Origin of the sequence: Micromonospora sp. WMMA1998 (assembly GCF_027497375.1) — a bacterium.
GTDB classification, from domain to species: Bacteria; Actinomycetota; Actinomycetes; order Mycobacteriales; family Micromonosporaceae; genus Micromonospora; species Micromonospora sediminicola.
In genome coordinates this window covers 1,618,971-1,849,656 of record NZ_CP114911.1, presented here as the reverse complement: position 1 = coordinate 1,849,656, position 230,686 = coordinate 1,618,971, and the positions used below count along the sequence as shown (strand labels likewise).

Below are 230,686 nucleotides of genomic sequence, written 5' to 3'. Positions count from 1 at the left end.
ACCATCACTCCTGACGAGCGCGAGGATCTGCTGGCCGCGGCACGGCGCAGTGTCACGGAACGGCTGCTGCGCGGAGCCGCGCCGACCGCGAGCCCGGTGCAGACACCGGACGCCGCACGGTCGCCCGAGGAGCCCGTCCCGCTGTCGCCGGAGCAGCATTCTCTGTGGCTCGTCGGAGAGATGCTCGGCGCACACGAGGGGCTCTACAGCGTGCATGAGGTCGTGCGACTGCACGGGGCCGTAGAGGTCAGCAGATTGCGGACCGCGCTGGATCGTCTGGTGGCCCGGCACGAGGCGTTACGTACCGTCGTCGTCGAGACCGAGGACGGACCGATGCAAATCGTCCGCGCCCCGGGGCCGGCCGCCTTCACCGTGGTGGACCGGACCGAGCACGGAGGCGACCCGATGGCCTCGGTCCGGGCCAAGCTGGCGCGGCGCTTCGACCTCGAGGCGGGACCGCTGTTCCGCGCTGCTCTCGTCGAGGCGGACGGCGATCACCTCCTGGTGCTGCACCTGCACCACCTGATCGCCGACGAATGGTCCTGCCAGATCCTGGCCACCGACCTCAGCCGGCTCTATCGCGGCGTCGCGGACGTCGCGGCGCCGGGTCGCTACACCGACTACGCGCGCCGGGCCCTCGAAGGCGCTGCCGACGGCCGGCAGACCCACCTGGACCATTGGCGCCGGGCCCTCTCGGATGTCGACCCGTACCTGGAACTTCCCATCGACCGGCCGCACCCGCCCGAACCGACATACCGCGGCGACGGGGTCGTGATGACCGTGCCCCCGAACACGGCGAACCGGCTACGGCAGGTCGCTGCCGAGGCCGGCGTGACGCCCTTCGTCGCGGTGCTGGCGGGGCTCGCGGCCACCCTTGGTGGCTACAGCGGGCAAACGCGTTTCGCGGTGGGGACGCCCATGTCGCGCCGTGGCACGGCCGGCACCGACGAGACTGTCGGGCTCTTCGTCAACACCGTCGCCGTTCCGGTCGATCTGGCTGACGGGCCGGAGCTGCGTGACCTCATGATCCGCCTGCGCCGGACCGTGGCCGGGGCGCTGGACCATGCCGACGTCAGCATCGAGGAGGTGGTCCGCGCGCTGAACGTGCGACGCGCGCCGGATCGCAACCCGCTGTTCCAGGTGTTGTTCCAATACCTGGACGACCACGAGGACTGGTGGGACCTTCCGGGTATCACCACCGAGCCGGTCGACCTCGACGAGGCCACCGAGAAGTTCGAACTCACGCTGGTGGCGCGCGACGACGACGGCGCGATCCGCCTGGAGCTCCGGTACGCCACGGATCTGTTCGAGGCCGATACCGCACGGCGGCTGCTGCGCAGTCTGGTTGCCGTCCTGGAGCAGATGGCCGCCGATCCCGCACGCCGGACCGGCGACCTTGATCTGCTGGGGGCCGACGACCTGCACCGGCAGCTCCGGTCCTGGAACGACACCGAGGTGCCGCTGCGCGAGACGACCCTGGCGTCCCTGTTCGCCGAGCAGGCGGCCCGGACCCCGGATGCCTGCGCCGTCGTCGACGACCAGGAGACGCTCACGTACGCGGAACTGGCGCACCGAGTGAGCCGGGTAGCCGCGGGGCTGCGGCGAGCCGGGGTAGGACCCGATGTGCCGGTCGGGGTCTGCCTGCAGCGCTCGTTCAGGCTGGTGACCGCGCTGCTTGCTGTCGAGTGGGCAGGTGGCGCGTACGTGCCGCTCGATCCCGATCATCCCGACGGCCGACACGCGATGATCGTCGCCGACACCGGGATGTCCGTCGTCCTGGTCGACCAGGAGACCGCCGGTCGTTGGACCGGCGACGAGGTCGTCGTGCTGGACGTGGACCGGCAGGCGGCGATCACCGACGACGGCACTTCCGGCCTGACGGCAGTGTCACCGGACGACCTCGCATACATCATCTTCACCTCCGGCTCGACCGGGCGGCCCAAGGGCGTCTGTGTACCGCACCGGGGTGTGGTCAACCGGCTGCAGTGGATGCAGAAGGCCTACCCGATCGGCACCGGCGACACTGTCGTCCAGAAGACGCCGTTCAGCTTTGACGTGTCGGTGTGGGAGTTCTTCTGGCCGCTGACCGTCGGCGCGCGTCTGGTGGTCGCCGAGCCTGGTGGACATCAGGACCCGGCGTACCTGGCGGACCTCATCCGCCGCAGCGCCGCGACCGTCGTGCACTTCGTGCCCTCGATGCTCGCGGAGTTCCTCGCCGATCCCACGGTCGACGACCTTCCCAGCCTGCGCCACGTCATCTGCAGCGGCGAAGCCCTTCCGGCCGGGCTGGCGGATCAGGCTCGCTCCCGGCTCACCGCCGAGTTGCACAACCTGTACGGCCCGACCGAGGCGTCGATCGACGTGTCCGCGTACACCTGTGTGTCTGCGCCGGGCGAGGCGACCGTCCCGATCGGCAGGCCGATCGACAACACGCGGCTGTACGTCCTGAACGACGCCCTGCGCCCGATGCCCGTCGGGGTGCCCGGCGAGCTGTTCATCGGTGGTGTCGGCCTCGCCCGCGGATACGTCGGCCGGCCCGTACTGACCGCTGGCTCCTTCGTGCCCGACCCGTTCCACGGCGGCCGGATGTACCGGACGGGCGACGTCGCGCGGTGGCGTACCGACGGATCCCTCGAATTCCTCGGACGGATCGACGATCAGGTCAAGGTACACGGCCACCGCATCGAGCTCGATGAGATCGTTTCGACCCTGCTGGCCCGCCCCGACATCGCGCAGGCCGCAGTGGTGCCACAGCAGACCTCGGCCGGCGCTCTGCGGCTGGTCGCCTATGTGGTGCCGACGCCCGGGCACGTGCTGTCGGCGAGCGATCTGACGGCCCATCTGCGCGGCACGCTGCCGGAGTACATGGTCCCGGCCACGTACGTGCCCCTGGACGCGCTGCCGCTGACCTCGAGCGGCAAGGTGAACCGGAAGGCGCTGCCGGACGTGTCACCGGCAGCCGCATCGCGAGCGGAGCCGACCAGGCCACGCGACGAGACCGAGCGGGTGCTGGCCGCGATCTGGGCCGAGCTGCTCGATCTCGACTTCTGTGGCGTGCGGGACAACTTCTTCGACATCGGTGGCGACTCGATCCTGGCGGTGCGGATCGCCAACCGGGCTCGCGCCGCCGGCCTGCCGGTGACCCCGCGTCTGCTGCTACGGCACCAGACGGTGGCCGAGGTGGTGGCGGCGCTCCGCGCCACGGACGGCCCGGCCGCTGACGGCCACGGCGCCGCCCCGGCCCGCGCTGCCGAACCGCTACCGGACGGCGTGGAGTCCGTGCACCGGCTCTCCGCCCTCCAAGAAGGGATGCTGTTCGAGACGATCGCCTTCCCGGCGGAGAACCGGTACGCGCAGTACCACGCCTTCGATGTGGACCAGCCGCTCGACGAGGAGGCGCTGGCCTCGGCGCTGCGCGAGGTCTGCGCCCGGCACCCCGCGCTGCGCAGCCGGTTCGCCTGGCGCGGGCGGCCACATCCGGCCCAGGAGGTGCACTGTCGCGCAGAGCCGGAACTGGTCGTCCTCGACTGGCGCGCCGACGCGTCTCCGCGGCGGTACGAGGACTTCCTCGCCGAGGACCGGGCCGAACCGATCGAGCTGACCGGTCCGATCAACCGATTCACCGCGCTGCGCACCGGTGACTCGTCCTACCGGCTGGTGTGGCGGACCCACCACATCCTGCTCGACGGATGGAGCACCGAGATAGTGGTCCGGGAACTGTTCCAGATCGTCGGCGGCCTCCGCAACGGCACGTCCGTCGACCTCCCCGACCCGGTGCCGGCGGCAGCACATCGGGCGTGGCTCGCCGGACGCGACCGCGACGCGGACGCCGTGCACTGGCAGAAGGTGCTCGGCGGATTCACCACGCCGACCGCGCTACCGGTCAACCGGTTGCCGACGGAGGAAGGCGGCCGGGCGGGTACGGCGCTCGAACTGCTGAACCTGGACCGGGGCCAGCTGGATCGGTTGACCGAGGTGTCGCGCCGCTGGCGGGTGTCGCTGGGCTCGCTGGTGACCGCGGCCTGGGGACTGCTGCTGCGTCGGTTCGGTGGCGGGGACGACGTGGTCGTCGGGGTCACCGTCAACGGGCGGTCCGGGGACTTCCCTCGGATCGAACAGGTCGTCGGCCTGCTGATGAACACCCTCCCGGTCCGGATGCGGATCGAAGAGGGGATCACCGCCGGCGCGGTGGCCCGCGCAGTCCAGGATCAGATGGCCGAGTTGCACGAGCACGTCCACTGCTCGCTGGTCGACGCCAAGCGGCAGAGCGCGGTGCGGGCGGACGAGCGCCTGTTCGACAGCATCGTGGTGTTCCAGCACGAGGAGCGCGAACCGGCGCTGCCGCCGGAAGTGTCCCCGGTGCCCGGTAGCACCGCGCTGGACAGTGGCTACCCGCTGGTGCTGGACGTGACGGCGGGGGACGGGCTGTGCCTGCAACTGGCGTACCAACGCACCTGCGGCGAGGCGGAGACCATCCGGCGGCTGCTCGCGCACCTGGCGATCATCCTCACCGCGATCGCCGATGACCGGTCCGGCTCGATCGACACGCTCGACGCGTTGCCCGACGTCGAGCGCGAACGTGTGCTCCGGACATGGAACGACACCGACGCGTGGTACCCGTCGGAGACGTGCCTGCACGAGTTGTTCGAGCAGGCGGCTCGCGAGAATCCCGCCGCTACGGCGATCGTCGATGTCGACGGATCCTCGGTCTCCTACGCCGACCTGGACGAGTCCGCGAACAGGCTGGCGCACCACCTGCGTGCCCGAGGCGTCGGCCCCGAGCAGATCGTCGGCGTGCTCCTGGACCATTCCGTCGAGATGTTCGTGGCCCTGCTCGGCGTGCTCAAGGCCGGCGGCGCCTATCTCCCCCTAGACCCCGGCCATCCAAGTGACCGGCTGAAGTACTACCTGCGGGACAGCGGTGCCCGGCTCGTGGTGACCCGGGCCGACCTCGCGGCGCTGGCCACCGACGGCGAGAACCTGCCCGCGGTGCTGCTCGACGCCGAGGCCGCGCAGATCGCAGAGCGACCGGCCACGTCGCCCCAGACGGGTGTCACGGCGCGCAACCTGGTCTACATCATGTACACCTCCGGCTCGACCGGACGGCCGAAGGGCGTGCTGATCGACCATCGAGGTCTGATCAACTATCTGTGGTGGGCGCGTTCCGGCTATGGGATCGACGGCGCGGACGGCGCTCCGATGGTCGGCTCCATCGCGTTCGACCTCTCCGTTCCCAATTTCTTCCTGCCGCTGACGGCCGGGCTGAGCGTGACACTGTTGCCGCCCGACGAGGGCCTCGGAAATCTCGCCGACCTGCTCACCGAGCCGGCCGACTTCAGTCTGCTCAAGATCACGCCGGGGCATCTCGACGTGCTGCGTCGGATGGTGCAGCCCGACAGCGTCCATTCGGTGCGCACCTTCGTGGTGGGCGCCGACGAGGTGCGTACGGAAACCGCCCTGGGCTGGCGTAAGGCGGCTCCACGGGCACGGATCATCAACGAGTACGGCCCGACCGAGACGGTGGTCGGCTGCTCGACCTATGTCCTGCCGGACGAAGTCGATCCGGAGCTGCCGCTCCCGATCGGCCGGCCCATCGCCAACATCCGGATGTACGTGCTCGACCGTCACCTCTCCCCGGTACCGATCGGTGTGACGGGGGAGTTGTTCATCGGCGGTGACGGTGTCGCCCGTGGTTACCATCGCAGGCCGTCGGTCACGGCGGAGCGGTTCCTGCCGGATCCGTACGCGTCGGAGCCGGGCGCCCGGTTCTACCGGACCGGGGATCTGGCCCGGTGGCGCGCCGACGGGAACCTCGACTTCCTGGGCCGTTGCGACGATCAGGTGAAGATCCGCGGATACCGGGTCGAACTGGGGGAGATCGAGGCCCGGCTGCTGGCTCATCCCGACATCGTCGAGGGTGCGGTCGCCGCCTTCGCCCACGAGTCAGGCGACCGTCGGCTGGTCGCGTACCTGGTGCCCCGCCCCGATGGGCAGCTGCCGAGCGCCGTTGACCTGCAGGAATGGCTGGCCCGCGACCTGCCCACCTACATGCGTCCCGCACAGTTCGTCTGTCTGCCGGAGCTGCCGCTCACGGCGGCCGGCAAGGTCGACCGCAGCCGGCTGCCGGCACCGGGCCCGGTCACCCGGGATGAGGAAGCCGGGTACGTCGCTGCCCGCACCGAGACCGAGCGACGCCTGGTCAGTGTCTGGGAACAGGCGCTCGGTGTGACCGGGGTCGGCGTGCACGACGACTTCTTCGGGCTCGGTGGCGACTCCATCGTCTCGGTGCGGTTGGTCGCTCTGGCACAGGAGTACGGTCTCGCCGTCAACCCGCGTGACGTGTTCCGCCATCCGACCGTCGCCGGTCTCGCGGCCGTGGTGACCCTCGCGGAGCCGGCAGCGGCGGAGCCCGCTCCGGAGCGATCGGCTGCGGAGCCACCGGTGGCCGGGCCCGACCCGCTCACCGGGCTGGACGACGAGGCTGCCGCCGTCCTGCGTACCCAGCTGAGGGAGTTGGACACGGCCGAGGTGTACCGGCTCACCCACCTGCAGACCGGCATGCTGCTGCACCGGCTCGCCGACCCGCAGCGGGACGAGTACTTCCGCCAGTTCATCTGGGACCTCGACGGCGATCTCGACGTGGGAACGTTCGTGACGGCGTGGCAGCGGGTCATCGACCGGCATGCGGCCCTGCGGACCCGGTTCATCTGGCAGGACCTGCCGCACCCGGTGCAGGTCGTCGTCCGCGCCCAGCCGATCGTGGTCGAACGCTGGGACTGCCGTTCCACTCCTGACGGCGAGCGCGTGGGCTGGCTGGAGCGGCTGGCCGCGGACGAACGGGAGCGCGGGATCGACCTCACCGCCGGACCGCCGATGCGGCTGGTTCTGATCCGAACCGGTTCGACGCGCCACCGCCTGCTGTGGAACGTCCACCACCTGGTGCTGGACGGCTGGAGCCGGTCGATCGTGAGCCGTGAGGTGCTGGAGACATACGCCGCTATGCGTACCGGCGGTGCCCTGCCGGCCGATCCGCCGGCACCGTTCCGTGACTACCTGTCCTGGCTCGACCGCCACCCGGCGAACCGGGACATGGGTTACTGGCGGCGAACGTTGGCCGGCCTGCGCGGTCCCACGCCGCTACCCGCCGTCGCAGCGGGTCGACGCCCGGGAACCGGCATCGGCGTCGAGGAGAGCACTCTCGCCGATTCGCTGTTCCAGGCTCTGCGCGACACCGCAGCTCGTTACCGGATCAGCCTGCCGAATCTGTTGCAGGGGGCGTGGGCGTTGCTCCTGAGCCGGCACTGCGGCACCGATGACGTCGTCTTCGGCACCACGCTGGCCGGCCGGTCCGCCGACGTGCCCGGCATCGACCGCATGGTCGGGATGCTGATGAACACCCTGCCCACCCGGATCGGCGTGTCCCCGGACATGTCGATCGGCGACTGGCTCACCGAGGTGCACCGAGGCCGCCTGACCCAACAGGAGCATGCCGGCGCATCCCTGGTGGAGATTGCCCGATGCGTCGATGTGCCCCGCGGAGAACGGCTGTTCACCAACCTGTTCGTCCTGGAGCGCGCCGCCGACGAGGAGGAGGGCGAGTGGGCCGGCCTGCGGGTCGACCAGAGCGACGGCGCTCCGGGCGAGACCGCGTACCCGTTGGTGCTCACCGTGAGCGTCGCCGGTCACCTCGAGCTCGGACTGAAGTTCGAGCACGCAGTCTATGACCGGGACGCGGTCGCGGAACTCCTCGGGCACTACCGAATGCTGCTCGAGGCCGTCACCGTTGCGCCCGCCGACGACCCGGTCGCCGCGTGGCGCGAAGTCGTACCCGCGCCGGTCGTTCCGGAACCGGCTCCGGCCGCGTCGTCGGGCGCCGCCGGGCCGGCCGGGATGGGGCTCGCCGCCGCCGTCACGGAGGCCGAGCGGGTGCTCGCGGAGATCTGGAAGGGCGTGCTGCGCCTCGACCGGGTGGGGCCAGAGGACGACTATTTCGCCCTCGGTGGCGATTCGGTCCTCGCCTTCCAGGTTGTCACCCTGGGGCGGCGTGCCGGCCTGTCGATCACTGTGCAGGACGTGCTGCGCGACACCAGGCTGCGAGACCTGGCCGCCACCGTGGCGCCGGGCGCGGCGGTGGAGGTGGCGGCCCCGCGTGCCGAGCACCCGGACCCCTGGTCGGCGGTACCGCTCACTCCGGCGCAGCATCGTCTGCTCGACCAACGTGTGCCGCACGACCACTACAACCAGTCGGTGCAGGTGGACTGGCACGGCGCCGCCGATCCGGGCCGCCTGGGACGGGCTCTGCGGGCGCTGACCGCCCAGCACGACGCGCTGCGGTTGCGTCTCGACCGCGCCGCGCCCGACCGGCGCCAGCGGGTCGCGCCGGTGTCGGACACCAATCCGCTACGGGTGGTCGATCTCGGCACCCGGACAGCCGATGAGCGACGGGACGAGATCCGGGCCATCGCCGATCGGCTGCACACCGGTCTCGACCTGGCCGACGGCCCCCTGCTCAGGGCGGCACTGATCCGGGCCGACGGATTCGACGACCGCGTCGTGGTGGTGGTCCACCACTGGGCCGTGGACACGTATTCCTGGCGCATCCTGCTCGACGACCTCGCCACCGTGTACCGAACCGACGATCCCGCCGCGCTCACGCCGGTCCCGACCTCGTTCGGGCAGTGGGCCACGCGGCTCGCCGCGTACGCGAGCAGCGGGAAGCTGGACGAGGAACGCGAGTTGTGGCAGGCGGTGGCTCGCGAGCCGGTGGCGCCACCGCCCGCAGTTGATGTAGGCGGCATCAATCGTGAGTCGGCGACCCGCACGGTCGAGGCGGTGCTCGATGAAGCGGACACGAGCCGGCTGACCCGCAGGGCGGCGCACGGGGTGCCGATGCAGACGCTGGTGCTGGCCGCTCTCGGGGACGTGCTGGTGGAATGGGCCAGCGGCGGCCTCCCGGTCTCGGTCGACATCGAGGGCCACGGCCGCGAGCCGCTGTTCGATGATGTGGATCTCTCCCGCACCGTCGGCTGGTTCACCGCCAGGTACCCGGTGGTCGTCCGGCCGGTCGGCCGGGGTGGCGTCGACACGGCGGTGGACGCCCTGGCCGACACCCTGGCGGCGATTCCGCACCATGGGATCGGACATGGACTGTTGCGTCACCTGGCGGGCCAGGCCGATCTGGCATCCAGGTCGTGGGTCAGCCTGACCCACTTCGGTCATCTGCTCGACCAGGGCGACGGTGCGGGCCTGTTCCACGGCGTGTACGACGACTCGACGGCCCGGGCCCCCGCCGGCGAGCGCCGCTACCTCCTGGACGTCAGGTCGTGGGTGCGAGACGGCCGGCTGCACGTCGACTGGACCTTGGCCGGAAACGTCGAGGAGCGGGTGGGCCGCCGGCGTCTTCAGGAGCACCTGCAGCGACTTCGCAAGCTGGCGGCACCGGCCGACCGGCCGGTTCCGGCGTCCTGGCAGCGCCTCGAGCCGGGCTCGGCACTGATGGCCGCCGCGCGTCGGCGGTGTCAGGCGCCGGCGGTGAGTGTCGCGGTGATCGCCGACGGGCAGGTCGCCCGGGCCTGGGGTGAGGGAACGACCGACGCCCGTGGGGGTGCGGCGGTCGATGCCGAAACGATCTTCCAGGCCTGTTCGGTGAGCAAACACGTCACCACGGTGGGCGTGCTGCGGCTGGCCATGGACGGCGTGCTGGACCTGGACGCGGACGTGCGTACCCACCTGACAGGCGGGTTGCGCGGCGCGTCGGGACCGGTCACCCTGCGGGGCCTGCTGGGCCACGTGGCAGGGCTGGTGCAGTACGGCCACCCGGGCCATGAGCAGGCGGACCCGCTGCCCACCCTCGCCGACATGATCCTGGGTCGGCCGCCGGCCGCGACACCGCCGATCGAGATGACGGGCGCGGCAGGGACGTTCGGCTATTCTGGAGCGAACTTCACCGTGGTGCAGAGCGTCCTCCAGGCGGTCACCGGCGAGCCGTTCGCCGAGACGATGCGACGGTTGGTGCTCGATCCGCTCGGCATGCGTGACAGCAGCTTCGACCAGGCGTTCCCGCACCTGCGGCCGGGCCGTGTGGCGCACGGCCACCGGGACGACGGCACGCACCTGCCCGGCGGCTGGCGAGTCTTCCCCCAGCAGGCCGCGAGTGGCCTGTGGACGACCGCCGCCGATCTGGCCAAGGTAGCGGTGGAGATCCGGGCAGCTGCCACCGGCGAACCGTCGCGGGTGCTCGACCGGGCGTCCGCGCAAGCCATGATCACGCCGGAGGTGCCGGGCGGTCGGTACGGCCTGGGCTGCGTCAGCAAGGTCGTCGACGGTCACCGGTGGTTCGGTCATCCCGGCGATCGGCACAGCTTCCAGTGCATGACCGCGACGGATCTCGACGACGGAGCGGGTCTGGTCGTCCTCTCGAACATCGGGGGGAGGCCATTCCTGGCCGATCTGTTCGCGGAACTGGAATTCCCCATGCCGCCGACGCTGTGACCAACGATCCGGTAACGCGCCGACCAAGGGAGAAAAATGATTATCGCATCGGGATCGGCCCGCGCCGCGTTCGATGGCCGGCCGGTGCAGGTCGGCCGTGGCTGGGCCTATGGCACCTTCGGTGAGCTGCTTCAGGGCGTGTTGCCGGAACCGGGTACGGATTTCCTGGTAACGCTGCCGATCAGGCGGGGATGTTCGGCGTACTTCGAGTTACACCCAGGCGCATCGAGGGTCGAAGTCGCACCACGGAGCAAGACGAAATCACGGGCAGTGGCCGAGGCCATGCTGCGCCGGTACGGCGTGTGGGGCGGTGGTCGGCTCACCCTCGACGGCGATCTCACCGAGGGCAAGGGCCAGGCGAGTTCCTCGGCCGATCTGGTGGCCACCGTGCGGGCGGTGAGCGAGGCGATCGGGGTGACGCTCACCCCGGCCGACATCGAGTCACTGCTGCGCCCGATCGAGCCCACCGACGGGGTGATGTATCCCGGTGTGGTGGCCTTCCTGCACCGGCAGGTCCGGCTGCAAGCGATGCTGGGTCATTTGCCGGCAACGACGATCGTGGGCGTGGACGAGGGTGGCCAGGTCGACACGGTCGACTTCAACCGCATTCCCAAACCGTTCGGCCGCGCCGAGCGGCGGGAGTACCGCAGCCTGCTCGATGAGATCACGGTGGCGATCGGCAAGGGGGATCTCGCGACGGTCGGCGCCGTGGCGACCCGGAGCGCGCTGCTCAACCAGCGGCTGCGTCCCAAGTCGATGCTCGGCGACCTGGTGGCCCTCTCGGCCGCGACGGGCGCCCTCGGGGTGGTCGCCGCGCACAGCGGAACGATCCTCGGCCTGTTGCTCGCCGACGACGACCCCGACTACCCGGACAAGCTCGCCCGGGTACGGTACGGCTGCCGCGCCCTGGCCGGCCGGGCCTGGGTCGACCGATCCATGCCGACGATGCCGCAGTCGACCGATCTTCCCACCGGGTCCCGCTCTGGGCCGGGAGCCCGTTGACGGTTCGCCGGTCGGTCCGCCGCCCGATGTCGTCCGGTCAGGTCGGTGATCGCTATGGGTCTACTCAGCCTCCCCGGTTTCTGGAAAGCGAATCTTCGGGTCGGCATACCGGCCGCTCAAAATACATAACGCCGCCGCGTAGTCAGGGCTCATATTCGGACCGAGAGTGATCGCTGGTCCTACACAGCGGATTGTTGAACGCTCGACGGCCCCGCTCCGAGCTGTTACGCTCCCGATTCGGACAGTGATCAACGGCAATGCCCTTGCCCATCGCCAGGGGTGCGAGGGCGATTTCGCCGCGCGTCGCAAGGTGTAACAGACGGAGCCGAGACCACGGGGGACTGCGGCTGTGATGAACTTCGAGATCCTCGGCACGCTGGGGGTGAAAGGCCCGACAGGCACAGCCACCATCCGAGCGGCGCGGCAGCGCATCGTCCTGGTGATGCTGCTGCTCGAGGCGGGCCGGGTCGTCCCGGTCGACCGGCTGTCCACAGCCATCTGGGACGACGCCCCACCGCAGACCGCGCGAGGACAGATCCAGATCTGCGTCTCCGCGCTGCGGCGGGCGCTCGCCGACGTCGGCCTGCCGGACCGGCTGGAGACCTGCGCTCCGGGCTACCTGATCCACGCCGGGCCCGACGAGGTCGACCTGCTCGTCTTCGAGCGGCTCGTGGCAGAGGGCCGACAGAGCGCCGAGGAGCAGCGGCTCGATGAGGCGATCGGCCGCTACGAACGCGCGTTGAAGCTCTGGCGGGGCGACGCGCTGGCCGGGGTGGAGAGCCGGCTGGTGGCAGCTGCCGGCGCTCGCCTGGAAGAGATGCGGTTGCGGGCGGTCGAGGAGTTCATGGACCTGAGACTGCGCCAGAGCGGCCACCAGGAGATGATCGCCGAACTCGCCGACCTGGTGGCGTCCAACCCGCTGCGCGAACACCTGCGGGCGCAATTGATGCTCGCGCTGTTTCGCAGCGGTCGCCAGGGGGAGGCCCTGGCCTGCTACCGCGACGGTCGCCAGACACTCGTCGACGAGCTGGGCATCGAGCCGAGCGCCGAGCTGCGCGAGGTCGAACGTGCGGTCCTGGGCGGTGAAACCGACTATGAGCTGGATCCGAGGGCCGCGACCCAGCCTGCCGACGTCACGCCGGCCGACTACCGCCCGGCCCGGCTGCTCCCGCCCGACATCGGTGACTACACGGGCAACCGGCCGTTGCTCGACCGGCTCCAGGAGATAGTCACCGCGGAACCGGATGACGGGAACGCGGCGCCCCGGATCATCTCGGTCTCCGGCACCGGCGGTGTCGGCAAGTCCGCCCTGGCGATCCGGGTGGCACACGCGACGAAGGACTTCTTTCCCGACGGGCAGCTCTACGCCCGGCTCAACGGCAACAACACCCCGCTGGGCGCCGCCCAGGTCCTGGAGCGGTTCCTGCGTGCCCTCGGCGTACCGCACGTGATGATCCCCGGCGGCATCGAGGAGCGTGCCGAGACATTGCGAGCCCTGCTCGCCGGGCGGCGCGTGCTCATGGTTCTCGACGAGGTCGCGGACGAGGAGCAGGTCCGCATGCTGGTGCCCAACTCCGCCCCCAGCGTGGTCATCCTGACCAGCCGCCGCCGGCTCACCGCCTTGCCGGCGGCTCACCACGTGGAATGTCCCTTGCTCGAACCCAGCGACTCGGTCGAGTTGCTGGCACAGATCGCGGGGCCCGGTCGAATCTATGCCGAGCCGACCCAGGCGCTGCGACTGAGCAGTATGTGCGGCCACCTGCCGCTGGCGCTGCGCGCGGCAGGCGGGCGACTCCTCATCCGGCCCCACTGGACAGTGGCTCGGATGGCCGAGCGATTCGCCGACACGAGCCGGCGCCTCGACGAACTGTCGCATGGCGAACAGAGCCTCCGGGCCAACATCGCTCCCAGCTACGAGTGGCTCAGCGACCCGGCACGCCGACTGTTTCGGCTGCTCGGCGTGCTGGAGGCACGCGATTTCCCGGAATGGATCTGCGCACCCCTGCTCGGCTCGGACGACGACGCAGGTGCGGAGGCGCTCAGCGAGCTGGTGACGGCGCAGCTGCTGGAGGTCGAGACCCCGGTCGGCGGCCGAGCCCGGTTCCGGATGCACGGCCTGATCCGGATCTTCGCCGCAGAACGCCACGACGCGGAGGACCGAGCCGAGGATGGGGCCGAGGCACTGCGCCGGGCTCTGGGCGCGTGGCTGTATGTCGCGGAAAAGGCCCACCGCAGCGAGTACGGAGGCGACCACACCGTCCTGCACAGTGACGCGGTTCGCTGGAAGGTCGATGAGACTCTCTGCGAAGAACTACTGGCCGACCCGCTCGAATGGTTCGCGGTCGAGAAGGATGCCCTGGTGGCGATGGTCGGTCAGGCCGCTGACCTCGGCGCCGACGACCTCTGCTGGGACCTCGCGGTGACGCTGGTGACCATTTTCGAGGTGCGGTCGGAATTCGTCGAGTGGCGGGCCACGCACGACAGCGCGCTCGCCGCGGTGCGGCGATCGGGCAACAAGTACGGCGAGGCCGCGGTCCTCTACTCCATGGGCGCCCTGGCTGCCGCGGAGTACCGCCTGGACGACGCGGCCCGGTTGTCCCGTGCCGCCGACGAGCTCTTTGTCGACCAGCGGGTGCTGTACGGCCGGGCGCTCGTCCTGCGCAACCTGGCCTTCATCGATCGGGCGCAAGGCCGCCACGAGGAGGCCCGGCGCAAGTACGAGCAGGCGCGTGAGTGGTTCAGGTTCGCCGGTGACGTGATCGGGGAGGCCCACGTCTTGTCCGGGTTGGCCCAGCTGGCCGTCATCGCCCACGACCGGCGTGCTGCGCTCGGGCATCTCACCGAGGCGATCCGGCTCACCGAGGGACGGAGCCGCCGGATGGAGGCACAGTTGCGGTACCGCCTCGGCGAGGTGGCCCTGAAGGGTGACGACATCGGCACCGCGCTCGACTGCTTTCACGATGTCCTGGAGATCGTCGTCGAGTACGGCGACCGGATCGGCGAGGCCTACGCGCGCTACGGCCAGGGCCTGGCGCAGACCGCGGCCGGCGATGCGGATCGTGCCGTCGGCACGCTGCGCCAGGCGGGCAAGGTCGCCGCGGAGAGCGGCGACCGGATGGTGAGTGCCCGCATCCAGCTCGCCTGGGCAGAGGCCGAGTACGCGATCGGTTCGCGGGACATGGCCGCGCGCCTGGCCGGCGCCGCGCTGCAGAGCTTCCGTCAGTTGGGCGACCAGGTGTGGCAGGCCCGAGGTTTGCGCCTGCTCGGCGACACCATCGCGGACACCGCGACGGCGATGGCGGCCTGGCGGGAGGCGCTGACCATACTCGGTAAGGTCGATTCACAAGATGCCCGTGACCTCGCCGAGGAACTGGTACGCAGGCTCACCTCGGCCTCCTTGGCGTTCCAGGTCGGCGAGGCCTCCTGAGCGGTCCGGCGGGGCCGGGCAGATCTGCGGTCACCCCCAGTTGGTGTCCGTGCGGCCCGGGGCGGTGGCGTGGTGCGAGCGGGCCGGGGTGTTCGGGATCGAGTACATGGTCGTCACTCCTCGACGGGTGGGGCGGTGTGATGGCACGACTGTCTACCGTGGGCTCCCGGCGCCGTTCAGCCTCGGCTCGGAATGGGTGATCACCTTGGCGAGGCGGCTCACCGCCTCGTGCACGTCACCGGTGGTGACGCCGCAGTGGATGACCGCGCGGATCCGGCCGTGCCCGAAGGTGTTGACGGCGACGCCGGCACTGGCGGCCATCCGCACGACCTCTTCCGGGTCCCGTCCCGCGACCCGGAAAAGAATGCTGTTGGTCTGTGGTGGGTCCAGCGTGACACCCGGGATCGCGGCCAGCCCTTCGGCCATCAGCCGCGCGTGGGCGTGGTCCGTGCTCAGACGCTCGGCCGCCTCGTCGATCGCCAGGATGCCGGCAGCGGCGATCACGCCCGCCTGTCGCATTCCGCCGCCGAGCATCTTGCGGATCCGGCGGACCCGCAGCAGCGTGGCCTCGTCGCCGGCCACCATTGAACCGATGGGTGCGGCGAGCCCCTTGGACAGGCAGAACTGCACCGTGTCGGCGTGCTGGGCCAGCTCGGCCGGCGGTACGCCGCGCGCCACCGCGGCATTGAAGATCCGGGCACCGTCCAGGTGCACCGCGACGCCGCGGGTCCGGGCCAGCGCGGCGACCTCGGCCGCGTACCCGTCCGGTAGCACCACCCCGCCGCAGCGATTCTGCGTGTTCTCCAGACAGATGACCGCCGCCGGGGCGAACTGTGGATCCTCGTCGTCCTCCGGGAACGCCGCGGCGATCGAGGCCAGTGGCAGAGTGCCGTCGGGAAGGTTGCGGATCGGCTCGTAGGAGATGCCACCGCATACCGTCGCGCCGGCCGCCTCGTACAGATAGATATCGGATTCCGACCCGACGATCGCCTTGGCCCCGCGCGGGGCGTGAGCCATCAGCGCAGCCAGATTGGCCATCGTCCCGCTCGGCATCAAACAGGCGGCTGCCTTGCCGAGGCGGTCGGCGGCCAGTCGCTCCAGTCGCAGCACGGTGGGGTCCTCGCCGTAGACGTCGTCACCGAGCGGGGCGGTGGCCATCGCCGAGCGCATCGCGGCAGAGGGCAGCGTGAAGGTGTCACTACGCAGTTCGATCATGGTTGACCTCGATTCGCAGATATCCGAGTGCGGCGTCCAGCGCCTCGCTGACCTCGTGGCCGGAGCTGCCCACCGCAATGACGTGCCCGAGCCGGTCATAGGCGTTACGTGGCGGACGAACGGCGGTCCCGGGTGCGGCCGTCACCGCCACGTCGACCACGCCCGGCGTCCGGCGGGCCGCAGTAGTGCCCTCGACGGCGGTGAGCCGGCCGGTGCGACCGGCGGTGAGGAACGCGATCCCGGCGGTGCGGTCCCGTGCCGGACTGAGCTGGACCGGGAGCCGGCACGCCGCGCGCAGGTGTTGCTCGACGATGTCCACCCCGGTGGCCAGCCGCACGAGCTCGGGGATCATGCCGCCGGCGGGGCGCGCGTTGATCTCGACGATGGACGGGCCTGCCGAGCCGAGCCGTACCTCGGTGTGCGTCGCGCCTTCCCGGATACCCGCCGCGGACAGGGCACGGGTGACCAAGGTCAGCACCTCGGCGTGCAGGGCCGGCGGAAGAGCCGCGGGGAAGACGTGCCGTGCCTCGACGAAGTGCGGCGGTGCGAGCGTGGACTTCGCCGTGACGCCGAGACAGGTGACCGTGGCGTCGTGGCTGAACATCTCCACCGACACCTCCGGCCCCGCCACGTACTCCTCGATCAGTGCCAGCCTGGCGGTCGCCTGGCCGCGCACGTTCGTGGTGACCGCCAGGATGCACTCGACCTGGTCCGCCGTCTCGGCGAGGTCGTGGCAGAGCCGGACGTTGTTCGAGCCGGAGTCGTCGATCGGCTTCACCACGCACGGCAGGCCGGTCACGGCGATCGCGGCCGGGATCTCGTCGGTGGCGGCGACCACGGCGTACCCGGGCTGGCGCACCTCGGCCGCGCTCAGCATCCGCCGTGTCGCCGCCTTGTCGCGGCACACGGCGATCGCCTCCGGCGGGTTGCCCGGCAGGTCGAACGAGGCGGTCAGCTCGCTGACCTGCGGCAGGTAGAAGTCGCTGGTGGTCGCGATGCCGGCGGGCGACGAGAGGTTCGCCTTGATCGTCCGGGCCAGCTCCGCAGTGTCGTCGGTGTCGCAGACCACGGTGCGGACGCGGACGTCGGGCAGCCCGCGGTAACGCTGGGGCGAGCTGGTGAACAACACCGGCTCCACGTCGAGGCGGGCGGCCGTCCGAATGGCCGTCATGCCGGTGCCCGTGGTGTTCGCCTCGATGAAGCCGAGCTGACGGCGGTGGTTCCGCCCGAGTTCGGCGAACGACCAGGCGGTCACCACGGTGCCGTACGGAACCCGCACCGGGTGGCTACGAGGCTGCGTCTCCGGCCGGTGCCGATAGACCGACTCCACGTACCGGTCGCCGCGGTCGGGGAAGATGCCCACCAGCGTCGTCCCTTCGGCGGCCTGCCGGGCCAGGTGGGTGAGGACCCGGTACACCGAACCAGAAGTGTTGCCGGCGAAGATCTGCTGCTCCCGGGCCAGCGCCCGGGTCGCGGCGAACGCCTCGTCATCGGACAGCCAGTGCACCTCGTCGAGCACGGCGTAGTCGATGTTGTCCGGTTGCAGGCTGTTGCCCAGTCCGCTCTGCAGGCGCTCGGGACGGTCCGGTTGGGCGAACAGCATGCTGCCGACGGCGTCGACGCCGACGGAGGTCAGCTCCGGCCGGTCGGCGCGCAGCGCCGCCGTGGTCCCGCACAGCGAACCGCCGCTGCCCACCGCGCCGACGAGCACATCGAGGCCATCGATGTCCTCCAGGAGCTCGTCCGCCAGGGCGCGGTACGCCAGCGGGTTGTGCGGGTTGTGGTACTGCTGCGGCCAGAAGGCACCGGGCAGGTCGTCCATCAGGTGAGCGAGGCGTTCCAGCCGGGCACTCTGCCAGCCCGCTCCGGTCATCGCCTCGACGACGTGCACCGCGCAGCCCAGCGCCTCGAGCTTGGTCAGGGTGATCGGATCGATCCGGGGATCGGTGACGATGTGGACCGGATGACCGAGATGGTTGCCCACCAGCGCCAGCCCCAGCGCCATGGTGCCGGACGAGCTCTCCACGATCGGCGCGCCGTCGACCAGCGTGCCGGCCTCGCGTGCGCGCAGGACGACCTCCTTGGCCACCCGGTCCTTCATCGCCATCAGGTTCTGCATCTCGAGCTTGGCGTACGCCCGCACCCCGGGGGCTGCCGGAATCCGCAGCCGGACCAGCGGGGTATGTCCGATCGCCGCCGTCACCGAGTCAAACAACATGGTGTCCTCGCAGTTGGTCTTCCACGGCGTTCACCGCAGAGGTCGTCGCGGAGCGGCGGTGCCGTCCCCATGCCGCGTGCTCGTCGAGTTCGGCGCACTGGACGGCCAGGAGGCGACGTACCGCGTCCGGACCGGTTGATCCGTCGGACGTCCGTGACGCCAGGTCGGCGTCCACGTCGAACGCCTCGGTCAGCAGGTCCGTCGGCTCCGTCACCGGGTAGCCGGCGGCCAGCCTGCGCAACAGCGGCCCGTCGGGCTCGCCGGGGGAGCGGCCCGCGTCGACGGCCGCCGCGATGTACCGACCGGCCACCACCTGCGCGTGCCGCCATGGCAGTCCCGCTCTCAGGGTGAGCAGATTGGCCAGCCGGAAGCCGCCGAGGTGGTCACCGGCGCACGCATCCCGCATCTGCTCGGGCCGGAAGCGGAGCTCGGCGAGCACGGTGCTGGTCAGCCGGAACACCGATCCAGCCTGGGCGAACAGCGCATTCAGGTGACTACCAGCCTCCTTGGAAACCTCGACCATGTTGGCGTACGGAGTCGCGCGCTGGACCATGGCCACATCGAGGTGCAGCGCCGTCAGGTGTGCGCTCCGGCCACGGATCCGTTCGAGCACCGGGAAGTTGCGCTTCTGCGGCATGGACGAGGAGATGCCCACCATCGAGTCCGGAAGGTCCACCAGGCGGTAGGCGCCGCTGGCCCACGCCATCAGGTCGGTGGCGAAGCGGCTGAGGACCACCCCGTAGGCGGACAGATCCCCGCTTACACGCAGCGCCCACCCACGGGAGGCCACCGCCATCAGGGCGTGCCGGGTCGGCCGATCGAAACTCAGGAGCGTCGCCATGCGGGGCAGGTCCCAGTCCAGCTGTTGACCGGCCATCGCACCGGCGCCGAGCGGGCACTCGTCGACCGCGTCGTAGGTCGCACGCATCTGCCGGATGGTCCGCAGCGACTCCTCGACCAGGGCGGCAAGGTAGAAGCCGGGCGTGACGACCTGAGCGGCCTGCAGGTGTGTGTATCCGGGCATCGGCAGGTCGACGCCGGCCGCCGCGCGGTCGGCGGCGGCCCGAGCCAGACCGACCAGACTCTCAATGAGCGCGGCGAGCTGCGATCGGCCGTACAGCAGTTGGGCGCAGGCCTGGAGATCGTTGCGGCTGCGGTCGACGTGCCATGCGGCCGGCACAGGTTCCGGTCCGCCCTGGACGTACCGTTCGATGGCGAACGCGAGGTCGGACATGTTGCCCTCCGGATCGGCGGTGATCTGTTCCGGGGTCAGCTCGTTCAGCCGAGAGACCAGCGCGGCCGACTGGGTGTCGTCGATCAACCCCATTCGCCGGTACTCCAGCAACAGGACCTTTTCGATCAGCACGTACCAGGGCAGGAGCGTGCGGGCTTCCTTCTCGAACTGCGGGCGCAGGATCTCTTCGTGCAGGACGTCGGCCGGGGGAGCGTCGACACGCCCGGTGAACCTCACCGGTCCGCCCCCTCCAACAGGCGACGCACCGTGGTCAGGAGTACGTCCGCCCCGGCCAGCAGATGTTCCGGCTCGGTGTGCTCACGGGGGGAGTGGCTGATCCCGTCCCGACTGGGTACGAAGATCATTCCGACCGGGCCCGCCGCAGCGACGATCTGCGCGTCGTGACCGGCGCCGCTGTGCATCGTCAGCACGGGAAGTCCGTGCTCGGCCGCGGCGTCGGTGATCGCGGCGCTGAGCCGGTGGTCGGTGCGGACGGGAGCGGCGCGCATGCGGACGTCCACCCGCGCGTCGATGCCGGGTCCCAGCGCGGCCACCGCCGCCAGGACGGCGCGTTCGGCGTTCGCCAGCCGATCGAGTGAGCCGTCCCGGATCTCCACGGTCAAGGTGACGGCGCCCGGGATCACGTTGGTCACGTTCGGCCGGACATCGAAACGGCCCACCGTCGAGACGGCGCAGAGCCGGCGCACCCGGGCGATGTCCTCGATGGCGAGCGTCAGGCGGGCACCGGCTACGAGCGCGTCGTGCCGATCGTCCATCGGGGTGGTTCCGGCATGATTCTGCTCGCCGGTGACCGTGATCTCGAAGATGTGGCGCCCGGTGATCGCCTCGACCAATCCGAGCGGGACACCGGCCCGTTGCAGCACCGGGCCCTGTTCGATGTGCAGCTCGAGGAAGCCGCCGAGCCGGCCGGCCGGCCACACGGCCGAGGACAGGGCGTCGATATCGCCCCCGGCAGCCCGCAAGGCGTCGCGCAGGGGAAGCCCGGCGCTGTCCACCAGACGCTCGGCATGTTCGATGGGACCGACCATCGCCTTCGATCCGAAGAAGGGGTACCCGAACTCGGCGCCCTCCTCGTTGGCGAAGGCGACCGCCACCGGCTCGTACGCAAAGGAGCCGTCTCGTTCGTCCAGCCGTGCCAAGGTCTCCAGGGCGGCCACGACGCCGTATGCCCCGTCGAGCCGGCCGCCGTGCACCACGCTGTCGAGATGCGATCCGAACAGCAGGACCGGCCGGTCCCGGTCCGCCTCCCGGCGTCCGATGAAGAGGTTCCCGGCCGCGTCGACGGTGGCGCGCAACCGGAGCATCCGCGAGCGCTCGCAGAGGTATCGCCGGGCGGCGTGATCCGCCTCGCTGAAGCCGGTCCGAGACACTCCGCCCAGCTCGTCCGCGCCGAATCGGGCCAGCTCCGCCAGGTGGGACAGGAACCGCCGACGGTCGATCATGGAAGCCGTCTGGTTGAGTTTCAGCACCGTGCACCTCCAGCCGCCTGGACTCCCTCGACCGCGGTCAGCGCGGAGGTGGTGTCGGGGCCGGCCAGGTGCGCGGACCACGCCACGAGATCCGTCAGCCCGGACCTGCCGCCACAGGTGATGCGGTGACCGCGTCCACCCGACCGGCGCCCGAATCGGTCGGCGGCGGCGGGCGCGCTGCGGTCCTGGCTGCTGTTCGCGCCGCCGAGTACGCAGACCGACAACGGCGTTGGTGCTGCTGCCGCCATAGTGAACATGTCTATCCGCCGCCCTCTCGACAAGCCGGTTCACACCAGCCGGTGGGTGGTGCAGCACCGATACTCACTGCCGGGCCTATCGGCGTGCTGTCGGCTCGTGCCGTCATGAGGACGCGATCGCAGGCCGACGGTCGACCGAGGCGGAAGCCCGGCGAAAGCCATGGTTCGTACAACAATCGTGACGGTCGTGGTGTCGGTGGGACGGCTTCAGCAGCGACCGCCGGCCACCGCGTCGGACCGCATCGCCGAGGGGGAGTGACCACCGTATGCGCTATCTGGAGCCGCCGGAGGTCGATCTATTCCTGCAGGATCTGCGGGACGGGCCGTCGCGGCGGTTCCGCCGGGTCGTCGTCCGCTATGCGTCCGACGGGATAAGTGTCGACAGTCTGGCGGCGGCCCAACAGCGATTGATCGACGACGTACCCGAACTGGCCGATCGGGTCCGTCGTGACCAGGGTGGCTGGCGCTACGAGCCGTGCCCCGTAGCGCCGGAGGTCTATGTGGAGACCCATCAGATCGACATCGAGGACGAGGCCGCCCGCACGCGGCTGAACCTCGAGCGTGACCGCCCGCTGGATCCGGTGATGGGCCCGCTCATCCGGATCAGTGTGCTGCGTTACCACTCCGGTGACGCGCACCTGCTGCTGGCGCTGCACGAACTGGCCGCCCGGATGCGCTCGTCCAGGGCGGTGATGCGGTCGTTACTGGCAGTCGCCACCCCGGTTTCCCCGCCGGCTGGGTGACCTCACCGCCACAGACCAACTGGCCGGCTGCCCACGGGCAGCCGGCCAGTTCGTCGTGCGGGACGAGGGCTACAGCGGGGCGACCAGCCGATCACCGGCGTGGTCGACCACGAACTGGTCGATCGCGGCGATGGACCGGAAGTTGCGGATGTCGAGGTCGTCCCCGGCCACCGTGATGCCGAACGTCTGCTCCACGAACATGATGACCTGCACGGCGAAGAGGGAGTTCACGTAACCGTTGGCGAAGATGTCCTCGTCGTCGGCGATGCCGTCGGCCTGCCGCCGGACGAACGCACGGATCGTGTCCAGGTGGTTCTGCATGTCAGTTCCTTTCCGGAACGGTTGTGGGGTCCGTGGTGCGGTAGTCGAAGAGGCCCTGCCCGGTCTTGCGGCCCAGGTGACCGGCGTCGACGAGCTTCCGCAGCAGCAGGCTCGGGCGGTACTTGGGTTCGTTGAAGTTCTCTAGGAGGACGTCGAGCGAATAGAGCACGGTGTCCAGGCCGATGAGGTCGGCGGTGGCCAGTGGTCCCATGCGGTGCCCGAAGCACTGGACGAAGAGCCGGTCGATCTCGGCCGCCGGTGCCACGCCCTCCTGCAACAGGCAGATGGCCTCGTTGACCATCAGCATCATGGCGCGATTCGTGACGAAGCCGGGCGAGTCCTCGACCACCGCAGTGTCCTTGCCGAGCCGGGAGATCAGGTCACGGGTGAAGGCGATGGTCTCGGGCGAGGTGTGGAAACCGCGGATGACCTCGACCACCGGCTTGAGCGGCACCGGATTCATGAAGTGGGTGCCGACGACCCGGTCGGCCCGCTCGGTCAGCCCGGCGATGCGGGTGATCGGGATCGCGGACGTGTTGACCCCGAAGACCGCGGCGGGCTTGCACATCTCGTCCAGCTCTCGGTACACCCGCTGCTTGAGCGAAAAGTTCTCGGTGATGTTCTCGACCACGAAGTCGGCGTCGGCCACGTCAGCGAGCTCGGTGCTGAACGTGATCGCCGCCAGCGTTGCGCCCGGTGTGCTCTCCGGCGTACCACCGACCATGCCGAAGAGCCGCACGTTACGCGCTATCTCTTCGGCCGCTCGGTCGAGAGCGGGTTTGCCGATGTCCACCAGGGTCACGTGGTGGCCGCCGGCGGCGAAGGCGTGCGAGACGCCGATCCCCATGGTTCCCGCCCCGATGACGGCGATGTTCTCTCGCACGGGTAATCCCCTGTCAGTTGTCATGACTTATCGGCCGTCAGGCGCGGCGAGCAACTCGGCGACCCGGGCGGGCCAGCCGGCCGGGTCGAGTCCGTGCTGGCACACGACGGCATAGGCCAGCCGCTCCAGGCCGAATCCGGCACACGCGGAGTGCGCGACCTCCCCGTCGGACATGTGGATGCCGAAGGCCGATCCGAAGGTGCGCTCGTGGAGGTTGAACGACCCGACCGCGATGTCCCGGCTGCCGCCGACGTCGAGCCGCAGCTCGTACTTGAGCTCGAGCAGACGCTGCGAGGTGGCGCGGGCGGCCACGTCGAGATCGCCGAAGAACGGATCGCTCGCCACCTCGCACCGGCCGCTGAGGCCGAGATCCTCGGTGAGACCCAGAATGCGGTCGAGGAGGCGCTGCCGGCCGGCTGTCACATGGTCGCGGTCGCCCAGGAAGACGATCTCCCGGATGGTGAAGTCCCAGAGCCGCTCCAGACCGCTGTGGTACTTCTCCTCGTGGCGGAACGACTTGCCGCGGGCGGTCACCACGCCGGCGTCCTCCGGCAGCGTTCCGTCGGCGTGCTGGTGGAAGGTGTGATAGCACATGGTCGGAGGGAGGCAGTAGTCCACGCCGGCGCACCGGTCGAGCACATCGGGCACCATCGCTCCGCCGGTGCTGGTGTCCGTCACGAAGTCGCGGTAGACGTCTCGATCGCTGTGCAGGCGGCTGACGAACATCAGGTACTGCGGGAAGGACGTCAGGTAGCCGCAGCGGTGCATCACGGATGCCGGGATCAGCGTCGGGTAACGCTGTTCGCGCGCGCGGAACTCGTCCACGACGATGTCGCGAATCGTGTCGTCGAGGGCGTCCATCAGGTGCAGCATCTGTGGGCCCAGCGCCACCTGGCCCTGGCCGGAAGGCGACGCCTCCCCGTCGGCCATGAGCCGGTCGAAGGTCCCGTCCGGGACGGGACGCTCGGCCGGGGAGGACCAGATGACCTTCGGTGGACGGGTCAGCTGGCTCAGGACATCGTCGTTCAGTACAGCGTTGACCTTGCGCCGGACCTGGTCGACGTCTCCCTGGTCGGCCACCGTCAGGTCGACGGCGGTGACCTCATCGCCGTTCCGGACGAAGCGGAAGTTGAGGATGTCAGCGGTGGCGAAGAAGATCCGGCGGCCGAACTCCTCGGCGGAAACAGACGACAGCGGCTGTTCCATGGCGATGGTGAGGGTGGTCAAGAGATGCCTCCTCGGGCATGACAGGTCGCGAGCCGGCTGTTCATGCGGGCAGGCCGATCAGCGAAGCGATGATGTTGCGCTGGATCTCCGAGGTGCCGCCGTAGACCGTGCCGGCCAGCGCGTCGCGTACTTCACGTTCGATCGGCTGGTCCTCGACATAGCCTCGGGCGCCATGGATCTGCAGGGCTGCCAGAGCGGAATCGACGAGACCTTCGCTGGCGTACAGCTTGAGCATCGCCGCCTCCAGCATCGCCATCCGGCCCTCCCGCTTGAGCCAGCCGACCTTGTACAGCAGCAGGCGGGCCAGCTCCAGACGGACTCGCATGTCAGCGATGGGATGTGAGACGCCCTGGAAAGCGGCGATCGGTCGGCCGAACTGCCGGCGCGCACTGGCATGCGCCACGGACCGCTCCATGACCCGCTGGAGGGCGCCGACCTGGGCGGCGAACATGAAGCCGCGCTCGTACTCCATCGCCGACGTGAAGAGCCGGTATCCGCCACCGGCAGCGCCGAGCAGGTAGTCCTCCGGGATCACGCAATCCTCGAACCTGACCTCGCCCATCGGGGTCCCGCGCAGACCGGCCTTACCGATCTCGCGGACGACCCGGACGCCCGACGTCGACGCCGGGACGATGAAGGCCGACAGCCGCCCCTGCGGCGCCGCATCGGGTTCGGTAACGGCGAAGACCACGAACAGATCGGCCACCGGTGCGTTGCTGATGAAACACTTGGTTCCGGTGAGGAGGTACTGACCGTTCTCCTCGACGGCCCTGGTGGTCACCGACAGGGCGTCAGAGCCCACGTCCGGCTCGGTGAGCGCGTGTGCGCCGATCGTCGAGCCGTCGATCAGGCCCGGCAGGAACTGCTTGCGCTGCTGCGGGGTGCCGTGCTCAGCGATGTACACGGCGCAGGCCCAGACGTGGTTGTTGATCGCGAAGACCAGACCATTGTCGGCGCATCCGTAGGCGAGCGCCTCGAAGGCGACGACGCAGCTGAGTGGATCCAGTCCGGCGCCTCCGTACTCGGCCGGGAAGGGCCAGCCCAACACCCCGAACCGGGCACACTCGTCCCACCCCGCACGGTCGAACCGTGCCTCGCGGTCGTTCGCACCGGCCTGCTCGCCCAGGCGTGCCTGCGCGAATTCGATGATCTCGGTGCGCAGCCGGCGTTGGTCCTCGTTCAGCGCGAAGTCCATGATTTTCCCCTCTCGGCGTCCGCCGGCCCGGATCCGGCCGCGGTGGGTTCCCAGGCGCCGTTCGCCCAGGCGTGTGCCAGCACCCGGGCCATCGCGGCCACCTCGCCATGGTCGTTGCCGCGGCTGGTCAGGGTGGCGACGACCGGTGGTGTCCCCGGGCCGCGGGGACGCGCGGGGTGCTGGTTGGCGAGCGAGGTGAGCATCTGCCCGGCACCGACCTCGACCGCCAGCACGCGCGGCATCCCCCACATGCGCGCCAGGTTGCCGGCGAACTGGACCGGCTGGCAGAGGTGCCGGGCCCAGTAGCCGGGCGAGCAGGATTCCTCGTCGGTCAGCCAGTCACCGGTGACGTTGGAGAGCACCGGGATGCTCGGCGGCGTGAGGGGAATGTTCTCCAGCAGACGCTCCAGCGGCCGGGCGACCGGATCCATCAGCGGGGAGTGGAAGGCGTGCCGGGCCGGCGCCGGAAGAGTGGCGACACCCGCAGAGGTCAGCCGTTCCGCCAGCCGGGCGACGGCCGAGGGCGTCCCTGACACCTGACACAGCCCGGCGCCGTTCACTGCGGCGAGCCACAGGTCGTCTCCGAGATGCTCGGCCAGGTCGCCCGGATCCAGCATCACGACCAGCATGGCGCCGGCCGGTACCTCCTCGATCAACGCCGCTCGGCGCGTGACCAGGGTCAGTGCGTCCCGGATGTCCAGCACTCCGGCCACGCAGGCCGCAACGTACTCCCCGATGCTGTATCCGACCAGCACGGCGGGTCGGACGCCCCAATGCAGCAGGAGCCGCGCGAGGCAGTACTCCAGGGCGAAGACCAGCGGTTGCGCGAGGCTGGTCCGGCTGAGAGGACCGCCGGCATCCCGCTGGAGGAGCTCCCGCAGGGACCACCCGGTCGGGCCCGACTCGTCGGTGAGCAGCAGCTCGCGCAGATCCTGATCGAGAAGGGGGCGGAGCATCTCGCTGACCCGGTCGAGCTCGGCCCGATAAGCGGGTACGGCGTGATAAAGGTCGCGGCTGAGACCGGGACGCTGGTCGCCCACGCCGGGGAACATCAGCACCACCGAAGCAGGCGGGACGGGCCGGCCACGGGCGACGAGCCACGAATCCCCGCCGTCGAGCAGTTCGGTGCAATGTGCCGCATCGCGTCCGAGCGCCACGACACGATCCTCGTCCGGCGCACCGGGTCGTCGCCGCAGGAGCCAGCCCTCGGCGGCCACGGTGCTGGGGCCCGTGGCTTCTGGCGATGGGATGTTCGTCGTGTCGGTCATTCGGGATTCCCCTTCGCGCGCCGGGTCGGTTATCCGTCCATGCTTCGGCGCAGCGACAGCGGGCGCATGTCTGACCACACCTCGTCGATGTGGCTGAGGCAGTCATCCTTGGTGCCGGTCGTGCCGTCGGGCTGCCAGCCGTCCGGAGGGGTCCGGTGCAGCGGCCAGATGGAGTACTGCTCCTCGTCGTTGATCACGACCTGGAACTGCTCCGTGGTGCTCATCTCGTTGTCCTTCCGGTCAGCTGCGCGCCATGCGCAGCACGTCCTCGTCACTCAGGGCGGCGACCTGGCGCTCGACCAGCTCCTCGATACGGGCGGCCACCGCCTCCACCGTCGGATGCTCGAAGAGCAGGTTCATCGGGATGTCGGTGCCGAAGGTGCGGATCATCTGGCTGGTGGTCCGGATGGCCAGCAGGGAGTGCCCGCCGAGAGCGAAGAAGTTGTCGGTGGCGCCTACCCGCGGGGCGCCCAGCATGTCCTCCCAGATCCGGGCCACCACCTTTTCCGGTGGTGTCCGGGGGGCCACGTGCTCGTCCTGCTCGACCGCCGCAGGCGTCGGCAGTGCCTGCCGGTCGAGCTTGCCGCTGGGCAGTCGGGGCAGGTGGTCGAGCAGTTCGATGGCCGACGGCACGGCATATCCCGGAAGGGTCGCGGCGGCATGCTCGCGCAGCCGGGCGGCCGTCAGGCCAGGCTGGTCGACCACCAGGAACAACGCGATACGGGCGTCGCCGGACGGCCCGCGCCAGGTGGTCGCGGCGGCATCGGACACTCCGTCGTATCCCCGCATCACGGCCTCGATCTCGCCCAGCTCGATCCGTACCCCGCGGATCTTGACTTGCCGGTCCTGACGGTCGAGATAGTGGAGCCGGCCGGCACGGTCACGGCGGCCGCGGTCGCCGGTGCGGTACACCCGTTCGCCGGGCCGCCACGGATGAGGCAGGAAGGCTGCCGCCGTGCGCCCGGGCGCGTGGAGGTAACCGCGGGCCAGGCCGATTCCGCCGATGTAGAGGTCGCCCGCTTCGTCGTCCGGGACAGCCTGCATGCGGTCGTCGAGGACCAGGACCTCGTTGCGGTCGATCGGACCGCCGATGCTGACCGAGGCGACCGGCCCGGAGCGGTCCTCAGGCGTGCAGGTATGACAGGTCGAGTCGATCGAGACCTCGGTGGCGCCCCAGGTGTTGTCGAGGGTCACCGTGTCCCCGAAGCGGGCCAGGAACCGCTCGGCCAGCCGGGCGGGCAGCGCCTCGCCGCTGGACAGCACGCTGCGGAGTCGGTGCAACCGGTGGACATCGGCGTCGGTCAGCTCGTCGAGGACCAGCTCCAGCATCGACGGTACAAAGTTCAGGTGTACCGCCTCGTACCTGATCGCCGCGTCGATGATCGCGCGAGGGTCACGGTGCGCGCCCGGCGCCAGCATCGCGGTCCGGCCACCGGCGGCCAGTGGCCAGAACAGCTCCACCGCGGCGTCGTCGAAGGTCAACGTCGTCTTGTGCAGAACCGTCTCGGCGGGACTCAGCGGGTGGTGCCGCTGCATCCAGTCCATCCGGTTCGTCCAGCCCCGGTGCGTGCAGGCCACCCCCTTCGGGTGCCCCGTCGAGCCGGACGTGTAGTAGACGGCGCAGAGGCCGTCCGGGTGGACGTCCGGCAGTGCGGGTCCCGGGGTGGGCCCGGCGACGCTGAACGGCAGGACGACGGCGACCGACCGGAGCGCCTCGGCCGTGCTGGCGATCTCGCCGGGCCCGGCCAGACAGATCCGGGCCCGCGCGTCGGCGACCAGTTGCCGGGTCCTGGCCGGTGGGGTGCCGGGCTCGATCGGCAGGTAGGCCGCGCCGGCGCGGAGGATCCCGAGCAGCGCCGTCACCATGGCCGCCGACCGGTCCGGCACGATCGCCACCACGTCGTCCGTACGGGTTCCCCCGGCGACGAGGGCGCCGGCGATCCGATCCGCTCCCGAGACGAGGTCGCGGTAGGTGAGGGCGGTGTTCCCGTCGATCACGGCGATCGCATCCGGCGTCCGGTCACTCTGCGCCACGACGGCCGAGTGCAGGATGGCCCTTGGCTTGGTCATGCCGGCGACGTTGCCCGGTCGACCTATCGAGGCCCTGTTCGATCCCTGTCGGCGCCGGATGCCGCTCCGGTCCCGGGGGGATAGGGCGCCGATAGACCGTGGATAGCCGGCCTCGGGATGGTGCGGCCATGCGAGCGAACCCCCATGACACGGTCGACAGTCTGTTTCGAGCCCAGGTCGCGGCCACGCCGCAGGAACCGGCCATCACCGCGGACGGTGTGACGTTGTCGTACACGGACCTCGACGCACGGGCTTCGGCGGTCGCCGCGGCCCTGCGCCGGCGGGGGTTCGGGCCGGAGACCCGGATCGGTCTGTGCGCCGAGCGGAGTGTGGCGATGATGGCCGGCCTGCTGGGCATCATCCGGGCCGGCTGCGCGTACGTGCCGCTGGACCCGGACTATCCGGTCGACCGGCTGGCGTTCATGCTGACCGACACCGCGGCGCCGGTGGTCCTCACCCACGACGGTCTGATGAACGGTAACGGCGCCGGCGTACCGGTGCTCGACATCGACTCGCTTCCGCCGGGCGAGGCACCCCCGTCGCCCGCCGATCCGGACAACTTGGTCTACGTCATCTACACCTCGGGATCGACCGGCCGCCCGAAAGGGGTGCTGGTCCCCCACCGCGGGGTCGTCAACCGGCTGTTGTGGCACCAGCGCGTGCGACCCATCGGCCCCGGCACCACGATCCTGCAGAAGACACCGATCAGCTTCGACGTGTCCGCCTGGGAGTTGTTTTGGCCGCTGGTGAGCGGTGCCCGGTTGGTCCTTGCCCGGCCCGGCGGACACCGCGATCCGGCCTATCTGGCGCAGATCATCGCAGCCGAGAGAGTGGACATCGTCCATTTCGTACCGTCCATGCTCGCCCAGTTCGTCACCGAGCCCGCCGTGGCGAATCTCGACTGCGTCAGCGATGTCTTCTGCACCGGCGAGGCACTGCCGCCCGATCTGGCCGACCGGGCCGCCAAGCTGATGTCGGCGCAGGTGCACAACATGTACGGGCCGACCGAGACCTCGATCGAGGTGTCGGCGCACACCTGGCAGCCGGGCAGTGACGGGACGAGCGTTCCGATCGGTGACCCGATCGACAACGTGACCTGGTACGTGCTGGACGACAACTTCGAACCGGTGCCGGCCGGTACAGAGGGTGAGCTGTACATCGGCGGCGTCGCCGTCACCCGCGGGTATCACCGCCGGGCCGACCTGACCGCCGACCGGTTCCTGCCCGACCCGTTCGCGGGCGGCGGGCACCGGATGTACTGCACCGGTGACGTGGTCCGCGCGCTGCCGGGCGGGCAGTTGGACTATCTGGGTCGCGTCGATCACCAGGTGAAGATCAATGGAAACCGGATCGAGCTGGGGGAGATCTCCGCCGTACTGCGCGGTCACCCTGCGGTGGCCGATGCCGTCGTGGTGACGCACAGCGAGAACCAGCACACCCGCCTGGTGGCCTACGTCGTCGGTACGGGTGACCGTCCCCTGCCCGGTCGCGACGAGCTGGAGTCGTGGTTGTCCCGCGACCTCCCGGCCTACATGCTGCCGGCGATGTACCTGCCGCTGGCGCACATTCCGTTGACCACCAGCGGCAAGGTCGATCGGGCGGCCCTGCCCGTACCCATGCTGACCCGCGCCGACCTGCGATCGCCGTACTCACCCCCGGAGAACCCGACGCAGCGGACCCTGACCGCGGTCTGGAGCGAGGTGCTCGGCCTGGCCGAGCTCGGCATCGACGACGACTTCTTCGCACTGGGTGGCGACTCGATCTCCGCGCTGCAGATCATCGTCCGCACCCGGGATGCCGGGCTGCAGACGACTGCCGCGCAGATCCTCGGTCTGCGGACCGTCCGCCGGCTTGCCGACGAGGTCGTTCCGACCACGGGTGCCCCGGCGGTCGCCGGTCACGTCGAGGACCCGGCGCTGGCCGAGCTACGCAACCGCGCCGACATCGCCGACGCGTACCCGCTCACCTCGATGCAGGCCGGCATGCTCTTCCACAGCGAGCTGTCCGAGGACAGCGGGGACTATCACCAGCAGACGGTGATCGACGCCGTTGCGCCCGTCGACGACGAGGCGCTGACCGCGGCCCTCCAGGACCTGGTCGACACGCACCCGGTGCTGCGGAGCCGGGTCCAGCTCGAGGGGGTCGCCGACCCGACCCAGGTGGTGCTGCGGCGGTTCGCGCTTCCGGTCCGGAAGATCGACTGGCGAGACCGCCCGGACGCCGAACGCCCGGCTCTCTTCGCCGCGTTCCTCCGGGAGGACCGGTTAGCGTCGTTCGATCTCGTCTCGGCGCCACCTGTGCGCGCCACTCTCATCGACTTCGGAGCCCACACCCGGCTGGTCCTCAGCCACCATCACCTGATCCTGGACGCCTGGAGCCTCGCCACGCTGACCGAGCAACTCGGCGTCGCATACGCTGCTCGGCGTGCCGGGCGCCGCGCGGAGATCCACGGCGTGCCGTACCGGCGTCTCACCGACTGGCTCCGCGCTCAGGATCGCGGACCCACCGAGGACTTCTGGCGCGCGTACCTGGCCGGCCTGACCGAGCCGACGGCCTGGGAGGTGCACGGTTCGGGCCACGACACCGCCACGGACGGGACGATCGGCGAGGTCACCATGGACGTCGACGGCCCGCTGCTGGCCCGACTGCGTGCGGCCTCCCGGAACGCGGGGTTGACCGCCAGCACGCTGGCGCACGGGTTCTGGGCGCTGCTGCTGGCGGTCTACAGCGGACAGGACGAGGTGGTGTTCGGGTCGACGGTGGCGGGGCGACCGGCCGACCTGCCCGCGGTGGAGGACATGGTCGGCCTGTTCATCAACACCATTCCGGTACGTGCCTGCTACCACGGGAGCGACACCCTGGCCGGCTGGCTGAACGACCTGCAGACCGACCTGGTGCGGATGCGCGATCACGCGCACGCGGCGCTGCCGGACATCCAGGCGGTGAGCGACATGCCGAGGGGCACGCCGTTGTTCGACACCATCGTCATCGCCCAGAACCAGCCGGGCACCGGTCCGGCCGCGCACGCTGCGGGTCTGCGCCTGGCCGAGACGTACGAGCGCACCGGCTATCCGCTGATCCTGATGGTGGAGGAGCAGCCGGACCGGATCCGCTTCCTCCTTCGCCACCAGTTGCGCGCCGTGCAGCCCGAGACCGCGCGACGCATCGCCGACCACCTGCGTACGGTGGCCGAAGCGTTCGCCGAGGAACCCGGCCGGCTGCTCCGCGACACCTCCGTGCTGAGCCGGGCCGAACACGACCGTCTGCTGAGCATCAACGACACCGTGGTGCCCGGCCCCGACGATGCCACCATCCATGGCCTGTTCGAGGAACAGGTCCGCCGCACGCCGAACGCCGCTGCGCTGCTCTGGGGCGAGCAGACGATGACGTACCGGGAGCTGAACGCCAGGGCGAACCGGCTGGCCCGTCACCTGAAGGGCATCGGTGTCGGTCCGGAGAGCCTGGTCGGCGTGATCGTCGAGCGCAGCCCCGAGCTGCTGGTCACCCTGCTCGCGGTGCTGAAGGCGCAAGCCGCGTACGTGCCCCTGGCGCCGGACAACCCGGCCGCGCGGGTCCGCACCATCATGGCCGACGCCGGGCTGTCCCATGTGGTGTCCCAGGACCAGTACCAGACCTTGCTGACCGACCCACCTGGACAGGTATGCCTGCTCGACCGCGACGCCGAGCTGATAGCTGAGCAGGACGACACCGACCCGCCCGGGGCCCGGCACGCCGACCAGCTCGCCTACGTCATCTACACCTCGGGCTCGACGGGACGACCCAAGGGGGTGGCCTGCCACCATCGCGGCCTCGTCAACTACTTGCGGTTCTGCGCCGATCGGTACACGGGCGGGCGCGACGGCGGCACGGCTCTCTTCTCATCCGTCGGATTCGACATGATCGTGCCGAACCTCTACACCCCACTGCTGCTCGGCCGACCGGTCCGCCTGCTGCCGGAAGGGCTCGACCCGGCGCAACTGGCCGCGGAACTGGTGCGCGGTGGCCCGTACAGCTTCCTCAAGATGACCCCGGGTCACCTGGAGCTGCTCACCCAGCAACTCACCGCCGCGGAGGCGGCTGGACTGGCGGGGGTGCTCGCCGTCGGTGCGGACGCGTTTCCGTCTTCCGCGTTGCGCCGCTGGCGGAGCCTCGCTCCGGACAGTGACATCCTCAACGAGTACGGTCCGACCGAGGCGTCCGTGGCGAACTCGGTGTACACGCCGGTGGGTGATCCAGTCGATCGGGATCTGCTGCCGATCGGTAGTCCGATCCCGCACACGACGATGTACGTACTCGACCGAAATCTGGCCCCGGCGCCGGTCGGCGTGCCGGGGGAGATCTACATCGGCGGCGTCTGCCCGGCCCGGGGTTACCTGCACCAACCCGGCTTGACCGCGGAGCGTTTCCTGCCCGATCCCTACACCGGTCGCCCCGGCATGCGGATGTACCGCACCGGCGACCGGGGCTACCAGCTGCCCGACGGCAACGTGCAGTTCCAGCGCCGACTCGACGACCAGGTGAAGATCCGCGGGTACCGGGTCGAGACCGGCGAGATCGAACAGCATCTGGCCACCCATCCCGGCGTCGAGCGGGCGATCGTGTTGGCCCGGTCGGATCAGCAGAATCGCCGCCAGCTGGTCGCCTACGTCGTCGGTAGCGGTACCGGTACCGACGACGCAGGCGGCGTGCCCGGCGCGGGTGAACTGCGCGAGTTTCTCGGCCGGCTCCTGCCCGGCTACCTGATCCCTTCGCTGTTCGTGGCGATCGACGCGGTGCCGCTGGACGCCAACGGCAAGGTCGAGCGTCGGGCGTTGCCCGCCCCGGACCTCGTCGCGGAACCCGCCGACCGGGGATACGACGCCCCTCGCGACGAGGTGGAGGTGCGGGTCGCGGCCATCTGGGCCGCAGCACTGGGCCTCGATCGGGTCGGTGTCCACGACAACTACTTCGAACTCGGCGGCGACTCCATCCTGACGATCCAGATCATGGCCGCGGCCCGCGCGGAGGGCCTGGAGATCACGCCGAGGCTCATCTTCCGGTATCCGACGGTGGCCACCCTCGCGGCGCACACCGAGCCGGTGGCGACCGCCTCGGACGCGGCCGGGGCGGAGGCCGGCGACATCGGCGGCACCCTGCCACCGACGCCGATGCAAGCCTGGTTCCTGAATTGCGACCTGGCCGACGCACACCACTACAACCAGTCCGTCCTGCTGGAGACCGAGATCGAGGACCCGACGGTGATAGCCGAAGCGCTGCGCGCCGTCGTGAACAGGCACCCGGCGCTGCGGGCGCGCTTCACCCGGACCGATGCGGGCTGGCAGCAGCACATCGAGCCACCCGGGGATGCCGACCTGTTGATCCACGAGTCGATCGCCGACGACGAGGAACTCTCGGCCGTCGCGGACCGGGTGCAGGCAAGCCTCGATCTGACCCGCGGACCCTTGCTACGCGCAGCGCTCGTCACGCGCCGGGACCGGCCGGCCAACCTGATCGTCGTCGTCCATCACCTCGCGGTCGACACGGTGTCCTGGCGGTTCCTGGTCGAAGACCTGGCGGCGGCGTGTGACACCGACGGGCAGGACGCCGCCCTGCCGGCCACGGAGGTGCACCCCGGCGTGTGGGCCGCAGCGCTCAAGCGGCGCGCTGACGACCCGACGGTGCTGGCTCTGTGTGACCGGCTCACCGTGCCGACCGGGACCGCGCTGCCCGGCGACCCGGACGCGGGCTCCGACCTCGTCGGCGCCGCCAGCACCGTGCGCGCCGAGCTCGGCGTGAAGGACACCCGGCTGCTGCTGAGCGGCGCCCCCGCCGCCCGGCACGTGCAGGTCGAGGACGTGCTGCTGACCGCCCTCGCCCGGGCCCTGCGGGACTGGGCCGGTGGCTCGGTGCGGGTGGACGTCGAGCGGCACGGCCGCGACCATCCCCTGCCCGGCATCGACATCTCCCGTACGGTCGGCTGGTTCACCTCGGTGGTGCCGTTCGCACCGTCGATCGACGGCGATGACCTCGGCGCCGCACTCGACACCGTCAAGGAACATCTCCGCTCGATGCCCCACGGCGGCTTCGACCATGCCCTCCTGCGTCACCTCAGTACCAGCCCGCAGGCGGATCGGTTGCGCGCCGAGCAGGACGCCGAGGTGGTGTTCAACTATCACGGCCGGGTGACACCGCCGTCCGCCACCGGTCCGCTGCGCATGCTGGCACCGGTGTGCGGCGCCGACCGTGCACCCGGGCAGCGCCGTACCCATCCGATCGAGATCGAGGCCGAGATCCGCGAGGACCGGCTCCTGGTCGATTGGACCTACCCTCCGGAGCGGCTGGCGGAGTCGAGCGTGGTGACGGTGGCCGAGCGGTTCCTCGACCACGTCAACGAACTGGTGCGGTACTGCGTCGCACACCCCGGCGGGCACACTTCCTCCGACTTCCCGCTCGCCCGCCTGACCGACGACGAAGTCCGCCTCATCACCTCCGGGCCCGGAGTCGTCGAGGACGTCTATCCGCTCACCACCACCCAGGCCGGCATGCTGTTCCAGACTCTTCTGCGCCCGGACGAGGGCGTCTACATCGACCAGCAGAACCTCCGGCTGACCGGTGCGGTGGACCTGGCTCTGTTCGAGCGGGCCTGGCGCGAGGCCGCGGGCCGGCACGCAATCCTGCGGACCACCGTGGACTGGCAGAGCGGGCAGGAACCGGTTCAGGTCGTCTGGCGGGAACCGGAACTGTTCATCCGTACGGTGGACGATGCGGCCGGAGTCGCGGTCGCCGAGCGGAGTACGGGCATGACCCTCGACCGGGTGCTCTGGAAACTGGTGCTGAGCCGTTCGGAGGACGCCGTCACCGGCATCCTCACCTATCACCATCTGCTGCTCGACGGATGGAGTGTCGATCTGCTCCTGCGCGACGTGATGGCGGTCTACACGGCGTTGCTGGAGGGACGACCGGCCCGCCTGGAGCCCGCGACGGCCTTCCGGCAGTACGTCGGCTGGCTCGGGACGTTGGATGCCGTCGAATCGGGCCGGTACTGGGCCACCCAGCTGCACGACGTCACTGAGCCCACCCCGATGCCGGTTCCGGCACCGCAGGCGGAGCGCCGGGGGAGCGACTACGTGACGCTCAGCCTCACCGACGAGCAGACGCGGACCGTCCGGGCATACGCGCGCGGACACGGGCTCACCCTGGCCAGTGTGGCCACTGCCGCCTGGGCGACAGCGCTCGGTCACCTGACCGATCGCGAAGACGTGCTCTTCGGCTGCACCGTCTCCGGGCGCACCGCCGCATTTCCGGGGGCCGACCGGGTCGTCGGGCCGATGCTCAACACGTTGCCCGTCCGGGTGCGCCTCGACGCCGGAATGGCGGTGCCCGCCTGGCTCGACGACGTCCAGGCGCAGATGGTGCGTATGCAGGAGCACGAGAACTCGCCCCTCAGCGAGGTCCAGGGGTGCACCGGGATCCCGCGCGGGGTGCCGCTGTTCCACAGCATCGTGGTGACCGAGACGCTGTCGCCGACGGTCTGCACCGGCCGGGCCACGCTCACCGTGGCCGGCGCAGTGGAGAGCACTGAGTATCCGCTGGTCGTCAACGTAGTTGACGCTGATCGGCTGCGGTTGGAGCTGCTCTACGACCGCCGCTGGTACGACGCCCCAGCCGCTGCGACCGTTGCGCACACCTTCCTCGAGGTGCTGCGCGCCCTGTGCGCCGGCGACGCCGAGACCCTCGGCGAGATCATGGTCGGGTCGATGCCCATGCCGATGTCCATCGCCAACGGGCAGGGGTGACCCATGGACACCGGTCTCCTGCCGTACCGCCGATCCACTGCGACGCCGCGGATCCGTCTCTACTGCCTGCCGTTCGCGGGCGGCAGCGCGGCGGCATATCTCGGCTGGGCCGATCGGCTGCCACCGGACGTCGAGCTGTGTCCGTTGCAGCTGCCCGGACGGGGCGCCCGGGCTGATGAGCCGCCGCGCACCCGGATCGCGGAGTTGAGCGCCGAGATCGCCCACGGCATAGCGGACGAACGGTACCGGCTGCCGTTCGTCCTGTTCGGGCACAGCATGGGCGGTCTGCTCGCGTACGAGACCACCCAGATGTTGCGGGACAGGGGCGGTCCGGAGCCGCGGCGCCTGGTGGTCAGTAGCGCGCGCAGCCCGGACCGCTGGAACCGGCTCCGGACATCGTCCCACCTCGGCAGCGATGCCGCCTTGACCACGATGTTACGGGCGCAGGGCGGCACGCCGCCCGAGTTCTTCGATCACCCCGACCTGGTCGCCCGCGCCATTCCGATCCTGCGGGCGGACCTGGAGGCGTGCGAGCGCTACCGGTACGCCGAACGGCCCCCGCTCACCGTGCCGATCGATGTGCTGGGCGGGCGTGACGACCCCGAGGTCGACGAGGCTGACCTGCTCGGCTGGCGGAGGCACAGCACCGCGCCATCGTCGCTGCACGTGTTCGACGGGGGCCACTTCTACCAGGAGAGTTCGACGGACGCGATGTTCACCGTACTCACGGCCGTGTTGTCCGGCATCTGCCTGCCTCGCCACTCCTCCTCGTGACCCGGCACCTCGCTGCCCCGCTGATCGGTCCTCGACCGGTCAGCGGGTCGTAGCGGTTTGCGGCGTCACCGGGCGGCGGTCGTTGCGCGCCGCGAGGTACAGCGGGGCGGCGACGGCCAGGATGATCGCACCGATCACCATCGCCGCGCTCAGGCTGATGGCGTCGGCCAGCGCGGTCAGCGTGACGAGTCCGAGTGCGGCGGCCGGCTGCGAGACCATCGAGTTCAGCGACAACACGGTGGCGCGCTCGTCGGTGCCGACCTGGCGGTGCAGCAGCGCGTTGTGCAGCGGGTTCGACGCGCCGTGCACGAGATAGCAGGCGAGGAACGCGGTGATGATGCCGGCGAGCCCGCCGAACAGTGCCATCGCGGCGACGGCGAGCCCCTGCAGGACCCGCATCAGGGCGGCGGCGAGCGGCGTGCCGACGCGTTCCGCAACCGGGATGATCAGAGCCGCGCCGGCTGCCGAGGCGATCCAGGCGAACGCTGTCAACGGCCCCATCAGCGAGGCGATCTGTTCCGTGTCTCCGGTTACCGCGGTCAGCCGGACCGCGGTAAGCGTCTCGAAGCTGACCATCCCGAATCCCCACAGGATCTCCACGGCGAGCAGGCAGATCAGCACACGGGAGCGGGTCATGAGCCGCGTTGCACTGGCGACCGTCCGTCCGAATCGGACCAACGGGCGGTCTCGTCCGGACCGTTCCGGCCGGTTCCGCGGCTCCTCGCGCAGCAGGACCGTCACGAACCCGAGCTCGATCACCCGCACCACGATCGCGATGACGACCGGCGTGACGATGCCGGGAACGCCGGGAATCGGCTGAACCGCAACGAGGAGGCCGCTCAGCAACGAGCCCGCGCCGATGGCGATGCTCATCACGGTGCCACCCAGACCGAGTCCGCGCTCGATGGAGGTGTCCGGGTCCCGGGCCAGGGTGCTGTCCACGAACCAGGCATCGAGCGGTCCGCTGTCGAGGGCCCGATAGACGCCCTGGATCAGGAAGTAGACGGCGAAGGCGGCAACCGACGACGCGAAGGCGATCAGCAGCAGGGAGCAGATGTTGACCGCGGAGGCGAAGAGCAGTACCGGTCGCCGACCGAACGTGTCGGCCGCGCCACCCGTCGGCACTTCGAGGCAGAGGATCGTCAGTCCCTGGATCGCCATGACCACGCCGAGTTGGCCGAGGCTGAGTCCACGCTGAAGCGGCAGGAGCACCAGCACCGGAATGATCAGGCCGCTGGGGAACCACCGAAGGGCGAGCAGGATCAGATAGTCGCGGCGGATCCTCGAGGCGTTGGTCGGCGGTGGCACAGCATTCCCTCCTTCGATCGGTGCACCCATCGAGCGCACGGGTTGGCCCTCGCCGGAACACGAAGGGGGAGCCGAAGCGTCGGTCAACCGCCTGACGCGGTCGGCGGCAGCGGCGCGATGATCAGAGTGATGTCGATCGGTACGGCACCCTCGGGCCGGCTCGCGGTGTCGCCGAGCGGACGGCGCTGCACCCAGGGCGAGATGAGGGCCTCCCAGGCGCGGTGCAGCTCGGCCAGCTCGTCGACGGTCAAATAGGCGAGGTTCTGTGAGACCCCGGTGTGCTCACTCCAGCGGGAATCCATCTCCGGGCGGCGTTGCTGCCACTCGGCCAACTGAGCGGCGCTGCGCTCCAGCACGAACCGCTCCAACATGCTCAGTCCCTCGTGGCCCTCGGCTGTCTCGCCGGGCTCCCAGTCATGGGAAACGGCGGTCACCCGCCACGGGCGCTCCCGGTTGTCGCTGCGGCCGGCCTGCTCGACGAAGCCGTACTTCCCGAGCTGGCGCAGGTGATGGGAGGCGAGCGCCTGGCTGATCCCCAGCGCGCGCGCGGCCGTCGCAGCCGTCATGGTGCCCTCACGGCCGACGAGTGCGTGGAGCTTGAGTCGAAGCGGGTGGGCCAGAGCGCGCATGGCTACCGGGTCGCCGATGACGCGCCGCCGCCCACTTTCCAAGGACATGCTTGGAGTCTCCTCGCTTTCCGCCGAATGTCAAGCAGATGCTTGGGAATCTCCCGCCCGGCGGGCTGCGGGCGGGCGGCGAACCTGGCCGGCCTTGTCCCGCGCCTGGCAACGCAGCAGATCATGGATCACCTGGTCGGTGCCGTCATCACGCCACAGGGCGAAGTAGTAGTAGTAGTAGTAGGTGGCGGACTTCGGCGGCAGGTCGTGCGGCAGGTACGCCCACTGACACCCGGTCCGGTTCTGGTAGAAGATCGCGTTCACGATCTCCCTCAGCTCGTAGCGACCCTGATGCCCCGACACCGACGGGTGGCGGTCCTTCCACGCCTGCAGGAACGGTCCGACCACCGCCCACTGCTCATCGGTCAGGTCACTCGGATACGCCGCACGCTCACCCATGATCAGCCCAACGCGGCCGGACCCCACCGGTTACGACCACGGCTCACATTCACACACCGACCCAAACCCACAATGGACGGAAGCTACCGAACCACCCTCTCAGCCAGTACGTAGACCAGTCGTACGCGGCACAGTTGCTGGATTCCGACAACGGCGAGGGCGTCGGCTACCTCCTGAAGGACCGGGTCGGCGCGGTCGTGGAGTTCAACGCTGCGGTGGAACAGGTCTCGGCCGGGGAGACGGTCGTCGATCCCGAGGTGGTCCGCCAGCTGATCAGTCGGCGGCCGGATCCGAGGCAGCGGCTGACTGCCCGCGAGCTCGAGGTCCTCGCGCTGATGGCGGAGGGGCCGCTCCAACGACACCATCGGCAAGCGGCTGCACGTCACGGACGCGGCGGTCAACAAGCACATCGGCAACATCTTCAGCAAACTTGACCTGCCGGCCGCGATGGACGGCCACCGGCGGGTGCTCGCGGTGCTGGCCTACCTGCGGAGCTGAGCCGCAGGGTCACCGACCTCGGCCTGGCTGCCCAGCCGCGAGATCGCAGAACTCGCCGTCGAAGAAGAGCAGCGGCTCGCCCGCGTCGGGAGTGTGGTGGACCGCGACTACCTGGCCGATCAGGATCGTATGGTCGCCGCCCGGTATCACGTCCCGGACGACCGAGTCGATCCACGCGAGGGCGTCGTTAATACGCGGTGTGCCGGTGACCGGCGACGCCTGCCAACTCACCCCGGCGAACTTGTCCGGCCGGGAGGTCGCGAAGCGACGCCCCATCGCTTCCTGCCGTGCGCTGAGGATGTTGCTCCCGAACGAGCCGGCCCGCACGATGCGCGGCAGGCTGCGGCCGCGGTTCGAGCTGGACACCATGACCAGTGGCGGGTCGAGGGACAGCGACGTGAACGACTGGCAGGTGAAACCAACGGGCTCCTCGTCAAGGGCGGTGACGACGGTTACGCCGGTGCAGAACCGGCCCATCGTCCGACGGAATTCCCGCTCGTCGACCTCGGGCGCTCGCGCTGCGATCGGTGGAACAGCCCCGGCTGCGGTCTCCATGGCCGCGACGGTGCGCGGCCTCTCTATAACTCGCCTATAGCGTCAGCCGCCGGGAACCTGTAGGAACGCGATATCCCGCCCACGGACCCTTCGCCGAGTAAGCCGCGACGCCGTCTGCGAAGGGTGAGTCGATTGTCAGCGATCCTTGCTGGTCACCAGGCCGGGCCCGGCGCCGATGAACTCGAGCGCCGGCTCGGCGATCCGTGAGATCCGGACAATCCGCTTGGCTTCGACCGGATCCTGCTGCCACGTCACCCTGGCCATGCTCGCCCTCGCCGTCCTGACCATCCTCACCGCCACCGCCCAGCAATCCCCCGCTGACACGGAGATCATCGCGTTGCCCGTCGCCGAGATCCGCCGACGCCAGTCCTTTGATCACACCCATGAAGCTGGCCGCCTGCGCGGAAATGAGCTTCACTCGAGACCATCGCCGCTGACGATGAAGAGCGCGCGCGGTTGAAGCCCGCAGTCGACGACCTCCGCAGCTCACTGAGCCATTCCGCGCCAGGCCAAGGTGAACGATGAATCTCTCGCCGCTTCACGCTGAGGAGCCTCTCGTGCCGACCGGATCCCGGGCGGTCAGCCCGGGACCCTACAGGTAGCCTGATTTCAGGCGAGTGGAATAGCGCCGATAAGGCGCAACCCGTGTTGGGTATCGGTTCGTGTCGATCCTCGGACACCAAATTGCAGCATCCATGCTGTGTTTCGCGTACTGGTGGTCAAGCACGCTTGACCACGCAAATCCCAGCGCAGCCACTCCCTCGATCGACCCTGTCTCGATCGGGGGCGATTGCCGTGGCTGATCGTTCTCTGGCACCCGTCATCCCGCCGGTGACGATGGCCGACCGGGGGCAGGGTTCTCGTCGCCCGCGTGGTGGAGCGCTACGCCGTCCGCCGTTGCCCCTGCCGATGCTGCCGTCGCCACGCGCCGGCACGATGGTGTACGGCCTGGCTGCCATCGACAACAGCGGCAGGATCGCCGACCGCACGGTCATCCGGGCCCTCGGCTGGGCGCCGGGTGCGCGCCTGCACATCCGCGAAGGTGGCGGAGTCATCGTCGTCCGGCTGGACCGGCAGGGCGTCTTCACCGTCAGCGGCCAAGGCCATCTACACCTGCCGGCGGCCGTCCGGCACTGGTGCGCCCTGTCCGCCGGCGACCGCGTGCTCCTGGCCGCCAGCCCTGCCGACGGGTTGCTCGTGGTGCACCCGCCCGCCGCCCTGGACGCGATGGTCGTCGCGGTGCACGCCGAGGCGTTGGGCGGTGGTGAGGCATGAGCGACACCACCGCGGGTCGGGCGGAACTGGATGCCGCGCGGCTGCTGCTGGCGCGGATGGGCATCTCGCCGGCCGACCTCGTCGAGGCAGCATCGGACCGTCCACCCGCACCGACGTTCGCCGAGGACGTTCCGGTGGTAGCGGCGGCGGTCAGCGACGGTACCCGGCGCGCGTACGGCTCGTACTGGAAGCGGGTTCTGGAGCAGTGGGGACAGCGGCGGCTCGACGAGCCGACTCCGTCGGAGATCGAGTAGCTCGCCGAGTACACCAAGACGCACGTCGTGGCCCGGCGTAACGCGCGGGGCGGACGCAGTGCGGCGGAGCACCTGATCGCCGCGCTGCGGTGCCTGTACAAGCGGGCCGTCGCGGACGGGTACGTCGCCGCTGCGGACAACCCGGCCCTCAAGGTGGCCAAGCCGCGGCGCCTGCCCAGCACCAGACGGGCGGTAGCGGACAGCAGGCTGGCGGAGATAAACGCCGTCGCTGCCAGTACGGGCGATGACCCTGCGCTGGACAGTCTGCTGCTGCGGCTGCACACCGAGACGGCGTGCCGCCGGGGCGGTGCGTTGGCTCTGCGGCCGGTCGACCTGGACCCGGATCAGTGCCTCATCCTGCTGCGGGAGAAGGGCGACACGGTGCGGTGGCAACCGGTGTCACCGACGCTGATGCGGCATCTGCAGCAGCATGCCGAGGAGCGGCAGGCGGTGGGGACGGGGCAGCTGCTGCGGTACCGCAGCGGGCAGCCGATCACCTACCGGCGCTACGACCACCTGTGGGTGCGCCTCGGTGAGCACCTGCCGTGGGTGCACGTGCAGCAGATCAGCACGCACTGGCTGCGGCACACGACGTTGACGTGGGTCGAGCGGAACTTCGGCTACGCCGTGGCACGCGCGTACGCAGGGCACACCGACAGCGGCAGCGACGCCGGTGCCACCAGCACTTACGTTCGAGCGAGTCTCCAGGAGGTCGCGGCTGCTCTGGCGGCCCTGGCCAACGAGTCCCATCCTCTCGCTTGAGCTGGAACTATCGCGGGGTGGGCCTGGTCGTTACGTCCAGGCCCACTCGCGGGGGGCCTATTTGCAACGAGGCCATAGCCAAAGTGGGGCCACGTAGCGTCGGCATCCGGATCTGCCGAGATGAGTGTACAGATCACATAACACTCGGCCTGAGCCGGCGGGCTCTATCGAAGACCGAAGCCGCTTGGAGTCTCGGCCGCTTTGGCTCTGAATGCCTTATCCAGATTTTCCTCCGCTGGGCCGAGAAGGTCATAGAACTGACGTTCCCGCGATCCGGCGTATTCGACGTCCGACTCATGGTTCAAGACGTCAGTCAGGAGGTGAGCAAGCTCGGACAGGCGGAAGTATCGCATCGCGTCGATCGCCCGTCTCAAGCGGAAAGGCTCGTTGACCTCCACGGCGAAGCCCAAGCCGCCGCCCATGGCCGAGTTGTAGACACGTAACAGGAAGGAAAGGTGCGCAATCCCTAGCGGAGTTCCTTCAGGGGCTTCACCGTCAGCCCCGTAGTCGGCGGCACGGTTCCAGATGACGGCGAGAGCGTCCAACGTGGGCCCACCTCCACGTCTCATCCAACTCGTCCATCATGAGTCACCGAGTTCCTCTTACTCCCGCCGATACAGCGCACGATTCAATCACGCCAGTTCCATACGCGTCGCGCATCCTTTTCTGCCGCGATCCGGGTGCTGCCATCTCACGTCCACCAGTCACTCGTTGTTGGCGAAAATGGGTGGCCGATCCGCCGCCGTCGTGCCGTCCCCAGCGCCTGGCCGGCGGAACCTCTGCACATCTGGCGTATCTGCCTCTGCATGAAGTTGGCTCCAGCAAGACTTTCGTAGCCGGAGATCGCCATGGCGTCCTAACCCGGTGATGGGCTCAGACTTCCTTATTGTCGACCCAGTGACAAAAAGGGTCTGTGGTGTCGCCGTCGCCCATCTCGGCGGGCTCCGCCACGATCTCCAGCCCGCTCGCCGGGGCGGTGGCACCGAAGGTGCGGTGCAGCCAGTCCCGGTAGGGTGCATTGACGATCTCGTGGTCGGCGTCCCACGGCTCGGGCGGCGCGCTGAACTCCTCGTTCCAGCAGATCTCCCGGTAACCGATCGCCAGCAGCCGCAGAAAGTCGACCGCATCGTCGGCGAGCACACACGTCATCATCGAACCGCTACCCGAACCGAGATGGACGATCCTCACCTGTCCCCGACCGTCGCGCCACAGCGCGGCCATCGAACCCTCGCCACCGGTCTGCGCGAACGGCCACAACCGTGCGGCCGCATCCGGGACCGACTCGTCGAACCAGGACCGTGCGTACGACAGGGTCTGCTCCGCGGTGTAGCCACGCAACTCGATCGAGGTGCCCACCCAGCCGTTGTCGCTCAACGAGCCGTACAGATCCCCGTCGTGCCCTTTCACCACGAAACCCTGCTCGTCGACCCAGGCGAAGAGCAGGCGCAGCGGCTCCGGCAGGTCGAATCCGTCCGGCACCCGGGCCAGCATCGTCTTGAGGAAGTCACCCACGCCCGGCAGCGTACGAGATCACCTCGCCCTCCCACAGTCCCAGCCGCACTGCACGGTCGCCGACGTGCAGGGTGCCGCCGACCAGCTGGCCGACCTCGTCGTGCTCCGGGTTCCAACCGCTCAGCACTCCCGCGATCACCGAGGCGAAGGGCTCCTCGCCGGAGGCGTCCCGCCCGACCCAGCGGCCACCGTCGTAGTCGTAGTCGTAGGCCGACCGCCAGCCCTCGTCATCCGGAGCCGTCGGCACGACCGTCAGGGACCAGTCGCTGCGCCCGTCGAACAGCAGGCCACGGCCGTCGTCCACGACGAGGTGGACCGGCCCGGTGGTGAGATCGACCGGGTCACCGGGCCAGTGCCAGGCCAGCCGCGTGACCGCGGCCAGGCGGCAACCGATCAGCATGTCCATCAGAATGGTTTCGTCAGTTCCGTGCCTAGTAGTGACCTTTGGTGTCGTCGAACCGGCCTTGGCGCCGCAGCACCGGCGAAACCGCCACTTGAGCCGTACGGGCGGGGATCGTTGCCCCCCGCATAATAGAGATGTCGCTGTTCACACAGCTCTACGAGCCCGCAGCCAATCCGCCCTCGGTCCGCGATGTGCTCGATTCGTCGACCGCCACGACCGCTGGCGCGCCTCAGCACGAGTCAACGCACTGATCTGCGGCCGACCGGGCGTCACGGCGCGTGACGAGCGGCGCGTGCAGTGAACAGGCGGGGCTGCCGCGCGTTCGTTAGGTACCGAACCCGCCGCAAAGGTAGTACAGGCTCGCGGCCAGTCCCAATATCCAGCCAGCCACGAGGCCAGACGATGACCCACGGCCGAGCCGTCCGGACAGCGCGAAGCAGTTGCCCAGCAACACCAGCTGCGCAATGCCGTACGCGAATACGCCGAAGAAGAGCGCCGCGAACCTCCCACCGGCATCCACGTCCGCATTCGGGCCGCCACCAGCGGCGGTGGCCAGGGCAATCGTGAACCCAACAACAAGACCGTGCTCAGCGAGGGCAACGACCGCTCCGGCAACCACCGGCCTGATGATCGTCACCCGCCGGAGCGTGACATACGTCGAAGGAACCGGGCTACCTCAGCCCGAACGATTTACGAAACCGCCTGGGACAGCCGCCAAACGGAACCGCACTGATCTGCCGCCGACCGGGCGCGGGCGGTTTCACCGCAGCCATGGCAGGGCGGGATCACGAGCGCAGACGGTGTCTCCTCGTGCTGTTCGGGACTGTGCTATTTCGCTGCGGGTCTGGAAGCGTGGCCGCCGCGATACGCAGACGGTAGCGGGCAGGCTGACCTGAGTTGGGACCGACTGCCCGGGTAAACCATCCAGTCACGCCAGAGCCTCGCCAGGGCGATCCAACCACGACACCATCCGTGTACCCGGATTTGCCGCTGTCCAGACGCAGCACAGTCGCTGGTCGACCTGCGGGGTGTCCTGGTGGTCGGCCATCGCGGCCACGGTGTCGGCGATGCGGGGCGAAGGCGCGAGCCAGTGCGGTGTCGAGCGGACCGACGAGGTCTCGCTCGCGTCGGTAGATGCTGCGCGGGTGGTGGATCTTGTTCGCGAGGGTGTACTCCTGGGCGTAGCGGCGTCGGTAGTACGCCTCGCCATTGGACCGTTGACCCTGCATCTTCCGGTCGCACAGCGCGCAGTACAGCGCGCCCTTAAGGGCGTAGACGTGGCGGGCGCGGTGCCGCTTGTGCTCCCCTCCGGGACCGTTGCCGCGACGCCGAAGCAGCGCCTGCGCAGCATCGAACGTCTCTGTGTCGACGATCGCCGGATGTGCGGGGTGGTTGGAGGTGTTCCACTGGTTCTGCGGGTTCCAGCGCATGACGCTGGTGTGGCCCATGGCGACGTCGTCGACATCGAGCAGGATCTCGTCGGTGCTTGGCGATTCTGAACCTGGCGACCGGTGTAACGGGGGCTGGTCAGGATGACCCGGATGGCGCTCTTCGACCAGGCGATGCCCGATCGGTGGGGGTTCCGGGCCGGCGCCGGGCGGTCCGAAGGACTCAGCCAACTCCGCGGCGAAAGGCACGGCGTACACCACGGCGGTCGGCGCCAAGTCCGCGATCTCCGCGCGGATTCGCGGCAGCAGATTCGTCCTGGTAGGAGAACTTCAGCAGGCGGCAGGATGGCGCGGCTGACGCCAGTTCCGCAGCCAGCCCCAGACTGGCGGCGACCGCCGGTTCCTCCACGAACACCATCAATCTGTCTCGGCTGTTAGCCAGGTCCAGTAGATTCGTGGCTCATGACCGCCGTGCGACTCGATCCGAAACGTAGCGCCCTGATCCTGATCGACCTGATGACCAGAACGGTCGCCCTGGACACCGCGCCGATCACGGCCGCCGAGGTGGTCCAGCGGTGCGCCGAGGTGACCGCAGCAGCGCGCCGGGCGGGGTGGCTCGTCGTGCATGTCCGGGCCGAACGTCCGGGCGTCGCAGAACAGCCACCCGGCGGCGAACTGGTGGACGCCTGCACCCGTCAGGGAGCCGACGTCGAGATCGTGAAGCGCACCTGGGGCGCGTTCCACGGCACCGACCTGGATGAGGTCCTGCGCGGACGTGGCATCCGCACTGTGGTGCTCGGCGGGATCGCGACGAACTTCGGGGTCGAGTCGACGGGGCGTGCGGCGAACGAGCGCGGCTTCCACGTGGTCTTCCTCTCCGACGCGATGGCCGGCCTGCACGGGTACGCCCATGACTTCGCCGTCGACTACGTGTTCCCGCGTCTCGGCGTGGTGTGCACCGCCGCTGAACTGCTCGACGGATTGCGCTGATCGAACGGGGGGAGCGGGCCGGCGGCGTTGCCGGCCACCGGCCCGCTCCGCCTAGGACGGCTGCGCCGCCGGCTCCTTGCGCTTCGGCGTCACGCCCAGTTCCTCCCCGTAGGACGTGGACCTGAACCGGACCGCCATGTAGAGCCCGGGCAGCGCCGCGATCGCCACCATCAGGATCACCGTGGGGGCGAACAGCGAGGCTGCCAGCAACGGGCCCGCAATCGCCGCCCCGCCCGGTGAGGTCGCGTTCATGAGCGTGCGCATGAACGTCATCGTGCGCCCGCGGACCTCGGCGGGAATCCGGTTCAGCCGCAGCACCTGCGCTGACACTGTCATGGGTGTCGAGAACAGGTTGACCAGGATGAGCCCGAGCAACGCGGCGGGCAACCCGGGCAGCAGGAGGAAGATCAATCCACCGCCGGCGGCGAGTTGAAGCAGTCCGATCCGCCGCATCTGCCGATCCGCAGGTTTGATCATGCCGGATATCAGAGAGCCGGCCAGACCCGCGCCCTCGCCTACCGCGAGCAGGAGACCCAGCGTCCGCGCATCACCGGCCAGCGGAGTGATCGCCATCCAAGGGATAGTCACCCGCAACATGCCCACGGTCATGTTGAACAGGGCGAAAGCCGCGGTGATGGTGACGAGCACGGTGTCGTTGCGCAGCATCCGGATCACCGGCGCCCAGCCGAAGCTCTGCCGCAGGCTGACGCTGGTCTCGCCCTCGGGCCGGGGCAGGCGTGCCCGCATGGCGAGCACGGAGAACGCGAAGAAGACGTAGCTGAGGGCGTCGAGGCCGAGGACCACCGGCGCGCCGAAGGCCGCGATCAGCAGACCGCCGAGAGCCGGACCGGCCATGCCGGCCGCGCCGTAGGCGATGCCCTCCAACGCGACCGCCGAGTGCAGATCCTTCTTCGGGACCAGTTCCGGCGTGACTGCCGGCACCACACCCAACGGAACGATCTTGAGCAGCCCGTATGCCCCGGCAACGACGTACAGGTACCACAGATGCAGCGCACCCGTAGCGTCCAGCAGCGGGACAGCGCCGATGATCGCCGCCCGCGCGAACGCGTCGGCCACCAGAAGAGTACGCCGGGAGAACCGGTCGAGCAGTGGGCCGACCAGTGCGCCGCCGAGGATGACGGGCAGGGTGTAGCAGACGGCCATCACACCGACGGCCTTTGCTCCCCCCTGGGTGATCGCCATCCAGGTCAGCGCGGTCCACGAGGCGCCGTCGCCGAGCAGGTTGACCACCGAGCCGATCCACAGCAGTCGGTAGTCACGTATCCGTAAGGCGTTTATGTAGTCTCTCAACCCAATTCCTTCGCAGTGTGTCCGACCTTCGCGCCACCGACCTCGGACCAGACCTCGTTCACGATCGACGCCACCTCGTCGGCTCGGGTCCGGGCGAAGTAGTGGCCGCCGTGCTCGATCTCCCGCAGCCGCACCGCAGTCGCGAGACGACCCCACTCGGTGTACGCCTCGCGGTAGTCGGCGATGACCTTGTCGTCCTTCGCTCCGACGAACGTGATCGGCACGCTCAGCCGCACAGTCCCTGGCTGTTCCCGCTGGCTGAGGAAGTAGGAGTGTCCGGCGACCACGTCGTGCCGGAACATCCGGCCGATGAAGTGGCCGAGAGAAACTCCTTCTTGGACAATGCCTCAGCATTGACCGCACGGAGCTTGTCCCCGGCCGGTTTCGCAGCGCTGCCCAGGAGGTTGGGGCCAACGAAGTTCATCAGCAGGCCCAGCGGGCCGGGCAGCCTGCGGCGTACTCGCGAACGGCTTGCTGCTCCCCCTCGAGGTGGGCGCGGCACCGAAGGATGGCCTCCGGTGAGACTTGTCGAGGTTGCCGGGTCACACGTGATTGAGCGCGAGCGAGACGTAGGTGCGGACACCATCGCCTTCCGGGCACGTCGTCGATGCGTGGGGGCCGGCGCTCCGACCGTCGATCTCCAGGAGGCTGCCCGCCGACGCCACCAGTTCCGCCCAATGACCGTCGGCTCGCGATGACCGCTACTTCTGTCGGGTGATCGTGGCAGCCGTGATGTCGCTGCCCAGCATGTTCCCGGTCACCACGACGGTGTCGCCGGTCCGCAGGTCCTTGAGCGCACCGGTGAGCCGGACCTGCGTACGGTCGCCTGTCTGCACGGTGACCACCTCGCCGGACTCGCGCCGGACCTTCATCGTGTCTCCGTCGATGTCGGTGACGGTGCCGGTGGTGGCCGGGGTGGCGGTGGCGGCCGGGGGAGCGGCGCCACCGCCACGGGCACCGCCGCCGCGGGCCCCACCGGCGGGTCCGTCGACCGCTGTCCCGCGTCCCGCCGGTGCGGGGGCGGGATCCGGTCCGTATGCCTGTTGCGCCTGGGCGCCGCCGGCGAAGCCGCCGACGAGCAGCAGCGCTGCCGCGAGCCACGGGGTGGCCCGGTTCCGCCAGGGGCGGGGTCCGGCGGCGAGTGCGGTGTCGAGGTCGGTCGTCATGTCTTCACCTGTCATTCGTAGCGGAGCGCGTCGATGGGGCGCAGGCCGGCGGCGCGGCTGGCGGGGACACTGCCGAAGAAGAGTCCGATCGCGACGGAGACGCCCAGGGCCAGCGCGACGGAGCTGGGCACGATCACCGGTTGCACGCCGACGATGGTGAACCGGCTGCCGATCAGTGCGGCGGCCACGCCGAGGCCGCCGCCGAGGACGCTGAGCATTGTCGCTTCGGCGAGGAACTGGGTGAGGATCGTGCGTCGGGGTGCGCCGAGGGCCTTGCGGATGCCGATTTCCCGGGTTCGCTCGGTGACGGTCACCAGCATGATGTTGGTGATGCCGATGCCGCCGACGAGCAGGCTGATGCCGGCGACGGTGCCGAGCAGGACGGTGAAGGTCTGTGCGGTCTCGGTGCGGGTGGCGAGGAGTTGGGCGGCGTTCTGGATCCGGTACGGCGCGGCTCCCGCACCACCACCACCTCCACCGCGGCCGGTGGCGGCGGTGCCGGCCGGTAGCTTGAGGCGCTGGTTGAGGATCTGGGTGACCTGCTGCTGGGCGGCGTTGACGCGGTCCGGGCCGGTGGCCTCGACGAGGATGGAGTTGACCGGGCCGTACCCGGTGATGGTCTGCTGCACGGCGGTGAGCGGGGCGACGGCGAGGTCGTTCGGGTCGGAGAAGCCGGACGCCGAACTCTTCTCGGCGAGGACGCCGACGACGGTGAACAGTGCGCCGCCGACGGTGACCTGCTGGCCGACCGGGTCGGTGTCGGCGAACAGTTCGGTGGCGACGGTCCGGCCGAGCACGACCACCCGCCGACCCTGGGCCACGTCCTGGTCGGTGAAGGCGGCGCCGGCGGCGAGTGGGCTGTTCGACGAGCCGAAGTAGCTCGGGTGGGTACCGAGGAACTGCGCCACCGGGTGCTCCGTCCCGGCGTGGGTCATCGTCGGGGTGGTGCTGACCACCGGTGAGACCGCGCGGACGTCGGGGGCGAGTGCCGGGTCGTGCAGGGACCGCGCGATGTCGACCGTGAGTGCCGACGGCGTCGTCCCGCCGCGGGCGGTGCTGGACACGGTGATGGTGTTGGTGCCCAGCGCCTCGATGCTGCGGTTGACGGCCTGGGCGGAGCCGTTGCCGACGGCGACCAGCAGGATGACGGCGGCGACGCCGATGAGGATGCCCAGCATGGTCAGTGCCGAGCGCAGCTTGTTGGCGGCGACGCCGCGGCCGGCGAAGCGGAGGATCTCCAGCAGGCTCACCGGGCACCGTCCTGTCGTACGTCGGTGGTGATCCGTCCGTCGAAGAGGGTGACCAGCCGGCGGGCGCGGGCGGCCACCTCCGTCTCGTGGGTGATCATGACGATGGTGCGGCCGGCGGTGTGCAGCTGGTCGAGGATGGCCAGCACCTCCTCGGTGGAGCGGCTGTCGAGGTTTCCGGTGGGTTCGTCGGCGAGGATCAGCGCTGGCTCGGTGACCAGGGCGCGGGCGACGGCGACGCGTTGCTGTTGCCCGCCGGAGAGCTGGTTCGGCTCGTGGTCGGCCCGGCCGGCGAGACCCACCATGTCCAGGGCCGCGAGGGCCCGCCGGCGTCGCTCGGCCGGCTTGACGCCGGCGTACGCCAGGGGCAGCTCGACGTTGGCCACCGCCGAGGTGCGGGGGATGAGGTTGAACGACTGGAAGACGAACCCGATGCGCCGGTTGCGGACGAGGGCCAGCCGGGCGTCGTCGAGTCGGCTGACGTCGACCCCGTCCAGGCGGTAGCTGCCGGCGCTGGGCACGTCGAGGCAGCCGAGGATGTTCATCAGCGTCGACTTTCCGGATCCCGAGGATCCCATGATGGCCACGTAGTCGCCGGCCGCGACGGTCAGCGACACCCCGCGCAGCGCGTGCACGGTCGCCTCGCCCTGTCCGTAGACCTTGGTCAGGTCACGGACGTCGAGCACCGGACGGTTCGGGCCCTCGGTGGTGCGGTGAGCTCCGTCGACCAGGTAGAGGGTCACCGGTTGCCCCGCCCGCCGCCACCGGTCAGGCCGCCGCCCGCGGGCCCGCCGCGCCCGCCGCCGGTGCTCGGGTCGGCGCCGCCGGTGCTGGGCAGCACGACCCGGTCGCCCTCGGTCAGGCCGGAGGTGATCTCGACGAGCTGGTCGCCCCGCAGGCCCACCTCGACCGGGCGGACGACCGGGTTGCCGTTGTCCAGGACGGTCACGGTGTTGCGGTTGCCGGCGCTGGTGACCGCGAGAGTGGACACCGCGACGACGTTCTCGGCCGTGTCGAGGGTGACGGTGACCTGCACGCTCTGGCCGGGCCGGGCGGCGTCCGGGCGGTCCTTGAGGCTCAGGGTGACGCCGTAGGTGACCACGTCGTTGGCGGTGGTGGCGTTCGGGTCGATCGCGGCGAGCGTCGCGTCGGCGGTGGTGCCGGGCAGCGCGTTCCAGCTGACCGTGGCGGGCATGCCTGCCTTGAGCCGGGTCGCGTCGGCCTCGGGTACCGCGGCGGTGACCTCCAGCCGGGTCAGGTCGGCGATCTGCACGAGTCCGTCGCCTCCCGAGCCGGACGCGGTGCTGCCGGCTCCGGTCGCGCCGCCTCCGGTCGCGCCGCCGGCGCTCGCGCCGCCCGCCGAGGTGCCGGAGTCCCCGACGCTGCCGTTGACGGCCACCACGGTGCCGGCGATCGGCGCGGTCAGGGTGGCCCCGTCGACCTTCTCCCGCGCGGCGGCGACCTTCAGCTCCGCCTGGGTCACCGCCGCATCCGCCTGGCTGGTGGGACCGTCGGTCTCCGCCGCCCGGTCCGCCGCATCCCGCGCCGCGTCCAGGTCGGCCTCGGCCGCCGCGAGTTCCCGCTTCGCGGCCGAGGCGTCGACCCGGGCCAGCACCTGGCCCTTCTTCACCGAGTCGCCGACGGCGACCGCGATCTCCGTGATCGGTCCGGCGGTGGCGAAGGTCGCGCTCGCGGTCGCCGCGCTGCGCACCGATCCGGGTACGGACACCGCCGACGTCACCGTCGCCCGGCTCACCGGCGCCGTCCGGGCCTCGCCGGCGCCCGCCGTCTCCGGCGCGGTGAACGTGGTGTACGCCCAGCCGCCGGCGAGCAGCACCGCCACGGCGAGGCCGGTGTTGACGAGCAGGGACGGGCCGCGGGCCGGGATGAGTCGTCGCACACGCATGTCCGGCAGCCTGGTGGTGGCGGCTCGGAGCGCACCCGACGCAACCTCGGAGCCGGCTGGGAGTCGGGCGGCGGTCAGCTGTCGGCGATGAAGTCCTCGATCCGGTGCCAGATGTCGTCGCTGTTGTCGTCCTGCATCATCAGGTGCGTGTTGCCGTGTACGCCTTCGTCGGGCAGGTACACCAGTTGGGCCGGGTGGCCGGCGTCATCGACCAGGCCGACGGTGCGCCGGCAGGCGTCGAGTCGCCCGGTCTGCCGGCGTTCGGTGATCCGGTCGCCGTAGACCGCGAGCGTCGGCGCGGTGGGTGCCTGGTCGGCGTCGGTGGGGCAGCCGACGGGTTCGACCGCCACCACCGCCGCGACCTGCTCGGGGTGTTGGTCGGCCACCGCGAACGCGGCCGAACCGGCGGCCGAGTGGGCGAGCAGGATCGCCGGGCCGGTTCGCTCCAGCAGGGCGAGCAGTGCCTGTTCCTGAGCCGTCGCTCCCGGTCCCCGGCTGCCGCTGTCGGCCGCACCGGTGGCGGTCGCCGACGGTCCGGGGGTGGGCTGCTGTGGGGTCGCATCAGCGCGTGCACCAGCCGCGCCGCTGTCGGACCGCCAGTACGGTGGCAGGGCGGCGAGGAACTGGTCCATGTCTTGCACCGGGAACCGGGTGTCCGGGTAGGGCTGGCCGGGCGACGCCCCGAAGCCCCAGCGCGGCCAGATCTCCTCCTCGCTCCACACCGACATCGTCGGTTGGCTCCCTGGCGGGGCCTCGCCGGCCGCCACCGCGTTGAACGGCCGCACGTCGAAGCCGGAGATGGCCAGGGACGGCTCGTCCAGCACGTACACGGGGTGGCCGGCGCGGGCCGCCTGCTGTGCCCAACCCTCCCGGCCGTCCGGCGTGGTCAGGAAGATCGACGAGCTGAGCCCGAGCCCCGGCATCATGATCACCGGTGGCTTGTCGGCCCCGGTGGGGACGAGTTGGTGGACCATCGCCTGCCCGGTCCAGGCGGTCGACGTCTGGTCGCCGGTGTCGTCGGTGGCCTGCTGCCCACCGACGAAGAAGTAGCCGCTCGCCGCCACCGTCAGCCCTTCGTCGCGGGTGTCGCTGACCCATCGGGGCACCAGGAGCGCCCCGGTCAGTAATGCCAGGGCCGTCGCCGTCGCCGCGACGGTCCGTGTTCTGGTACGCATGCTGCCTCCCGTTCGGTTCCTGCACGGGAGTGAACGGGGGCAGGCTCGGAGCGGACTCCGCGTCCGCTGGACGTTTCCGCACAGCCGCCGGTGGGGTCAGCTGTGCATGGTGCGTAGCAGGTCGACCAGTTCGTCGCGGTCGGCGTCGGGCACCGAGGGCAGCAGGACCCGGAAGGTGGCCCCCCGGCCGGGGGCGGTGAGCAGCTCGACCCGGCCCTGGTGTCCCCGCACGAGGGCCGCCACGATGGACAGGCCGAGGCCGGACCCGCCGCTGCCGCGGGCCCGGCTCGGGTCGGCGCGGTAGAGCCGCTCGAAGACCCGTACGGCCTGGTCGGTGGCCAGGCCCGGCCCGTCGTCGGTCACCTCCAGCACCGCGGCCGGCGTTGCGGCGGGCAGCGGGTCTCCCACCGCCGTGACGGGCGGCGGTCCGGCCGGGGTACCCCGCAGTCGCCCGGTGCGGACCGTCACGCGGGCCTGCGGTGGCGTGTGCTGCAGGGCGTTGTTGAGCAGGTTGGCGGCCACCTGGCGCAGCCGGTGCTCGTCGCCGGTGACCATCACCGGTTCGAACCCGTCGTTGTCGTCGAGGGCCGCCAGGCGGATCCGCCGCTGGGGTGCGCGGGCGTGCGCGTCGCGGACGCTGTCGGCGGCGACGGCCAGCAGGTCGACCGGTCGACGTCGCAGGGGGCGTTCGTGGTCGAGTTGGGCGAGCAGCAGAAGGTCCTCGACGAGCAGACCCATCCGGGCGGCTTCGGCCTCGATCCGCGCCATCGTCCCGTCCAACTCCGGGCCCGGTGGCGTTCCGCCCCGGCGGTAGAGCTCGGCGAAACCGCGGATGGAGGTCAGCGGCGTGCGCAGCTCGTGCGAGGCGTCGGCGATGAACTGCCGCAACCGCCGCTCCGACTCGCGGCGGGCGGCGACCTCGGTGGAGATCCGGTCCAGCATCAGGTTGAGCGCCCCACCGAGCCGGCCCGGCTCGGTGTGCGGATCGGCGTCCGGCACCCGGCGCGACAGGTTGCCCCCGGTGATCTGCGTCGTGGTCTGCTCCATCCGGGTCAACGGCCGAAGGCCGAGCCGGACCACCACCGCGGCGAGCGACGCCAGCAGCATCAGGACGACCACGATCACGACCGCGTCGATCAGCAGCAGCAGGTCGGTGGTCTCCTCGACCTCACGCAGCGACACCGCCAGCACCGCGATGCCCCGGTCGTCGCCGCGCTCGACCACCAGGACCCGCCAGGCGGCTGTGCCGTCGGCGGCCTCGACGGTGTACGGGCGGGCGTCGGTGGCACGGGCGACCAGCCCGTCGTACGGCTCGACCACCGGCACCGTGGTCGACTCGTCGGAGCGCCGGACGTCCTCCAGGTTGCCGTCCGGGCCGTACAGCAGCACCACCTGCTCCGGGCCGAGCCGGGCGCGCGGCAGCACGCGGGTGCGCTCGCGCGGGTCGAAGGTCGGAACGGTGTCCCGGGTGAACGGCCGGCTGACCGCGGTGAGCTGGTCGTCGATGCGGTCGGTGAGGTTTCGGCGCAGCAGCACCAGCCCGGCCGCGTTCGCCGCGACCAGCGCGAGCGCGGTCAGCGCTGCCACGACCACGACCAGCCGGGACCGCAGGGTCCAGCGTCCCCAGCGGCGCAGCCGCCGCACGCGGACGGCGCGACGGCGTCCCACCGTCACCCACCCCCGGTGCGAGGCACCCGTAGCGTGTAGCCGACGCCTCGGACGGTGTGCACCAGCGGTGGGGCCTGCACGTCGATCTTCTTGCGCAGGTAGTAGATGTACGACTCGACGATGCGTCCGTCGCCGCCGAAGTCGTAGTTCCACACCCGGTCGAGGATCTGCGCCTTGCTGACCACCCTGCCGGCGTTGACCATCAGGTACCGCAGCAGGTTGAACTCGGTCGGCGACAGCTCGACGACCCGGCCGCCGCGCCGGACCTCGTGAGCGTCCTCGTCCAGTTCGAGGTCGGCGTAGCGCAGCATGCCGTCCGGCGCCGGCGCGTCGTCGGCGCGGCTGCGGCGCAGGATCGCCCGGATCCGCAGCACCACCTCCTCCAGGCTGAACGGCTTGGTCACGTAGTCGTCCGCCCCGACGGTCAACCCGGAGATGCGGTCCTCCACGGTGCCCCGCGCGGTGAGGAACAGCACCGGCACCCCGGCCCCCGCACCGCGCAGCCGCCGGGCGACCTGGAAGCCGTCGAGGTCGGGCAGCATCACGTCGAGCACCACCAGGTCCGGATCGAACTCCTCGGCCAGGGCCAACGCCTCATGGCCGCCGCCGGCCACCCGCACGTCGAACTCGACCAGCCGCAGCGTCGCCGACAGCAGGGCACGGATGTTCTCCTCGTCGTCGACGACGAGCACACGGGTACGGCGATCAGACACGATTGCCAGGTCTATCGGGGAAACCTCGGAGCGAGCTGGGAGCGACCTGTCCCGGAGCTGAGCGAGATCATCCGGTGGCGAGGAGCAGGTCACCCTCGGCGAGGCCGGACCTGATCTCCACGAACTGGTCACCCCGCACACCGATCACGACGGCGCGTGGTTCGGCCGCCCCGGCGAGCAGTACGCTGCCCGACCCGTCGGGCCGAATCTCGACCGCGCCGGACGGGACCCGCAGGACGTCCGCGACGGTGGCGATCCGGATCCGCACGGCGGCGCTCTGCCCGATCAGCAGATCGTCCGGTGCACCGTCCAGCGCGAGCCGGACCCCGAACCGGACCACCTGACCGTCGCTGGTGCCCACCGGGTCCACCTCGACCACCTCGGCGTCCAGTTCGGTGTCCGGCCGTCCGGCCGGGGTCACCGTGGCGGCCTGCCCCACCGTGATCTGCCCGGCGTCGGCTTCCGGGAAGGTCGCCGTGATCTGCATCCCGTCGACGACCGCCAGCTCGATGAAGCGCGCACCCGCCGACGCCCGGGTTCCCACCGGCCCGGCCACCGACAGCACCCGTCCCGCGACCGGCGCGGTGATGGTCGTACCGGCCAGCCGATCCTCCGCCTCGGCCAGGTCCAGCTGCGCGGCGGTCACCTGCTGGTGCGCCCGCAGCAGCGGGTCGGCGCCGGCGGCGTTCCCGCCCGGCCCCGAACCACCCGGCTCCGCCGGGCAACCTCGTGGGCCCGCCGACGCCGGGGTCGACGCGCTAGCCGCCGGCCCCTTCCCGGTTCCGCTCGGCGAGGGCTTGACGGGGGCGGCCGACGATCCCGTGGGAGTCGGTGCGGCCGACCGGGTGGCCGACGGCGAGGCCGACGGCGAGGGCTGGTCAGGCTCGGGCCTCGGTGTGGGTGACCCCGGGTCGCCCGATGGCGTCGTCCGGGCGGTGTCGCCCGCCGTGGCGGCGCCGGCCGCACCTCCCGCGCCGTCTCCCCGCGTGTCCGAAACGGGTGACGTGGCGCACGCGGGGGTGTCCGGCTCATCCTCGGCCTCGAGGTCGTCGAGCGCGGCGCGTGCGTCGGCCAGCGCCTGCTCCGCGCGCGTCACCTCGGCGTGGGCCTCGTCGTCGTCGAGTACCGCGAGCACCTGCCCGACGGTGACGTCGGCCCCCGGGCGGACCCGGACCTCGGTCACGGTGCCGACCGCGGTGAACGCCAGTCCACGGCTCGCCGCAGGCCGTACCGAGCCGGTCGCGGCGACCGCCGAGGTCACCTCACCCCGGTCCACCCGTACGGTCGCCGCCGGCGCCGCGGCCCGATCCGCGTCGCCGGAGAACGCGACCGCCCCCGCCGCGACGGTGACCGCGACCAGCGTGGCGGCGGCGACGGCGGGTACCGGCCGGCGCCGGACCGCCCGCCACACGTGCAGGTGGATGCCCATGGCAGCGATCGTCGACCCACTTGCTGACAGGGAACTCGGCCGCACCTCGGAGTTGCCTCACAGCCCGCGGTTCCGAGGCGACTCCCAGGCCCGTCGGAGCGACGCCGGAGGTTGGTCGTCTCTGCTGACCCGGTCGGGCGGGCGTGGGCCCGCACCCGAGACCCGAGGAGAGTCACATGCCCCGCATCCATCGACGACCGGCCCTGACCGTGGCGGTCGGCGCCGCCCTGCTCGCACTCGCGGCCGGCTGCGGCGGCGAACCGGCGGCCGAGCAGTCGAACCCGACCCCGCCGGCGTCCGGTGGGCTGGCCGCGTACGCGGCGTGCCTGCGCGAGCAGGGCATCGACGTACCCGATGACCTGCCCTCGGCCCGACCCGGCCGCAGCGGGCAGGGGGACCGGACGGCCCGACCGAGCGACCGACCCACCGCCCGACCCTCGGGACAGCCGGCCGAGGGGAACCGCCAGGGCGGGCTGGAGGCGTTACGGCCGGCCGACGTCGACGACGCCACCTGGGCGAGCGCTCAGCAGGCATGCGAGGGCTCACGCCCGCAGGGCGGCCGGCGCGGCGACGGCTGAACCCGAGGGCGGTATGCCGGGCAGTTGACCCGTGGTGGCGGCGAAACCTTCCACCATGGGTCGGGGTGTCCGTCTGTGAGCCGTCCGGCCGGGCCGACAGCACCCGGTCCCGGCCGGACGGCGACCACACCCTCGTACCGGAAGGACCACGGATGCCAAGGATCAACCACCCCGGTCTCGCGGCTGCCGCCTGTGCCCTCGGGCTCGGCGCCGCCGTCGCGCTCACCGGGCAGCCCGCGCAGGCCGCGCCGCCGGCCCTCGACTTCGGCTGCGAGCGGCTCGCCTGGAGTTCGGACGGCAACTACCACGACCGCGACGACATCGGCGCGTCCGCCATGACGCTGGCGCTGCTCGCGGAGAAGGGCCAGCAGTCCCGGCTCGTGCACTGGGACTACAACTCGCACCTGGGCAGCTCCACCGCGAGCTGGGAGCGGGACATGGTCACCGCCACCGAGGGCGTCGCCGGGCGGTTCGGCTACGACGTGGCCGGCATCTTCCGCAACAGCCAGACGAACCTCGACGGCGCCGTGTCCCATCTCCGCGCGGCCGTCGACTCCTCCACCGCCGGCAACACCCTCTGCCTCGTCGGTGCCGGCCCGATGGGTGTCGTGTACCGGGCGTTGCAGGGCTCGAACAGCGCCGCGCGTCAGCACGTCACCCTGATCTCGCACTCGGACTGGAACAACAACCACGACGACGACGACAACCGGTGGAACCTCGCCGACATCCGCCGCGACTTCCCCCAGGTGGAGTACAAGCGGATCCCGGACCAGAACGCCGGCCTCGGCACCGGCGGCGGCGAGGGGAAGTGGGCCTGGATGGCCGACAACTCCGACCAGCGGCTGCGCTACGTGCACAACGTGGTCAACAACATCATGAACAAGAAGGGCGACGTCTCCGACGCCGGAATGATGTACTACCTGATCACCGGCGACGACTCCGGCAACGCCAACAAGCTGCGTACCTTCCTCACCGCCTCGGGGGGCGGTGGTGGTGCTGCGGAGACGGTGCAGGGTGAGTCGTACACGTCGCACTCCGGCGTCCAGTTGGCGTTCCACGGCGCGGCGCAGGGCGGCGCCACGGCGGGGTACCTGAACGACGGCGACTGGGTCGGCTACGCCGAGGTGTCCACGACCGGCCGGACCGAGTTCTCCGCAAGGGTCGCCTCCGGCACCTCCGGCGGCACCATCGAGGTTCGGGCCGGCTCGGCGACCGGCCCGCTGCTCGGCTCGGTCGACGTGCCCGCCACCGGCGGCTGGACGACCTACCGGACCGTCTCGACGTCGCTGTCGGGCGCGGGAAGCGGCCCGCTGCACCTGCTCTTCACCGGCGGGACCGGCTTCCTCTTCGACGTGGACAGCGTCATTCTGCGCTGATCAGGGTCAGGTCGGGGTGGGGTGCGGCGACAACGCCGGCATCCCACCCCGCTCCGCTCAGGGGCGAAGGTGAGCGAGGAGGTCCTCGGTTCCGGTCGTCTCGTCCACCCGGAGCGCCGCGTGCAACTGCTGCCGGCCCCGCCGCAGCCACGTCTTCACGGTGTTCTCCGGCACGCCCAGCTCGACCGCCACCTCCCGCACGGAAAGGTCGACGACGTAGTGCAGCACCAACGCCTGCCGGTGCCGTACCGGCACCGCCCGCAGCGCCTCGGCGACGGCGACACCGTCACTGCTGTCACCGTCGTGGAACCGGTCGCCACCGAGACGCAGCAGGGCGGCCGCACCGCGCAGCGCCTTGCGGCGCCGGGAGAAGGCGAGGTTGAACGCGACCCGCCGGACCCACGCCTCCGGCGCGTCGTACCCGCTGATCTTCGTCCACCGCGGCAGGGCCCGGGAGAACGCCTCCTGGGCGAGTTCCTCGGCGTCGTGGCGATTGCCGGTCAGCACGAACAGCTGGCCCACCAGCCGACGGTACGTCGCCAGGTAGAACTCGGTGAACTCCCGATCTGTCGACATCGGACCTCTCGACACCTGTCGCGACGCGCGCATCCCCGATTCGGGTGCTTACCGTGCGGCGACCATCCCACCTGGACACTGTCGTACTCATCCGCTTAAATAACGATCGCACCGTATGTGATTAATGTGGCAGCGTCAAACGGTAGAGTGGCGACGGTTACGCCCAGGGGAGATGACGGTGACTGACGGAGTTCCGGACGCCGACGCGACACGTGACGCGCTGCGCCGGCTGGCCGGGACCGCCGCCGACACCGCACGTCCGCCGGATCTGGGCGACCTGCGCCACCGCGCACGCCGTCGACGCGTCCGCTCCGTCGCCGTGGCCGGTCTGGTCGCCGCAGCGATGGCAGCCATTCCCGTCGGCGTGGCCGTGACCGCCGCACCGTCGCGCGCGCCGCAGCTCGCCGCTCCCGCACCGACGGCCCCCGCCGCACCGACACCGGTGCCCTCGCCGCCCCGCCCGTCCGATCTCCCGTCCAGCACGACGGCGAGCGCCCCGGCGACGGAGACCGGTGGCCCGATCCAGCCCGCGACCGAGCCGACCGTCGGCACCCGTGAGGTGAAGCTGTTCCTGTTGCGTGAGCAGGCCGGCCAGCGCTGCCCGCAGGTCGTCGCGGTGAAGCGGGACGTCCCGGCCCGCGGCGTCGCCAAGGAGGCCCTTCGGGCGCTGCTCGACGGCCCCACGCCCGCCGATCGCGCGGCCGGCCTCACCAGCGCCTTCGACGGTGACGCCCACCGCTTCCGCTATCTCAAACTGGACGGAACGAACGCGCGGGCGGACTTCACCGATCTCGACGGCATCCTGGCCCCGGACGACAGCTGCGAGAAGACCAAGCTGCTGGAGCCGATGCGCCGCACCCTGGAGCAGTTCGGCTGGATCGCGCAGACCCGGTTCTCCATCCGCGGCGACCAGCGGGCCTTCTACGTCGACGTGCTGCACGAACGGGTTCCCGAATGACGTGACCGACCGGTCCAGCGGTGAAACCTGGCACCGGCCCGTGGAGTGCCATTCTGTGTGAATCTCCAACACCAGAATCAGAGCAGGCCCCCCGTTCCCCTCGGCGCGGCCGGCCTCGCACCGGCCGTCCGACGGCGGCCGCAGGTCGCCGCGCTGATGGTGATCGTTGTCCTCGCCGGGGCGAGCGCCGGGTGCGAGCCGGGCGACGCCCGGGTCGCATCATCGGCCCCCTCGGCGACGCCCCCGGTCACCGTCGCGGTCACGACGACGCCGGCCCCGGTCCCGAGCGCCTCGATAGCGCAGCGCACCAGCGGCGCCGTGGCCTCCAGTGCGCCGAGCAGACCCGATTCCGCCGCGACGACCAAGGCGCCCGCGCCCCCACTGCTGCCGGTCACCAGCAAGAACACCTCGCAGGGACGGCTGTACATGGTCTCCGGGCTGTCACAGTTCGCGGCCAACCACGCGTACCGGTACATCGCGATCGTGACCGGCACCGAGCCGGGCGCCAACGGCCACCCCGGGCTCAGCGGCGCGCAGAAGGAGGCTCTCCGCACCCACCTCAGCTCTGTCGTGGCCACGGTCTCCATCGACCTCGGCGGCAAAGGCCTGCTGCCGGGTGACGACACAATCAGCTACTTCGAGATGTACACCGCGATGGCACTCGGATCGACGCTCTACCGCCCGTTCTTCGCGGCCGAGGCGCACATCGACGACGAGTACGGCCGCAACTGGAGCGAGAACCTTCGGAGGTTGGTCGTCGCAGCCGGTGGCATCTCGGCCGACATCGTGACGATGATGCTCGACCGGGCAGCCAACGGTCAGAAGATCGAAGGTGGGCACAACGGCGCCATCGAGATCTTCGGTGGGCTCGGCAAGGAGTACCAGCCGCACCGCCTGCGCAACGACAAGGCCTTCTCCCGTAGTGCCGGCCGTCTTCAGGAGGTCATCGACACACTGAGGTGAGGACGGGCCCCGCCCGGTCGACGCATCCGCGTCGGCCGGGCGCCTGGCTGGATGCGACTCGTCGACGGGCCGGGCCGGTGCGTGCCGCCGGCCCGGCCCGCGCGGTTCACTTCGAGGCGGCGCGCAGGTCGTCGAAGATCGCGGGCGCCTGGGCGCAGACCCGGTCGTACGCCGTGTCGAAGTTGGCGTCGCCCTTGCCGTTGGTGTCATAGCCGGCGATCCCGCCGTGCAGGAACACCAGGAAGGTGATCGCGTCGGAGAAGTCGGGTGTGATGCCGGCGTACTTGGCGTTCAGCTGGACGCCCGGGCCCTTCTTCGGGATGGTCACGTCGGCGCCGCACGCGCCGCGGGCGGTGTTGATGAACTTCTGCCCGGCGGCGCCCAGCTCGATCAGCTTGATCTTGTTCTTGGCGGCCAGCTCGTGTACGTACTCGCAGGCCGAACGGTCGGGCCCGCAGTTCGGGTCGATCGGGAAGCCCGGGCTGGTGACCGTCCAGTGGCTGACGATGGAGAGCTTCGCGAGGTCCTGCGGGGCGTTGTGCTCCAGCCAGCAGGCCGCGCCGGCGGACTCGGTCATCGGGCCCCAGTTGAGCACGGTCAGCCCGCCGGCCCGCACGGCACTGATCAGGGATTTGACGGTGGCCGGCGGGTTCTTCACCCACGGGTTCGAGGCGGTGCAGGTGGTGAAGCCGCCCTGGAGGCCGCAGATCGAGGACAGTTCCAGGTTCTTCAGGTACGCCCCGTAGGCGTTCCGCGCGTGCGTCATCGCCCCGGCGCAGTCGGTGATCCGCTGCTCACCGCCGACCACGACCTTGGCCAGGGAGAACTTCGGGGCGTACACGCTCAGGGCCGCCAGGGCCGAGATGTCGTCGGCGTCGGTCTCGCCGCCCGGCTCGCTCATGTCGGAGGTCACCCACAGCTTCGGCTTGCTCGGGTCCGTGGGAGCCGGCGTGGTGGGAGAAGTCGGGGTCGTGCGGCCGTCCTGGTCGACGGTGAACGTGACGCTGCGCCTGGTCGTGGTGGATCCCCTGCTGGCGACAGCGGTCAGGGTGTACCTCCCCTCGGACACCGTCCGGCTGTCCCATCCGAAGGGCGACCCGTTGCTGTCACCACCGAAGAAGTACGGTGCGACCCGTTCGGTCCGGGTGAGGTCCGTCGCGCCGTCGAGGTGGAACACCACGCTGTCGGGCCGGCCGTCGACCTTCGCCTCGATCGCGACGGTTCCGCTGACCACCCCGCCCGCAGGGATTCCGGTCAGCCCTGTCACCCGGAGGGTCTCGTCGGCGGACGCCTGCGGCCCCAGGATCCAGATACCCGCCACCATCGCGGTCGCCGCCGCGGCGAAACCTGCCGCGGTCGTCCATCGCTTGCTGCTCCTCGCCATGCCTGTCACTCCTGCCATTGCTTGTGCCGATGCCCGCCGCGGTCACGGAAGGCGGTTGCCACCGAGAAAATCCCGTCCAGCCGCGTGCGGCGTACGCGTCGAAGTGCGGGGACGGTGAGGTGAAGGTGGTGGTACTCGGGGTGCGGGGCCGGGCGCCCTCCCGGCTCCGCACCCGGTGACGCCGTCACTCGCAGCCGGTGACGACGACCTTGTTGCCGGAGGTGTTGGTGCCCTGGACGGTGTTGGCGGAGGTGCTGCGCACCACCGTGCAGTCGCCGCCCTCGACCCGGATGGTCTTGTTCTTCACGCCGTCCTTGAACGCGTAGAGCGGCGCCTCGACCATGCCCGGGTTGACCTTGCGGGTGAAGCCCGCACCGACGATCCGGATCGTCCGGGTGTCGGCCTTCGTGCCGCCGGCCCAGGAGAAGACGCCCTGGTTGTAGCCGTTGGACGAGTTGGAGATGACGGTCAGCCCGTCCAGGATCGCGGTGCCCTTCCCGTAGTCACCCCAGGCCATCTGGATCGGGGCGCCGTTGCGGTTGTGCACGATCGTGGTGTCCCGGATGGTGAGGTCGCCGGTGTAGAGCTTGGCGGAGTCGTCCCAGGTGTCGATGAGGGTGTTCTCGATCAGCGAGTCGTCGCCGCCGCTGAAACCGTCGGAGTTGTTGCTGCCCAGGTCCCGGTTGTCCAGGTACCGCATGCCCGACATGACGACCTGCGCGTTCTTGGCCCACATGTGGTAGAAGCGTGGGTTGACCGAGGTGTAGGTGCGCAGGGTCAGCTTGATCTTCGCTTCGGTGGTCACGCCGGCCCGGGCGTAGTCCTTGACGTGCGGACCGTCGCCGGTCAACTGGGACGTCTGCTTGTCCCGGCCGGTGATCGTCAACGGCTTCGTGCGGTTGGCCGGGATGAAGAAGTTGCCCTTCAGGGTCACCCCCGCGCCGATCACGATCTCCGTCCAGGAATCCGGTACGGAGAGCTTGCCGATGGTCTTGTTCGCGGTGAACGTCGCCACTCCGCTGCTGACCGACGGGTTCGCCGCACTCGCGTTGCCGCCGGTCGCCGGCGTCGAGGCCGGCCCCCCGGCCCGCTGGCCGACCGTGAACCGGACCGTGCGCTGGGCAATGCCGCCGGGGCCGATCGCCCGCACCGCCAGCGTGTACGCGCCGTCCGGCGCGGTGGCCGCGTTCCAGCCCGGCACGGTCGTGCCGTTGTTGCCCAGGAAGTAGTAGGGCGCCTCCCGCTCGGTCCAGGTCGCCGTGCTCGCGCCGGAGAGCGAAAATTCCACCCGGTCGACCGTGCCGCTGGTGCGCGCCTCGATCCGGGCCGTGCCGCTCAGCGTGGCACCCTCGGTGACACCGGCGAGCTGCGTGATGCGCGGGGCGTCGCCGGCCGACGCGATCGGGGCCACCGCCCACGCCCCACCACCTGCGGCAACTATCAGGCCGGCAACCGCCAACTGACGCCAGGACCGTCGTGACATGGTGTCTCCTCAGGACTCGTTCGGCTTCCACTGACCGGCGCAGCACCGATCGACAGAGGGACACCCCGCGTCACCGGCCCAGGTTTCACCGCAGGGGAGTCGGATGCGGCATTGCCGCGAACCCACCGGTGGCCTGAGACACGTTTCAGCGTTTCGACGCACGTCGTCCCAGGTCATCCCTCATGTGTCGGTCGAGCGCGTCCGTGGACCTGGCCCCACCCGTCATGTGTCGGCAACGATCCGGACATGAAGATTGAGCGATGGCTTGCGGCGGTCGTGCCCACCACTCCGGCCCAGGCCGTCCCGGCGGCCGGTACGACATCGATGATGATGGAGGGCTGCTCCGGGTGGCGGTAGTCGCCGACCCGCCAACACGAGCGGCGTAGCCCCGGTTTCGGCAGATATAGATTGCGTGAGCAGCCCGGCGCGCGATGCGGGATCTGCTGACCGACAATTGCTGGCCTTTCCGTCTCCTCACATCAATCAGACCGTGATTCTATAATTGCGTCCTCGCGATAATGGCTTCCGTGGGTTGAATTCGTCCTCATTGGCTCCGCGATGCCTCTGAGCTGCGGCGATAGCATCGTTGAATCGCCCGGACGTGGGGCGTTTCCTGCTGCCCGGAATGCATCGGACGCTCGGCACCCGTAGGGTGGGCATTGCACATTCCAGTTGCCGGAAAAATGGATGCGGCTATTGTTTCGGAAGTGCTCCCATGTCACAGTGGGGAAGCAGTAGGAGCCGCGCTGAAATAGCGCGTCGGCAGGAGGTCGAGGGCTCCGGTTCGCCGGACGACCATCCCGCCGACCGCCCTTGTCGCGTCACCGTCGACGCCGTCGCACCACCACCGCCCGTCCGGGTCGGGCACCTCGGAACAACATCGACGACACCGGTGGTCTGTCACGCGTACGCCCACCGGGTCGATCAGCCGGGCCGCCTGCGGCCCGGTCCCGTCCCCAAGGAGATCTGAGTAATGAACGTGTGGAGAAGGCTGTCCGGCTCACGCCGGGCGCTCGCGCTTTCCGGCGCGGGCATCCTGGCCGCGGGAGGGCTGGTGACGCTACCGGTCACCGCGGCTCAGGCTGCCACCCAGTGCGAGGTGTCCTACACGACCAACGACTGGCCGGGTGGGTTCACCGCTTCCATCAACATCAAGAACGTCGGCGACGCCCTCAACGGCTGGACGCTCGGCTTCACCTTCCCGAACGGCAGCCAGCGGGTGGGGCAGGGTTGGGCCGCCCGTTGGACCCAGTCCGGTCAGGAGGTCACCGCCCAGAACGAGTCCTGGAACGGCGCCGTCGCCGGCGGCGCGACGGTGAGCCTCGGCTTCAACGGCTCGTGGAGTGGCAGCAATCCGAAACCGACGTCCTTCACCCTGAACGGCACGGTCTGCAACGGCGGCACTCCGACCACCCCGCCGACCAGCAGCAGCCCGTCGCCCACCACGAGCCCTTCCCCGACGGCCAGCCCGACCCCGTCGCCGACCGGCCCGACGACCCCGCCGGGGCCGAAGGCGGACAACCCGTACGCCGACGCGACGGGCTACGTGAACCCGGAGTGGAAGGCCAAGGCCGAGTCGGTGGCCGGCGGCAGCCGGGTGTCGAACAACCCGACCGCCGTCTGGATCGACCGGATCGCCGCCATCAACGGCACCCCGGACAGCAGCTCCAACGGCGCGATGGGCGTCCGGGACCACTTGGACGAGGCGCTCGCCCAGGGTGCCGACTACATCCAGTTCGTCATCTACAACCTGCCCGGCCGCGACTGCGCCGCGCTCGCCTCCAACGGTGAGCTGGGTCCGAACGAGCTGCCCAAGTACAAGTCCGACTACATCGACCCGATCGCCGCGATCCAGGCCGACCCGAAGTACAAGGACCTCCGGATCGTCAACATCATCGAGATCGACTCGATCCCGAACCTGCACACCAACACCGGCGGTAGCCCGGGCGCGACCGCGATGTGCGACACGGTCAAGGCCAACGGCGCGTACATCAACGGCGTCGGCTACGCCCTGGCGAAGCTCGGCGCGATCGGCAACGTCTACAACTACATCGACGCCGCCCACCACGGCTGGATCGGCTGGGACAGCAACTTCAGCCCGGTCGCGACCCTGCTGCACCAGGCGGCGATCGCCTCGGGCAGCACGGTGGACAACGTCACCGGCTTCATCGTCAACACGGCGAACTACTCCGCCCTGAAGGAACCGTACTTCAAGGTCACGGACACGGTGAACGGGCAGATGGTGCGGCAGTCCAAGTGGGTCGACTGGAACTTCTACGTCGACGAGCTCTCGTTCGCCCAGGCGTTCCGGCAGGAGCTGATCTCCAAGGGCTTCCGGAACACCATCGGCATGCTGATCGACACCTCCCGCAACGGCTGGGGCGGCTCCGCCCGGCCCACCGGCCCGGGTCCGATGACCAACGTCGACGCCTACGTCAACGGCGGCCGCATCGACCGTCGGATCCACGCCGGCAACTGGTGCAACCAGTCCGGTGCGGGTCTCGGTGAGCGGCCTCGGGCGAACCCCGAGCCGGGCATCGACGCCTACGTCTGGGTGAAGCCCCCGGGCGAGTCGGACGGCTCCAGCACCGCCATCCCGAACGACGAGGGCAAGGGCTTCGACCGGATGTGCGACCCGACGTACACCGGCAACGCCCGCAACGGGAACAGCATGACCGGTGCCCTGCCCAACGCGCCGATCTCCGGCGCCTGGTTCCCGGCGCAGTTCCAGCAGCTCATGCAGAACGCGTACCCGCCGTTGTCCTGATCCCGATGCTCGCCCGTCAGGTGGCGTCAGCACGGCACCTCTGACGGTAGTTTCCCCGGTCCCTGGTCCCGGCCGCCCGGCCGCGACCAGGGACCGGGTCCTGCGTGTCGGCGGTGGCTGACGAACCCTCGACCGTGAACCTCGACCGGGACCGGGATGCCAGCGACCTCGGTCGCCGCGACGCCGCACGTTCGCCCACGGCATCCGCAGAGCCGGCTGTCGGAGTGCGGTGCGCGCGTGACGCGTGGCCTTGCTCGAGGCCTGCCGCCCGATCTCACGGGACCCGGGGTACCGGCCCCCGGCTCGCCCAACCGGGGGCCGGTACGTGTCACCACCGCCGTGCGGAGCGGGTCACAGGGCCGGTGGCGCGGACAGCACCGGTTGGGGAGCCGGGGCCGGGGTCGCGGAGCGTACCGGGCGGTGGCCCGAGGCTGCCACGTGTATCTACAGTTTTCAATTGTCGGGTGTGGGATCGCCGATGACAGTGCCGGAGCGATCACGCCCTGGAACGCCGACTGAGCAGCGTATCCGCAGGCGGGCGCGGATCTCGTCGGCATCGCCCGGGCCGGGCGAGGGCTGAAACGATTCATCGGCGAGGCCTCGGGGGTGGCGGTGACGTGAAACCCCCGGCGGCGGGTCGGAGTGTTCACTCCCGTGCTGCTGGCAGGCGCCCCGTTGCGCAGTGTTACTCAAGCATTGCCAGAAAGTTTCCATTGACGCTGGCCGTGTTCACTGTATACAACGTATCCGTCAGGTTCGCATCGATGAACGGAGGCCGGATGAACAAGGCGTTCAGCGGGAGGTGGCACCTCGCCGCGACGGCGGTGGCGGCATTCGCGTTGCTCGGTCCCGGTGCGGTGGCCGCACACGCGGCGGCACCCGCGCTCAACTATCCGTGCGAGCGGATCGCGGTGAGCTCCGACGGCAACTACCACGACCGGGACGACATCGGCGGCTCCGCCATGGCCCTCGCGCTCCTGGCGGAGAAGGGCCAGCAGTCCCGGCTGGTGCACTGGGACTACAACTCCCACCTGGGCAGCTCGACCGCGAGTTGGGAGCGGGACATGGTCACCGCGACCGAGGGCACGGCCGGCCAGTTCGGCTACGACGTGGGCACCATCTTCCGCGACAGCCAGGCCGATCTCGGCCGCGCGGTCAACCACCTCAAGAACAAGATCAACGCCTCGACGGCCAGCAGCCGGCTCTGCGTGGTCGGAGCCGGACCGATGGGTGTCATCTACCGGGCGCTGGACGCCTCGGACCCCGCGGTGCACCCGTACGTAGCGCTGATCTCCCACTCCGACTGGAACAACAACCACGACGACGACGACAACATCTGGAACCTGGCCGACATCCGCCGCGACTTCCCCCAGGTGCGCTACACCCGGATTCCGGACCAGAACGCCGGTCTGGGCACGGGCGGCGGCGAGGCCAAGTGGTCCTGGATGGCCACCTCCTCCGACCCCGACCTGCGCTACGTCCACAACGTGGTCAACAACATCATGAACAAGAACGGTGACGTCTCCGACGCCGGAATGATGTACTACCTGATCACCGGAGACGACGCCGGCAACGCGACCAAGCTGCGCGACTTCCTGCAGTGACGGGACGCGGGGCGGTGCCCGCCGGAGGACGTTCCCGGGGCCGCCGCCCCGCTCCCGCGGCTCGGGCAGGGGAGGCCCGCAGGTGATCCCGCAGCCACCGCGAGGAGCCGGCGATGCGACCGCCGGCTCGACGACGGCGAACCGCGGCATCGAGACGAACAGACGGCCCCGACATCGGTGCACCTGCCGGTAGGGGCGCCACACCCCGGAGCGACCGGCTCGGCCGGACCGCCTCCGCACCCCCACCACACCTCCACGACCGGATCAACCATCGGTCGACCCTCCTTGGAGTAGCCATGCCACACCTGAGCCGCATCGCCATGTCCCGCCGTCACGCGCTGAGCCTCGGCCTCGGCGCCGGCCTCACCGTCGCCCTCGCCGCGTGCGGCGAGGACGGCACCTCGACCGCCGGCGGGACATCGCTCGGCGGAGCCAGCCTCACCGGCCTGATGCGTGCCAGCTTCATCCCCGCCATCCACGAACTCCAGCAGAAGCAGGCCACCGCCTGGGCGGACTCCCACGGCGGGGCCGTCGAGCTGACCTTCGCCAAGGAGTGGCGGGAGCAGATCGCCGCGGTCGTCGAGTCCCGCGCCGGCGAGGACCTCGGTGAACTCTTCGCCAACCAGGCGCACATCTACGCGGACCGGCTGGTGGACCTCACCGACCTGTGTGAATCCATCGGTGAACGCGACGGCGGTTGGTACGACGTCGCCCGGGACGCCTGCGTCGTCGACGGCCGGTGGCGGGCCGTTCCGCGCGCCTACACCGCGCACGTGATGAACTGGCGCACCGACCTGTTCGCGCAGGTGGGGATCACCGAGTTCCCGAAGACCTGGACCGGTCTCGTCGAGGCCGCGACCCGGCTGCGGGACGCGAAGCTTCCCCGGGTCGCACTCACCATGAGTCAGGCGGGGCCGAACGACTCGGCCAGCGTCGCCTACTCCCTGCTGTGGTCCTACGGGGCCGCCGAGGTGGAGAAGGACGGTAAGACCGTCGCCATCAACAGCGCCGAGACGCGCGCCGCCGTCAAGGTGATGCAGGACCTGGCCGCCGCGAGCGCCCCGGAGATCTCCTCCTACGACGAGGGCGGCAACAACACCAGCTTCCTCGCCGGCAAGATCGCGGTGACCCAGAACGCCACCAGCATCTGGTACACCGCCCAGAAGCAGGCGCCGGACGTCGCGAAGAACATGAGCCACGCCCGCTACCCCGAGGGTCCCGCCGGTCACCAGCAGCTCGTCGAGATGAACTCGCTGGCGATCTTCTCGCACAGCAAGCGGATCGAACCGGCCAAGGACCTCTTCGGCCACCTGATGGACAAGGCGCAGCTCGGCAAGCTGGCCGAGATCGCGCTGACCTACTACACCCCGCTGCTGAGGGGCTACGACGACCTGCCCACCATGCCGTGGAACTCCGAGGCCAAGCTCAAGGGGCTCAAGGGGCTGGCCGCCGGCGGGCACATGCCGGGCTGGCCCGGGCCCGCCTCCCGGCAGTCGGCCCAGGTCTACAACAACCAGACGATCGTCAACATGTTCGCCCGGGTGATCAGCGGCAAGGCCAGCGCGGAGGAATCCATCCGGGTCGCCGAGGGTGAGCTCAAGAAGGTGTACGGGGGCTGACGTCGATGACCGCACGCACAGTCGACCGGGTCGCGGGGTCCCGACGCCCGGCCCGGTCGGGCCCTCCGGCCGCCCGTGAGCGGTGGTCCTTCCTGGACCGCGAGACCCCGTTGGGCTACCTGCTCGTCCTGCCGATGGCGGTGGTGGTCCTCGGGCTGGTGGGCTATCCGCTGGTGCTCACCGTGTGGTTCAGCCTGACCGACAAGTCACTCGGCAGCGACACGGTCTCCTTCGTCGGGCTGACCAACTACCTGGAGCTGCTCGACGACCCGGTCTTCGCCCGGACCATGTGGAACACGTTCAACTACACGGTCACCGCCGTGTTCGCGAAGCTGGTGCTGGGCCTGGTGATGGCGCTGGCACTCAACGAGGTCCGTCGGTTCCGCCGGTTCTTCCGGGCCGCGTTCCTGCTGCCCTGGGTCGTGCCCTCGTCGTTGAGCGTGCTGGCCTGGATGTGGATGTTCCAGGCGGACTTCAGCGTGCTGACCTATCTCGGCCGGCAGGTCGGGTTGGTGGACGGCAACATCCCCTGGTTGGGCGAGGCGGGCTGGGCGATGGCCGCCGTGCAGACGGTCAACATCTGGCGGGGCGCCCCGTTCTTCGGGATCATCATCCTCGCCGGGCTGGCCACCGTACCCAAGGAACTCGTCGAGGCGGCCGTCGTCGACGGCGCGAGCGCGTGGCAGCGGTTGCGGTACGTCATCCTTCCGCACCTGACCCCGATCCTGGTGGTGGTCACCCTCTTCTCGTTCGTGCAGACGCTCGGCGACTTCCAGATCGTCTGGATCCTCACGAACGGCGGCCCGGTCAACAGCACCCACCTGATCAGCACGCTGGCGTTCCGCACCGGCATCCGGGGCGCGGACATCGCTTCCGGTTCGGCGATCTCGTTCTTCGTGTTCCCCGCGCTCGCCGCGATCATCGCGCTGCAACTGACCGTGATGCGACGAAAGGCGAAATGACCATGACCACCGTGTCCGGCCGGGCCGCCCGGCCATCCCTGCCCGCGCCTGCGCCGCGCACCGGACGGCTGCTGCGCCGCCTGAAACTGGGCCGCCGACTGCTGATCACCGTCACGATGACGTTGTTCACCGTCTTCACGCTGTTCCCGTTCGTCTGGATGGCGCTGACCTCGCTGCGCACCGGATCGGACCTCTACCGGGTCGCCGACCGGCCGTTCTCGGTCAGTGGGCTCACCCTGGAACACTTCCGGGAGCTGCTGACCGAGACGAAGTTCCTCACCTGGACGCTGAACAGCCTGATCGTGGCGCTGTCGGCCTCGGCGATCGCCCTGGTCATCGGGGTGCCGGCGGCGTACAGCCTGGGTCGGTTGCGGTACCGCGGCGGCGCCGTGGTGGGCGTGATCGTCTTCTCCACCTACCTCCTGCCGCCGGCGTTGCTGTTCATCCCGATGAACGTCGTGGTCAACCGGCTGCACCTGGGCAACACGCTCGGCGCGCTGATCCTGGTGTACCTGACCTTCCTGGTGCCCTTCATCGCCTGGATGCTCTCCAGCTACTTCCAGAGTCTGCCGGTCGAACTGGCGGAGGCCGCCCGGATCGACGGCGCCAGCCGGCTACGGGCGATGATGGTGATCGACCTGCCGCTGGTGCTGCCGGGCGTGGTCTCGGTGTTCTTCTTCGCCTTCACCCTCTGCTGGCAGGAGTACCTGTACGCGTTGACCTTCGTGCGCTCGACCGACAAGCAGCCCGTCGCGGTGGGCCTGGTCAACGCACTACAGGTCGGCGACGTGTTCGCCTGGGGCCAACTGATGGGCGGGGCGCTGCTCGGCGCGCTGCCCGTGGTGATCATCTTCTCCTTCCTCATGGACTACTACCTGTCCGGTCTGACCGCGGGAGCGGTGAAGGGATGAGCATGCGCGAGCAGGTCCGCGGGCTCGACCACGTCGGGCTGGTGGTGACCGACACGGAGCAGGCGCTGGCGCTGTGGCGGGACCGGTTGGGCTTCACCGTCACGCACGCCGAGGTGGTCAACGACGACACGGTCCTGCTCACCCACCTCGACCTCGGCAACGTCCACCTGCAACTGGTGCAGCCCCTGGTCCGGCCGCACCCGCTGCACGAGTGGCTGGACCGGCACGGTGCCGGCCTGCACCACCTCTGCTTCGCTGTGGACTCGGTCGACGTGGCCTGGCACGGCGACGGCGTCGGCGTCCCGCCCGCCCAGCCGGCGCCGCACCAGGGGATCCGCGGCCGGCGGTCGGTCTTCCTCGATCCGCGCCGCTCCGGCGGCGTCCAGGTGGAGCTGACCGGCTCATGAGTCACTCGTCGACCGCGCCCGACCTGGCCGGGCTGCCCGCCCCATGGGCGGAGCCGCTCGTACCGCCACTGGCACAGCGCATCGCCGCCGAACGGCGCACGGTCGTCGTCCTCGACGACGACCCGACCGGCACACAGACGGCACACGGGGTGCCGGTGCTCACCCGATGGGACGCCGCCGCCATCGCCGGGGAACTCTCCTCCAGACCGCCGGCGTTGTTCCTGCTGACCAACTCGCGGTCGCTCGATCCGGAGCGCGCCGCGGAGATCAACACCAGGACCGGCCGGCAGATCCGGGCCGCCGCCGAGTCGGTGCGCAGTCGGGTCGTCGTGGTCAGCCGGGGTGACTCGACCCTGCGCGGACACTTCCCGGACGAGACCATGGCCCTGGCGGACGGTCTCGGTGGCGACTTCGACGGCGTCCTGCTGGTGCCCGCCTTCCTCGAGGGCGGGCGGGTGACCGTCGACGGCCGGCACTGGGTGGCCGACGCCGACGGCTGGACGCCGGTCGGCCGGACGCCGTACGCCCGGGACGCCACGTTCGGGTTCGGCTCGTCCGACCTGCCCGACTGGGTGGCCGAGCGCAGCGGCGGCCGGATCCCACGGGAGGCCGTGCAGGTGCTGACGCTGCGGGAGTTGCGCACGGGTGGGCCGGCGGCCGTCTTCCGCCGGCTGTCCAGGTTGCGGGACGGTGCCGTCTGCGCCTGCGACGCGGCCGACCAGGCCGACCTCGACGTGCTGGTCGCCGGGGTGCTGGCCGCCGAGGCGGCCGGGGCACGACTGCTCTACCGCACAGCGGCGTCCTTCGTCCGGGTCCGTGCCGGGCTGGCGCCGCGCGACCTGCTCACCAACGGCGAACTGGGGCTGCGGCGGCGGACCGGCGGGGGAGGACTGGTGGTGGTGGGCTCCCACGTGCCCACCACCACCGCCCAGCTCGAACGGCTCCTCGCCGACCCCACGGTGGTGGGCGTCGAGGTCGACGCGACACTGCTCGCCGGAACCGAACGGCAGGCGGCCGCCGAGGTCGACCGGGTGGCCACGCTGGCCGACCACGCGATGGCGGCGGGGTGCACCGCGGTGGTGCACACCAGCCGCCGGGTGTTGACCGCGGCGACCGCGGCGCGGGCCCTCGCCCGCAGCGTACGGATCTCGACCGGGCTGGTACGGATCGTCGGCCGGATCCCGGCGCGGCCCGCCTTCGTGGTGGCCAAGGGCGGCATCACCTCCAGCGACGTCGCCGCGGACGGGCTGGGCATCAACCGGGCCGAGGTGCTCGGGCAGGTGGTGCCGGGTGTGCCGGTGTGGCGGGCCGGCATGAACAGCCGGTTTCCCGGCCTCACCTATGTGGTCTTCCCCGGCAACGTCGGCGGTCCCGACGATCTGCTGGCCGTGGTGGCGAGGCTCGGTGGAGCCGATTGGCAGGAGTCGACACATGCCTGAGCCGTTGAATGGATACGACGTACACACGATCCGGCCGGCCAGCCGCCGGTCACCGTTGGTCGACGTGCACGGCCACTTCGGTCGTTCCGCCGCCACCGGATACTCGGCGGGCGCGCCCGAGCTGCTCGCGGCGATGGACCACCACGGCATCGACACCACGCTCGTCATGCCCCAGCCGTCGACCGACCGGGAGACCGCCGACGAGGTGCACGCCGAGATCGGGGAGGCGGTCACTCGCCATCCCGGGCGGCTCTACGGCATCGTCAACCTCGACCCGCGCCTGCCCGACGCGGAGTACCGGCGACGGGCCGGAACCCTGCTCGATCGGCCGGGTTTCGTCGCGGTGAAAATCCATACTGCGGGGTTCGCGGTGGCGCCCGACGACCCGGTATGCGACAAGGCGTTCCGAATCGCCGCCGACTACGACGTACCGGTGATGGTGCACACCGGCCTGGGCGGGCCACACACCCTGCCGCACCGGGTGGTCGACCCGGCCCGCCGGTACGCCGAGCGGCCGGTGGTGCTCTGCCACGCCGGATTCGGCGCGTTCTGTGCCGAGGCGATCGAGGTGGCGGTGACGCTGTCGAACGTCCACCTCGAGCCGTCCTGGTGCCCGGCCTTCAGCGTCCGGCAGATGGTGCGTCGGCTCGGCGCCCACCGGGTCATGTTCGGCAGCGACCACATCGACAACATCCCGGTGGAACTGGCGAAGTTCGACGCCGTCGGTCTGACCCCCGGGGAACGGCGCCTCGTCTACGCCGGCACCGCCGCCAGCGTCTTCTCCCTCGACCCGTCCGCCCCCGCCACCCCCCGACCGGAGGTTTCCGCATGACCGACTACCGCATCGCCGTGCTGCCCGGAGACGGCATCGGTCCCGAGATCACCGCCGTCGCCACCGAGGTGCTGCAACGGCTCACCGCCGCGCACGGCGGGATCTCGCTCCATCTCGACACACACGACGCAGGCGCCACCCGTTGGCTGCGCGAGGGCACCGTGTTGACCGACGAGACGTACGAGGCGTGCGTGCGGGCCGACGCCATCCTGATGGGCGCGATCGGTCTGCCCGAGGCGCGCCACCCCGACGGTCGGGAGGTCAACGGCGACGTCATCTTCCGGCTCCGCTTCGACCTGGACCTCTACGCCGGCATCCGGCCGGTCCGGTCCTGGCCGGGACTGACCAGCCCGCTGTCGGCCGCGCCACCCGTCGACTACGTGGTCGTGCGGGAGAACGTGGAGGGCCTCTACGCCTCCCGGACCGGTGGCTGCAACGTGCGGGAGGAGGTCGCCACGGACACCATCGTGATCACGGCGACCGGCACCAGGAAGGTGACCGAGCAGGCGTTCCGGTTGGCCGGCAAGCGCGCCGGGCGCCCCCGGGACGGCCGCCGGATGGTCACCTGCGTGGACAAGGCGAACGTGCTCGCCTCGTACGCGTTCTTCCGGCGGGTCTTCGACCGGGTCGCCGAGAACCATCCCGACATCGGCGCCGACCACGTCTACGTCGACGCGATGACCGCGTACCAGGTGCAGCAGCCGGACATGTTCGACGTGGTGGTCGCCGAGAACATGTTCGGCGACATCATCTCCGACCTGGCGGCAGCCACGGTCGGTGGGCTGGGCCTGGCCGCCTCCGGCGACGTCGGTGACCAGCACGCGCTGTTCCAGCCCGCGCACGGCTCCGCGCCCACCATCGCCGGCAAGGGCGTGGCCAACCCGATCGCCACCGTGCTGTCGGCGGCCATGATGCTCGACTGGCTGGCGGACCGGCACGCGGATCCGGCCGCGGCCGAGGTGGCCAGGTTGATCGAGGACGCCGTCGGCGACGTGCTCGCCGAGGGACGGGTCCGCACGCCGGACCTGGGTGGGACCGCGGGCACCGTCGAGGTCGGTGCGGCGATCGTCGCGGCGGCGGGTCGGCGGCGGTAAGTGAGAAGGGGAGCGACGGGGATGCAACGACCTTTGCGGGGTCTGATGGTCGGCGCCGGCTACTTCGCGCCGATCCAGCTCGCCGCCTGGCGAGCGGTGTCCGGGGCGGAGATCCGCGGGCTGGTCGGGCACCGTGATCCGGACCGGGTGGCGGCGGTGGCACGGGAGGCCGGCGTCGGTTGGTCGGGGATCGACCTCGATGCGGCGATCGAGAGCGTCCGGCCCGACTTCCTGGACATCTGCACGCCTCCGGCCACGCATGGTGAGCTGATCCGGCTCGCGGTGGACCGCGGACTGCCGGTGCTGTGTCAGAAGCCGCTCGCGCCGACCGTGACGGAAGCCGCCGAGTTGGCGGAGCTGGCGCAGCGGCACGGTGTGCCCCTCGTGGTCAACGAGAACTGGCGCTGGCAGCCGTGGTACCGGGAGGCGAAGCGGCTGATCGACGACGGGGTGCTCGGGCGGCCGTTCCACACCACGATGCGGATGCGACCCGGCGACGGCTGGGGGGAGCGGCCCTATCCGGATCAACCCTACTTCGCCACCATGCCCCGGTTGGTGCTGTTCGAGACGGGGGTGCACTACGTCGACACCACCCGCTACCTCTTCGGCGAGATCGACGAGGTTCGGTGCACGACCGCCACCGTCAACCCGGCGGTCGCCGGCGAGGATCTCGTCATCGCTGTCCTGCACACCACCGGCGGCGGCATCGTGGTCTACGACGCCGACCGCTCGGCGGTCGCGCGGACGGTACGCAGCCTGGCGTACGGCACGATGTCGGTGGAGGGCACGGACGCCACCCTGGAGGTCGCCGACGACGGCACGATGACCGTGCTGCACCGCGACGGCCGGGTGGCCCGGCACGACTACCGGATACCGGACGGCTGGAAGGGCGGCTGCGCGATCGCCGCTCAGCAGAACTTCGTCGACGCCCTGCGCGGGCACGCCGAGGCGGAGAGTCCCGCCACGGACTATGTCCGTACCATGGAAGTGGTGGAGGCCTGTTACCAGTCGGCCGCATCGGGGCAGGCCGTCCGGATCCGGTCCGAGCGTGCGACGAGCCTGCCGGAACCCGCGGGCGAGAGGCTGCCGTGAGCACTGAGACGACCTACCTTCCGGTGGAGGAGAGCACCTACCAGCGGGTGCGTGCGATGCTGCTCAGCGGCGACATCCCGACCGGCCAGCCGGTCAACCAGAGCGAGGTCGCCGTCGCGCTGGGTGTCAGCCGCACACCGGTCCGTCGTGCCCTCGCTCGACTGGAGGGCGAGGGCCTGGTCACCGCCGGCCCGCGCGGCTGGCACGCGGTGGGCTTCGACGCCGACCGGATGAGGGCCGTGTTCGAGATCCGTGCGGTCCTGGAAGGGCTCGCCTGCCGGCTCGCCGCCGGCCGGGCGGGCCGGGCCGAACTGGCCCGGCTGCGGGTGCTGTTCCAGGACGCCTACGAGCAGCTCACCACGACCGGCTCGGCCGAGGCGTACTACCAGGCCGATGTCGTGTTCCACCGGGCGCTGCTGGAACTGGCCGGCGAGCCGCTGCTCAGCCGCACCGCCGAGGTGCACCACATCCTCACCACGAGCCTCGCGCCCGGCCTCTATCGCGACCCGCACGAGACACACCCGGAGCATCTGGCGATCATCGAGGCGCTGGCCGACGGCGACGCCGACCGGGCCGAGGATCTGGCTCGCGGGCACATCCGCGCGGCCGTCCCGAACATCCGCACCGGCGCCGTCTACGTGCCGGGAGCCGACGTCACCTGACGGTTGGTCCGGCGTCGGTCCCGAACAAGGGGTCCCGGGTGGTAGCGGGAGCTCCGTACTCGGTCCCCCGGGGCGAACGTTTCTCGGCGATGCGGGATGTGTGGTGCCGGTGGAGTGCCCGAGCACCGACGGGCCACCGGCTCGAGTGGTGAACCGGTCACCGCGGCACATCCGTATTTCCGGCTGTAGAGATCATGACGGGGGCGGAGGCTGATATGGGGACGTACCGGAGTGGGAGTCCGTCGGGCGGGAGGCTGATCCCCGAGGACCTCACCGGGATGCAGCTGCCGCTGGCACCGTGGTACCAACGCGGCTACCGCCGTGACGAGGTCGATGCGTTGCTGCGCCGGTTCGCGTACGAGCTGCGGCAGCGGGAACGGGAGCTGGAGGCCGCGTGGGCGGAGAGCCAGCGGATCAAGCGGGCGCTGCGCCTCTGGCAGTCGGAACGGGCTGACGCCGCGGCACCCGAATCGGCCGTCCGCACCCACCAGGGCCACGCGAAGCGGACGACCACCCGTCGCCGCGTCCGTCGGACCACCCTGCCGAAGCGGCTGCCCAGCGAGCTGGTCGCCGGCCCCGAGCAGATCCTCGGCCCGGCGACCCACCACCGGGACACGCCGGACTCCTCGGGGCGCACCGCCCGTTCCATCGCGCCGCACCCCGGCCACGAGCGGTAGGGCGACCTTCGGCAACCCGCGCCGCGGGCATCGATCGGCTGGACGGTGGACCGGCGTGCCGGTGGCCTGCTTCGAGCCGCTCCGGCTGACCCGGGACCGACCCGGCCGCGCCCTCGCTCAGCAGGCCTCCCCGGTCGATGGCTCGTTGGTCCGGAGCGGTCCCGGACGTTCCTCCACCGGCCGCGACCGGTGCTCCTGCCAGGCGGCCAGCGCAGCCGCCCGGCCCGCCCGAGGGTGGACCCTCCGCCACTGCCGCAGGAACGCGTTGAACTCGAACTGTGCTGCCACCGGCCGTTCGCGGGCGGCTTCGGCTCGGGTGTCGTACCAGTGCGAGACGGCATCACCCAGGGTCCGTCCGGCACCGTTCCGGATGAACGCCCGCATGAACTCGTCGAAGACGAACTCCTTGCCGACCTGTCGGCGGAAGAACTCCCGCAGCACCTGACCGCACCGCTGCCCGGCGGGGATGACGGTGTCGACCGTCACCGGCGGATCCAGTTGCCGCGCCGGCCCCGCCCGCCGAGGAGGCTCCGGCGCCGCCGTGCCGTCCAACGCTGCGGCCAGCCGCTCGATCAGTGCCAGCTTGCCGCCCCCGCGCGGGACGCCCATTGTCCGGGCCAGTTCCGTCAGCTCGGCGAGCGTCCAGTACCAGCGGCGCAACTCCGTACCGGAACGGACGTGGGTCAATGGCGGGCGATCCGTCACCGTGACTCTCCAGCCGGGCATTCAGGGGAACAGGGGGGTGATGAAGTTCGACACCGTCTCGGTGAACAACGCCGGTCGCTCGATGATCCAGCCGTGCCCGACGCCGGGAACCGTCCGATGCTCTCCGCGTGCGAAAGCCGCGGCGAGCAGTGGCGCGGAGCGCCGGATGCTGGGCGGTTCGTCGCCGCCGCACAGCACCAGGACCGGTCGGACGAACGCGTTGTCCACCGGAGGTCGATATCCGGTCAGCTCCCGGTTGATGCGGGCGAACGCCCGAGGATGGGTCCGACGGGCCGCCGACCGGTACCACGGGTGAAGGTCGGCCGGTATCCGTAGCACCCGAGCGTTGGCGCTCAGCATCGGCCGGGTGACGATGAACGGCGCCAGCACCGGACCGAGCAGCCGCGGTGGCGACCAGAACGGCAACGGGACGGCGTTGACTCCACTGGCGACCACACCCGCGATCCGATCCGGCGCCGCGCGGGCCAGTTCCAAGGCCAGATACCCGCCGAGCGACAGCCCCACCACACCGACCCGGGCGTCGGGGACCCTGCTGTCGACCAGGTCGGTCAGGTCGTCCACCACTCGGCTCATCGAATTCCATCGCCGGTTCCGGGCCGTGCCGTGCCCGGGCAGATCGGGGATCAGCAGGCGGAACGAGTGACCGAGTGTCTCCACGACGGGTTGCCACATCGTGCGGTCGATGAGCAGGCCGTGCAACAGGAGCAGCGGTGGTGCGTCCAGTGGGCCGTGTTCGCTGACTTCCACCTGTTGTCCGTCCGGTGATGATTAACGCAGTCCGCCGCGACTCGCATCCGGCCCGGACCACGCTACGAGGCGCCGGCGCGGCACCGATATCACAGACGCGCCGCAACACTGTCGAAGCCGTGCCCATCTGCCGCCGCCTTCGCTCGCCAGCGGCCCGGGCTCGAGCCGAAGTGAGCCCGGAAGGCGGCGCCGAAGTGGGAGGCGGAGGCGAACTGGTAGCGGTATGCCAACTCGGATGCGCTCATCGGCGACCCGACCAGGTCCCGAGCACACGCCTGCAGCCGCCGTAGCCGGATGTAGCCGGCCGGGCCGTGGCCGTTGTCGGCGAAGGCGCGGTGCAGCTGGCGCACCGACACGGCGAGCTGGCTGGCCAGCCAGGCGACGGAGAGGTCAGGTTCGGTGAGGTGGTCCTCGACGAGTCGCTCAGCGGCGAGACGCAGAGCGAGGTGAGGGCCGCCCCGTGTGTCACCGAGCGTGCCGTCGAGCAGCAGATCCAGCACGACGGCGAACACCGAGGCAAGGTCTCGCCGGCGGGCGGGGTCCTCGGTGGCGCCGGCCGCCGTCATCAGGTGGGGCAACTGTCTGCCCAGGGCGCGCCCGACCGGGTCGAGGGGCGCTGACCTGATCGCTGCGTCCAGTGCCGCGTACCGGGCCTCGACCAGAACCGGCGGAAGCACGACGAACAACAGCTTGGCGGCAGCGGAATAGTCGACCTCGAAGGGCTCTCCGCCCGGTACGACCACGAGCCGGCCCGGCACCACCGGCTCGACGCCGAAGCGGTGCCGAATCCGGCCGTCGGCCTTCGTGCTCAGCAGCAGGAACACGCCCCCGGACGACCGTCGTCCGGTCTGCCGCCGCGCGTGCAGCGCACCGGCGCTGACGGACACCAGACGAGTCGGACCGACGTCGGCGGTGCTCAGCCGGGCACGGAAGCCGGCCGGATCACGGGCCTCGACCGCTTGGCTGACCAGGCTCTGCCGGACCGCACGGCGGAACTCGTGCAGGCCGCGTGGACCCGAGAAGCGGTGCATGAGCACGGGCACAGTCGCTCCTTGATCTGTCCGCCGCGGATCGGGCAGCCGCGGGCGCGCTCGGTTCCCTCGATGATCCTCGTGCCCGAACGCGCCGGGCCTCGGCTGTCCGGACGGATCCGAGGCCGCCCCGGCTCGCGATTCCCGGTCGGGGGGTGGCGGTCATCATCCACTGTGGCGGGCGGACGGTCGGGTGATCCGGCGCAGTCCGCGCCAGGCACCCACGAGGTCGTCGCACCGCCGTGAGCTGCGCCCGACCGGGTGGTCGCCGGGCGGCGCGGACGCGCCGCGGCCCGGCAGAGGACAACCCGCCGGGCCGCGACCTTCCCCGGTGTGTGGTCAGTTGAGGGTGCAGACCGCGAGGCTGTCCAGGTCGGGGCGCTGCGCGCCGACCCGGTTGAAGGCGATCTCGATCCGGTCGAGCGCCGCCCCGCGCTTGCTCTTCAGCGGGTTCAGGATGGCGTTGGCGATGAAGTTCGGCCCGCCCTCCGGCTTGACGGCGATCCGGGCAAGCCGGGAGTTGGCCTCGTCGATCTGCTTGTCGAGGGTGGCCAGCTCGGACTGGACCTGCCCGGCGGCCGCGGCCGGCACCGCCGGCAACTCGACGCGGGGGCAGTTCACCGTACGGGCCTGCGCGGCCCCGCCGTTCTCCGGCCCGGCCGCCTCGCCCTGGCCGGCGTTGCCGTTGACGGCGCTCGGCGTGCCGGGGGAGTTGAGCGTGCAGGTGGCGAGGTCGACCAGGTCGTCCGGGCGGCTGCCGTTGACCCGGCCGATGTCCGTGGCGATGCGGTTCAGGACGGCCACCCGCTTGTTGCGCAGCGGGCCGAGGATGGCGTTCTGGACGAAGTTCGGGCCGCCCTCGGGCTTGACGGCGAGCTTCGCCAGGCGCTCGTTCTGCCGGGCGATCTCCTCGTCCAGGTTCGCCAGTTCCTTCTCCACCCCGGCGACCGCCTCGGCCGGCACCTCGGGGAGCTTGTCGCGTACGGTCGGGCAGTCGACTGTCTGCGCGTTGGCCGGCGGGGCGGCCACCCCGCCGCCCTCGGCGCCGCCGGCCGCTCCTTCGAGCGCGCAGTTCGCCAGGGCCTGCAACCCGACCGGCGCGGCGCCGCCGACGCGGGTGATGTCCTGGCTGATCCGGTCCAGCACCGCGCGGCGCTTGCCGGCGATGTCGGTGAGCTGGTTCTGCGCCGCCTTGGGCTCGCGGGCCAGCCGCTCGTTGACGTTCGCGATCTGCTTGTCCAGATTCTGCAGCTCACGGTTGACACCGTCCTGCGCCGCGGCCGGCACCGCGCCGAGCTTGTCGGCGACGGACGGGCAGACCACCGACACCGGCGCCGCGTTGGCGTTCTCGTCGGCGGACGCCAGTTGCAGTCCCGCGCCGATGAGCAGCGCGGCGAAGGCCCCCACGCCACCGAGCTTCAGGACTGCGTTCTTGCGCGTACCCCTGGCCATGCACCTCTCCCTTGGATCGATCGCGGAGGGTCGCGAGGCTGATGCCGCGCGACCCTCCGCTCTGCGAAGTGAGGACTCAGGAATCGTGCTCGTGCCCGCTCCGGCAAGGCGGTTCCGGACGATGTCCACGGTCGATGTGGGATACGGAGCCGGTGCCAGGATCGTTCAATAAATTTGTCCAGACATGAGATGACATCTCATGAACTGTGGTTTTACCGAAAGGTCAGCGTCGGCGAGCCGGTGATGGCGAAACCGCCCGTGGTCGTCGCGTTGCCGGCGGTGATGGCCTGACCGCCGATGCGCAGGTTGTCCACAGTCAGTTCCAACGGCGCCTTCGCCTGCTTGACCAGGTTGCGGGGCAGGTCCTTGCTGCCGTTGCCGCGCAGCGAGTTGATCTCCGCAACGCTGTAGAGCCTGTCCACGGTGGTATCGGCCAGCGTGATGTCGCGGAACGCCTGGCTGGCGGAGGTGTTGGAGAGTGCCACGACCCGGGTGGTGGGTCCCATGATCCGGGTGCCGGTGACGCTGACGTTCGAGATGGTGCCGGAGCCGCCGGCCTCCTGGTAGTTCAGCAGGCCCCAGTTCGAGTTGGTGCCGGTCCACTCGGTGTGCAGCAGGGTGTTGTTGCTGGCCCTGATGTTCGAGACCGTCTTGGCGAACCAGCCGAGCTGGAACACGGCGCCGTTGTCCATCTGCCACAGGGTGTTGTTCTTGATGGTGGCGTTGGAGCTGTAGAGCTTGAAGGCGTCGTCGAAGGCGGAGACGAACGAGTCGCTGATGGTGGTGCCGGTCAGGGCGGGGATGCCGTCGCCGTTCCAGCCCCAGTTGCCGAGCACCTTGACGTCGGAGATGGTGCCGGTGAACCGGGACTCGTCGTCACCCTGCTTCGCGGTGATCTCGTTGTCGCGGTGGCCGGTGACCACCCAGTGCGGGGCGTTGACCACGGTGACGTCGTGGAAGCGGAACCTGTCGGTGCCGAGCTGCACCATCTTGACGGTGTACTCCCAGCAGTCGTAGCTGCACGAGGTGGTGCCGTTGGTGCGCTTGTCGGCCCGCCAGCCGAAGTCCTCACCGGAGAGCACGCCCCGGCCGGTGACGGTGAAGCCCTGCTGGGTCGACTTGCTCACCGTGGCCGAGTCGATCGCGCCCTTGACGTACGCGCCGCCGGCCAGGTGCACCCGCCGCACCGAGTCCGGCACCGGCCAGTAGCCGAGGTCGTGCACGCCCCGTTTGAAGATGACGGTCGCCGAGCGGGCGGCCAGGGCGCGGTCGAAGGTGGTGCCGGGGTTGACCACGTACGTGCCCGGGGCGGTGCGCGACGGGTCGGCCACGGCGGCGCGCGAGTCGTCGGCGAACAGCAGCATTCCGTCCAGCGGCAACTGCCGAAGGGTGTCGTAGCGGTTGTCGATGAACTCCACCGACAGCTTGGCCTTCGGCTCGTTGACCCGGATCTTGACCTGCCGGGTGGCCAGGTTCCTGCTGACCACGGTGAAGTCGCCCGTGCCACGGACCATGATGTCGGTCACGGGTCCGGCAGCGGCCGTCCGGGTCACCGTGACCGTCGGCGTGGTGCCGGCCGGGAACCAGAACGAGGACCAGTTGAACGAGCGGTTCTCCGCGCGGGCGTGGTCGCCGCCGTCGCAGTTGGTGGTCGAGCAGGTCCGCGCCTTCGGGGCGGTGCGGTAGACCGACGGGGTCTTCCCCGCCACCGACACGGCGTAGATCGACGACTTGTCGGCCGCGGCCAGGCCCGGGGTCTTTGCCACCGTCACCCGGGCGGCGGCCGCGGCGGTCTGGGGGAGGACCGGCTGCTGTCCGGCGTAAGCGCTGGTGACACCGGCGATCGCCAGGCCGCCGGCGATGGTCACGCCCAGGGCCAGTGCCCCGAGGCGTCGCGTTCTTCCTGCCATACCGTCGCTCCTTCGGTGGGGTGGGCAATGTGGTGCTCCGGTCGTGCCCCGGGCAGGCGTGGCGAGGGTGGTACGGGTGGGGACACCCCGTGGTGCTGCGGAAGGTTTCAGGACCGGGCGGCTACTTCTCGGCGCCAGCGAGGTTGCCGGTCCGACCCAGCAGCGCACGGAGCCTGATGCCGGCGTGGTGCGTGCCCACGGGCGACCGGTGGGCGTCCAGCGGGGTCAGCCGGCTGACGTCGAGCGAGTCACGGCGTCGCCGACGCGGTCGACGGCGTCGCTGAGCGCCGGGGCCGCCGCCGCTGACACCCCGCCGTCGCGGATCTCGTCGGCGAGGCTGCGGCGCAGGTCCGACATCAGCTGGGCCAGGTTGTCCGCCCGGGCGTGCTGATTGTTGACCACGTTGACCGCCTGAGCGTCGATCTTCTGCGCCGCGCCGGAGGAGACGGTGCCCTCGGCGAGATCCCGGCGGAGCAACTCGCGAAGCTGGGCCGCGGCGACGGCGAGAGACACGGTCGGACTGGCGGACGCTCCCGTCGTGGCGGAAGCCGGCCCACCGGTCGAGGGCGCGGATGTGCGAGTCGCGCTCGGTACGCGGGTCGGCTTGTTGCTCCGTGATGGTCCGGGCGTCGTGGTCGGCCGCGTCGACCGGATCAGGGGCGACCAGGAGAGCTCAGGCGCGGGCAGTTGAGCCTCGGGCGGCGGCGGCGTCGGCGAGCGAGTGAGCGCGACGATGGTCACGGCGGCAGCCAGAGCGCCCGCGACCACCGTGGCCACACCGGCGATCACCGGTCCTCGCCCACGCCGGTCTGCCGCCGGTTCGAGCACCGCGGTCACCACCCGGCCGGCCGGCGCGGCCGCCGATGCAAGTGTCTGGGGCGGCTGGTGTCCGCCGGACATCGGATCGGTGAGCGAGTCCAGCTCGGCGGCCACCTCCGCTGCGGACGGGCGCCGGCCCGGCTCCCGCCCCAAACACCTGTCGCACAGCCGCACGACCTCGGCCGGGACCGCGGCGGGCATGCGGATGGCATCGTCCGGCGGTCTGCCGGTGAGCATCTCGACGAGCAGCGCGCCGAGGGAGTAGACGTCGGCCGCCGGATCAGCCGGAGCGTCGGCGAGACGCTCCGGCGCGAGGTACGGGGGCGTGCCGAAGGTCCAGCTCCGCTGCGGGCGGTCCCCGATCCGCGCGGCGATTCCGAAGTCGAGCAGCTTGACCTCGCCGTCGGCCACCATCACGTTGTCCGGGGTGACGTCCCGATGAACGACGCCGTGCGCGTGGACGGCCGCCAGCACCGCGGCCAGCCGCGCGGCGATCCTGACGGCCTGGCGCCACCCGAGCGCCCCGGAGGCCAGGACGTCGAGCAGCGATTCCCCGGCCAGCATCTGCAGGACCAGGAAGGTGACCGTGGTGCCGTCGGGTGCCGTGACCTGTCCGACGTCGTGCACGACCACCACGTCGGGATGCGAGACGGCCGCCATGGTGCGCGCCTCGGTGCGTGCCAGGGCGTCCCGGTCCACCGGCACGTCGCGGTCCGGGCCGGGAAGCTTGACCGCGACGAGACGGTCCAGCTCCACGTCCAGGGCCCGCCAGATCACCGACATGCCGCCCGCGCCGATGCGTTCCACCAGCCGGTAACGGCCGGCGAGCGTCACGCCCGGCGTGGGCCAGCGCCCGGGCGTCGGCGGCTCAGGCCGACCCACGACGGACGAGTTCGGTGGGAAGTACGACGGTGTCACCGGTGGGTCGGTCCTCGATGATGTCGGCCAGCAGCAGCCGGCAGGCGATCCTGCCCAACTGTTCGACCGGTTGGCGGACGGTGGTCAGGGCCGGCTGGATCATGGTGGCCACGGGTGCGTCGTCGAACCCGACCAGGGCCACCTCGTCGGGTACGGCGCGGCCGGCACGTCGCAGCGCGTGGAGAGCGCCGACCGCCATCGCGTCCGAGGCGACGAAGACGGCGTCGATCGTCGGTGCGCGGCTGATCAGCCACTGCATGGCGTGCGTCCCGGACGCCTGGGTGAAGTCCCCGTACGCGGTGGCCGCCGGCTCGGCCCCGGCCTCCGCCATCGCTTCGCGGTACCCGGCGAGGCGGTCGGCGGCGGCGGGCAGGTCCGGCGGCCCGGCGATCATGGCTACCCGGCGGCGTCCGCCGCGCAGCAGGTGCCGCACCGCCGCGCGGGCGCCACCGCGGTTGTCCACGTCGACGTAGGGGATGTCCAGCTCGGCCGGACGGCCGACGCCGCGTACCGGCACCGGGGACGTGGCCACCGCCCGGGCGACCGGGTGCTGGTGGTATGCGCTGACCAGGAGGACACCGTCGGCGCCTCCGGTGAGCAGGTAGCGTTCGATCCCGGCCAGGTTGTCCCGTGCCGCCGTCAGGATCGGCATGGGGGAGCCGTGGATCGACAGTTCGGCCTCCGCGCCGGCGGACAGCCGTGCGAAGAACGGGTCGGCGAACACCCGGGCGGTCGGCTCGCAGATCACCAGGGCCACCACCGGTGGCTTCCGCAGACCCTGGTGCCGGGCGTCGCGCCGTACGTAGCCGAGCTGCGCCATCGCCGCGTACACGCGCTGCCGGGCTCCCGTCGTCACGCGGACGGAGCCGGTGAGCACGCGCGACACCGTGGCCGGTGACACCTGGGCCGCGGCGGCGATCTGTTGGACGGTCGGCTGCGCGCGCATCATGCTCCGGCTCGAGGTCGGGTACCGAGCGGTCGGTCGCCGTTCTGTGGGCAGGCAGGCGCGTCCGCGGCGCGACGAGCCCGGCTGAGGTCGCTGGAAGCAGGTCTCGTCGCGGGTACCTGCTTCCGAGTGGCGGGGCGTGGCCCGACTCCGCCGGAATGACGGAAGCGTGGCACGCCCGGGAAGGCCTGGCAAGGCCGGCGTGCCGTACGGGCCCGCACCCCGACCGGCGGTGCCCCGCCGTTCCGGCCGGGGCCACTGCCGGGAGGCGGCGTCCCGTCCACGGCATCCGCGCCGGTCACCGCCGTCCGGGCATCGACGGCGGTGACCGGCGTCGGCGCGTCACGGACCGTCGCCGCCGTCGGTGAGCCACCGGCGGTGACGAGCCGGACCCCGGCCGGGCCGGACCAGGCCGTGAAACGCGTTTCAGGCAGCCGGCGTCGCCGGTCCCGGGGACGTCTCCCCGCCGGCGGCGCGGGCCGGTCGTGGGGAGACGACCCCGGGGGGCAGCCACGGGTCAGCAGGTGAGCGGGTACGCCGACACGGCGACGTCGTCGAACCAGAGGGTGTCGTCGCCACCGCCGTAGCTCTCCCAGCCGAGCCGGAGGTCGCTGAGGTGCGGACGCCAGGTCCGGCCGATCCACTGCGCGTCGACGTCGGCGGTGGGTACGGCGTCGACGAGCAGTCCCGGCACCTGGGCCCCGTTCACGCTCGAGGACATCGTGCCGCTATCACCGTCCACGGTGAACGCCACGCAGTTCCACGTGCCGGTCGGCAGCGGACGGCTCCGCGCCACGCCCGCCGGACTCTGCACCGGCACGGTGGCGTCGTCCGACTCCCGGTTCCACTGCAGCGCACCGCTCTGTCCGCCCAGGCGCAGGTCCTTGCCGCCGTCGGCGTCGTCCCGCAGCGCCGCCAGCGCCACGTGGCCGTCGGGCAGCGGCACGCTGTGGCGGACGTAGAACCGGACGTGCCAGGTTGTGCCCACCGGGGTGAGATCGGCGACCGGCTTGACGAAGACGTGGTTGCAGTAGCCGGCGCGGCCGTCCACGCGGACGGATCGGGTGCCGGAGTGCGCGACGGCGGTGTCGACGGTGGCCGTACCGGATCCGTGACAGTTGGGCCGGCTCACGGTCCAGGCGCCGTCGGGCACGGTGCCGCCCTGGGTCTCGAAGCCGTCGCAGAACGTCGCGCTTGCGCAGGCGGCATCCGGCGGGCCGCTCGGTGTGGTCGAGGGGGTGGGGCTGACGGGCGGGACCGACCCGGTGGGAGTGCCCGGCGCGCCGGCGGGGTCCGCACAGGTGACTGCCGGTGCCGGACCGTCCGGTTGACCGACGCCCAGCAGCCCGATGGTCGTGGACCCGGCCGGCGCAAGGCTGCCGTTGAAGGTGGCGTCGGTGGCGGTCACCGTCGACCCCTCCTGGGTCACGGTGGCGTTCCACCCCTGACTGACCCGCTCACCGTTGTGGTAGGACCACGCAAGCCGCCAGCCGGTCAGCGGGACGGTGCCGGTGTTGGTCACCTGGATGTCGGCCTGGAAACCACCGGACCACTGGTTGACGATCCGGTAGGTCGCGGCACACGAGGCGGCCGCCGCGCCGGCGGCCCCTGGGGAGAACAGCACGGGGAGCGCCGCGGCGGTGACCAGGACCGCGGCGATGGTTGCGGTCGGTGCCGACCGTGTGGTCGGCAGCCGGAGGGGACGGGTCATCGGTGCTCCTGCGGTGGTGAAGGTGCGGTCCACGTCGGGGACGTGGACCGCACCGGTGGTGGGGCGGGTACGGCTGGACTCAGCCGCAGGTCACGTCACTGAAGGTGGGAGCGGTGGTGCCGCTGCCGAGCAGTCCGGCGGTGGTCGAGGCGCCCGGCGCCAGGACCCGGTTCCAACTCGCCGCGTGGATCATGGCGGTGGTGCCGCTCTGCATCGGAGTGCCGTTCCAGACCTGGTCGAGCCGTACTCCGGTCGGGAACGTCCAGCTGGTGTACCAGTTGGTCATGGTCGTCGTGCCGGTGTTGGTGACGGTCACTGTGGCCTGGAAGCCGCCGCTCCAACTGTTGTCGGTGTGCAGGCTCGCCCGGCAGGACACGGCCGGTGGGGTGGTGGGGGAGGTGCTGGGCGTGGGCGTGGGCCCGGTCGGGGTCGGCGTCGGGGTCGGGGTCGGGCCACCAGGTCCGCTGAAGTCGACGTCGGAGCAGCCGTAGAACGTCTCCTGGCTGTCGGTCCGTGACCAGACCGAGTAGATGACGTGTCGGCCGGAGCGGTGCGGCAGCTGGCCGCTGAAGCGGTAGGCGCCGTCGCTGACCGGGGGTTGCGGATCTGCCGTCAGGAACGGCTGCGCCTCCAGATCGTCCCAGGTGAGCGGCTTGGTGGGGTCGTAGCCGTCCTTGGTGATGTACAGCCGGATCCCACCGGGGTGCGGCACCCAGGCGCCGTAGGAGAAGTCGTACGTGCCATCGGCCCGCACCGAGGTGGCCGGCCAGTCCGCCCGGGGAGCGTCGTACGCGGCGTACTTCGGATTGCCGCCGCTGCACAGCTGCCCGTCCGGAATGTAGCCCCGGGTGCGACCGCCTCCGTCGGAGCGCAGGACGCCGTACCAGTCGTAGAGCGGCTGGGTGCCGCCGGCGGCCACGGCGGCCTGGCAGGCCGGGTTCTCGGGCACGATCTCGCCGCTGCCGACGATGCCGTCGGTGTAGCAGGCGTACGTTCGGCTGGCCGGGGCCTGGAGCGCGCCGTGCGCCTGTGCCGGCCGGGGCGTGGACAGGACCGTCGCGACGCCGGCCGTGAGGGCCAGGACGCCGAAGGCGGCCAGCACGCGCCGGGTAGGTGCTGCCGACAGTTGCATGTCTCCTCCTCGCGGCCCTCAGCGGGACCGCTTTCGCCGACCGGGACGGGTCGGGGGTGGTGGATCGTGAGTGGGTCCGGCGGTGGCGCCGCCGCTGCCCATGCCGCGGTCGCTCGTCCGGCGAGCGGCGGGGTGCCCGGCCGCCTGGCCCGCTTCCCGCGGAGCCGGCCGCTCGGTGCCAGAAGCCAACATGCCGCGCGTCCCGGGTGCCACCTCGTGTGCAGGGATTCGGCGACGACCTGCGGCTTTGCCTGAAACGTCTTTCAGCGGTCCAGCCGATGACCCTGGGTGCGGCACGGGAATCATCGGGATGTGTCCTCGCAGGTGAACCGACGTTTGTCCGATCCGGCGCATGGGTGCGGCGCGACGGGCGGGTGGCTCGGCTGGACAGCAGTGGACCCCGAGCTGCTTATGCTCGCCGATGGAAGCGCTCCCATTCGCATCACCACCACACCACCACCGTCGAAGGACAGAGCATGTCTGTGAAGAGATCCGTGCGCGGCGTCGCGCTGGCGGCCTGCGTGGTCGTCGGGCTGTCGACGCCGGCGACCGCCACGGCGGCCCCGCCACCCCGAGCGGCGCTGCCGCCGGCGGCCGACAGCGCGGCACCCGCCGCGGACTGGCTGCACACCGAAGGCAACAAGATCGTCGACGAGGCCGGCAACCAGGTCTGGCTCACCGGAGTCAACTGGTTCGGCTTCAACGCCACCGAGCGGGTCTTCCACGGCCTGTGGGGCGGCAACCTCGACACCATCACCCGGCAGATGGCCGAACGCGGCATCAACACCGTTCGGGTCCCGATCTCCACCCAGCTGCTGTTGGAGTGGAAGGCCGGGCAGACGGTCATGCCCAACGTCAACCTGGCGGCCAACCCGGAGCTGGCCGGGATGAACAACCTGCAGATCTTCGACCACTGGCTCGACCTGTGCGAGAAGTACGGCCTCAAGGTCGTGCTCGACGTGCACAGCGCCGAGGCCGACAACGCCGGCCACGTCTATCCGGTCTGGTACAAGGGCACGGTCACGCCCGAGCAGTTCTACCAGGGCTGGGAGTGGGTCACCGCGCGGTACAAGGACAACGACACCATCGTCGCGATGGACATCAAGAACGAGCCGCACGGCCAGCCGGGCGAGTCCCCCCGGGCGAAGTGGGACGGCAGCACGGACGCCGACAACTGGAAGAACGCCTGCCAGACGGCCGGTCGACGGATCCTCGCGATCAACCCCAAGGTCCTGATCATGTGCGAGGGGATCGAGGCGTACCCCCGGCCGGGCAAGACCTGGGACTCGCCGAAGACCAACCCCGACCTGAGCCCGAACTACTACAACAACTGGTGGGGCGGCAACCTGCGCGGCGCGAAGGACTTCCCGGTCGACCTCGGCGCCAACCAGGACCAGCTCGTGTACTCCCCGCACGACTACGGACCGCTGGTCTACGAGCAGCCCTGGTTCCAGGGCGCGTTCGACAAGGCCAGCCTGACCGACGACGTGTGGCGCCCGAACTGGCTCTACCTGCACGAGGGCAACACCGCGCCCCTGCTGATCGGTGAGTGGGGCGGACGCCTCGGCCAGGACGCCCGGCAGGACAAGTGGCTCAAGGCGCTGCGCGACCTGATCGGCGAGTACAAGCTGCACCACACCTTCTGGTGCCTGAACCCCAACTCGGGCGACACCGGCGGGCTCCTGCTCGACGACTGGAAGACCTGGGACGAGACGAAGTACAACCAGATCCTCAAGCCGGTGCTCTGGCAGCACAACGGCAAGTTCGTCAGCCTGGACCACCAGGTCCCCCTGGGCGGCAACACCGCCACCACCGGCATCAGCCTCACCGAACGCTACGCCGGCGGCAGCGAGGACGACACCGTCGCGCCGACCGCTCCGGGCCGGCCCGCCGCCAGCGCGGTCACCGCCAACGCCGCCACCCTGACCTGGGCCGCTTCCACCGACAACGTCGGAGTCACCTCGTACGAGGTGTTGCGCGCCGTGGGCACCGCGCCCGCGACGGTGGTCGGCACCGTCTCCGGCACCAGCTACCGGGCCGGGAACCTCAGTGGCGACACGACGTACACCTTCACCGTGCGGGCCCGCGACGCCGCCGGCAACGTGTCGGCGCTGTCGCCGGCCGCGACCGTCACCACCCCGGCCGGCGGCAGCGGTGAGGGCGGGTGTGCCGCGACATACCAGGTGACCAACGCCTGGCAGGGCGGATTCCAGGGCGAGATCCAGGTGAAGAACACCGGCACCGCACAGATCAACAGCTGGACGGTGACCTGGACCAACCCGACGGGCACCACCATCTCCTCGGTCTGGAACGGCAAGCTGAGCACCACCGGTGGCAAGAACACGGTCAGCAACGAGCCGTACAACGGCAAGGTGGCCGCGCAGGCCAGCACCAGCTTCGGCTTCACGGGCACCGGCGCCGGGTCCGCACCGTCCGACCTCAGCTGCGCCGCGTCATGACCGGCCCGCTGCGGCGCGACGACGCGGCGCGTACGCGGCAGGCCGTCCCTGCGCCTGCCGCGGGCGTCGACAGCTCACGGTTGAACACGGAGGCCACCGGCCGGGGCGTCGTCGGACCGACTCGCGCAGGAGTGGACCCGCCGGCCGGACGCCACCGCGGCCTCCGGGTCCACCGATGCCGGTGACTCGCCGCCGCGGATCAGGACACCCACCTTTACGAAGGACGGGCTGTCTCTGATGCGGGGTCGGCAGAGACGTGCCGACCCGATCCGGACGCGGCCCGGCGGGACCCCACCCCGTCGGGCCGCATCCCTCCCCGCTACGTGCGCAAGATGCTCACCGCACATCTCATTCAGCTGTTCAGGTACGCGGGCTGGCTGCGTGGACTCTGCTCCACCCTTCCCGACCGGCGGTCAAGGCTGCTCCGGTACGCCTCCACCGGAGCGCCAGGGCTGACCCGCGCCGCTCGGATCGTCAAGGCCCGTGGGTGGGCACCCACGGGCAGGCGGAAAGGTGGGTGCCGTGCGCGGTCCAGCGATGACGGACGTGGCTCGACTCGCCGGCGTCTCCCACATGACGGTCTCCGGCGTCCTCAACGGGCACCCCACCGTCCGCGAACAGACCCGCCTGCGGGTTCAGGCGGCCAGCGCGCAACTCGGCTACCGACCCAATCGGGCAGCCCGAGCGTTGGTCACCGGCCGGTCGCAGATGATCGGGGTGATCGCGCAGAGCACCAGCCTCTACGGTCCGGCATCCCTGCTCACCGAGGTCGAACGGATCGCGGCGCAGGACGGGCTGGCCGTCAGTGTCAGCTGCGTGCCGCGCCCCGACCAGCACTCCATCTCCGAAGCGGTCGACCGGCTTCTCGCGCACCGGGTCGCCAGCATCATCGTCATCGCCCCGATCGAGGTGGCCGACGTGGCCCGGTACCGCCTTCCCCCGGACGTTCCCCTCGTCACCATCGACGGCGACATCCAGCGATCGACGGGCGTGGTCACGACCGACCAGGTGAGCGCTGCCCGCGAGGCCACCCGACACCTGCTCGACGCGGGACATCGCACGGTCTCGCACGTCGCCAGACCACCGGACCGGTTCGGCAGCGCTGCCCGTCAGAAAGGATGGCAGGAGGCACTCGTCGCGGCGGGGGCCGAGGTGCCACCACCGCTGCCGGCCGGCTGGTCCGCTGCGTCCGGATACGAGTGCGCGGAACTGGTGGCCCGGATGCCCGAAGCGACCGCGATCTTCGCCGCCAACGATCATGTCGCTCTCGGCGTACTACGCGCGCTTCAGGAACACGGCAGGCGAGTCCCGGAGGACATCAGCGTCATCGGCTTCGACGACGTGCCGGAGGCCGCGTACTTCATGCCACCACTGACCACGGTGCGACCGCACCTCGACGCGGTCGCGCGAGCCAGTTTCGAGCTCTTGTGCGCGCAACCCGGATCCGGGGACGGCGGCGTCCGGCAGCGCACCGTCGTGCCCACCCTCATCAGCCGGGCCAGTGTCGCGGCACCGCCGAGCTGATCGGTGGGCGCTGCCCACGGACTGGGCGCATGGCTGTTCCAGGAGTGCAGGACCGAGGTTCAGGCAGGCGGCGGCCGGCCCGCTGAGCTCCTGGCGATGTGGCTGCGGCCGGCTTCGATGGCGAGGTCCTGGGTGCGGACTCCGCGCCGGAGCTAGGCTCGCGCGAGCCTGAGGGTTGCGCCGAGCGTCATCGGCGGTGGGGGAATGGAGGCCGGGTTGGCGCCGGCGTCGGCTCGGTGCTTGTTGCTGACGACCAAAATAGGTCGGGATAGCTGTGGACAGTGAAAGGCGGCGTCGGTTCGAACTGGTCATCCCGACAAAGGAAAAGGCCCTGAACAGCAAGAGTGCTGGTCAGGGCTTTCACTTTCATCTTCGGCGATTCAAGATCTGCAATCAGCTCAGCTGGGCCGCAGAACGCTCTCCACGGTCAGGCCGGCCGCCGCCGCAGCGCTCGTGATCTCGGACTCGAACGGCTCGAGGGCGGTCGGGTCGGCCTGACCGTCGACACTTAGGTTGACCTCCCAGCCGCCTCGGGACTCGTCGCGGGAGAGGCTGAACTCCACCCGGACGCCGTCACGCTCGGCTTCGCGCTCACCGAAGATCTCGTCCCAGTCGTCGGCCAGCCGCCCCGTCGGCGTCAGGTCGAGACTCGTCCGCAGCGAGTCCAGCGTGCGCTGGTCGAGAGGGCCGGACAGCTTGTAGGCAACGGCACGGCGGAACACCATCATTTCTCCTTCGTCACAAACGGATGTGCCAGTCGTCGTCCCGGAAATGCGAGGACGGGCCGGTCCCGGAGGTGTCCGGAGGTCCGCCGCCGGCGAACACCGCCGGAGCGACGTCCCGGCCCAGCGATCCGGACCACTCCTTGCGCCAAGCCGTGAGGTTCGGGAAGGCGCGCTTCGCGATCTCCTTGCGGACGAAATTGTATTTCGGATGGGTGAGCGAGTGATCCGGGAAGGTCTCCTGCTGGACGGCTTCGGCCTTCTGCAGCATCGCGTCCGATGACAGCTGGACGTCGTAATCGCTGGGTTCGCTCTCGAGGCCCAGCTTGTTCATCGAGTCGAACGGCCGGCGCAGCGGCGGCTGCTGGTCGCCCATCCACTCGTCGTATCTCGCCTGCGCCTCCGGATTGCCGACCATCTCGTCCCGGGTGGGCAGGCTCTTGTGTTCCCCGGAGAAGAAGCGTGCCGACGAGCCCTGCAACCGCACGTCCACCTCGGCTGGGTCGAGGCCGTCGGACCGCAGCGCGTCGGAGAGTGACGAGCTGAACTCGTTGAACTGCTCCGGGCTCATGCCGAGTGGCGCCGTCCGGTCCGACCAGTTCTGCACCTGATCCGGCTCGATGCCGAGGAACTCGCAGTCGCGTGGGGTGAGCTGGCGGCCGGAGTCGTCGGCGGGCAGCAGGTCTTTGACCTCGTCCCAGCGCGGGCCCTCGAATTGTTCCCGCAGGCTGTCCTGCCCTGGCAGGGCCTCACCCGGTTCCGGGGCAGGCTCGCGGCTCTCTGTTGCGAACGGGTCGGGAACCGGCGGTTTCTGTTCGTCGGCGGAGGGTTCGGGCTCGGACTCGGTCGGCGGCTCTTGTCCGGTCTGCGCTTCGGGGTCGGGCACCGGCTGCCGCTCGGCCTGCTCCTCGCTATCCAGCACCGGTTCCTGCTCAGATTCCGCCAGCGGCCTCCCCTCGGGGGCGGGCACCGGTCCCTCTTCCGGCATGGGCACCGGCTCCTGCCCCATGCCCTCGTCAGACGTCTGCTCCTGTGCATCGGCCTCTTCGACCTGCGCAGACGGCTCGTCCACCGGCGGTATAGCGGGCATCGCCTGCTCCTGCGGCTCGGCAGGAGCAGGCGTAACCTGCTCACTCTCGTCGGGATCCGGCACCGGAGACTGCTCCTTGGACAGCTCCGCCACGCTCTGCCCGGCCGATTCGTCCTGTTCACCCTCGGGCACGGCATCCGGTGAGGGCGCCGCCGGTTGCTCCCCGCCTGCCGGCTCCGAAGCCTGGGAGACCTCAGGCGCCGGCGACAACTCCTGCTGCGAGTCAGCGTCACCGATCTCCTTGGGCTCCGGCGTGCTCTCCCGATAGCCCTCCGACGTCATCTCCACGCCTGCCTACCCCGCCTTTGCCAGGTGCTCCCGATACAGGCTGATCCAGCGGTTGGTGTCCCCTGTGTACGCCTCTCCGAGCAGCGCCACGAAGATCGCGATGCGCCAGTGTAGATCGCCGGGCCCTGCTCGGTGGGGGCGGTTTTTCTCGCCCCACGACTCGAGGAGCTCTCCGGTTTCCGCCCACCAGGCAGGACGCTCTGCCGCCACGGCCGGCCACGTCCTCATCCGGTCGCGGAACGCCGACACGTGTTCGGCGGCCACCCTGCTTGCCGAGTACCCGAAAGAACAGCGCACCGGGCACACGCCGCAGGGTGCCTGCGGGGTCATCGCGGCCCTGGCCGCGGGGTTTTCAGAGACCCAGGCGTGATGCCGTCGGGTCAGTTCCGCGTTGTCGGCGAGCGGCGCCTCGGGCAGACCACGCTCGGCGGCGTCCCGGGCCCGCACGTCGTCGACCGCGACCAGAGCGGGCCGGTCGAGTTGCGAGTGGAAGACGAAGCCGGACATCTTCGGCAGCGCGCCCGCATAGGCCCGCTGGTCGTCGGAGAACCGCATGGTGTCGCCGATCAGCTCGCGGTCCTCGGCGGAGAGTAGCTGGTGCATCACCTTCAGGTTGGTGTTCTTGTAGGCGTCCGGGATTAGCTTCGACGGCGACTGCTCCACGATCACCAGCCCTTCGCCGTACTTCCGGTTCTCGGCCAGGGTGTTCGCGAACGTCTCCGCCGCCCGCGCCCGGGCGTCGCCCTGCCGGCTGTCGCCGCCGGGCGCGGGCCGGCCGAGCAGCCGGTGCGCCTCCTCGATGACGGTGACGTGGGCAAGCCGGGACCCGTCGCGGTGCGCCTTGTAGTGCTCGGTCATCGCGTTTAGCAGCAGCGCCATGACCAGCGCCTGTTCCTTGGCGTCGTCGCCGATCGCGGCTAGCTCGACCACGATCGGACGGCTCAGCATCTCGGTGATCGGGAACGACCGGGCCGCGGAGAGCGTAGGCCCACAGGGTCCCTCGGCCAGCGACTCGGCGCGCAGCCGGGACGCGGCGAGGATGTTGGAGCGCACCTCACCCGCGTAGTCCAGGTCTTCGGTGACCTCGGTGATCGCGGAGACAAAGTCGGACAGCACCGGCCAGACGCCGTCCTCGCCGGCGATCTCGCTGACGTCGAAACCGGCCCGCTGGTACGTCTCCCGCAGCGCCCGTGCATAGATTGCCGGCAGTGGGTCCCAGAGCCCGAAGGCCGCGTCGAAGCAGGCCCGGAGGTTGGCCACGTGTGTGGAGATCCGCACGCCCGGCGGCACTTCGAACGGATTGAGCCGCAGCGGCGCGGTGTGCTCGTCACCGACGGTCAGCACCAGCAGGTCCTCGAAGCCGGGCAGGGTGGCCAGCCAGCGGTAGTCGTCGCGTTCGGCGTTGACCGGCTCCAGGACGGTGAACGGGATCCGGTGGTTGGACCACAGCTGCCGCAGGAACGACAGCGTCGAGTTGGTCTTGCCGGAGCCCGTGGTGCCAAGGAACAGCGCGTGCCGGTTCAGGTCGGCCAGTTCGACACCGAGCGGGCCGGCGTCCGGCTGCCGGCCCAGCACCAGATGTGGTCCTGCCGGGGTGTAATCGGCGACCACCGCCGGGGTACGCGTACGCACCGGAAATCGGGGCAGCGTGCCGTGCGCGGCGATCGGCAGCCGGAATGCGGCCGTGGCCTCCTCGACGTCGACGATCCAGGTCAGCGGGAGCAGCGCGGCCGTCGGCGGGGTAGTGCTGCGCCACACCGGGTGGCCTCCCCAGTCACCGAAGGCGAGCGACCCGAGGTTACGGGTGAAGGTCTCCAGCTCCGAGCCGGAGGCGGGACGCTCGAGCGAGTACGCCGCACCGAGCGACCGCGTCGACAAATAATTCTCCGACTCTGCCCGCTCGCTGCGGGAGATCGTGGCGCCGATGATCGACGGCAGGTCATCGCCGAGGGGCTGCGGCGAGCAGACCGCGATCCGGATGCGGAACGCCATGTCATGGTATCGGCGGCCGGCGTCGGCGTAGATCTTCTCCGCCTCGACGGCGAACGCGTCCGGGGTGAGCTTGACCCGACCGCCGTAGAGGCCCCCATGGTGGTACTCGCCCTCGGCGGCCAACCGCTTGTACTGCGAGGCGGAAACAGCGACGGCCCGGGACAGCGCCTCTGGCACCGACATCGGGCTCAGCCCGACGGTGAGCACCACCTGGTGCGGCAGGCTGGTGATCGCCCGCAGCAACGGCTCCCAGGACCGGAACGTGCCGGTGAACGGCTGCACCGCGAAGTAGTAGAGCACCCCGGCGTCTGGCCGCTGCGGTGTCTCCATCAGCACGCGTTTGCGCACCTCGACGGCGCCGGCCGGATGCGGTGCGAAGGGCATCAACGCCGCGTGCAGTTCACTCTCGGTGAGCGGCGCGACGAAGACATGCCGCGGAGCCGCGGCGAGGCGCCGGGCTGCCGCCTCCGCGGCGGCCCGGGCGGCGGGTTCACCCCGTCCATAGGTGCGTGTCAACAGGTATGCCTCAAGAGTCGCCGACTCGGGCCGCCACCACCAGCGCAGCTCCACCGGTTCGCTGGTGCTGTCGCCGACCTGTCCGCTCAGGAACGCCACCTGCTCGGCCACCGCCCGGGCGATCCGTTCCGGCTCCTTGAGCTCCGCGTACTCCCGCAACTCGGACAGGTCGGCGGCCGCGGCGATCCGCAGGCCTGTCCAGGCCCAGGTGCCGGACGCGTCGGTGGAAACGAGCGCCGCGCTGATCACCGGCGTCCGATCGCGGCGGCGGAAGATCTGGCGGGCAGGTGGTTGAGGACGCGCATGATGCGACGATGAGATCACAACCCGTATCGGGCAGCAAGGAGTCGAATGCGGGTACTCCCCGCCCGGGCACTTGGGGTACCGTTCCGATCACTTAGGACGATCGTCGCGCCGTGCTGCCTGGATCGGACAGGAGTTCAGCGGTTATGGATTCAGCCCAGGCGACCGCCTCCGGCGTGTGCTTCCGGTGCGGTGGCGGAGTCACCGCTGCCCAGGGATCGTGCCGCTTCTGCGGGATGCCGGTGCTGCCGGAAATGGTCACCCCGGCACCGCCACTGCCTCCGCCCCCGTTCGCCCTGCCGATGCCCCGCCTCACTCTCGACACCACTTCGCCGGAACCGCGTGGCAGCCGCCGCGGCTTCGTGATCGCGGCTGCCGTGATCGCCGCGGTGTTGCTTTCCGGTGGCGCTGTGGTCGGAGTGTCGAGGCTCTTCGCGGAGACGCCACAATCGACTGTAGAGGATTATTTCGACGCGCTCGCCGACGGTGACGCGGCCAGCGCGATGAAGCTCGTGTACCGCAGTGCGGAGATCGATACCAGGCAGTACCCGCTGCTCACCGACGCTGGGCTGAGCGATGACACCCGGCCTACGGACGTCGAGATCGGAGATGTCCAGGAATCAAGCCCGGCGTTCGGCCAGGAAGCCCAGTTCGTCGAGGTCAAGTACTCAGCCGGCGGCACCGACGTCACGCAGGACGTGCTCGTCGCAAAGGCGGTCGACGGCGACGGCTACCGGCTGCGCGCCCCGTTCGTCGCGATCTCCCTGAACGGTCTTCATGACCGGACCATCAAAATCAATGGCGTCGAGGTGGATACCGACAACGACGTCGTTGGTTTCCCGGGCTCGTTCAAGGCGGAGGCAGCCGGAAACGCACTGATCGCCGGCTCCACCGCGACCGCTACCCCGAAGCGATCCGGCCGGGGCGGCTACGTCGCCGAGCTCGACTTCGGACGGCCGGAACTCGCGCCCGGCGCCCAGGAGGAGATCGAGTCCTCCGTGCGCGCGACGATCGACCAATGCGCGGCCACCACCGAGGCGCGGACCGCTGGCTGTCCGTTCACTCTCAGCATCTGGGGATCGGACATCTCAGTGAAGTGGTCAGTCACCACGTACCCGGCCATCACGGTGGAATCCGCGACGGGCGGATGGATGGGCGGCGGCAGCGGCGTGACGTTCTCCGATGACGGCTCGGGCAAGGTCGACTGGACCGCGAGCTACACCGACTTCTTCGGCACCCGGCGGACCGAGAGCGGAAACGCCGCGTTCCGTGTCGGCGGCACGGCCAAGGCTTCACCATCGGGCATCCAGGTCTCACTGACCTGATCAGGAATTGACTGGAGGATTCATGGGCATGCCCGGTGAACCGCCGCGGCAGTGGGCGACCGCCGGCCAGGGAAGCGGCGACGTCGCATACCGAATGCAGGGTCTCCGATACGGCGGCGTCGAACTCGGCCTCGATGAGACGGTCTCCGCTTGGACGATAATCCGGCTCTGGCTCGGTGCCGCGGTGGTGGCGTTCACAGTCTGGGCCGTCTTCGCGTCCCTTGCTCTTCTGGTCGCGATCGGCTCCGGACTCAATGCCAGCGACTTGGGCGGCGGCCTGTTCTACATCGGCTCGCTGCTTTCGTTCGTGGTGTTCTGGGTGGCGCTCCTCGCGGCGCGGATCGACGAGCCCATCGCGGAGTGGAAAACCCTGGTCGAGGACCGTTACCAGGCCGCTGACTCGGCCTACGCGGCGATCTACGGCACCCTGCGCAACCGCGGGTTCCCGGTGCACGCCAACGCGGTCCGGATCCGCAGCGACCTGCTGGCCCCCGAAATGGTCAACAACCGGCTGCTGATCAGCGACAGGAGCTACAGCATCTACGTCTCGGTTTTCCCGTACGGCAGCAGCCTGTACCTGGGCTGGACAATGTGGCGCACCCGCCGTGGCGCGACGCTGATCGGTCACTTCATTAAGGACCTAATCGGTGGCATGCTGGGCCGCTCCGGATCGGTCAACCAGATGTTGCGTACCGAACGGGTTCGGGCCATGCGCGAAGCCGTGCACGCCGCTGCACGTGAGGGCACCGAGGTCGCGATGCAGGGTGTCACGGTTCCGCTGGCCGCGACCTTCGGTCAGGATGTGCCGGTCCAGGATCTTCGTGCCGGACTCGCAACCTCGCACAACTACAACACGGTGTCCGTGGTGAACCCCGCGCCGACTCCCGGTTCTGGTGCGCCTCCGCCGGGCGAGGGCCCGGTCTCCGGTCCGCCCGCGCCGTGACCCGTCAGTGAGAAGGCTGCCGCCCAGCTGAGGGTGGCGGCCTTCTCGTGTTATGCGGCTCAGGAGGGCGGAAGCTGGTCTCGCTGACCGGGGTGTGCGTTGATGGTGAACGTGTCGCCGGCTTCGCCGCCCTCTGAGCCGGGCCACCGGGTGCCACACCGATCCTCCTCACAGACGTGGCACCAGGCCATTCTTCTGAGATCACTCTCTAGGCTGAGGGTGTCCGGTCCCGCATGGGAACGTGAGGCCAACCGATGGCTCGGAGTACGTTGAATGCCGATGAGCCACCGCCCGTCAGTGCGGTACGCCTCGGTGACACATCACAGAATGATCGCTGTGACGGGATTTTGACGACGAGGCACCTCGCGGCCGACCAGATCCCTGTTCAGAGCGGGGTCTTTGACAACGCGCCCCTGGAACCCCCAGCGTCCCCAGAACGGTCCGATCGGCTTGTCGATTCGGAGAACGGCTCGCGTCCGGCCGGCATATGCCACCACCGCGTAGTCGATCCCCGTCCAGGTGGGCGAGCGAGGATTCCATCTCCAGAACAACCGGGCCGAGTTGAGAAGCTCAGCGTCGCTCATGCCTTCTCGGTAGCCGTAGCCATTTCGACTCTCTTGGGGGTTGCCGCCCCATCTTGACTCGTCCCAGGTGTCGTCCTCGTCCACCCAAGGCCCGAGGCTGATCAGCATCACGCGGCGTCCACCAGGCACCTCGGGAGCTGGCTGCTCGTCGATTAGATGTCCATGGATGGAGCGAGCCTGTGTGCGTTTGCGGCGTCCTCGGCGGCCCCCGCAAGCCGTCCCGGCTCAAGGCCGCCGCGATCGTGCGACCGCCCGCATCGCGGTGACGCATCGGTCCCGGCCCGACCGGCCGGTCCCATGCGTGAAGGATCGAAAAAATTGAGAGCTGTCACTTGCCGCGCTCTGCCATCATGAGCCCGTGCAGCGACTGGGGAAGATCGCCGCCGCTTCCGGCTGCGTCCTGGTCGGCGCCTGTGTGGTGCTGACCGCGGTGGCCGCGCGGGAGGCCCGGGGCGATCTCGAGCGGGCTGACCAACTGTTCGGGGTCATCGGCGGCGTGACGGGGGTGATCGGCGCCGCGCTCGCGCTCGTCGGGCTCGTGGTCTCGGTCGTTCTCGGCAGTTTGCAGCTCAGGGCGGCGCGGTCGCCGCAGGACGAGGGCGAGACCCGCCCCGATGCCGCGTCCGCGTCCGCGGTGCCGGCCGCCGGCCGGATCGACGCCGACATCGACCGGCTCCGGGTGGCGCTGGCGGTCGCGTACGACCAGTTGTTCGGGGTCGACGACATGGTCGACCAGGTGGGCGAGATCCTGAAGAACCCGGTGAGTCCGCGGATCCTGTCCGTCTGGGGTGGAGCGGGTTACGGCAAGACCACCCTGGTGTACGAGGCGGCGCGCCGGCATACGGGGGAAGCCGGTTTCGCGCGCCTGTTCGGCATCTCTGCCAAGTTCACCCACATCGGTCCGGCCGGCCTGCTGAAGCCTCAGCGGGCGCGCATCACGAGCGAGTGGCGGGACATCCTCGTCGAGCTCGCCAAGCAGGTCGACCCGACGGCGGACGTCGACGCGACCACAGTGGAGGAGGCGCTGCCGGGCCTGTTCCCCGCCGCCCCCTGCCTGGTGGTCGTCGACAACCTGGAGACCGTGCCGGAGGCCCGGCAGGCGGTCGACTACCTGGTCGCGCGCTTCGCCGAGTCGCCGCACCGGTTCCTGCTGACCACTCGCGAGTCGGTCGCCGCGATCGGCGGTCGGTGGGTGACCGAACGCAGGTGGAACGGCCCGTCGGCGGCGGACGCGAAGCGGTACGCCGACCACCTCGCCCGCCACGACACGGCCCTCGACCCCACTGACGCGGATCTCGACGACGTGGTGGAGGCGGCCGAGTGCGCACCGCTGCTGATCCAGATCATCGTGCGGTACGCCGCGGAGAAGACGCTGACGATCGCTGAGGTGGTGCGGCGGTTGCGCGATCGGGGCGGCCAGCTCGGAAACAACGTGTGGCGGTACTGCTATGCGCAGTCGATGCAGGCCCTGGCCGACGGCGTGGGCTCGACGCAGGACGCGATACGTCTGATGGGCGTCTTCTGCTTCGTCCCGGCCGGACGCTCGGTGACCGACCAGGAGTTCTTCGCGCAGAGCCGGATCGCCGACCGGGAACAGTTCCTGCGCGTCCGCGAGCTCGCCTGCAGGCTGACCCTGGTGCGTGCCCTCGAGGGCAACACGCGGTTCACCGTGCACTCACTTCTGCGCGAGCACTTCTGCGGCAACGTCGACGACACCGACGCGGCTGCTCCGGCCGCCCGATGACGCCGGACGCCCGGGCCGAGCTCGACGAGTGGCAGTGCGGCGTCCGGGCGGTGGCCGGCGATCCGGAGGGCTGGGAGAGGCAGACCACGTTTCGGATCACGCAGGCCCGTACCCGACCGATGGCCGACCTCGGCGAGGAGTACGCCGCGTTCGTCTACTGGATGCGGCGGCTGGCGGCGTCGCCCACGAACGTCTCGCCGGACGTGCTGTCGGCGTTCGTCGCGGAGCTGGGGCGCCTCGCCAGCAACCTCGGGCAGCCGGCCCGGATGGACGACGTGGAGACCGCCCTGCGGGAGGCGATCGCGGCCCAGTCGGCGGTGGGCGGCCCGGTCTCGGGCCTCTACCTCGCGTTGGCGTCCTACCTGGGCACACGCGCGTTCGAGACTCGGGAGCGCAGCAGGGCCATCGCCGCTGCCGTGGCGAGCGCCGAGCCCGGCACCGACGACTGGGGGCGGGCCATGATCGCGAAGTGCGAGTACGAGGTGTCGATCAGCCGGTACACCACCGCCGTGCGGACCGCGCACGACCTGCGGGCGTGGCTGGGTCGGGGTCTTGATCCCCATTTCGAGTGCGGCGCGCTCACCCATGAGGCGACCGCGCTGTTCACGTCGTTCCAGGACCTGGCGGAGGCCGAACGCTTGTTGCGGCGTGCCGTGACGTTCGCCCCCGCCGCCACTGACGACGTCCGGGTCGCGCGCTGGATCGCGACCGCCTTCCACTACCTGGGCCGGATCGCCGAGGTGCGGGGTCGTGACGAGGAGTGCCTCCGCTACTACGTCCGTGGCCAGAAGTACCAGGAGCTGTGTCCGGAGGAGATCGAGGCGTCCGCGTTCCTGCACCTGCGGCTCTCCGAGCCACTGGCCAACGCCCATCTGTACGAGCTGGCGTCCGACCATCTGCGCCAGGCGGAGCGGCTGGCGCAGGTGGGTGCGAACCGCAGCTCCGCCGCCGTCCAGGTCGAGGTCGGCTACGCCGTGCTGACGGCCAAGCAGGGACGGCTGGCCGAGGCGCAGCGGAGGGGCCGGGAGGCGTTGCGGCACTGCCGGCGGATCAAGTTCCGGCGCGGCGAGCTCCTCTGCCTCGGGTTCCTGTTCACGATCCAGGTCAAACGCCGCCACTACCTCCGGTCGGCCCTGACCCTGCTGCGCATCGTGCCAACGCTGCTGACCGGTGAACTGAGGCACAACAGCATCCTCAAACTGCGTGGTGGCATCCCGGTGCTCTTCCGGCTGGCCTTCCGGCGGCTGGCGCGGAGAGGGTCGCAGGGTGAGAGCCCGCCGGGGGTCAGCGAGCCGGTCGGCTGCCCCTGTCCGCAGCATGCGCGTCCTCGGTGAGGGGCGCGTCGGCGCCGGCCGGAGACGAACGGCTGGAGGCGACGACCGTCACCCCGATCGCCGCCACCGCGAGGAGTGCCGCGAGCCCGCCTCGCGTCGCGGCGAGGAACACGGCACCGCGGACCGGGTCAGCCTCGCTCCCGATCCCGATCCACACCCCCAGCGACGCTCCGACGACGAGCGCCCCGCCCACCAGGGCCCACGCCCGACGGGCACGGCGCGACGCCGGCTCCGGCCCGCCGAGGGCCGGGCCCGGGCGTGCGCGCCTGGCGCACCACACGGCGAGGACGGCCAGTCCGACGACGGTGCTCACGTACTGGGCCCACTCGTAGCCGGGAAGCGGCCCGTGTGCCGCGGCCAACCAGGGCAGGTGTCGGAAGCCCCAAGTGCCGGAGTGGGTGAAGCTGTCCCACACCACGTGCGTGAGCGCGCCGACGGCGAGCCCCGCGACGACGGCCAGGGGATTCAGCCGGGCCTTTCCCGTCCGGGTGCCGCCGACGGTTCCGGCGGACGGGGTGAATAGGCCGGGCAGCAGCACGCCGGCCGCGGGCCGGCCGATCGTCCGCCACCCGACGAACGCCACCGCGCCCACCAGGACGTCGAGCGAGACCGCCCCGGCCAGCGAGTGGGTCCATGTGGTCAGCGACGTGACCGTCACGTAGAACGGCAGGTCGGGAGCGAGACTGCCGACGACGAGGGCCGACGGGGGCACGCCCAGGCGACCCAGCGGTCGCAGCAGGGGCAGGACCACAGCGGGATGACTGGCGGTGAACGGCACGGCGCCTCAGTTCGCCTCTCGGTCGCGGCAGGGCCGTATCGTATCGCCGCGCCGCACCCGGTGGCACCGGCCGACGGTGTCGGAGACCTCCCGGTCTCAGCGAAGAGCGGCCGTGGCCTGGGCGACCAGCCAGCCTTCCGCCTGCTCGTAGGTCCACCCGTTGTCGTCGAGCAGGGTGAAGTAGCCGGAGTATCCGAAGTAGAACCAGAGGATGTCGGTCGCCTCCGCGACTGTCGTTCCCGCACGGAGGCCACCGACGTCGCGGAGTCGCACGGCGACGGCTTCGACGGCGTCGCGGTAGCGTCCGGTGGCCACCCGCAGGCTGTCGGCGACCTCGGCGTGGTGCGGCGCGGTCGTCAGCATCAGCCGCATGATGTCGCCGTACGTCTCGCGCATGGCCCGGACCGTGGCTGCCGTGTTTCGCAGGATCTCGTCCGGGTCGGTGAGCATCTCCTGCCGGGAGAGGGTCTGGGCCACGATCGGCGCCTGGCTCCACAGGTCGACGAGCGTCCGGACCAGCCCCTGCTTGCCGCCGGTCACCGCGTACACCGTGGCCGGTGCGACGCGGGCCTCCGCGGCGATGTCCTCGATCTTCGTCGCGAAGTACCCGTTGCGGGCGAAGAGTGAGCGCGCCGCCTCGATGATGGCGGCGCGGGTGGCCGCGGCGTACTCGGCCCGACGGCTCCTCGGTGCTTCGGTCATGGTCGTGTGAGCATAGCCTCCGCCATTCGCCAGAGTTGGACTCTGGCGAGTGCATGGCTACTCTGATCAAATGGGTGACATGCTGACGTCCGGCACGGAGTACGAAGCGACGCGGACGATCTGGAACGGTGCGGTGACCACACGTCCGCTCGCCGTCCTCCGGTGCGCCACCCCTGCTGACGTCCAGGCCGGGGTGCGGACCGCGCGGGAGAAGGGCCTCCCGCTGTCGGTGCGCGGCGGCGGGCACGACTGGGCCGGTCGCGCGCTGACCGACGGCGGGCTGACGCTGGACCTGAGCCCGATGCGGCAGGTGAGCGTCGACCCGGCAACCGCGGTCGCCACCGTGGCCGGCGGTGCCACGTCGGCCGACCTGGCCGCGGCCGCGCAGCGGGCCGGTCTGGTCGCGGTCACCGGGACGGCCGGTTCGGTCGGCATGGCCGGCCTGACGCTCGGCGGTGGTTACGGTCCACTGAGCGGCCGGTTCGGCCTTGCCGCCGACAACCTGCTGTCGGCCGACGTGGTGCTCGCCGACGGCACGTCGGTCACCGCGGACGAGGAGCGCGACCCCGAGTTGCTCTGGGCCCTGCGCGGCGGAGGCGGCAACTTCGGCGTCGTCACCTCGATGCGGATCCGGCTGCACACGGTGCCGACCATCCTGGCCGGGATGATCATGTTCGGCTCCGACGTGCTGCCGGAGCTGGAGGAGTCGCTGCTACGCGGGCCGGACGAGTTGACCGTGCAGGCCGGCTTCATCACCGCCCCGACCGGTGGGTCGGCGCTGTTCGTCGCGCCGACCTGGTGCGGTGAGCCCGAGGCCGGGACGAAGGTGCTTCAGCGGCTCACCGAGCTCGGCGAGCCGCTGACGGCGCAGTTCGGCCCGACCACGATGACCGACCAGCTCGCGCAGATCGACGCGATGTTCCCGGCGGGTCGCCACGTCGAGATCGGGGCGCGGACGGTGACCGGACTCGACCGTACGGTCCAGGAGATCCTGCTCGACGCCGCCGGCGCCACGACCTCGCCGCTGTCGGCGATCTCGCTGCACAGCCTCCACGGCGCAGCCGCTCGCGTGCCCGCCGACGCCACCGCGTTCCGCAACCGCACGCCGCACCTGATGGTCGAGACCATCGCCGTGTGGGAACCCGGAGACCCCGCCGAGGGTCGACACCGGGCCTGGGTCCGCAAGACCGACCGGCTTCCGGGCGGCTATCCCAACCTGCTCGGTCCGGGCGACGCCGCGCGCACCGCCGCAGCCTTCGGGCCGAACGCCGAGCGCCTGCTCTCCGCCAAGAAGCGGTACGACCCCGACCTGGTGTTCCACGCCCCCGGAAGGCTCTGACGGCCGGCGCCGGACACCATCGAACGGAGGTGCGCAGTGGGCTGGAGCACCCGGGAGATCGCCCAACTCGCCGGCACCACGCTGCGGGCGGTACGCCATTACCACGCTATCGGGCTGCTGACCGAACCACCCAGACGTACCAATGGCTACAAGCAGTACGGGGTTGCTCACCTCGTCCGGATCCTGCGCATCAGGCGCCTGACGGAGTTGGGTTTCTCGCTGTCGCAGATCGCGACCATGCACGACACCGACGATCAGCCCGTGGAGGCTCTGCGCACCCTCGACGCCGAGCTCGCGGCGACCATCGAACGGCTCCAGCGGGCCCGCCTCGAACTCGGTGTCATCCTGCGACAGCCGACACCGGCGGAACTGCCGTCCGGCTTCGTCGCACCGGGTGTCGTGTCGACGATGCCGCCGGCCGACCGTTCGTTCATCGTCGTGCTGACCCGGGTACTCGGCGCCGACACCATGCGGGCCTGGGGGGACATGCTGCGCAAGCCCGTCACCGACCCGGTGGCCGAGCGGTTCGACACGCTTCCCGCGGAGGCCGACGAGCAGGCCCGCGCGGCCGTGGCCCGGGACCTGGCCCCCTACGTACGCACGCTGCTCGCGGAGAACCCCGGAGTGCGGATCACGAACGCCGGCACCCGGTACAGCGCGCGCTACGTCCACCAGGCCGTCGGCAAGGCCCTGGCGGAGCTCTACAACCCGGCGCAGCTGGACGTCCTGCGGCGCACCCACCGCCTGCTGTCCGAACCGCGGGACTGATCGACGGCACCGACCGGCGCGCGGCGAGCGGGCCGGGGACGGGTGCCGATGGGCCGCACGCGGTCAGCGGCGGGCCGCGACGAGACGTCTGGTGCTGCGCCGGAAGCTCCACACGACGACCAGCGCGGCCAGTACGGTGAGCGGAGTGCCCATGACGACTCGGGCAAGGCCCAGCCCGCCGGTGCTGTCGGCCAGGTAGAGCCACTGTTGGACCGCGAACCGGGACCCGAACAACGACGCCGCGGCGAGGGTCGCGACGTCGTGTGCCACCCGTACGGCTCGGTCGGATCGCCATGCGTAGGTGCCGCCGTGCAGCGCGTTCCAGATGACACCGGTCAGCGGCCGACGAGCCAGCACCGACGCGGACGTGACGACGAATCCGGCCAGCGAGGCCCAGATCCCGATCACGAAGAAGTCCCGCGCGGAGCCGGTCCAGGCGACGATCCCGGCGGCCACTGTCACACCGAGCAGGCTGCCCACCGCCGAGGCGAGACGCTCGCCGCGCAGCCGGCGAACGATGAACAACGCCAGCCCGGTCGCGACCGCGACACCGACCGCCACCGGCAGCGGCAGGAACGTGTCGGCCGTGACGAACACGATCACCGGGACCGTGGAGTAGACGAACCCGGCCGGGCCGCCCATCTGCCGCAGGACGGTGTCGGCGGGCTGGGCGGTGCCGTCGGACGGAGTGGGCCCACGGTCCCGCTCCGACATCACCTCTGGGTCGACCTCGTTCGGCATTGGACAATTAGCCGGTGTGCCGCAGCGGCACACTCAAGCACGCGCGGCACGGTGTGTCCGACCTCACGACCGGGCGGCGCTCGGGGTGCTCACCTGCTCGGCCGGTCGAGGATGACGTCGACGCGCTGCAGGACGTCGATCTGCGCGGGGGCTGTACGACCAGGCGACCGCCCGGAGGAAGACCGGCCAGTGGCGTGGCCCGCGGCCCGCCGCGCCGTCCGCCAGTTCCCGCAGGCGCGGATGTTCTCGGCCAGATCCCGCGCGACATTCTCATCTCCTGTCCGACCCACGTTCAGCGGATTCGCACCCATGCGAACCTGTGCCCTCGGGGCACAGTCAAATGCGGCACGGCAGACGGTTCGCGTCTCCGGACGTCGTCTCTCCGGACGTCGTCGGACAGATCACACCCGGGCGGGGTTGAGTGTGCCGCTACGGCCGGGTGTCTCATCGAAGCCGCCATCACCCCGCCACCGGCGGCGGCAGCGGCCGAGCAGTCCGAGCGACGAACGCGGCCGCACCGATCGGCACGTCGACACGAAGGAAGACATGGGCCACTCTCCAGCACACCCGATCGTGCGTCCCCTGGGCGCGTTCGAGCGCATCATCGACCTCTACATCGGTCGCAACCCGGTGCAGTTCTCGCTCGTCGTCGAACTCGCCTCGCCCGTCTCGGCACACCAACTGGAGCGCGCGCTCGCCCAACTACAGCGGACGCACCCACTGCTCGCCGTCGGCATCGATCGCAGCGGCGACCGCCCGGCCTTCCGGACGTCGACCGAGCCCATCGCTGTCCGACCGGCCCGCGGGGGAGACTGGCGCGAAGCGGCAGCGCAGGAGCAGACCCGTCCCGTCGACGCCGACGGGAGTCCCCTGGCGCGCGCGACGCTCGTCGGCGACGCACCCGGCGACCGTGGCACCGCCGTCGTCCTGACGTTCTCCCACCAGATCACCGACGGACGCGGCGCGCTCCGCGCAGCACACGACCTCCTCGCGATCCTCGACGGTCGGACGCTCCCGGCCCGGCCGGCGCCCCTGGACCAGGAGAGCCTGCTCGAACGTCTACCCCGGGCGGAGCGGCCGACCGATCACACCCCGGGCGCTCCGGCGGAGCCAGCTGTCGCCGCGATCCGACCGTTCGACGCCACGGCACCGAGCATCGAGACCGCCGAACTCGACCCCGCGACGACCGCACATCTTCGCTCCACCGCCCGCGCCAACGGGTCGACCGTCCAGGGCGCGATCTGTGCCGCCGCCGCGCAGGCGCTGGCCGCGCTCACCGGAGCCGGGAGCATCCGGGTCAACGTTCCCATCGATCTCCGCTCGGCGCTGGGCCTCGAGGACGACGTGGTGAACCGCTTCACGGCGACGACCGTGGTGCTGCACGCACCTGCGCGGAACACGCTCTGGTCGCTCGCGAAGGACGCGACGGCGCAACTGCGAGTCGCGCGGGACCGTGCCCGGCATGCGGCACTGATGCTGGGCTCGCTCAATCCCGCCGACGCCGCGGAGGCGGAGGCGGCGATGCTCGCCGCCACGGCCGCCGACCTGGAGATCACCAACCTGGGGACATCCGAGCCCGACACGTCCTCCGCCGTCGCGATCTGGGGACCGACGATGGCGACGCAGGTCCGCGACGAGCGGATCCTCGGCGTCGTCACGCACGCCGGGTCGCTGAGACTCGTCCTGACGACACACGGCGACATGAGGGGTCTTCCTGCTGACGTCGCCGGCCGCCTCACCCGACTCGGAGGTTCCGCAACCGAAGGCTAGGTTCTGCGTCCCGGCGCCCGGTCGCGGCCGGACCGAGCGGTAGGCGGCGACCTCGTCATCCGCCGGGTCGACCGCGCCGTGGGTCTCGGACGTCGCATGCCGGTACCGGCGCGTCCGATCTCCGGTACCGGCCCGCGGGAGCAACTCCCGCAGGCCCTCGACCGAGCGCTCCGCCGGCGTTCGGGCCGACCACGGCGGCGTCGACCAGCGCTCGTGGCCTCGAAAAGAAGCGGCGGAGCGCCCCCGCGCTCGCGCAGAGGACGGTTCTCAGATGACGTTCTCGCACGTTCCGCCCGTGGCGGGCGCGCTCGGGACCTTCGATCTCCCGGTGCGCGTCCCGCTCGCGGCGAACCTCGCCGCCGGTGTCGCCCGTCGGCGTCGGGGCGAGTCCGAGGTCGCCCAGCGTGACCTCGCCGCGCTCGGCATGGATGCTGGTCAGGTGCCGTCGTCGCGGTGGCCGCTGCTCGCCCAGCTGCGCCACCACTGGTCCTCGGGCGGCTCTCCGGCCGCCGCCACCAGGGCGTTGATGAGTTCCTCCCCGCTGGCCGCCCGGACGGCGTCCGCGGTGCGGACGAGGTCACGGATCCGATCCGCCCGTTCACGGATCACCGCGCCGACCAGGTCGCGTCCTGTCTCGGTGAGGGCCAGCCAGGCCACCCGCCGGTCGGTGGTTCCCTGGCGCCGCGCCACGAGGCCGCGTCGGATCAGCCGGTCGCAGGTGCGGGTGACCGTCGACGGGTGGACATCGAGGGAGGTGGCGAGATCCACCGTCCGCAGCGATCCGCGTGCGGCGAGCACCACCAGCGTGCGGTACTGGGGAAGGGTCAGCTCCGTGTCGAGGCCGACGAGGGTGCGCGCGGTGAGGCCGACCATCACCCGGCTGAGCGCGGCGAGGCCGTCGACGAGCGCCGACTCGGGGTCCGCCACCCGTGCTTCGGCCGGCACGTAAAGTTCCACCACAGAATGGTTGCATGCATGCAGGAAAGGTGGTGGGAACACTGTTCGGCCAGCACGACGAATCCCGGCAGCGAACGATCGGGCGCTGGGAGCAGCTCAGCGCCGCCCCGCTGACCCTGCTGTCCGTGCTCTTCCTGGCCGCGTACGCGTGGCCCATCCTCGTGCCGCAGCTTCCCCGCCGGTGGGAGGTCGCCTGCGAGGCCACCAGTCTGACCATCTGGCTGCTCTTCTGGGTCGACCTGCTGGTGCGGTTCGCGCTCGCCGGTGACCGGCTGCGGTTCCTGCGCACCCACCTGTTCGACCTGACCGTGCTGGTGCTGCCGTTCCTGCGTCCACTGCGGGCCCTCCGGTTGGTCACCGTCGTGCTGAACCTGACCCGGCGCACGACCGACTGGGCCCGTGGCCGCCTCGCCCTGTACGTCAGCGCCACGACCGTGCTGCTGGTGGTCGTGTCGGCACTGGCGGTGCTCGACGCGGAACGGGCGGCGCCGGACGCCTCGATCACCTCGTTCACCGACGCCCTCTGGTGGGCCGCGGTGACGATCACCACCGTGGGGTACGGCGACCTGTTCCCGGTCACCACGGCGGGCCGACTGGTCGCGCTCGGCCTCATGGTCGGCGGGATCGGCCTGATCGGCTTCGTGACCGGGTCGCTCGCGACCTGGATCGTCGAGCGGGTCGCCGACCGCGACCGACCGGAGCCGGCCACGGCCGCCGACGTCGCCGCGCTGCGGGACGAGATCGCCGCGCTGCGGGCGAGGCTGGAGACGCGACCCTCCGCCGGGGCACCCGATCGGCTCGTCGTCGATGACTGAGCCGAGGCGCGCCGACGAACCCGGTCACCGGCCGTGGCTCGGACTGCCCGCGGCGCTGGCGTTCATCGCCGTCGTGCTGCTGGTCGACGTGGCGGCCGCCGCGCACGCCGTACTCATCGGTTTCCTGGCCCTGGCCCCGCTGCTGGCCGCCGCCGTGGACACGCCGAGACGGACCGCCGTCGCGTCCGCCGCGGCGACGGCCGCCGCCGTCCTGGCCGGCCTGCCGAGCCAGACCCTGGGCAGCCTCGACCACGTCCTGCGGGTGGCGGTGGTCATCGCGGTCAGCGTCGCGGCACTGTACGTGGCCCGGGCCCGCACCTCGCGCGAGGAGCGGATCCGGCGGATGAGCGAGATCGTGCGGGTCACCCAGAAGGCCATCCTGCGGGAGGTCCCACCCAGGATCGGCGGCGTCGCGCTGGGAGCACGGTACGTCTCCGCGCAGCGGGGTGCGGGGGTGGGCGGGGACCTCTACGAGGTCGTACCGGGACCGGACCGGGTGCGCGTCATCATCGGTGACGTGTGCGGCAAGGGGCTGCCGGCGGTGCAGCTCGCCTCGGCGGTGATCGGCGCCTTCCGGCAGTCCGCGATCGTGCGCGACCGGCTGGAGGAGGTCGCCACGGATCTCGACGCCCTGGTCGCCCGGGAACCGAGGCCCGCCTACGGGGTCACCTTCGTCACGGCCGTGCTGCTGGAGGTCCGTGGGCCGGACCTGTGGGTGATGAGCTGCGGGCATCCCGTGCCGCTGCGACACCGTCCCGGGCGCACGTCCGCCCCGCTCGGCGAGCACGAGCCGGATCGGCCACTCGGGCTGGGTGGCCGGCGTACCCCGCCGGCGCACCACACCTGGGCGACGGGTGAGCGGCTGCTGCTCTACACCGACGGGCTGATCGAGGCGCGCGACGACGCCGGCCGGTTCTTCCCGTTACCACAGCTCGACCGTCCGCTGTCCGCTTCCTCCCTGCCGAAGGCGCTCGACGGGATCTGGCGCGCGGTGCGCACGCACGTCGGTGGCGAACCCCGCGACGATCTCGCGCTGCTGCTGATCGAGCGGCTGCCGGACGCGGGCGGTGACGCCGGTCGGTAGCGGGCCGTCCCGCGTGCGGTCAGGCCAGCACGTCAGCGTCGACCGACGGGGTAGCCCCCAGTGACGTGGGAACGTGGGCCGGGGTCGGTGAGGCGGTGATGGTCGGCGTGGACGGCGAGTCCGGGGTCGGCGGGGCCGGCGGGGAGACGGACGGGCTGGTGGGAGAGCCGGTGGAGGCGGTCGGGTCGGCCGTCGGTTCGCCGCCGGGGTCCGTCGGCGTCGGCAGCGACGGCGAGGAGGGGCGGCCGGTCGGTGTTCCGGCCGAGGGCGACGCGCTCACCGCCGACTCGTCCCCGGCTGCGTCCGGTGGTGTCGGCGCGGTCGCGGCGTCGGAACCGGTGCGCCGGGGCGCCGGAACGTCGGCCCGGACCGGCGGCACGCGGCTTGTCGCCGGGTTCGCCGCCGGCTCGTCCGCGCCCGCGATGGTGACCAGCGCCGAGGATCTGCGACAGGGCACGCCGTCGAGCGCGAAGCCGTCCGGGCCGGATCGGGCCTGCTCGGAGTAGGTGCCGGACAGGGGCACGCGGACCTGCGACGAGGCTTCCAGCGCGACGGGGAGCCGCACGACCCGCCCCGACTGCCATCGGGCCAGCGGCGCGTCCAGCTGCTGGCCCGGCGACAGCCGGAACACCAGGACGGGCCGTCCGGTCGGCTGCCCGCCGGTCACCTCGACGGTGAGTTCGCCGTCGAAGCTGCCCTGCCGACGCTCGGCCGAGTACGCGACGGTGCAGCCGGTGGTCGTGGCCGGTGCCGCCTCCGGCGCGCCGTAGGCGTCCTGCGTCGAACCGGAACCGGGAAGCTGGGCGACGAACACGGCGCCCGCCAGGACCGCCGGAAGCCCACCCACCAGCACCGCACGCCGGACCTTCGGCCGGCGGGGGGCCCCGAGGGTCGCGGGGGTCGTGGGTCGGGGGTCCGGACGTGCGTCGGCGGCCGGACGCAGCCGCGTCACGTCGGGGATGGCCGCGGTGGCGAGCACTTGCGCGACCCTGTCCGCGCTCGGCCGCTCGGCGGGTTCGGGTGCGAGGCAGCGAAGGCGCAGGTCCTCGACGGCCTCGGGGACCCCCTCGATGCCGTGCGTCGCCCCGCGATCGTCGCGGTCGGCCCGGTCCGGGCGGGCCGGTGGTCGCCCGGTGAGGCACTCGGTGAGCAGGAGGCCGAGGGCGTAGACGTCGCAGGCGGGCACCGCCGGCTCGCCGCGCAGTTGCTCCGGGGACATGTACGACGGGGTGCCGCGGATCTCGCCCCGACTGTCGACGGTGGCGGCGCCGACGGCGAGCGCCACGCCGAGGTCGACGAGTTTCGCTCCCTCCGGCGCGATCAGCACGTTGCCGGGCTTGACGTCGCGATGCACCAGTCCCGCCTCGTGGATCGCGGCGAGCCCGGCCGCCACCTCCGCGCAGAGCCGGCCGCCGGCGGGCCACCCCGGCGGCCCGGCCCGGCGCAACCGGTCGGCGAGCGTCTCGCCGTCGACGTACTGCAGCACCAGGAAGGGCACGCGCCGCAGCCCCGACAGCCGGGCCTCACCGTAGTCGTAGACCGCGGCGACGTTCGGGTGGTCCAGTCGCGCCGCGGCTCGTGCCTCGCGGCGCACGGCCCCGCGCCACCCGCGGTCCTCCGCGATGCCGGGGGCGAGCAGCTTGACCGCGACCGTCCGGTCCAGCAACTGGTCCACCGCCTGCCAGACGACGGCCGACCCGCCCCGGCCGACCTGCCGCACCAGCCGGTAGCGGCCCGCCAGAACCCGCATCGCGCGCCCCCTCTCCCGGTCACCACATCACCACGGCCGCCCGCTCCGAACGGGGCGACAGGTAGCCCTCCTACCCGGCTCCTCAGCAGGATTAACGGTCGCCGCCGCGGGTCGGACGGCCGAGCCCGCACCTGTCACAAAGGCGGGTGCGGATCGTCATGAACCTGTCGTATTGCGTGTCGAACACTGGGGGTAGGGCGTGAGGAACGCCGATCGAGTGAGGAGACCAGTCATGACCTACCCGTGGTTCTTTCCGGAGGGAATGCCCTCGCTGTTCCACGACGGCCCGGCGGCGAACGACACCCGGTTGGCCTGCCGGGTGGTCGAGCAGATGAGTCGTGACCCGCTGCTGCGCCACGAGCGCATCTGTGTGGAGGCGCAGAACCGGGTGGTCATCCTGGAGGGGCGGGTGGGCTCGGCCGACGCGGCGGCCCGTGCCCGGGCTCTCGCGTGGGCCGTGCCCGGGGTGCACGATGTCAACGTCAGGGTGTACGTGGTGTGACGCCAGGCGAGGACGACGGGAGAGAGCGGATGGCAGTGGACCCCAACGGTCGGGACCTGAAGGCGTTCCTCGCCGCCGATCCCGACGCTCCGGTGGTGATGCTCAACCTGCTGCGCTTCGCCGAGGGCGGGCGGGAGTCCTACGAGCGGTACGGCGCCGCCCTGCGCGAGACGTTCCTGCCCCGCTACGGCGGCAAGGTGCTCTACGCCGGCGACGGTGGACCGGCGCTGGTGGCGGAGGAGGGGCAGGCATGGGACGCGGTGCTGCTGGTGCGCTACCCGAGCCGGTCGGCGTTCAGCCGGATGGTGGCCGACCCGGAGTACCAGGAGGTGACCCGGTGGCGCACGGCGGCGCTGGAGGAAGCCGTGCTGCAACCCACGGTCGCCTGGACCGCAGGGTGAGCCGTACCCGGCCGGCACGACCGAGGCGACACCCGCGAGCGGGCCGGTGGCGCGGGTCGCTGGTGACCCTGTCTGCGGCGCTCCTGCTCGCCACCGGCTGCGCCGGCGAGCCGGAGCACACGCGGCCGTCACCGGAGCCGACCCCCACCGTCCGGCTGGGCACGGTCGCCCGGGCCGAGGTGGGCGCACGTCTCACCGTGACGGCGACGGTGCAGCGTGTCATCACCGGCAGCGCGTTCGTGGTACGCGACGTCGACTTCACCGACGGGACGCTGCTGGTGCTGTCCACCGATCCGGTCACCGCGGAACCGCCGCAGCTGGTGACCGTCAGCGGCACCGTCGTCGACTTCTCCTACCGTGACCTGTCCGGCCGCTACCAGCTCGGGCCCGCCGGTGCGTACCGGGAGTTCGAGGGCGGTCGGGCGCTCGCCGCCGAGAAGGTGACCGGCTGGAACTGACGGTCAGTCGATTCGGTCACGCAGGTCGTCGACCTGCTGCTGGAGCCGGTCCACCGCGCCCTCGTTGTTGAGGAACGTGGTGATGCCCGCGCCGAGCGCCAGCCCGAGCAGCAGGGCGATCACGCTGAGCACGAGCCCACCGATCGCCACGCCGCGGCCGGTGACTCCCGGCCGGGCGGCCATCTTGAGGCCGACGATGCCCAGGACGATGCCGACGATGGCGAGGACCACGCCGATCCAGGCGAGGATGGCGGTGAGCACGCTGAACAGCGCGGCCACGCCGAACACGAGCGCGAGCGCGGCGGCCGTGCTGGTCTTGGCCGCCGTACCGGCTCGGGTCCGTCCGGCGCGGGTCGGGGCGCCGGCCCCACGGGCCGGTTCGCTGGACGCGGTCATGGCACTCCCTCCACTACGCCGTTCGGCGCGGGCCTGTGCCGGCCGCTTCCCCCGTCACCGCCGACTCATGCCTGCCGGCTCTCGGTCCTGCGGGCGATGTCGGGCAGGTGTTCCGGCAGCGCCACGGAGCGCAGGTCGGCCAGCACATCGTCCAGGAGGCGGGTGATCCGCGGCTGGTCGCGTCCGGCCCGCCGCACGTCGTCGACCGCGACCGCGAGAAAACCGTCGAAGTCCTGCGCCCTGGCCCGTACCCGTGGCGTGCCGTCAGGGTCGTCGACGAGCAGGCGGTGACCGGGCCGGCCGGCGAGGCGGCGCAGCAGGTCGTGCATCTCCTGCACGCTGCGCACCGCGGTGGTGGTGTCGTTGATCCCGGGTGACAGGGCCCGCTCGGCGATGTCGGTCAGCTGCCGGAACCCGAACCCGACGTCCTGACCCAGGGTCCGTTCCACGCCGAGGCTCACCGCGACGCACGCCCGCGTCTCCGGCACGGTCGCCGGGGGCGGGCCGCCGGGCAGCGGATGGACCGCGATCAGCGGTTGCCCGGCCACCACGAAGTCACCCGGCGCGGGCAGGACCGACAGGGCGCAGTCGTGCCTGCGCGCCAGCGCGGCGAGCCGGCCGAGGTCGACGTGTTCGACCATGCCGGGCTGCGCCGCGGTGATCACCTGCACCGGCGGGGTCAGCGGCGCGACAGGCCCGCCGGCCGGGCCGACCGGATACTGCTCCTCGATCACCCGGCGGGTCTGGGCGCCGACCGCCGCGATGATGTGCGAGACCCGCATGACCGTGGTGACGTGGTGCAGGTAGTAGACGAACAGCCCGCTGCTGGCGAGCACGAGAGCCATCGTCACGGCGAGCGAGAGTTCCGGCAGCCGAGCGTCGGAGCCGGCCGGCAGTGCCGCCAGCACCACCATGGCGAACAGCGCGGTCGCCAGGAAGGTGCCCAGAGCGGCCTGCGTGATCCGGTCCCGCAGAAAGGTCCGCAGCACCCGGGGGGAGTACTGGCTGCTGGCGAGCTGCACCGCCACCACGGTGATGGAGAAGACCAGCGCGGTGAACGAGATCATCGCGGTGATGATCGACGACAGCAGCGACCGGGCGCCGGCCACGCTGCTGGGCAGGAACCCGCCGGTCGGCAGGCCCAGCCGCAGCTCGGCCACCGACAGGCCGAGGGCCAGCAGCACGGCCCCGGCGGCGAACGCCGCCGGCACCAGCCAGAACCCCGACCACGCCGCCGTCAGGCGGGACCGGAGGGTACGCGGAGTGCCGCTCATCCACCCGTAGTCCCCGGTACGCGCCCTTTGCATACCTGGCGGAGCGTCTGTTTACCTGGAGGCGGACCCCGACCGGACGCACGAAGGGGGTGGGCCGGTACCCGGCACACCGATCATGAAGACTCGACACCTCACGGCAACCGTCACCTCCGCCGCCCTGCTGATGCTCGCGGCAGGTTGCGGCGACGGCCCGGAACCGGCGCCCGTCTCGTCCGGGCCGAGCCCGGCGGTGACGGCGACACCGCCGCCGGGCACGCCAACCGCCGCCCCGACGAACGGCGAGGCGCCCGCGCCGGCGCCGTCCACCGCGTCGCCCGCGCCGACCACGGCGTCGCCCGCGCCAACGCCGAGTCCGTCGCCGTCGGGCACGCCCGAGGGCGGGGCACGGGAGGCCCTACGTCGTGGCGACACCGGCGACGCGGTCCGGGCACTGCAGGAGCGGCTGGACCGGCTCGGATACTGGGTCGGCGAGTCCGACGGCACCTACGGCCTGCTCACCGAGCAGGCGGTCTACGCGCTGCAGAAGGCCGCCGGCCTGCGCCCCGACGGGATCGTCGGCGCGAAGACCCGGGCCGCGCTCGACGGCGGGAAGCGCCCGGACGCCCGCAGCACCGACGGCCATCTCGCCGAGGTGGACCTGGACCGGCAACTGCTGATGATCGTCGACGACGGCGAGGTGAGCCGGATCTTCAACACCTCGACCGGCACGTTCGAGCACTACACCTACCAGGGCGAGACCTACCTGGCCGACACCCCGCGCGGCCGGTGGACCATCGACTGGCAGGTCGACGGCTGGCGCGACGGCCCGCTCGGCCGGCTGTACCGGCCGAAGTACTTCCAGGAGCAGGGGATCGCCATCCACGGCTACACCAGCGTCCCGCCGTATCCGGCGTCGCACGGCTGCGTGCGGGTGACGCTGCCGGCGATGGACTGGCTGTGGGCGCAGGACGTGCTGCCGAAGAAGACCCGGGTCTGGGTGTACTGAACGCTCACCGCGAGCCGCCGGGTCCGGCGCGGTGGCGGTGCGACATCCGTCGCGTAGGTGCGCCGGGCGGCCAGCAGCATGCCGTTGGCCAGCGGTCCCTCCGCACGTCGAGGCGTCGCCCTCCCGGTCCGAACCGGATCTCACGGCGACACTCACTCGTCCGGTTGGCGACGTTCCTCCTCGGCTCGCTCCCGGCTGAGGAAGAACGCGCCGAGCGCGCCGGCCAGGGTGCCGAACACCGCCACCGAGTACGCGGCCAGCACCAGTTCCAGGATCTGCGCGAACGTGTCGTTCACGCGCAGCGGCTCACCGGTGATGGTGGCGTAGGCCGCGTCGTGCAGGGCCCGGGGAAGGCTGCGGTAGGAGCCGGTGACCACGAGCAGTTGCCCGGCCGCGAGGATCACGGCCATGGTCACCACGGCGAGCCAGGCCAGCCGGTCGGTGAGCAGCCGGCCGGCGGACCGGGAACCGCGGATCGCGGCGGCGACCACGCCGCCGCCCCGGGCGGCCCGCAGCGCGCTCGCCGCCCGCAGGAACCGCAGGAAGGGCACGGCCAGGAAGATCAGCTGCCACCAGTTGTGCTTCCAGAACTCGCCGGCGCGGTGGCGGGCGATCCAGGCGCGGAGCGTGAACTCGGCGACGAAGACGGCCCACAGGATCCAACTGGTGACGGTGAGCACAGTGCTGAGCGGCTCGTCGTGGACGAACGCCTGGGCCAGGACGAGCAACAGGAAGAGCAGCCCCAGGACGCCCATCGGCTTGTCCAGCCGGTGGGCGAGGCCGTTGAGGCGGGCGTCGTCCTCACGGCGTCGCCGGCCGGGATCGTCGCTCACCCTGCCGTAGCCTACCCGCGCCCGGACCCGGGAACGGCCGCTCGTGACACGACCGCCGACCTCGCGACATCCGGCGAACGGGCACGCGGACGCCTGGTTCTACGCTGGCATCGACTCGGCCACCGACCCGAAGTGCACGGTGGTGCCGCAGCGTGAGCGCCTCACAGATACTCCTTCCGCCAAGCGCTGACCGCCTCCTCGACGGCGTGCTCCTCGCGGCGCAGCGACGCCTTGATCCGTCTGCGTTCGCCGGTCATCCGTTGGAACACCGCGAGCGCTCCGCAGGCCACGACGAGCGTCGCCAGGGCGGCCAGCGGCGCGACGTGCGCGCCCGGCACCGTCAGCGCGGCGATCAGCACGGCGGCGACGAGGGTGGAGCGGCTCGTCCGACGAAAGGCGCGCCGGGCGACCGCCGCCTGACTCACCAGGTAGATCACGACTCCACCGTGCAGGACCGCGCTGACCGGACCGGACAGCGGGGAGTGCCGCATGGCGACGGCTTCCAGCAGCAGCTTGAGACCCAGGGCGGTGGTCACCACGCCGAGGATCGTGAGCAGGTGCAGGTAGGTGTAGACGTCGCGGGCCAGCGGCACCCGTACCCGGTCCCGCACGCCGTGCAGGATCTGTTCGACTCCGGCGGCCAGACTGTCGAAGTGCAGCCACCACATCGCCGCGACCAGCGCGATGCCCAGGACGGACGCGGTGATGACCCGGGTGGTCAGCGCCAACCGGTCGAACCGGCCCGGTCCGATGCCCAGCGAGATCACCACCTCGCCGAGGGCGACGAGCACGATCAGGCCGTGCCGCTCGGCCCAGTGCCCGGCCGACGGCAGCGACCAGTGCGCGTAGGGCAGGAAGAGCCCCACCGAGTACTCGACGAGCAGGGCTGCGGTCCACAGGACCAGGCGGGTCTCCAGGACCGCGTCTGCCGGCACCCACCGGGGCACGGCGACCGAGAGCCCGATCAGGACCGCGGCCAGCACCGGCGGGACGGTGACGGCGGCGAGCTGGACGCGGGTGTGCCCGGCGCGGGTCAGCACGAACAGGAACCCGGCCGAGGTCAGGGCTCGCACGATCAGGTAGGAGGCGGCGAACACCAGCGGGCCGGGCAGGTCGTCGGGCTGGTCGACGAAGGCCTGGGGGATCGCGATCGCGAGCACGAACACCGCGGCCATGATCCCGAAGCCGAGGACCGGCAGGACGCCGTGGTCGGCGCGGACCACGTTGCCGAGCGCGACGAACCCGGTCCAGCACCACCACAGCAGCGCCACCACCACCACGCCGGACGCCACCTGGGACGCCGCCAGATCGCGGGCGACGAGTCCGGTGACGTTGAGGAAGGCGAAGACGAAGATCAGGTCGTAGAACAGCTCCAACCGGGTGACCCGGCTGCCCGGCGCCACCGGGATCAGCCACCGGGACCGGCGGAGATGCGGTGGGCTGCTCATCCGGCCAGTCTCGGGCATCCGGCGGGGGCCGGTCCCGGCTTTGTCGTCGCACTCACCGACCGAAAACCGCGGCCTCGCGGTGTGCGGCCCGCCCGCCCGGGTACGCCGCCGGGCACGCGACGGCGCAGTGGGAGGTGCGATGAGCGAGGGGACCGTCGGAGAGGACGGACGGCGGAGCCCGACCGAGCGACTGGCCGAGGACGTGGCCGACGTCGTTCGCGAGGAGGTACGAGCCGTGCGCGCGCAGGTGGGCGAGGCGGCCCGACCGGCGGGTGTGGGCGTCGTCCTGCTGGCTGCCGCCGGTGGCTGCCTGGTGCTCGGCGCCGGCGCGGCGTCGACCACGGTGCTGCGCGTGCTGGAGACGATGCTCCCGCGCCGGCTGGCCGCCGCCGGTCTCACCGCCGGCTACCTCGTCGCCGCCGTGGTGCTGGGGCGGGTGGGGCTGGCGCGGCTCCGGGCGGCCGGGGGCCCCTCGGCGCGGCTCGCGGACGACGCGCGCGACCTGCTCACCGAGACCGCCGGTCGGGTGCTGCCCGCCGGCGCCGACGCCGCCCGCGACGAACTGGCCAACGCCCGGGCCACCGCCCGCGCCCGGCGCACGTGAGGCGGCGAGACGGGCGAGTGGGCGATGCCGCGACGGGTAGCGGGCGGGCATGAGTCCGCTACTGCTCGCGTACGCCCTCGTCGGGGGTCTCGGTGTCCTGCTCGCCTTCTGGTCGAGCGCCATCCGCCGGACCGTGCTGTCCGAGCCGCTGCTGGCCCTCGCCCTGGGGGTCCTGGCCGGCCCGGTGCTCGGCCTGGTCGACCTCGGCGACCAGTTGGGCGCCGAGCTGAACCGTGAGGTGAGCCGGGCCCTGCTGGCGGTGTCGCTGATGGCGGTCGCGCTGCGCTTCCCGCTCGCCGGCTACCGGGCGGTGCTGCGCCCGGTGCTCGTGCTGCTCTCCGCCGGCATGGTCGGAATGGCGCTGCTCAGCACCGGCCTGTCCTGGCTCGTGCTCGGCGTGCCGCTGGGCCTGGCCGCGCTGCTCGGCAGCTGCCTGACCCCCACCGACCCGGTCCTGGCCTCCGGCATCGTCTCCGGCGGCCCGGCCGAACGGCAACTGCCCGACCGGCTCCGGCGGGTGGTCAGCGGCGAGTCCGGCGGCAACGACGGGCTCGCGTTTCCCCTCGTCGTGCTCGCCCTGGCCGGCATCGGCGCGCAGCCATGGGCCGACCAGGTGACCGCGGCGGTGTGGGGCGTGCTCGGCGCGGTGGCCGTCGGCGTCCTGCTCGGTTGGCTGGCCGGACACGCCGTCCGCGCGGCGAGCCGCCGGGAGACCCTCGACCAGGGCTCGCTGCTCGTCTTCGCGGTGCTGCTCGGCATCGCCGCGCTCGGGGTCGCGCGGGTGCTCGACACCGACGGCATCCTGGCTGCCTTCGTCACCGGGCTGGCCTACAACCGGGTCGTCGGCGACCAGCCCCGCATCGCCGAGCAGAAGTTGGACGACTCGCTCACCCGCTACCTGGTGCTGCCGCTGTTCTTCCTGCTCGGCGTCGAACTGCCGTGGCGCGACTGGCTCGACGTCGGCTGGCGGCTGCCGCTGTTCGCCGTCGCGGTCCTGCTGCTGCGGCGGCTGCCGGTGGTGCTGGCGCTCCGGAAGCCGCTCGGGTTGCCCTGGCGAGAGCTGGTCTTCCTCGGCTGGTTCGGCCCGATCGGTGTGTCCGCGCTGTTCTACCTGGCGTTCAGCGCCGACGAGGGCGCGCGGGACCCGCTGCTCTGGACCGCCGGCAGCCTCGTCGTCACGCTCAGCGTCGTGGTGCACGGCGCCACGGCGATGCCGGGCCGCCGCTGGTACGCCGCCGGGCACCACGAGATCTCGAAGCGGTAACGGTCGACGCGCCGGCGTTTGCCGGCGACCTCGCCGGAAAGCGATCGAGGTAGCTCGCGCTTCGTAGCCGCGGTGTCGACGAACGGCACCAGGACGACCACGTCCACCCGGACGGCTCAGCGCGCACCTCCGGGGCTCGTTCCTGCCCGCACGCGTGTCACGACGCGGCGGCGGCCGGCCCCGTGACCGCTGATCCGCCGCCTTCCGTGGAGGACCTCCATGACCATGTCCGTGCTGCGCCCCGACGCCGGCGTCGACGAACTGTTCGCCCTGCTGCACGACGCTGTCGGCCCGACCGCCCGGCGCGCCCGGGAGCGCCTGGTCGAGGTGCACCGCCCGCTCGCCGTGACTCTGGCCCGGCGGTTCGCCCACCGGGGCGAGCCGCTCGACGACCTCGTCCAGGTCGCCTGCTACGGCCTGGTCAAGGCGGTCGACGCGTACGACCCGCGGCGCGGGGTGCCGTTCGCGGGCTATGCCACCCCGACCATCCTGGGTGAGTTGAAGCGCCACTTCCGGGACCACGGTTGGGGGGTCCGGGTCCCCCGCGGCCTGCAGGAGCGGTACCTGCTGGTGCACGCGGCCGAGGCCGAACTGACCCGTCGGTCGCAGCGCGTGCCGCGGGCCGAGGAGGTGGCCGGGCACCTGGGCGTACCGGTCGAGGTGGTGGTGGAGGCGTTGGCCGCCGGGCGCGCGTATCGCAACGTGTCGCTGCACCGGCCGGCCGGTGGGGACGACGAGTCGGGGGAGCGGGAGGACCTGCTGGCCGTGCGGGACTCCCGGATGGAGGGCCTCGGCGACCGGCTCGACCTGCTGGCGGCGCTGCGTCGGCTGCCGGAACGGGAGCGGGGCGTGGTGATCCGCTACTTCCACGGCAACCAGACCCAGGAGCAGATCGGCGATCTGCTCGGCATCTCGCAGATGCACGTGTCGCGCCTGCTGCGCCGGGCGATCGGGCTGCTGCGGCGGGAGATGACCGCCGAGGAGCCCACCGACGCCGGTCGGGTCCGGGTGGCGTTCCGCCGGGCCGGCACCACCACCGTGGCGTGCGTGACGGGGGTCCTCGACGACGACGGCGTGGACCTGCTGCGCGACCGGCTCACCCGGATGGCGGTGACCGACCGGCCCGGCGCGCTGGTGGTGGACCTACGGCGGGCGTCGGTCGAGTCGCCCCGCCTGGCCCGGACGGTCCTGGACCTGCGCCGGGCCTGCGCGCACGTGCGGGCCCGGCTGACGCTGGTCAACGTGCCGCAGAACGCGATGAGCCTGCTGCGGCGGGCGGGCCTGACCCGGCTGGTTCCCTGCCTCCCGGTCCGGGGCGCCGGCACCGGCGTGTCCCCGGGCGGGGCGGGGGACGCCGAGGCCGACCGGACGTCGCCGCCGTGTCGGCGGGTACCCGCGGAGATAGGGTCGAGTCGCGACGACGGACCGACGGCGGGGAGAACGTATGACGCGACGGCGGGCCGCGGCTGCCCCGGCACCGCCCCTGGTGGCGACCGTGCAGCGCCTGCAACGCGAACTGGACGCGCTGCGCCGGGAGCGGCGGGCGCACGCGGTGGTGGAACAGGCCACCGGCCTGCTGATCGCTCGGCAGGGCTGCTCGCCGGAGGAGGCGTTCACGCAGCTGAGGCGGATCTCGCAGCACAGCAACCTCCGGCTGGTGGACGTGGCGGCCGGCCTGCTCGGCACCGTCGCCCCGCCGCCCGTGGCCCCGCCGCCCCCGCCGGAGGCGTTCCGGCCGGAGCGCTACCTGCACCGGCCTGCGCCCCCGCCGGAGCCGGCCGACGGCGAACCGGTGCCCCTGACCGGCGAGGCCGCCGGTCGCCACCATCTGGCCCGAGCCGCCATGGCGACCGCCCGCGACGCGAACGCGCTGGCCGAGATGCTGGCGGAGGCCGTACGCCACCTGGGTGCCGACTCGACGCTGCTCGGACTGCTCGAACCGGACGGCGCGGTCCGGCTGGTCGGCTCGTACGGTCTGCCCCGATCCGTGGCGAGCCTGTGGCAGCGCGCGCCCGGCACGGTCAACATGGCGTTGCTGCGCGCGGCCGTGGACGGCGACCCGCTGTGGCTGACCCGGGACGAGGCCCGCCGGCGGGGCTATGACTTCATCGGCGGCGGAGCCGTGCGGGTCTGCCTTCCGTTACGCCGGGCCGGCCACACGATCGGGGTGGCCGCGATCAGCTGGGACACCCATCGGGACCTCGACGACGGGGAACGGGCCTACCTGAGCGCTCTGGCCGAGACCGCCGGCCGGCGCTTGTCGGCGCTTTCCGGGGATGCCGGGGACGCGCCGGCCGCCCACTGGTTGGAGGCGGTGCTCGACGCGCTGCCCGGGTCGGTGGCGTTCTGGTGCCCGGTCCGCGACGACGACGGCACGGTCGTCGACTTCCGCCTCGACCGGTGCAGCCCGGACGCGACCGACGGCGCGGAGCGCGGCCGGGACGCGCTCACCGGTCTCCGGCTGCTCGAACTGCACCCGTCGGCGGCCGACGACGGCATCGTCGCCGGCTGCGCCCGCGCCCTGCACGAGGGGCGTCCGTTCCACTGGGGCCCGGGCCCGGCGTGGCGGGCCGGCGGCGCCAGGCCGACCCGGGTGCTGCTCAGCCTCCGCGCCGTCCCGTTCGGTGACGGGTTGCTCGCCAGCTGGCGCTACCACGACGAGCAGCGGCGGGCCGCGGACCGCTCCGCCCGGCTGGAACGGGCCGGTGACGTCGGCTGGGTCGAGTGGGATCTCGGCGGCGACGCCGTCGCCTGGTCGTCGGGTGCCTACCGGGTGCTCGGCCGGGACCCGGCCGACGGCCCGTTGCCGCTGCGCGCCCTGCACCGCTGGGCGACGCCGTCGGACGCGCCCCGGGTGGGGGCGGCGCTGCGCGCCCTGGTGGAACGGGCCGAGCCGGCCGAACTGGAGTTCACCGTGCGTCGAGGCGGTGCGGCGTGGCCGGTGCGACTCGTCGCCGAGCCCGTCGTGGACCCCGACGGCCGGGTGGCCGAGGTGCACGGTGCGGTGGCCCGCCGCTGACGTGGTCCCGCCTGGTCGATGCCGTCAGTCGCTCGTCCTGGTCCGCGGAGTCCGCTCGGGTCGACCGCCCCTCGGCGGCGGATGGCGCCCGTTCTCCGCGATATACCTCAGCGTCATGATTATGCCGCTGAGGTATATCGGCATGAATCAAGGTGGCACCCCGGCGCGACCCGCCGTCCGGAGGGACCTCACCTAGCCTCCTAGGCCGGATGCTCGACGAGCGACTCGGCAGGATCCACTTCTGGCTGACCATGATCGGCTTCCACACCACGTTCCTGGTGCAGCACTGGCTCGGCGCCGAGGGCATGCCGCGCCGGTACGCCGACTACCTGGCCCTGGACGGCTTCACCGCGCTGAACACGGTGTCCACCATCGGGTCGTTCGTGCTCGGCGTCTCGACGCTGCCGTTCCTGTGGAACGTCTGGCACTCCTACCGGTTCGGGCCGTGGTGCGCGAGCCGGACCCGTGGGGCCACGGTCTCTCACTGGAGTGGGTGACGTCCTCGCCGCCGCCGCTGCGCAACTTCGACCGGATGCCGCGGATCCGATCCGAGCGGCCCGCGTACGACCTGCGGCAGGAACGGGCCGCGGCGGCGCTGCCCAGCCCTCGCGCCGCGGCGGACTGACCGATACCGGGCGGGAACGCCGGCGGGCTGGCAGGGTGGAGGCACCGATTCGGAAGGAACAGGACGGATGGGACGGTACGCGCCGGTGCTGGCCATGCTCGGGCTGGCCGCCGCCGGAGTGGGCACGTTGTACCTGGCCCACCTGCGGACGGCGGTGGGCGCGCAATCCACCGTCGCCGCGTTCCAATCCGGGCTACCGCCCCGCGAGCACGCCGTCTCCCGGTTCCACGTCCGCTGGTACGCGATCAGCCTGCTCTTCCTCGCCTTCGACGTGGAGATGCTGTTCATGTACCCGTGGGCGGTGGTGGTTGCCGACGTCGGCACACCCGCCGTGGTGGAGATGTTCGTCTTCCTCGGCCTGCTGATGGCCGGCGTCGTCTACGCCTGGCGGGAGGGCGCGTTGCGGTGGGGCTGACCCGTGACGTCCTGGCCCGCTGGGCGGCCCGCCGGCCACACCTGCTGGTCGCCGCCGTGCCCGGCGCCACCGGCGCCCGCCTGGCCGTGGAGGCGCACGCCGACCGGGCCGGGTGGCCGCTCGCGGCGTCCCCGGCGGACGCCGACCTGCTGGTGGTCGCCGGCGACCCGGGAGCGGAGCTGGCGGCGGCGATCGAGCGGGTGTGGGAGCAACTCCCGGGGCCCCGGGCACGGACGCGGATCACTGACCCGGCCGGGGCGGCGCCCGCGCTGCGCACAGCGGTCGCCCGGTTGAGCGGGGCGGGCGGCAAGCCGCCGGACCCGGGGCATCGGGAGCCCACGCGCCACGGGCCGGAGGTGAGCGACGCGCGGCAGGCGGGTCACGGGCAGCACGGCGGTGGGGCGGGGCGGCACGGCCACGGCGAGCACGAAGGGATGTCCATGCCGGGCGGGCTGATGATGGCCGAGCGGGCCGAGGACCGCGACGGGTTGACGCTGGACGTGCTGCACCTGGCGCTCGGTCCGGTGCTGGCGGACTGGCCGGCCGGCCTGGTCGTCGAGCTGACCGTGCAGGGCGACGTGGTGCAGTCGGCGAGCGCCCGCGTACTGCGCCCGGCCGAACCGGCGGCCGTGCGACCGTACCGGGACGTGGACCACCCCGGGCTGGCGCGGCGCCGACAGGCCGTGGCCCACCTCGACTCGCTGGGCCGGCTCTGGGCGGTCGCGGGCTGGCCGGCCGGCGCGGCCACCGCGCGGCGGCTGCGCGACGCGCTTGTCGACCACGTTCCGCTCGCCGTGGCGTACACCGGCCTCCGACCGCTCGCCCGGCGGGCCCGGCGCTCGCGCGCGTTGCGCCTCGCCACCGACGGCCTGGGGGCGCTGACCCCGGTGGCGGCGGCCCGCGCCGGCGTGGACGCCCCGGCGGCGGTCTGCGGCGACGCGACCGCCCGCTGGTGGCGGCGGCTGGCCGAGACGGACCGGCTGCTGGCCGGCGGTGATCCGGGCGCCGCGCCGGAGCCGGACGCGGCGGCGGTGCTGGAGCTGGCGGCCCGGCTCGTGGTCGGGCTCGACCTGGCCGCGGCCCGCGTGGTGCTGGCCTCGATCGACCCCGACCCGGACGGGGTGCTGGCCGGGGGGACCCGATCGTGACCGCCGGTCCGTGGTGGGGCGTCGTGCCGGCCGCCGGGATGGTGCTCGGCCTCGCGCTGTCCGCCGCGGTGCTGGCGGGCCTGCTCGACCCGGCCGGCGGCCCGACGCTCGCGCACCGCGCCGGACGGCCGCTGTGGGAGACCGCCCGACTGCTGCGGCAGCGACGGCGACGGGTGGTGGCGGCGGATCTGCTGCTGTGGCGGCTCGGGCTGGCCGGGCCGCTGGTGGTGGCGCTGCTCATGGTCGTGGTGGTGCCGTTGGGTGACCGGGTGGTGGCCGACCTGCCGGTCGGGGTGGTCTGGTTCAACGCGATGGACGTGCTGCTCTGGGCGGCGGTGTGGCTCGCCGGGTGGGGGAGCAACAGCGTCCACGGACTGGTCGGGGGTTACCGGTTCCTGGCCCAGGCGCTCGGCTACGAGCTGCCGCTGATGTTCGCGCTGACCGCCCCGGCGGTGGCGGCCGGCAGCCTGCGGATCGCCGACGTGGTGGCGGCGCAGCGGACGCTGTGGTTCGTGGTGTGGATGCCGGTGGCGTTCCTGGTTCTCCTCGGCGCGGTGCTCGCGTTCAGCATGTCCGGGCCGTTCGCCTATCCGGACGGGCGGGACGTGGCCGGCGGCGTGCTGGCCGAGCCGTCCGGCGTGGACCGGTTGCTCCTGCTCGCCGGCCGGTACGCGCTGCTGGCGGCGGGCGCGGCGACGGCGGTGGCGCTGTTCCTCGGCGGCGGGTCGGGGCCGCTGCTGCCGGCGTGGCTGTGGAGCCTGCTGAAGACGCTGGCCGTGCTGACCGCCCTGGTGGCGGTGCGCGGCCGGGTGCCGGTGCTGCGGGCGGACCGGTTGATGCGCGTGGCCTGGCTGGTGGCGCTGCCCGCCACGCTGGCGCAGGTGCTCGTCGTGGCGGTGCTCGCGGTGGGGAGGGGTTGAGGTGGCCCTCGTCGCCTTCGTCGTGCTGGCGGTGGTCGCCGTGGCGTCCGGCGTCGCCGTGTTCACGGTGGACTCGATGGCCCGCGCGACGTTCGCGCTGGCGCTGTCGTTCGTCGCGGTCGGCGGGGAACTGCTCCTGCTCGACCTGGGCTACCTGGGCGTGGTGACCGTCCTGATGATGGTCATGGAGATGGCGATCATGGCGGTCTTCATGGTCATGTTCATGATGAACCCGGCCGGTCTCATGCCGATGTCGATGCTGCACAACCGCCGCGGCGCGCTGGCGGTCTCGGTCGGCGTCTTCGTCGTGCTGGCCGCCGGCTCCGTGCTCGTGCCGTGGCCCACCCGTCGCGGCGAGCCGCCCGTCGACCCGACCCGGGCCCTGGGCGAGGCGGTCATGGGTTCGAAGATGCTGGTCATGATGGCGGTCTCGGCGGTGCTGTTCGCCACCATGGTCGCCGCGCTGGTGCTCGCCACCGCCCGCGGCCGGTACGACCGCGCGGATTCTCCGGAGCGCCCGTGACACTGCCGATGTTCCTGCTGCTCGCCTCCGCCCTGTTCAGCGTCGGCCTGTACGGCGCGTTGAGCCAGCAGGCCGCCGTGATGGTGATGATGGGCCTCGAACTCATGACCAACGGGGTGATCGTGGCCGCGGCCGCCCTCTGGTGGTTCCTCGCCCCGCAGCAGCCCGACGGGCAGGTGCTGGTGCTGGTGGTGATCGCCGCGATGACCGTGGAGATGGCGATGGGCTTCGCCGTGGTGACCCTGCTGTTCCGGTCGAGCGACGCCGACATGACCGACATGGCGGGTGAGCTGCGGGGATGAGCGCGGCGTTGTGGGCGCTGGTCGTCCTCCCGGCCGTCGCCGGCGGGGTGCTGCTCCTGGGCGGTCGGCGGGCGGACCGGGTCGCCCCGGCGCTGGCGCTCACCGTGGCCGCGCCGGTGACGGCGCTGGCCGTCGCGGTGGCGCTGACCCGGCCGTCCGTCGACGCGCCGTTCCTGGCCGGCGCCCGGTGGGGCCTGACCGTCGACGGGCTCGCCGCGCTCGTCGTCCCCGCGGTGGCCGTCGTCGCGCTGCTGGTGTTGGCGTACGCCGCCGCCGAGATCCACTCCGACACTTCCCGGTTCCACGGGCTGATGCTGGTCTTCCTCGCCGCGGTGCTGCTCACCGCCACCGCGACGGCGCTGCCCGTGCTGTTGCTGGGCTGGGAGATCATGGGCGCGATGTCGTACGCGCTGATCGCGTTCCACTGGCGGCGCGACGACGCGGTCGCGGCGGGCGGCACCGCGTTCCTCACCACCCGCATCGGCGACCTCGGGCTCTACCTGGCCGCGGGGGCCGGACTTGCCGGCGGCACCCTCGACCTGACCGGGCTCGCCGCGCTGCCGCCCGGCTGGCGGGACCTGGCCGCCGCCGGCGTGCTGGCCGCCGGCTTCGGCAAGGCGGCCCAACTGCCGTTCTCGTTCTGGTTGTCCCGGGCCATGCTCGGCCCGAGCCCGGTCAGCGCGCTGCTGCACTCGGCCGCCATGGTGGCGATGGGCGGCTACCTGCTCGTGCGCGCGCACCCGCTGCTCGTGGCGACCGGCTGGGCGGTGGACGTGGCCGCCTGGGGCGGCGCGCTGACCGCCCTGGCGCTCGGCGCGGTCGCGCTCGCCCAGACCGACCTGAAACAACTGCTGGCCGCCTCCACCAGCGCCCAACTGGGGTACGTGGTGCTGGGCGCCGCCGTCGCCCCGGCCGGCGCCGTGGCGCACCTGATCGGGCACGCGGCCACCAAGGCGCTGCTGTTCCTCGCCGCCGGGGCGTGGCTGACCGCGCTCGGCACCCGCCGGCTGTCCGCGCTGCGCGGAGCGGGCCGCCGCCACCCACTGGTGGGGGCCGGGTTCGCGGTGGGCGCTCTGGCGCTGGCCGGGGTGCCGCCACTGGCGTTGTGGGCCACCAAGGATGAGGTGCTCGCCGGCGCCCGCGAGCGGTCCCCGGTGCTCTACCTGGTCGGTTTGGCCGGCGCGTTGCTCGCGGCCCTCTACGCCGGCCGGGCGCTCGCCCTGGTCCTGCGCCCGATCCCGGCCGGGGTCGAGTCCGGGTACGACACCGAGCGCGACGGCACCCGCGAGGTGACCGCCGGGCAGCGGGTCCCGCTGGTGCCGCTGGCGGTCGGCGCGGCCGTGCTCGGCGTCCTGGCGCTGCCGCCGCTGTCCCGGGCGGTGGCCCGTGCCCTCGGAGCCGGTGCGGCGCCCCCGGTCCGGGGCGCCGACCTGGCCCTGTCCGGCCTGCTCGCGGTTGCCGGCGTGGCGCTGGCGGTCGCCGCGCCGACCCGGCTGCCGGCCCCGACCTGGGCCCGGGCCTGGCTGGGGCTCGACCCGGCGGCCCGGCTGCTGGTGGTCCGGCCGACGCTCGCGCTGGCCCGCGGGCTGGCCCGGTTCGACGACCGGGTGCTCGACCGGGCCGTGCACGCCGTGCCGGGCGCCGCCCTCGGCGCGGCGCGGGCGCTGGCCCGGTTCGACGGCGCGGTCCTCGGCCGGGGGGTCGCCTCGGCGCCGGTCCTGACCCGGCGGGCGGCGGACGCCCTGGCTCGGGTGGACGACCACGGGGTGGACGCCCTGGTGCGCCGGCTCGCCCGGGCCGCCCGCCGGCTCGGTGTGCTGGCCCGTCGGCCGCAGACCGGCCTGATCCACCAGTACTACGTCCAGGTCGTCCTCGCGCTGGGCGCCGCCCTGCTGATCCTGCTGCTGGCGAGGTGACCCGTGCTGTCCCTGATCGTCTTCGCGCCGCTGGCGGCGGCCGTGGTCCTGCTGTTCTGGCGCGGCCTGCCGGCGCGGGCGGTGTCGTGGCTCTGGATCGCGGTCACCGGCGTCGAGGTCGCGGCGGTGTCGGGCCTGTGGTGGGCATACCCGGGGGAGGGGTTCGCGTACGAGGTGGACCGGCCGTGGATCCCGGGCGCCGGGGCCGGCTACCACGTCGGGGTGGACGGGCTGTCGCTGCCGCTGCTCGCCCTCACCACCGTCGTCTTCGCCGCCTGCGCGGTGTACTCGCTGCGCCGCCAGCACCGTCCCCGCCAGTTCGCCGCGCTCTTCCTCGCCCTGCAGACCACCTGCCTCGGGCTGTTCGTCGCGCTCGACCTGATCCTGTTCTTCGTCTTCTTCGACCTGTCCATCGTGGGCATGTACGCGGTGATCGCCGGCTGGGGCCACGGCCCGCAGGCCCGCCGCTCGGCGCTGACGTTCTTCCTCTACACGTTCCTCGGCTCGCTGGCGCTGCTGCTGGGCTTCATCGGCCTCGCCGTCGCCGCCGCGCCGCACACCTTCGACATGGTGGCGCTGACCCGGGACCCGCCCACCCAGGGCGTGGCCGGCGCGCTGGTGCTGCTGGCGGTCCTGCTCGGGCTGGCGATCAAGACGCCGACGTTCCCGTTCCACACCTGGCTGCCGCCGGCGCACACCGACGCGCCGGCCGCCGGTTCGGCGGTGCTGGCCGGGATCCTGCTCAAGATGGGCACCTACGGGTTCGTCCGCGTCGCGATGCCGATGCTGCCCGACGCCTGGCGGCGCTACGCCTGGCTGATCGTCGTGGTCGGCGTGGTGAGCGTGCTCTACGGCGCGCTGGTGGCGCTCGCCCAGACCAACTTCAAGCGGATGGTCGCGTACACCTCGGTCAACCACATGGGGTACGTGGTGCTGGCCGTCGGCGCGGCCGGCCTGGTCGCCGGCTCGGACGCGCAGGCCCGCGCGGTCGCGGTGACCGGCGCGGTCACCCAGATGGTCAGCCACGGGCTCATCACGTCCGCGTTGTTCCTGCTCGCCGGCGTCCTCTACGACCGGGGCGGCACCTACCGGATGGACGCCTATGGCGGGCTGGCCGGCGACACCCCCCGGTTCGCCGCGCTGACCGCGGTGGCGGCGTTCGCCAGCCTCGGGCTGCCCGGCTTCTCCGGGTTCATCGCCGAGTTCCAGATCTTCGCCGGCAGTCTGGGCTCCGCGCCGGTGGCGGTGGCGTTCGCGCTGCCCGGCATCCTGGTCACCGCCGGGCTGTTCCTGTGGGCGCTGCACCGGGTGTTCCTCGGCCCGGCCCGGCACCGCCTGTCGGCGACCGCCGACGTGACCACCGCCGAGACCGCGGCGGTGCTGCCGCTGCTGGCGCTCGCGCTGCTGATCGGCGTGTTCCCCCGACTGCTGCTGGACGTGGTGGAACCCGCCGCTCGGGCGGTCACCGACCTGGTGGCCCGGTGAACGAGCGTCCGCTCGCCCTGCTGCCGGAGCTGCTCCTGCTCGCCGGTGCGGTCACCACGCTGCTGACCGGGGTCTTCCTGCCCCGGTACCGGCAGTGGGTGGCCCGGCTGGTCGCCGTCGGGGCACTGCTCGCGGCCGTCCTCGCCACGCTGCCCGCCGTCGGCGAGCGGACCACCGTCTACGCGCACAGCTACGCCCTCGACCCGGCCACCACCACCGCGCGGCTGCTGATTCCGCTGGCCGGGCTGCTCGTGGTGGGGATCGCCGCCGGCCGGGTGGCCGGCAACCGGCGGGAGACCGAGTTCTACGTGCTGACGCTGCTCGCCGTGCTCGGCGCGGTGCTGCTCGCCGGCGCGTCGGACCTGCTGCTGCTGGCCGTGGCGTACCTGCTGTCGTCGGTGCCGCTGGCCGGGCTGGCCGGCTGGGGCCGGGACCGGCGGGGCGCCGAGGCGGCGCTCAAGGTCTATCTGATGGGTGCGCTGGCCGGCGTCGGCCTGCTGGCCGGCGCGGCGCTGCTGACCGCGCTCGGCGGCGGGACGAGCGACTACCACCGGCTGGCCGCCGGACTGGCCGGGGCCCCGCCCGCCGCCGTCGCGGTCGGGGTGGTCGGGGTGCTCGCCGGGCTGCTGTTCAAGATCGGTGCGGTGCCGGGGCACTTCTGGGTGCCCGACGCGGTGCAGGGCGCGTCGGTCCCGGCCGGCGCGTTGCTGACCACCGTGCCGAAGCTCGGCGGCCTGCTGGCGGCGTACCGGCTGTTCGCCGTGGCGGTGCCCGCCGACGTGGTGGACTGGCCGCTGCTGGTCGCGGTGCTCGCGGCGGTCACCATGACGCTGGGCAACTTCGCCGCGTTCGGCCAGGCGGACCCGCGCCGGCTGCTCGCGTACTCCACCGTGGCGCAGGTGGGCTACCTGCTGATGGCCGTCGCGGTCGCCGGCCGCGCCGAGCGCGCGCTGCCCGCCCTGCTGGTCTACCTCGCCGGGTACGCGGTGACGAACCTGGGCGCGTTCGCGGTGCTGGCCGCCGAGCCCCACGACACCCTCGACGGCTACCGAGGGCTGGCGCGCCGCCGGCCCTGGCTCGCCGGGGCGCTGACGATCTGCCTGCTGGGACTCGTCGGCACGCCCCCGACGGCGGTCTTCGCCGGCAAGCTGACCGTGTTCACCGCCGCCTGGGACGGCGGCCTGGCCTGGTTGGTCGTGGTCGCCGCGGTCAACACCGTGGCCAGTCTCTTCTACTACCTGCGCTGGCTGGTGCCCACGTACACCCCGGCGGGGCGGTGCCCGGCCACCGACGGCCGGAGCGGCACGGTGGCGGTCGCGTCGGCGGCCGGGGCGGCGTTTGTCGGCGCGGCGTTGACCGTGCCGCTCTATCAGCTGGTGCCCCAGGTCCTCGCCCACTGATCGGGCGCCGGCCCGGTTAACTCGGGCCTGGGCGGGTAGCGGCAGCGCACGGGATCCGCGGGGGACCCGGCGGGTCGGACCGGGACGGGGTGGCGGTGACGGGATTCGCGCTCTACGTCGCCGCACTGGGCGCGGTGGCGGTGCTGGCCGTGCTGTCCAACCGGCTCGCCGACCGGCTGCGGCTGCCCGCGCCGGCGCTGTTCCTGTTCGCCGCCGCGATCGTCTCCGACCTGTTTCCGAAGCTGAACGAGCTGTCCCTGTACGCGGTCCGGCACCTGGTCGAGATCGCGCTCGTGCTGGTGCTGTTCAGCGGCGGGATGAGCATGGGCTGGCGGCGGCTACGGCCGTCGCTCGGGCCCGTCGCGCTGGTGGGTGTGCTCGGTACCCTGCTGACCGCCGGCGCGCTGGCCCTGGTGCTGCACTGGGTGTTCGGTTTCGACTGGCTCGCCGCGCTGCTGGTCGGCACCGCCCTGTCACCGACCGATCCCGCCGCCGTGTTCTCCGTGCTGGGGCGGCGCACCGTCGTGGGACGCAGCGGCACGATCCTGGAGGGCGAGTCGGGCGCCAACGACCCGGTGGGGATCGCGCTGATGGCGAGCCTGCTCGCCGCCGGGACCGCCGGGGGCTGGTCGGCGGTCGCCTCCGGGGCGGGGGAGTTCGCGCTGCAACTGGTGGTCGGTGCGGTGATCGGGTTGGCCGGCGGGTGGCTCATCCTGCAGCTGATGCGCCGCGTGTCATTGCCGGACGAGAGCCTCTACCCGCTCCAGGTGCTGTTCGCCGCCGTGTCGATCTACGGCGTGGCGACGCTGGCCCGCGGTTCCGGATTCCTCGCGGTGTTCCTCGCCGGCATCGTCGTCGGCGACGCCCGAGCGCCGTTCAAGCGGGAGATCCAGCGGTTCCACGGCGCGCTGGCCAGCCTCGGCGAGATCCTGGCATTCGGCCTGCTCGGCCTGATCGTGTCGCTGCGCAGCATGGTGACCGAGCGCGCCTGGCTCACCGGCCTGGCGCTGGCCGTGCTGCTCACGTTCGTGATCCGGCCGATCGTGGTCGGTGGGCTGCTCAGCACGGTCCGGCTGCGATGGGGGGAGCGGATCTTCGTGGTCTGGTCCGGCCTCAAGGGCGCGGTGCCGATCCTGCTGGGCACGTTCATCCTCACCGCCGACCTGGAACAGGACCTGCGGCTGTTCGACATCGTCTTCGCCGTGGTCGCGTTCTCGATCGTGGTGCAGGGCGGACTGGTCCCCCTCGTGGCCCGGTGGTGCCGGGTGCCGATGCGGACCATGCCGCTGCAACCGTGGGCGGTCGGCATCCGGGTCCAGGGCGAGCCGGTCGGGCTGCGCCACTACACGATCGCCCCCGGCGCCCCGGCCGACGGCCGGCCCCTGTTCGAGCTGAGCCGGGACGAGGGGGTGTGGGTGAGCCTGGTCAGCCGCGACGGCGAGCAGCTCCGGCTCGGTCGGGCGACGGTGCTGCGCGCCGGCGACGAGGTGCTGGTGGCCGGCGGTGAGCAGCCCGCGGCGGAGCGGGTCTTCACCGGTCGGGACGAGTGAACGTTTGGTGGGCGTCCCGCCGGGTAGCCGGCGGCTTCCGGCAAGGGGGGTGGGCCATGGACCGCGGCAGGCTCGGTGACGTGGTGGTGGGGGCCGCGGGCGACGTGGCCGGCAGCGTGGTGGACCCGAAGGCGGGCCTGGGCCGGTTGCGCTCCGCGCTCACCGCGCGCGGGGTGGTGACGCTGACCGTCGGTGCGCTCCTCGGCTTTCTCGCGGCACGGTCGATGCGGCGGTCCTGAGCCCGGCGCTCGGTGATGGATGCCGTGACCGCTCTCGTCGGCCACCCGGGCTGGCTGATCTGGGTGGCGGTGAAGGCGTTCCTGCTCTACCTGACCGCCGTGCTCGCGATGCGCCTCGGTGGACGCCGGACCCTCGCGGAGCTGTCCGCGTACGACTTCGTGGCGGCCGTCGCGGTGGGCGCGGTCGTCGGGCGGCTGCCCAGCGCGCCGGACGCCAGCTACCTGTCCGGCGCGGTGACGCTGGTGGCCATCCTGGCCGCCCACGCGCTGATCACCTGGGTGCGCCTGCGACCCGCCGGTCGACGGCTGATCGAGAAGGGGCCGGTGGTGGTGGTCGCCCAGGGACGGGTGCTCACCGGCAACCTGCACCGCGCCGGTCTGACCCGGGCCGACCTGGACGGACTGCTGCGCGAGCACGGGGTGGGCGAGGTCGACGGCGTGCACCTCGCCGTGCTGGAGGGGCGGGGACGGCTGTCCGTGCTGCCCGGGGACGCCGGGCGCGGGTGACGGCGGCCCGAAACCGGCGACCCCGGTGGGTTTGCGGTCCGGGAGGCCGGGTAGCCGCCGCCCCGTCCGCCCTGGTCCGCGTTGTCCGGTGGGACAGGTGAGACCCCGCTGACGCGGACGAGGACGGGTGAACCCCGGAAGAGGAGGACGACGTGCAGGAGATCGTGGGCGAGAGCCTGGCCCGCCGCCTGGTGGAGTGGGGGGTCGACACCGTGTTCGGCCTGCCCGGCGACGGCATCAACGGCCTGATGGAGGGATTCCGCCGGCAGCGGGAGAAGCTGCGGTTCGTGCTGGTGCACCACGAGGAGGCGGCGGCGTTCATGGCCACCGGCTACGCCAAGGCCACCGGCCGGCTGGGGGTCTGCTGCGCCACCTCCGGGCCGGGCGCGATCCACCTGCTCAACGGGCTCTACGACGCCAAGCTCGACCACGTGCCGGTGCTGGCGATCACCGGCATGCAGGAGACGTCGGTGCTGGGCGCCCACTACCAGCAGGAGGTGCACACCACCCACCTCTACCAGGACGTCGCCTCGTACAACCTGATGGTCACCAACCCGCAGCAGATGCCCGCGGTGGTGGACCTGGCGATCCGCGACGCGATGAGCAAGCGGACCGTGGCGCACCTGACCTTCCCCAACGACGTGCAGGTGGCCCCGGCCTCCGACGACCCGTACCGGCACGTGAGCCCGGGCAAGCCGCCGATGAGCGCCGCCACGGTGTCGTACCCCCGACTTCCGGCTGACCCGCGGGAGCTGGCGAAGGCGGCCGAGGTGCTCCGGGCCGGGCGGAAGGTGGCCATGCTGGTCGGCGTGGGCGCACGGGGCGCCCGCGAGGAGGTGCTGGCGGTGGCCGAGGCCCTGGCCAGCCCGATCGTCAAGACGCTGCCCGGCAAGCTGGTGGTGCCCGACGACCACCCGCTGACCACGGGCGGGCTCGGCCTGCTCGGCACCGCGCCGAGCGAGGAGCTGATGGAGGAGTGCGACACGCTGCTGATGGTGGGCACCTCCTTCCCGTACGGGAAGTACCTGCCGTCGCCGGGGCAGGCGAGGGTGGTGCAGGTCGACGTCGACCCGAGCCTGATCGGCATGCGGTTGCCGGTCGAGGCCCCGGTCTGCGCGGACGCCCGCCTGGCGCTGCGGGACCTGCTGCCGATGCTCGACCACGCCCCGGACCGGTCGTTCCTGGAGAAGTACCAGGGCAAGATGAACGACTGGCGGTCGGAGATGAGCAGCCTGGTGGACCCGGAGCGGTCGCCGATCGCGCCGCAGTACCTGATGGGCTGCATCGACTCCGCCGCCGCCGACGATGCGATCCTCACCTGTGACTCGGGCACCATCGCCACCTGGTCGGCGCGGCACTGGACGATCCGCGGCGATCGCGAGTTCTACCTGTCGGGAAACCTGGCCACCATGGCGCCCGGCCTGCCGTACGCCATCGCCATGCAGCACGCCCATCCGGGCCGGCAGGTGATCGCGTTCGTCGGTGACGGCGGGTTCGCGATGCTGATGGCCGAGTTCCTCACCGCGGTGCGGCACGACCTGCCGATCAAGGTGGTGATCAACAACAACAACTCGTACGGGCAGATCCTCTGGGAGCAGATCATCCTCGGCTACCCCGAGTACGCGGTGCGGCACCGGCAGCCGGAGGCGGACTTCTCCACCTGGGCGCGGGGCTGCGGCGCGTTCGGCGTGAAGGTGACCGACGCGAAGGCGCTGCCGGGCGCGATCCGCGAGGCCCTCGCACACCCCGGCCCGGCGCTCGTCGACTGCGACGTCAACCCGAACGAGCCGCCGATGCCCGGTAAGATCAAATATGACCAGGCGAAACACTTCACCGAGGCGTTCCTACGCGGTCAACCGCACAAGGTCGCCACCGTGGCGTCCGTCGCCCGCGACAAGATCAACGAGCTGCGCTCATGACCGAGGTGCTTCCCGACCCGGTCCTGCGTCCACCCGAGCCGGCCCGTGACGTCGACCTGACCGCGCTCGCCGCCGACCTGCGCGCCGAGGTCGACGGCGAGGTCCGCTTCGACGCCGGCTCCCGCGCCGCGTACTCCACCGACGCCTCCAACTACCGCCAGGTGCCGCTCGGGGTGGTGGTGCCCCGCACGGTCGAGGCGGCGGTGGCCGCGGTGGCGGTCTGCCGCCGCCACGGCGCGCCGCTGACCTCGCGCGGCGGCGGCACCAGCCTGGCCGGCGAGTGCACCAACACCGCCGTGATCCTCGACTGGTCCAAGTACTGCCACCGGCTGCTGGAGGTCGACCAGCAGGCCCGCACCTGCCTGGTCGAACCCGGCATCGTCCTCGACGAGCTGAACGCCCGACTCGAACCGACCGGGCTGGAGTACGGGCCCCGGCCGGCCACCCACAACCACTGCACGCTCGGCGGCATGATCGGCAACAACTCCTGCGGCGCCACCGCGCAGCGCACCGGCAAGGTGGTCGACAACATCGTCGAACTGGAGGTGCTGCTGCACGACGGCACCCGGATGTGGGTGGGGGAGACCAACGACGAGGAGTACGAGCGCATCCAGCGCGACGGCGGCCGCAAGGCCGAGACCTACCGGCGGCTGCGGGCGCTGCGCGACGAGTACCTGGCCGACATCCGCACCCGCTACCCGCACATCCCCCGCCGGGTCTCCGGCTACAACCTGGACAGCCTGCTGCCGGAGAAGAACTTCCACGTCGCCCAGGCTCTCGTCGGCTCCGAGGGCACGCTGGTCACCGTGCTGCGCGCCCGGCTCAAACTGGTCCCCCGGGTCAAGGCCGACGCGATGGTGTTCCTCAGCTACCCGGACATCGCCTCGGCCGGCGACGACGTGCCGCGGATCCTGGAACACCAGCCGATCGCGCTGGAGGGCATCGACGACAAGCTGGTCAGCTTCGAGCGGCGCAAGAACCTGCACCCGCACGCGCTGCACGAACTGCCCGAGGGTGGGGCCTGGCTGATGGTGCAGCTCGGCGGCGACACACCCGAGCAGGCCCGGGCCGCCGCCGACCGGCTGATCGCCGCCGTGCGCCGCGACGGCGGCCCGCGCGTGCACGAGTTCGCCGACCCGGCCGACGAAAAACGCATGTGGGAGGTCCGCGACTCCGCGCTGGGCGCAACCGCCCACGTGCCGGACGCCGAGAACACCTGGCCCGGTTGGGAGGACTCGGCCGTCGCCCCGGACCGGCTCGGCGACTACCTGCGCGACCTGCAGGCGCTCTACCGCGAGTACGGCTACCAGCAGGCCTCGCTCTACGGACACTTCGGGCAGGGCTGCGTGCACACCCGCATCCCGTTCCGCCTGCGCACCGCCGACGGGGTGCGGGACTTCCGCTCCTTCGTCGAACGCGCCGCCGACCTCGTGGTGTCCTACGGCGGGTCGTTCTCCGGCGAGCACGGCGACGGGCAGGCCCGCGGCGAGCTGCTGCCGAAGATGTACGGGGACCGGCTGATCCGGGCGTTCGGCCAGTTCAAGGCGATCTTCGACCCGGACGACCGGATGAACCCCGGCAAGGTCATGCCGCCCTACCCACTCGACAGCCACCTGCGCCTCGGCGTCGACTACGACCACGGCGGCGTGCGGACCACCTTCGCCTTCCCCGACGACGGTGGCAGTTTCGGTGACGCGGTGCTGCGGTGCGTGGGCGTGGGCAAGTGCCGGCGGCACTCCGGCGGGGTGATGTGCCCGTCCTACATGGTCACCCGGGAGGAGGAACACTCGACCCGGGGCCGCTCCCGGCTGCTGTTCGAGATGCTCGACGGCGCGGCCCGCGGCGGCGCCATCGGCGACGGCTGGCGCTCCGACGCGGTGCGCGACGCGCTCGACCTCTGCCTGGCCTGCAAGGGCTGCAAGGCCGACTGCCCGGTCAACGTGGACATGGCCACCTACAAGGCCGAGTTCCTGTCCCACCACTACGCCGGCCGGCTGCGCCCCCGCGCGCACTACTCGATGGGCTGGCTGCCGCTGGTGGCGACCGTCGCCGCCCGGCTGCCCCGCACGGTCAACGCCCTCGCGCACGCACCCGGGCTCGGCCGCCTGGCCAAGGTCGTCGGCGGGATCGACCGGCGCCGGGACATCCCGCTGTTCGCGGCGGAGTCGTTCCAGCACTGGTTCGCCCGGCGCACCCCGACCGGCGACGGCGCCCGCGGCGAGGTCGTGCTCTGGCCGGACACCTTCACCAACCACTTCCATCCGGCCGTGGCACGGGCGGCGGTCGAGGTGCTGGAGGCCGCCGGCTGGCGGATACGCGTGCCGGACGGCCCGGTGTGCTGCGGGCTGACCTGGATCTCCACCGGTCAACTCGACGTCGCCAAGCGGGTGCTGCGGCGCAGCGTCGACGCGCTCCGTCCCCACCTGCGCGCCGGCACCCGGGTGGTGGGGCTGGAACCGAGCTGCACGGCGGTGTTCCGCAGCGACGCGCACGAGCTGTTCCCGGCCGACGACGACGTCACCCGCCTACGGGAGCAGACCGTCACGCTCGCCGAACTGCTGCACGACCACAGCCCCGGCTGGCAGCCGCCCCGCCTCGACGACGCGCACGCGCTGATCCAGACCCACTGTCACCACCACGCGATCCTCGGCACCGCCGCCGACCAGGCGGTGCTCTCCGCGGCCGGGGTCGACGCCGAGTTCCTCGACTCCGGCTGCTGCGGCCTGGCCGGCAACTTCGGCTTCGAGCAGGGCCACCACGAGGTGTCCGAGGCCTGCGCGGAACGGGTGCTGCTCCCCGCCGTCCGGGACGCCGCCGACACGGACGTGATCCTCGCGGACGGGTTCAGCTGCCGTACCCAGGTCGAGCAGAGCGCCTCCGCCGGCCGCTCCGCGCTCCACCTGGCCGAACTGCTGCGCGCGGCCATGCACAACGACACCGTTCCCCGGCGGCCGGAACAGGGCTGGGGCGATCGTCCCCGACCGCCCGGCCCGGTCACCCGCTGGGCGACGGCCGGCCTGCTGGCGACCGCCGGGCTGGCCGCGGCGACCGCGTTGGCGCGCCGGTGGTCGCGGTGACCGGCGTCGGTCTCACCGCCGAGGCGTACCGGATCCCCACCGACGCCCCGGAGGGCGACGGCACCCTCGCCTGGACCGCCACCACGCTGGTGCTGGTCCGGGCGCGGGCCGACGGGCACACCGGGATCGGCTGGACCTACGGTCCGACCGCCGTCGTCGCGGTGGTGGCGGACCTGCTCGCGCCGGTGCTCACCGACCTCGACCCCGACGACGTGCCGGCGGCCTGGGACCGGATGCGCCGTCGGCTGCGCAACGCCGGCCGCCCCGGGGTCGCCGGGCTCGCCCTGTCGGCCGCCGACTGCGCGCTGTGGGACCTGAAGGCACGCCGCCACGGGCTGCCGCTGGCCCGGTTGCTCGGCGCCGCCCGCCGGGAGGTGCCGGTCTACGGCAGCGGCGGCTTCACCACCTACGACGCGCACCGGCAGCACCGGCAGCTCGCCGGCTGGGTGCACGAACAGGGCATCCCCCGCGTGAAGATCAAGATAGGGGAGTCCTGCGGCACCGCGGTGGCGCGCGACCTGGACCGGATGACGGCCGCGCGTCGCACCATCGGCGACCACGCGGAGCTGTTCGTCGACGCCAACGGCGCGTACCAGCGCAAGCAGGCGGTCCGCGTCGCGCACGCCGCCGCGGACCTGGACGTGCGCTGGTACGAGGAGCCGGTCAGCTCCGACGACCTGCCCGGCCTCGCCCTGGTCCGCGACCGGGTCACGGCCGACGTGACGGCGGGGGAGTACGGCTTCGACCTGGTCTACTTCCACCGGATGGCCCCGTACGTCGACTGCCTCCAGATCGACGTCACCCGGTGCGGCGGCATCAGCGAGTTCCTCCGCGCGGCGGCGGTGGCCGACGCCGCCGGGATCCAGGTGTCCGGGCACTGCGCGCCGCACCAGCACCTGCCGGTCGCCGCCGCCACGCCGAACCTGCGGCATCTGGAGTGGTTCCACGACCACGTCCGCATCGAGACGATGCTCTTCGACGGAGCGCAGCCGGCCACCGGCGGCGCGGTGCCGGTGCAGCTCGACCGGCCGGGCAACGGGTTGGTGTTCCGCGCCGAACAGGCCCAGCAGTTCCGGGTGGCCTGACATGAGCCGTCGAACGCCGGGGCGAGCGCTGCGACGCGTGGCACTGGCCGGCCGCGTGGCCTGGGGCGCTCTGCTGCTGGTCGCTCCCGGCGCCCTGCTGCGGCCGGTCGGACCGGCCACCCCCGCCGCCCGGGCGACGCTGCGGGTACTCGGCGCCCGGCACCTGGCCCAGGCCGCTGTCACCGTACGCCGACCCGCACCCGGGGCGTTCCTCGCCGGCGCGGCGGTCGACGGCATCCACGCCCTCGCCACGCTCGCCCTTGCCGCCGCCGACCGGCGGCAGCGGCACGCCGCGCTGGCCGATGCGGCCGTCGCCGCCGCCTGGGCGGTGCTGGGCGCGACCACGGCACGACGCGAGGAGGAGCCATGAGGGCCGAGGAACTGCACCAGCCGACCGGACGGGTGCTGGTCGTCGTCTGCGACAAGGGCGACGAACCGGTGACCGCGATCGGCGACGCGCTGCGCCGGCACGACCTGCGCGCCGGCCGGGTGACCGCCGTGGGTGGTTTCCGGGAGGCCGAGGTCGGCTGGTTCGACCGGGAGCAGGGCGACTACCGGCACATCCCGGTCCGCGAGCAGGTGGAGGTGCTGTCGCTGGTCGGGGACGTGGCCGCCCGTGACGGCGAGCCGGCCCTGCACGTGCACGCGGTGCTCGGCCGGTCCGACGGCAGCACGGTGGGCGGTCACCTGCTCTGGGCCCGGGTGTGGCCGACGCTGGAGGTGATCGTCACGGAGGTCGCCCCGGAACTGGCCAAACGGGTCGACCCGGAGACCGGGTTGGCGCTCATCGCCGGTCCCGGCCGGTAGACCGCTCAACGGCAGGGCTCGACCTGGCCGAGCGTCACGGCGGCCTCCAGCATCAGCGCGTGCACGAAGCCCTGGGGCAGGTTGCCGCGGAGCTGACGCTGCCGCACGTCGTACTCCTCGGTGTAGAGGCCCGGAGGGCCGCAGGCGGCCCGGTTGCGTTCGAACCACCGGTTGGCGCCCACCGTGTCGCCGGCCTGCCACGCGGACAGCGCCGCGGCGAACCCGCACAGCAGGAACGCGCCCTCGGCGTCGCCGAGCGGCCGCCGGTCCGGACGGAACCGGTAGAGATAGCCGTCCTCGGCCAGCTCGGCGACGACCGCCTGGCGGGTCCGGTCGGTGCGCGGGTCCCGCGGCGGGAGCGCCCCGCGGATGCCCGGCAGCAGCAGCGCGGCGTCGACCCGGTCGTCGTCGTACGCGCGGCGCCAGTGCCCGTCCGCCGCCAACCCGTGCGCGGCGGCGTCGGCCAGGATCCGGTCGGCCAGCGCCGACCAGCGCGCGGCCGGGCGCGCCGTCGCGGCACGCGCCGCCGCCCGCAGCCCCGCCACACACGTCAGCTTCGAGTGCGTCCACTGCCGGGGCGGCAACTCCCAGATCCCGGCGTCCGGCTCCGCCCAGCGTCGCTCGATCACCTCGGCGGCCACCCGCATCGCGCGCCGGCCGTCACTGTCGAGCCGGTCGCGGTGCTGCGCGGCCGCCAGCACCATCAGGACCTCGCCGAACGCGTCGAGCTGGAACTGGCCGCGTACCCAGTTGCCGGTGCGGGCACCCGCGCCCGGATATCCGGGCAGGCCGTCCAACGGCTGCTCCCGCGGCACCGGATCCCCGCCGACCGTGTACGCCGGCGCGAGCCCGTCCCCGTCGGCCAGCACCCGATCGGTCAGGAAGGCGACGGCGTCGTCGAGCAGGTCGTACCGCCCGACCAGCGCGGCGGCCTGGCCGGCGAAGGACTGGTCGCGGATCCACGCGTACCGGTAGTCGTAGTTGCGTCCCGCCAACGCCCGCTCGGGCAGGGCGGTGGTGGTGGCCGCGACCATGCCGCCACCGGGGCGGGTCATCCCGCGCAGCACCGCGTAGGCGAGCGTGGCGTCCCGGGCGGCCGGCCCGGACAGCGTCGGGACCGCCGACGCCCAGTGGTGCTCAGTGGTGCGCCACAGCTCCCCGGGGGCCTCGCACGGCTGGTCGAGCGGGCCGGCGGCCAGCTCCAGCACCAGGTCGTGCCGGCCGCCCGCCGGGACCGTCAGCTCACCGGCCAGGAAGCCCTGCCGGTCCCGGCGCAGTCGGCCGCCACCCTGCAACCGCAGGTGCAGCCCACCGGTACGGGCCAGCCACCGCTCGCCGTCGCGGGTCACGTCCCGCACCGGCTCCCGGCCGAAGCCGGCCCGCGGGTCCAGCACCACCCGCACCCGCGCCGGCTGCTGCAACGCGCGGACCTGGCGCAACAGCACCAACCGGCCCGCCTCCCCGGGGAAGACCAGCGCCTCCCGGGACTCCACGATCCCGTCGCCGGTGACCCACCGGCTGCGCCAGATCAGCGAGCCGGGCTCGTAGTGCCCGCCCCAGACGAACCGGTCCGCCGCCGGCGCGACCAGGAACCGGCCGGCACCGCCGAGCAGCGCGCTGAACACCGCCGGGTCGGACCAGCCGGGCGCGCACAGCCAGGCGACGTCCCCGCCCGGGCCGACAAGCGCGCCCCGCTGCCCGTCGGCGAGCAGCGCGTAGTCCCGCAGCACTGCCGGCGTGGTGCCGGGGGCCGGCTGGTCCATGGGCTGTCGTCCCTTCCCTCGGCGTCCGTGGCGTGCGGTACCCGTCCGTCCCGCGCTGACACGTCGCAGCCGCGCGAATCAGACGCGTCGAGGTGACTGGGTCGACCGGCGACGGGTAGTGCGGGGAGCAGGACACGACGACAGGAGACGAGATGGGCATGCGGCGGCAGGACGTCAAGGTGGCGGTGGTGACCGGCGCCAGCGCGGGAGTCGGCCGGGCCACGGTACGGCTGCTGGCCCGGCGCGGGATCGCCATCGCGCTGCTGGCCCGCGGGCGCGTCGGGCTCGACGCCGCCGCCGAGGAGGTACGCGCCGCCGGCAGCCGGGCCCTGCCGATCGAGATCGACATGGCCGATTACGACCAGGTCGTCGACGCCGGCCGGCGGATCGAGGCGGAGCTGGGCCCCATCGACCTGTGGATCAACGACGCGTTCAGCTCGGTCTTCGCGCCGTTCCAGCAGACCCGGCCGGAGGAGTTCCGCCGCGCCATGGAGGTCACCTACCTCGGCTACGTGCACGGCACCCGCGTCGCGCTGTCCCACATGACCCCCCGCGACCGGGGCACCATCGTCCAGGTCGGGTCCGCGCTGGCCTACCGGGGCATTCCCCTGCAGGCGGCGTACTGCGGGGCGAAACACGCGATCGTCGGTTTCACCGAGTCGCTGCGCTGCGAGCTGCTGCACGAGCGCAGCAACGTCACGGTGACCATGGTGCACCTGCCGGCGGTGAACACCCCGCAGTTCGACTGGCTGCTGTCCCGACTGCCCCGACACGCCGAGCCGGTGCCGCCGATCTACGAGCCGGAGGTGGCCGCGCGCGCGATCGTCGGCGCGGCGGACCGGCCCCGCCGCCGCGAGTACTGGGTCGGAGCCTCCACCGTCCTGACCATCCTCGGCAATCGCGTCGCGCCCGGGCTGCTCGACCGCTACCTCGCCCGCACCGGCTACCGGTCCCAGCAGACCGGCCGCCCCGCCGATCACGACCGGCCGAACAACCTCTGGCACCCCCTCGACGGGCCCGGCGGTCACGACTACGGCGCGCGGGGCGACTTCTCCTCCCGGGCGCACGGCCACAGCCCACAGGCATGGCTCTCCCGACACCGGGTGGGCGTGGCCGCCGGGGTGCTCGGGACGGCCGCCGGCGTCCTCGCCTGGCGCCGCACCTGATCAGCCGTCGCTGGTCGTCCCGGGGCCACCGACCGCGCCACCTCCGTACCCGCCGGCGAGCGGGTGGCGTCGGCCGTGGTCATCTGCCCGCGCAACAGGAACGCCAGGAACGCCCGACGCGGCGCGCGGCCGACGGTCAGGTCCGGCGTCGGCCAACAGGGTGGCGGCCACCAGCCCGTTGTGTCCCGCGCCGGCGACGACCGCGTCGTACCCGCCGCTGCTCATCGCGCCCACCCTGTCCGTTTGCGCATGGTCCTGGCGTTCCCCGCGACATCCGCCGAAACGAGCGGTCACCCGCCGGGCCGCGGCGCCGCGTCGGGCACGTCGGCGAGGCTGCTGCCGTCGCCGAACCGGCTGCGGGTGATGATGCTGAGGGTTCCGTCGGTCTCCAGCACCACCGCGGCGAGGTCACCGAGGTCCCCGGTGCCCTGACTACGGGCGGCCTGCCGGATCTCGCTCTCCGCCACCCGGACGCTGCGCATGGTCTCGTACCGAAGTTGCCCGTCCCGCAGCAGCAGGGTCGGCCGGGCCTTGAGCAGCCGCTGCGACGGCGGCCAGCGGACCGCCAGCAGCGCGGCCCCGTACTGCAGGGCGACCAGCAGGGCCAACGCGAGGATCCCCTCGACCAGCGACACATCCCGGGACAGCAGGATCGTGGCCAGCGTCGAGCCCAGAGCCACCGTGACCACGAAGTCGAACGCGTTGAGCTTCGACAGCGTCCGCTTCCCGGACACCCGCAGGATCACCACCAGCACCGGGTAGACGAGCAACGCGACCACGAACAGGCGGAGCAGGTCCGCGGGGTTCTTCCACACCATCCCGGGGAGCTACCCACGAGGTCCGTTCCCTATCCAGGGTGAGCCGGACCAGCAGACACGGAGGCTCACCGTGTGTGACGGGCCGGTACTCGGTCAACCGCACCGGACATCCCGCTTCTCACAGCCGGCGTCCGCGGTCAGGTCAGTGGCCCGACGGACGTGCCTCGAAGTTGGGTAGCGTCGAGGGGAACGCCAGGTTTGCCGCCGAACTGCCCTTCGGCAACCTTCCTGCGGCGGTGCCGGTAGCCCTGTCTAGACGCGGGTCCGCCGGCTGGCCGAGGAGCTCGATGTGCCGACACCGGCGCTTGCGTGACGAGAGTCCGCACCGCGGCTGAGGCGCAGCGCGGGCCGGATGAGTCGTTCGCCGAGAGCCAGCACCAGGGCGGCTACGCCGAGCAGGGCGCCGATCAGCACCGTGGCGCGCACACCGTGGCTCGGCAGGGCCACGCCGCCGACGAACGCGCCGGCGGTGATGCCGACGTTGACTGCGGCGGAGACCGCGGCGGCGGCGAGGTCGGAGCGACCGGGGGCGACCTGGAGAACGAGGCCGCCGAGCGTCGCGGTGAACGCGGCGAATGCCAGTCCGGCCAGGGCGATCAGTCCGACTGACACCGACGGCCGTTGGCCGAACGTGTACAGGCCGAGCAGGGCTGCCGATTGCAGTGCGACGGTCGTGAGGAGAGCGAGCCACGGGCTGCGTTCCAGCAGCGCGCCGATGGCGAGGATGCCGAGCACGCTGGCGATGCCACGCGCGAACAGGACGGCACCGACCGACGCGGCGGAGAGTCCGGTGACCTCGGTGACGAAGAGGGCGACGTAGGTGTAGGCGGCGATGGCGCCGGCGGTCGCCAGGACGGCCATCGCCACCAACAGCCAGAAGCGTCGGGCGTCGGGCGTCGCACCTCGGGCGGCGTGTCCGTCTTCCGGCCGCGTCGAGGGCAGCAGCGCGGCCACCACGACGAGCACCACCGCGCCGAGCCCGGCTACCGCCAGGAACGATGCGCGCCACCCGGCGCGGTCGCCCAGCCAGGTGCCCGCGGGCACTCCCAGGGCCAACGCGACGGTGCCACCGGCGAACACGACCGCGACGACCCGCCCGCGCAGTGCGGGTCGGAACAGCTCGGCCGCAGCCGGCACCACCACGGCCCAGAACAGCGCATGGGTCGTCGCGGTGACCATCCTGGCGACCAGGAGCAGCGCGAAGGTGCTCGTCGTGACGGCGGTGCTGAGGACGAAGCCGGCCAGGAGCGCCGACAGCAGCCGGCGGCGAGGAACCCTGCGGACCAGCGCCGTCAACGGGACCGAGGCGACCATCACCACCGCGCCGTAGGCGGTGACGAGCATGCCCACCTGCGACGGCGAGACGGCCAGGTCCCCCGCCATCGGGAGCAGCAGCCCGATCGGCAGCGCCTCGGCGGTGGTGTAGAGGAACGTCCCGCCGGACAAGCCGATCAGCGCCCCCGCTGCCCGTCCGCGTGTCATCCGACCCCCAGTTTCCTGCAAAAGCTCTTACGGTGGAAACATGCTAGTGGCGTCCTTCGATGCAGGTCAACTGGTAAAGTGAGTTTCGATGGGAACAGTCGAGGGCGTGACGCGGATGCGCCTGGTAGGCGGCAATCTGGCGCTGGACTTCATCAACACCCGTACCGGTCCGCCCGTCGGACCGCCGGACGACGACGTGCTGACCGGCTACCCCGAGCTCGTTGCCTGGAGCGTGTACGCGGGTGCGCTCGGCGAGCCGGCGGCGGAGGCCTTGCGCCGGCTGTCACACGATGACCCGGCCGGCTCCCGGACCGCCTTCGCCCGATCGCTGCGAATCCGCGACGACCTCGACGATGTGTTCCGGGCAGTGGCCGCTGATCGCAGCCCGGACCCGTCCGTGCTGGCCCGTCTGCGAGACGACGAAGCGGACGCGCTCGGTCACGCGCGACTCGAGCAAGGGCCTACGTTCGGATGGACCTGGCGAGACGACCAGACACTTGCCCGGCCGCGGCGGCCGGTGGTGCACGCGGCGGTGCAGCTCCTCACCACAGGCGCGCTGGACCGGATCAAGGGATGCGCCGGCTGTCGCTTCATCTTCAACGACGAGAGCAAGAACCGCAGTCGCCGCTGGTGCAGCATGGACGACTGCGGCACGTCCGAGAAGATGCGCCGCTACGTCGCGGCGCGACGCACTCGCGCGACGAGCTGAGCCTCGCCTGTCGCGATCCGCCGGGTCGCGGCAAACCTACGAGTTAACTCTCCTGTGCCACCCCCGCTGCGGGCCGTCGAAGACGTCCGGCAGGGCGTCTACGACCGTGCGGAGAGCCAGAAACGCGTTTCTCCGACGGGCGATCTCTCCGTAGGATCTCCGGCGATCGAGGGGGATGAAACGGTGGAGGATTTCCAGCAGTTCGTGACGGATGTGACGTCGCGTCTGTCCATCATGTCCAGGGGCGAGTTGTACACCGTCGGCGACGGTCTCGACCGGGACTCGCTCTGGCTCACGTTTCTCGACTCCTTCCCCGCCGGCACCAATCTGCGGTTCCGTGAGCGGTCCGAGTACGACTGCTCGACCTGCCGCGGTTTCATCAAGCACTTCGGCAACGTCGTCGAGATCCACGACGGGCGGGTCCGTAGCGTCTGGTCCGGGGTGTCGGCAGCCGACCCGGTCTTCTCCGTCGTCGCCGCCGCTCTGGACGAGTTCGTGCTGTCGCTGCCGTTGTCCACCCTCTTCCGGTCCACCCAGGCGCAGTACGGGACGAAGACCACCCGGACGCTGCGCGACGGCCAGGTCGAGGTGTGGCACCACCTGCACGGCCGGGTGGAGAAGCGGCATCGCGTCGAAGACGTCGGCGCGGCACAGGGCACCTTCGACGCCGCGGTGCAGGTCTTCCGGCGTGGCCTGGCCGAGCTGACCCCGCACGCCCTGGACACCGTCGTTGACCTGATCGACGACAACGCCCTCTACCGGGGCGCGGAGCATCGTCGGGCGGTGACCGAGTTCCGGTCGCTGCAGAACCGGTGGACGACGGCGACCGACGGACGGGCCTTCGTCTTCGCCAACGCCATGAACCCGGCGGCACGCCTCCGCAACACGGTGATCGGCACCCTCGTCCAGGATCTCTCCGCGGGCGTCGACCTGGAGCAGGCGGTCCGGTCCTTCGAGACGAAGGTGGCGCCGCAGAACTACCAGCGCCCCACGGCGTTGATCACCCCGGCCATGGTCAAGGCCGCCATGAAGACCATTGACGAGTTGGGCATCGAGGACTCGTTGCAGCGACGCCTCGCCCGGTTGTCCGACGTGTCGGTCACCAACGTGCTGTGGGTCGACAACGACACACAGCCGCGGATGAAGGACGGCATCGAAGGTCTGCTCATGCGGGCGACCACCGTGAAGTCGGCAGGTGCGCGCCTTCGTGACGCGGAACCGGAGGAGATCCCCGTGGTCTCCTTCATGAAGGACATTCTGCCCGGCGCCACCAGCATCGACCTGTGGGTCGCCAACACCCACGAGCCGCACTTCGTCAGTCTCACGACCGCCCGGCACCCGGCTGCGCCGCGGCTGTTCAGGTGGGACAACGATTTCGCCTGGTCGTACGGCGGCAACGTCACCGACTCGATCAGGGAGAAGGTGAAGCGGGCCGGCGGCAACGTCACCGGCAAGCTGCGGGTGAGCCTGTCCTGGTTCAACCACGACGACCTCGACCTGCACGTGTTCGAGCCCAACGGCGACCACATCTGGTACCAGGAGAAGCGCAACAAGCTGGACGTCGACATGAACGCCGGCGGGGCGCTCTCCCGCGAGCCGGTGGAGAACGTCACCTGGACCGACCGTGTCCCGGACGGTGAGTACCGGATCGAGGTGAACCAGTACCGCAGGCGGGACAGCACCCAGGTCGGCTTCGTGATCGAGACCGAGAGCAACGGGAGGATCGAGCATTACCGCCACGAGCGCGCCCTCGGCCACAAGGAGACCGTCGAGGTGGGCCGGATGACGGTTGGCGGCGGGGTGATCACCGCTTTCCGGCCGGGCAAGGACGTACAACCGGGCAGTGCGGGCAAGGAGGTGTGGGGTATCACCACCGAACAGTTCGTCCCGGTGTCCACCATCATGTACTCGCCGAACTACTTCGACGACAACGAGGTCGGCAACCGGCACTACTTCTTCATCCTGAAGGGGTGCGTGAACGACCAGCCGGCGCGCGGGATCTACAACGAGTTCCTCCGCGCCGACCTGCAACCGCACCGCAAGGTGTTCGAGGTTCTCGGCGACCGCACCAAGTGCGAGCCGTCTCCGGATCAGCTGTCCGGCCTCGGCTTCAGCTCCACCGTCCGCAGCTCTGTGGTCGCCAAGGTGACCATGACCGGCGGCCGGCGCCGCCTCATCAGCATCCAGTTCTGACTTCCCTGTCCAGATATTCCAGAGAGGCTGCCGTGACCATTTTCGAGAAGGCCACGCGGGAGAAGTTCCGCTATCCGTCGGCCAAGGGACTGCTGACCACGGAACAGTTGTGGGAGCTTCCGCTGACCGCCAAGTCCGGCTTCAGCCTCGATGATGTGGCCAAGGCGGTCAACGCCGAGCTCAAGGCCGTCGACACCGAGTCGTTCGTGGCCACCGAGGCCAATCCGGCCAAGGCGACCTGGGAGGCCAAGTTGGAGGTCGTCAAGCACGTCATCGCCGTCCGCCTCGCGGAGGAGCAGACGGCGAAGGCGGCGGCGGCCAAGAAGCTGGAGAAGGAGAAGCTGCTGGCGGTCCTGGGCCGCAAGCAGGACGCGGTTCTGGAAAACCTGACCGAGGCGGAGCTGCTGGCCCGGATCAACAACCTGTAGCCCGCCGACAACCGGCATCCGCCAGCAGGTCGGTGCCGGGACGTTCGGGCGCCATGCTGGGCATCGGTTCGTGCCGATCACCGGACACGACCCAAGAGGCTCACGGTGCGCGCTGAGATCAGCTTCGGCGCGCACCGTTTGCACCCGCCGGCCGAGAGCCCGGAAGAGCGCGCCCGCGAGCCGTGGGACGGCCCTGGCGTCGAGTCGGCTGTCCGGTCCCGACGCCGGCACCGCTCGACCCCTCATCCCGAGCACACCGTTGGCGATCCTCTGCTGCTGCTGCTGCTGCTGCTGCTGCTGCTGCTGCGGGCCGGGTCGCGCCCGTCTGCCGAGCGTGGCCCGGCGGCGCCGCCCGGCCCGTGGTCGATTTACATCGACAGCCGTCTTTACTAACATCGTGGCTGGGAGTCGCCAAGCGCTGCTGGGCAGCAGTGCCGTCCACCTCTGGGACGGCTTGAATCGATCGGCGTCACCTTCTCCGGGGTGGGCACCGAGCGAGGGCCACTGGGCGCCGGCGCATCCACTGGAGCATCGATGAAAATCTCACGGACAGCACGCCGTCTGGGACTGGGCGCGGTCGCGGTTCTCCTCGCCTCGTTCACGATGGCCGTCGTCAACCAGGCCGATCCGGCCTCGGCGCACGGATCGGTCACCAACCCGCCGTCGCGCAACTACGGATGTTGGGAGCGCTGGGGTTCCGACCACCTCAACCCCACGATGGCCCAGACCGACCCGATGTGCTGGCAGGCGTGGCAGGCCAACCCGAACACCATGTGGAACTGGAACGGCCTGTACCGCGAGAACGTCGGCGGCAACCACCAGGCCGCCGTGCCGGACGGGCAGTTGTGCAGCGGCGGTCGCACCCAGAATGGCCTGTACGCCTCGCTCGACGCGGTCGGCGCCTGGACCGCGAAGCCGATGCCGAACAACTTCACCCTGACGCTGACCGACGGCGCTCGGCACGGCGCCGACTACATGTTGATCTACATCACCAAGCAGGGTTTCGACCCGACCACCCAGCCCCTCACCTGGAACAGTCTCGACCTGGTACTCCGTACCGGCAGCTACCCGACCACCGGGCTCTACGAGGCGCAGGTGAACGCGGGCAACCGCACCGGGCGGCACGTCGTCTACACCATCTGGCAGGCATCCCACCTCGACCAGCCGTACTACCTCTGCAGTGACGTGATCTTCGGCGGCGGCGGCACCCCGCCGCCGACGACCCCGCCGCCCACCACGCCGCCGCCGTCGACCCCGCCGCCGACGACTCCGCCGCCCACCACGCCGCCGCCGGCCGGAAACGGTGCCTGCACCGCCACCTTCCGCAAGACCAACGAGTGGTCCGGTGGATTCGGCGCCGAGGTCACCGTCCGGGCCGGCAACGCCGCCATCTCCGGATGGACGGTGGCATGGACCTGGCCCAACGGCCAGAGCATCACCAACTCCTGGAACGCGACAGTCACCTCGAGCGGTTCTTCGGTCACCGCGTCGAACGTCGCGTACAACGGCTCCCTGAGCGCCAACGCCACCACCAGCTTCGGCTTCAACGCCTCCTGGAACGGCACCAACTCCGCACCCACCCTCACCTGCACCGCCCGGTAACAGCATCGGCGGTGGGGTGGCGCGGCACGCGCCACCCCACCGCCGGCAGGGCCCTGCCGGCGGGGCGGCAGTGCGGACGGACCCGACCTCCGGGCAGAGATCTGTCCGCTGCTCTCCGCCACCATCAGGAACCGCGACGAGGTGAGGAACGACCATGATTTCCCGGGTACGCGTCAGCGGCTGGTGCCGAAGCGGCTTCGTGTGGATCGAGGTGTGCCTGCTGGCCGCGTCGATCGGTGTCGCCGCCCTGGTCACCTCGACCACCCCGAGGGCGGACCCGGCGGTTCTCCGCCAAGAGATCCTGGCCCGGATGCGGACGACCCTCGAGCAGGCGGACCCGACACATCACGGCCACGCCGGGCACGCCGCCCCGCAGGGACCGGCCGGAGAGCAGGCCGCGCAGGCGGTCGTCTGCGGAGTCCATGTCTACGGCTACGAGCCCACCGGGGCCACCACACTGGCCGACGTCCGGACGGTCTACGGCTTCCACCTCTGTGGCGTCGCCGAACAGAAGCGCCATTGGGACGGAGCGGTCAAACTCGTCGGTCCGCTGATCGTGGACATGACCACCCGGCCTCCCGGCGTCGAGGTGGTCGAGGCGACCGCCGACGTCAGGTTCGTCGACCGGCTACGGGAGATGTTCCCCGACAAGTACGAGGACCTGGCACTCAGGGAAGCGTTGCCCGCATCGGAGATGGCCGACCTGCGGCGCCGGTACGACGCCGCCGCCGGCCTCTGACCACGCCGAGCGGCCGGCACCCGCAGGCCCCTCATTCGTCGTCAAAAAATTCAAGGTGGTCTAACTCTAGACCTTTACTGTTAACAGTCCTAATAATAAGGCCCTCGGTTCCGCCCCGATCCGGAAGGGCCACCCCATGCGCCGCCCCGCCATCCTCGCCCTGGCCGCCGTCCTGGCCGCCGGCGCTGCCACCGTCTACCTGGCGTCGTCCGCCTCCGCGGCCGCCGCCTGTTATCCCACCTGGTCGTCGTCCGCCGTGTACGTCGGCGGCGGCCAGGCTTCGTACCAGGGCGTCAACTACCAGGCCAAGTGGTGGACCCAGAACGAGAACCCGGCCACGCACAGCGGCCAGTGGGACGTCTGGGCCAATCAGGGCGCCTGCGGCGGCTCCACCCCGCCGACCACGCCACCGCCCACCACGCCACCGCCCACCACGCCACCTCCGACCACTCCACCGCCCACCACGCCCCCACCGACCGGCAACGGTCAGCTCCCGAAGCACTTCCTCACCGGCTACTGGCAGAACTTCGACAACCCGGCCCGGGAGATCCGGCTCCGCGACGTACCGGCCACCTACGACCTGATCGCGGTCGCGTTCGTCGATGCGACGAACACGCCCGGCGCGGTCTCCTTCAGCATCGACGCGGGCCTGAGCGCCTCACTCGGCGGCTACACCGACGCCGACTTCAGGAACGACGTCGCCACCCTGCACTCGCGCGGCAAGAAGGTGATCATCTCGGTCGGCGGTGAGCGCGGCACGATCTCGGTCGCCAGTTCCAGCGCCGCCACGAACTTCGCCAACTCGATCGTCGGCCTCATCGCCGGCTACGGGTTCGACGGCGTCGACATCGACCTGGAGAACGGCGTCAACGCGACGTACCTGGGTCAGGCGCTGCGTGACATCCGCAACCGGACGAACCCGAACCTGATCATCACGATGGCGCCGCAGACCATCGACATGCAGAGCACCGGCAGCCAGTACTTCCAGTTGGCGCTGAGCATCAAGGACATCCTGACCGTCGTCCACACCCAGTTCTACAACTCCGGTGCGATGCTCGGCTGCGACAACAACGCCGCGTACGGCCAGGGATCGGTCAACTTCCTCGTGGCGCTCGCCTGCATCCAGCTGGAGAACGGGCTCCGGCCGGACCAGGTGTCCCTCGGACTGCCGGCCGCGCCGAGCGCAGCCGGTGGCGGCTACGTCAACCCCTCGGTGGTCAACCAGGCCCTCGACTGCCTCGCCACGGGCACCAACTGCGGCTCCGTGAAGCCGCCGCGCACCTACCCCGGAATCCGTGGCGCCATGACGTGGTCGGTCAACTGGGACGTCACCAACGGCAACGGATTCGCCAACACCGTCCGCCCCCACCTCAACACCCTTCCCTGAACCCCCGCAGGAGAGTGTCATGAAACTCAGGCAGAAGATCCTGTCCCTGGCCGCCGTCACGGTCACCGCCACCGCCATCGCGATCGCCCCGATGACCACGTCGAGCGCGGCCGCGGCCTGCTACCCGGCCTGGTCGTCGTCCGCCGTGTACGTCGGCGGCGGCCAGGCGTCGTACCAGGGCGTCAACTACCAGGCCAAGTGGTGGACCCAGAACGAGAACCCGGCCACGCACAGCGGCCAGTGGGACGTCTGGGCCGACCAGGGCGCCTGCGGCGGCACCACCCCGACCACCCCGCCACCCACCGGCCCGACCAACCCGCCCCCGGCCGGCAGGATGGCGGCGGCGCCGTACGTCTACCCCGGCTGGGGCAACCCGCCGGCGCCCTCGACGATCACCGGCCAGGGCGTCCGCGCGTTCACCGTCGCGTTCGTGCTGGCGAACGGCTGCAACCCGGTCTGGGACGGCGAGGGCGGCCTGACCGGCGGCGTCCACGAGTCCTGGATCAACCAGGCCAAGGCCGCCGGCGCCACCATCGTCCCGTCGATCGGCGGCTGGCAGGGCAACAAGCTCGGCCCGAACTGCGCCACCCCGGAGGCCCTCGCCGGGGCGTACCAGAAGGTCATCAACACCTTCGGGCTCAAGGCCATCGACATCGACATCGAGAACTACGACGAGTTCGAGAACTACACGGTCGCCGACCGCATCGTGAGCGCCCTGGGCATCATCAAGCGCAACAACCCGGGCGTCACCACGATCCTGACCTTCGGTACGACCACGAGCGGACCCAACGTGCACGGCGTCCGGCTGATCAACCAGGCCCGGGCGCTGAACGCCAACGTGGATGTCTTCACCATCATGCCGTTCGACTTCGGCGGCGGCGCGGACATGTACACCAGCACCCGCAACGCCGCGGAAGGCCTGAAGAATCAGCTGAAGTCCACGTTCGGCTGGAACGACCAGACCGCCTACGCCCACATGGGCATCTCCGGCATGAACGGCCTGTCCGACCAGCAGGAGGTCACCACGCCGGAGACCTGGACGCGGATCCGGGACTACGCCAGGAGCAACGGGCTCGCGCGATTCACGTTCTGGGCGGTGAACCGGGATCGGGGCTGTGCCGGCGGTGGCGTGGTGTCCAACTGCAGCGGCATCGCCCAGAGCGACTGGGAGTTCAGCCGGATCTCCGCCGGCTTCTGAGACCTGTTCCACCAGGGCGGTGGAGCCGCGGAGGAGTCCGGGCGGCGGCCCGGACTCCTCCTCGCCCCGAACATCGCCGGCACGTGCCTCGATGCCTATCCGCCCGAGGTGCTCCGGATTGCCTTGAGGGCCGTGTCGAGTGCCTGGTCCGCCGGGACGGGTACATCGGGGACCACTCCGACGCCCTCCCAGTTGGTGTCCAGATGCTCGACCCGGCGGATCCCCTGGTTCTCGGTCCTGAGCAGCGCGAGGAACGCGGCTCGCCCCCCGTCCTCGTCCGCGGGGTCCAGCGACTGCGGCTGGTACGTCCACAGCAACCGCAGGTGCTTGTCCGGGCACACCTCCTGAAGGTGGGCGGTCACCGTCTCGCAGAGCGCCGGCCCGTCCAGGTGCTCGTACTCGCCTGCCGCGAGACGGCGCCGGATCGCGGCGTCGATGTCCACGACCTTCGCAGGAAAGACGTACCCTGCCTCGATCCGATCCAGTGCCTGTTCGATGATCTGTTCGTTGGAGAGCACGGCGGGTCACGCTAGACCGCGGAGAGCCTGGTGACCATCGACTTTCGCGCGCCGTGCCGAGGGAGCGGTGGTGAGGATCGCCGTTCAGCTCACCTGGCGGGGGAACGGCCGGCAGGAACCGCCCCGCAACCACGGCGATGCCGGATCGGCATGAACACCGCCGATTCCGTCTTCGACCGCATGCCCGGTCGCTGCCGGGGTCGAGTCCTGCCCAACCGACGCGGTCCGGCGCCGGACGCACGACATCGACAAGGAGTGATCATGGTGCTCGCCCCACACCGTCTGGTGGCCGCGGTGTCAGCGGTGGCCCTCGCCGCCTGCGGTCCCGCCGATGCCGGCGATGCCGCCGAACAGCCGACGCCGGACCGTCCGGCGACGGCCACCGCGTCCGCCGCGGCCGACCGGGACCGCGCGTTCCGGCAACTGGAGGAGACGTTCGACGCGCGGCTGGGGGTGTACGCGATCGACACCGGCACCGGCACGACGGTGGGCTACCGGGCCGACGAGCGGTTCGTGTACGCCTCGACGTTCAAGGCGCTGGCCGCCGCGGAGGTCCTCGACGAGACCACGGATGCCGAGCTGGACCGGGTGGTGCGGTACTCGGCGGACGACCTGGTCACCTACTCGCCGATCACCGAGAAGCACGTCGCCGACGGCATGACGCTGCGCGCGATCGCCGACGCGGCCGTGCGCTACAGCGACAACACCGCCGGTAACCTGCTGCTGCGCCGGCTCGGCGGACCGCAGAGGTTCGAGAAGGAACTGCGCGGCGTCGGCGACAGGGTCACCGACCCCGCACGGTACGAGACCGCGCTCAACGAGGCGCGCCCGGGTGACCGCAGGGACACCAGCACCGCGCGGGCCCTGGTTCAGGACCTGCGGGCGTACGCCGTCGGCGACGCCCTCGACCCCGCGGACCGCGACATCCTCAACGGCTGGCTGCGGGGCAACACCACGGGCGGCGAGCTGATCCGCGCCGGTGTGCCCGACGGCTGGGTCGTCGGGGACAAGACCGGTTCCGGCGGCTACGGCACCCGCAACGACATCGCGGTGGTCTGGCCACCGGACCGGGCGCCGATCGTGCTCGCGGTGCTGTCCAGCCGCGACCAGAAGGACGCCGCCTACGACAACGCCCTGATCGCCCGGGCGGCCGAGGTCGCGATCGCCGCGTTGTGACGGCGCCGCCACCAGCCGGTGCGGCGCCAGCCCCTACGGCAGCGCGGGCGCAGGCCGCGGTGAACGCGCCGGTCGCCGGCAGGACCGACACCACCGGCGCCGAGAACCACGAATGTCACGGTGCGGCGGTGACGCGGTGACACTGCCCGCGCCGTCCGGCGAGCGCTGCAATGGGCATGCCACTCCGCTTGGAAGGAACCCCATGGACGCCACACGAACCGACGAACCGACGCATCGTCACCGACCGGCCGTCGACCGCTCCCGGCCCTTCGGGGCCCACCTGCGGATGAGCTGGTGGAAGCCGCTCGTGGTCATCGGTGTCCCGCCGCTGGTGATGCTGGTCCTCCAGGTCCTGCTCTATCAGCTCGTGGGCGCCGTCGAGGGCAGCGAGGACCCGATGTCCCCCACCATGACGCCGCTGAAGTCCCTGGCCGTCAACCTCAGCATCGGCGCGTCCGGCGTGGTGGCGGTCCTGCTCCTGGCGCGGATCGCCGGGGTGCCGTGGCGCAGCCTGATCAGCTCACCCCGGGCCTTCGACGCCCGCCGCCTGACGTACTACCTCGTGGTGGCCGCGGTGCTTGTGGGCGCGGGGATCGGCGTCGTGGCGCTGGTGGCGCCGGACTCCGCGGGCTGGACCACCTTCGGTGTCACCGGCACGACGATCGGCCTGCTCGCGGTCACCGTGCTCAGTACGCCGCTGCAGTCCGCCGGCGAGGAGCTGTTGTGGCGCGGCGCCGTATTGCCCGCCGCCGCGTCCTGGGTGCGTGCGGTCCGGCCGGCACTGGCCGTCGGGCTCGTCGTGTCCAGCCTGGGCTTCGCCGTGCTCCACGGGTCGAGCGACCCCTGGCTGTTCGGCTACTTCACCGTCATCGGCCTCTGCACCGGCCTGATGGCGATCATCAGCGGCGGCATCGAGGCGCCGGTCGCCTTCCATGTCGCCAACAACGTCCTGTTCGGGATCGTCAGCACGGTGCTGGCCGACGGCGAGCCCTACGCGATCGACCGCGCCACCGACTCCGGCGACGCGTCCCTGCTGATCCTGGCGGCCGTCAACATCGCCATGGTGGTGCTGGTCCGGTCGCGTGAGCGGCGGACCCGGCCCACGACCCCCGGCTAACCCCACCAGGACAGGGCGCCCGTGCGCAGGTGGTCGTGCAGGGAACGGGCAACCTGGGCCATCGTCGCCTTGCTGCCGGGCTGGGCGACCGCGGGCACCCGGGAGGCGGTGAGCGCGGCGACCGACTGGGGAATGCCCGCCGCGGCGGCGCCGGAGGGGAAACTGCCGCGACCGCTGACGGCGACGAAGGCCCGGCAGGCAGCGACCACATCCACCTGCCGAACCTATACCTGAACGCATGGAACCGACGGCAGGAGGCCGGACGAGGGACGTCCCTCGCTACAACCAGTCGTGTTCGCGGGCGTACCGGGCGGCCTCGTGGCGGGTCCGGGTCTGGGTCTTACGCATGGCGTTGGAGAGGTAGTTGCGGACGGTTCCCGGCGCGAGGTGCAGTCGGGCGGCGATGTCGGTGACCGAGTAGCCCTCGCCGGTGACCCGGAGGACGTCGGCTTCGCGGTCGGTGAGGGGGGAGTCGTCGGTGACGGCGAGCGCCGACACGTCGGGATCGATCCAGCGCTTACCGGCGTCCAGGGCGGCGATGACGGAGGTGATGTGGGCCGGCTCGGCGGATTTGCTGATGAAGCCCTGGACGCCAAGTTTCAGGGCCTTGCGGAGCACGCCGGGGCGGGCGTGCCGGGTCAGCATGAGGATCACCTGCTCGGGTCGCGTTCGGCGGATCTCGGCGACCGCGCCGAGGCCGTCCACGCCGGGCATCTCCAGGTCGATGACCAGGACGTCGGGCCGGTGCCGCAGGGTGGCCTCGACGGCTGTCTCCCCGTCCTGCGCCTCGGCGAGAACGGTGATGTCACCCTCCAGGGGCAGCAGCGCGGCGAGGGCCGTCCGGAGCAGCACCTCGTCGTCGGCGAGCACGATTGTCGTCATCGACCGTCCTCCTTCAGAGCCGGTGGCTTCACCGCGGCACGGGCGGGCGGGAACGTCGCGGCCGTCCGGAAGCGCCCCTCGTGCTGCTCCACGATCAGCTGACCGCCGTCACCCGCCAGCCGTTGCCGCAGCGCGGACAGTCCCCTGAGCTCCGGTGGGGTGTCGGCGGTCGCGCCGTCGTTGACGATGGTGATGCCCGACCCGGCAAGCGTGATCTGCACCTGGGTGGCCTGCGCGTGGCGCAGGATGTTGGTGGTGGTCTCGCGCAGCACCTGCCCGAGCAGTTCGCTGACGCGGGCGTCGACCTCGGCCTCCCGGGTCACCCGCACCCGGATGCCGGCGGCCTCGAACAGGTTCTTCGCGTTCTCGATCTCCGCGGTCAGGTTGAGCCGCCGTTGGGCGTACGCGAGTTCCTTGGTCTGGGTGATGGTGTCACTGACCAACGCGTACGTCTCGCGCAGTTCCTCCTCGGCCCGCTCGGTGTCGCGGAGCAGCAGTCGCTGGGCCAGGGCGATCTTCAACTTGACCACGTGCAGGGTGTGGCCCTGGATGTCGTGCAGGTCGCTGGCGAATCGCACGCGCTCCCGGACGACGGCCAGTTCCGCCTCGCGTTCCCGGGTCTGTTCGAGTTCCCGGATGAGGTCGTAGAACCGCTCGCCCACGATCGTGAAGGCCGTCACGACGACGGTGAGGGCGGTCGGGACGAGGACGTAGGTGACCAGGACGTGAGCGACGTCGTCCCGCTGCACCAGCAGCCGTGCCGCGCCGACGACGGCGACGTAGGAGAACAGCCCGGCCACCGCCGGCCCGCGGTGCCGCCGGACCTCCCGCAGGGCGAGGGACCCCACGGCGCAGAACCCCCAGTAGGCGTTGGGACTGCCGGTCACCAGGACCCCCAGCGGCCACACCGCTGCCCCGACGACCAGGCAGGGCACCGCCACCCGGGCCAGGTCGTTGGCCGTCCATCGCTCGAAGGCCACCACGGCCGCCACCGCCCCCGGCGCCAGGATGACGATGTGCCACCAGGTGCGCGCGTCGATGTAGAGGAGGACCGCGGCGGCGAACACCACGGGCGGTAGTGACGTGACGAGATTGAGTCGGCGCAGCCTGCCCTGCGTCGACTCGGTGAAGCGCGGTGATCTCGCGGTCACCACACCAGTATCCGGCAGCCGCGGGTCGCGACCAGTGACACCACGTCACATGCGGTGATGACACCGCGCCACTGACGGGTCGGCGGCGCCCGCGCTGTCATGGGTGCATGTCCACCTCACCCGTCATCGAAGTCGACCGGCTGAACCTCACGTACGGTGACTTCCACGCCGTCAAGGACCTTTCCTTCGAGGTACGGCCCGGAGAGCTGTACGCGCTGTTGGGCACCAACGGTGCCGGGAAGACCTCGACCCTGGAAGTCGTCGAGGGACACCGGAGGCCGACCTCCGGGACCGTCCGCGTCCTCGGGCACAGCCCGCAGGACCGCCGTCTGGTCCGTCCCCGGATGGGCGTCATGCTCCAGGAGAGTGGTTTCTCCCCGGACCTGACGGTTCGCGAGTCCGTCCGGCTCATCGGCCGGCTCACCCGGCGCGGCGACGACGTCGACCGGGTGCTCGACCTGGTCGACCTCACCGGGCGGGCCGGCCGCAAGGTGTCGCAGCTCTCCGGCGGGGAGAAGCGGCGGCTGGACTTCGCCACCGCCGTCTACGGCACCCCAGAGTTGATCTTCCTGGACGAGCCGACCACGGGCCTGGACATCCAGTCCCGCGACGCCGTCTGGGCGACCGTGGACCGGCTCCGCGAGAACGGCGCCACCATCGTGCTCACCACCCACTACCTGGAGGAGGCGCAGCAGCGCGCCGACCGCATCGGACTGATGCACCAGGGCACCCTGCACCGCGAGGGCACGGTGGCGGAACTGACCCGCACCCTGCCGGCCGTCATCCGCTTCTCCGTCCCGGCCGGGGCGCCGGCGCTGCCGCTGCAGGCGGCGGTCGACGCCGAGGGGAAGGTCGTCGTCGAGACGTTCGGACTGCAGAAGGACCTGCACGTCCTGCTCGGTTGGGCCCAGGACCACGCCGTCGAGCTGCAGGGTCTGGAGGCCGGGCCGACCCGCCTCGACGACGTCTTCCGCGCCATCAGCAACTGAGCCGCGACCTCGACAGGAGTCCCCCCGTGTTGTCCATCGCCGCAAGCGAGCTGATCCAGATCTTCCGCAACCGGCTGGTACTGATCACCAGCCTCATCATCCCGGTGGTCGTCAGCGCGTTCTTCGTCCGCCAGCACGAGACCTATGCCGCCCTCGGCAGCCTCGGCTACATCGCCGCGATCGTGATGTTCACGATCACCGCGTTCGGGCTCTACGCCACCGCGGTCACCACGCTGGCCTCCCGGCGGCAGAACCTGTTCCTCAAGAGACTGCGCTCCACCGCCGAGGGGGACGCCGGCATCCTCGCCGGCCTGCTGCTGCCCGTCCTCGTCCTCGCTGTGGTGCAGGTGACCGCCGTCCTGACCGCCCTGGCCGTGGTCGCCGGCGGACCGGCCGACGTCGCTCTGCTGGTCGTGGCGTTCCTCGCGACCCTGGCCATGATGGTCGGCCTGGCCCTGGCCACGGCCGGACTGACCAACTCCCCGGAACACGCTCAGGTCACCACCCTGCCCGTTACCCTCGGTGTGATCGCCATGGCCACCTGGGTCGGCATCTCCGGCACGGAGAACCTCGCCTGGCTCAAGCGGCTGCTGCCCGGCGGCGCGGCCACCGAGCTGACCATGAACGCCTGGAACGGCGGGGTCGGCGTGACCGACTCCCTGGTCCTGCTCGCGCCCACGCTCGGCTGGGTCGTCGTCTCCGTCGCCCTCGCCACCCGCCTCTTCCGCTGGGAGCCCCGCCGATGACCACCGCGCCCCGGTCGGACGCCCCGACCCTCGTCGAAGACCTCCTCCTGCTCCTGTTCCAGCCCACATCCGGGACCATCGCGGGGGAGAACACCCTCTTCTACGTCCTCGGTGGCGCGGTCCTCGGGGATCTGGCGCTCGGCGACCACCTGACCACGGCGGACCGTGGGCGGGTGAGCGGCGTTGCGGGTCACCCACCGTCGGACGACCTCCTCCGCCCGGCCTGGAACTACCTCACCGAGAAACCGAGGGGAGTGCAGACCGCACTCGCGGCGATCGGTCCCGCCCTGCGCAAGCCGGTGTTGGAGCGGCTCGTCGCCCGTGGTGACATCGACGAGGTGCCGCGCAAGGTGCTCGGCCTGTTCCGGACCACGGCCCTGCGCGACGGCAGGACCGAACGACGGGCCCGCCTGCTCGCCGACGTTCGGCAGGTTCTCGTGGAGGGTGCGGAGCCGCGAGCCCGGGTCGCCGCGCTCGCGGCGCTGCTCTCGGCCAGCGGAACACTGCCGCAGTTCCACCGCGAGATCCCGTGGACGTCAGAGGTGATCACGCGGGCCAAGGCGCTCGAGCGCGGCGACTGGGGTGCCGACGCCGCGGCCGAGGCGGTGACCCGTACCGTCACGGCCACGGTCGTCAACAGCGTCGTCGTGGCCGTCACCGTGCTGCCTCGGAGCTAGGGCCTGACGGGTCACGACCGAAGCGCCATGACGCGGTACGGGGGCGCCGGGTCGGCCTCCCGCCGGACCGGCGCACCCGCCGGTCCTCCGGAGGCGGGAAAAACACGAGTCACCGAACAGGGGAGTGGTTCACAGTGCGGAGCTCGCAGTCGGCCGAGGCCGACGTGACACGGGTGCTGGTGACCGGTGCTCGCGGCAAGACCGGCCTACCACTGGCGGCACTGCTCGGGGCGCGGCCGGGCCTCGAGGTGCTCGGCGGCAGCAGCGACCCGTCCACCGTCGACATCGACGGGGTTCATCCCACCGCGTTCTCGTGGGACGAGCCGTCCGGATGGGCGGCGGCGGCCGCGGACGTCGACGCCGTGTACGTGGTCCGGCCGGACCGCGCGGACGCGCCACAACTCGTCGCCGCGTTGCTGTCCGGGACGTCGACCCGGACCCGGGTGGTCCTGCTGTCCGACCAGGACGGCGGCGACCCGGGCCCCGACCACCCGGGCCCCGCCGGCTGGGCGCCGCGTGTCGAGCGGGCGGTACGCGACAGCGGGCGCCCCTGGACGGTCCTGCGGCCGGGCTGGTTCATGCAGGTCCTCACCGATCCGCGCTTCTACCGCGACCAGATCGCCGGCGCCGGTGAGCTGCCGTTTCCCAGCGGCGACGCCACGGTGGCCTGGATCGACGCCCGGGACATCGCGGCGGTCGCGGCGCGAGCGCTGCTCGACGACGGGCATGCCGGCCGGACGTACCGGATCTCCGGTCCGGAGGCGCTGTCGTTGCCGCACACCGCGGAACTGCTCTCCGCCGCGGCGGGACGTCCCGTGACCCACCGGGACGTGACGATCGAGGAGGCTGTCGCCGGTCTCGAGGGCTTCGAACGGGACCTCTCCGCGCTGACGTTCGAGCGGGTGCGTGCCGGCGGCTTCGCGGAGGTGACCGACACCGTCGAGCGCGTCACCGGGCGGCCGGCGCGTACGCTGCGGAGCTTCCTCGCCGACAGCGAGCCGGCACTGCGGTCCGGGGGGCGCGGCGGCCGACGGTGAGGCCGCGCGCCGATCACCAGGCGCAGGGCACGTAGTCCTTCAGGAAGCAGCCGTACAGGTCTTCGCCCTGCTCGCCGCGGACGATCGGGTCGTAGACCCGGGCTGCGCCGTCCACCAGGTCCAGCGGGGCGTGGAAGCCGGCGTCCGCCAGCCGCATCTTCGTCGGGTGCGGCCGCTCGTCGGTGATCCAGCCGGTGTCGACGCTGGTCATGAGGATGCCGTCGGCCAGCATCTCCTGCGCGCTGGTCCGGGTCAGCATGTTCAGCGCGGCCTTGGCCATGTTGGTGTGCGGGTGCCCCGGCCCCTTGTAGCCGCGGCCGAACTGGCCCTCCATCGCCGACACGTTCACCACGTACTTGCGGCGGGCGGTCGCCGCGGCCATCGCCGGTCGCAGCCTGCTGACCAGCACGAACGGCGCGGTCACGTTGCACAGCTGCACTTCGAGCAGTTCGACCGGGTCCACCTCGTGCACCCGCTGCACCCAACTGTTGACGGGTTCGAGGTCCGGCACCAGACCGCCGGCGTCGATGGCGCTCGCTGCCGCGACCCGCTCCGGCGACGCGGAGCCGCCGGTCAGCGCCAGCGCGGTGAGCGCGTGCGGGGTGAGCGCCGGCCGCGCCGGGGCGGTCAGGCTGCCGGCCGGGTCGCTCCTGCCGGCCGACGGGGCGAACGTGATGATCTCCGGCAGCGGACCGTCCGGCAGCGCCGCCGCCTCCGCGGCCAGGAGCGGCGCGTACGCCCCGGGAGTGCGGCGGACGGTCTGCGCGGCGTTGTTGATCAGGATGTCGAGCGGTCCCTGGTCGCTGACCGAGTCGGCGAGGGCGATCACCTGGGCGGGATCGCGCAGGTCGATGCCGACGACCCGCAGCCGGTGCAGCCAGTCGGCGCTGTCGGGCATCGAGGCGAACCGGCGGACCGCGTCGTGCGGGAACCGCGTGGTCACCGTCGTGTGCGCGCCGTCGCGCAGCAGCCGCAGCGCGATGTACATGCCGATCTTGGCCCGGCCGCCGGTGAGCAGCGCACGCCGGCCGCTCAGGTCGGTGCGGGCGTCGCGGCGCTCCCGGTTGAGCGCGGCGCAGGGCGGACAGAGCTGGTGGTAGAAGGCGTCCACCTCGCGGTAGCGCTGCTTGCAGACGTAACAGCCACGCGGGGTGTGCAGGAAGCCGGCAGTGGCGCCGACGGTGGGGGAGGCCAGCGGGATGCCCTGGGTCTCGTCGTCGATCCGCCCGGGAGCGCCGGTGGCGGTGGCCGCCGTCACCGCCCGGTCGGCCGCCAGGACGGCGTTGCGGCGTTCCTCGCGTCGCCGCTGCTTGATCACCTTGTAGAGCTTCGCCGTGGCCCGTTGCACCCGCACCACGTCGGGGTGGTCGGGAGGCAGGTCCTCCAACGCCTCGAAGACGCTGAGGCAGGTCTCCAGCCGATCGCGGTCAATGCCGTTCTGGCCGTTCTCGGTGCTCTTGTCCGCCGTCATGCCGCCGCTGTCTCATTCCGTTCCCGCACCGGATCCACCCGGCCCCCCACGTCCGACCCGGAACTGTACGCACCGCCCGGGCGTCGACGCATCCCGCGTCGGCCCGTCGGTCCGCGACCGTCGGGGCGAACCTCGCCCGGGGGAACGAACGGCGCGTATCCGGCCAGGACGGGCCGGGACGGGAGCGACCACGCAGAGGTGCGGGCCCGTGACCGGGCTGGTTGTCATCCCCTTCTACATCGTTATAAATTTGTGTGCGTCCATGTTCGACGGAGGAGGTAGTTCTGGACTGCGCACTGGCCTTCGATGCCACCTACGCCCCCCACGCCGCCGTCGTGGTGTCCACCGTGGTCGCCCACATGCCGGCGGAACCGTTGCGGTTCTGGTTCGCCGCGGGCGACGACGTCACCGAGCGGAGCCGGGCCGCCCTGACCCGGGCGGCCGGGCACGCCACCGTCTCCTTCCTGACGGTGGACCCGCCCCCGATCCGCCTGCCCGGCTCCCGCGAACCCCACCTGAGCTATCTCTCGGCCGCCATGTACCTGCGGCTGCTGATCCCGCACGCCCTGCCGCCCGACGTCCACCGGCTGGTCTATCTCGACTCGGACGTGCTCTGCACCGGCTCGCTCGCGGAGCTTCGTGACCTCGACCTGGCCGGCGCGCCACTGGGCGCGGTCCGGGACGCGTTCACCCGCCGGCTCATCGACACCGGCGGCCTGCCGGGCATCTACGGCCGCTACCACGACCTCGACGCCCAGGCCCCGTACCTCAACTCCGGGGTGCTGCTCATCGACGTGCCGCGGTGGAAGGCGCTCGACGTCACCGCCAAGGCGCTCGACTACGTCGCCCGCCACGCGGACGAGTCGCGCTTCCCGGACCAGGACGCCCTCAACCACGCCGTCTACGGTCGGTGGACGCGGATGCCCAAGCGCTGGAACCACATGATGGCGTGGCGACTCGACCCGCGCGTCGGCGGGAGCGTCACCGACGCGTCGCTCATCCACTTCGCCGGCCCGGTGAAGCCGTGGCAGCCGGAGTTCCCCGACGGCGTGTACCGGCAGATGTACTGGCGACACCGCCGCCGTACCGAGCTCGTCACCGCCCGACACCGGTGACCCGGAGCGGCCCGCGGCGGCCCGGTCGGCTGTCGCCGCGGGTCCGCCCGGGCGTGCACAGGCGCTGCGCCGGTTGGGGTGGGACCGGTTGATCCGGGACCACCGGACGCTCCGGGCGCGGATCGGACGGCTCGCGGTCGCCTCGCGAGTCTGACCACTTCGCGTCAACGGGTGGGGCTGACGTTCCTCGTGGCCGGGGCCGGCCTCACACCGGCGTCCTGCCGGACGCACGCCACGTCCCGGCGAGCGCCGCGTCGTGGGCCCAGGCGGCGAACGACCGGCCCGGACGGCCGAGCGGTCGGGCCACGCCGTCCGTGGTCGCGCACGACGGTCAGGGGCGGGGGAAGACCGGCACCGGCTGGTCCTCCGGGTCGAGGTCGAGCCCGGCGGGCCCGATGATCCGCGGATCGGGTACGCCGACGACCGAGGCGTCCTTGCCGGCGTAGTCGAAGCGGTGCAGCACGTGGCGCATCGCCGCCAGCCGGGCCCGCTTCTTGTCGTTGCTCTTCACCACGGTCCACGGGGCGTCGGCGGTGTCGGTCCAGAAGAACATCGCCTCCTTGGCCTCGGTGTAGTCGTCCCAGCGGTCGAGGGAGGCCAGGTCCATCGGGGAGAGCTTCCACTGGCGCACCGGGTCGACCTTGCGGATGACGAAGCGGGTGCGTTGCTCGTTGCGGGAGACCGAGAACCAGAACTTGACCAGCCGGATGCCGGAGCGGACCAGCATCCGCTCCAGGTCCGGGGCCTGCCGCAGGAACTCCAGATACTCCTTGCGGGAGCAGAAGCCCATCACCCGCTCCACGCCGGCCCGGTTGTACCAGGACCGGTCGAACAGCACGATCTCCCCGGCCGCCGGCAGGTGCGCGAGCCAGCGCTGGAAGTACCACTGGCCGGCCTCCCGCTCGTCCGGCTTCTCCAGGGCGACGACGCCGGCTCCCCGCGGGTTGAGGTGCTCCATGAAGCGTTTGATCGTGCCGCCCTTGCCGGCGGCGTCGCGACCCTCGAAGAGGATCACCATCCGCTCGCCGGTGTCCTTCACCCAGTCCTGGAGCTTGAGCAGCTCGATCTGCAGCAGGCGCTTCTCCCGGTCGTACGCCTCCCGGTCGAGACGCTCGTCGTAGGGGTAGCCGTCGCGCCAGGTCTCCACCGGGCGGCCGTCGGGCAGCAGCAGCACCGGATCGTCGTCGTATCCGTCACGTACCTGGTAGTCGGCGTCGAGGTCCAGCAGCGCAGCGTCGGCCATACCGGCCGTACCTACCCCGCCACACCTGCCCCGACGCCTCCGGACAGGGGGAATGCCCGGTCGATTGTGCGGTCGATAGGGGTCCTCCCACGTCGGGACGCCCGGCATCATCGGCCTGCGACGACCGCCCGGTGGCGGCTGCCGGATCTCGCACACTCACCGTCGGTGGAAGGAACTACCGTGTCGACTCGTCGTCAACTGCTGCGCCTCGGCGCGGCGTCGGGCATCGTCGGGGCGACCGGCGGCCTGGCCGGCCTCGCCGGACAGCTGGGCGCGACCCCCGCCACGGCGGAGGCCGCCGCGCCGACCGCCGCGCCCGTCACCCCGTTCACCGTCCCGTTGACCGTGCCGCAGACGCTGCGCCCGGTGCTGCGGACCGCCACCACGGACTACTACTCGGTCACCATGCACCGGAGGCGGCTGGAGATCGTGCCGGGCACCCGCACCGAGGTGTTCACCTACAACGGCGACCTGCCCGGCCCGACCATCCGCGCCCGGTCCGGCCGCCGGGTGGTGGTACGCCAGCGCAACCGGCTCGCCATGCCCACGGCGGTGCACCTGCACGGCGGCGCCACCGCCCCCGAGGACGACGGCTCGGGCGACGCGACGATCCCACCCGGTGGCGAGCGCGTCTACACCTATCCGAACCGGCAGCCGCACGCCACGCTCTGGATGCACGACCACACCCACCACATGGAGGCCGAGCACCTCTACCGGGGCCTGTCCAGCCTCTACCTGCTCACCGACCGCACCGAGGCGGCGCTTCCGCTGCCCGCCGGCCAGTTCGACGTGCCGCTGGTGCTGCGTGACGCCCATCTGGACGCGAACGCCCAGCTGGTCTGGACCATGGACGACGCCGACAACCGCACCACCCTGCTGGTCAACGGGCGGCCGTGGCCGCGCTTCGAGGTGCAGGCCCGGCGATACCGCTTCCGCCTGGTCAACGCCAGCAACCTGCGGTTCTTCCTGCTCCGCCTGGCCGACGGCGGGGACATCACGGTGATCGGCTCCGACGGCGGGCTGCTGGAGGCGCCGGTGACCATGCCGTACCTGCTGTTCTCGCCCGGCGAGCGGCTCGACGTGGTGGTCGACTTCGCCCGCTACCAACCGGGCACCTCCGTGGTGCTGCAGAACATGCTGGGGCCGGGCCCGGCCGAGCAGGTGGGCCACGTGATGCGCTTCGACGTCGTACCGGCGCGGGGACGGGACCGCACCTCGGTGCCGCAGCGGCTGCGTACCCTGCCCGCGCCGCCGACCCCGACCGTGCGCCGCAGCGTCGAGCTGCGGATGGACGAGGCGGGGTCCGGCGGGCACCGGGCGTACATCGACGGGAAGGTCTTCGACCCGGCCCGGATCGACACGACCGTGGCCTGGGGCAGCACCGAGGAGTGGACGGTGACGAACGCCAACACCCTCATGCCGCACAACTTCCACCTGCACCTGGTGCAGTTCCGGGTGCTGGACCGCAACGGCGCGCCGCCCGATCCCACCGAGTCCGGCCTGAAGGACACCGTGATCGTCTGGCCGGGGCAGAGCGTCCGGCTCCAGGCCACCTTCGACACCTGGCGCGGCGTCTACCCGTACCACTGCCACATGGTCGACCACAGCGCGATGGGCATGATGGCCAACCTCCGGATCGTCTGAGTCGGCGGACGAGACGATCATCGACCTCCTGGAGGGCGCCGGGAGCGGACCGCCGCGTGCGGACCGCTCCCGGCGTCACTGTCACCGGTTGCCGTTGACGACCGGCGGCACCAGGCCGACGTACGTCAGGGCGGCCCGGCCGCCGACCACCGCGACGTCCAGGGTGCAGGCGTCGAGCCACTCCTGCCGCACCTTGTACTGGAGGCAGGTGGCCTCGGCCCGCTTGCGGAGCTCCTCGTCGAGATCCCGGGCGAAGAACGGCGCGGACGGGTTGCCGGAGGCGACCGCGCCGCAGGGCGCCAGCAGGGTACGGATCGGGGCGACCCGCCAGCTGGCGCCGAAACGCTGGTAGAGGTCGTCGAAGGAGAGCGGGACGGCGAACTGGGTGCCGTCCTTGGCGGCGAGGCGCTTCGGATCGCCGTCGGGGTTGCCGAGCAGGCCGACCACCGGGGTCGGGTACGTGCCGAGGCCGACCGCCACGTCGATGTAGCCGCTGTTGACCGTCACCCGGATGCTGTTGCCGCTGGAGTCGGTCACCACGTACACGTTGCCGATCCGGTGGATGTCCACGCCCGAGGGCAGATGCAGCGCGCCGTCGGACGGGAGGTCCCTGGTCCGGCCGTCCACGACGAGGCTCTTGCCGTCGCAGAGCGCCACCTTGGTGCTGCCCATCCGCGTGGCGACCGAGCGGTCGACCGAGGCGTTGGGCCAGGTGGGCGCGCCGGACGCCTTGCGGGTCTGCACCTCGAAGCCGCTGCCGGCCTGCGCCTCGACGAAGTCGCCGGAGGCCTGGAAGTCGTACAGCAGGCCGGCGAACGTGTGCTGGTGGGTGTCGCCGATGACGGAGGCCGCCGCGCAGTTGGTCGCCGCGCCGCCGGCGGTGTTCTCCACGAAGACCACGGCCGGGCCGGGCGCGGTGGCGGCCGGCGCGGGCGAGCCGAAGTTCAGGTTGTTGGTCTCGCCGGTGAAGCCCTGGGCCACGCAGATCGGGGCGGCGGTGCCCCCGTAGGTGATCCTCGTCCGGACGTTCAGCGACGCGCCGGCGTTGAAGGTTGCCGCGCCTCCGCCGTCGCTGTTGCCGCCGTAGCCGAACACGTTGAACTCGGACGTGGTCCAGCCGGCCGCCGCGTTGACGGAGTTGGAACCCGCCGCGGTGTAGGCGGTGGCGCCCACGAACAGGGTGGCGCTGTCACTGGTCGCGTTCACCGTGCCGGTCAGCCGCAGCGCCCCGAGGTTGGTGATCGGCTGGTTGGGCACGGCGGCCGCGCCCGGGCTGTTGCGGTAGCAGTAGATGTCGGGGTCGCCGGTGAACGAGAACTGGGTCCAGCCGCCGGCCGGGCAGGCCGCGTTGTACTGCAGGAGCCAGTACTGGATGAACACCTGGCCGCTGGAGCCGTTGTTGGCGTAGACGAACTGCTGCCAGCCCCGGCACCCGGCGTTGGGCGACCCGGCGCAGGCCGTGCTGGCGAAGAAGTCGGTGTTGATCTGGAGGGTGTAGGCGTTCGCCACGGGCGGCCCGGCGTTGGCGATGGGCGAACTCTCGCTCGTCACGTTGACGATGTTCTCGAAGGTGCCGGACGACTCGGAGATGAACCCGCTCGGCGCCTGGGCGGAGATGTCGTTGCCGTTGCCCACCACCAGTGGGCGGATGCTGCGCTTGGGCGTCATCGGGATCGCCGGCGCGGAGGCGCAGGTGGCCCGCTGCCACGCCAGTCGGGGATAGTCGGCGGTGAAGCATCCCTTCGCCGCCGGGTGCGGGACGGCGGTGATCTCCGTCTGCCACGCCTTCAGGCTCGTGGCCGAGGGTGCCGCGTTCGCCGTCGCGGCGGATCCACCCACCGTGATCAGCACCGCCAGCGCCGTGACACCGGTCAGTCTGCGGGTCGCCCCGCGTGTTCGCGCAAAGAGCCCCATCGCCGCTCCATTCACTAGCCGGCAGTGACGTCGCCGGACAGGAAAAGGCAACCATCGATGCGGGGGGTGATCACTCTTTGTGACGGCGTTGTGACACGTCGGAGATGCGCCTCCTCGGAAACCGCGCCGGCGCTGTCAGCTCCACCGGGTGTGACGCCCGTTACCTCTGGGCGGAGGGGGAATCAGCCCGGGTGACGAGGATTTGAACCCAGGTGTGACTGTCGCACCGTCCTCCGCCTCGTCGTGTCCTGACCGGGTGGAGGTCCTCCGATGACCGATGTCCTCCCCGCCGGGACGACTCCCGCCTCCACGCCCGGTGACCTGATGAGCCGAGGGCAGCGGCTGCGGCTCGTGCTGGTCCTCGGCTCGCTGATCGCGATCGGTCCGCTGACGATCGACATGTACCTGCCCGCGCTGCCCGCGATCGTCGCCGACTTCGCGACCTCCTCGGCGGCGGTCCAGTTGACGCTCACCGGCACGCTCGCCGGCCTCGCCCTCGGTCAGCTCCTGATCGGGCCGCTCTCGGACGCCGTCGGCCGGCGTGCACCGCTGGTCGCCGGCCTGGCGCTGCACGTCGTGGCGTCGGCGCTCTGCGTCGTGGCGCCCGACATCGCCGTCCTCGGCGTCCTGCGGGTGGTGCAGGGCCTCGGCGTCGCCGCCACCACGGTGGTGGCGATGGCGGTGGTCCGGGACCTGTTCAGCGGCCGGGCCTTCGCCACCCTGCTCTCGCGGCTGCTGCTGGTGATGGGGGCGGCGCCGGTTCTCGCCCCGACCCTCGGCGGTGGCGTGCTGCGGTGGACGGACTGGCGTGGTGTCTTCGTGACCCTGGCCGTCTTCGGCGTGCTGCTCGTCGCGGTGGCCGCGCTCGGCCTGCCGGAGACGCTGCCACCCGCGCGCCGTCGTCGCGGCGGCGTCGTCGCCACCGTGGGCCTGTACGGCTCGTTGCTGCGCGACCGTGTCTTCGTGGGCCTGGTCCTGGTCGCCGGCCTGGCCATGGCGGCCCTGTTCGCGTACGTGGCCGGCTCGTCGTTCGTCCTGCAACAGGAATACGGGCTCGACGAGCAGCAGTTCGGGCTGGCGTTCGGGGCTGGCGCGGTGGGCCTGATCGGCGCCACCCAGTACAACGTCCGGCTGCTGCGCCGCTGGTCGCCGCAGCGGATCCTCGTCGCCTCGCTGGGCGTGGGGACCCTGGCGGGGCTGGCGCTGGTGGCCTTCGCGGCGACCGGTCTCGGTGGGCTGCCCGCCCTGCTGGTGTCGTTGTGGGTGGTGCTGGCGGCGGCGGGTCTGGCGATGCCGAACGCCCCGGCGCTGGCGCTGTCCCGGCACGGCGAGGCGGCCGGCACCGCCTCGGCCCTGCTCGGCGCCGTGCAGTTCGGCGTGGGCGCGGTGGCCGCGCCGCTGGTGGGCGTGCTGGGCACCGGCGCGGTGGCGATGGCCCTGGTGGTGGCCGGTGGCATGGTGGCGGCGCTGGCGGTGCTGCTGCTGGTCGTCCGGCCGGCCCGGCTGGCCGACCTGGAGCCGGCGCCGGTGGTCGTGGTCGCGCACTGACGAACCGTCCGGCGGTTCCGTCGTTCCCGTCCCGGGCTGCCCCGGGCCGCCTATCGTTCGATCAGGACGACGGTCGGCGCGGCGGGGCACGGTCGGGAGGGCACGATGGGTGGGACGGGTCGACCGGACGGTATCAGTCCGGCCGCGGTCGAGGCGGCGCCGGGACTGTGGCGCGTCGACCTGCAACGCCACGACCTGAGCGTGCCGGGGCGTGAGGTCGTGCAGACCCGGGTGGAGTTCACGCCGGACTCGCCGCCGTTCACGCACTTCCACCCGGGTGAAGAGATCATCTACGTGCTCCAGGGGGCGCTGGAGTATCGGCTCGACGGCCGGCCACCGGTCGTGTGCCACGCGGGTGACGCCCTCACCGTCGGGTACGGCGTGCACCATCAGGCCCGCAACGTCGGGCCCGGCGTCGCCGTCGAACTCGCCACCTACGTGGTGGAGAAGGGCAAGCCGCTGCTCACCAGGGTGGACTGAACCGCCGGCGGCCACCGCGGGACGGCCCCTGGCGCTGGGCGAGCATCGCGGCCGCGGCGCGCAGCTTGGTCGCCGGTTGCTCGCCCGCCGGCCCGAGCACCGCCACGAACCGGTTGCCCAGGTCGAGCACCATCCGGGCGCGGTCGACGTCGCCGATGGTGACCAGGCACAGCGCGTACAGGCCGTAGGTGTTGGCCATCTCCCAGAGGCTGAGCGGGCGGCTCGGGTCGAGCAGGCGCTGCCGCAGCTCGCAGGCCCGGGACGCGGCGAGCGCCGCCGCCTGGGCGTCCGTGTCCGGCGACGGGCCGGTCCGGGCCCGCTCCAGCAACGCGGTCGCCTGGTTGTGGTATGCCGTCCCCATCGCCTCGCGCGTGCGGGGTCCGGCGGCCGGGGGCGGGCCGGCGGTGTGCAGCCCCACCTGCACCGCCCGGTCGAGCAGGTCCATCCGCAGGGTGGGCTGCCCGGCGGCGTAGGCGGTCTCGGCGAGGTCCAGCACCGCCGTGATCAGCTCGGCCAGCGCCTCGTCCCGCTGCGGGCCGGTCGCGTCGCGGGCGGCGTCGTTCAGCTCCTCGAAGAGGGCGACCGCCTCGCGGCCCGGGGTCAGCCCTTCGGCCGCTCGGCCGCGCGCGGCCAGGAGCATGCCGTGTCGCCAGAGCGCCCGGGCCAGTTGCCGCCGGTCGTGCGGATCCACCCGGCCGGGACCGCGTACCGCGTCCCGGTAGGCGGCGACGACGTCGGTCCACAACCGGTCCGCCTCCGACCAGGACGCGCGCGCGGTCGAGCACTCGCGCGCCCGGTCGAAGAGTCGTTCCCGCTCGTCCGGCCCCATCCTGGAAACCGCCCTTCGCCGCCGCCGACACGTCGAACTCCATCGATCGTACGTCCCGGCGGCTCGGCGCGTCCGGCCCGAGGGGTCAGGTCCGGTGGTGCGGGCGGCCGGCGCTCACCCCCGGCGCCACTTCTGGTTGGGGGTGCCCGAGCAGTCCCACAGCTGCAGCCGCGCGCCGTCGCCCGTGTTGCGGTCCTTGATGTCGACGCACTTGTTCGCCTGCGGGTTGATAAGGTCGCCGGCCGCGGTGAGGGTGAACCGCTGGGCGCCGGTGCCGTTGCAGGTGTAGAGCTGCACCGTGGCCCCGTTGGCGGTCGAGCCGCCGTCGACGTCCATGCACTTGCCGTTCTGGCTGCGCAGGGTGGCCCCGCTGAACGTCCACCGCTGCGCGTTGGTGTTGTTGCAGGTCCACATCTGCAGCGGGGCGCGGTCGACGAAGTTCGAGCCGGGCACGTCGACGCACTTGTTGTTCAGGTTGCTGACGAGTGCGCTGGTCGGGGTGCCGGTCCCGCCCGCGCCGAACGGGCTGAGGATCAGTCCGGCGGAGTGGGGATCGCCGTCGTGCACCAGCGACTCGAAGCCGCCGACGTCGTCGAAGGCGAACGCGTACGCCCTGCCGTCGGCCATGTTGGCGTGGATCAGGCGGGCGTACTGGTTGGTGGGGCTGTTGCGGTAGAAGGCGGCCGCGTCGGTGCTGGGCTGGGTGTCGACGGTGCCGAGGGTGCCGCGGTTGAGCGCGGCGCAGAGCGTCCGCGAGATCGGGCCGACGACCTGGTCGTTCGGCGCGGGCAGGTCGCCGTCGCAGCCCCAGACGCTGGCCGAGGAGGGCCGGCGGAACGAGGCGACCACCTGGCCGCTGCCGTTGGTGAAGGTCATGGTGGTGCCGGAGGTCCGGCCGTAGTAGCGGACGGCCGGCTGGTCGGTGAAGGGCGCCACGGTCAGCGTCCTCGTGGTGTACGCGTTCCACGCCGCGGCGATGTACGAGTCCAGGTAGGTGGCACTGAGCAGCCCGGCGCCGGCCGCCTTGCCCGGGGCCAGCACGCGCAGCACGGTGCCGTCCGGGCGGGTCTGGACGGTGTTGGCCCAGCCCGACTGCGCCCGGATCCCGTCGATGACGGCGTCGCGTCCGTTGGCCACCACGTCGCCGGTGCGTCGGGTGACGCCGCTGGCGCCGGTCACCGTCACCGCGTGCGGCACGGCGAACATGTCGACCTGCGAGCTGTTCAGCCACAGGCCGGAGTCGTTGTAGGTGAACTCGCTCCAGTCGAAGAGGACGTCGCGGTTGGCGTCGCCGGCCGCCCACGGGGCGGGCTGGACGAGCCCGTCGGGGGTGAGGAGGAAGGTCAGCTTCTGCCCGAGCGCGAAGTAGACCCGACCGGAGAATCCGCGCGGGAACCGGATGGTGGTGCTGCCGCCGTTGGCGGGGCCGGGGATGGAGACGTCGGGCGCGGGCGCCGGTGGGATCTGGCCGCCGGTCCAGGGCACGAACGTGCCGGCCGAGGTCACGTACCCGAGCCGGCCGGTGGTCAGGTTGGTGCCGATGACGTAGAGGTGCACCGCGTCGGTGCGCCCGGTGGTGTTGGTGACCGTGACCGGTAGCAGGGACGGGCCGACCGCGTGTGCGGGCAGGGCGAGGGGCAGGCCGCCGGCCACGCCGACGAGCAGGGCGGACGCGGCAGCGAGCAGTCTTCTTCGGAGACGCATGGAACACCTCGGGGTGGTGGCGGGGACGGGAGAGCGCTCTCTGAGCGTGAATTCGGAAACAACCTTTGTCAATAGGCGTGTCTCGATGTCTTGCGCTGCTCCGCCCTCAGTAGGCGGGGGTCGGGTGCTCCTCCGGCACGCGCACCGCCGCGCGCGCGTCGAGCACCGCGACGAGCAGCAGGACCAGGGCCGCGCCGATCGAGGCGACCAGCAGTCCGGCCGCGTGACCCGGCACCGCCAGCAGGGCGAGGCAGGCCACGCCGAGGAGTCGGCGCGGGGACACGCGGTCGAACACGAGGCGCTCCAGGCGGGCCCGGCCCAGCAGGTAGATCATCGGTCCGCCGAGCACCACCGCCAGCCAGACCGGATACGGCCGCGCGAACGGGTGGTCCAGCACCAGCCCGTAGCCGACCGCGACCACCACGATGCCGAAGATCATGACGGTGTGGGCGAAGGCCACCGAGCGACCGAACGCGGCGCGGTCGCCGGCCGCGTCCACCGCCTCGCCGAGCAGTTCGCCGGAGCGGAAGAAGTAGATCCGCCACAGCAGCACCGTGGTCACGAACGACACGACCACCCCGCACGTGTGCGCCGCCTCCGGCGTCCCCTCGTTGGTGTAGGCGATGCCGACCGAGATCACGCCCTCCCCGAGCGCGATCATCAGGAACTGGCGGTACCGGTCGCTCAGATGCGCGCCCCCGGTCTCCCAGGCCGCCGCCCGCCCCCGGCCGAGTCGGGGGAGCGGCCAACCGAGCCGGGCCGCGCCGAGGTCGATGGCGACGGCCACGGTCCACAGCACGGTGCGGGCGCTCTCCGACACCGTGGCGCCCCACAACCAGGGAATCGCGCTCAGGCAGTACCAGGCGCCGGACCGGAAGTAGAGCCGCTGCAGCGGAAGGCCGCCCAGCAGGAGGCCGAAGCCCACGGTGCGGCCGACCTGGAGCAGGACGTACGACAGGGCGAAGATCATGCCGCGGGCGTCGAACGCGGCGGGGACCGCCGAGGCCATCATGAACAGTCCGAACGCGCTGACCACGACCGCGAGGCGGACCCCGATCCGGCGCGGCTCGAACCGGGCCGTCACGTACGACGTGATCGTCCACGCCCAGGTCAGGGGCAGGAACAGCAGCAGCGTCCGAGCCGCCGCCATCCACCGGTCTGCGGGCGCCGGAGCCGACAGCCCGGGCACCGCCTGCGCCGCGAGCCGGGTCAGCGCGAACACCACGACCAGGTCGAAGAACAGTTCGGCGAACGTCGCGTTCGGGCCGCTGCCCGGGCCCCGCAACATCCCGATCCCGACCCCGGGACGGCGCGCACCCATCACCCGATCCAACCCGACCGCCCGATCGGGTCGCGACGGAACGCGCTATTCGGCAGCTTTTTCGCTACCCGCGGTTTCCGGGGCGAGACGGTGGAAAGGTGGCAGGAGGACGCCCGCGAACCCACCGATCCTCCAGGAGTACGCCATGAAGGCTCTCGTGTACCGGGGCCCGCACGAGGTCGCCGTCGAGGACCGGCCCGACCCCACCGTCCAGGCCCCGACCGACGCGGTCGTGCGCATCACCACCACCAACATCTGCGGCTCCGACCTGCACATGTACGAGGGGCGCACCTCGGTCGAGGAGGGCAAGGTCCTCGGCCACGAGAACATGGGCGTCGTCGAGGCCGTCGGCGACGCCGTCACCCGGATCCGGGTCGGCGACCGCGTCTCGGTGCCGTTCAACATCGCCTGCGGCACCTGCCGCAACTGCGTGCGCGGCTGGACCAGCTTCTGCCTGCGCACCAACCCGACGGAGGGGATGGACGGCGCCGCCTACGGCTACGCCAACATGGGCCCGTACGACGGCGGCCAGGCCGAGTACCTGCGGGTGCCGTACGCCGACGTCAACCTGCTGCACCTGCCGCCCGGCACGGAGCACGAGAACGACTTCACCATGCTGTCGGACATCTTCCCGACCGGCTGGCACGGCACCGAACTCGCCGGCCAGGCCCCCGGCGACACCGTTGCGGTCTTCGGCGCCGGCCCGGTCGGCCTGATGGCCGCGCACAGCGCGCTGATCAAGGGCGCCGACCGCGTCTTCGTGGTGGACAAGGAGCCCGACCGCCTCGCCATGGCCGAGAAGATCGGCGGCATCCCGGTCAACTTCGCCGCCGGCGACCCGGTGCGACAGATCATGGACGCCACCGACGGCGTCGGCGCCGACTGCGGCGTGGAGGCCGTCGGCTTCCAGGCCCACGACCCGTCCGGCGACGAGCACCCCGAACTGGTGCTGGACAACCTCGTCGACGTGGTCCGCTCGACCGGCGGGATCGGCGTGGTCGGCGTCTACGTCCCGCAGGACCCCGGCGCGCCCGACAAGAAGGCCCAGCAGGGCCGCATCGGCTGGCAGTACGGCACCTTCTTCAGCAAGGGGCAGCGGATGGGCACCGGGCAGTGCCCGGTCATGCGGTACAACCGGCAACTTCGCGACCTCATCATCGCCGGCCGGGCGCGACCGTCGTTCCTCGTCTCCCACGAGCTGCCGCTGAACGAGGCGCCCGAGGCGTACGGGCACTTCGACCGACGCGACCAGGGCTGGACCAAGGTGCTGCTGCACCCCGGCGGCTGACCGCGGGCCGGGGCACGGCGGCGACGACGCGCCCCGGACCGGCGGTAGGATCACGGCTCATCCCGCCCGAGTCCGCCACCCCCGCCGGAGTCCCGCGTTTCCGAGCCGTCAGCCACCCGCGTCACCCGGCGGGCCCGCCGGGTGCTTGCCGTCGTGTTCCTGCTCGTGGTGGCCGGCCTGCCCGCCGGCTCGTCCACGGCCGGGGCGACCGGCCCGTCCACGCTGCGGGTGCTCCAGATGAACCTGTGCAACAGCGGGCGCGCCGGCTGCTACACCGGCCGAGCCGTGCGCGAGGCCGTCGAGGTGATCGCCGCCCAGACGCCGGACCTGGTCACCCTCAACGAGATCTGCCGGGACGACCTGCCCGTGCTGGAGCGCGCCCTCGCCGCCGCCCATCCGCGCGGCACGGTCCGGTCGGCGTTCCAGGCCGCCGGTGACCGGCCCAGCCGCTCCGTCACCCGCTGCCGCAACGGGCAGCCGTTCGGCATCGGGCTGGTCGCCCGGCTCGACACGCGTGCCGCCCGCCCCGACGTCCGCGGCGGGATCCACCCGACGCAGGACCTCGCGGATCCCGAGGAGCGGGCCTGGCTGTGCCTGCGCGTCGGGACCGCGCTGCACGCCTGCACGACCCACCTGGCGAACACCAGCGGCGCCGTCGCGCTGGCCCAGTGCGCCCACCTGCTCGACACGGTGCTGCCGGAGATCCGCCGGGGCGCCGGCTACGCGTCGGCCGTGCTCGGCGGCGACCTCAACCTGAGCCGGGGCGGCGCCCCGGACGTGCGGTCGTGCGTGCCACCGGACCACGTGCGCGTCGACGACGGCGCCCGGCAGCAGATCGTGGCCAGCCGCGGCGTCACGATCTGCTGCCAGCGTGCCGTGGGCATGCGGGGGGCCACCGACCACCCGGCGCTGCTCGCGGTGCTGACGGTCGGTGGCACGCCGGTCGGCGGGTCGGTCGCGCCCTAACGGTGGCGCTCGACCACGTAGTCGGTCAGGTCGAGCAGGAAGCGGCCGTCCTCGGTGTCGGCCGCCGCGCCCAGCGCCCGCTGTCCCTCGCGCCGGGCGGCCTCCGCGAGGTCCCGGGCGCTGCGCCGCGCCGACTCCACGCAGTCGTACGCGAGCAGCCGCCCGTGTAGCCAGCGCACCTCGGACGCGGTGCGCTGCCCGCGCCGCCGGCTCAGGAAGTCGAGCGTCTGCTCGCGTTCGTCGGCGGTGCACCGTCGCATGAAGTCGATGAGGATCAGCGTCCGCTTGCCCTCCCAGAGGTCGCCGGCGATCTCCTTGCCGTAGCGGGCGTAGTCGCCGACGAGGTTGAGCGCGTCGTCCTGGATCTGGAACGCCGCGCCCAGGTACCACCCGTAGCGGTCCAGCACGTCGACCGCGTTCTGCCGGCCGGTGGCGACGAGGATCCCGGCCCGGCACGGGTAGATGCACGTGTACCAGGAGGTCTTCTTCAGGCACATCCGGTAGTAGTCGTCCGCGTCCAGCTCGGACACGTTGTCGCGGATCCAGCCGATCTCGATCGCCTGCCCCTCCAGCGAGTGGCGCAGCATGAGCTCGGTCTCCTCGAACAGCCGCCAGGCGATCCCGGAACCGAGCGCCGCCCGGTTCACGGCGAGCCGCTGCAACGCCAGCAGGTTGGTCATGTTGCCCACGTTCAGGGCGACGCCGACGCCGTACTCGGCGTGCAGGGTCGCCGCCCCGCGCCGCTGCTCGCTCTCGTCCTGGATGTCGTCGTGGATGAGGAAGGCGTTGTGGAACAGTTCCACGGTGACGGCCGCGTTGAGCCCCACCGCCTCCGCGCCGCCGAACGCCCGGCACGTGGCGAGGCAGAGCGCGGCCCGCAGCCCCTTGCCCCACCGGCGCGGATACTCCGCGACCAGGTCGTAGAGGTATCGCGGACCGCCCGACGGCAGGTCGTCGAGCAGCGCGCCGAGGGCGAGCCCGCGATAACGCTCCAGCACCCGTTCCACGTGCCCGCCGGCCACCCCGGTGGTCGGCGCCATCGCCCGGCTACTTCTCCGACCGCGGCCGGCTGCGCGGGGCCGGCGTCGCCAGCCGGTCCGCGAGCCCGTTGGCCACGTCCGGGGCCAGCCGCGCGAGATTGAGGACGGTGTCCAGCGCGTCGTGTGCGTCCGAGGTGTAGCGGCGGACGACCTCGCCGCGCTGGTCGTCGGCCATCTTCAGTTGCGCGACCACGGTGTCGATGAGGGCGTGCCCGTCGGTGCGGACCCGCGCGACGAGTTCGTCGAACGCCTCCGGGTCCACCCTGCGGTCCGCGCTCAGCTTCTCCTCGAGCCGCCGGGCGCCGGCCAGCCCCGCCGCGAGTTCCTCCTCCAGCACCGACGCCGCGTGGGTGACGGTCTCGGAGGTCTCGCCGGCCACCTTCTCGAAACGTTCGTTGGTGCGCTCACGCTCGCCGTTCTCCATGGGCGCAGTGTTCACCCGGGTGCCGACGGCGGGCCAGAGGTGTGTCGCGATGGTGACTCAGCGTATCGACGCAGGTCAGGGTTGATCGAGCCGGGCCTGCAGGGCGGGTGGCGCCACCGACCGGTATCCGTCCCGGATGATCTCGGCCAGCTCGGTCCCGTCGATGCCGGTGTCGAGGCGTACGCCGATCCAGCCCCGGTGCCCGACGTAGGGCGGACGGAAGAAGGTGCGCGGGTCGACCGCGACCAGCTCGACGGCCGCGCCGGCCGGCGCGGCGCACCACAGGTGCGGGAACTCGTCCCGGTGGTGGCCGTCGGGCCAGACGGAGGCGAACGACGTCCGGCCGCGGACGAACCAGGTCGGGGTGCCGTGGCTCAGCCGCTCCGTCACCTCGGGCAGGGCAAGGCAGGTCCGCCGGATGGTCGCCACGATGTCCGTCATCGATCCACGGTACGACGGCGTCGGTCGGCCGGGGCGACCGCGCGCCCCGGCCGACCGCGTCGTCACCGCGCCGGTCGTCCGCGGTCGAGCGCGGCGACCTCCCGTACGGCCGCGGCGATGGCCGGCGCGTCCTTGCGGAGCAGCGCGCCGTGGTTGCTGGCCACCTTCGCGGCGATCCGGATCCGCGGGTTGCGCGCGGTCACCGCGTCGAGCGCGCTGCGGATGCGTTCCTGCTCGTCGCCGCGGCTGCCGAGGGACGTGCCCGAGGCGACCACGTACCGGGTCGGTACGGCGACGGCGTCCAGCACCGGGCCCAGCTCGCGCTCGCGGGAGAGCCGGCCGAGTTCGATGTTGCTCTCCGCCTGCTGCGCCGCGCTCATCCGCGGGGTGAGTCCGGTCGGGCGCAGCAGCGGCGTGAACCAGCCCATCCGCTTGAACAGCGTGCGGATCCGCTGCTCCATCGCGTCGTCGAGCCAGTCGTACGGGAACGCCCCGTCGACCATAACGGCGCCGATGGCGCGGTCCGGGTTCCGGCTGACCCAGTGCGCCGCGACGACCGCGCCGTAGGACCAGCCCACCACCACCGCCCGGTCCACGCCGCGGTGCGCGAGCACGGCGTCGACGTCCCGGACGGCGGCCGCGAACGAGTAGTCCGCCGACTGTTTCGACCTGCCGCGCGCCCTCTCGTCGTAGGTGATGTGCCGCCACCCGGGCCCGAGGTCGGCGACGACGCGCCGCCAGTAGCCCTGGGTGGCGAACTGCCCGTTGAGGTAGATCACCGGGACGCCGGACCCGCCGGTGTCGGTGGCGGCCAGGGCGGTGTCGTCGACCGCCACCGTGCCGGTCCAGCGGGGGAGGGGGGAGGTGCGGGGTGCCGTCATGGTTGTCTCCTCGTCGGTTCGTTCGTCGGGGCGGGTCAGTTGCTGCGGGCGCTGATGTCGCCCCGGCCGGTGGTGGCACGGATGTCGAGCTCGGTGCGACCGTCGTTGCGCAGGGCGTTGTCGATCCGGCCGTGTCCGGTGCCGGCGTCCAGGGCGGCGGAGACGCCGTCGGCGGCGCCCACGGTGATGTCGCCCGACCCGGTACGCAGCACGAGCGTGCCGCGCCGTGCCTCGGCGACGCGGATGTCGCCCCGGCCGGTGCTGACCTCGCCGGGGCCGTCCAGCCGGCCGATCTCCACGTCGCCGTCGAGGGCGTCGAGCCGCAGGCCGGCCGCCTCGTCGATCTTGATCTGCCGGTATGCGCCGGTCACGGCGACGTCGCCGAGGCGGCCGACGCCGCGGAACTCGGCGCCGGAGCAGGTGGCGTCGACCCGCGACCCGGCGGGCAGCTGGACGGTGACCTCCACGGCGCCGGTGGGGCCGAGAAGCCGGTTCGCCACCGCCGAGCTGTCGATCCGCAGGACGCCGTCGGCGTAGTCGGCGGTGGCCCGTTCGGCGGCCCGCACGTCGCGGCCGTCGGCCGGGTCGGCGGGACGGACGTCGACAGTGGTGTCGAGCCGGTCGGCGGCCACCAGTTGGACCCGACCGGCGGGGACGGTCAGGACAGCGGTGATCGGGGTGGGGGTGTTGAAGGTGTGCATCGCGTTCTCCCGGTGCTCCAAAGGTGTTTCCTATGCAGGAAACGCTACGTTGCCTTCAAGTCCCGGGCAACAGCGATGTTGCCTCAGAACGCAGTTTGCCCAGTTCAGCGCACCGTCTTCGTTGCAATGAGCGGCATCACAACGCAACGTTCGCTAGGTCAGTCCGTTGCAATGAGCGGAGATGAACGCTATCGTCGTGGATCACGCGTCGGCGCCGAGGGGGGAACGCGATGCCGGGAGGCAGGCTCACGCAGCAGGACCGCCAGCAGATCGCGGCAGGGCTGGCGGACAGCCTGCCCTACGCCGAGATCGCCCGACGCCTCGACCGCCCGACGTCGACCGTCACCCGTGAGGTGATGCGCAACGGTGGCCCCACCGCCTACCGCCCGGGGTTGGCACACCGCTCCGCCGAACTGCGCGCCCGCCGCCGTCGACCCGCCGCCGCGCCGACGCCGCGACCATCGGGCCGCGACGCCGAGGCCCTGGCCGAGTACGAGGAGACGCTCACCACCGTGCTGATGGCCTCCGGCCTACCCCGGATGGCGGCCCGGGTGCTCACCTGCCTGTTCACCACCGATCCGGGCAGCGTGACCGCGTCCCGGCTCGCCCAGCGCCTCAGGGTCAGCCCGGCGTCCATCTCCAAGGCGATCGCCTTCCTGGAGAGCCAGAGCCTCGTCCGCCGGGAACGCGACGAACGCCGCCGCGACCGGTACACCGTGGACGACGAGCTCTTCTACCAGGCGACGATCGCCAGCGCCCGGGCCAACCAGCAGCTCGTCGAGATCGCCCGCCAGGGCGTCGTGGTCCTGGGGCCGGGCACGGCGGCCGCCGCCCGGCTGGAGAACATCGCCCGCTTCATGGACTTCATCAGCGAGAGCATCACCCGCGCCGCCGAGCAGGCCCGTGACATCCTGCGCACCCCGGCGCCGCCCGCCGCCGCGGAGACCCGTCACCCGTCCCCGCGGACCTGACGCCTTGGGAGCGGCGGTCTGTCGGAGGGGCGTGGAACGATCATCGCCGTGACCGGGTCGCCCGCTACCAGGCGGACCTGGAACGGCTGCTCGACGGGGAGGTGTTCCCGGTGCTCCACCGGCACGGCATGCGGGTGGAGTGGAACCGGCGGCAGTCCACCCGGATCCGGGTCAGCGGCGCCCGGTGGTACGCGCCGCTGACGTGACGGGTCGCGACGTCAGGTCCGGCGCAGCCGCTCCGCGAGGTCCCGGACCGCGTCGTCGAATCGGGGGTCGTTCTCGCCGGGCCAGTGTCCGACGATGGGCGGCGAGACGGTGTCGGTCGTGGGCACCACGACGCCGCACGGGTCGCGCAGCCGCCGGCGTCCGGTCGTCCGCGTGGCCGGGCGCGCCTACCCGTTCCACCGGCGATCACGCCTGCCCCGCGGTCCCGGTGCGACGTCGGCCGCCTCCGGCCCTGTGCTATCCAGGTCCCATGGCCGACATCCGCGATCACCGACTGCTCTACGGCTGCATGGGCCTGGGCGGCGACTGGAACACCGAACCGTACGGCGCGCGGGAGATCGCGGCGGCGGAGGCGGCGGTCGAGGCCGCCCTGGAGATCGGCGTCACCGCGTTCGACCACGCGGACATCTACCGCCACGGCAAGTCCGAGGCCGTCTTCGGCGAGGTGCTCGCCCGCGCGCCGGACCTGCGGGCGCGCATCCTGCTGCAGACCAAGTGCGGCATCCGGCTGGACGGCGACGCCGGGCCGGGTCGGTACGACCTGCGCGGGACGCACATCGTGCGCAGCGTCGAGGAGAGCCTGGCCAGGCTGCGCACCGACGTGATCGACGTGCTGCTGCTGCACCGCCCGGATCCGCTGGCCGATCCGGAGGACGTGGCGGCGGCGCTGACCTCGCTGCACCGGCAGGGGCTGGTGCGGCAGTTCGGCGTGTCGAACATGGCGGCGGCGCAGATCGCCCACCTCCAGGAGCCGCTGGAGGTTCCCCTCGTCGTGAACCAGTTGGAGATGAGCCTGGCCCGCCGGGACTGGGTGGAGGCGGGGGTCCTGGTGAACACGCCGGCGTCCACCGCGACCGGCTTCCCGCTGGGCACGGTCGAGTACTGCCGGGCGAACCGGATCGGTCTGCAGGCGTGGGGCCCGCTCGCCGGGGGACGATTCACCGGCGCTCCCCGGACGCCGGGCGACCGCGCCACGGCGGACGTGGTCGCCGCGCTCGCCGAGCGCCGGGGGACCACCCCGGAGGCCGTCGTCCTGTGGTGGGTGCAGCGGCATCCGGCCGCTGTGGCGCCGGTGATCGGCACGGCGCGTCCCGACCGCATCCGGGCGTGCCGGGACGCCGTCGCGCGCGAGCCGGAGCTGACCCGCGAGGAGTGGTACGAGCTGTGGCTCGCCGCCCGGGGTGAGCCGCTGCCCTGACCGGGCCGGCGCCGCGGGACCGACCGTGTGGCCGTCCCCGCGGCGTGGCGGTCAGGCGGCGGCGCAGGGCGCGCCGTTGAGTGTGAAGGCGGTCGGTCGGGCGGTGTTGCCGGTGTGCGTGGCCTGGAAGCCGATGCTGGTCGACCCGTTCGGCGGGATGACCGCGTTGTAGGCGACGTTGCGGGCGGTCACCTGGCCGGAGGTGGGGGAGTAGGTGGCGTTCCACCCCGAGGTGACGGTCTGGCCGGCGGGCAGCGTGAACGCCAGGGACCAGCCGTTCACCGCGACCGTGGAGGTGTTGCGGACGGTGATGTTCGCGGTCAGCCCGGAGTTCCACGCGTTGACCTCGACGGCCACCGTGCAGGCGCCGGTGCCCGGCGGCGTGGTCGGGGTGGGTGACGTGGTGGGCGTCGGCGACGCGGTGGGCGTCGGAGAGCCGGTCGGGCTGGGCGAGGTGGTCGGGCTCGGCGGCGTGGTCAGGCCGAAGAACTGGACGGCCGCCGCGGCCATGCCGCTCGCGGGCAGGCTGTGCCCGGCTCCCTGGATGCTGTAGGCCTCGACCTGCACGGTGCCGGTGCCGTCGGCGTACCGGCGCCGGTTCCAGTTCGCCTGCGGCGTGTCGGTGGAGGTCGGGGTCTGACCGAGCCCGAACACGTTCGTCCACTGCTCGATCGTCTCCTGGAGCAGCTGGTAGGGCACGAGCGTGTCGCTGGTGCCGTGCCACAGCTGCACCCGGGGGCGGGGGCCGGACCAGCCGGGGTAGGCCTGGCGGACCGCGTCACCCCACTGCTGCGGGGTGCGGTCCATCGCGCCACCGGTGCACCGGCTGGTCCCCGGCGGGTAGTCCGCCGCGTTGGCGAAGCAGGTGAAGGGCACGCCCATGAACGCGGCCCCGGCCTTGAACACGTCGGGGTAGAGGGCCAGCATGTGGTTGGTCATCATGCCGCCGGAGGAGCTGCCGGTGGCGTAGACCCGGTCCGGGTCCGCGCCGTACTGCTGCTGGACGTGCCGGATCATCGAGACGATCGACACCGGGTCGCTGCCGCCGCCGCGGCGCTTGGCGGCATCCGACCAGGTGTCGAAGCAGTTGCCGAACCCGGCCTGCTGGGTCGCGGTGGGATAGATCACGATGAACCCGTACCGCTCGGCCAGGGCGGCGAACTCGCTGCCCGAGTAGAAGCCGGGGCCGGAGCCGCCGCAGCCGTGCATGGCCACCACGGTCGCCGGCCGGGCCGGACGGGAGTCGGGCACGTAGACGTGCATGCGCATCCGGCCGGGGTTGTCGCCGAAGCTGGTCACCTCGGTCAGCGTGGCCGCGTACGCGGGTCGGACGGTGGGGACGACCAGGCCGGCGGCCGTCAGGGCCGCGGCCAGGGCGAGCAGCGCGGTGTTTCTGATTCGCACGGAGACTCCTTCGCGCGCCTGTCTGAGGCGCAGGTCGGGCGGACGCCTTCGGCTCGCGGTCGGCCCGGTCGACCGCGACGGGGGTGTCGCCCACGACGAACGGCCTCGCTCGGCCCGGCTCCTGTCGCGTGTCAGTTAGTGTTCCCGTCGAGCGTCGAAGTGTCAATCGACAGAGCCCGATGCGCTAGGCGGGTGCGCCGCGCCCGTCTACAGTCGACCCACCGTCCCCGAGCCGAGCCCGGAGCGTCTGTGGCAAGCCCCTTCGACATCGAGGAGATCTACCCCGACGACGGGGAGGCCCCGCCGCGACTGCCCCGGAGGCAGACCGGCGCGTCGCCGCAGGGGCTCGCGGTCACCCTCCTGGCGGACTACACCGTGCACAGCCGGGCGGCCCTGCCGTCCGCCGCCGTCGTCGCGCTGCTCGGCGAATCGGGCGTGACCAGCGCGGGCGCCCGGACCGCGATCAGCCGGCTCGCCCGTCGCGGGGTGCTGGAGGGCAGCCGGCGGGGACGGCACAGCGCCTACCGGCTCAGCTCCGCCGCCGCCGCCAACCTCTGCGCGGGAGGCCGGTGGATCCTCACCGCGACCACCGCCACGCCGTGGGACGGGTGCTGGACCGTCGTCGCCTTCTCGCTGCCGCAGGACCGCGCCGCGCAGCGCCGGGCCCTGCGCGGCCAACTCCGCTGGCTGGGCTGCGCGCCGCTGTACGACGGGCTGTGGATCTCGCCGTACGAGCTGGGGCCGGCGGCCCGCTCACGTCTCGCTCCGCTCGCCGACGGCGCCGTGACCGTGTTCCGGGGCCGGCAGGCCGCGGCGGACCTGCTCGGCCAGCGGGCGCCCATCGAGGCCTGGGACCTCGCCGCGATCCGCCGGCAGTACGAGACGTTCCTGCGCCGGTGGACCCCGCTGGCGGGCCGGTCGTCGTCCCCGGGTGGCGCGGAGGCGGTGCGGGCGCGCACCGAGGTGATGGACACGTTTCGGCGCTTTCCCACGCTCGACCCGCGGTTGCCGCTGGAACTCCTGCCGGCGGACTGGCCCCGGCAGGCCGCGCGGGAGTTGTTCACGGCGGTCTACGACGGGCTGGCCGGACCGGCCGAGCGGCACGTCCGGGACGTCGTGGCGCGGTTCACCGACGACGTCCCGGACGGCATCCGGGCACACGCCACCTCGGACCTGCTCGCCGGCGCGGAAGGGATCGCCTGCGCCGCCGAGTGAGGCGGCGGGCGCCCCGTGGGCCGGTCGCTCAGGTCGCGAGCCGGTCCGCGACGACCCGGGTGCGCCGGCCGAGGGCGGCGACCGCGACGACAACGGGGTTGACGACCACCGCGCCCACGACGGCGAGCGCGACGATCGCGGCGCGGGACCGGTCAGCCATGCGACCGCTCGCGGATCAGGTACGCCTCGATCCGGTCGAACGCCCCGGGCATGACCTCGCCGACGAAGAAATCGCGCAGCTCGGGCGTCGGGAAGCCGCTCTGCACGACGGTCATCAGCGTGCCGCCGTCGTGTGCCTCGAAGGTGACCTCGATGCGGGTGGTCATGGTGGTGCCGTCGGGGCTGCTGCCGGTGGACTCGGTCACCAGCCGGTGCGGCCGGTCGATCTCCAGGAACGTCTGCGTCTCCCGGAACAGCATCTCGGGGGAGGGGCCCCACACGGCCGTCTGCTGCCCGCCGACCCGCAGGTCCACCTCGATCTCCACAATGCCGGGCTCCTCGTCGAGGATGCTGAACCAGATCTTCTGCTTCTCGGCGTCGGTGTAGGCGTCGAAGGCGTCCTCCGGGGTGCCCGGAAGCTGCCGGGTCATTCGCATGTCGAGCGTCATCGGTCACGTTCCTTCGGGCCGTTGTGGAGAGTGAGATAGGCGTCGAGGCCGTCCAGGCGGCGCGCCCAGAGCCGTTGGTAGAAGCTGATCCAGGCCATCGCGGCGTCCAGCGGGGCGTCGCCGAGCCGGCACTGGCGCGACCGGCCGACCTTCTCGGTGACCACGAGGCCGGCGTTCTCCAGCGCCTGGACGTGTTTCTTCATGCCGGTAAGGCTCATCCCGGTCGGCGCGGTGAGCTCGCTGATGGTGGCCGGGCCGGCGCCGAGCCGGATCAGGATGTCGCGTCGGGTGGGGTCGGCCAGGCTGGCGAACACCCGATTCAGGACCTCTTGCTGAACCATGTGGTTCACCGTATAACACTGAACTCACCGGTTCAATGTTTTTGCCGACCCGCCGCATCGGGAGTGCGCCGCCGTGCCAGAATCCGGGCCGTGTCCTATCACCCCGCCCAGCCGTACCCGCCGATGCCCGGCGTGGTCACGCCGCTGATCGCCTACCCACACCCGATCGCGCCGCCGCCCGGCTGCGCGGTGCTCGTCGTCTCGGTCAACCGGGGCCCCTACCTGGTACCCGCGCCGGCGACCAGCCGCTTCAAGGTCGACGGTCGGGTGGTCGCCATCCCGGGGGAGGGGACCTGGCACATCGCGGTCCCGGCCGGGCCGCGCGACGTCCGGTACACCGACTTCATGGGCATCCCGGTCATCACCACCTCGCTGGTCGCCCAGCCCGGTGCCGTGCACCACCTGTCGTTCCGCTTCGGCGGCTGGCGCAACCGCGTCCACGACGGGTACGGCACCGACGTGACCCGGTTCGGCATGTGGTCGAACTACAGCATCCTGCTCGTCGTCCTGGCCGTCGGCGGGCTGCTCTGCTGCGGGCTGTTCGGGTTGACCGCCGCTTTCTCCGCCTCGCCCTGACCGGTTGCCGCGCCGTCCGCGTACCGGAAGGAATCCGATGTCGTCTCCCGAAGCCGTCCTGTCCGACCTGCGCGCCGCGTGGGGCGCGGGTCTCGGCGACCACCTGCTGGGGCTCTGTCTGCACGGCTCGCTGGTGGCCGGCGACTTCGCCCCGGACCGCAGCGACCTGGACCTGCTCGCCGTGCTCGACCACGACCCGGACGACGACCTGCTCGCCGTGCTCGCCGGACTGCACCGCGACCTCGACCGGCGGCACCCGGGCTGGGCAGGGCGGATCGAGGTCGAGTACGTGTCCCGCGACGCCGTTCACGACGCGGCGCGGGGGCGGGTCGACCGCGACCACCTCATCGCCCGGGTCAGCCCCGGCGAACTGCTGTACCTGTTGCCCGCCACCACCCACCGGATCGTCACCTGGGCCGCCGTCCACGACCACGGCCGCAGCCTGCTCGGGCCGCCGGCAGCCGAGCTGCTGCCCGCCGTCGACCCGGACCGCGTCCGGGCGGCCCTGCTGGACCACGTCCGGGACTGGCCGGACTGGGTGACCGGGATGACGACCCCCGGCGCCCAGTCCTACGCCGTGCTCACCCTCTGCCGGGCGTTCCAACGACTGCGGCACGGTCGGCAGCTGTCCAAGCGGCGGGCCGCCGAGCCCAGCGCCCTCGACCTGCCCCGGTGGGCGGACCTCATCACCTGGGCGCACGACTGGTGGTACGACCACGGCGCGGACACCGATCCGGGCCGGACCGACGAGGTCGTGGCGTTCGTGGGCGAGGTCAGCGCCGTCCTCCTCGCCGCGGAGACCGGCGCCCCGCACGGCACCGGAGGCTGAACACAAGCGGACAACCCCCTGGCACGGATCGTGCCCCTCCTGCTACCCATGGTGGACCGATCCTCGGGAGGTCCGATGTGGCAGCGGTTCCGGTCCGATCCGGTACGACGGCTCCGCGAGCGCCTGGACCGCTTCGGTGCCGGCCACGATCCGCGTCACCTCCTCGACGCCGGCGCCGCCCGGGACGCCGAGGCGGTGGTCGACCTGGTCACCGCCACCGAGCCGACCGGCCCGCTGCCGGAGCGGACCGCGGAGGCGCTGTTTCTGCTCGCCTGCCTGCACTGGTACCGCTACCAGGTGCTGCCGGCCGGCCGGGACGCCGACGACCTCGCCCAGGCCGTGACGCTGACCCGGCTGCTGCTGCACGCCGCCCCGGACCGGGTGCCGCCGTCGCTGCTCGCCCTCTACCGCGCGCACGCCCCCGCCGCCGACCCGGCCCGGGTGCCCCGCAGCCGGGCCCCGGAGGCCGGGCGCGCGACGTCGACCGACGCGCCGGCCGCGCTCGCCATGCGGGCGGTGCTGCTGATGGCCGAGGCGGAGAACACCGGGCGGTACGCGGCCGCCGACCGGGCCGAGGCGCTGCTGCGCCGGGCGATCGACGCCACCCCGCCCGGCTCCGAGCGGGCGACCTACCTGTCCATGCTCGGTCGCGTGCACCGGGACCAGTTCCGGCACCTGGGCCGGTCGCGTGCCCTCCCGGCCGCGATCGACGCGCATCGGGAAAGCCTGGAGTCCACCCGGGCCGACGACGCGCAGCGCCCCACCCGCCTGTTCAACCTGGGCAACGTGTTGTCCGACCGCTTCGAGGTCGACGGTGATCCGGCCACGCTGGACGAGTCGAGGGGCCTGCTGCGCGAGGCGGCCGCGTCGGCCACCGACCCGACGGTCCGCGCCCTGGCCTCGGGCGTCCTGGGCCAGGTGCTCCGGCACCGGTGGCGGATCCACGGCCGCCCGGCCGACCTGGACGAGGCCGTCGACGCCTTCGGCCGGGCCCGGCCGACCGGTGACCCCCTCCTCGCCGCGCTGCACGGCATCGTGCTGTCCGAACGGTTCCTGCGCGACGGCTCCCCGGCCGACCGGGACGCCGGCATCGACGCGCTCCGAGCGGCCGTGGACGCCGACACCCCCCTCGACGCGGCGCTGGCCGGACCCACCTGGGGCGGCCTCGCCGCGTTGCTGGAGGACCGCTACCGCGCCGACGAGCGCGCCCCGGCCGCCGGCGCCGACCTCGACGCGGCCCTCGCGGCCTACCGGGCGGCGGCCGGGGCCACCGGGGACGACGCGCTGCGCCACCAGGTCGGCGTCCTGCTCACCCACCGCTACGAGCGGGGCGGCGACGCCGGGGACCTGGCCGAGGCGGTGCGGCTGCTGCGCGCCGGGGTGGCCGCCGCCGACGACCCGGTCGTGCGCGGGCGCCGCCTGGCCGACCTCGGGTACGCCCTGACCCAGGGCCGTCCCGAGCACGGCGCCGCCGACGCGTGGCGGGCCGCCTGCGACGTGCTGAGCGAGGCCGTCGCGCTGCTGCCCCCCGGTGACCCGGCCCGCCACCGGTCGCTGAACAACCTCGGGAACTCCCTGCGCGAGCGGGCCGACCAGGGTGACGACCCGGACCTGCTGGAGCCGGCCGCGGAGGCGCTGCGCGCGGCGGTGGCGGAGACGGATCCCCGAACACCGGCCGACTACCTGTCGAACCTGGGCCTGGTGCTCCAGGCCCGGTTCGCCGTCACCCAGGACCTCGCCACGCTCGCCGAGGCGGTCGCCGTGCTCGCCGACGCCGTCGAGGCGGCCCCGCCCGGCCACCCCGCCCGGGCGGCGGCGCTGACGAGCTTCGGCGGGGCGCTCAACCGCCGCGCCGAACTCGCCGTCGACGACACCGGCCCCGCCGCGGCCGACGCCGCCCGGCGCGACGCCGACGCCGCGGTCGCCGCGCTGCGCGAGGCGGTCGCCCTCGCCGACCCGACCGACCCCCAGGAGTACGCCCAGAGCGGGGGCAGCCTCGCGACCGCCCTGTTCCTGCGCCACCGGGCGACCGGCGACAACGCCGCGCTGGACGAGACGATCGACCTGCTGGACGGGCTGACCCGGGCCGGCGCGCTGCGCCCGACCGACCGGCACCGGGCGCTCACCAACCTGGGCAACGCGTTGCTGACGCGCCACCGCGGCACCGCCACGGCCGGCGACGCCGAGGCGATGCTGGCCGCTTACCGGGGCGCGGTCGACGCGCTGCCGCCGGAGCACCCGGACCGGACCATATGCCTGAGCAACCTGGCCACCGCGCTGGAGGCGACCACCCCGCCCGGCGCCGCCGCGGACGAGCGGGCCCGGGCGGCGCTGCGGGAGGCCGCGTCGGTGCCGGGCGCGCCGTCGTCACTGCGCGCGGTCGCCGCCCACCGCGCGGGGCGCCTGGCCGACCTGGCCGACGACCTGCCGGCGGCCCTCGACGGCTACGCCGCCGCGATCGAGCTGCTCGACCTGGTCGCCTGGCACGGCATGGACCCCGCCGACCAGGCCCGGCTGCTCGCCCGCTTCCGGGGGCTGGCCACCGACGCCGCGGCGGTCGCCGTCGCGCTCGGCGATTCGCGCCGCGCGGTGGAGGTGCTGGAGTACGGACGCGGTGTCCTGCTGACCCGGGCGCACGACGCGGCCGCCGACCTCACCGCGTTGCGGGCCGGCGCACCCGACCTCGCCGCCGCGTTCACCGCCGTGCAGACCGAACTGGACGGCTTCCGCCCGGCCGGGGCCGATGCCGCCCCGCGCCCGGCCGGCGGTCCGCCGCCGGAGCGCCGCCACGCGCTGGCCGAACGCCGACGGCGGCTACTGGCCGAGATCCGCGCCCTGCCGGGACTCGACCGGTTCCTGCGCCCGCCGGAGTTCGCCAGCCTGGCCGCCGGCTGCGGACCGGTGGCGCTGGTCAACGTGGGGGAGCGCCGCAGCGACGCGCTGGTCGTCGCCGCCGGCGACGTCACCGTCGTGCCGCTGCCCGAGGTGACCCCGGCCGAGGTGGCGGCCCGCACCGCCCAGTTCGTGGTGGCGGTCGCGGTGCTCACCGGGCAGGCGCCGCCGGTGGCGGAGCCGGCGGCGAGCCGACGCGTGGTGGCCGCCCGCGCCACGGTGGGCCGTACGCTGGACTGGCTCTGGCGGGCGGTGGCCGCGCCGGTCCTCGACGTCGCCGCGCCGCCCGGGGAGCCGGGCAAGTGGCAGCGGTTCTGGTGGTGCCCGACCGGCCTGCTGACGCTGCTGCCGCTGCACGCCGCCGCGCCGCTCGACGGCGGGCCGGGCGTCCTGGACCGGGTGGTCCCCTCCTACACCGCGTCCCTGCGAGCGCTCGACCGCGCCCGGCGGGCCGTGCCGGACGTGCCGACGCCGGTCGACCGGGCGCTGGTGGTCAGCCTGCCGCACACGCCGGGCCTGCCCGACCTGCCCGGCGCCGCACAGGAGGCGCGGATCGTCCGGGGTCACCTGCCCTACGGCGGCACGCTCAGCGGCGCGAGCGCCACTCCGGACGCGGTCGTCGCGGCGTTGCCCGGGCAGCCGCTGGTGCACCTGTCCTGCCACGGCCGGCAGGACCTGGGCGACCCGCTGGCCGGTCACCTCGCGCTCAGCGGTGGGCCGCTCCGGGTGCGCGACCTGTGGCGTCCGTCGGGCGGGGCCGCCGCGCTGGCCGTGCTGTCGGCCTGCGAGACGGCGCAGGGCGGGGCGGCCCTGCCCGACGAGGTGCTGACGCTCGGCACCGCGTTCCAGCTCGCCGGGTTCCGGCAGGTGGTCGGCGCGCTCTGGTCCATCTCGGACCCGGTGACCGTCCAGCTCTGCGCCGACCTCTACGACGCGCTGGCCGTGCCCGGCGGGGTCGACCCGGACCGGGCGGCGGTCGCGTTGCACCACGCCGTGCGCGGGCTGCGTGCCGCGCTGCCCGGCCGGGCCGATCTGTGGGCCGCGTACGCGCACCTGGGCCCGTGACCGGCTCAGCGGGTGGTGACGGCGACCGGGGCGGGACGGGCCGGGGCGTACCAGGTCACGCCAACCGCGGCGACCAGCAGGCCGGCGCAGACCAGCACCAGCACCACGCCGGCGCGCAGCGCGCGGGCGGCGGCCACCGCCTCCTGGTGGTCGGCCAGCGGCGACGGCGCGAGCGCGGACACCGGCGTGACGGTGAGCCGGCCGTGCGCGGCGCGCAGCAGCGCGAGGGCGCCGACCGCGCCGACGACGACGGCGCCGAGCAGCAGCAGCCCGACCGCCGCCGCCCAGCCCGGCCGCAGCGTGGTGACGTCGGTGCGGCCCCGGACGAGACCGAAGCCGAGCAGCGCGACCAGCAGCCCGCCGAGGCCGTTGCGCCAGGCCAGCGCCGCACCGCGCACCCGGTCCAGCTCACCGCGCAGCAGGCCGGACAGCTGTTGGGCGCGGCGCAGGTCGGTCGCGGTCGGCGGCGGGCCGGGGCGCAGCCGGATCACGCCTCGTCCTCCAGCACCAGCGTCCAGTAGGCGCCGCAGCCCACCATCGCGACGGGCCGCTGCGGATGCTCGGCGGCGCACTCGCACAGCACCGTCCGGTAGCCGGGGTCCGGCCCGACCGTCGCGGGTTCCCGCCGGTACAGCTCGTCGACCAGCGCGCTGGTGGTCGCGTGGCCGCAGCGGGGACACGGCCCGTGCAGCAGCACCGCCGGGCCGTGCGGACGCGCGGTGAACGTGCTCGCCGCCCGCTGCGCGTACCCGGGGTCGGTGACCTCGACGTAGGGCAGCAGTTCGTCCGGCATCCCGACCTCCAACCGTCTGGCCTCGGACCGCTCACGGTACCGGGCGCGCGCACCCCGGTCCGACACCGGAACAGGGTCGAAAGTTTCGGTTCCCGATGGGTGGCCGGCCCCGGTCGGCGACCGCGCTGCCGGGGCGGGATCCCTCATGGACGCCGGTTCGTGTTTCCAGGACGTTTCCGGAAGTCGTTGACACGACGAACGGACGACTTCAATACTGGCGCCATCGACGGACCTCTATAGCCGTCGACGTCCGTCCACACCGCGCGGTCCGTGTCATCCCGCTGGCCCTCGTGCCAGCCGTCCCAGGGAGGAAACACGCCCATGAACGACGCCCCCGTCCGCTCGGGCAGCCGCCGACGCGGACGCCTCAGGACACTTCTCGGCGGGGCCTGCGCCGTGGCGCTGGTCGCCGCCGGTACGACCGCGGTCCTGTCCGGCCCGGCCTACGCCGACCAGACCGTGACCTCGAACTCGACCGGCACGCACAACGGCTACTTCTATTCCTTCTGGAAGGACAGCGGCAACGTCTCCATGACCATGGGCAACGGCGGCCAGTACAGCACCCAGTGGAGCGGCATCAACAACTTCGTCGCCGGCAAGGGCTGGAACCCGGGCGCCCGGCGCACGGTCACCTACTCGGGCAGCTTCAACCCGTCCGGCAACGCCTACCTGACGCTCTACGGGTGGACCCGCAACCCGCTGGTCGAGTACTACATCGTCGACAGCTGGGGCAGCTGGCGGCCCCCGGGCAGCGGCTACATGGGTTCGGTCTCTACCGACGGGGGCACCTACGACATCTACCGGACCCAGCGGGTCAACGCGCCCTCCATCGAGGGCACGCGCACGTTCTACCAGTACTGGAGCGTCCGGCAGTCGAAGCGGGTCGGCGGCACGATCACCGCGGGCAACCACTTCGACGCCTGGTCCCGCTACGGCATGAACCTCGGCAGCCACGACTACCAGATCATGGCCACGGAGGGCTACCAGAGCAGCGGCAACTCCAACATCACCGTGGGCGGCTCCGGCGGGTCCAACCCGACCACTCCGCCGCCGAACGGCGGCGGGTGCACGGTCAGCGTCAGCCGGGCCGAGGAGTGGGGCGACCGGTTCAACGTGACCTTCTCGGTCAGCGGGTCCAGCAACTGGGTGGTCAGCATCCAGACCCAGGGCGGCCAAAGCCTGCAGAACAGCTGGAACGCCTCGGTGAGCGGCACCAGCGGCACGCTCACCGCCCGTCCCAACGGCAACGGCAACTCCTTCGGCATCACGCTCTACAAGAACGGCAACAGCAACACGCCGACGGCGAGCTGCTCGGCCGGCTGAGCCGGTCCCCAGGGTGGGGGCGCCGCGGCCACGCGGCGCCCCCACCGTTGGTGTGTGCCGGCGGACACACCCGAGCAAAAACTTGATTCATTCCAAAAGACTGGACTAGTGTTCGTCGGGTGACGGCCGACTTCGAGACCCAGCTCCGAGCGGTCTCGTTGCGCGTGACCCGCCCCCGGCTGGCGGTGCTCGCCGCGCTGCGGGACCACCCGCACGTCGACACCGACACCGTGATCGCGCTGGTCCGGACGGACCAGCCCACGGTCTCCCACCAGGCGGTCTACGACGTGCTGCGGGCACTCACCGACGCCGGGCTGGTGCGCCGCATCCAGCCGGCCGGCGCCACCGCCCGCTACGAGATGCGGGTGGGGGACAACCACCACCACGTCGTCTGCCGCTCGTGCGGCGCGATCGCCGACGTCGACTGCGCCGTCGGCGACGCCCCCTGTCTCACCGCCTCGGACGACCACGGCTTCGTGGTCGACGAGGCGGAGGTCGTCTACTGGGGCACCTGCCCCGGGTGCGCGACCGCCCGTACCGCCCAGTGATCCGCCAGTTGTTCGGAAGGAAGCAGATGAGCGACACCCAGGACAACGCGCCCGTCAGCGCTCAGGGCGTGGACGCCAAGGAGGCGGCCGGCTGCCCGGTCGCGCACGACTCCGTGACCGCGCACGGCAGCGAGAGCGAGAACCCCGCGATCGACTCGCCGACCCCGAAGACCGGCGGTCGTCCGCGCACCAACCGGGACTGGTGGCCCAACCAGCTCGACCTGTCGGTGCTGCACGCCCACTCCGACAAGGGTAACCCGCTGGGCGCGGACTTCAGCTACGCCAAGGAGTTCGCCAAGCTCGACGTCGAGGCGCTCAAGCGCGACATCACCCAGGTGCTGACCACCTCGCAGGACTGGTGGCCGGCCGACTTCGGGCACTACGGCGGCCTGATGATCCGGATGAGCTGGCACGCGGCGGGCACCTACCGCATCGAGGACGGCCGCGGCGGCGCCGGTGACGGCGGGCAGCGCTTCGCCCCGCTCAACAGTTGGCCGGACAACGCCAACCTGGACAAGGCCCGCCGGCTGCTCTGGCCGGTCAAGCAGAAGTACGGCCAGAAGATCTCCTGGGCCGACCTGCTGGTGCTCGCCGGCAACGTGGCCCTGGAGTCGATGGGCTTCAAGACCTTCGGGTTCGGCTTCGGCCGGGAGGACGTCTGGGAGCCCGAGGAGATCTTCTGGGGCCCGGAGGACACCTGGCTCGGCGACGAGCGCTACGCCTCCGAGAAGGAGATGACGGCCGGTGTCGGCGCGACCGAGATGGGCCTGATCTACGTCAACCCGGAGGGCCCGCGCGGCAACGCTGACCCGCTGGCGGCGGCGCACTTCATCCGGGAGACCTTCCGCCGGATGGCGATGAACGACGAGGAGACCGTCGCGCTGATCGCCGGCGGCCACACGTTCGGCAAGACCCACGGCGCGGGCGTCGCCGACGACCACGTGGGTCCGGAGCCCGAGGGCGCGCCGCTGGAGGCGCAGGGCCTGGGCTGGCTGAGCACCCACGGCAGCGGCAAGGGCGGCGACACGATCACCAGCGGTCTCGAGGTGACGTGGACCGACCGGCCGACGCAGTGGAGCAACCGCTTCTTCGAGATCCTCTTCGGCTACGAGTGGGAGCTGACCACCAGCCCGGGCGGGGCGAAGCAGTGGGTCGCCAAGGACGCCGAGGCGATCATCCCGGACGCCCACGACCCGTCGAAGAAGCACCGGCCGACAATGCTCACGACCGACCTGTCGCTGCGCGTCGACCCGGCGTACGAGAAGATCTCGCGGCGCTTCCTGGAGAACCCGGACGAGTTCGCGCTGGCCTTCGCCAAGGCCTGGTACAAGCTGCTGCACCGCGACATGGGCCCGGTCAGCCGCTTCCTCGGGCCGTGGGTCCCGGAGGCCCAGCTCTGGCAGGACCCGGTGCCGGCCGCCGACCACCAGTTGGTGGGTGACGCCGACGTCGCCGCGCTCAAGGCGAAGGTGCTCGACTCCGGACTCACCACCGCCCAGCTGGTCTCCACCGCCTGGGCGTCGGCCGCGAGCTACCGCTCCACCGACAAGCGCGGTGGCGCCAACGGCGCCCGGATCCGGCTGGAGCCGCAGCGCAACTGGGAGGTCAACCAGCCGGAGCAGCTCGCCTCGGTGCTGGCCACCCTGGAGGGCGTCCAGCGGGAGTTCAACGCCGCCGGCGGCGCCCAGATCTCGCTCGCCGACCTGATCGTGCTCGCCGGCTCGGCCGCGGTCGAGAAGGCGGCGCGGGACGCCGGCGTCGAGGTGACCGTGCCGTTCCGGCCCGGCCGCACCGACGCCACCCAGGAGCAGACCGACGTCGAGTCGTTCCGGGTCATGGAGCCGCGCGCCGACGGGTTCCGCAACTACCTGCGGCCGGGGGAGAAGACCCAGCCGGAGGTGCTGCTCGTCGACCGTGCCTACATGCTCGACCTGACCGCGCCGGAGATGACCGTCCTCGTCGGCGGCCTGCGGGCGCTCGGGAACAACGTCGGCGGCACGTCGCACGGCGTGCTCACCGACCGGCCGGGCGTGCTCACCAACGACTTCTTCGCCAACCTGCTCTCCCCGGGCACCCGGTGGAAGGCGTCGGAGTCCGACGAGCACGTGTACGAGATCCGCGACCTGGCCACCGACCAGGTGAAGTGGACCGCCACCGCGGTCGACCTCGTCTTCGGGTCCAACTCCCAGCTGCGCGCCCTCGCCGAGGTCTACGCCAGCGAGGACGCGCGGGAGAAGTTCGTGACCGACTTCGTCGCCGCCTGGACCAAGGTCATGGAGCTGGACCGCTTCGACCTGGCCTGATCCGCAGTCAGTCCGACGAGCCCCGGTCGATCCCTCCCCGGATCGACCGGGGCTCGCCCGTGCCCGTTCCCGTGGTCGCGGTCGGGCGGTCAGCCGCGCCAGTGCTCGCAGCCGGCCACGACGAGGCGGAGTTGCCGGGTCGCGCGGTCACGCAGGTCCGCCATGGCGCGCGGGTCGTCCACCACGTCGAGCAGGGCGGCGGCGGTCTGCCACATGTGGTCGACGAAGAGCGTGGTGGCCATCCGGACGTCCTCGGCCGGCCAGTCGCGCAGGTAGGCGGCGGCGTCCAGGTCGCCGGAGACCAGGTCGGCGGCGAGTTCGTCGGCGCCGCGCCGACGCTGCTCCTCGATGGCGCGGCGCACCACGGCGACGCCGCCATATCGCTCCCGGGCGATGAACCGGTGCCGCTCTGGGTGACGCCGGACCTCCGCGAACAGGACCGCCATCGACTGCTCGATCAGCTCGTCGCTGCCGGTCAGTCCGATGCGGACCATCCGCGCGGCGTCGCGCGTGCCGCCCAGGGACTGCTCCACCAGGGCGACCCCGAGCTGCCCGATGTCGGCGAAGTGGCGGTAGAACGCGGCCGGCACGATGCCCGCCGCTCGGGTCACCTCGCGCAGGCTGAGGCTGCTCAGGCCCTGGTCGGCGAGGAGGCGAGTAAACATGTGTTCACCGATCCGACGCTCGCCCTGATGGCCGCGCTCTGGCTGGCCGCCCTGACGCTCCGCACCGCCGCCTTCTCCGACCGGCCGCTGCTCTGCCTGGTCGCGGCCGCGCTGGTGGCGGGCGGCGTCGGGGTCCTGACCCGCGGCACCGGCCTGCTGGCCCGCCGCCGCGCCCGCGAGGGCTGATCGGGCCGCACCGGGCGAACCCCGCTCCTCCGCGAAGGGAGACACCCATGTCCATCGCCGGGCGGGAACGGCCGATCCACACCGCGCCCCGCCGGTCCGCCGGGAACACGCCGCGTCTCGACGGCCGTGCCTCGGCCGCCCTCATGCTGGGCGGCGCCGGCCTGTTCGTGTTCAACGTGCTCTTCGGCCCGATCGCCATCGTGCTGGGCCTGCGGGCGGCGCGCAACCCCACCGGCGGGCGCTTCGGCCGGGTCGGTGGACGCCTCGGCGTCGCCCTGGGCGTGCTCGACCTGCTGGTCTGGGTCATCCTGCTGGTCGTCCGGCTCCGCGGTGACGGGCTGAGCTGGCAGTTCGAGGGCTGACCCTCAGCTGTGCAGCGTCCGACTCGGCGGGATGCCGAAGACGGACCGGTAGTGGGCGGTGAACCGGCTGTGGCTGAGGAAGCCCCACCGGATGGCGATCCGGTGCACCGTGTCGTGCTGCGGGTCGCCGAGCCGCAGGTCCTGGTGGGCACGTTCCAGCCGGATCTGCCGCAGGTAGGCCATCGGTGTGCTGTCCAGGTGCCGCCGGAAGGCCAGTTGCAGCGACCGGACGGACACCGCCGCGGCCGCCGCCACGTCCGCGGGACCGATGTCGCGGTGGGCGTGTTCCTCCATGAAGGAGATCGCGCGGCGCAGGACCGGCGCGACGGCGTCCCGCCGGTCCCGGCCCGTCGGCTCGGTCTGCGCGGTGTTGGGAAAGACGGCGAGGGCGGCCGCGGCGAGGGTCCGTGCCGCCGCCCCGAGGACCAGCGGCTGGCGACTGGCTTCGGGATTGCTCAACACCGCGAGCCGGACGTAGTGGGCGGTGGCCCGCCAGTGGTCGGCGAGGACGGCCGAATCCGGCTCCAGCCCGGTGAACCGGACCGGCGACGGCCGCCGTCCCGGGGCGGGGGACGCGATCTGGTCGAACAGTTGCCGGTCGAGCTGGCACAGCACCACCTCGCCGGGCTGCCACCGGACCCGGTACGGGCTGCCCGGCCGGGCGTTCAGGAACACGTCACCGGGCCGGTAACGGCCCTCCTCCCCGTCACAGCTGCGGGTGACCGTGCTCGTCGTGCTCTCGCAGACGACCAGGGACCCGATCTCCGCCACCTCCACCCGCAGGTCGGCGGACTGCACGACCCGGTCGACGCGGATCGGCCCGGCGTGCAGCCGGCGGTGGCTCAGCCGATAGCGTCCCTCGTCGCTGTCGATGCGCATGCCCCGGGTGCCGTACGCCTCGGTGAGATAGCGGTGGATGTGTTCCGGGTCCCGGCTGTCGAAGTGGTGGCTGACGGTCGATTCGAGCCTCACAGCGTCCCCTTGGCGAACTCAGTGCCGTAAGTGGGAGTCCTTCGCCCGCGATGCAGGGAATGCGGGATTGCGACCGAACTGCGCCGCCGCCGAGCGTCCTATGTGAGTCCTGGATGGTACTGCGCTTCGCGTTCTCCCGAGGTCATTTCCCCAACGGGAATTGCGCCTAACGCAGATCCCATGGATAGGACTTTCGTTCAGCGATCAGATGTCGTCACGTCCTTTCGCTGTCGGACCTAGTCCCGGCCCGCGTGATCGGGAAGGGTCGGTGCCTGGGGCGTACCGGTGCGGTCGACAGGGGGGCGTGGGTGGACGGGAGCGAGGCACGAAGAGTGGCGTGGGTGGTGGCCGCGGAGTCCATGCGGCGTCTCGACGGCGCCGTCGGCGGCCGCGGTCGGTTCGACGGCCACGAGGCGGCCCTCGGGGTGGCGCTGCGGGAGACGCTGCACGAGGCCCTGCGCGGGACTGCCGCGGCGGACGGCCGACCGCTGGCCGAACTGTGCCGGCGACTGGGGTGGACGCCGGAGGAGTTCGACGCGCTCGGGCACCACCTGCTGACCGCGGTGCTCGCGCAGCGGCTGGGACCGGACGTGCTGGTCCGTGTCGGCGCGATGCTCACCCGGGCACGTCACCGGCTGTCGCACGTTCCTCCCGCCGGTCCGCACACGCCGCACCGGGAACCGCGCAGTCGCAACGACGCGTCCCGCCGCTACATGGTCGCCGCACCGCCCGCGCACCTGCCGCTGCCACCGGACTGGCGGTGCACCGGCTGCGCGGCGGAGTGGCCGTGCCCGACCAAGCAGAGCCAGTTGCTGGTCGAGTTCGGCGGGACCACCGCGGGTCTGGCCGTCTACCTCGGCACGTGTCTGGTCGCCGCCGCCGAGGACCTGCCCACCATGCCGGTCGCCGAGGCCCGCGCCCGCTTCCTGGGCTGGCTGCCCCGGAGCCGCCACTGAGCCGAGCGCTCACCTGCTCCGGGACCGCTCCTCGGCCAGTTCGTGCGGCACCCGGGCCAGCCGGAGGAGAGTGACCAGGCCGACGCCGCCGACCAGGTTTCCGAACACCGACCAGCAGAGGGCGCCGGCCCAGTCAAGGTAGCCGAACGGTGCCCCACCGCTGATGAGCGCGGCGAACATCATGATCGAGTCGAGGACGCTGTGGAAGAGCTGCCCGCCGGCGAGCAACGCCCCGAACAGCAGGGACGGCACGAGACGGACGCCGAGACTCTCGGTGGCGTGCTGCATCCGGGTCATCAGCGTGATCACCAGGCCGGCGAGCACGGCCGGGACGAACGAGCGCAGGTTGACCCCGAGCGCGGCGTAGTGCATACCGGACTCGACGGCGGCGGGTCGTAGCCGGGGCAGGCCGCGGATGATGAGCCAGGCCGCCAGCCAGCCACCGAGCAGGTTGCCGACCAACGTGACGCCCCACAACCGGAGCAGCGACCGCACGCTGTTGCGTCCCGCCACCACCGCGGTCACCGGCACCAGGAAGTTCTCGGTGAACAGCTCACTGCGGGCGAGCAGCAGCGCCACGAAGCCGATGCCGAAGGCGAGTCCGGCGAGCAGGGGCTGCCCGGTGGCCTCCAGCACCAGCAGATAGGCCAGCACACCGGTGCCCACGTCGACCCCGCCGAGCAGACCGGTGACGACCAGCGCCGGCCACGGCCGGGTGAGCCGGGTGGTGCCCTCCTCCAGCAGGCGGCCGAGCGCCTCCGTGACCTCCGGCTCGGAGCCGGTGGACGGATCCGGTCCGGTCCGCGCCGGTCGCTGCTGCCGTCTCACCGGTCGCCGCGGTTCCCGTCCCAGCGCCCGCCCACGGCCGGGCTGTCGGCTCGGATCGCGACCTCGTTGCCGTCGAGGTCGTTCTCCGCCACCCGGCAGTTCAGGCAGCTTCCGCGTTCGGTGATCCAGATCCCGGCGGTCTGGGTGCCCGAGCCACTGTCCCGGATCAGGTTGCCCCGGATCGTCACCGAGTCGCAGGTGGCGTTCAGGGTGAGACCGGCCCGCTCGGCCGGTGCCGCCGGCAACTCGTACGGGGTTCCGGGGGGCGGCGTGTCGGCGCTCCAGCCGGTGCTCACGCCCGGCCGGATCGGTGCCAGGACGAGCGTGGTCTCGTCGTTGCTCGCCACCACGGCGAACCGCCCGCCGACCCGCAGCACCTTGCCCCGGTGGCCGTCCTCCGGCCAGCCGGCGTGCTGGTCGACCAGCGTGTTCTCGGTGTACCGGACCGACTCGCCGCCGCCGGTCGCCCCCGGGGCGCACCGCCGGCCGTTGTTGCGGATCCGGTTGCCGCTGACGACGGCGTCCCGCAGCGGGCGGTCCGACCGGATCCCGTCCAGGCCGTTGCCCCAGATGTCGTTGCTCTCGATCACGATCTCCTCGGCGACGGCCCGTTCGCCCTCGCCGAGGTCCTGGTGGTGGTAGCCGTAGCGGCCGTTGCCGGTGATCCGGTTGCCCCGCACCGTGTAGGGACCCCGGGTGTTGCCGATGTTCACCCCGTCCCGCAGATTGCCGTCGATGAGGCAGTCGGTGAGCAGACCGCCCCGGCCCGGTACGCCGGTGGTGCCCTTCGCCGACACCTGGAAACCGGCCTCCAGGTTGCCCACCATCGTGCAGCCGGTGACGATGAGCCCGTCGGCGCCCCAGTCGGAGATGCCGAACCGGTTACCCTCGGCGTGGCAGCCGGAGATCCGGATCCCTCGGGGCTGGGGCCGGTCGGCGTGCTGCATCTCGACGAAGATGCCGTTGGTCGCGTTGCCGACGGCGAGGCAGTTGGCGATCGCCAGGCGTTCGACCGAACCCCACCCGCCGATCCCGATACCGATCCCGGCGCCGCCCATCTCCAGGCCGCTGTCCATCCGGCCGCACTCCAGCACCCGGACCGCCTCGACCAGGGTGTCCTGGAGGAAGTCGCAGCCGAAGCCGGTGGCCGCGGTGTGGTGGATGAACAGGTTCCGGAACAGCCCACCGGTGACGTACTGCAGGCCCAGGCCCTTGGCCAGGGGGTCGTACGCGGTCGACGCGACCCCCGATCCGTCGATCTCGAAGTCCGCGAACGCGCAGTAGGCGAGGTTCCGGTCCGGACTGGCGCCGTGCAGTTCGACGGTGTGGAAGGCCAACGGGACCGGCTGTGACCGGTTGCCCTCGTTGCTCAGCACGAACCGGGTCGCGCCCGGGCCGGCGCCGGTCAGCGAGACGCCGCTGCGCCACGCCGTGCCCGCGTCGCGGATCGCGTACACCCCGGGCGGGCAGTAGATCATGCGGACGCGGCCGTCGGCGGCGTACGCGTCGCCCAGCCGGTCGACCAGCGCGGCGAGGGCGGGCTGGTCGTTGGTGACGCCGTCACCGGTCAGGCCGTGGTCCCGGGCGTCGCAGAGCAGCGGGGCGCCGGCCACCGCGTAGGGGCGGACGCCGTACGCGGTCGGTGTCACCGGACCTGGCACGGCATCTCCCTCCGGCCCCCGTCGGCCGGGGCCCACGGGTCACGGTACGTGATCCGCCGCGCCCGCCAGCGCCTCTTCGGCAACCTGGGGCGACCGGTCGCGGGTCGACGCGCGTGGCGCTCCCGGACGACGCCGACGTCCTCGAACGTGCGGCCGTACCTGGCTCAGAGCAGCTCGGCGTCGTGCACGAGCAGGGCGATCTGCACCCGGTTGTTCAGGCCCAGCTTGGCCAGCAGCCGCGAAACGTGCCCCTTCACCGTCGGCACGCCCATGCCCAGCCCGGCGGCGATCTCGGCGTTCGACCCGCCCTGGCCGACGAGCACCGCCACGTCCCGTTCCCGGTCGGTGAGGGCGGCCAGCCGTTCCCGCGCGTTTGCCCGGCGGCTTCCCGCGACCGGGTCCGCGACGTGGTCGATCAGCCGACGGACGACCGCGGGCGACAGGATCGCCGCACCCGCGGCGACGGTACGGACGGCGGCGAGGATCTCCCGCGGCGGGGTGTCCTTGAGCAGGAAGCCGCACGCGCCGCCGCGGAGCGCGTCGAGGACGTACTCGTCGGCGTTGAACGTGGTCAGCACGATGATCTCCGGTGCGCCCGGCCGGGAGCGGATCCGGCGGGTGGCGACCAGCCCGTCGACGCGGGGCATCCGGACGTCCATGAGGATCACGTCCGGCCAGTGCGCGTGGACCATCGACACGGCCTGCGCGCCGTCGGCCGCTTCCGCGACCACCTCGATGTCGGGCGACCCGCCGACCAGGATGCGCAATCCGGCCCGGACCAGCGGGTCGTCGTCGACGACGGCCAGCCGGATCGGCCGCCGCCCGGGATCCGGCCCGGCGGCGGGCGGTCCGTTCACGTCGGCCACGGCAGCCACGCCTCCAGCCGGTACTGCCCGCCCTCCGCGCCGTGGCTCACCCGCCCACCGGCCAGCGCCACCCGCTCGCCGATGCCGACCAGTCCCATCCCACCCGGCCGGCCGGCGCGTCCGTCCGTCGGCGACGACGGATTGACCACCACGACGCGCAGTCCGTCGCCCGGCCGGCCGGCCAGCCGGACCGCCGCGCTGGCGTCGCTGCCATGTCGGCGGGCGTTGGTCAGCGCCTCCTGCGTGATGCGGTAGACCGTCCGCCCCAGCGCCGCCGGCGGCTCGTCGCCCGTCACCTCGTCGGCGTAGTCGACCCGCATCCCCGCCGCGCGGGCGCCGGCCACCAGGTCCGGCACGTCGGTGAAGCCGGGCTGCGGCGGCTCCGGCCGGTCCGCGACGCCGACCACGGCGCGCAGTTCCTCGAGCGCCTCGTGGGCGCTGGACCGGATCGCGCCGGCCGCGATCGCGATCTCGTCGGGCCGGGCGTCGGTGCGTACCTCCAGCGCGCCCGCGTGCAGGCTGATCAACGACATCCGGTGCGCCAGCACGTCGTGCATCTCCCGGGCGATCCGGGCCCGTTCGGTCAGCCGCGCCTGGTCGACGCGCAGGTGCTGCTCGGCCCGCAACCGCGCGGCGTGCGCGCGCAGCGACTCGGTCAGCCGCCGGTAGGCCTGCACGAACTGACCCCAGCCGATCGCCGCGACGCCGGTCACCGCGCGCATCACCACGTCCACCCAGACCGGGTACGGCGGGTCGTGCTGGAGCAGGAAATAGACCACACCGGTGCCGACGTGCGCCGCGCCCAGGGTGAACAGCAGCCGGGCCCGGTGGCGGACCGCCGCGGTGAACAGCGCGACCAGGATGGGCCCGGTCGCGGTCACCGAGATCGCGCCGAACGGCAGCAGCGCGAGCAGCACGGGCACCGGCCGGCGTCGCCGGAGCAGCAACCCGACGGCGCAGAGCACGCCGACCAGCACGTCGACCGGCCAGGGGATCGCCGCGCCGGGCGCGGTCGCGTCACCGATCTTCAGCATGGCGAGGCCGTAACCCAGCGCCACGGTGACCGCCACGATGTCGGCGAGGCGGTGACGCGCGGTCACCCGGTCGCCGGTCGGGTCCGGCACGAGCAGGGCGAACAGCGCGGCGGCCATGCCGGCAGCCTAGGCGGTACGGGTGGCGACGCCAGCTACCAAAGTAGGGGTGCGCGTCGATCCTCCGGCTCGTGCCCGGGCACCCGTGCGACGGCGATCCTCGGTCGGGTCGACCGGACGAGGGGGAGGCCCACGTGGACCTGCACGAGACGATCACCGGCGCGCTGCGGCGTGCGGCCGGCAGCCGGGGACGCCGGCTCCTTCTGCTGGTGACGGTCGGAGCCGGGATTCTCGCCGCCGCGGCGCTTCTGGCCGGGCTCCCGCCCGCCGAGCGCACCGCCGCGACGTTCGCCGAGACGGTGCACGCGTTCGTCTCCGTCCCGCTGCCGTTCGTCGGCGTCCTGCTCGCCCACGACCTCCGCCGGGCGCCCGGCGCCCCGGTGCTGCCCACGCTCGCCGCGGCGACGCTGATCGCGATGGCCGCGGGGCTGGCCGGCGACGCGCTCTTCGTCGCCGCACTGGCCACGTCCGGGTCCACCGCGTCCGACCCGTGGGCGCACGTCGGCGGGCTCGCCGTGGCGGGTGTGCTGGCGCAGGTGCTCGCGCAGCTCGTCGGCACCGGGCTGGGACTGCTGATCGCCCGGCCGGGGTGGGCCTGCCCGGCCACGATCGTGCTGCCGCTCGGGGCGTACACGGTGCTCACGCCGCTGGGCCCGGCCCGCGACCGGCTCACGCCGTACGGGGCTCTGCGGGGGCTGCTCGGCGCGGCGCCGGGTGGCCCGCGCTGGGCGTGGTGGGTGACCGCGGCGCTGCTGTGGGGCGTGGCCCTCAACGCGGTCGGCGCCGCCGTCCTGCGGCGTCGCGCCGTCCGGACCGGAAGGGTCGCGTGACGGATCCCCGGGGTGCGAGGCCGGATCAGCGGTACGCGGTCTGGAATTTCTTGCTCGACCCGACCGATCTTCCCAGGAAGTGTGCCCGGCCGTCCCGCGCCGTGGGAGCGCTGTCCGCGTCGTCGACGTCCGTCGATAAGGGGTCTCCGCTGGTCGAGGGGGATGTCGCGGTGCCGGTGTTGCCAGCGGGTTTCGAAAACTTTGCCGCAAGGTATTGCAAAGACTTTCATGGATCCCGCATGGTGTTCGCTACCCGGACGGCCGTCCACCTCCGCGCACCCCCGTCGAGCACGAAGAGGTCCCCCTGCCATGGAATCCGCCAGGCCACACCCCCGTGGCCGTGCCGGCCGCCTGATGCTCGCCGCCGCGCTGGTCGCGGCCGGCGGCACGGCGGTCGTCACGGCTGCCACCACCGCCGCCCCCGCCCGTGCCGCCACCGTCCTCAACGACAGCGAGGTGACCGCCAACCTCTGGGAATGGAACTGGCCCTCGGTCTCCGCCGCCTGCACCGACCACCTCGGGCCCGCCGGTTACGGCGCGGTGCAGGTGGCGCCGCCGCAGGAGTCGGTCAGCCTGCCGACCAGCCCCGACGGCGTGCACCCCTGGTTCGAGGTCTACCAGCCGGTGTCGTACAGGTTGGACAGCCGGTTCGGCAACCGGCAGCAGTTCGCCGCCATGGTCAGCGCCTGCCACGCCGCCGGCGTGCGGGTCTACGTCGACGCCGTGGTCAACCACATGGCCGGCACCAACAACCCGGCCGGCACGCGCGGGTACGCCGGGACCGAGTTCTCCGGCTACAGCTACCCGGCCGTGCCCTACGGCAGCGGCGACTTCCACCGCCCCGGGGACAACTGCCCGACCGGCGGGGGCATCAGCGACTGGAACAACGAGGCCCAGGTGACCAGCTGCGAGCTGCTGTCCCTGTCCGACCTCTACACCGAGAAGGAAGCGGTCCGGAACAAGATCGCCGGCTACCTGAACGACCTGATCGGGCTCGGCGTCGACGGCTTCCGGGTCGACGCGGTCAAGCACGTCCGGAAGGACGACTTCGCCGCGATCCTCGGCAAGCTGAACAACACCGTCGCCGAGGGCAGACGCCCGTACGTGGCCCAGGAGATCTTCGACGGCGCCAGCAACCCGGCCCTGCAGGCCCGGGCGTTCATTGGCAACGGCGACGTGCTCGACTTCGCGTACGCCAAGGGCATCCGCTCGGCGTTCCAGGGCTCCATCGCCGCGCTGGCCAACGTGGCCAACTGGAACCTCGACGCGCCGAGCGCCAACGTCTTCGCCATGGTCACCAACCACGACCTGGAGCGCGACGGGGTGGTGCTGTCCTACAAGAACGGCACCGACTACGTGCTCGCCACCTACTTCGCGCTGGCCCACCCGCACGGCAGGCCCTCGGTCTACGACAGCTTCACCTGGTCGAACCGCAACCAGTCGCCGCCGCACGACGGCACCGGCCGGGTCACCGACACGGTCTGCGGCGCCGCCTGGACCTGCCTGAGCCGCACCACCGGCATCAAGGGCATGGTCGGCTGGGCGAACGCGGCCCGCCCGGTGAAGACCGTCTCCGACTTCACCACGGTGACCAGCAACGTGATCGGCTTCCACCGGGGCGACCGGGCCTGGATCGGCATCAACGACTCCGGCTCCGCCACCACCGCCACCTTCACCACCGGGCTGGCCGACGGCCGGTACTGCGACGTCATCTCGGGCGTCGCCACCGCCACCGGCTGCACCGGCGGCACGGTGACCGTCTCCGGCGGCCGGGCCACCGTGACCGTCCCGGCAAACGACGCCGTCGCGATCCACGTCGGGGCCCGGCCGGGCACGAACCCGTCCCCGACCGCCTCACCGACCGCGTCCCCGACCGGCAACCCCACCGACCGCATCGCCACCACGTTCACGGTCGCCGCGACCCCGGCCGCCGGCCAGGACGTGTACGTCGTGGGCAGCGTCCCCGAGATGGGCTCGTGGTCGCCGGCGAACGCCGTGAAGCTTGCCGCGCAGGGCGGCGGCAGCTACCGCGCCACCGTCGACCTGCCCCGGTCGACCACTGTGGAGTACAAGTTCGTCAAGATGACCACCGGTGGGGCGGTCACCTGGGAGTCCGGCTCCAACCGGACCCTCACCACGCCGGCCGCCGGTGCCTACGCGGTGACCGAGACGTTCCGGGGTGACACCGTCACCTCGACGGTGGCCGCCACGTTCGCCGTCACCGCCACCACCGCCTACGGCCAGAACGTCTTCGTCGTCGGCAACGTCCCGGCGCTGGGCGGCTGGAACCCGGCCGCGGCGGTCCCGCTCTCCCCGGCCACCTATCCGGTGTGGCGGGCGACGGTCGAGCTGCCGCCGAACACGGCGGTCGAGTACAAGTACGTGAAGCGGAACCCGGACGGCTCGGTGACCTGGGAGTCCGGCGCGAACCGAACGTTCACCACGCCGAGCGGCGGCACGCGCACCGCCACCGACACCTGGCGCTGAGCCCCGGCGGCGGCCCGTCCCCGACTCCCGGGGACGGGCCGCGCCCGCCGGTCACGCCGGCACGAACGACCAGACCTGGGCCGGGTTGCCGAACCCGGTGCAGTGGTAGATCTGGACGGTCGCGCCGTCGGCGGAGGAGCCGCCCCGCACGTCCAGGCACCGGCCGCCGATCTGCGACCTGACCTGGTGCACCCCGCTGAACGAGTTCGGGTTGACCGTCCACTTCATGCTGGTCGTTCCGGTGCAGGCCCACTGCTGCAACGGCGTGCCGTCGGCGTTCACGCCGTTGCGGACGTCGAGGCACATGCCGCTGGACTGGTTGACGAACGTGTAGGTGCTCTGACCCACCGGGGACCAGCGCTGCACGGCCTGCCCGTCGCAGGTCCGCTGCACGACGAGCCCGCCCAGCGACGACGGGGCGCCGTACCGGTCCACCTCCAGGCACTTCCCGCTGCCGTAGTTGACGATCTGGTAGTGGCCGCCCGCCGCCTGCGCCGGCTGCCCGAGCGCCGCGGCACCCAGCCCGGCGGCCAGCAGGCTCGCCGCCACCGCACCGCCGACTCTGTTTCTGATCATCGTTGCGTCTCCCATCGGATCGGACCTTCCTGCCCTCGCCGGGACCGGCGCCCTCCGGGACGGTCCCCGTCGGTGCTCGTCTCCGGCTGGTGCAGACGCTAGGGAGCGCGGGCCGCGCCCGGATCCGGGAACCTCCTAGTCGACGCGGGTCCCGGCACGGCGATGTCGGGTTCGCGTCGGCCCCGCCGGTCCGGAACCGATCAGCGGTTAGCGTGCGTCCATGGGTGGTGCGACGGTTCCGACCCTCGCCGACGGCGCGGCCCGGGACGGCCGGGAGGGCCTTCTCGGGCGGACCGACGAGTGCCGCCGGCTGGCCGCGTTGCTGGCCGACGCGAGCGACGGTCGTGGGGGAGCGCTGGTCGTCCGGGGCGCGGCGGGCGTCGGCAAGACGGCCCTGCTGGACCACTGCGCCGAGCGGGCCGACGGGATGCGGGTGCTGCGCGCCACCGGGGTGCCGTTCGAGGCCGACCTGCCGTTCTCCGCGCTGCACGAACTCGCCCGCCCGCTGCTCGACCGGCTGGACGGCCTGCCGGCCCAGCAGGCCGACGCGCTGCGTACCGTGTTCGCCGTCGACGGCGGGTCCCGCGCGGTCAACCGGCTGGCCGCGTACGTGGCGACGCTGACCCTGCTCACCGCGGCCGCCGAGGCGACACCCGTGCTGTGCCTGGTGGACGACGCGCACTGGATCGACCCGGCCTCGGCCGAGGCGCTGCTGTTCACCGCGCGGCGGCTGCTCGCGGACCGCGTCGCGATCGTCTTCGCCACCCGCGACGTGCCCGGGTTCGACGGGCGCGGCGTGCCGGAGCTGCCGCTGACCGGTCTGGCGCCGGAGGCCGCCGTGCGGCTCGCCATGCGCGCGGGGCTGGACCGGCGGGTCGCCACCGAACTCGCGGTCGCCACCGCCGGCAACCCGCTCGCCCTGGTCGAGCTGCCGGTGACGCTGGCCGAGGAGCGCCGGCACGGCTGGCTGCCGCTGGAGCAGCCGCTGGTGCTGGCCGACCGGATCCGGACGAGCGTCCTGGCGCACGCCCGCGACCTGCCCGAGGCGACGTGGCGGGCCCTGGTCGTCTGCGCCGTGGCCGAGACCACCGGGCTGGCGCTGCTGGACCAGGTGCTGACGGTGGACGGGCTGGGCCTGGACGCGCTCGACCGCGCCGTGGACGCCGGCCTGATCCGGGTCACCGCCCGGGAGGTGACGTTCCGCCACCCCCTGATGCGGGCGGCGGTGCACTCGGCGGCCGGACCCGGGCGACGCCGGGCGGCGCACCTGGCGATCGCCTCGGTGCTGACCGGCCCGGAGACGGCCGACCGCCGGGCCTGGCACCTCGCCGCCGCGACGACCGGCCCGGACGAGCGGGTCGCCGCGCTGCTGGCCGGGTCGGCCGAGCGGGCACAGCGTCGCGGTGGTGTGGTGGCCGAGGCGCGGGCGTACGAGCGCTCGGCCCGCCTCACCCCGGACCCGGACGTCCGGGCGGGGCGCCTGATCGGGGCCGCCCGGGCCTGGACGAACGCGGGCGCGAGCCGGCACGCCGTGGCGCTCGGGGAGGAGGCGCTCGGGCTCACCCGGCGGGTCGACCTGCGGTGCCGGATGACTCCGTTGCTCGCCCATCTCGCCCAGCAGCACGGCGACCTGACCGTGGTGGACGACGCGTACCTGGCCGAGGCGGAGGAGTGCGCGCGCACCGACCCGCTCGGCGCGGCCAAGATGATGAGCGCCGGGGTCAACCAGTTCTGGGCACGACTCGACGTCACCGGCATGCTGCCGTTCTGCGGGCGCATCGTGGAACTGGCCGGCACCGCGCCGGGCACGCCCTGGCCGAAGGGGGCGATCCGGCTGGCCGCCGCGCAGGTGCTGGCCGGGCGGCCGGAGGGGGCCGGGTCGGCCCGCGACTGCGTCGCGGCCTGCGCGGGCCACGCCGACGGCTCGGCCGCGGAACTCGCGCAGGTGTTCTGCTGGCTCGGTGACCTGGACGCCGCGCGGGCGCTGCTGGAGCCGGAGATCGACCGGGCGCGCGCCGCCGACGACGTGTTCCTGCTGGCCTACGCCCTGCCGCGGCTCGCCGAACTCCGCTGGCGCGCCGGGGCGTTGCACGACGCGTACCGGGCCGCGACCGAGGCGGTCGGCATCGCCGAGCAGGTGGCCCTGCCGCTGCTGCGGGCGGAGGCGCTGGCCACCCTCGCCCTGGTGGAGGCGCTGCTCGGGGACGAGCCGGGGGCGCAGGCACACATCGACCACGCGCGGCGGTTCCTGCCGGCGGGGTTCGGGGAGGTCGAGGCGCGGCTTCGGTACGCCGCCGCGATGATGTCGGTCGTCGCGGCGCGGTGGGAGGAGGCCGTGACCGACCTGGAGTGGATCCGGTCCGCCCAGGCGCGGGGCGGGATCACCGCGCCGGGCTGGCTGCCGGTCGCCGGTGAGCTGGCCGAGGCGTACGCCTGGTTGTCCCGCCCGGAACGGCTGCGGGACCTGCCGGACGGCGGCCCCGCCGCCGCGGGCCGGGTCGCCGGCCTGCTCGCCGCCGAGCCGGACCTGGACGTGGTCTTCCCGGCGGCGCTGGCGCGCTGCGACCCGACGGTCGTCCCGCTGGAGCAGGCCCGCACGCTGCTCTGCTACGGCCAGCGGCTGCGCCGGGCGAAGCGGCGGCGGGACGCCCGGGTCCAGCTGCGCGCCGCGCTGCGGCTGTTCGAGGCGGCCGGCGCGCAGGGGTGGGCCCGGCGGTGCCGCGCGGAGATCGACGCGACCGGCCGGGGAGCGCCGGCCCGAGACGACCGGACCGTCGACCGGTTGACCAGCCAGGAGCGGCAGATCGCCCTGCACGTCGCGGAGGGGCTGACCAACCGGGAGATCGCGACCCGGATCTTCCTGTCTCCCAAGACCGTCGAGTACCACCTCGGCAACGTCTACCGGAAGCTGCGGCTGCGCTCGCGACCGGAGCTGATCCGCCACCTGTCCCGCCGGTCGACGTCCGACCCGGACTGACGACGGACCGACGCCACCAGCGCGGCGGCCAGGCAGGCCGCCGCGGCGGCGAGCAGCGGGGGACGGCCGCCGACGTGGACGGCCGCCGAGCCGAGCGGGATGGCCAGCGTGATCGGTCCGAACATCGCCGTGTTCGCGGTGCCGGACACCCGCCCGAGCACCGCCGCCGGCGTGCGCGTCTGCACGGCGGTGACGGCGGCGACCAGCGTCCAGGGCAGACCCACGCCGATCACCACCGAGGCGGCGACCGTGGCCGGCCACCACGGCAGGCACCGACCCAGGCAGCCGACGGCGAACAGCGCGGTGCCGGCGATCCCCACCCCGACCTCGCCCCAACGGCCGACGAGCCGGCCGACGGCCAGCCCGGCGAGCACGGAACCGGCACCCTGGGCGCCGGCCAGCAGGCCGAGGAACGTCGACGGCAGGGCCAGCTCGGTCACGACCACGGCGTAGAGCGGCGCGGTGGTGAAGCCGGACATCGCGATCGACACCGCGGCGAGCGCGACCGGTACGCGTACCGCCCGCCGCCGGAGGAGGACGGCGAGCCCGGCCCGCAGGCCGGGCCGGGGCTCGCCCGTCCGTGCGGGCGCCGGCGTCCGACGCAACCGCAGGGCCGCGTAGAGCGCGGCGACGAGCACCGGCGTCGCGGCGCTGAACACGGCGACCGGGTGCCCGCCCCGCCAGGCGTAGAGCCCGGCCCCGAGCAGCGGCGCGATCAGCTTCGTGCCCTCCTGGGCGCTGGAGCGCCAGCCGTTGACGGCGGCCAGGCGCGCGGGGTCCAGCGCCGCCGGCAGCAGCGCGGTCTCGCCGGCGTCGATCAGCACGTATCCGACGCCGTACGCGAGCGAGACGACGAAGATCAGCCAGGCCTGGTCCGGGCCCCGGACGGTGAGCAGGCTGAGCAGGACGGCGGTCAGCGCGAGATTCACGCCGATGACCAGCGGTCGTCGGGGCGCCCGGTCGAGCAGCCCGCCGAGCCACGGCCCGGCCAGCACCGGGGCGTAGACGCAGAGCCCGGCGAGCGCGGCCAGGCCGGTGGAGCCGGTCAGGTCGAGGATCCAGATGCCGGCGACCAGGGCCATGGCGCTGCTGCCGAGGCCGGACAGCAGGGAGATGGCCACGAACAGGACGGCGTTGCGACGCACGGGCCCTCCAGGGTTGAGCGGGGAAGGCTCACATCGTCCGGTGTTGAGTCAGCGGCCGGCAATGCTGTGGAGCAACGTCAACGATGCGTTGACAGCGCCGCCGCGATGCGGCGGGCCGCCTCGCGGGCGGGGGCCGGCAGTCGCGGCCCGACGTCGGTCAGGTCGCCGACGAGGTACGCGGCGAGTGCGTACAGCGAACCCGGGGCGGCGGCGTCGAGGGCCGTGGCGGTGGTGCGCCGGACCAGCGGCGCTCGGCGGAAACGACCGTCCCACCCCCGGTCCGCGTCGATCCACCGGTGCAGGTCGGACACGGCGGCCCGCACCGCCGCGACGTCGGGGGCGCAGGCCCGGTCCCGCCGCGCCTGCCGCGACCGGCGGGCCGCCACGAGACGCTGCCGGCGTTGCTCGGCGGCCTGCCGGCTGCTCAGGCCCAACGCGCCGGCGATCTCGGCCCAGGTGGCCCCGTCGTGCCGGGCCCGGTCGATCAACTCCAGTTCCCGCTCGTCGAGCCGGGCCCGGGCCGCGGCGACCTCGGACAGGCGGGCCGGCTCCGGAGTCACCTGTCAACACTACATTGACAGGCGACCGTCGCCGCTACTCCTCCGGCACGCCCGGCCGACCTCGCCGTGGGCCAGGTGTGCGGCGTCGCGCGCGGCGTTCGCCGTTCAGGGGGCCATTGGTCCCGGGTCCCGGGGCGCTCGGCCCCTGACGGTCCGACGCCGCGAGGGCCAGGCTGGGAGGGCGCCGACGCGCGGGGCACGGAACGACGTGAGGGTGATGCGGGTGAGCAACGGCGGGCCGGGCACAGTGACGACCACCGCGACCCCCTCGATCCCGCCGCCGGCGGCCGGGCTCACCTCCACCCGGGCCGCGGCCCGGCTGCGCGCCGAGGGGCCGAACACGGTCGCCCCGCCGCGCCGTCGTGGACCGGCCGGCCGCGTGTTGCGCCAGCTCACCGACCCGCTGGTGGCGCTCCTGCTGGCCGCCGCCGTGGTGACCACCCTGCTTCGCGACTACCCCGACACCGCGGTGATCGTGCTGGTCGTCCTGATCAACACCGCGATCGGCGTGGTGCAGGAGATCCGCGCCGACCGGGCGGTGGCGGCCCTGGACCGGCTCGCCGCACCGACCGCGCGGGTGGTCCGCGACGGCCGTGACCTCGTGCTGCCCGCCGCGGAGCTGGTCCGCGACGATCTCGTCCGGCTGGAGGCCGGTGACGTCGTGCCCGCCGACCTGGGCCTGACCGACGCGGCCCGGCTCAGCCTGGACGAGTCGGCGCTGACCGGCGAGTCGGTGCCGGTCGGGCGGTCGGCCGGCGAGGAGGCGAGCGCGGGCACCGTGGTGACCACCGGCCGGGCCACCGGCACCGTGCTGCGGACGGGCGCGTCCAGCGCGTTGGGCCGGATCAGCGCACTGGTCGCCGCCACCCGGCCGGCGCCCACCCCGCTGCAACGCCGGCTGGCCTCGCTCGGACGGGTCCTCGGCCTGACCGCGGTGGTCCTCTCCGCGCTGGTCTTCGCCCTCGGCGTGCTCGACGGGCGGCCGGTCGCGCAGATGGCGGTCACCGCGGTGAGTCTCGTGGTGGCGGCCGTCCCGGAGTCGCTGCCCGCCGTGGTCACGCTCGCGCTCGCCCTGGGCGCCCGCCGGATGGCCGGCAGCCGGGCCATCCCGCGACGCCTGCACGCGGTGGAGACGCTCGGTTCGGTCACCGTGATCGCCTCGGACAAGACCGGCACGCTCACCGAGGGCCGGATGGCGGTGCAACAGGCGGTCACCACCGGTCGCGCCCGGTACGCCGTCACCGGCACCGGCTACGCCCCCCACGGCGAGGTGCGCCACCGGGACGAGCCGGTGGGCGCGCCGGACGAACTGCGCCGGTTGGCCCGGGCCGGGCTGCTCTGCAACGACGCCACGCTGACGCCACCGACCGACGACCGGCCGGAGTGGTCCGCGATCGGGGACCCGCTGGAGGCGGCGCTGGTCGCGTTCGCGGCCCGGTGCGGGGTCGACCCGGAGACCACCCGGGACGCGTGGCCCCGGGTGGCGGAGCACCCCTTCGACCAGGAGCTGCGCCGGATGACCACGGTGCACCGCCGCGGTGACGGGCGGTACCTGGTGGTGTGCAAGGGTGCGCCCGAGAACGTGCTGACCACGCCGCTGACGGACGCCGACGCCGAGGAGTTGGCCGAGCTGACCGAGGCCGCGCGCCGGCTCGCCGGCGAGGGGCTGCGGGTGCTGGCGGTGGCCTCCGCCGTGGTCGACACCCCTCCCGACCCGGCTCGCCCGACCGGCCTGCGACCGCTGGGCCTGGTCGGGGTGGGCGACCCACTGCGTGTGCAGGCGCCGGGCATCGCCGCGGGCTTCGAGGAGGCCGGGATCCGGCTGGTCCTGATCACCGGTGACCACCCGGCGACCGCCGCCGCGATCGGCGGCCGGCTCGGGCTCTGGACCGACGGCGACCCGCTGGCCAACGGCGACGACGGCGACCCGGGCCGGGCCCATCCGGACACCCGGGTGTACGCGCGGACCCAGCCGGAGCAGAAGCTCGACATCATCGCCGGCCTGCAGTCGCGCGGACACGTCGTGGCGATGACCGGTGACGGCGTCAACGACGCCCCGGCGCTGCGGCGCGCGGACATCGGCGTGGCGATGGGGGGCGGCACCGAGGTGGCCCGACAGGCCGCCGACCTGGTGCTGGTCGACGACGACCTGACCACTGTGGCGACGGCGATCGGCGAGGGCCGCCGGATCTACGACAACATCCGTCGGTTCCTGCGCTACGCCCTCGCCGGCGGCGTGGCCGAGATCGCGGTGATGCTTCTCGGCCCGCTTCTGGGACTACCCGTGCCGTTGCTGCCGGCGCAGATTCTCTGGATCAACCTGCTCACCCACGGTGTGCCCGGGGTGGCGCTGGGTGCCGAGCCGGCGGAGCCGGGCACGTTGCGACGCCACCCGCGCTCGCCCCAGGAGTCGGTGCTCGGCGGCGGGCTGGGCCGTGACGTGCTCGTCACCGGCGCGCTGATCGCCGCGGCGGCGCTCGGCGCCGGGGTGGCGGCCGCGTACGCGGACCGGCCGTGGCAGTCGGTGGTCTTCGTGGTGCTCGGCCTGTCCCAGCTCGGCGTGGCGCTGGCCGTCCGCGCGACCCGCTCGCCGGGTTCGTCGGACCGCAACCGCGCGCTGCCGCTCGCGGTCGCCGTCTCGGCGGCGCTCCAGGTGGCCGGCGTGCTGCTGCCGCCGCTGCGCGATCTGCTCGGCACGGCGCCGCTGGCCCTCCCCGACCTGCTCGGCTGCGCCGCGGTGGGTGTCCTGCCCGGGCTGTTGCTGCGGCTGACCCGGCGGTCCGGTTGACGATCGGTGAAGGAGGTTGTCATGACGATCCATTCCGCGGACCCCGTCGTGGTGGGGGTGGACGGCTCCGCCACCGCCCTGGACGCGGTGCGGGTGGCCGCCCGCGAGGCCGCCGTCCGGCACCGGCCGCTGCGGGTGGTGCACGCGTTCATCTGGCCGCTGACCCGGGCGCCGCTCACCCCGGCCCCCGGTGCGCCCGCCGGCGCCGGGCTGCGCAACCAGGCCGAGCGGTGCGTCGCCGAGGCGGTCGCCGAGGCCGGCAAGGTCGCGCCGGACGTCCCGGTCACCGGCGTGGTGGTCGACGGCGCGCCGGCGGCGGTGCTGGTGGAGGAGTCACGGCGCGCGACGCTGATGGTGCTCGGCCATCGTGGCCTGGGCGGTTTCGCCGGCCTGCTGATCGGGTCGGTCACCCTCCAGGTGTCCGCCCGCGCCCACTGTCCGGTGCTGGTGACGCGCGGCGAGGCGCGGGCGGACGGCCCGGTCGTGGTGGGCGTGGACGGTTCGGCGCACTCCGGCGTCGCGGTCGGGTTCGCGTACGAGGAGGCCGCCCGCCGGGGCGCGCCGCTGGTCGTGGTGCACGCCTGGCTGTACCCGACCCCGATCGGGCCGGGCGACATCGTGCCCCTGGTCTACGACCCCGAGGCGCTGGCCGAGGAGTCGCGGCGGATCCTCGCCGAGGCCGTGGCCGGCTGGTCGGAGCGTTACCCGGACGTCGAGGTGCGGCAGCGGTCGGTGCGCGGCGCCCCGGCGCGGGTGCTGGTGGAGCAGTCGGCCTCGGCGCAGCTGGTGGTGGTCGGCGCGCACGGTCGGGGCGCGTTGGCCGGGCTGCTGCTCGGTTCGGTCAGCCATGCGGTGCTGCACCACGCGCACGCCCCGTTGGTGATCGCGCGGCACGCAGGGTAGCCACCTCGACGGGGATCTCAGCGCTACGTCTGCTCGCGGTGGTCGCCGGCCAGGCGATCCGAGGTACGCGGTCAGCCCCGGCCGGCGTCGTCCGGCCCGCCCAGCCAGGCGCGTACGCCGGCGAGCGTGGCCGGCCCGTAGTCCTCGTCCACGCTGCGGGCCAGGTCGGCCACGGACACCGCGCGCAGCGCGTCGCGCCAGGCGGCGTCGGCGTCGGCCATGGCCCGGGCGATGGCGCACGGCCGGGTGCAGGCCTCGGGTGGGCTCGCCAGCGGCCCGCGCTGGCGGATCTCGGTGCAGACGAACGCGGGCTGGGCGCCGTCGACGGCGGTCACCACGTCGAGTACGGTGATCTGCTCCGCCGCCCGGGTGAGCACGTATCCGCCGGCCTTGCCCTGCACGGAGGTCACCAGGCCGGCGCGGGACAGCGCCTGCAGCTGCTTGGCCAGGTAGCTGCCGGAGACGTCGTGCAGCTCCGCGAGCCGCGCGGCCGGCACCGGCTGCGCGGCCGTGGTCAGCACCACGCAACAGTGCAGGGCCCACTCGACCCCACCGGACAGCTTCACCCGCCCACCCCCTTGACTCGGACAAACTCTATCCGACTACTATCTCGGATATAACGTGTCCGAGTTTGAGGTGTCCTCGAACGGGAATCCGGCGTGCCTGAGTCGCGTCGGGGAAGGCGGGAACCATGAAGATCGTCGTCATCGGTGGCACCGGTCTGATCGGGTCGCAGGTGGTCCGCGAGCTGTCCGAGGCCGGGCACGACGCCGTGCCCGCGGCGCTCTCGACCGGCGTCGACCTGATCAGCGGCAAGGGGCTGGACGAGGTGCTGTCCGGGGCGGAGGTCGTGGTCAACGTGGCGAACTCGCCGACCTTCGACAAGGCGTCGCTGGAGTTCTTCCGCACCTCGATGGGCAACCTGCTCGCCGCCGGGCAGCGCGCCGGCGTCGGTCACCAGGTGGTGCTGTCGATCGTCGGCGTCGACCAGGTGCCGCAGCTGGACTACTACCGGGCGAAGACGCTGCAGGAGGAACTGCTCCGGGACAGCGGAACCCCCTGGTCGGTCGTGCGCGCCACCCAGTTCTTCGAGTTCGTCGACGCGATCCTGTCCTGGACCTCCGACGACAGCACGGTGCGGCTGCCGGCCACCCCGGTGCAGCCGATGGCCGCCGCCGACGTGGTCGCCGCGGTGGTCGACGTCGCCACCGGCGCGCCGCTCAACGCCATCCGCAACGTCGGCGGCCCGGACGCCTTCACCCTCGACGAGCTGGGCCGGGTCACCCTGGCCGCGCGGCACGACGACCGGAACGTGGTGGTCGACGACTCGGCCGGCATGTTCGCCGCCGTCGACGGCGACGTCCTCGTCCCGGGCCCGGACGCCCGACTCGCGCCCACCCACTACGCGGACTGGCTGCGCTCGTCCCGCTGACCGCCGAAACGGGCACGGCCGCCGCGCCGGCACGCCGCCCGCCCGGCCCAGGTGGGCGGCTCGGTCAACCGCTCTTGACGGTGGTGAGGTCGGCCAGCCCGGAGATGGTGAGCAGGGGCTCCAGCAGCGGGCCGGCGATCAGCGCGATCCGCTCCGCGTGCGGGAACAGCGCGGCCAGCCCCGCGCTGTCGAGATACTCCACGCCGGTGAGGTCCACGACGAGGGGATCCCCGTCGGGCCGAACCGCGTCGTCGAGCGCGTCGGCGAACGAGGCCGCGTTGCTCATGTCGATCTCGCCCACGGCGGTCAGCACGCGGGTGCCGTCGGGCCGGCTGCCGGTGGTGAGGGTCAGGGCCGTGCTCATCGGATGATCCTTGCCTGCATGTGGACGGTGGTGCCGGTGGCTCCGGGGGTGACCGTGATGGTGTCCATCAACGCGCGCATGAGCACGAGACCCCGCCCGCGGTGCGGGTCGGCCGGCCGGTTCTGGTCGCGCCAGTGGCCGCTGTCGGTGACGCTCAGGCGCAGGGCGTCCGCGGTGGCGGCGGCGCGCAACCGGATCCGGCCGCCGGGGCTGTCCCGGTGGCCGTGCTCGATGGCGTTGGCGCATGCCTCGCCGGCGGCCACCAGCACGTTGTAGGCGCTGGCGGGGGCCAGCCCGCAGCGGTCCAGCCACCCGCGCAACGCGGTGCGCACCTCGGCCAGCCGGGACGACTCGGCCGGGAAGTCCAGCTCCAGCGGGCCGGGGTGACGGTAGAGCAGCAGAGCCACGTCGTCGTCGTACCCGCCTTCCGGGGTGAGCTGGTCCATCACCTCGGTGGCGAGGTCCTCGACCGGGGTGCCGCGGCCCTGCTGGATCGCGGCGGTGGCGTGGGCGATGCCGACGGTCAGCGGCTGGCGCCGGCGCTCCACCAGGCCGTCGGTGTAGAGCATGAGGGTGGCCCGGGCCGGCACGGTGGCCTCGGCCTCGGGGCGTTCGAGTCCCGGGCGGACGGCCAGCGGCCGGGACCGGCCCTGTTCGAGCAGTTGTGAGGTGCCGTCGGGGTGCACCACGATGGCCGGCGGGTGCCCCGCGCTGGAGTAGCGCAACCGCCCGGTGGCCGGGTCGAGCACGCCGCAGAAGACCGTGGCGCAGGACGCCCCGGGCAGCAGCGCGGCGAACCGGTCCAGGGCCGCCAGCGCCTGGGCGGGGCTGGCGTCCTGCAGCAGCAGGGCCCGGCAGGCGCTGCGCAACTGCCCCATCACTGTGGCGGCCCGCAGGCCGTGGCCGACGCAGTCGCCGACCACGATCGCGATCCGGCCGTCCGGCAGTTCGACGGTGTCGTACCAGTCGCCGCCGACCTTGAGCGGGAGCGTGGCGGGGGAGTAGCGCACGGCGAAGCCGGCCGGCAGTTGCGCCGGGCCGAGGATCGCCCGTTGCAGGGCCAGAGCGGTCTCGCGCTGCTGGTCGATCTGGCGCACCCGGTGCAGGCCCTGCCCGATGTGGCCGGCGAGCAGGGCCAGCAGCGTCTGGTCCTGTTCGGTGAAGGGCCGCTTCTCGCCCAGGTCGATCCAGAGCGCCATGGTGCCGTCCGGGTGCTCGACCGCGATGCCGGCGCCGTGCGTCCGCGTCGCCACCGGGGTCAGCAGCGGTGTGTCCCGCAGCGCGACCAGGGCCTGTCGGCGCGCGTCCGGCAGCGAGTCCCAGCGCAGCGCGGCGTCGGTGGCGGTGACGACCGGGGTCGGGGCCTCGCCGAACACGGCCGTGACCACGCCGGTGGCGCGCCACAGTCGGCGCAGCTCGTCCAGGACGCCGTGGAGGGCGTCGGACAGGTCCTCCGCCTGGGACAGCCGCATGCCCAGCCCGGCGAGGGCGGTCTCCCGCTGCACCGCGTAGTGCTCGGCGGTGACGTCGCGGAACGTGCCCACGATCATCCGCCGGCCGGTGTCGGGGTCGTCGACCTGGTTGAACGAGGCGGCGATCCAGAGCCGGTGCCCGTTGCGGTGGGTCACCGGCACGGTGTAGGTGCCCTGGTTCTGGCCGATCAGCACCGAGAAGGCCGCCGCCACCTGGCGGTGCGCCTCCGGCTCGGCCTCCGGGTCCGGCCACCACGGCTGCACCGGGGGGTAGGGGAGTCCCTCGGGTCCGTAGCCGAGGATGTCGGTGAACGCGGCGTTGATCTCCACCACCGCGCCGTCCTCGTCGCAGACGAAGAACGCCTCCTGCAACGAGTCGACCAGGGCGGTGCGCCAGCGCGCGTGGTGGTTGCGCAGCCGGGCCAGCTCCACGTTGGCCCGGACCCGGGCCAGTAGCTCGGCCGCCGGGAAGGGCTTGACCAGGTAGTCGTCGGCGCCGGCCTCCAGCCCTTCGATGGAGGCCTCCTGCCCGGCGCGGGCGGAGAGCAGCAGCACCGGAGTGCCGGCGGTGCGCGGATCGGCGCGCAGCGCGGCGACCAGTTGCAGACCGTCGAGGCGGGGCATCATGACGTCGCTGACCACCAGGTCCGGCGTCCGGGTACGCGCGGCCTCCAGCGCCGCCTGACCGTCGGCGACGGCCTCCACCCGATGCCCGGCGGAGCGCAGCAGGCGGGTCAGGTACTCGCGCATGTCGGCGTTGTCGTCGGCGACCAGGATCCGGGCCGGCGCGCCGCCGGGCAGCGGCGTGACCGGCCTGTCGACCGGGGCCGCGTCGTCCGGGGTCGTGTCGGAGAGGTCACCGGGCAGCCAGCGCAACGCCTCCTGCACGAACGGCTCGGCCGACGCCGCGACCCGGCCGGTGCCCGCCGGCGCGAGCGCGTCGGCGGGCAGGTGGGTGACCCCGAACGGCAGCCGGACCGTGAAGCAGGTGCCCTCCCGCACGGTGCTGCTGGCGGTGATGGTGCCGCCGTGTAGCCCGACCAGCTCCTTGACCAGGGCCAACCCGATCCCGCTGCCCTCGTCGGAGCGGGAGCGGGCGTTCTCGATCCGGTGGAAGCGTTCGAACAGGCGCGGAAGCTCGTCCTCCGCGACGCCGATGCCGGTGTCGGACACGCGCAGGACGGCCTGCCCGTCCTCCGCCCGCAGCTCCACCCGCACGGTGCCGTCGAAGGTGAACTTCAGAGCGTTGCTGAGCAGGTTGAGCACGACCTTCTCCCACATGCCCGGGTCGATGTGCACCGGGCCGGGCAGGGGCGGGCAGTCGACCTCGAAGGTCAGGCCGGCACGTTCGATCGCCGAGCGGAAGACGCTGGCCAGGTCGGCGGTGACCGCGGCCAGGTCCACCGGTTCGTAGCGGGCCCGCATCCGGCCGGCCTCGATCCGGGAGAAGTCGAGCAGGCTGTTGACCAGCCGGCCCAGGCGCAGCCCGTTGCGGCGGATGACCTCCAGCTCCTCGCGGATCCGCGGGTCGGCGTCCTGCATGAGGCCGCGCAGCTCGTCGACCGGCCCCATGATCAGGGTCAGCGGGGTGCGGAACTCGTGGCTGATGTTGGAGAAGAAGGCGGTCTTGGCGCGGTCCAGCTCGGCCAGCTCCTCGGCCCGTCGCTGCTGCGCCTGGTAGCTGCGGGCGCTGGCGATGCCGGTCGCCACGTGGCCGGCGGCCAGCTCCACGAACCCGCGGTAGCCGTCGTCCAGGGTCCGGTAGCGGTTCAGCCCGGCCACGAGGAACCCGTAGGGCGCGGCGCCCTGCTGCCGTAGCGGCACCAGCAGCGCCTCGGTCGGCGGATCGGGCCACGCACCCGCGGGCAGATCGGCGAAGGCGGGGCCGTCGAGCGGCACCCGCACCGCCTCACCCTCGGTCAGGGCCCGCACCGGCCAGACCGACGCCGGGTCGGCCGGCGACAACGCCGCCGGCGCCGCCGGGTGGCCGGCGGCCAGGCCGGTCGCCTCCACCAGCCGCGCGTCGCCGTCGGCACCGAACAGGTACGTCAGCGCGAACGGCAGGTCCTGCCGGTTGCGCCCCAGCTGGCGGTTGGCGAAGGCCAGCATCTCCCGCTCGGTGCGAACCACGCTCGGGTCGGAGCCGAGGTCGCGCAGCGTGGCCATCCGGCGTTCGCCGATCACCCGCTCGGTGTCCTCGCTGACCACGCAGAGCATGCCGACCAGGGTGCCGTCGTCGTTGCGCAGGGGGCTGTAGGAAAACGTGTGGCAGGTCTCCTCGCGGTAGCCGGCGCGCTCCAGGAACAGCAGGAGCCCTTCGTCCCAGGTCGCCTCGCCGGTGCGCAACACGGTGTCGATGCGGGGGCCGATGTCGTCCCAGATCTCCGCCCACACCTCGTCGGCCGGCCGGCCCAACGCCCACGGGTACTTGCGGCCCAGCGTGTCCCGGCGGTAGGCGGCGTTGCAGAAGAAGGTCAGCTCGGGGCCCCAGGCCATCCACATCGGGAAGCGGGAGGACAGCAGGATCCGCACCGCGGTGCGCAGGCTCTGCGGCCACCCGTCCGGCGGCCCCAGCGGGTGCGCCGACCAGTCGATCCGGGCCAGGTCGGGACCGATCTCGCCGTCGACGGCGAACACGTCGCCACGCGTACGCGGGTCGGTGTCAGCGCCGGTCATCGCCCGAGTCTCCCTCACTACGCGTGATCCTGCCCGTCCGGGTCGCCTCGCCGCGGCCCCGTGATCCGCTCTTGCCCCGGCGCGGTCCCCGCCATTCCGCCCACGCGAAAACGAGAGCGAGTTCACGCATCATCGCTTTACCGGCAAATAGGGGTATCGGGCGTGTTCGCGCCGGCGGAGCTGCCCGGGGAGGACGCGGCGGCCGCGGCCGAGATCGGGGTGGAGGCGCGCAGGCGGCTCCCGACCGGCAGCCGAGCCGCGGGTGGCACCTGACGGCCGGGCGCGACCCGAGCCGGACCGACTGGAGGACAGCCGGACATGGCAAAGGCAGGGAGGCGACTCCCTGCCACTTCTAACGTATATCGCACCCGGGGGCTTGCCGCAAGACCCCGGTCATGCCGCAGAATCGTCGGCCGGACGCGGCTGAGCTGGGAAAACGGGGGTGCGGCGATGACCGGACGGTATGTGGTGGGCCTCGACGCGGTCGACGGGACGCAGGTCGCCGTCGTCGGCGGAAAGGGCGCGCACCTGGGCGCGTTGTCGCGCGTCGACGGCGTGCGGGTGCCCGCCGGTTTCTGCGTGACGACGGACGCCTTCCGGCGGGTGACGGCCGAGGCGCCGTCCCTCGCCGACCGGCTCGACCGGCTCACCCGGCTGCGGCCGGAGGACCGGGAGGCGATCCGGTCGCTCAGCGCGGAGGTCCGTCGCGCGATCGAGGACGTCGCCGTGCCCGGGGACGTCGCCGCGGAGATCACCCGGGCGCTGGCCGGCCTCGGTTCCGACGCCGCCTACGCCGTACGTTCCAGCGCCACGGCGGAGGACCGGGCGACGGCCTCGTTCGCGGGCCAGCAGGACACCTACCTGAACGTGCGGGGTCCGGCCGACATCCTCCGGCACGTCAGCCGGTGCTGGGCCTCGCTCTTCAGCGAGCGGGCGGTCACCTACCGCCGGCGCAACGGCGTCGACGACCGGAGCGTGCGGATGGCCGTGGTCGTGCAGCGGATGGTGCTCCCCGACGCCGCCGGCATCCTGTTCACGGCCGACCCGGTCACCGGCAACCGCCGGGTCGCCACCGTGGACGCCGGGTTCGGCCTCGGCGAGGCGCTGGTCTCCGGGCTGGTGGACCCGGACGTGTTCACCGTCCGCGACGACCAGATCGTGGCCCGGAGGATCGCCGCCAAGCGGCGCGCCGTCCACGCCCTGCCCGGCGGCGGGACCCGGGAGGAGGAGGTCGACCCGGCGCGGCAGGAGCAGCCCGCGCTCACCGACGAGCAGGTCGTCCGGCTCGTGCGGCTGGGCCGGCGGATCGAGGCCGGCTTCGGGCGCCCCCAGGACATCGAGTGGGGGCTGGTCGACGACGACTTCCACATCCTCCAGAGCCGACCGATCACGACGCTGTTCCCGCTACCGGCCGTCGACGACGGCGAGAGCCACGTCTACCTGTCGGTCGGCCACCAGCAGATGATGACCGACGCGATGAAGCCGCTGGGCCTGTCGATGTGGCGGCGCACCGCCATGGCGCCGATGCACGAGGCCGGCGGCCGGCTGTTCGTCGACGCCACCCGGCACCTGGCCACGCCGGCGGGCCGGGCCGCCTTCCTCGGCCTGATGAGCCGGTCCGACCCGCTGACCCGGGACGCGCTGGAGACGGTCCTGGAGCGCGGGGACATCGGGCCGACGTCGCCGGAGCACACCCCCGCCGGGCCGCCGTTCGGCGGCCCGTCGGCGGCGGTGGAGACCGACCCGGCCGTCGTCACCGCGCTCGTCGAGCGCAGCCGGGCCAGCATCGCCGCGCTGCGCCGCGACATCCGCGCCCGGTCCGGGCCGGAGCTGTTCGACTTCCTGGAGGAGGCGTTCGTCGAGCACAAGCGGGTCCTCGCCGATCCGGTGAACGTGCAGGCGATCATGGCGGGCATGGAGGCCACCTGGTGGCTCAACGACAAGCTGGGGGAGTGGCTGGGCGAGACGAACGCGGCCGACACGCTGACCCTCTCCGCGCCCGGCAACGTCACCTCGGAGATGGGGCTGGCGCTGCTCGACGTCGCCGACGTGATCCGCCCGCATCCCGAGGTGGTGGCGTTCCTGCGGGGCGTCGACGGTGACGACGGCTTCCTGGAC

The 230,686-nt window shown here is 72.2% G+C and carries 191 protein-coding genes and 4 pseudogenes (2 of these 195 only partly in view); 103 read left to right on the top strand and 92 right to left on the bottom strand.

The genetic code is table 11. From position 1 onward, the window contains the following. The 3 genes from O7600_RS07985 to O7600_RS07975 all read left to right on the top strand — a co-directional run. Nucleotides 1–10,491, top strand: partial view of a non-ribosomal peptide synthetase gene (locus O7600_RS07985; RefSeq protein WP_281593046.1) — the 3' portion only. 3 nt of this gene lie to the left of the window's left edge; the window shows 10,491 of its 10,494 coding nt (coding positions 4–10,494); its start codon lies beyond the left edge, outside the window; the stop codon is at nucleotides 10,489–10,491. Between the two features lie 36 nt (nucleotides 10,492–10,527). Next, nucleotides 10,528–11,493 carry a kinase gene (locus tag O7600_RS07980; RefSeq protein WP_281593045.1) on the top strand — a complete coding sequence of 322 codons (966 nt, stop codon included), beginning with the start codon at nucleotides 10,528–10,530 and terminating at the stop codon, nucleotides 11,491–11,493. A 352-nt stretch (nucleotides 11,494–11,845) separates the two neighbouring features. Continuing rightward, nucleotides 11,846–14,920 carry an AfsR/SARP family transcriptional regulator gene (locus tag O7600_RS07975; protein WP_141714746.1) on the top strand — a complete coding sequence of 1,025 codons (3,075 nt, stop codon included), beginning with the start codon at nucleotides 11,846–11,848 and terminating at the stop codon, nucleotides 14,918–14,920. A gap of 153 nt (nucleotides 14,921–15,073) precedes the next feature. Here O7600_RS07975 and O7600_RS07970 read toward each other — a convergent pair whose 3' ends face one another. The 4 genes from O7600_RS07970 to O7600_RS07955 are packed head-to-tail and all read right to left on the bottom strand — an operon-like array spanning nucleotide 15,074 to nucleotide 21,050. Then, complete coding sequence (locus tag O7600_RS07970) at nucleotides 15,074–16,135, bottom strand: GntG family PLP-dependent aldolase (protein WP_281593044.1); 1,062 nt, start codon at nucleotides 16,133–16,135, stop codon at nucleotides 15,074–15,076. Then, a complete protein-coding gene (locus O7600_RS07965) occupies nucleotides 16,119–18,353 on the bottom strand; it encodes a pyridoxal-phosphate dependent enzyme (protein ID WP_281593043.1) in 2,235 nt (744 codons plus the stop codon). The genes O7600_RS07970 and O7600_RS07965 overlap by 17 nt, the downstream gene beginning before the upstream one ends. Then, nucleotides 18,343–19,824: a lyase family protein gene (locus O7600_RS07960; RefSeq protein ID WP_281593042.1), complete on the bottom strand. Its 1,482-nt coding sequence runs from the start codon at nucleotides 19,822–19,824 to the stop codon at nucleotides 18,343–18,345. Before O7600_RS07960 ends, O7600_RS07965 begins: the two co-directional genes overlap by 11 nt. Beyond that, on the bottom strand, nucleotides 19,821–21,050 hold the full coding sequence (locus O7600_RS07955; protein ID WP_281594089.1) for a Zn-dependent hydrolase: 1,230 nt from the start codon (nucleotides 21,048–21,050) through the stop codon (nucleotides 19,821–19,823). The genes O7600_RS07960 and O7600_RS07955 overlap by 4 nt, the downstream gene beginning before the upstream one ends. Before the next feature lie 550 nt (nucleotides 21,051–21,600). On the opposite strand from O7600_RS07955, the gene O7600_RS07950 reads away from it, so the two are divergent. After that, nucleotides 21,601–22,077 (top strand): hypothetical protein, encoded by a 477-nt coding sequence (locus tag O7600_RS07950; protein ID WP_281593041.1) that lies wholly within the window; start codon nucleotides 21,601–21,603, stop codon nucleotides 22,075–22,077. Nucleotides 22,078–22,146: 69 nt separating this feature from the next. Here the strand turns inward: O7600_RS07950 and O7600_RS07945 are convergent, their stop codons facing one another. The 7 genes from O7600_RS07945 to O7600_RS07915 are packed head-to-tail and all read right to left on the bottom strand — an operon-like array spanning nucleotide 22,147 to nucleotide 29,041. Beyond that, nucleotides 22,147–22,398 carry a phosphopantetheine-binding protein gene (locus tag O7600_RS07945; RefSeq protein ID WP_091606476.1) on the bottom strand — a complete coding sequence of 84 codons (252 nt, stop codon included), beginning with the start codon at nucleotides 22,396–22,398 and terminating at the stop codon, nucleotides 22,147–22,149. 1 nt (nucleotide 22,399) lies between these two features. After that, the gene (locus O7600_RS07940; RefSeq protein ID WP_281593040.1) at nucleotides 22,400–23,305 is read right to left on the bottom strand and encodes a 3-hydroxyacyl-CoA dehydrogenase NAD-binding domain-containing protein; all 906 of its coding nucleotides are present in this window, start codon (nucleotides 23,303–23,305) and stop codon (nucleotides 22,400–22,402) included. A gap of 3 nt (nucleotides 23,306–23,308) precedes the next feature. Beyond that, complete coding sequence (locus tag O7600_RS07935; protein WP_091606468.1) at nucleotides 23,309–24,508, bottom strand: hypothetical protein; 1,200 nt, start codon at nucleotides 24,506–24,508, stop codon at nucleotides 23,309–23,311. Between the two features lie 40 nt (nucleotides 24,509–24,548). Continuing rightward, nucleotides 24,549–25,703: an acyl-CoA dehydrogenase family protein gene (locus O7600_RS07930; protein ID WP_281593039.1), complete on the bottom strand. Its 1,155-nt coding sequence runs from the start codon at nucleotides 25,701–25,703 to the stop codon at nucleotides 24,549–24,551. Continuing rightward, nucleotides 25,688–26,971: an acyltransferase domain-containing protein gene (locus O7600_RS07925; protein ID WP_281593038.1), complete on the bottom strand. Its 1,284-nt coding sequence runs from the start codon at nucleotides 26,969–26,971 to the stop codon at nucleotides 25,688–25,690. The genes O7600_RS07930 and O7600_RS07925 overlap by 16 nt, the downstream gene beginning before the upstream one ends. Before the next feature lie 29 nt (nucleotides 26,972–27,000). Then, on the bottom strand, nucleotides 27,001–27,195 hold the full coding sequence (locus O7600_RS07920) for an MbtH family NRPS accessory protein (RefSeq protein ID WP_091606459.1): 195 nt from the start codon (nucleotides 27,193–27,195) through the stop codon (nucleotides 27,001–27,003). A 16-nt stretch (nucleotides 27,196–27,211) separates the two neighbouring features. Continuing rightward, nucleotides 27,212–29,041, bottom strand: coding sequence for a non-ribosomal peptide synthetase (locus O7600_RS07915; protein ID WP_281593037.1), 1,830 nt, complete (start codon nucleotides 29,039–29,041; stop codon nucleotides 27,212–27,214). Between the two features lie 128 nt (nucleotides 29,042–29,169). Between O7600_RS07915 and O7600_RS07910 the strand changes: the two genes are divergently transcribed. Continuing rightward, nucleotides 29,170–36,816, top strand: coding sequence for a non-ribosomal peptide synthetase (locus tag O7600_RS07910; RefSeq protein ID WP_281593036.1), 7,647 nt, complete (start codon nucleotides 29,170–29,172; stop codon nucleotides 36,814–36,816). A 3-nt stretch (nucleotides 36,817–36,819) separates the two neighbouring features. After that, nucleotides 36,820–37,590 carry an alpha/beta fold hydrolase gene (locus tag O7600_RS07905; protein ID WP_281593035.1) on the top strand — a complete coding sequence of 257 codons (771 nt, stop codon included), beginning with the start codon at nucleotides 36,820–36,822 and terminating at the stop codon, nucleotides 37,588–37,590. 39 nt (nucleotides 37,591–37,629) lie between these two features. Here O7600_RS07905 and O7600_RS07900 read toward each other — a convergent pair whose 3' ends face one another. The 3 genes and pseudogenes from O7600_RS07900 to O7600_RS07890 form a co-directional block, all read right to left on the bottom strand. Continuing rightward, complete coding sequence (locus O7600_RS07900; protein ID WP_281593034.1) at nucleotides 37,630–38,898, bottom strand: MFS transporter; 1,269 nt, start codon at nucleotides 38,896–38,898, stop codon at nucleotides 37,630–37,632. 83 nt (nucleotides 38,899–38,981) lie between these two features. Further along, on the bottom strand, nucleotides 38,982–39,575 hold the full coding sequence (locus tag O7600_RS07895; protein WP_281593033.1) for a helix-turn-helix domain-containing protein: 594 nt from the start codon (nucleotides 39,573–39,575) through the stop codon (nucleotides 38,982–38,984). 84 nt (nucleotides 39,576–39,659) lie between these two features. Next, nucleotides 39,660–39,974 (bottom strand): annotated as a pseudogene (locus O7600_RS07890) (transposase); the annotation flags it as partial. Nucleotides 39,975–40,072: 98 nt separating this feature from the next. Here O7600_RS07890 and O7600_RS07885 point away from each other — a divergent pair. Next, a pseudogene (locus O7600_RS07885) lies at nucleotides 40,073–40,472 on the top strand (LuxR C-terminal-related transcriptional regulator); the annotation flags it as partial. A gap of 9 nt (nucleotides 40,473–40,481) precedes the next feature. On the opposite strand, the gene O7600_RS07880 reads toward O7600_RS07885, so the two are convergent. Next, a complete protein-coding gene (locus tag O7600_RS07880) occupies nucleotides 40,482–41,027 on the bottom strand; it encodes a flavin reductase family protein (RefSeq protein ID WP_281593031.1) in 546 nt (181 codons plus the stop codon). Between the two features lie 262 nt (nucleotides 41,028–41,289). Here O7600_RS07880 and O7600_RS07875 point away from each other — a divergent pair, with 262 nt between their 5' ends. The 4 genes from O7600_RS07875 (at nucleotide 41,290) to O7600_RS07860 (ending at nucleotide 43,318) form a co-directional block, all read left to right on the top strand. Continuing rightward, the gene (locus O7600_RS07875; RefSeq protein WP_281593030.1) at nucleotides 41,290–41,487 is read left to right on the top strand and encodes a hypothetical protein; all 198 of its coding nucleotides are present in this window, start codon (nucleotides 41,290–41,292) and stop codon (nucleotides 41,485–41,487) included. Between the two features lie 437 nt (nucleotides 41,488–41,924). Next, complete coding sequence (locus O7600_RS07870; protein WP_281593029.1) at nucleotides 41,925–42,302, top strand: AbrB/MazE/SpoVT family DNA-binding domain-containing protein; 378 nt, start codon at nucleotides 41,925–41,927, stop codon at nucleotides 42,300–42,302. Then, the gene (locus tag O7600_RS07865) at nucleotides 42,299–42,556 is read left to right on the top strand and encodes a hypothetical protein (protein WP_281593028.1); all 258 of its coding nucleotides are present in this window, start codon (nucleotides 42,299–42,301) and stop codon (nucleotides 42,554–42,556) included. Before O7600_RS07870 ends, O7600_RS07865 begins: the two co-directional genes overlap by 4 nt. Before the next feature lie 27 nt (nucleotides 42,557–42,583). After that, entirely contained in the window at nucleotides 42,584–43,318 is a 735-nt protein-coding gene (locus O7600_RS07860; RefSeq protein WP_281593027.1) for a site-specific integrase, read from the top strand. A gap of 164 nt (nucleotides 43,319–43,482) precedes the next feature. Here the strand turns inward: O7600_RS07860 and O7600_RS07855 are convergent, their stop codons facing one another. The 5 genes from O7600_RS07855 to O7600_RS07835 form a co-directional block, all read right to left on the bottom strand. Next, nucleotides 43,483–43,863 (bottom strand): hypothetical protein, encoded by a 381-nt coding sequence (locus O7600_RS07855; protein WP_281593026.1) that lies wholly within the window; start codon nucleotides 43,861–43,863, stop codon nucleotides 43,483–43,485. A gap of 328 nt (nucleotides 43,864–44,191) precedes the next feature. Further along, complete coding sequence (locus O7600_RS07850; RefSeq protein WP_281593025.1) at nucleotides 44,192–44,830, bottom strand: hypothetical protein; 639 nt, start codon at nucleotides 44,828–44,830, stop codon at nucleotides 44,192–44,194. Beyond that, nucleotides 44,823–45,236 carry a hypothetical protein gene (locus tag O7600_RS07845; RefSeq protein WP_281593024.1) on the bottom strand — a complete coding sequence of 138 codons (414 nt, stop codon included), beginning with the start codon at nucleotides 45,234–45,236 and terminating at the stop codon, nucleotides 44,823–44,825. Before O7600_RS07845 ends, O7600_RS07850 begins: the two co-directional genes overlap by 8 nt. A 322-nt stretch (nucleotides 45,237–45,558) precedes the next feature. Next, entirely contained in the window at nucleotides 45,559–45,870 is a 312-nt protein-coding gene (locus tag O7600_RS07840; protein ID WP_281593023.1) for a hypothetical protein, read from the bottom strand. A gap of 291 nt (nucleotides 45,871–46,161) precedes the next feature. Then, entirely contained in the window at nucleotides 46,162–46,767 is a 606-nt protein-coding gene (locus O7600_RS07835; protein WP_348651377.1) for a hypothetical protein, read from the bottom strand. 316 nt (nucleotides 46,768–47,083) lie between these two features. Here O7600_RS07835 and O7600_RS07830 point away from each other — a divergent pair, with 316 nt between their 5' ends. Beyond that, nucleotides 47,084–47,611 carry an isochorismatase family protein gene (locus O7600_RS07830; protein WP_281593022.1) on the top strand — a complete coding sequence of 176 codons (528 nt, stop codon included), beginning with the start codon at nucleotides 47,084–47,086 and terminating at the stop codon, nucleotides 47,609–47,611. A 51-nt stretch (nucleotides 47,612–47,662) separates the two neighbouring features. Here O7600_RS07830 and O7600_RS07825 read toward each other — a convergent pair whose 3' ends face one another. The 10 genes from O7600_RS07825 to O7600_RS07780 form a co-directional block, all read right to left on the bottom strand. Further along, complete coding sequence (locus O7600_RS07825) at nucleotides 47,663–48,922, bottom strand: MFS transporter (protein ID WP_281593021.1); 1,260 nt, start codon at nucleotides 48,920–48,922, stop codon at nucleotides 47,663–47,665. Continuing rightward, nucleotides 48,919–49,224 (bottom strand): hypothetical protein, encoded by a 306-nt coding sequence (locus O7600_RS07820; protein WP_281593020.1) that lies wholly within the window; start codon nucleotides 49,222–49,224, stop codon nucleotides 48,919–48,921. The genes O7600_RS07825 and O7600_RS07820 overlap by 4 nt, the downstream gene beginning before the upstream one ends. Nucleotides 49,225–49,623: 399 nt before the next feature. Beyond that, a complete protein-coding gene (locus O7600_RS07815) occupies nucleotides 49,624–50,088 on the bottom strand; it encodes a hypothetical protein (RefSeq protein ID WP_281593019.1) in 465 nt (154 codons plus the stop codon). A gap of 11 nt (nucleotides 50,089–50,099) precedes the next feature. Beyond that, the gene (locus tag O7600_RS07810; protein WP_099164492.1) at nucleotides 50,100–51,338 is read right to left on the bottom strand and encodes an ABC transporter permease; all 1,239 of its coding nucleotides are present in this window, start codon (nucleotides 51,336–51,338) and stop codon (nucleotides 50,100–50,102) included. Then, nucleotides 51,335–52,078: an ABC transporter ATP-binding protein gene (locus tag O7600_RS07805; protein WP_281593018.1), complete on the bottom strand. Its 744-nt coding sequence runs from the start codon at nucleotides 52,076–52,078 to the stop codon at nucleotides 51,335–51,337. The genes O7600_RS07810 and O7600_RS07805 overlap by 4 nt, the downstream gene beginning before the upstream one ends. Next, nucleotides 52,075–53,241 (bottom strand): efflux RND transporter periplasmic adaptor subunit, encoded by a 1,167-nt coding sequence (locus O7600_RS07800; RefSeq protein WP_281593017.1) that lies wholly within the window; start codon nucleotides 53,239–53,241, stop codon nucleotides 52,075–52,077. The genes O7600_RS07805 and O7600_RS07800 overlap by 4 nt, the downstream gene beginning before the upstream one ends. A gap of 74 nt (nucleotides 53,242–53,315) precedes the next feature. Then, nucleotides 53,316–54,416 carry a hypothetical protein gene (locus O7600_RS07795; RefSeq protein ID WP_281593016.1) on the bottom strand — a complete coding sequence of 367 codons (1,101 nt, stop codon included), beginning with the start codon at nucleotides 54,414–54,416 and terminating at the stop codon, nucleotides 53,316–53,318. 96 nt (nucleotides 54,417–54,512) lie between these two features. Continuing rightward, complete coding sequence (locus O7600_RS07790; protein WP_281593015.1) at nucleotides 54,513–56,084, bottom strand: HAMP domain-containing sensor histidine kinase; 1,572 nt, start codon at nucleotides 56,082–56,084, stop codon at nucleotides 54,513–54,515. A gap of 2 nt (nucleotides 56,085–56,086) precedes the next feature. After that, nucleotides 56,087–56,806, bottom strand: a complete 720-nt coding sequence (locus O7600_RS07785) for a response regulator transcription factor (RefSeq protein ID WP_281594087.1) — start codon at nucleotides 56,804–56,806, stop codon at nucleotides 56,087–56,089. Between the two features lie 58 nt (nucleotides 56,807–56,864). Then, nucleotides 56,865–58,226, bottom strand: coding sequence for an HlyD family efflux transporter periplasmic adaptor subunit (locus O7600_RS07780; protein ID WP_281593014.1), 1,362 nt, complete (start codon nucleotides 58,224–58,226; stop codon nucleotides 56,865–56,867). A gap of 209 nt (nucleotides 58,227–58,435) precedes the next feature. On the opposite strand from O7600_RS07780, the gene O7600_RS07775 reads away from it, so the two are divergent. Together O7600_RS07775 and O7600_RS07770 are read left to right on the top strand one after the other, a co-directional pair. Next, entirely contained in the window at nucleotides 58,436–58,804 is a 369-nt protein-coding gene (locus O7600_RS07775) for a hypothetical protein (protein ID WP_348651376.1), read from the top strand. 152 nt (nucleotides 58,805–58,956) lie between these two features. Beyond that, the gene (locus O7600_RS07770) at nucleotides 58,957–60,180 is read left to right on the top strand and encodes a carbohydrate-binding protein (RefSeq protein ID WP_281593012.1); all 1,224 of its coding nucleotides are present in this window, start codon (nucleotides 58,957–58,959) and stop codon (nucleotides 60,178–60,180) included. Between the two features lie 57 nt (nucleotides 60,181–60,237). On the opposite strand, the gene O7600_RS07765 is transcribed toward O7600_RS07770, so the two are convergent. Continuing rightward, entirely contained in the window at nucleotides 60,238–60,756 is a 519-nt protein-coding gene (locus tag O7600_RS07765; protein ID WP_281593011.1) for a sigma factor-like helix-turn-helix DNA-binding protein, read from the bottom strand. 178 nt (nucleotides 60,757–60,934) lie between these two features. On the opposite strand from O7600_RS07765, the gene O7600_RS07760 reads away from it, so the two are divergent. Next, nucleotides 60,935–61,714, top strand: coding sequence for a GerMN domain-containing protein (locus O7600_RS07760; protein ID WP_281593010.1), 780 nt, complete (start codon nucleotides 60,935–60,937; stop codon nucleotides 61,712–61,714). Between the two features lie 77 nt (nucleotides 61,715–61,791). Here the strand turns inward: O7600_RS07760 and O7600_RS07755 are convergent, their stop codons facing one another. Continuing rightward, the gene (locus O7600_RS07755) at nucleotides 61,792–62,109 is read right to left on the bottom strand and encodes a hypothetical protein (RefSeq protein WP_281593009.1); all 318 of its coding nucleotides are present in this window, start codon (nucleotides 62,107–62,109) and stop codon (nucleotides 61,792–61,794) included. 31 nt (nucleotides 62,110–62,140) lie between these two features. Here O7600_RS07755 and O7600_RS07750 point away from each other — a divergent pair, with 31 nt between their 5' ends. Then, nucleotides 62,141–62,677: a hypothetical protein gene (locus O7600_RS07750; protein ID WP_281593008.1), complete on the top strand. Its 537-nt coding sequence runs from the start codon at nucleotides 62,141–62,143 to the stop codon at nucleotides 62,675–62,677. A gap of 106 nt (nucleotides 62,678–62,783) precedes the next feature. On the opposite strand, the gene O7600_RS07745 is transcribed toward O7600_RS07750, so the two are convergent. Beyond that, entirely contained in the window at nucleotides 62,784–64,061 is a 1,278-nt protein-coding gene (locus tag O7600_RS07745) for a hypothetical protein (protein WP_281593007.1), read from the bottom strand. Nucleotides 64,062–64,245: 184 nt separating this feature from the next. Further along, nucleotides 64,246–65,472, bottom strand: coding sequence for a hypothetical protein (locus O7600_RS07740; protein ID WP_281593006.1), 1,227 nt, complete (start codon nucleotides 65,470–65,472; stop codon nucleotides 64,246–64,248). A 1,045-nt stretch (nucleotides 65,473–66,517) separates the two neighbouring features. On the opposite strand from O7600_RS07740, the gene O7600_RS07735 reads away from it, so the two are divergent. The 12 genes from O7600_RS07735 to O7600_RS07680 all read left to right on the top strand — a co-directional run bounded on the left by O7600_RS07735 (nucleotide 66,518) and on the right by O7600_RS07680 (nucleotide 79,610). Next, on the top strand, nucleotides 66,518–68,311 hold the full coding sequence (locus tag O7600_RS07735; protein WP_281593005.1) for a glycoside hydrolase family 6 protein: 1,794 nt from the start codon (nucleotides 66,518–66,520) through the stop codon (nucleotides 68,309–68,311). A gap of 779 nt (nucleotides 68,312–69,090) precedes the next feature. After that, nucleotides 69,091–69,915, top strand: a complete 825-nt coding sequence (locus tag O7600_RS07730) for a hypothetical protein (protein WP_281593004.1) — start codon at nucleotides 69,091–69,093, stop codon at nucleotides 69,913–69,915. A 296-nt stretch (nucleotides 69,916–70,211) separates the two neighbouring features. After that, on the top strand, nucleotides 70,212–71,534 hold the full coding sequence (locus tag O7600_RS07725) for an extracellular solute-binding protein (protein ID WP_281593003.1): 1,323 nt from the start codon (nucleotides 70,212–70,214) through the stop codon (nucleotides 71,532–71,534). A gap of 5 nt (nucleotides 71,535–71,539) precedes the next feature. Next, nucleotides 71,540–72,496, top strand: a complete 957-nt coding sequence (locus tag O7600_RS07720; RefSeq protein WP_281593002.1) for a sugar ABC transporter permease — start codon at nucleotides 71,540–71,542, stop codon at nucleotides 72,494–72,496. Continuing rightward, nucleotides 72,493–73,407 (top strand): carbohydrate ABC transporter permease, encoded by a 915-nt coding sequence (locus tag O7600_RS07715; RefSeq protein WP_281593001.1) that lies wholly within the window; start codon nucleotides 72,493–72,495, stop codon nucleotides 73,405–73,407. The genes O7600_RS07720 and O7600_RS07715 overlap by 4 nt, the downstream gene beginning before the upstream one ends. A gap of 2 nt (nucleotides 73,408–73,409) precedes the next feature. Beyond that, nucleotides 73,410–73,814 carry a VOC family protein gene (locus O7600_RS07710; RefSeq protein ID WP_281593000.1) on the top strand — a complete coding sequence of 135 codons (405 nt, stop codon included), beginning with the start codon at nucleotides 73,410–73,412 and terminating at the stop codon, nucleotides 73,812–73,814. Continuing rightward, nucleotides 73,811–75,253, top strand: coding sequence for a four-carbon acid sugar kinase family protein (locus O7600_RS07705; RefSeq protein WP_281592999.1), 1,443 nt, complete (start codon nucleotides 73,811–73,813; stop codon nucleotides 75,251–75,253). The genes O7600_RS07710 and O7600_RS07705 overlap by 4 nt, the downstream gene beginning before the upstream one ends. Then, nucleotides 75,246–76,085 (top strand): amidohydrolase family protein, encoded by an 840-nt coding sequence (locus tag O7600_RS07700; RefSeq protein WP_281592998.1) that lies wholly within the window; start codon nucleotides 75,246–75,248, stop codon nucleotides 76,083–76,085. The genes O7600_RS07705 and O7600_RS07700 overlap by 8 nt, the downstream gene beginning before the upstream one ends. Then, nucleotides 76,082–77,179 (top strand): isocitrate/isopropylmalate dehydrogenase family protein, encoded by a 1,098-nt coding sequence (locus O7600_RS07695; RefSeq protein WP_281592997.1) that lies wholly within the window; start codon nucleotides 76,082–76,084, stop codon nucleotides 77,177–77,179. Before O7600_RS07700 ends, O7600_RS07695 begins: the two co-directional genes overlap by 4 nt. 21 nt (nucleotides 77,180–77,200) lie before the next feature. Next, on the top strand, nucleotides 77,201–78,271 hold the full coding sequence (locus O7600_RS07690; RefSeq protein ID WP_281592996.1) for a Gfo/Idh/MocA family oxidoreductase: 1,071 nt from the start codon (nucleotides 77,201–77,203) through the stop codon (nucleotides 78,269–78,271). Then, entirely contained in the window at nucleotides 78,268–78,933 is a 666-nt protein-coding gene (locus tag O7600_RS07685; protein ID WP_281592995.1) for a GntR family transcriptional regulator, read from the top strand. Before O7600_RS07690 ends, O7600_RS07685 begins: the two co-directional genes overlap by 4 nt. A 278-nt stretch (nucleotides 78,934–79,211) precedes the next feature. Beyond that, nucleotides 79,212–79,610, top strand: coding sequence for a hypothetical protein (locus O7600_RS07680; protein ID WP_281592994.1), 399 nt, complete (start codon nucleotides 79,212–79,214; stop codon nucleotides 79,608–79,610). 117 nt (nucleotides 79,611–79,727) lie between these two features. Here the strand turns inward: O7600_RS07680 and O7600_RS07675 are convergent, their stop codons facing one another. From O7600_RS07675 to O7600_RS07635, 9 genes are all read right to left on the bottom strand, one after another. Next, nucleotides 79,728–80,315: a DUF6434 domain-containing protein gene (locus O7600_RS07675; protein WP_281592993.1), complete on the bottom strand. Its 588-nt coding sequence runs from the start codon at nucleotides 80,313–80,315 to the stop codon at nucleotides 79,728–79,730. 21 nt (nucleotides 80,316–80,336) lie between these two features. Continuing rightward, nucleotides 80,337–81,083, bottom strand: coding sequence for an alpha/beta hydrolase (locus tag O7600_RS07670; protein ID WP_281592992.1), 747 nt, complete (start codon nucleotides 81,081–81,083; stop codon nucleotides 80,337–80,339). 89 nt (nucleotides 81,084–81,172) lie between these two features. Beyond that, on the bottom strand, nucleotides 81,173–82,114 hold the full coding sequence (locus O7600_RS07665; protein ID WP_281594086.1) for a helix-turn-helix domain-containing protein: 942 nt from the start codon (nucleotides 82,112–82,114) through the stop codon (nucleotides 81,173–81,175). 339 nt (nucleotides 82,115–82,453) lie between these two features. After that, the gene (locus tag O7600_RS07660; protein WP_281592991.1) at nucleotides 82,454–83,566 is read right to left on the bottom strand and encodes a hypothetical protein; all 1,113 of its coding nucleotides are present in this window, start codon (nucleotides 83,564–83,566) and stop codon (nucleotides 82,454–82,456) included. 212 nt (nucleotides 83,567–83,778) lie between these two features. Then, the gene (locus tag O7600_RS07655; RefSeq protein ID WP_281592990.1) at nucleotides 83,779–85,476 is read right to left on the bottom strand and encodes a hypothetical protein; all 1,698 of its coding nucleotides are present in this window, start codon (nucleotides 85,474–85,476) and stop codon (nucleotides 83,779–83,781) included. Nucleotides 85,477–85,701: 225 nt separating this feature from the next. Continuing rightward, nucleotides 85,702–87,177 carry a serine/threonine protein kinase gene (locus tag O7600_RS07650; RefSeq protein WP_281592989.1) on the bottom strand — a complete coding sequence of 492 codons (1,476 nt, stop codon included), beginning with the start codon at nucleotides 87,175–87,177 and terminating at the stop codon, nucleotides 85,702–85,704. After that, nucleotides 87,164–88,162: a LacI family DNA-binding transcriptional regulator gene (locus O7600_RS07645; protein ID WP_281592988.1), complete on the bottom strand. Its 999-nt coding sequence runs from the start codon at nucleotides 88,160–88,162 to the stop codon at nucleotides 87,164–87,166. The genes O7600_RS07650 and O7600_RS07645 overlap by 14 nt, the downstream gene beginning before the upstream one ends. Before the next feature lie 514 nt (nucleotides 88,163–88,676). Continuing rightward, nucleotides 88,677–89,870, bottom strand: a complete 1,194-nt coding sequence (locus O7600_RS07640; protein ID WP_281592987.1) for a cellulose binding domain-containing protein — start codon at nucleotides 89,868–89,870, stop codon at nucleotides 88,677–88,679. Nucleotides 89,871–89,949: 79 nt separating this feature from the next. Next, nucleotides 89,950–91,002 carry a lytic polysaccharide monooxygenase gene (locus O7600_RS07635; RefSeq protein ID WP_281592986.1) on the bottom strand — a complete coding sequence of 351 codons (1,053 nt, stop codon included), beginning with the start codon at nucleotides 91,000–91,002 and terminating at the stop codon, nucleotides 89,950–89,952. 476 nt (nucleotides 91,003–91,478) lie between these two features. On the opposite strand from O7600_RS07635, the gene O7600_RS07630 reads away from it, so the two are divergent. Further along, the gene (locus O7600_RS07630; RefSeq protein WP_281592985.1) at nucleotides 91,479–93,461 is read left to right on the top strand and encodes a cellulase family glycosylhydrolase; all 1,983 of its coding nucleotides are present in this window, start codon (nucleotides 91,479–91,481) and stop codon (nucleotides 93,459–93,461) included. A 537-nt stretch (nucleotides 93,462–93,998) separates the two neighbouring features. Further along, complete coding sequence (locus O7600_RS07625; protein ID WP_281592984.1) at nucleotides 93,999–94,985, top strand: LacI family DNA-binding transcriptional regulator; 987 nt, start codon at nucleotides 93,999–94,001, stop codon at nucleotides 94,983–94,985. A 398-nt stretch (nucleotides 94,986–95,383) separates the two neighbouring features. Here O7600_RS07625 and O7600_RS07620 read toward each other — a convergent pair whose 3' ends face one another. From O7600_RS07620 to O7600_RS07610, 3 genes are read right to left on the bottom strand one after another with little or no spacing between them, the layout of a single operon-like run. Then, nucleotides 95,384–95,710 carry a hypothetical protein gene (locus O7600_RS07620; protein WP_281592983.1) on the bottom strand — a complete coding sequence of 109 codons (327 nt, stop codon included), beginning with the start codon at nucleotides 95,708–95,710 and terminating at the stop codon, nucleotides 95,384–95,386. 13 nt (nucleotides 95,711–95,723) lie between these two features. Next, nucleotides 95,724–97,085, bottom strand: coding sequence for a hypothetical protein (locus tag O7600_RS07615; protein WP_281592982.1), 1,362 nt, complete (start codon nucleotides 97,083–97,085; stop codon nucleotides 95,724–95,726). Nucleotides 97,086–97,091: 6 nt separating this feature from the next. After that, complete coding sequence (locus tag O7600_RS07610) at nucleotides 97,092–99,842, bottom strand: hypothetical protein (RefSeq protein WP_281592981.1); 2,751 nt, start codon at nucleotides 99,840–99,842, stop codon at nucleotides 97,092–97,094. A 290-nt stretch (nucleotides 99,843–100,132) separates the two neighbouring features. Here O7600_RS07610 and O7600_RS07605 point away from each other — a divergent pair, with 290 nt between their 5' ends. Both O7600_RS07605 and O7600_RS07600 read left to right on the top strand, forming a co-directional pair. Continuing rightward, nucleotides 100,133–101,221 (top strand): hypothetical protein, encoded by a 1,089-nt coding sequence (locus tag O7600_RS07605; protein ID WP_281592980.1) that lies wholly within the window; start codon nucleotides 100,133–100,135, stop codon nucleotides 101,219–101,221. 22 nt (nucleotides 101,222–101,243) lie between these two features. Next, nucleotides 101,244–102,164, top strand: a complete 921-nt coding sequence (locus O7600_RS07600) for an adhesin (protein WP_281592979.1) — start codon at nucleotides 101,244–101,246, stop codon at nucleotides 102,162–102,164. 320 nt (nucleotides 102,165–102,484) lie between these two features. Here O7600_RS07600 and O7600_RS07595 read toward each other — a convergent pair whose 3' ends face one another. Further along, on the bottom strand, nucleotides 102,485–102,859 hold the full coding sequence (locus O7600_RS07595; protein WP_281592978.1) for a hypothetical protein: 375 nt from the start codon (nucleotides 102,857–102,859) through the stop codon (nucleotides 102,485–102,487). A gap of 247 nt (nucleotides 102,860–103,106) precedes the next feature. On the opposite strand from O7600_RS07595, the gene O7600_RS07590 reads away from it, so the two are divergent. Both O7600_RS07590 and O7600_RS07585 read left to right on the top strand, forming a co-directional pair. Beyond that, nucleotides 103,107–104,492 carry an ATP-binding protein gene (locus O7600_RS07590; protein ID WP_281592977.1) on the top strand — a complete coding sequence of 462 codons (1,386 nt, stop codon included), beginning with the start codon at nucleotides 103,107–103,109 and terminating at the stop codon, nucleotides 104,490–104,492. Then, the gene (locus tag O7600_RS07585) at nucleotides 104,489–105,826 is read left to right on the top strand and encodes a hypothetical protein (RefSeq protein ID WP_281592976.1); all 1,338 of its coding nucleotides are present in this window, start codon (nucleotides 104,489–104,491) and stop codon (nucleotides 105,824–105,826) included. The genes O7600_RS07590 and O7600_RS07585 overlap by 4 nt, the downstream gene beginning before the upstream one ends. Here O7600_RS07585 and O7600_RS07580 read toward each other — a convergent pair. Beyond that, entirely contained in the window at nucleotides 105,777–106,604 is an 828-nt protein-coding gene (locus O7600_RS07580; RefSeq protein WP_281592975.1) for a DUF4184 family protein, read from the bottom strand. The genes O7600_RS07585 and O7600_RS07580 overlap by 50 nt on opposite strands. A 96-nt stretch (nucleotides 106,605–106,700) precedes the next feature. Beyond that, nucleotides 106,701–107,306 carry a TetR/AcrR family transcriptional regulator gene (locus O7600_RS07575; protein ID WP_281592974.1) on the bottom strand — a complete coding sequence of 202 codons (606 nt, stop codon included), beginning with the start codon at nucleotides 107,304–107,306 and terminating at the stop codon, nucleotides 106,701–106,703. Nucleotides 107,307–107,376: 70 nt separating this feature from the next. Between O7600_RS07575 and O7600_RS07570 the strand changes: the two genes are divergently transcribed. Together O7600_RS07570 and O7600_RS07565 are read left to right on the top strand one after the other, a co-directional pair. Beyond that, nucleotides 107,377–108,645 (top strand): FAD-binding oxidoreductase, encoded by a 1,269-nt coding sequence (locus O7600_RS07570; RefSeq protein ID WP_281592973.1) that lies wholly within the window; start codon nucleotides 107,377–107,379, stop codon nucleotides 108,643–108,645. A gap of 36 nt (nucleotides 108,646–108,681) precedes the next feature. Further along, entirely contained in the window at nucleotides 108,682–109,413 is a 732-nt protein-coding gene (locus O7600_RS07565; protein WP_281592972.1) for a MerR family transcriptional regulator, read from the top strand. 63 nt (nucleotides 109,414–109,476) lie between these two features. On the opposite strand, the gene O7600_RS07560 is transcribed toward O7600_RS07565, so the two are convergent. After that, nucleotides 109,477–110,127 carry a DUF3159 domain-containing protein gene (locus O7600_RS07560; protein WP_281592971.1) on the bottom strand — a complete coding sequence of 217 codons (651 nt, stop codon included), beginning with the start codon at nucleotides 110,125–110,127 and terminating at the stop codon, nucleotides 109,477–109,479. Nucleotides 110,128–110,700: 573 nt separating this feature from the next. On the opposite strand from O7600_RS07560, the gene O7600_RS07555 reads away from it, so the two are divergent. Then, a complete protein-coding gene (locus O7600_RS07555) occupies nucleotides 110,701–111,924 on the top strand; it encodes a hypothetical protein (RefSeq protein WP_281592970.1) in 1,224 nt (407 codons plus the stop codon). Between the two features lie 435 nt (nucleotides 111,925–112,359). Here the strand turns inward: O7600_RS07555 and O7600_RS07550 are convergent, their stop codons facing one another. After that, a complete protein-coding gene (locus tag O7600_RS07550; protein WP_281592969.1) occupies nucleotides 112,360–112,881 on the bottom strand; it encodes a MarR family transcriptional regulator in 522 nt (173 codons plus the stop codon). Nucleotides 112,882–112,895: 14 nt separating this feature from the next. Between O7600_RS07550 and O7600_RS07545 the strand changes: the two genes are divergently transcribed. Beyond that, the gene (locus O7600_RS07545; RefSeq protein WP_281592968.1) at nucleotides 112,896–113,696 is read left to right on the top strand and encodes a potassium channel family protein; all 801 of its coding nucleotides are present in this window, start codon (nucleotides 112,896–112,898) and stop codon (nucleotides 113,694–113,696) included. Next, nucleotides 113,689–114,780 (top strand): PP2C family protein-serine/threonine phosphatase, encoded by a 1,092-nt coding sequence (locus tag O7600_RS07540; protein WP_281592967.1) that lies wholly within the window; start codon nucleotides 113,689–113,691, stop codon nucleotides 114,778–114,780. Before O7600_RS07545 ends, O7600_RS07540 begins: the two co-directional genes overlap by 8 nt. A gap of 19 nt (nucleotides 114,781–114,799) precedes the next feature. Here O7600_RS07540 and O7600_RS07535 read toward each other — a convergent pair whose 3' ends face one another. Then, nucleotides 114,800–116,530, bottom strand: a complete 1,731-nt coding sequence (locus tag O7600_RS07535) for a serine/threonine protein kinase (protein ID WP_281592966.1) — start codon at nucleotides 116,528–116,530, stop codon at nucleotides 114,800–114,802. Nucleotides 116,531–116,762: 232 nt separating this feature from the next. Here O7600_RS07535 and O7600_RS07530 point away from each other — a divergent pair, with 232 nt between their 5' ends. The 3 genes from O7600_RS07530 (at nucleotide 116,763) to O7600_RS07520 (ending at nucleotide 117,891) form a co-directional block, all read left to right on the top strand. After that, nucleotides 116,763–117,032, top strand: a complete 270-nt coding sequence (locus tag O7600_RS07530; RefSeq protein WP_281592965.1) for a BON domain-containing protein — start codon at nucleotides 116,763–116,765, stop codon at nucleotides 117,030–117,032. Between the two features lie 29 nt (nucleotides 117,033–117,061). Beyond that, nucleotides 117,062–117,433, top strand: coding sequence for a DUF1330 domain-containing protein (locus tag O7600_RS07525; RefSeq protein ID WP_281592964.1), 372 nt, complete (start codon nucleotides 117,062–117,064; stop codon nucleotides 117,431–117,433). A 62-nt stretch (nucleotides 117,434–117,495) separates the two neighbouring features. Next, nucleotides 117,496–117,891, top strand: coding sequence for a hypothetical protein (locus O7600_RS07520; RefSeq protein ID WP_281592963.1), 396 nt, complete (start codon nucleotides 117,496–117,498; stop codon nucleotides 117,889–117,891). 3 nt (nucleotides 117,892–117,894) lie between these two features. Here the strand turns inward: O7600_RS07520 and O7600_RS07515 are convergent, their stop codons facing one another. Together O7600_RS07515 and O7600_RS07510 are read right to left on the bottom strand one after the other, a co-directional pair. Continuing rightward, complete coding sequence (locus tag O7600_RS07515) at nucleotides 117,895–118,287, bottom strand: DUF4190 domain-containing protein (RefSeq protein ID WP_281592962.1); 393 nt, start codon at nucleotides 118,285–118,287, stop codon at nucleotides 117,895–117,897. Between the two features lie 65 nt (nucleotides 118,288–118,352). Next, on the bottom strand, nucleotides 118,353–119,561 hold the full coding sequence (locus tag O7600_RS07510) for a DUF2254 domain-containing protein (RefSeq protein ID WP_281592961.1): 1,209 nt from the start codon (nucleotides 119,559–119,561) through the stop codon (nucleotides 118,353–118,355). 115 nt (nucleotides 119,562–119,676) lie between these two features. Between O7600_RS07510 and O7600_RS07505 the strand changes: the two genes are divergently transcribed. After that, complete coding sequence (locus tag O7600_RS07505) at nucleotides 119,677–120,546, top strand: L,D-transpeptidase family protein (RefSeq protein ID WP_281592960.1); 870 nt, start codon at nucleotides 119,677–119,679, stop codon at nucleotides 120,544–120,546. A gap of 152 nt (nucleotides 120,547–120,698) precedes the next feature. Here the strand turns inward: O7600_RS07505 and O7600_RS07500 are convergent, their stop codons facing one another. Further along, a complete protein-coding gene (locus O7600_RS07500; protein WP_281592959.1) occupies nucleotides 120,699–121,379 on the bottom strand; it encodes a hypothetical protein in 681 nt (226 codons plus the stop codon). 161 nt (nucleotides 121,380–121,540) lie between these two features. Next, the gene (locus tag O7600_RS07495; protein WP_281592958.1) at nucleotides 121,541–122,827 is read right to left on the bottom strand and encodes a low temperature requirement protein A; all 1,287 of its coding nucleotides are present in this window, start codon (nucleotides 122,825–122,827) and stop codon (nucleotides 121,541–121,543) included. A gap of 139 nt (nucleotides 122,828–122,966) precedes the next feature. On the opposite strand from O7600_RS07495, the gene O7600_RS07490 reads away from it, so the two are divergent. The 20 genes and pseudogenes from O7600_RS07490 (at nucleotide 122,967) to O7600_RS07395 (ending at nucleotide 145,632) form a co-directional block, all read left to right on the top strand. Then, nucleotides 122,967–123,431, top strand: coding sequence for a phage holin family protein (locus O7600_RS07490; protein WP_281592957.1), 465 nt, complete (start codon nucleotides 122,967–122,969; stop codon nucleotides 123,429–123,431). Nucleotides 123,432–123,480: 49 nt separating this feature from the next. Further along, the gene (locus O7600_RS07485) at nucleotides 123,481–124,695 is read left to right on the top strand and encodes a cation:proton antiporter (RefSeq protein WP_281592956.1); all 1,215 of its coding nucleotides are present in this window, start codon (nucleotides 123,481–123,483) and stop codon (nucleotides 124,693–124,695) included. A gap of 1,444 nt (nucleotides 124,696–126,139) precedes the next feature. Beyond that, nucleotides 126,140–127,714, top strand: a complete 1,575-nt coding sequence (locus O7600_RS07480; protein WP_281592955.1) for an ANTAR domain-containing protein — start codon at nucleotides 126,140–126,142, stop codon at nucleotides 127,712–127,714. Nucleotides 127,715–127,917: 203 nt separating this feature from the next. Beyond that, nucleotides 127,918–128,339: pseudogene (locus O7600_RS07475) on the top strand (cbb3-type cytochrome c oxidase subunit I); the annotation flags it as partial. Nucleotides 128,340–128,406: 67 nt separating this feature from the next. Beyond that, a complete protein-coding gene (locus tag O7600_RS07470) occupies nucleotides 128,407–128,754 on the top strand; it encodes an NADH-quinone oxidoreductase subunit A (protein WP_348651368.1) in 348 nt (115 codons plus the stop codon). After that, entirely contained in the window at nucleotides 128,745–129,902 is a 1,158-nt protein-coding gene (locus tag O7600_RS07465; RefSeq protein ID WP_281592954.1) for a hypothetical protein, read from the top strand. The genes O7600_RS07470 and O7600_RS07465 overlap by 10 nt, the downstream gene beginning before the upstream one ends. Nucleotides 129,903–129,940: 38 nt before the next feature. After that, nucleotides 129,941–130,822: an NADH-quinone oxidoreductase subunit H gene (locus tag O7600_RS07460; protein ID WP_281594085.1), complete on the top strand. Its 882-nt coding sequence runs from the start codon at nucleotides 129,941–129,943 to the stop codon at nucleotides 130,820–130,822. Nucleotide 130,823: 1 nt separating this feature from the next. Next, nucleotides 130,824–131,345 (top strand): NADH-quinone oxidoreductase subunit J, encoded by a 522-nt coding sequence (locus O7600_RS07455; protein ID WP_281592953.1) that lies wholly within the window; start codon nucleotides 130,824–130,826, stop codon nucleotides 131,343–131,345. Further along, nucleotides 131,342–131,647, top strand: a complete 306-nt coding sequence (gene nuoK / locus O7600_RS07450) for an NADH-quinone oxidoreductase subunit NuoK (RefSeq protein WP_281592952.1) — start codon at nucleotides 131,342–131,344, stop codon at nucleotides 131,645–131,647. The genes O7600_RS07455 and nuoK overlap by 4 nt, the downstream gene beginning before the upstream one ends. Then, nucleotides 131,644–133,563, top strand: a complete 1,920-nt coding sequence (locus tag O7600_RS07445; protein WP_281592951.1) for a proton-conducting transporter membrane subunit — start codon at nucleotides 131,644–131,646, stop codon at nucleotides 133,561–133,563. Before nuoK ends, O7600_RS07445 begins: the two co-directional genes overlap by 4 nt. Nucleotides 133,564–133,566: 3 nt before the next feature. Beyond that, a complete protein-coding gene (locus tag O7600_RS07440) occupies nucleotides 133,567–135,048 on the top strand; it encodes an NADH-quinone oxidoreductase subunit M (protein ID WP_281592950.1) in 1,482 nt (493 codons plus the stop codon). Continuing rightward, nucleotides 135,045–136,448 carry a proton-conducting transporter membrane subunit gene (locus O7600_RS07435; RefSeq protein ID WP_281592949.1) on the top strand — a complete coding sequence of 468 codons (1,404 nt, stop codon included), beginning with the start codon at nucleotides 135,045–135,047 and terminating at the stop codon, nucleotides 136,446–136,448. Before O7600_RS07440 ends, O7600_RS07435 begins: the two co-directional genes overlap by 4 nt. A gap of 95 nt (nucleotides 136,449–136,543) precedes the next feature. Next, nucleotides 136,544–137,998: a cation:proton antiporter gene (locus O7600_RS07430; protein ID WP_281592948.1), complete on the top strand. Its 1,455-nt coding sequence runs from the start codon at nucleotides 136,544–136,546 to the stop codon at nucleotides 137,996–137,998. A 56-nt stretch (nucleotides 137,999–138,054) separates the two neighbouring features. Next, nucleotides 138,055–138,237, top strand: a complete 183-nt coding sequence (locus tag O7600_RS07425) for a hypothetical protein (RefSeq protein ID WP_281592947.1) — start codon at nucleotides 138,055–138,057, stop codon at nucleotides 138,235–138,237. 24 nt (nucleotides 138,238–138,261) lie between these two features. Further along, on the top strand, nucleotides 138,262–138,744 hold the full coding sequence (locus tag O7600_RS07420) for a YetF domain-containing protein (RefSeq protein WP_281592946.1): 483 nt from the start codon (nucleotides 138,262–138,264) through the stop codon (nucleotides 138,742–138,744). Between the two features lie 152 nt (nucleotides 138,745–138,896). Next, the gene (locus tag O7600_RS07415; protein ID WP_281592945.1) at nucleotides 138,897–140,663 is read left to right on the top strand and encodes a thiamine pyrophosphate-dependent enzyme; all 1,767 of its coding nucleotides are present in this window, start codon (nucleotides 138,897–138,899) and stop codon (nucleotides 140,661–140,663) included. Beyond that, nucleotides 140,660–143,740 (top strand): FAD-binding and (Fe-S)-binding domain-containing protein, encoded by a 3,081-nt coding sequence (locus tag O7600_RS07410; RefSeq protein ID WP_281592944.1) that lies wholly within the window; start codon nucleotides 140,660–140,662, stop codon nucleotides 143,738–143,740. The genes O7600_RS07415 and O7600_RS07410 overlap by 4 nt, the downstream gene beginning before the upstream one ends. Further along, nucleotides 143,737–144,825 (top strand): enolase C-terminal domain-like protein, encoded by a 1,089-nt coding sequence (locus O7600_RS07405; RefSeq protein ID WP_281592943.1) that lies wholly within the window; start codon nucleotides 143,737–143,739, stop codon nucleotides 144,823–144,825. The genes O7600_RS07410 and O7600_RS07405 overlap by 4 nt, the downstream gene beginning before the upstream one ends. 1 nt (nucleotide 144,826) lies before the next feature. Further along, the gene (locus O7600_RS07400) at nucleotides 144,827–145,195 is read left to right on the top strand and encodes a hypothetical protein (RefSeq protein ID WP_281592942.1); all 369 of its coding nucleotides are present in this window, start codon (nucleotides 144,827–144,829) and stop codon (nucleotides 145,193–145,195) included. Next, the gene (locus tag O7600_RS07395; protein ID WP_281592941.1) at nucleotides 145,192–145,632 is read left to right on the top strand and encodes a PPC domain-containing DNA-binding protein; all 441 of its coding nucleotides are present in this window, start codon (nucleotides 145,192–145,194) and stop codon (nucleotides 145,630–145,632) included. Before O7600_RS07400 ends, O7600_RS07395 begins: the two co-directional genes overlap by 4 nt. 5 nt (nucleotides 145,633–145,637) lie before the next feature. On the opposite strand, the gene O7600_RS07390 is transcribed toward O7600_RS07395, so the two are convergent. Then, nucleotides 145,638–147,395, bottom strand: a complete 1,758-nt coding sequence (locus O7600_RS07390) for a glycoside hydrolase family 15 protein (RefSeq protein WP_281592940.1) — start codon at nucleotides 147,393–147,395, stop codon at nucleotides 145,638–145,640. A gap of 152 nt (nucleotides 147,396–147,547) precedes the next feature. Here O7600_RS07390 and O7600_RS07385 point away from each other — a divergent pair, with 152 nt between their 5' ends. Continuing rightward, complete coding sequence (locus O7600_RS07385) at nucleotides 147,548–148,561, top strand: SDR family oxidoreductase (RefSeq protein WP_281592939.1); 1,014 nt, start codon at nucleotides 147,548–147,550, stop codon at nucleotides 148,559–148,561. A gap of 290 nt (nucleotides 148,562–148,851) precedes the next feature. Here O7600_RS07385 and O7600_RS07380 read toward each other — a convergent pair whose 3' ends face one another. After that, nucleotides 148,852–149,379 carry a YetF domain-containing protein gene (locus tag O7600_RS07380; protein WP_281592938.1) on the bottom strand — a complete coding sequence of 176 codons (528 nt, stop codon included), beginning with the start codon at nucleotides 149,377–149,379 and terminating at the stop codon, nucleotides 148,852–148,854. Nucleotides 149,380–149,631: 252 nt separating this feature from the next. Beyond that, nucleotides 149,632–150,861, bottom strand: coding sequence for an MFS transporter (locus O7600_RS07375; RefSeq protein ID WP_281592937.1), 1,230 nt, complete (start codon nucleotides 150,859–150,861; stop codon nucleotides 149,632–149,634). Between the two features lie 88 nt (nucleotides 150,862–150,949). Between O7600_RS07375 and O7600_RS07370 the strand changes: the two genes are divergently transcribed. The 8 genes from O7600_RS07370 to O7600_RS07335 all read left to right on the top strand — a co-directional run bounded on the left by O7600_RS07370 (nucleotide 150,950) and on the right by O7600_RS07335 (nucleotide 159,117). After that, a complete protein-coding gene (locus O7600_RS07370; RefSeq protein ID WP_281592936.1) occupies nucleotides 150,950–151,570 on the top strand; it encodes an ABATE domain-containing protein in 621 nt (206 codons plus the stop codon). Nucleotides 151,571–151,753: 183 nt separating this feature from the next. Then, complete coding sequence (locus O7600_RS07365; protein ID WP_281592935.1) at nucleotides 151,754–153,763, top strand: hypothetical protein; 2,010 nt, start codon at nucleotides 151,754–151,756, stop codon at nucleotides 153,761–153,763. Nucleotides 153,764–153,795: 32 nt separating this feature from the next. Beyond that, a complete protein-coding gene (locus tag O7600_RS07360) occupies nucleotides 153,796–154,191 on the top strand; it encodes a hypothetical protein (protein ID WP_281592934.1) in 396 nt (131 codons plus the stop codon). 105 nt (nucleotides 154,192–154,296) lie between these two features. After that, nucleotides 154,297–154,584 (top strand): hypothetical protein, encoded by a 288-nt coding sequence (locus O7600_RS07355; protein WP_281592932.1) that lies wholly within the window; start codon nucleotides 154,297–154,299, stop codon nucleotides 154,582–154,584. A gap of 141 nt (nucleotides 154,585–154,725) precedes the next feature. Further along, on the top strand, nucleotides 154,726–155,793 hold the full coding sequence (locus O7600_RS07350) for a lytic polysaccharide monooxygenase (protein WP_281592931.1): 1,068 nt from the start codon (nucleotides 154,726–154,728) through the stop codon (nucleotides 155,791–155,793). A gap of 154 nt (nucleotides 155,794–155,947) precedes the next feature. Next, nucleotides 155,948–156,532, top strand: a complete 585-nt coding sequence (locus O7600_RS07345) for a hypothetical protein (RefSeq protein ID WP_281592930.1) — start codon at nucleotides 155,948–155,950, stop codon at nucleotides 156,530–156,532. 136 nt (nucleotides 156,533–156,668) lie between these two features. Then, on the top strand, nucleotides 156,669–157,919 hold the full coding sequence (locus tag O7600_RS07340; RefSeq protein ID WP_281592929.1) for a glycosyl hydrolase family 18 protein: 1,251 nt from the start codon (nucleotides 156,669–156,671) through the stop codon (nucleotides 157,917–157,919). A gap of 19 nt (nucleotides 157,920–157,938) precedes the next feature. Then, nucleotides 157,939–159,117, top strand: coding sequence for a glycosyl hydrolase family 18 protein (locus O7600_RS07335; protein WP_281592928.1), 1,179 nt, complete (start codon nucleotides 157,939–157,941; stop codon nucleotides 159,115–159,117). A gap of 95 nt (nucleotides 159,118–159,212) precedes the next feature. On the opposite strand, the gene O7600_RS07330 is transcribed toward O7600_RS07335, so the two are convergent. After that, on the bottom strand, nucleotides 159,213–159,635 hold the full coding sequence (locus O7600_RS07330) for a hypothetical protein (protein ID WP_281592927.1): 423 nt from the start codon (nucleotides 159,633–159,635) through the stop codon (nucleotides 159,213–159,215). Nucleotides 159,636–159,896: 261 nt separating this feature from the next. On the opposite strand from O7600_RS07330, the gene bla reads away from it, so the two are divergent. Together bla and O7600_RS07320 are read left to right on the top strand one after the other, a co-directional pair. Further along, on the top strand, nucleotides 159,897–160,811 hold the full coding sequence (gene bla, locus O7600_RS07325; RefSeq protein WP_281592926.1) for a class A beta-lactamase: 915 nt from the start codon (nucleotides 159,897–159,899) through the stop codon (nucleotides 160,809–160,811). 202 nt (nucleotides 160,812–161,013) lie between these two features. Continuing rightward, nucleotides 161,014–161,928: a CPBP family intramembrane glutamic endopeptidase gene (locus O7600_RS07320; RefSeq protein ID WP_281592925.1), complete on the top strand. Its 915-nt coding sequence runs from the start codon at nucleotides 161,014–161,016 to the stop codon at nucleotides 161,926–161,928. 80 nt (nucleotides 161,929–162,008) lie between these two features. Here O7600_RS07320 and O7600_RS07315 read toward each other — a convergent pair. The 3 genes and pseudogenes from O7600_RS07315 to O7600_RS07305 form a co-directional block, all read right to left on the bottom strand. After that, nucleotides 162,009–162,143: pseudogene (locus O7600_RS07315) on the bottom strand (LysR family transcriptional regulator); the annotation flags it as partial. Between the two features lie 64 nt (nucleotides 162,144–162,207). Then, a complete protein-coding gene (locus tag O7600_RS07310; RefSeq protein WP_281592924.1) occupies nucleotides 162,208–162,810 on the bottom strand; it encodes a response regulator transcription factor in 603 nt (200 codons plus the stop codon). After that, entirely contained in the window at nucleotides 162,807–163,961 is a 1,155-nt protein-coding gene (locus O7600_RS07305) for a histidine kinase (protein ID WP_281592923.1), read from the bottom strand. The genes O7600_RS07310 and O7600_RS07305 overlap by 4 nt, the downstream gene beginning before the upstream one ends. A 107-nt stretch (nucleotides 163,962–164,068) precedes the next feature. On the opposite strand from O7600_RS07305, the gene O7600_RS07300 reads away from it, so the two are divergent. From O7600_RS07300 to O7600_RS07285, 4 genes are all read left to right on the top strand, one after another. Continuing rightward, the gene (locus tag O7600_RS07300) at nucleotides 164,069–164,950 is read left to right on the top strand and encodes an ABC transporter ATP-binding protein (protein WP_281592922.1); all 882 of its coding nucleotides are present in this window, start codon (nucleotides 164,069–164,071) and stop codon (nucleotides 164,948–164,950) included. A 26-nt stretch (nucleotides 164,951–164,976) separates the two neighbouring features. Beyond that, nucleotides 164,977–165,696: an ABC transporter permease gene (locus O7600_RS07295; protein ID WP_281592921.1), complete on the top strand. Its 720-nt coding sequence runs from the start codon at nucleotides 164,977–164,979 to the stop codon at nucleotides 165,694–165,696. Continuing rightward, on the top strand, nucleotides 165,693–166,373 hold the full coding sequence (locus O7600_RS07290; RefSeq protein WP_281592920.1) for a GPP34 family phosphoprotein: 681 nt from the start codon (nucleotides 165,693–165,695) through the stop codon (nucleotides 166,371–166,373). The genes O7600_RS07295 and O7600_RS07290 overlap by 4 nt, the downstream gene beginning before the upstream one ends. A gap of 134 nt (nucleotides 166,374–166,507) precedes the next feature. Next, the gene (locus O7600_RS07285; protein WP_281592919.1) at nucleotides 166,508–167,410 is read left to right on the top strand and encodes an NAD(P)H-binding protein; all 903 of its coding nucleotides are present in this window, start codon (nucleotides 166,508–166,510) and stop codon (nucleotides 167,408–167,410) included. 13 nt (nucleotides 167,411–167,423) lie between these two features. Here O7600_RS07285 and O7600_RS07280 read toward each other — a convergent pair whose 3' ends face one another. After that, the gene (locus O7600_RS07280; RefSeq protein ID WP_281592918.1) at nucleotides 167,424–168,881 is read right to left on the bottom strand and encodes an SDR family NAD(P)-dependent oxidoreductase; all 1,458 of its coding nucleotides are present in this window, start codon (nucleotides 168,879–168,881) and stop codon (nucleotides 167,424–167,426) included. 254 nt (nucleotides 168,882–169,135) lie between these two features. Between O7600_RS07280 and O7600_RS07275 the strand changes: the two genes are divergently transcribed. After that, a complete protein-coding gene (locus O7600_RS07275) occupies nucleotides 169,136–169,996 on the top strand; it encodes a glycosyltransferase family 8 protein (RefSeq protein ID WP_281592917.1) in 861 nt (286 codons plus the stop codon). A 331-nt stretch (nucleotides 169,997–170,327) separates the two neighbouring features. Here the strand turns inward: O7600_RS07275 and ppk2 are convergent, their stop codons facing one another. Next, entirely contained in the window at nucleotides 170,328–171,239 is a 912-nt protein-coding gene (gene ppk2 / locus O7600_RS07270; RefSeq protein WP_281592916.1) for a polyphosphate kinase 2, read from the bottom strand. A gap of 180 nt (nucleotides 171,240–171,419) precedes the next feature. Between ppk2 and O7600_RS07265 the strand changes: the two genes are divergently transcribed. Then, nucleotides 171,420–172,883 (top strand): multicopper oxidase domain-containing protein, encoded by a 1,464-nt coding sequence (locus O7600_RS07265; RefSeq protein ID WP_281592915.1) that lies wholly within the window; start codon nucleotides 171,420–171,422, stop codon nucleotides 172,881–172,883. 81 nt (nucleotides 172,884–172,964) lie between these two features. Here the strand turns inward: O7600_RS07265 and O7600_RS07260 are convergent, their stop codons facing one another. Beyond that, the gene (locus O7600_RS07260; RefSeq protein ID WP_281592914.1) at nucleotides 172,965–174,797 is read right to left on the bottom strand and encodes a VWD domain-containing protein; all 1,833 of its coding nucleotides are present in this window, start codon (nucleotides 174,795–174,797) and stop codon (nucleotides 172,965–172,967) included. A gap of 324 nt (nucleotides 174,798–175,121) precedes the next feature. Between O7600_RS07260 and O7600_RS07255 the strand changes: the two genes are divergently transcribed. Together O7600_RS07255 and O7600_RS07250 are read left to right on the top strand one after the other, a co-directional pair. After that, nucleotides 175,122–176,345 carry a multidrug effflux MFS transporter gene (locus O7600_RS07255; protein WP_281594084.1) on the top strand — a complete coding sequence of 408 codons (1,224 nt, stop codon included), beginning with the start codon at nucleotides 175,122–175,124 and terminating at the stop codon, nucleotides 176,343–176,345. A gap of 105 nt (nucleotides 176,346–176,450) precedes the next feature. Next, entirely contained in the window at nucleotides 176,451–176,825 is a 375-nt protein-coding gene (locus tag O7600_RS07250) for a cupin domain-containing protein (RefSeq protein ID WP_281592913.1), read from the top strand. Here O7600_RS07250 and O7600_RS07245 read toward each other — a convergent pair. From O7600_RS07245 to O7600_RS07235, 3 genes are all read right to left on the bottom strand, one after another. After that, nucleotides 176,809–177,654: a hypothetical protein gene (locus O7600_RS07245; RefSeq protein WP_281592912.1), complete on the bottom strand. Its 846-nt coding sequence runs from the start codon at nucleotides 177,652–177,654 to the stop codon at nucleotides 176,809–176,811. The genes O7600_RS07250 and O7600_RS07245 overlap by 17 nt on opposite strands. A gap of 114 nt (nucleotides 177,655–177,768) precedes the next feature. Continuing rightward, nucleotides 177,769–179,358 carry a beta-1,3-glucanase family protein gene (locus O7600_RS07240; protein WP_281592911.1) on the bottom strand — a complete coding sequence of 530 codons (1,590 nt, stop codon included), beginning with the start codon at nucleotides 179,356–179,358 and terminating at the stop codon, nucleotides 177,769–177,771. A 106-nt stretch (nucleotides 179,359–179,464) separates the two neighbouring features. After that, nucleotides 179,465–180,679 carry a low temperature requirement protein A gene (locus tag O7600_RS07235; protein WP_281592910.1) on the bottom strand — a complete coding sequence of 405 codons (1,215 nt, stop codon included), beginning with the start codon at nucleotides 180,677–180,679 and terminating at the stop codon, nucleotides 179,465–179,467. A gap of 145 nt (nucleotides 180,680–180,824) precedes the next feature. Here O7600_RS07235 and O7600_RS07230 point away from each other — a divergent pair, with 145 nt between their 5' ends. Together O7600_RS07230 and O7600_RS07225 are read left to right on the top strand one after the other, a co-directional pair. After that, on the top strand, nucleotides 180,825–181,967 hold the full coding sequence (locus tag O7600_RS07230) for a glutathione-independent formaldehyde dehydrogenase (RefSeq protein WP_281592909.1): 1,143 nt from the start codon (nucleotides 180,825–180,827) through the stop codon (nucleotides 181,965–181,967). Nucleotides 181,968–182,120: 153 nt separating this feature from the next. After that, nucleotides 182,121–182,933 (top strand): endonuclease/exonuclease/phosphatase family protein, encoded by an 813-nt coding sequence (locus tag O7600_RS07225; RefSeq protein ID WP_281592908.1) that lies wholly within the window; start codon nucleotides 182,121–182,123, stop codon nucleotides 182,931–182,933. Here O7600_RS07225 and O7600_RS07220 read toward each other — a convergent pair. The 5 genes from O7600_RS07220 to O7600_RS07200 form a co-directional block, all read right to left on the bottom strand. Then, complete coding sequence (locus tag O7600_RS07220; protein ID WP_281592907.1) at nucleotides 182,930–183,973, bottom strand: polyprenyl synthetase family protein; 1,044 nt, start codon at nucleotides 183,971–183,973, stop codon at nucleotides 182,930–182,932. The two genes, O7600_RS07225 and O7600_RS07220, sit on opposite strands and share 4 nt — an antisense overlap. 7 nt (nucleotides 183,974–183,980) lie before the next feature. Then, on the bottom strand, nucleotides 183,981–184,397 hold the full coding sequence (locus O7600_RS07215) for a hypothetical protein (protein WP_091573819.1): 417 nt from the start codon (nucleotides 184,395–184,397) through the stop codon (nucleotides 183,981–183,983). Between the two features lie 75 nt (nucleotides 184,398–184,472). Next, a complete protein-coding gene (locus O7600_RS07210) occupies nucleotides 184,473–184,838 on the bottom strand; it encodes an MmcQ/YjbR family DNA-binding protein (RefSeq protein WP_281592906.1) in 366 nt (121 codons plus the stop codon). 62 nt (nucleotides 184,839–184,900) lie between these two features. Further along, nucleotides 184,901–185,719: an alpha/beta fold hydrolase gene (locus O7600_RS07205; protein ID WP_281592905.1), complete on the bottom strand. Its 819-nt coding sequence runs from the start codon at nucleotides 185,717–185,719 to the stop codon at nucleotides 184,901–184,903. A gap of 35 nt (nucleotides 185,720–185,754) precedes the next feature. After that, nucleotides 185,755–186,420: a DUF4097 family beta strand repeat-containing protein gene (locus O7600_RS07200; RefSeq protein WP_281592904.1), complete on the bottom strand. Its 666-nt coding sequence runs from the start codon at nucleotides 186,418–186,420 to the stop codon at nucleotides 185,755–185,757. A gap of 230 nt (nucleotides 186,421–186,650) precedes the next feature. Between O7600_RS07200 and O7600_RS07195 the strand changes: the two genes are divergently transcribed. Beyond that, the gene (locus tag O7600_RS07195) at nucleotides 186,651–187,391 is read left to right on the top strand and encodes a helix-turn-helix domain-containing protein (RefSeq protein ID WP_281592903.1); all 741 of its coding nucleotides are present in this window, start codon (nucleotides 186,651–186,653) and stop codon (nucleotides 187,389–187,391) included. A 475-nt stretch (nucleotides 187,392–187,866) separates the two neighbouring features. Then, a complete protein-coding gene (locus O7600_RS07190; protein ID WP_281592902.1) occupies nucleotides 187,867–188,814 on the top strand; it encodes an aldo/keto reductase in 948 nt (315 codons plus the stop codon). A gap of 51 nt (nucleotides 188,815–188,865) precedes the next feature. On the opposite strand, the gene O7600_RS07185 is transcribed toward O7600_RS07190, so the two are convergent. Continuing rightward, on the bottom strand, nucleotides 188,866–190,218 hold the full coding sequence (locus tag O7600_RS07185; RefSeq protein WP_281592901.1) for a PHB depolymerase family esterase: 1,353 nt from the start codon (nucleotides 190,216–190,218) through the stop codon (nucleotides 188,866–188,868). Nucleotides 190,219–190,467: 249 nt separating this feature from the next. On the opposite strand from O7600_RS07185, the gene O7600_RS07180 reads away from it, so the two are divergent. Continuing rightward, nucleotides 190,468–191,433 carry a PaaX family transcriptional regulator C-terminal domain-containing protein gene (locus O7600_RS07180; protein WP_281592900.1) on the top strand — a complete coding sequence of 322 codons (966 nt, stop codon included), beginning with the start codon at nucleotides 190,468–190,470 and terminating at the stop codon, nucleotides 191,431–191,433. Nucleotides 191,434–191,461: 28 nt separating this feature from the next. Here the strand turns inward: O7600_RS07180 and O7600_RS07175 are convergent, their stop codons facing one another. From O7600_RS07175 to O7600_RS07165, 3 genes are read right to left on the bottom strand one after another with little or no spacing between them, the layout of a single operon-like run. Then, the gene (locus tag O7600_RS07175; RefSeq protein ID WP_281592899.1) at nucleotides 191,462–191,593 is read right to left on the bottom strand and encodes a hypothetical protein; all 132 of its coding nucleotides are present in this window, start codon (nucleotides 191,591–191,593) and stop codon (nucleotides 191,462–191,464) included. Continuing rightward, the gene (locus tag O7600_RS07170; RefSeq protein WP_281592898.1) at nucleotides 191,586–192,041 is read right to left on the bottom strand and encodes an SRPBCC domain-containing protein; all 456 of its coding nucleotides are present in this window, start codon (nucleotides 192,039–192,041) and stop codon (nucleotides 191,586–191,588) included. Before O7600_RS07170 ends, O7600_RS07175 begins: the two co-directional genes overlap by 8 nt. Next, a complete protein-coding gene (locus O7600_RS07165) occupies nucleotides 192,038–192,382 on the bottom strand; it encodes a metalloregulator ArsR/SmtB family transcription factor (RefSeq protein ID WP_281592897.1) in 345 nt (114 codons plus the stop codon). Before O7600_RS07165 ends, O7600_RS07170 begins: the two co-directional genes overlap by 4 nt. Before the next feature lie 90 nt (nucleotides 192,383–192,472). On the opposite strand from O7600_RS07165, the gene O7600_RS07160 reads away from it, so the two are divergent. The 3 genes from O7600_RS07160 (at nucleotide 192,473) to O7600_RS07150 (ending at nucleotide 197,744) form a co-directional block, all read left to right on the top strand. Then, a complete protein-coding gene (locus O7600_RS07160) occupies nucleotides 192,473–192,958 on the top strand; it encodes a hypothetical protein (RefSeq protein WP_281592896.1) in 486 nt (161 codons plus the stop codon). 37 nt (nucleotides 192,959–192,995) lie between these two features. Next, nucleotides 192,996–193,787 (top strand): aminoglycoside adenylyltransferase domain-containing protein, encoded by a 792-nt coding sequence (locus tag O7600_RS07155; protein ID WP_281592895.1) that lies wholly within the window; start codon nucleotides 192,996–192,998, stop codon nucleotides 193,785–193,787. A gap of 75 nt (nucleotides 193,788–193,862) precedes the next feature. Continuing rightward, the gene (locus tag O7600_RS07150; RefSeq protein WP_281592894.1) at nucleotides 193,863–197,744 is read left to right on the top strand and encodes a CHAT domain-containing protein; all 3,882 of its coding nucleotides are present in this window, start codon (nucleotides 193,863–193,865) and stop codon (nucleotides 197,742–197,744) included. 5 nt (nucleotides 197,745–197,749) lie between these two features. On the opposite strand, the gene O7600_RS07145 is transcribed toward O7600_RS07150, so the two are convergent. Together O7600_RS07145 and O7600_RS07140 are read right to left on the bottom strand one after the other, a co-directional pair. Continuing rightward, on the bottom strand, nucleotides 197,750–198,235 hold the full coding sequence (locus O7600_RS07145; protein WP_281592893.1) for a hypothetical protein: 486 nt from the start codon (nucleotides 198,233–198,235) through the stop codon (nucleotides 197,750–197,752). Beyond that, on the bottom strand, nucleotides 198,232–198,537 hold the full coding sequence (locus O7600_RS07140) for a hypothetical protein (RefSeq protein ID WP_281592892.1): 306 nt from the start codon (nucleotides 198,535–198,537) through the stop codon (nucleotides 198,232–198,234). The genes O7600_RS07145 and O7600_RS07140 overlap by 4 nt, the downstream gene beginning before the upstream one ends. Before the next feature lie 321 nt (nucleotides 198,538–198,858). Here O7600_RS07140 and O7600_RS07135 point away from each other — a divergent pair, with 321 nt between their 5' ends. The 3 genes from O7600_RS07135 (at nucleotide 198,859) to katG (ending at nucleotide 202,711) form a co-directional block, all read left to right on the top strand. Then, the gene (locus O7600_RS07135; RefSeq protein ID WP_281592891.1) at nucleotides 198,859–199,860 is read left to right on the top strand and encodes a glycoside hydrolase family 11 protein; all 1,002 of its coding nucleotides are present in this window, start codon (nucleotides 198,859–198,861) and stop codon (nucleotides 199,858–199,860) included. Nucleotides 199,861–199,979: 119 nt separating this feature from the next. Further along, the gene (locus O7600_RS07130; RefSeq protein ID WP_281592890.1) at nucleotides 199,980–200,408 is read left to right on the top strand and encodes a Fur family transcriptional regulator; all 429 of its coding nucleotides are present in this window, start codon (nucleotides 199,980–199,982) and stop codon (nucleotides 200,406–200,408) included. Nucleotides 200,409–200,434: 26 nt separating this feature from the next. After that, nucleotides 200,435–202,711: a catalase/peroxidase HPI gene (gene katG, locus O7600_RS07125; RefSeq protein WP_281592889.1), complete on the top strand. Its 2,277-nt coding sequence runs from the start codon at nucleotides 200,435–200,437 to the stop codon at nucleotides 202,709–202,711. An 89-nt stretch (nucleotides 202,712–202,800) separates the two neighbouring features. Here the strand turns inward: katG and O7600_RS07120 are convergent, their stop codons facing one another. Beyond that, on the bottom strand, nucleotides 202,801–203,376 hold the full coding sequence (locus O7600_RS07120; protein WP_281592888.1) for a TetR family transcriptional regulator: 576 nt from the start codon (nucleotides 203,374–203,376) through the stop codon (nucleotides 202,801–202,803). Between O7600_RS07120 and O7600_RS07115 the strand changes: the two genes are divergently transcribed. Beyond that, nucleotides 203,377–203,562 carry a hypothetical protein gene (locus O7600_RS07115; protein ID WP_281592887.1) on the top strand — a complete coding sequence of 62 codons (186 nt, stop codon included), beginning with the start codon at nucleotides 203,377–203,379 and terminating at the stop codon, nucleotides 203,560–203,562. A gap of 47 nt (nucleotides 203,563–203,609) precedes the next feature. After that, nucleotides 203,610–203,924: a hypothetical protein gene (locus O7600_RS07110; protein WP_281592886.1), complete on the top strand. Its 315-nt coding sequence runs from the start codon at nucleotides 203,610–203,612 to the stop codon at nucleotides 203,922–203,924. Nucleotides 203,925–203,927: 3 nt separating this feature from the next. Here the strand turns inward: O7600_RS07110 and O7600_RS07105 are convergent, their stop codons facing one another. Next, entirely contained in the window at nucleotides 203,928–204,896 is a 969-nt protein-coding gene (locus O7600_RS07105) for a helix-turn-helix domain-containing protein (RefSeq protein WP_281592885.1), read from the bottom strand. A 332-nt stretch (nucleotides 204,897–205,228) separates the two neighbouring features. Between O7600_RS07105 and O7600_RS07100 the strand changes: the two genes are divergently transcribed. Next, the gene (locus O7600_RS07100; RefSeq protein WP_281592884.1) at nucleotides 205,229–205,852 is read left to right on the top strand and encodes a hypothetical protein; all 624 of its coding nucleotides are present in this window, start codon (nucleotides 205,229–205,231) and stop codon (nucleotides 205,850–205,852) included. 9 nt (nucleotides 205,853–205,861) lie between these two features. On the opposite strand, the gene O7600_RS07095 is transcribed toward O7600_RS07100, so the two are convergent. From O7600_RS07095 to O7600_RS07080, 4 genes are all read right to left on the bottom strand, one after another. Beyond that, nucleotides 205,862–206,680 carry a formate/nitrite transporter family protein gene (locus O7600_RS07095; RefSeq protein WP_281592883.1) on the bottom strand — a complete coding sequence of 273 codons (819 nt, stop codon included), beginning with the start codon at nucleotides 206,678–206,680 and terminating at the stop codon, nucleotides 205,862–205,864. Next, the gene (locus O7600_RS07090) at nucleotides 206,677–208,341 is read right to left on the bottom strand and encodes a right-handed parallel beta-helix repeat-containing protein (RefSeq protein WP_281592882.1); all 1,665 of its coding nucleotides are present in this window, start codon (nucleotides 208,339–208,341) and stop codon (nucleotides 206,677–206,679) included. Before O7600_RS07090 ends, O7600_RS07095 begins: the two co-directional genes overlap by 4 nt. A 164-nt stretch (nucleotides 208,342–208,505) precedes the next feature. Next, nucleotides 208,506–209,198 carry a response regulator transcription factor gene (locus O7600_RS07085; RefSeq protein WP_281592881.1) on the bottom strand — a complete coding sequence of 231 codons (693 nt, stop codon included), beginning with the start codon at nucleotides 209,196–209,198 and terminating at the stop codon, nucleotides 208,506–208,508. Beyond that, nucleotides 209,195–210,358, bottom strand: a complete 1,164-nt coding sequence (locus tag O7600_RS07080; RefSeq protein WP_281592880.1) for a histidine kinase — start codon at nucleotides 210,356–210,358, stop codon at nucleotides 209,195–209,197. The genes O7600_RS07085 and O7600_RS07080 overlap by 4 nt, the downstream gene beginning before the upstream one ends. A gap of 134 nt (nucleotides 210,359–210,492) precedes the next feature. On the opposite strand from O7600_RS07080, the gene O7600_RS07075 reads away from it, so the two are divergent. Beyond that, nucleotides 210,493–211,188, top strand: coding sequence for a hypothetical protein (locus O7600_RS07075; protein ID WP_281592879.1), 696 nt, complete (start codon nucleotides 210,493–210,495; stop codon nucleotides 211,186–211,188). A gap of 309 nt (nucleotides 211,189–211,497) precedes the next feature. Next, a complete protein-coding gene (locus O7600_RS07070) occupies nucleotides 211,498–213,675 on the top strand; it encodes a carbohydrate-binding module family 20 domain-containing protein (RefSeq protein WP_281592877.1) in 2,178 nt (725 codons plus the stop codon). Between the two features lie 51 nt (nucleotides 213,676–213,726). Here the strand turns inward: O7600_RS07070 and O7600_RS07065 are convergent, their stop codons facing one another. Beyond that, nucleotides 213,727–214,251 carry an RICIN domain-containing protein gene (locus O7600_RS07065; RefSeq protein WP_099160417.1) on the bottom strand — a complete coding sequence of 175 codons (525 nt, stop codon included), beginning with the start codon at nucleotides 214,249–214,251 and terminating at the stop codon, nucleotides 213,727–213,729. Between the two features lie 220 nt (nucleotides 214,252–214,471). On the opposite strand from O7600_RS07065, the gene O7600_RS07060 reads away from it, so the two are divergent. Further along, entirely contained in the window at nucleotides 214,472–217,228 is a 2,757-nt protein-coding gene (locus O7600_RS07060) for a LuxR family transcriptional regulator (protein ID WP_281592876.1), read from the top strand. Here O7600_RS07060 and O7600_RS07055 read toward each other — a convergent pair. Continuing rightward, a complete protein-coding gene (locus tag O7600_RS07055; protein WP_281592875.1) occupies nucleotides 217,150–218,373 on the bottom strand; it encodes an MFS transporter in 1,224 nt (407 codons plus the stop codon). The two genes, O7600_RS07060 and O7600_RS07055, sit on opposite strands and share 79 nt — an antisense overlap. A 77-nt stretch (nucleotides 218,374–218,450) precedes the next feature. Further along, nucleotides 218,451–218,933 carry a hypothetical protein gene (locus O7600_RS07050; RefSeq protein ID WP_281592874.1) on the bottom strand — a complete coding sequence of 161 codons (483 nt, stop codon included), beginning with the start codon at nucleotides 218,931–218,933 and terminating at the stop codon, nucleotides 218,451–218,453. Between the two features lie 223 nt (nucleotides 218,934–219,156). Here O7600_RS07050 and O7600_RS07045 point away from each other — a divergent pair, with 223 nt between their 5' ends. Next, nucleotides 219,157–221,721 (top strand): cation-transporting P-type ATPase, encoded by a 2,565-nt coding sequence (locus O7600_RS07045; RefSeq protein ID WP_281592873.1) that lies wholly within the window; start codon nucleotides 219,157–219,159, stop codon nucleotides 221,719–221,721. Between the two features lie 21 nt (nucleotides 221,722–221,742). Continuing rightward, nucleotides 221,743–222,624: a universal stress protein gene (locus tag O7600_RS07040; protein WP_281592872.1), complete on the top strand. Its 882-nt coding sequence runs from the start codon at nucleotides 221,743–221,745 to the stop codon at nucleotides 222,622–222,624. 71 nt (nucleotides 222,625–222,695) lie between these two features. Here O7600_RS07040 and O7600_RS07035 read toward each other — a convergent pair whose 3' ends face one another. Continuing rightward, the gene (locus O7600_RS07035) at nucleotides 222,696–223,190 is read right to left on the bottom strand and encodes an Rrf2 family transcriptional regulator (RefSeq protein WP_099160426.1); all 495 of its coding nucleotides are present in this window, start codon (nucleotides 223,188–223,190) and stop codon (nucleotides 222,696–222,698) included. Nucleotides 223,191–223,315: 125 nt separating this feature from the next. On the opposite strand from O7600_RS07035, the gene O7600_RS07030 reads away from it, so the two are divergent. After that, nucleotides 223,316–224,056, top strand: a complete 741-nt coding sequence (locus tag O7600_RS07030; protein ID WP_281592871.1) for an NAD(P)H-binding protein — start codon at nucleotides 223,316–223,318, stop codon at nucleotides 224,054–224,056. Nucleotides 224,057–224,120: 64 nt separating this feature from the next. Here O7600_RS07030 and O7600_RS07025 read toward each other — a convergent pair whose 3' ends face one another. Continuing rightward, complete coding sequence (locus O7600_RS07025; RefSeq protein WP_281592870.1) at nucleotides 224,121–224,420, bottom strand: STAS domain-containing protein; 300 nt, start codon at nucleotides 224,418–224,420, stop codon at nucleotides 224,121–224,123. Beyond that, the gene (locus O7600_RS07020; RefSeq protein ID WP_281592869.1) at nucleotides 224,417–228,568 is read right to left on the bottom strand and encodes a SpoIIE family protein phosphatase; all 4,152 of its coding nucleotides are present in this window, start codon (nucleotides 228,566–228,568) and stop codon (nucleotides 224,417–224,419) included. The genes O7600_RS07025 and O7600_RS07020 overlap by 4 nt, the downstream gene beginning before the upstream one ends. Before the next feature lie 450 nt (nucleotides 228,569–229,018). On the opposite strand from O7600_RS07020, the gene rph reads away from it, so the two are divergent. Next, on the top strand, nucleotides 229,019–230,686 hold the 5' portion of the coding sequence (rph, locus tag O7600_RS07015) for a rifamycin-inactivating phosphotransferase (protein WP_281592868.1). 933 nt of this gene lie beyond the right edge of the window; only the first 1,668 of its 2,601 coding nucleotides appear in the window; it begins with the start codon at nucleotides 229,019–229,021; the stop codon falls past the right edge of the window.

Coding starts and splice junctions, on each gene's coding strand:
- O7600_RS07980 (WP_281593045.1), top strand. CDS start 10,528: ATGATTATCGCATCGGGATCGGCCCGCGCCGCGTTCGATGGCCGGCCG.
- O7600_RS07975 (WP_141714746.1), top strand. CDS start 11,846: ATGAACTTCGAGATCCTCGGCACGCTGGGGGTGAAAGGCCCGACAGGC.
- O7600_RS07970 (WP_281593044.1), bottom strand. CDS start 16,135: ATGATCGAACTGCGTAGTGACACCTTCACGCTGCCCTCTGCCGCGATG.
- O7600_RS07965 (WP_281593043.1), bottom strand. CDS start 18,353: ATGTTGTTTGACTCGGTGACGGCGGCGATCGGACATACCCCGCTGGTC.
- O7600_RS07955 (WP_281594089.1), bottom strand. CDS start 21,050: ATGATCGACCGTCGGCGGTTCCTGTCCCACCTGGCGGAGCTGGCCCGA.
- O7600_RS07950 (WP_281593041.1), top strand. CDS start 21,601: ATGCGCTATCTGGAGCCGCCGGAGGTCGATCTATTCCTGCAGGATCTG.
- O7600_RS07945 (WP_091606476.1), bottom strand. CDS start 22,398: ATGCAGAACCACCTGGACACGATCCGTGCGTTCGTCCGGCGGCAGGCC.
- O7600_RS07940 (WP_281593040.1), bottom strand. CDS start 23,305: ATGACAACTGACAGGGGATTACCCGTGCGAGAGAACATCGCCGTCATC.
- O7600_RS07930 (WP_281593039.1), bottom strand. CDS start 25,703: ATGGACTTCGCGCTGAACGAGGACCAACGCCGGCTGCGCACCGAGATC.
- O7600_RS07925 (WP_281593038.1), bottom strand. CDS start 26,971: ATGACCGACACGACGAACATCCCATCGCCAGAAGCCACGGGCCCCAGC.
- O7600_RS07920 (WP_091606459.1), bottom strand. CDS start 27,195: ATGAGCACCACGGAGCAGTTCCAGGTCGTGATCAACGACGAGGAGCAG.
- O7600_RS07915 (WP_281593037.1), bottom strand. CDS start 29,041: ATGACCAAGCCAAGGGCCATCCTGCACTCGGCCGTCGTGGCGCAGAGT.
- O7600_RS07910 (WP_281593036.1), top strand. CDS start 29,170: ATGCGAGCGAACCCCCATGACACGGTCGACAGTCTGTTTCGAGCCCAG.
- O7600_RS07905 (WP_281593035.1), top strand. CDS start 36,820: ATGGACACCGGTCTCCTGCCGTACCGCCGATCCACTGCGACGCCGCGG.
- O7600_RS07895 (WP_281593033.1), bottom strand. CDS start 39,575: ATGTCCTTGGAAAGTGGGCGGCGGCGCGTCATCGGCGACCCGGTAGCC.
- O7600_RS07880 (WP_281593031.1), bottom strand. CDS start 41,027: ATGGAGACCGCAGCCGGGGCTGTTCCACCGATCGCAGCGCGAGCGCCC.
- O7600_RS07875 (WP_281593030.1), top strand. CDS start 41,290: ATGCTCGCCCTCGCCGTCCTGACCATCCTCACCGCCACCGCCCAGCAA.
- O7600_RS07865 (WP_281593028.1), top strand. CDS start 42,299: ATGAGCGACACCACCGCGGGTCGGGCGGAACTGGATGCCGCGCGGCTG.
- O7600_RS07845 (WP_281593024.1), bottom strand. CDS start 45,236: ATGGACATGCTGATCGGTTGCCGCCTGGCCGCGGTCACGCGGCTGGCC.
- O7600_RS07830 (WP_281593022.1), top strand. CDS start 47,084: ATGACCGCCGTGCGACTCGATCCGAAACGTAGCGCCCTGATCCTGATC.
- O7600_RS07820 (WP_281593020.1), bottom strand. CDS start 49,224: ATGTTCCGGCACGACGTGGTCGCCGGACACTCCTACTTCCTCAGCCAG.
- O7600_RS07815 (WP_281593019.1), bottom strand. CDS start 50,088: ATGACGACCGACCTCGACACCGCACTCGCCGCCGGACCCCGCCCCTGG.
- O7600_RS07800 (WP_281593017.1), bottom strand. CDS start 53,241: ATGCGTGTGCGACGACTCATCCCGGCCCGCGGCCCGTCCCTGCTCGTC.
- O7600_RS07795 (WP_281593016.1), bottom strand. CDS start 54,416: ATGCGTACCAGAACACGGACCGTCGCGGCGACGGCGACGGCCCTGGCA.
- O7600_RS07780 (WP_281593014.1), bottom strand. CDS start 58,226: ATGGGCATCCACCTGCACGTGTGGCGGGCGGTCCGGCGCCGGCCGGTA.
- O7600_RS07770 (WP_281593012.1), top strand. CDS start 58,957: ATGCCAAGGATCAACCACCCCGGTCTCGCGGCTGCCGCCTGTGCCCTC.
- O7600_RS07765 (WP_281593011.1), bottom strand. CDS start 60,756: ATGTCGACAGATCGGGAGTTCACCGAGTTCTACCTGGCGACGTACCGT.
- O7600_RS07750 (WP_281593008.1), top strand. CDS start 62,141: ATGGTCTCCGGGCTGTCACAGTTCGCGGCCAACCACGCGTACCGGTAC.
- O7600_RS07745 (WP_281593007.1), bottom strand. CDS start 64,061: ATGGCGAGGAGCAGCAAGCGATGGACGACCGCGGCAGGTTTCGCCGCG.
- O7600_RS07735 (WP_281593005.1), top strand. CDS start 66,518: ATGAACGTGTGGAGAAGGCTGTCCGGCTCACGCCGGGCGCTCGCGCTT.
- O7600_RS07730 (WP_281593004.1), top strand. CDS start 69,091: ATGAACAAGGCGTTCAGCGGGAGGTGGCACCTCGCCGCGACGGCGGTG.
- O7600_RS07725 (WP_281593003.1), top strand. CDS start 70,212: ATGCCACACCTGAGCCGCATCGCCATGTCCCGCCGTCACGCGCTGAGC.
- O7600_RS07720 (WP_281593002.1), top strand. CDS start 71,540: ATGACCGCACGCACAGTCGACCGGGTCGCGGGGTCCCGACGCCCGGCC.
- O7600_RS07715 (WP_281593001.1), top strand. CDS start 72,493: ATGACCATGACCACCGTGTCCGGCCGGGCCGCCCGGCCATCCCTGCCC.
- O7600_RS07710 (WP_281593000.1), top strand. CDS start 73,410: ATGCGCGAGCAGGTCCGCGGGCTCGACCACGTCGGGCTGGTGGTGACC.
- O7600_RS07705 (WP_281592999.1), top strand. CDS start 73,811: ATGAGTCACTCGTCGACCGCGCCCGACCTGGCCGGGCTGCCCGCCCCA.
- O7600_RS07700 (WP_281592998.1), top strand. CDS start 75,246: ATGCCTGAGCCGTTGAATGGATACGACGTACACACGATCCGGCCGGCC.
- O7600_RS07695 (WP_281592997.1), top strand. CDS start 76,082: ATGACCGACTACCGCATCGCCGTGCTGCCCGGAGACGGCATCGGTCCC.
- O7600_RS07690 (WP_281592996.1), top strand. CDS start 77,201: ATGCAACGACCTTTGCGGGGTCTGATGGTCGGCGCCGGCTACTTCGCG.
- O7600_RS07680 (WP_281592994.1), top strand. CDS start 79,212: ATGCAGCTGCCGCTGGCACCGTGGTACCAACGCGGCTACCGCCGTGAC.
- O7600_RS07665 (WP_281594086.1), bottom strand. CDS start 82,114: ATGCACCGCTTCTCGGGTCCACGCGGCCTGCACGAGTTCCGCCGTGCG.
- O7600_RS07660 (WP_281592991.1), bottom strand. CDS start 83,566: ATGGCCAGGGGTACGCGCAAGAACGCAGTCCTGAAGCTCGGTGGCGTG.
- O7600_RS07655 (WP_281592990.1), bottom strand. CDS start 85,476: ATGGCAGGAAGAACGCGACGCCTCGGGGCACTGGCCCTGGGCGTGACC.
- O7600_RS07645 (WP_281592988.1), bottom strand. CDS start 88,162: ATGATGCGCGCGCAGCCGACCGTCCAACAGATCGCCGCCGCGGCCCAG.
- O7600_RS07640 (WP_281592987.1), bottom strand. CDS start 89,870: ATGACCCGTCCCCTCCGGCTGCCGACCACACGGTCGGCACCGACCGCA.
- O7600_RS07635 (WP_281592986.1), bottom strand. CDS start 91,002: ATGCAACTGTCGGCAGCACCTACCCGGCGCGTGCTGGCCGCCTTCGGC.
- O7600_RS07630 (WP_281592985.1), top strand. CDS start 91,479: ATGTCTGTGAAGAGATCCGTGCGCGGCGTCGCGCTGGCGGCCTGCGTG.
- O7600_RS07625 (WP_281592984.1), top strand. CDS start 93,999: ATGACGGACGTGGCTCGACTCGCCGGCGTCTCCCACATGACGGTCTCC.
- O7600_RS07620 (WP_281592983.1), bottom strand. CDS start 95,710: ATGGTGTTCCGCCGTGCCGTTGCCTACAAGCTGTCCGGCCCTCTCGAC.
- O7600_RS07605 (WP_281592980.1), top strand. CDS start 100,133: ATGCCGGTGCTGCCGGAAATGGTCACCCCGGCACCGCCACTGCCTCCG.
- O7600_RS07600 (WP_281592979.1), top strand. CDS start 101,244: ATGGGCATGCCCGGTGAACCGCCGCGGCAGTGGGCGACCGCCGGCCAG.
- O7600_RS07585 (WP_281592976.1), top strand. CDS start 104,489: ATGACGCCGGACGCCCGGGCCGAGCTCGACGAGTGGCAGTGCGGCGTC.
- O7600_RS07575 (WP_281592974.1), bottom strand. CDS start 107,306: ATGACCGAAGCACCGAGGAGCCGTCGGGCCGAGTACGCCGCGGCCACC.
- O7600_RS07570 (WP_281592973.1), top strand. CDS start 107,377: ATGGGTGACATGCTGACGTCCGGCACGGAGTACGAAGCGACGCGGACG.
- O7600_RS07560 (WP_281592971.1), bottom strand. CDS start 110,127: ATGTCGGAGCGGGACCGTGGGCCCACTCCGTCCGACGGCACCGCCCAG.
- O7600_RS07555 (WP_281592970.1), top strand. CDS start 110,701: ATGGGCCACTCTCCAGCACACCCGATCGTGCGTCCCCTGGGCGCGTTC.
- O7600_RS07545 (WP_281592968.1), top strand. CDS start 112,896: ATGCATGCAGGAAAGGTGGTGGGAACACTGTTCGGCCAGCACGACGAA.
- O7600_RS07540 (WP_281592967.1), top strand. CDS start 113,689: ATGACTGAGCCGAGGCGCGCCGACGAACCCGGTCACCGGCCGTGGCTC.
- O7600_RS07535 (WP_281592966.1), bottom strand. CDS start 116,530: ATGCGGGTTCTGGCGGGCCGCTACCGGCTGGTGCGGCAGGTCGGCCGG.
- O7600_RS07530 (WP_281592965.1), top strand. CDS start 116,763: ATGACCTACCCGTGGTTCTTTCCGGAGGGAATGCCCTCGCTGTTCCAC.
- O7600_RS07525 (WP_281592964.1), top strand. CDS start 117,062: ATGGCAGTGGACCCCAACGGTCGGGACCTGAAGGCGTTCCTCGCCGCC.
- O7600_RS07515 (WP_281592962.1), bottom strand. CDS start 118,287: ATGACCGCGTCCAGCGAACCGGCCCGTGGGGCCGGCGCCCCGACCCGC.
- O7600_RS07510 (WP_281592961.1), bottom strand. CDS start 119,561: ATGAGCGGCACTCCGCGTACCCTCCGGTCCCGCCTGACGGCGGCGTGG.
- O7600_RS07505 (WP_281592960.1), top strand. CDS start 119,677: ATGAAGACTCGACACCTCACGGCAACCGTCACCTCCGCCGCCCTGCTG.
- O7600_RS07495 (WP_281592958.1), bottom strand. CDS start 122,827: ATGAGCAGCCCACCGCATCTCCGCCGGTCCCGGTGGCTGATCCCGGTG.
- O7600_RS07490 (WP_281592957.1), top strand. CDS start 122,967: ATGAGCGAGGGGACCGTCGGAGAGGACGGACGGCGGAGCCCGACCGAG.
- O7600_RS07485 (WP_281592956.1), top strand. CDS start 123,481: ATGAGTCCGCTACTGCTCGCGTACGCCCTCGTCGGGGGTCTCGGTGTC.
- O7600_RS07480 (WP_281592955.1), top strand. CDS start 126,140: ATGACGCGACGGCGGGCCGCGGCTGCCCCGGCACCGCCCCTGGTGGCG.
- O7600_RS07470 (WP_348651368.1), top strand. CDS start 128,407: ATGGGACGGTACGCGCCGGTGCTGGCCATGCTCGGGCTGGCCGCCGCC.
- O7600_RS07460 (WP_281594085.1), top strand. CDS start 129,941: ATGGTGCTCGGCCTCGCGCTGTCCGCCGCGGTGCTGGCGGGCCTGCTC.
- O7600_RS07445 (WP_281592951.1), top strand. CDS start 131,644: ATGAGCGCGGCGTTGTGGGCGCTGGTCGTCCTCCCGGCCGTCGCCGGC.
- O7600_RS07425 (WP_281592947.1), top strand. CDS start 138,055: ATGGACCGCGGCAGGCTCGGTGACGTGGTGGTGGGGGCCGCGGGCGAC.
- O7600_RS07410 (WP_281592944.1), top strand. CDS start 140,660: ATGACCGAGGTGCTTCCCGACCCGGTCCTGCGTCCACCCGAGCCGGCC.
- O7600_RS07400 (WP_281592942.1), top strand. CDS start 144,827: ATGAGCCGTCGAACGCCGGGGCGAGCGCTGCGACGCGTGGCACTGGCC.
- O7600_RS07395 (WP_281592941.1), top strand. CDS start 145,192: ATGAGGGCCGAGGAACTGCACCAGCCGACCGGACGGGTGCTGGTCGTC.
- O7600_RS07390 (WP_281592940.1), bottom strand. CDS start 147,395: ATGGACCAGCCGGCCCCCGGCACCACGCCGGCAGTGCTGCGGGACTAC.
- O7600_RS07385 (WP_281592939.1), top strand. CDS start 147,548: ATGGGCATGCGGCGGCAGGACGTCAAGGTGGCGGTGGTGACCGGCGCC.
- O7600_RS07380 (WP_281592938.1), bottom strand. CDS start 149,379: ATGGTGTGGAAGAACCCCGCGGACCTGCTCCGCCTGTTCGTGGTCGCG.
- O7600_RS07375 (WP_281592937.1), bottom strand. CDS start 150,861: ATGACACGCGGACGGGCAGCGGGGGCGCTGATCGGCTTGTCCGGCGGG.
- O7600_RS07370 (WP_281592936.1), top strand. CDS start 150,950: ATGGGAACAGTCGAGGGCGTGACGCGGATGCGCCTGGTAGGCGGCAAT.
- O7600_RS07350 (WP_281592931.1), top strand. CDS start 154,726: ATGAAAATCTCACGGACAGCACGCCGTCTGGGACTGGGCGCGGTCGCG.
- O7600_RS07345 (WP_281592930.1), top strand. CDS start 155,948: ATGATTTCCCGGGTACGCGTCAGCGGCTGGTGCCGAAGCGGCTTCGTG.
- O7600_RS07340 (WP_281592929.1), top strand. CDS start 156,669: ATGCGCCGCCCCGCCATCCTCGCCCTGGCCGCCGTCCTGGCCGCCGGC.
- O7600_RS07335 (WP_281592928.1), top strand. CDS start 157,939: ATGAAACTCAGGCAGAAGATCCTGTCCCTGGCCGCCGTCACGGTCACC.
- bla (WP_281592926.1), top strand. CDS start 159,897: ATGGTGCTCGCCCCACACCGTCTGGTGGCCGCGGTGTCAGCGGTGGCC.
- O7600_RS07320 (WP_281592925.1), top strand. CDS start 161,014: ATGGACGCCACACGAACCGACGAACCGACGCATCGTCACCGACCGGCC.
- O7600_RS07310 (WP_281592924.1), bottom strand. CDS start 162,810: ATGACGACAATCGTGCTCGCCGACGACGAGGTGCTGCTCCGGACGGCC.
- O7600_RS07300 (WP_281592922.1), top strand. CDS start 164,069: ATGTCCACCTCACCCGTCATCGAAGTCGACCGGCTGAACCTCACGTAC.
- O7600_RS07290 (WP_281592920.1), top strand. CDS start 165,693: ATGACCACCGCGCCCCGGTCGGACGCCCCGACCCTCGTCGAAGACCTC.
- O7600_RS07280 (WP_281592918.1), bottom strand. CDS start 168,881: ATGACGGCGGACAAGAGCACCGAGAACGGCCAGAACGGCATTGACCGC.
- ppk2 (WP_281592916.1), bottom strand. CDS start 171,239: ATGGCCGACGCTGCGCTGCTGGACCTCGACGCCGACTACCAGGTACGT.
- O7600_RS07260 (WP_281592914.1), bottom strand. CDS start 174,797: ATGGGGCTCTTTGCGCGAACACGCGGGGCGACCCGCAGACTGACCGGT.
- O7600_RS07255 (WP_281594084.1), top strand. CDS start 175,122: ATGAGCCGAGGGCAGCGGCTGCGGCTCGTGCTGGTCCTCGGCTCGCTG.
- O7600_RS07250 (WP_281592913.1), top strand. CDS start 176,451: ATGGGTGGGACGGGTCGACCGGACGGTATCAGTCCGGCCGCGGTCGAG.
- O7600_RS07245 (WP_281592912.1), bottom strand. CDS start 177,654: ATGGGGCCGGACGAGCGGGAACGACTCTTCGACCGGGCGCGCGAGTGC.
- O7600_RS07240 (WP_281592911.1), bottom strand. CDS start 179,358: ATGCGTCTCCGAAGAAGACTGCTCGCTGCCGCGTCCGCCCTGCTCGTC.
- O7600_RS07235 (WP_281592910.1), bottom strand. CDS start 180,679: ATGGGTGCGCGCCGTCCCGGGGTCGGGATCGGGATGTTGCGGGGCCCG.
- O7600_RS07230 (WP_281592909.1), top strand. CDS start 180,825: ATGAAGGCTCTCGTGTACCGGGGCCCGCACGAGGTCGCCGTCGAGGAC.
- O7600_RS07220 (WP_281592907.1), bottom strand. CDS start 183,973: ATGGCGCCGACCACCGGGGTGGCCGGCGGGCACGTGGAACGGGTGCTG.
- O7600_RS07215 (WP_091573819.1), bottom strand. CDS start 184,397: ATGGAGAACGGCGAGCGTGAGCGCACCAACGAACGTTTCGAGAAGGTG.
- O7600_RS07210 (WP_281592906.1), bottom strand. CDS start 184,838: ATGACGGACATCGTGGCGACCATCCGGCGGACCTGCCTTGCCCTGCCC.
- O7600_RS07205 (WP_281592905.1), bottom strand. CDS start 185,719: ATGACGGCACCCCGCACCTCCCCCCTCCCCCGCTGGACCGGCACGGTG.
- O7600_RS07200 (WP_281592904.1), bottom strand. CDS start 186,420: ATGCACACCTTCAACACCCCCACCCCGATCACCGCTGTCCTGACCGTC.
- O7600_RS07195 (WP_281592903.1), top strand. CDS start 186,651: ATGCCGGGAGGCAGGCTCACGCAGCAGGACCGCCAGCAGATCGCGGCA.
- O7600_RS07190 (WP_281592902.1), top strand. CDS start 187,867: ATGGCCGACATCCGCGATCACCGACTGCTCTACGGCTGCATGGGCCTG.
- O7600_RS07175 (WP_281592899.1), bottom strand. CDS start 191,593: ATGGCTGACCGGTCCCGCGCCGCGATCGTCGCGCTCGCCGTCGTGGGC.
- O7600_RS07170 (WP_281592898.1), bottom strand. CDS start 192,041: ATGACGCTCGACATGCGAATGACCCGGCAGCTTCCGGGCACCCCGGAG.
- O7600_RS07165 (WP_281592897.1), bottom strand. CDS start 192,382: ATGGTTCAGCAAGAGGTCCTGAATCGGGTGTTCGCCAGCCTGGCCGAC.
- O7600_RS07155 (WP_281592895.1), top strand. CDS start 192,996: ATGTCGTCTCCCGAAGCCGTCCTGTCCGACCTGCGCGCCGCGTGGGGC.
- O7600_RS07150 (WP_281592894.1), top strand. CDS start 193,863: ATGTGGCAGCGGTTCCGGTCCGATCCGGTACGACGGCTCCGCGAGCGC.
- O7600_RS07140 (WP_281592892.1), bottom strand. CDS start 198,537: ATGCCGGACGAACTGCTGCCCTACGTCGAGGTCACCGACCCCGGGTAC.
- O7600_RS07135 (WP_281592891.1), top strand. CDS start 198,859: ATGAACGACGCCCCCGTCCGCTCGGGCAGCCGCCGACGCGGACGCCTC.
- katG (WP_281592889.1), top strand. CDS start 200,435: ATGAGCGACACCCAGGACAACGCGCCCGTCAGCGCTCAGGGCGTGGAC.
- O7600_RS07120 (WP_281592888.1), bottom strand. CDS start 203,376: ATGTTTACTCGCCTCCTCGCCGACCAGGGCCTGAGCAGCCTCAGCCTG.
- O7600_RS07110 (WP_281592886.1), top strand. CDS start 203,610: ATGTCCATCGCCGGGCGGGAACGGCCGATCCACACCGCGCCCCGCCGG.
- O7600_RS07080 (WP_281592880.1), bottom strand. CDS start 210,358: ATGGCCGCCGCGCTGTTCGCCCTGCTCGTGCCGGACCCGACCGGCGAC.
- O7600_RS07070 (WP_281592877.1), top strand. CDS start 211,498: ATGGAATCCGCCAGGCCACACCCCCGTGGCCGTGCCGGCCGCCTGATG.
- O7600_RS07065 (WP_099160417.1), bottom strand. CDS start 214,251: ATGATCAGAAACAGAGTCGGCGGTGCGGTGGCGGCGAGCCTGCTGGCC.
- O7600_RS07060 (WP_281592876.1), top strand. CDS start 214,472: ATGGGTGGTGCGACGGTTCCGACCCTCGCCGACGGCGCGGCCCGGGAC.
- O7600_RS07040 (WP_281592872.1), top strand. CDS start 221,743: ATGACGATCCATTCCGCGGACCCCGTCGTGGTGGGGGTGGACGGCTCC.
- O7600_RS07030 (WP_281592871.1), top strand. CDS start 223,316: ATGAAGATCGTCGTCATCGGTGGCACCGGTCTGATCGGGTCGCAGGTG.
- O7600_RS07025 (WP_281592870.1), bottom strand. CDS start 224,420: ATGAGCACGGCCCTGACCCTCACCACCGGCAGCCGGCCCGACGGCACC.
- O7600_RS07020 (WP_281592869.1), bottom strand. CDS start 228,568: ATGACCGGCGCTGACACCGACCCGCGTACGCGTGGCGACGTGTTCGCC.